We start from the raw sequence: 222,485 nt of genomic DNA on the forward strand, positions 1-222,485 counted from the left end.
CTGGCCGACGCCAAGACGGTGATGGCGCAGCTGCCCGCGGCCTTCGAGCACTTCACCAACGTGCATCCGCACTCGAGCCTGCGGATGCGGTCACCCAGAGAGTTCAGGCAACATCAACAGCGCGTCACCCAGACCGGGAGCGCGTCAACCAGCGCATAGACCGTGTCCGGTTATGCAGGGGCAAGATCAGCAATCTCTGAAAACGTCGGGCAACCGAGCCTCTTGACGCGGGTCGCTGAGAGCCACGCTGCGCACCCCTTTCCGATCATGTTTCTGATGGTCGCGCCGCCCCCCTCCGGGGTTCTGCTGGCCAACCAGAGCATCGCCCGACTCGGAGTCGTGCGTCCCCCCTGGGCTACGCCTGCCAGGCCTGAAAAATTACGGTGTTAAGAAGCTCCGCCCGTTCGAAAAGATCACACCAGCGTACGGATGTTGGCGATGACATCAGAGGAACCTTCCCCGCGACCAGGCAAGCGGCGATGGTGGGGTCGGTCATGGGGGCGGACTCAACCAGTCGACGCAACACATGCGGTTGAAAAGGGCAGACGAACCGATACCAGGAAACCGTATGGGAGGGCTCCAATGTCTCGGACGTACGAGGCCGGCCGCCGAATCCCTGAACTGGCGACCGCCGGGGATGGAGAAGGCGTCCGAGCTCTCGCTTGTCGGCCTTTCGAGCTAGTCTGACTTCGGCACAAGGGGTAAGGCGCGAGAGCCGGTACGACAAGAGGATCCACCTAACGCGCTGATTCACTGCGCCTCATCTTAGAGACCCCGACATGCGATGGCACGATTCCCATTCCCAGCGCACATTGCCCGCCCGAGCAGCCCGGCGATTGACCTCGTCGAGCCTGAGGCGTCCGACGCCCTTGCCGACTGTGGTGGCCACCACCCTCATGAGCCGTTGGCTGGTCCGACTGGCCCGGCTCTTAGGCGGACACCGCATGTGAAACAACCCTCTTCGACACAGTCGCCGACGACGCAGGCATTGGAGCCTCCTTGATGGCCATCCACTTGACCACCTCTGAGAGGCTGCTTGCAGCGTCATCCGAAGCTGCGGCCGATTGCAGAGGCCCTGGCTTCAAGGTCGTAACGCACAAACCGCCAGAGGCAGAGCGCAGCGTCCACCTACTTGGGCTGCGCCAGGCCCTGTCCGAGGGTGGCGGCATGATCGAGGCCGAGGTTCTGGTCGCAGTGTGGCGCGCGTACTGCAACCAACCGCCGTCTATGTTGGCACGGTGGATCGTGCAGCGCCAAGTGCTCTGCGTCGTCGTGGACGGTGCGTGTTGGTTGCCGATGTTCCGTGAGCGTCCAGCCACGCCACCTTGACCTAGCCCGGATGCGCCGCTACCGGTCCGCAGTGACCGCGCCGACGAAGGCCGACGCACTCCAAGAGGTTGAATGCGGCCAGCAGGAGGTACTTCTGGCCAGCAAGTCGTGGTCGCCGAGATAGCCGTAGGCAAACGCGAGCAGGTAGCGCTCGGCATGCCCGTCACAGAACTGCTGGATGGTCTTGGCGACCAAGTTTGGCGGCACCCTTCGTTGAAGCGCGCACGGTCCGTCAGGCGCTGCAGGTATCCCGCTTGGATGGTGGCTTCGTGCACGGGAACCCAGCTGCCAGCCGCTGCAGAGCCGACGTCAACTTGACAGCGGGCCGGGACAGTACTTGACCGCGCTGCGTGAGCCTTCTTGGTTTCCTGATTCATCGCCTGGCTCGTCGGACGGTCTGATGGCCGCGCGCCGGACACTGCGGCATGCACAGAGATCCGCATCTCTGCCGGAAGCGGTTTGGCCCACTTTTGGCCCACATGAGTTTGGCGCCATAGGCGCCTTTTGCGGCGAAAAATGCAAAAAGCCATGCATGTCAATGACTTGCATGGCTTGTGTCTGGTGCGCCCGGTTGGGATCGAACCAACAACCCCTGCCTTCGGAGGGCAGTACTCTATCCATTGAGCTACGGGCGCGAAGCCGCGCATTCTAGCAGCGAGGGGTGTGGTGCCAGAGTGGCTCGGTTGGCCCGCCTATAATTCGCCGGTTTTTCGTGCCGCGCGCTGCGCCGGCACGAGCGAGCCAGAACGATGAGTCGACCAGAGGAATCCATGAGCGCCAGCCACGATCACGACCACGACGACGCCCACACGGGGCCGATCAAGACGCCCAAGCAGCTCGCCTGGGCGGTGCTGTTCGCTTTCGTGGTGCCGATCATCGTCATCATCATGTTGGCCAATTACGTCAGCACGGCTGCCAAGCCTGCGGCCGGCACCGCGGCCTTCGATGCGCAGGCGGTGGCCGCGCGTATCGCGCGCGTCGGCCAGGTGGAGGTCAAGGACGTCAACGACGTCGCGACGATGAAGACCGGCGAGCAGGTCTTCCAGGCGCAGTGCGCGGCTTGTCACGCCACCGGCGCTGCCGGCGCTCCCAAACTCGGCGATGCCGCGGCCTGGGGCCCGCGCATCAAGACTGGTTTCGATGCTCTGGTGCATTCCGCGTTGAATGGCAAGGGCAGCATGGGCCCGCAGGGCGGCGGCGACTTCAGCGACTTCGAGATCGCCCGCGCTGTCGTCTACGTCACCAACAGCAGTGGCGCCAAGTTCGCCGAGCCGCAGATGGCCGCACCGGCCGCGTCGGCTGCCCAGTAACGCTGGCGTTTGCTGGACCGCACAGGGCTGCTTCGGCAGCCCTTGTCGTTTCTGGCGCTCAGGGGCAGAGCGCGGCCGGCGGCAGCAGCGCCGCCAGGTCGACGGCGTCGCCGGTCTGCAGCAGCTTGAAGTCGGGCTTGAAGCGGCTGAGCTGGCTGGCTTCGATGCGTTGCAAAGGCCAACCCAGCGCCTGCAATGTGCTGCGTGACAGCCGCAGTTCGACCTCGGTGCTGCGGCCGTCCAGTGTGACGGCGGCGCTGACCTGACGCGCCTCCTGCGTGCCGCGCAAACGGGCGGCCAGGCTGTGGACGGCACCGGCCGCGGGGGCGCTGTCGAGCTGCACCGAGAAGCCCAACACGACTTCGCGCACACAGGCCGGCAGGCCCTCGGCCTTCAGGCCCGTGAAGCGGAGCTGTGCTTGCGCCGCACCGACGTGGACACGGCGCGCAACGAGCAGCGGGGCGGCGGCACCCGGCGGTTGCCAGGCGGCTTGAATTTCATAGCCTCCGGCCGCCGGCGGTCGCCATTGCGCGAAGTAGGCGCCGGGCTCGGTGCTGATGCGCGCGCCGGTCGGGCCGGCCAGGTCCTGGCGCGCCTGCAGTTCGGCGGCGGTAGCGGCCGGCTGCAGCGGCGTCGCGCGCACGGCCAGCGTGGCGGGCTGCGTCACCGGGCGTCCCATATCCGTGGGGCGCACCGTCAGCAGCAGGGGCTGGCCGGCGGCGATGCTGTCGCCCGCGCTCCACATCGCGAGCGAAAAGCGCGGCAGCACGCGATAGCTCAGCGTCAGCTGGCCAGGTGATGAGGTGGGGGCGCTGCGTTCCAGGCGCAGCTGCCATCGGCCGGGCACGGGGCGCAGCACCTCGGGCAACGGAATGGCCTCGCCCAGTGCGGGCTGCGCTGTCTGCGCGCGGGGCACAGCGCCCAGCTCGGCCGGCGTGCGGCGCCAGACTTCGGTGCCGCGGGGGTCGACCAGCACGATGGCGCTCAGCGCCACGCTGCTGCGCAGCGTGCTGAAGACGAGGCGACCGCTGCCATCGCCGCCGACCTCAATCGCCACGCTTGACGTGGCGCCGGCGGTCAGCGCCTGCTGGACCAGCCTGGGCGCCGGCTCGGGCGGAGCGACCGTGGCGATGTCGGCCGCTGCCGCGCTGAAAGTCGCGGCCGTGGCGAACACAGCCAGCCAGTGCCGCGGCTGCGGTGTCAGTTGCGGGGGCAGCTGCCTGCGGCGCATTGGCGATTGACTGCTTCTCGGGCATCGAGGAGGTCGATCTTGCCATCGCCGTTGAGGTCGCGGCGGTCGCCCGGCACGCGTGGCACCTGGCCGCGCGATTGGGTGACGATGTCGCGGTCCGCCGCGCCCACCGCGCCGTCACCGCTGAGGTCGCCGGTGATGGTGGGGAAGAACTGCCAGCGCGAGAAATCGCTGCTCGACACCGGCACGCGCGAGGCCTGCGCGCTGCGGTTGCCGCTGCCGACGACCAGCACCGAGTCGATGGTGAAGGGGCCGTCACTGACCTGCAGACGATCCGCCAGCACAGTGGCGTTGACATTGTTCGCGCCGACGGCAAGCGCGGGGTTGAGGCCGAACTGACCGACCTCGACACCCTTGTTGTCGATGACCTTGAACGACACCTGGTAGTTGCCGGCCGCGGTGACGCGGATCGGCAGCGTGAAGCTGAGCTGGCCGATGAACCGACCACGCAGTCCAGTGGCGACCGTGGCGCTGCTGTTGATCTCGATGGGGTCGGCGCAGAGCTGGTTCAGCGCGATGCTGGGGAAGCTGAAGGCCGCGGCCTTGCGCAGCTCCAGCCAGGGCTGGCCGGCGATGAAGGACAGCACGTCGAGTGGGTCGACGCTGAACACGCCGCCTTCACCGAATTGGCTGCGGATCTCGGCCGCGCTGAAACTCATGCGGGTGTTGACCGCGCCCGGCGCGTCGAGGGCCGCGCTGCTGCGCTTGACCAGCGTCTTGCCGCTGGCACTCTTCAGCGTCGCGGCGGTGGCATAGGTGCCGGCCAGGCTGGCGCTGCCTGCCGTGTCGACATGCAGGTTGGCCACGCAGCCGCCGCTGCCGTTGGTGACCGAGCCGCTGACGCTGCCGAGCTGGTAGTTGGCGGGCACGATCTCGACGATGGCCTGGGCGCTGCGCTGGGCCATGCCGCCAGGCTGGGGAATGCTGACTTCGCCGAGCAGCTGATAGGTGCCAGGGTCGGTGAACACGGTGCCCTGGCTGTAGATGCCGTCGCCAGCAAGGCCGTCGTAGTCGGCCGGCTGGCCCGAGTCGCGCGCGTTCAGCACGAGCGGTGGGCCGCCGTCCTTGCTGACGCTGATGCTGGGCGTCAGTCCGGTGACTGGCTGGCCGTTGTTGACGACCAGCAGGCCCAGCGGCACGGGGTTGCCGACGCGGTAGACGTTCGAGCTCAGCACCAGGCCGACCTGCAGCGTGGACTGGGCGTAGGTGGTGAGCAGCGCGACGGTGGGATGGGGCGAGGCGGGGAAGTCGGCGCGCACCGTCCAGTCGCCGTTGGCGGGCGTGGCGATGTCGGGCGTCAGGAACTGGCCGCCGGGCAGGGGCGGCGTCAGCGCGGCGCCGTCCAGGAAGCCGACGTTGGGGTCGCCGGGCGCGAACACGGTCTGGCCTTGCGGGTTCAGCACAGTGAGCGTGACGCCGGGCACGGGCACGGTCACCTGCAGGCGCATGCTGGCCAGCGCTGACACCGGCAGCTTGAAGCTGGCCGAGGTCTGGCCGCTGACGATGGGTGAGGCCTGCGTGACCGGCAGGCCGACGGCGGCCTGACCTTGCTGGGCCTGGGCGGGCATGACGGCGGGCAGCGTGGCCAGCAAGGCCGCGGTGGCCAGTGGCAGCAGGCGGGCGAAGCGGCCGGCGGCGCGGTGGGGGCGGATGGTCTTGCTCATGTCGGCCTCAGCGCAGCGGGATTGCCTTGTCCAGGATCTTGCGGACATTGCCCGCGTTCTTGACCGTGGAGTGATTGGTGCTGGCGTTGTTGCCCAGCGGCGTGCCCCAGCCGGGGTTGGCGCTCGTGAAGCCCACCACCACGTCGTTGGGGTTGGGCGCGGGCGCAGCCACCGTGGCATAGGTCAGCACGGTGATCGGCGGAACGTCGGGGTTGAAAGTCGGCAGCACCTCGAAGTTGAGTTGCACGGCCGACGCGTAGCTGCAGATGGACTGGTAGGCCAGGCGCAGCGCGTTGTAGGTGTAGGTGCCGATCAGTGGCACGCCGCTGATCGGGTTCATCGGGTCGATCTGGCCGTTGGTGGGCGCGCTGCCGCACATCGGACCGGCATCGGCGCCGACGGTGTAGGTGTTGGCGACGTTGCCACGGATGCCGGCCGCGATGGCGTTGTTGGCCGACGTCGTCGTCAGGTCGACCAGCCCGGGCGGCTGCGGTCCGGCGCCAAAGCCGCTGGCCATGCCGGCCACCGTGCTGCTGACGAAGCTCTGCGCGAAGCCGTTGGGGTCGGCGCCGTTGTTGGTATAGATGTTGGCGACGGCGCGCTGCAGCAGCGTGAGGTCGGCCACCACCGAGCCGCGGTGCGGCGTGGACAGCGTGCCCAGTGATAGCACCTCGAAGGCCGGCGCACTGATGGCGGCCAGCGCCTGGCTGTCCAGGCCGCCCTTGCTGTGGACGATGAGGTTGACCTTCTTGGCCTTGTAGGTGTCCAGGTAGCCCTGGATCTGCGACTTGAGGCCGACGGCGTTGTCGGCCACCGCGCCGTTGGGGTTGGCGGTGGAGAAGCGTTCGTACAGCACGCCGGCCTTGTCCATCTCGGCAATCACGCCGGGGGCGTCGGCGTTCAGCCAGGTGTCGCGGTTGGCCGCGATGCCGTGGGCCAGCACGAACGGATAGGCGGCCTGGAACTCGACGCCCACCCAGTCGATGCTCATGCACCAGTACTCGTCGGTGTTGGCGGTGTCGATGTCGACCTTGAACTCGTTCAGCGCGCCTTGCGCGACGTCGCGGCCGGCAAACTTCACCTTGGCGATGTCGATCTCGAAGCTGTCGTTCACCCAGGTGTTGTTGAAGCCGGAGAGGGTCTGGATGAACTCGCCGTTCCAGGACAGGCGGTCCACCTCGGGCTGGTAGGTACCGTCGGTGACGGCCTTGTCGTCGATGTCGTAGACCGGGAAGGAGACCTTGACCCGCGGGCCAATGACCTTGTCGGCAATCAGCTTGGCGAGCTTGCCCGACTGGATTCGGCCATCGGCGTCGAGCATGCTGTCGTTGACCGGTGCCGGCACCTTCAGCTGCACGACGAGCGGCCCGCCGCTGCGATAGGTGCAGCCGGTGTCCAGGCCACCGCCACTGTTCTTCACGTATTTGCCCATGTCCTCGCTGGGCGGTGGGAAGGGCGACGAGGTCTGGGCATGGCTCGCGCAGACGCAAGCCCCCAGCAGCCAGGCAGCAAGCGCCTGTGGGCTAGGCTTCATGGGGTGTCTCCGGTGGAGGTGTCAGTTCGCCGAGAAGGTCGGCGCGTTCACTTTGATGGCATCGCCGCGTGGCAGTGCCTGGCCGCGCAGGCGCTGGCCGACCTTGTCGGCCGTCAGCGCGGGGCCGACGGTGACCCAGTACTCGCGGCCGTCGTCGGCGCGCACCTTGGCGCGTGTGCCGGCGACCTCGATGACGCGCACGTCGATGGGCGTGGGCTCGGCCGCCTTGGCTGCCGCCTGAGTCTGGGCGTGACTGGCCAGCGGGGCCGCCAGCGCGAGGCTCACCGCCAGTGCGGCGCGGCCCGCGCGCATCGATTGCCAGCGTGCCCAGACGGCGCCGAGCAGTGCGACCAGCGCAAGCGCCAGTGCCGCCGGCTCGGGGACGGTGTTGCCGCCGCCGCCCTGGGGGTCGATGACGAGCGCGGCGCGGGCGCTGATGAAACTGAGGTTGATCGGCAGGCCGGTGCCATCGACGAACTGCAGCAGCGGGTCGGCCAGATCGACGACGAAGTCAGTACCCGAGCTGGCCTGCAGCGCGATGAAGGTGAGGGTCAGGAAGTCGAAGGCGTCAGCCTGCTGCGCGTCGAGCACGGCGGTCGAATTGCCCGAGAGACCGAAGGCGTCGACAACGCCGCTGGCGGCCGTCGCATCGCCGATGAAGCCCAGGCCGGCAGGCTCGGGCAGGTCGAGCATGTTGCTGGCGCTGCCGGCATCGATGAAGCCAAAGCTCTGGAACTGCAGCAGGCTGTTGTCGTAGCGCAGGTCGAGATCGAAGCCGGCGAGCGAACCGATGCCGCCCTGGTGCAGGCCTGCGACGGCAAAGCTCAGCGTGACGCTGGAGCCGACCGTCACATGACTCGCGGACGACGACAGGTTGACGGTTGCGGCCGACACGGCACCCACCCAACCCAGCACCGCACAAACGACGGCGCGACGAAGACTGATCAGCCGCATGGGCTCCTCCCGGAATAGCTGGTGGGCGGCCTGGGGTCAGGCCTTGCTCGTATCGAAATGCATCATCCCGGCCCGGCTGTTTCGCCAGCCATCCCTAGCTCGGTGCTAACCCCCGAGTCAGGGGGTCATCTCATTTTGAAGCTTGGGGACGGCGCTCGAAGCCGAAGCGCTGCGGCATGTCAGCCGACGGCAGTTCCATGGGCGTCCAGCGCCCTTGCTCGACGGCATCCGCCGCCGGTCCCATATCGGCCGTGTGCACCAGGCCGAATCCGAGATCGGTCTGCAGATAGAGGCGGCCCTGCTCGTCGAGCCAGCTCGACGCGACGGTGGCTGCCAGACCGGTGTGGCTCAGCACGTGGCCATCGGGCTGCAGGCGCCAGATCCACGGTGTGCATTCCAGCTCGACGTAGACGCGCTGCGGGCCGTTCTGGAAGAACCAGCAGCCGGCGTCATCGGCCGCGTAGTTGCGCTCGATGAAGGCACGCAGCTTGTCGTGGTTGATGCGGCTGCCCTTGACCTGAGGGAACGCACCGGCCTGCTGGATGCGTTCGTCGCGCATGTACCAGTCGCCGCGCGCATCCAGCGCCAGCCAGCCATAGCAGTGGGGGACGTTGGGCCACTTCTTCAGGGCCGCCTGAACAATGTCATCCATCGATGAGCTCCATGGGCGACCTCCTTCAGCGTTGCTTGCAGAGCCAGTCGCAAACCTGCTCGGGCATGGTGAGCAGATGGCCCGGCAGGCGGCCGGCGGGGAAGCCGACATGGCCGCCGTGACCCGGCTGCCAGAGTGTCACATAAGCGCCCACTTCAGCGGCATGCGGCAGGCTGTGGCCGGGCACGAAAGGGTCGTTGCGCGCGTTCAGCACCAGGGCCGGGATGCGGATGCGGTGCAGATGCGGCTTGGCAGCCGCGCGGGTCCAGTAGTCCTCGGTGTTCCTGAAGCCGTGCAGCGGTGCGGTGAAGAGGTTGTCGAACTCGTAGATCGTCGTCGCACGCCTGAGCCCTTCGCCGTCGAACAGGCCGGGGTGCTGCTGCAGCTTGCGCAGCGCCTTGGGGATCATGGTGCGCAGGAAGCGGCGGGCATAGACCTGCCGGTTGAAGCCGCGGTCGATGGCCGCGCCCGCCGCGGCCAAGTCGATGGGTGAGCAGATCGAGCAGACGGCGATGGCCAGTTGCGCGGCGTTGTGGCCGGCCTCCTCGGCCCAGCGCATCAGCGCATTGCCGCCCAGCGACACGCCGGCGACGAGCAGGGGCCGGCCATGGCGTTCGCGCAGGCGCTGGAGGATCCAGCCGACTTCCTCGTAGTCGCCCGAGTGATAGGCCCGCGGGCCGCGGTTCAGCTCCCCCGAACAGCCGCGGAAATGCGGCAGCGCCATGGCCCAGCCGCGCGCGCGGGCGACGCTCGCGAACGCCACGCTGGAGTGACTGGTGCGGTCGCCTTCCAACCCGTGGAACAACACCAGCATCGGCGCATCGGCAGGCGCATCCGCCAGGAAGTCGACGTCGATGAAGTCGCCGTCCGGCGTGTCCCAGCGCTCGCGCGTCCAGTTCGGCGCGATGCCGTCATGCTGGCGGCTGAAGAGGGCGGGCCAGATGGTCTGGGCGTGGCCGCCAGGCAGCCAGCGCGGGGCGCGGTACTGCACGCCGCCGCCTAGTGGAGCGTGCCGGCGTCTGCCACCAGTTCCTGGATATCGCCTGCGTTGCCCGGGCTGGCGTGATGCAGCACCAGGCGCCAGCCAAGCGCCGTCTTCAGATAGACGTTGGTGGCGATGACCCAGGAGGTTGGCGCGGTGGGCTGGTCCTTGCCGTGCAGTTGCACGCGCTCCAGCACATGGTGGATGGCGCAGTCGCCGCTGTGCAGGCGCCGCACCCGCTCGGGGTGCACGTTGACATTGCCGCGCTGGAACACCGCCTCGAAGGCGGCGCGGATGGCCGTCATGCCGACGATGCGCGGACCGCCCGGGTGCACACAGGCGATCTCCTCGTCATCGGCCCACAAGGCCATCAGGTGGTCGAGGTCGGCGTGCTGCAGGGCCTCATAGAACTGGGCCTCGGTGTCGTCGGGCGAGGCGAGCAGGGCGGCGGTCTGGGCGGCTGAGCGGGGCATGGCGCGATTGTAGGAAGTCGGCTGGCCGGTGCGGGCGAGCGCTACATTGCGCCGGCCAGATCGCTGCAGATCACTGCCAGATGCCGTCCCCATGCCGCTGCTGAAAACCATCGCTTCCCTGTCGATTTCCCTGTTGGTGGCTGCCTGCGGTGGCGGAGGTGGCGGTGATGCCGTGCCAACCCCGCCGCCCGGCCCGGTCACGGTGCCGCCTCTCGGCACGCAATGCCTCAGCGGCTCCGTGGCGCGCCTGGCGCTGCCGGCCGTTGCCAGCGCGGGCCGCAACCAGGAACTGGCCCTGTTGGCCTGCGCCGGGTCGCGGCTGGAGACGGTGCAATGGCGCCAGACCGATGGTGCGGCGCTGCTGCCCGCGTCGGCGCGCTCGCAGGCGCTCAGCGTCGCGCCGGCTGCGGCCGGCCGTTATGCCTTCAGCGTGGACTTCACCGACGCCCGGGGCGCCAGCCACAGCGGCCAGGCCGAGCTGAGCGCGACCGCGCCCGACGCCACGGCCATGGTGATACGCGGCGAGCCGTCGGTATGGGCCGGTGGCCAGACCTCGCTGCGGGCCTGGGTCGATGGCCTGGCCCCGGCCGACTACCTGCTGGCGCAGGTGCGCTGGCGCCGCGTCGACGGCCCCGACGTGAACCTGGGCGACGCCACCCAATGGCGCGTGATCTTCACGGCCCCTGCGGTCACTGAGGACAGCCTGCTGCGCCTGCGCGCCGAGGCGACGCTGGCCGACGGGCGCAGCGTCAGCCAGGAGTTCAGCCTGCTCGTGCAGCCCCCGCCCGCGGCAGCGGCGTCGCCGCTGTTCGGCGCGGGCAACCTGTCCTCGCGCGTCTATCCCTACGTGGCAGGCGGCCCGCATGCTGCAGCGCTCCGCGAGTGCATCTACACGCCGGCGCTGACCACGGCCACGCTCTGCACGCTGGGGCGGCTGCCGCTGTTGGGCGCCGAGACGCGCGGCGAGCTGCCGAGCGTGGAGCAGGTGATGGCGCGCGTGCTGGTGTCCAACGACTGGATGGGCCAGCGCTTCGAGACCTTCCTGCGCGAGCAGGACACCAGGGGCGACTTCCGCCGCCTGCTCAACGCCACCACGGCCATCGTCATCGGCGGCCGGGTGCGGCCGGCTTTCTACTGGAGCGCCACCGGCGCCATCTACCTGGACGCGGACACGATCTGGCAGACGGCCGTCGAGCGCGATAGCGTCAGCGAAGCGCCCGACCCGCGCAGCGATTACGGCAGCGATCTGGCCTACACCATGCTGTGGCGTTATGTGCAGGGCAACCAATCGGTCGGCGGGCGCAGCCCCGTGCTGGAACGCGCATCACGCGACAGTGCCGCACTGATCCCGGCGTTGGGCCGACTGCTGTACCACGAGCTGATTCACGCCAACGACTTCCTGCCGCCGCGCGTCCACCTGCTGCTCAATACAAACCTGCGCGTCTACGAGGCCATACCCCCAAACACTGGGTCTGAACAACTGCGCGCGCAGCTGCCGTTCTACTCGCAGGAGATGGTCGACCTCGGTCGCGTGCAGTTCTTCGGTGTGGCGTCCACGGCGACGCAGCGCGGCTACCAGCCGGCCGACATCGCGCGCTTCTTCAGCGCCGACCGCGTGACCGACGACTACAGCTATTCCATGCCCGTCGGCCAGACCGTGCCGCGCGAGGATGCCGCCATGCTGGCCGAGGAGGCGCTGATGCAGCTGCGCCACGGCGTGCTGCGTGACGTGGCGGTGGTGCCGCAGTTCCTCAGCGGCGCCAGCGCCGACCAGACCGTCACCTGGGGCCAGCGCGGCCGCGTGGGTGACGCGGCCATCAAGCCGCGCGCGGCGCTGGTGCTGGCAGAGACCATGCCCTGGCTGCCGGCCGGCTTCACCAACGGTCTGGCGCCGCCGCTGCCGCTGCGCGCCGGTCTGACCTGGGGACAGAACCTCGACCAGGGCGCGCTGGCTGTTGGCATGGTGCGGCCGCTGACGGCCACCGAACGCGCGCTGGAGGCCGACCTGGACGCGCAACGCCGTGGCGCGAGGAACAACCGCGCCGCCGAACTGGCGCGTTAGTCTCGCGTTAGTGGCGCTTCAGTGACCGGCGTGGAGCACTTCGCCGGCCTTGAGCTTGTAGGCCGTGCCGCAGTAAGGACACTGGCCCTGGCCGCCGTGGGTCAGGTCGATGAAGACGCGCGGGTGTGAACTCCACAGCGGCATCTTGGGGTTGGGGCAAAAGACGCTGCCGTTGTCCTGGCAATCCTTGGCAGTCACTTCGACGGTGGCGGCGGGGGTCTGGGTCGTGCTCATGTTTGTGCTTTCAGACGGCGGTCAGCCATTCGGCGTACTTGGCGTTGCGGCCGTTGACGATGTCGAAGAAGGCCGACTGGATCTTCTCGGTGATGGGGCCGCGCGAGCCGGCTCCGATCTCGATGCGGTCCAGCTCGCGGATGGGTGTCACTTCGGCGGCGGTGCCGGTGAAGAAGGCCTCGTCGCAGATATAGACCTCGTCACGCGTGATGCGTTTCTCGACCAGCTTCAGGCCCAGGTCCTGGCAGATCGAGAAGATGGTGTTGCGCGTGATGCCGTTGAGCGCACCGGCCGACAGGTCGGGCGTGTAGACGACGCCGCCCTTGATGACGAAGAGGTTCTCGCCCGCGCCTTCACTGACGAAGCCAGAGGCGTCCAGCAGCAGGGCCTCGTCGTAGCCGTCGTCGGTGGCTTCCATGTTGGCCAGGATGGAGTTGGTGTAGTTGGACACCGTCTTGGCCTGCGTCATCGTGATGTTGACGTGGTGGCGGGTGTAGGAGCTGGTCTTGACGCGGATGCCGCGCTTCAGGCCTTCCTCGCCCAGGTAGGCGCCCCAGCTCCAGGCGGCCACCATCAGGTGTACCTGGTTGCCCTTGGGGCTGACGCCCAGCTTCTCGGAGCCGATCCAGATCAGCGGGCGGATGTAGGCGCTCTTCAGGCCGTTGGCCTTGACCACCTCGCGCGTCGCTTCGTTCACCTGCTCCTGCGAGAACGGGATTTTCATGCGCAGGATCTTGCCGCTGTTGAACAGACGCTGGGTGTGCTCCTGCAGCCGGAAGATAGCCGTGCCGTTGACCGTGTCATAGGCGCGCACGCCCTCGAAGGCGCCGCAGCCGTAGTGCAGGGTGTGGGTCAGCACGTGGATCTTGGCGTCGCGCCAGTCGACGAGTTCGCCGTCCATCCAGATCTTGCCGTCGCGGTCGTGCAGGGGGGCGGGAACCATCGTTACTCCAATGCGTGCAGGGTGAAAGCCGGCGATTTTACGAAGAGCCCGCAGTTTCCCCGGCGCGCAGCAGCCGCCACTCGGCGAGCTTGCCTTTCACCAGCTTGACTTCCACCGTGTCGCCGCCGGGGTCGCGCCAGACAAAGGTCTCGGGGGCCTGCTTGACCCCCAGGCTTCCGGCCAGCCGGATCAGGTCCACCAGTTTCATGCCGACATGCAACTTGCTGTTGAGCATCACCGCATTGCCCACCGAGCCCATCGGCGCCGCGCCGGCCACCTTCATGACCCGCATCAGCCGCGACATCTGCAACAGCAGCCAGAAGACGATGCCTGTCATCGCGAAGATGACGCCCTGCCAGCCCAGCAGCGCGCCGCCGAGCACCAGGGCGGCGAGCGCCAACCCGACGCCGATCCATGGATTCATGATTGGGGGTCCTTGTTGCCGTCCGTGCGTGCCCAGGCATAGGCGCGCTCCACCTTGGCGACACGCAAGGTGTAGTGCTGGTACCAGTCGCTGCGCCCGGTGTCGCGCGCGATCTTGTGCTCGGCGTTGCGGCGCCAGGCGGCAATGTCCTCGGGGGTGCGCCAGTAGGACACCGTGATGCCGAGGCCGTCGTCGCCGCGCGCGCTCTCGACGCCGATGTAGCCCGGCTGCTCAGCGGCCAGCGCGACCATGCGGTCGGCCATGCCGCCATAGTCCGCGTCTACGTGCGTGCGCTGGCTGGTGAAGATGACGGCGTAGTAAGGGGGCTCGGGCAGGGCGCTCATGGGCGCGCATCCTGCCACGGAGTCGGGGTTGCGGGCCGAGCGCCGGGCCGCTCTCAAGCCGGCCCGCCTTGGGCGATGTGCATCGCGGCTCGATGCCGCGAGCATCGCCGTCCCCCGGGGGACCGATCAGGCTCGCCTGCGTCCAGCAGCGCGAGACTGGGCGAGGGGCCTCAGGTCGGCACTTTCAGCAGCACGCAGCGAACCCATTGGCCCGACTCCAGCGCCGCGTTGTGGCTCGTCAGGAACTGCTCGGCCGTCGAGTTGCGGGCGGTGAAGCACATGCCGTGCAGGATGCCCATGCGTGGCACCGGGCGCGACCATTTGCGCTCGACGACGCCGTTGAACCACGACACCTGCTCGTCGTCCGAGTCCACGTCGGCGCGGCCCAGCAGCAGCACGACCTCGTACTTCGACTCGGTCAGCGGTTCGGCGGCGCTGGTCAGCACCTGCAGGCCGCCGTCGCTCATGTTCAGCACGAGGCCGGCCGGCCCCTGGCTGAACTGCACCGGCTTGAAGACCCAGCCTGGCAGGGAGTCGGCATCGTGCTGTGCGGCCAGAAAGTCGGTGCGTGCGTGCTGCCTGAGATTGGCTGGATCGGACATGAAAGGGTTCCTCCGGGACGAGGCCCCGATCCTAAGCAGACTTTGGCGCGGCGTGCACCATGGAAACCTGTTGTCGCAGTCCCGGGTCTTGCTCAGGCCAGACCACGCAACACCTCGATGGCCTGCTCGACGCGTTCGACGGCATGGATCGTGAGCCCCTCGATGGCCTTCTTCGGCGCATTGGCCTTGGGCACCACGGCTACGCTGAAGCCCAGCTTGGCCGCCTCCTTCAAGCGCTCCTGCCCGCGCGGCGCGGGGCGGACCTCGCCGGCCAGGCCGATCTCGCCGAACGCGATGAAGCCCTTGGGCAGCGCCCGGCCGCGCAGGCTGCTTTGAATCGCCAGCAGTACCGCCAGGTCGGCCGCGGGCTCGCTGATGCGCACGCCGCCCACCGCGTTGACGAACACATCCTGGTCGCCCGTCGCCACGCCGGCATGCCGGTGCAGCACGGCCAGCAGCATCGCCAGCCGGTCGCGGTCCAGGCCGACTGACAGCCGCCGCGGACTGATGCCGCCGCTGTCCACCAGCGCCTGCAGTTCCACCAGCAGCGGCCGCGTGCCTTCCAGCGTGACGAGCACACAGCTGCCTGGCACCGGCTCGGCATGCGTCGACAAAAAGATGGCGCTCGGGTTGGTCACGCCCTTGAGCCCCTTCTCCGTCATCGCGAACACGCCAATCTCGTTGACGGCGCCGAAGCGGTTCTTGATGGCGCGCACGAGGCGGAAGCTGCTGTGCGTGTCGCCCTCGAAGTACAGCACCGTGTCGACGATGTGCTCCAGCACGCGCGGGCCCGCCAGTGCGCCTTCCTTGGTCACGTGGCCGACCAGCACGATGGCGCAGCCGCGCGCCTTGGCCGTGCGCGTCAGCTGGGCCGCGCACTCGCGCACCTGGGCGACCGAGCCGGGCGCGGACGACAGTTGCTCGGAGTACAGGGTCTGAATGGAGTCGATGACGCAGAAGTCGGGCTCCTCGACCTCGATGGTCGCGAGGATGCGCTCCAGGCTGATCTCGGCCAGCACGCGCACCTTGGTGACCGACAGCCCGAGCCGGCGCGAGCGCATCGCCACCTGCGCGCCGCTTTCCTCGCCGGTCACGTAGAGCACCTTGACGGTCTGGCTCAGCGACTCCACCGCCTGCAACAGCAGCGTCGACTTGCCGATGCCCGGGTCGCCACCGATCAGCACCACGCCGCCGGCCACGATGCCGCCGCCCAGCACGCGGTCCAGTTCCTCCTGGCCGGTGGGGGTGCGCTCGAAGTCGCTGGCCTCGATCTCAGACAGCGTGGCCACGGGCTGGCTCTTGGCCAGCGACTGGTAGCGGTTCTTGACGCCGCCCGTGGGTTCGGCGGTGCCCTCGGTCAGCGTGTTCCAGGCGCCGCAGTGAGGGCATTTGCCCAGCCATTTGGCATTGGTGCCGCCGCACTCGGTGCAGGTGTAGATGCTTTTTTGGGTGGCCATGCAGCCATTGTCGTCAGGGCGTGCGCCAGATCCTGGCGGCATGGGGCAGCGACTCGGCCTGGGGCATCCAGCGGTCCAGCGCCGCGCCCAGGCCCACGCCGGCCAGCAGCAGCGCTAGCGCGCCGGTCCAGGTGTGCCGCAGTGCGCAGCGCAGCCAGCCGCCGCGCTCGAACTGGCGCTGGTGCCGCCAGGCCAGGCCGGCAGCGAAGGCGGCCAGCGCGACTTCCACCGACACCGCCATCAGCACCTCCACGCCGAATAGCAGCGTCACACCGGTGCCGAGCAGCGCAGCCAGCATGAGGGCCATGGCGATCAGCGCAGCGATCGGCAGCAGCACCAGGGCGCCTTCGTCCAGGTCCGGCAGATCCAGCGAGCGCAGCGCACGGCCGCCCAGGCGGGCGCCTGCATCCGCGGCGTCGAACCCGATCTCGGCCGCATCGCCCAAGTCCGCGTCCTCACGGCTGAGCAAGTAGGCGGCCCACAGCCGCAGCAGGCCCAGGTAGACGCCGTAGCTGATGACGAGACTCAGGCCGAAGCGCAGAGACAGCGCGTCCACCCCTGCGGCGCGCAGCAGCGCACCGCTGAGCCACAGGCAGCCCAGGCAGCACAGCGCGATCAGCCCCACGTGCAGACGCAGCCAGCGGTGCGTCTGCAGCCAGCGGCGGGTGCTGAGAATCTGTCGTTCGACTGAGGGCGTGTCATCGCGGCGCATGGCGGCGATTCTGGTGCTGCCGGGCGATGTGGCGCGGTGAATAAAGCCCGCGCTGGCAGCAACGCGGAGCTGCATGGGACACTCGCGCCCCAGCAGTTTTCGGCGGAGCCCGTCATGGATTTCTCAGTCTGGTTGGCGTTCTTCGCAGCGTCCTGGGCCATCAGCTTGTCCCCCGGTGCGGGCGCCATCGCGGCGATGAGCGCGGGGCTGAGCCATGGCTTCAAGCGCGGCTATTTCATGACCTTCGGCCTCATCCTCGGCATCGTGACGCAGGTCATCCTCGTCGGCGCCGGCCTGGGCGCGCTGATCGCCACGTCGTCGTTGGGCTTTGCCATCGTCAAATGGGCCGGCGTGGCCTACCTGATCTATCTGGGCGTGCAGCAGTGGCGCGCACCGGCCAAACCGATGGTGGCAGCCGATGGCGGTGCCATTCAGGCCACGCGTCGCCAGCTGGTGCTGCGCGGCTGGGGCATCAATGCCGTCAACCCCAAGGGCACGGTCTTCCTGCTGGCCGTCGTGCCGCAATTTCTCGACTTGAAGGCCGCGCTGGCTCCGCAGTACCTCATCATCGGCGCGACGCTGGCCTTCACCGACCTCGTCGTCATGGCCGGCTACACGGCCCTGGCCGCGCGCGTGCTGGCAGCACTGAAAAGCGAGAGCCACATCAAGACGCTCAACCGGGTGTTCGGCAGCCTCTTCGTCGCGGCGGGCGCGTTGCTGGCCACGTTCAAGCGCACGGCCTGATGGCGCAGGACCGATCCGGCCGCCTGCCCACCTGGTTGCTCTTCCTGGCGCCGGTGCTGATCTGGGCCAGCACCTGGCACGTCATCCTGTACCAACTGGCGTCGTCGGTGCCCGTGCTGACCTCGGTGGGTTGGCGCTTTGCGCTGTCGGCGCTGCTGCTGGCCGCGCTCGCCAAGTGGCAGGGCGTGTCACTGAAGCTGCCGCGCTATGCGCACGGCTATGCGCTGGGCACGGGTGTCATCCAATATGCCGGCAACTACTGGGCGGTCTATGAAGCCGAACGCTTCGTGCCCAGCGGTCTGGTCGCCGTGCTGTTCTGCCTGATGGTGTTCATGAACGCGCTGGTGGCCTGGTTCCTGTGGCGCCAGCCGGTCAGCCGGCGCTTTCTCGTCGCGTCCAGCGGCGCGGTGCTGGGCGTCGCGCTGATCTTCTGGCCGGAACTCGCATCCGCCGGTGCGCGGCCTGATGCCGTGCTGGGTCTGGGGTTGAGCTTTTTCGCCGTTGTCGTCGCAGTCGTCGGCGGCTTCTTCACGCTGGTGCTGACGCGCCGCGGCCTGCCGCTGGTGCCGGTGCTGGCCTGGAGCATGGGTTATGGCGCCGCGTTCCTGTTTGCGCTGTCCTTGGCGACCGGGCGTGGCCTGCCGTTCGACTTCGCGTGGAGCTACGTCGCCAGCCTCGTCTACTTGGCCGCCTTCGGCTCCGTCATCGCCTTCACGCTGTATTTCAAGCTGGCCGAACGCAAGGGGCCGGCGCAGGCCGCACTGGTGGGCGTGCTGGTGCCCGTCATCGCGCTGATCGTGTCGGCTGCGCTGGAGGGCTGGCAGGTGACACCGCTGGCCGTGGCCGGCATGGCGCTTTGCCTGGTCAGCCTGTGCGTCGCTACTCGGCCGGCGAACGTCGCCCGGCCTTGATGCCGCTGCGTTTGGCCTTGCCGTCCAGCCGCCGCTGTTTGGAGCCATAGGTCGGCTTGGTCGCCCGCCGCGCCTTGGGGACATGGGCGGCGGCCTGCACCAGCTCAATCAGGCGCGCGACGGCGTCGGCCCGGTTGCGCTCCAGGCTGCGCGAATCCTGCGCCTTGATGACGACGACGCCGTCCGACGTGATGCGCTGGTCCGCCCAGTTCAGCAGCCGCGCCTTGACGGCGTCCGGCAGGCTGGAGGCGCGGATGTCGAAGCGCAGGTGGACGGCGTTGCTGACCTTGTTGACGTTCTGGCCGCCCGGGCCGCTGGCGCGGATGGCGTCGAAGTCCAATTCGCCGGGGCGCGGAGACCAGTTCAGCTCAGGCACTGCGGACTGGCACGCGCGTTGCGATCGCGCACATCAGCTCATAGCCGATGGTGCCCGCCGACCGGGCCACCTCGTCGATGGGCAGGCGCGACCCGTTGCCCCCAACCACAGGCCCCTCGCCCCACAGCGTCGCCTCACTGCCAAAGCCGCTGGCCGGCAGGGCGGTCAGGTCCACCGCCAGCATGTCCATGGACACCCGGCCCAGCGTGCGCGTCCTCTGGCCGTCAACCAGCACCGGCGTGCCCGTCGGTGCGTGGCGCGGGTAGCCGTCGGCATAGCCGCAGGCCACGATGCCCACGCGCGTGGCCTGCTCGGCGCGGTAGGCGCTCCCATAGCCGACCGTGTCGCCCGGCTGCAGCTGCTGCACGCCGATGACCTTGGAGCGCAGCGTCATCGCCGGCCGCAGGTCCCAGTGGGCGGCGTCGTGCTCGGGGAAGTCCGGCACGCCGCCGTAGACCATGATGCCGGCGCGCACCCAGTCGCCCGCCGTGCGCGTGGCGTGGCGCAGCGTGGCGGCGCTGTTGGCGATGGTGCGCTCGCCGGCCAGGCCGTCGGCGGCGGATTCGAAGGCGGCGAGCTGGTGGGCGATGCCGTCCACGCCCTGGCGCATCGCGTCGGCGTCGGAGAAGTGGGTCATCAGGCCGATCTCGTCGACCTGGGGCAGGGCCTCCAGCCGCGCATAAGCTGCGCGGAAGGCGGCCGGTGGAAAGCCGAGCCGGTTCATGCCGGAGTTCAATTTGAGGAACACGCGGTGCGGCTCGTGCGTCTTGTGCATGGCCAGCCAGTCGATCTGCTGCTCGCAATGCACCGTGTGCCACAGCTTCAGGCGCGAGCACAGCTCCAGGTCGCGCGGCTCGAAAACGCCTTCCAACAGCAGGATGGGGCCGCGCCAATCCAGCGCGCGCAGCCGCTGCGCCTCGTCCAGGTCCAGCAGGGCGAAGCCATCGGCCGCCCGCAGGCCTTCGAATGCCCGTTCGATGCCATGACCATAGGCATTGGCCTTGACGACGGCCCAGACTCGGGCATTGGGTGCCTGGCTGCGGGCGCGGCCGAGGTTGTGCGCCAGGGCGGCGGTATGGATCAGGGCTTCAATGGGACGTGGCATTTGGGCATTTTGGCCCGGCCGTCCAGGGGCGTCGGGACCAATTTGGGGCGTGCTATAAACCCGCGCCGTCTCCGTTCGCCGGCTTCCAGAAGATAGTCAGGATTGCGCCTCGCCCGATGAAACGCGGTTTCTACACCATCATGTCGGCGCAGTTCTTCAGCTCGCTGGCTGACAACGCGCTCTTCGTCGCCGCTGTCGAGTTGCTGCGGTCGTCGGGCTCTGCCGAGTGGCAGCGCGCGGCGCTGGTCCCGATGTTCGCGCTCTTCTATGTGGTGCTCGCGCCCTTCGTCGGTGCCTTCGCCGACGCCGTGCCCAAGGGCAAGGTGATGTTCTTCTCGAACAGCATCAAGGTGGTGGGCTGCCTGATGATGCTGTTCGGTGCCCACCCGTTGATGGCCTATGCCATCGTCGGCCTCGGCGCCGCTGCCTACTCGCCGGCCAAGTACGGCATCCTGACCGAGTTGCTGCCGCCGTCACAGCTGGTGAAGGCCAATGGCTGGATCGAAGGCCTGACCATCGCCTCCATCATCCTGGGCGTGCTGCTTGGCGGCCAGTTGATCGGCGACCGCATCGCTCCCCTGCTGCTGGGCTTTGATCTGCCCTTGCTGGACACCGGCATCGACACCGGCCCCGAGGCGGCCATCGCCAGCCTCGTCGGCCTGTATGTGCTGGCGGCGCTGTTCAATCTGCGCATTCCGCGCACTTCGGCGCCATTGCAGCCCTTGGCGCACAGCGTCACCGGGCTGGTGCGTGACTTCTCGTCGTGCAACAGCCGGCTCTGGCAGGACAAGCTGGGCCAGATCTCGCTGGCCACGACGACGCTGTTCTGGGGCGTCAGCGGCAACCTGCGCTACATCGTGCTGGCCTGGGCTGCGGCGGCGCTGGGCTATGGCACGACGCAGGCGTCCTCGCTGGTCGGCGTCGTCGCCATCGGCACGGCGGTGGGTGCGGTCGTCGCGTCGATGTACTGCCGCCTGGACCGCGCCACGGCGGTCATCCCGCTCGGCATCGCGATGGGCCTGCTGGTCATCTTCATGAACTTCATCAGCAATGTCTGGGTGGCCGCGCCCTTCCTGATCCTGCTGGGCGGCATCGGCGGCTACTTGGTCGTGCCCATGAATGCCTTGCTGCAGCACCGCGGCCACAACCTGATGGGCGCCGGCCGCAGCATCGCGGTGCAGAACTTCAACGAGCAGGCCTGCATCCTGGGGCTCGGCGCCTTCTACACGGCCATGACACGCTTCGGCCTGTCGGCCTTCGGCGCCATCACCATCTTCGGTGTCGTGGTGGCCGGCACGATGTGGTGGATCCGGCGCTGGCACCAGCGCAACCTGGTCAACCACAAGGAAGAGGTCGAGCACCTGCTCGACATTGCCCGCACCGACCACCTGCCGCAGGACCGGTAGCCGGCCGGCTACGGCCATGCTGCGGCTCCGGGTCAGGCGTTGCTGCTTGAGCCGCGGCCCTTGCGGCCCGTGGGCACGGGAATCAGGTGCTTGCCTTCCAGCACCATCTCAATGTGCTCGCTCCAGGCGCGCGCGATCTTGAAGCAGCCGCTGTGGTTGAGATGGATCTCGTTGTGCCAGTCACCGCTGATGCCGGTCGAGCCCGGTGCCGCCAGCGCCAGCGGCACGGCGGTCGAGTCGAAGACGAACAGGAACGGGAAGGCCTGCTTGTCCGCCGCCATGCTCTTGAGCAACTGCGCCAGGTGGAAGACCATCAGCCGGCTGACGGCCGCCCAGTCGGCTGCCGGGACGCCATAGGCCTTCAGCGCCGGGTAGAGCCACGGGCCGCCGGCGCCCAGGTCATCGCCGCCCTCGGCGGCCGCCGGGCGCGGCATGGGCACGGCGTAGCAGTGCATGAAGACGGGCTTGCCGGCCGACGGTCCCTGGTCGCGCAGGCTCAACAGGTGCTTGACGTTGGCGCGCAGGTATTCGGCATAGGTGGCCCAGCCGGGCTCCGAGAAATAGCGGGCGACGCCGGCGGACGGCGGGCCCCATTCGGTCTGGCGGCGCAACAGGCGCAGCTCCAGCGGAATGGGCTCGCCATTCCAGTTCATCGCCGGCGTGCGCGCGGCCGCGATCAGGTCATTGCCACCGACGGACAGCAACACGCCGTCCCAGGTCGGCGCGTCCGGCCCGGTCAGCAGGCGCACGAACTCGGGGCTGGACTCCAGGTCCACCATGTGCGACAGCGCATTGCCCGTGCCGGCGCAGTTGACGGCCGCCGTCTTGGCCGCGAACACGAGTTCCTGCAGCAGATTGGCGTGGGCGTTGAGCTTGGCCCGGGCGTTCGAGAACCAGGAGTCCCCCTGGGCGAGCAGCTTCCAGCGATAGGCGCCCAGGTCGGGCGGTGTGCGTCCGGCCAGATCGGCCGGGGTGAAGCAAGCCAGGTGATCCATGAACGTGGGTGGAGTCCGAAGTTACTGACCAGGCGGTGCGCCGGGGGCGCTGCCCTGAGTTCGCGCGATTGGAAGGCCAGCCGCGCGCCGGCCGCCATGCTACAAACCCTCGGGGCTGCCACGGTTAGCATGCGACCAGTCTTCTAGGGAGGCCAACATGAGTGAGAGCGTCTTCGACTTCCAGGCCGTCTCCATCCGTGGCGAGCCGGCCGACCTGGCCTCGCAGCGCGGCAAGGTGATGCTCATCGTCAATACCGCCAGTGAATGCGGCTTCACGCCGCAGTTCAAGGGGCTGGAGCAGCTCTGGCAGGACTACGGCCCCAAGGGGCTCGTCATCCTCGGCTTCCCGAGCAACGAATTCGGCGGCCAGGACCCGGGCGACAACGACCAGATCGCCAGCTTTTGCGAGATGAACTACGGGGTCAGCTTCCCCATGATGGCCAAGACCAAGGTCAACGGCAGCGAGGCCCACCCGCTGTGGAAGTTCCTCAAGAGCGAGAAGCCCGGCTTCCTCGGCACCGAGGCGATCAAGTGGAACTTCACCAAGTTCCTGATCGGGCGCGACGGCCAGGTCATCAAGCGCTACGCGCCCAATGACCCGCCTGAAAAGATGCGCAGCGACATCGAAGCGGCGCTGACCGCGAAATGACTCAGTGGGCGCAGGCCGGCTGGGCTGCCGCGGCCAGGCTCCGCAGGTAGTCGCGCATCGTCGGCGACTGCTGCGACGCCTGTTGGCGGATGCCGCGCACATGCGCCATGGCCTGCAGGCTGATCTCCGGCGCGATATGGGCCGCCAGGCCGATGCCGCCGCTGGGCAGGCGATGCAGGCCGGCCAGCAGATAGGACCAGTTCGCCACGCCGAACAGTGACAGCCGCCGGTCCAGGTCGGTCGGCGTCGGCACCTTGCTGTCCCACAGCGCCAGCAGCTCCGCCAGCCGCGGCGGCAGCGTCGCCTCCTCGGTGCAGACGCGCCAGAACGGCGTGTCCCGGCGCTGCGACAGCGCGTAGTGCGCCACGATGAAATCGCGCAGCTCTTCGTACAGGTCGTTGAAGACGCGGTTGACGCGCCCACGGCAGCCGTCACTGTTGCCACTGGGCGCCACATGGTCGACAAAGAGCTGCAGCATCCATTCGACAAGATACAGGCTGGTCGACTGCAGGGGCTCGATGCAGCCGGCCGCCGTGCCAAGCGCCAGGCAGTTCGCCTCCCAGGCGCGCGCCGCATGGCCGATGCGCAAGCGCTGCAGGCGCGGCTCGGCCAGTGGCCGCTGGCCCCCGCTGAGGGCCTGAAGCATGTGCACGGCCTCGTCGTCGCTGCAAAAGCGTGACGCATAGACATGACCGGTGCCGCGGCGGCTTTGCAGGTCCATCTCCCAGGTCCAGCCGGCGGCCTGCGCCGTGGCGGTCGTGTAGCTGCGCAGCGCCTCGTGCGGCTCGGCATAGGCCAGCGGCATCGTGGCGACGCGGTCGCAGGGCAGGTCGTCGGCATACGACATCCATGGCACGCCCAGACCCTGCTGCAGCAGCAGCGACTGCGAACCCGAGCAGTCGATGAAGAAGCTGGCCGCATGGCGGCTGCCGTCGGCCAGCTCGACCGACTCGATGCCGCTGTCGCCCCGGTGCACCCGCACCACCTGGCCGCGAACATGCTTGACGCCGCGCTGCTGCGCCGTCTGCTGCAGCAGCATGGCCAGCTTGACGGCGTCAAGCTGATAGCCGTAGCTGACCGGCGCCTGGTAGTCCGGCGAGTCCATCAACTTGGGCGAGCGGTGGCCGTCGAACAGCGCCGTCTGCACGGTGCAGGCTTCGGCCATGGGCTGGCGCGTCAGGCCGCGTTGCATCAGGTTGAGCCAGTGCGCTGTGGCGGCAAAACCGCTGAAGGGCAACGGCATGTCGAAGGGGTGGTCGTAGGCATCGCCGTGAGCCGCGTCGCCACCGCGGTGCCAGCCCTTGAAGCGAATGCCGTTGGTCAACGTCGCATCCGCCGCCGTGAACAGCGTGCTCTCCGGCAGACCCAAGGCCTGCATGGTGTTGCGCAACGTCGGCACGGTGGCCATGTCGGCGCCGATGCTGCTGACCTGCGAGGGCTCGATCAGCGTGATGGGCAGGGCGCGTTGGCTGACGGCGTCGAGCGTGCGCTGCAGATAGCAGGCCGCCAGCCAGCCGGCGGTGCCGCCGCCGACGATGACGATGGATTGGATATCGGACACGGGACTACTCCGGCAAAACCAGGCGCGCTTGAAGCTGCGTGCCCGGCAGTTGGCACATTAGGGGCAAAGCACGCCGCGGCGGCGTGTAACGCATCGGGCGAGCGTGCGTCCTGCACGCACTGCTTGAACGGCTCGCTACGGCCGCCAAAGCCAGCGGCCACGCCCGCGCCTGATCTGGCCGGCGGCCTCCGCGACAGCCAGCAGCTCGTTGGCCGTCTGGCGCGACACATGCGCCAGACGGGCCAGCTCGGTCTGCGTGGCCGCCACCTCCGTCCAGCCGCCGCCCGTGGCGCGGCCACGTTCACGCGCCAGCTGGGCCAGCGCCAACAGGAAGCGCTCGGGTGCGGCCTGGTGGCGCGCAGCCTGCAGCAGCCGCAACGTGCCGTCATACCGGCGCGCGAACTCGGCCAGCAGCGCGCGTGCAAAGCCCGGGGCTTCGTCCATCAGCAGCTGGTAGGCCTCGCGGCCGATGACCAGCACCTCGCAGGCGCCCCGGGCGACGGCCTCATAGCCGGCCGGCTGGCCGGCCGCGAAAGCCGCCAGGCCGAACAGCCGCGGCGGGCCGACGTGCTCGATGACCGACACCGTGCCATCGATGCCGGTGAAGCGGGTCTCCATCTCCCCTGCGATCACCGCATAGAAGGCCGTTGGCCGGTGGCCCTGCATGAAGAGGCTGCGCCCGTCGCTCAGGCATCGGCGACCCAACAGCACCGGCAGCCGCGCGGCAACCTCGGGCGGCAGTGCCAAGCCCGGGAAGCTGGCCCCCAGCGTCCGCCACAGCGCATCGTCGTCAGACATGCCGCATTGTCGGCTGGCCGACACAGGCCGCTGCCCGGCCTGCCTATGCTGGCGCGATGTCAAACGCCGATCTGTCCAACCTGTTGCGCCGTTTCGGAGAGGAGCAGTGCGTCCAGGAACCGCTCTACGCCGCGCTGTGCGCCACGGCTGCCGACGATGAGCGGGCGCTGGCGCTGCTGGCCGAGGCACCGCCCGAGCAGCGCAAGCCCAACCTCCTGCTGGCCGCCCTGCACGAGCGTGTGCTGGCGGGCGCCGCGCGCGAGCTGGCGGCCTACTACCGCAGCGCGGATGGCAGCCGCGCGCCTGACGCCGGCCTGGCAGCGGCACTTCGCGATTGCCTGGCGCGGGAGTGGCCGACGCTGCTGCGGCATCTGCGACATGGCGCCACGCAGACCAACGAAATCGCTCGCTGTGCGGCGGTATGGCCGGCCCTGGAAGCAGCAGCGAACGCGACCGCTGCCCGCGATCTCGCCTTGCTCGACTTCGGTTGCAGCGCCGGCCTCAACCTCGGCGTGGACGAGTACGCGCTTCGCTATCGCGGCGATGACGGCGCCTGGCATCCGCGCGGCCCAGCGAGTGACGGTCAACGGGCGGAGATCGAGTCGCGCTGGCTGGGCGGGTCGCCCCCGCCGGCTGCCGCGCACTGGCGGCTCGCGCTGCGCCACGGGTTGGACCCCGCACCCGTCGACGTGGCCGATCCCGTGCGGCTGCGCTGGCTGCAAGCCTGCCTTTGGCCCCACGACGCCGCCCGACGGGAACGCCTGGCGCGGGCGGCTTTCCAACTGCGGCATCTGCCCTTCACGCTGACGCAATCGAGCGACTGCATCAGCGCCATCGAGCCCTGGCTTCAGGCGCTGCCCGCCGGCGTCCAGCCGGTGTTGCTGACAAGCTGGGTGCTGTACTACCTCAGCGAGACCGACCTAGCGCGGCTGCGCGAGACGGTGGACTGCCTGGCACTGAGCCATGGCCTGGCCTGGATCTGCGGCGAGCTGCCGGCCCTGAGCGCGCGCGATGCAACGGTGCCGTCGCTGCCCGCCCTGCCGCCCGGCGAGCTCGCCTCGTCGGCGACGCTGTGGACCCTGCGTTGGTTGGCCCGCCGGCGCATCGCCGAAAGCGTCTTGGGCTGGTCGCATCCGCACGGACGTTGGGTGGCGTGGCGCAATGTTTGCCCCTAGAACCGACGAACTAGGGTGTCGGCGCGCTTTGCAGTTCTGTAAAGCGCGGCCACGCTGGCACGCATAAGTCCTTGATCGCGCGAAGATTTTTTATTTGGCACGGCTGATGCGTTATAGGGTTTAACCGGCCTGCAGGGTTCGTCAAGGGCGACGCAGTCAGAACACCAGGGGGGAGCCCTGCAGGCCGGGAAGATTCCGCCCTTCCAACCCAACAGTCGAGCAAGTCATGTCAATCATTTCCCGCTTCATGCGCGGCGCCCTGGCCTCCCTGGCCCTTGCCACCGCCACCTTCTCCGCGTCCGCGGCGCCGACCACTCAGCTTGGCTTCCTGATCGATGCCTCAGGCAGCATCGGCACGGCCAACTTCAACCTCATGCGAAGCGGTTACATCTCCGCTTTGGGCGCCTTGCCCACGGATGGCAGCGTCGAGGTGACCATCTACACCTTCTCGACCAACGCTGCGGTGCTTGTGGCGCCCCTTGTCGTGTCGAGTGCGGCCGATATCACCACGATCACCAACGCCCTCACCGCCTTCTCCTACGTCGGTGGCGGCACCAATACCGCTGATGGCATCAATGACATCTCGGCCGCGATGCTTGGCTCGGGCAACTACAACGCCGGCCTGCGTTCCATCATCAACCTCGCCACGGACGGCGTGCCTAACAGCCAAGCTGACGCCATTGCCGCCGCGGCTGCGGCTCGGGCCAGGGGCATCGATGCCCTGACGGCTGAGGCCATCGGCACAGCGGGCGCCGCTCCCTCGATTGCTCAGATGGTGTTCTCGCCCCTTTGCGCCGTCAACGCCGGCTGCGGCGTCATCCTGCCGGACGGAAGCATCCCCACCGATCCGATGAGCGCTGCTAATCCGTGGGTCCTCCAAGTCAACAACTTCGCTGATTTCCCCGTGGCCATCAACGCCAAGTTGCAAGCCATCATCGTCAACCGTCTGCCGGAGCCGGGCTCCCTGGCCCTGGTCGGCCTGACCCTGGGCCTTCTGGGCGTTGCCCGCCGCAGCCGCAAGGCCTGACGTCTCCCTTTCCGTCGTTTAGGCGGATGATCGAGACCGGCCTTTGGCCGGTCTTTTTGTTTCCGAACCCGAAAGCTACTGCCATGCGAATTTCTGCCTCGCGCGTCGTCGTCGCCAGCCTGCTAGGCCTGATCGGGGCTAGCGCCGTCCACGCCAGCTGCAGCACCACGGACCGCAGCGAACAGGTGGCCCTGGTGCTGTGCAGCGCCAACACCGACCAAGCGGCGTTGAAGGCCGCCGGCATGGCCGCCTGCAAGGACAAAAAGGTCTGCAACGCCTGGATCTGGGAAGACGCCAGCAAGCTGCCGCCCAAGGCGCCCGCCATCGACAAGGACCTGCCCAAGAGCGCCGCCGGCGCCGCGCGTGCCGTCTGGATCCACGACTCCCAGCATCTGATGGAACTGCGCAAGGCGCGTTGAGCGGCGAGCGGGCGTCGGCCGGACGGCGCCTCCGATAATCGGGCCTCCCCAACGGAGCCCCACCCATGTTCGAGCATGTCGATGCCTACGCCGGCGACCCCATCCTGAGCCTCAACGAGGCTTTCCAGAAGGATCCGCGCGCCGGCAAGATCAATCTGTCCATCGGCATCTATTTCGACAACGATGGCCGAATCCCCATGCTGCCGTCGGTGCGCAAGGCGGAACTGGCGGTCGTCGAGGCTGCCGGTGCGCGGCCCTATTTGCCCATGGAGGGCGCCGCCAACTTCCGCAGCGCCGTGCAGGCGCTGCTGTTCGGCGCCGACCATCCTGCCATCCAGGCCGGCCGCGTCGCCACCATCCAGGGCGTCGGCTCCAGCGGCGGCCTCAAGGTGGGCGCCGACCTGCTGAAGCGCTATTTCCCGGACAGCAAGCTCTATCTGTCCGACCCGACCTGGGACAACCACCGCGCCGTCTTCGAGGGCTCGGGCCACAGTTGCGAGACCTATCCCTACTACGACCCGGGCACCGGCGGCCTGCGTTTCGACGAGATGCTGGCCTTCTTCAAGGGCCTGCCGGCGCGCAGCATCGTGCTGATGCACGCCTGCTGCCACAACCCCACCGGCGTCGACCTGACGCAGGACCAGTGGCGTGCCCTCGTGCCGGTCATCCGCGAGCGCCAGTTGCTGCCCTTTCTGGACCTGGCCTACCAGGGCTACGGCGACGGCATCGAGGCAGACGCCTTCGCGCCGCGCCTGCTGGCCGACGAGGGCCTGGCCTTCCTGATCGCCAACAGCTTCTCCAAGAGCATGAGCCTGTACGGCGAGCGCTGCGGTGGTTTGAGCGTGGTCTGCCCCGATGCCGACCAGGCGGCGCGCGTGCTCGGGCAGATGAAGTTCATGATCCGCCGCAACTACTCCAACCCGCCGATGCACGGCGGCCAGATCGTCGCCCGCGTGCTGACCGACCCGACCCTGCGCGCGATGTGGGAGGCCGAGGTGGCCGACATGCGCGAGCGCATCCAGTCCATGCGCCGCGAGCTGCACCGCGTGCTTGCCGCCAAGCTGCCGGGCCGCGACTTCAACTACTTCCTGACCCAGCGCGGCATGTTCAGCTACACCGGCCTGACGCCAGAGCAGGCCGAGCGGCTGAAGACCGAGTTCGGCGTCTACATCCTCCGCTCCGGCCGCATGTGCGTGGCCGGTCTGAACACGCGCAACGTCGAGGCCACGGCCGAGGCCATGGCCGCGGTGCTCGCGGGTTGAGGCTGAAAGTGCTTAGGCAGGCGGCCGGCCTTGCGCTGGCCTGCGCGGCCGCCCCGGGTCTGGCTGGGCAAGCGCCCGAAGTCGAGGCCATCACCTGGATCGTCAGCAACACCATGACAGTGCCGGACGGCGAGCGCATGCGCCGCCCGGCCGAGGAGCTGACACAGTGGCTGCAGGCGCAGCTGCCCGGGGTGGTGTTCAAGCCCGTCGTGGCCAATGCCGAGCGCAGCTGGGCGCTGATCCGCGAGCGGCAGCAGGCCTGTCATGCCGGCGCCGCCCGCACGCCGGAGCGCGAGCGCCTGGCCTACTTCACCAACACCTGGCTGGTGCCGCCCACCCAGCTCATCGTGCGCCAGGACCGTCGCGCCGCGCTGCCGGTGGACGCGCGCGGCGCCGTCGATCTGGAAGCCCTGCTCGCCGACGCATCGCTGCGCGGCGTCTTCACCCAGGGGCGCAGCTATGGCTCGGCGCTGGACGCCATGCTCAGCGCCCCGACCGCCAGCGCGCAGCGGCAGGGCGTGTTCGGTGGTGATTACGGCAGCAACCTGCTGCCCATGCTCATCCAGAACCGGGCCGACTACACCCTCGACGCGCCCAACATGCTGGTAAGCCTCGCTGGTGGTGCCGAGGCCGACATGCCGCTGGTCGCGCTGCCCATCAAGGGCGCCAGCGAACCCGTCATCAGCGGCATTGCCTGCCCCCGCACGCCGTGGGGCCGCGCGGCCATCCGTCTCATCGACGCTGCCCTGGGCACCCCCGAGGGCGCCGCGATGTTGCGCGACACCCTGCGCATCTCGCTGCCGTCCGACGTCCAGCGCGGCTACCGCGAGGCCTGGGACGCCTTCTTCAAGCAACGCGCCCGGCCGACGCCCGGGCTCTGAGCGCGCCGAACCCGCCGCGTGCCCATGTCGCACGGTTATGACCGTGGCTGCCGGTTTCATTGGCAGCGCCCCCCTGGCGTCTTTACGCTGCCGGCAGTTTCAGGAAGTCCAGGGCAGGATGAAGCATTGCGTGGTGATCGGCGGCGGCGTGGTGGGCTTGACCACCGCCTGGGCGCTGCTGGAGCGTGGCCACGGCGTCACGCTGGTCGAGCGCGACGAGGCGGTGGCCCAGGGCGCCAGCCGCGCCAATGGCGGCCAGTTGAGCTATCGCTATGTGTCGCCACTGGCCGACGCCGGTGTGCCGCTGAAGGCGCTGCGCTGGCTGCTCGACCCCGACGGCCCGCTGCGTTTCAAGCCCGAGGCCAGCTGGGCGCAATGGTCCTGGCTGATCGCCTTTTTGCGCAACTGCCGCGGCCCCGTCAACCGCCGCACCACCGAGCGTCTGCTGGCCCTGGGTGCTTACAGCCAGGCTTCATTCGCGCGGCTGCTGGCCGAGGCGCAACTGGGCGACACCCTCGCGCTGCGGGCGCCCGGCAAGCTTGTCGTCTACCGCAAGCCCGCCGAGTTCGCCGGCGTGGCGGCACGCGTTAAGGGCAGCGCGTCCGAGCAGGCGCTGTCGCATGACGACTGCGTGGCGCTGGAACCGGCGCTCGCGGACACCGAAGCCACGTTGGCCGGCGGCATCTTCACGCCCGGCGAGGCGGTGGCCGACTGCCATGCCTTCTGCGCCGAGCTGTATGCGCGGCTGTGCCGGCATGCGGGCTTTCGCGGCCGGCTGGCCACGGCGGTCACCGGGTTCGCCGTCGATGCAGCCGGCGCCGTGCGCGGCGTGCGCACCGCCGCGGGCGAGCTGGCGGCCGACGAAGTCGTGCTGGCCGCCGGGCTGCAAAGCCGCGCGCTGGCCGCGACGCTCGGCGTGCGCCTGCCGATCTATCCGCTCAAGGGCTACAGCCTGACGGCGCCCATCGGCGCGGCGCACCGCCCACCCGAGGTCAGCGTGACCGACTTCGAGCGCAAGATCCTTTACGCCCGCATCGGCAGCGACCTGCGCGTGGCCGCGATGGTGGACCTGGTCGGCGACGACGAGTCCATCGACCCCCGGCGGCTGGCTTCTCTGCAGCGCTCGGTGCGCGCCACTTTCCCGCACGCGGCGGACTTCGACCGCGCCACGCCCTGGGCCGGCCTGCGCCCGGCCACACCCAACAGTGCGCCCATCGTCGGCAACAGCGGCGTGCCGCATCTGTGGCTCAACGTGGGCCACGGCCCACTTGGCTTCACCTTCTCGTTCGCCACGGCCAATATCGTGGCCGAGCTGGTGTCCGGGCGTGCCAGTCCGCTGCCGCTGGAAGGCCTGAGCCTGTGACTTCGAGTGACCTCGCCGACGCTCTGCGTACCGCCGTCCTGGCGCAGCGTTTCGAGACCACGCCCGACCAGCTGCAGGGCGGCGCCCCGCTTGGCTGGCATCCCAGCGTCGACCTCGCCGTCGCGGTGTTCCCCCGCGGCGCGGCGCCGGTCTGTGCCAACGTGCTGTTCTCGCGCGAGCATCCGAACGGCCTGGTTGCCAGCTTCGACGCCACGACCGGCGCGGTCGACAACGTCGCCTTCCACGCCGATGTGCGCGATGCCGCCGGCGACTCCATCGCCTGGCTGCCCGGCTCGGACTGGCGTCGCATCGCCTTCCCCGCCTGGTTCGGCAGCGGCCCGCGCTTCGTCGCGCCCTATCCGGCCTCGCTGCTCAAGGTGATGGTCGCCGTCGGCGTGGCGCGCCTCGTCGACCAGGGCCGCAGCGATTGGGCGCTGCCGCTGACGCATGCCGGCAAGACCCGACCCTCGGCCGACTGGCTGTTCGACATGATCACGGTCAGCAGCAACGAGGCCACCTCGGCGCTGGTAGCCCACCTGCACGAGCGCGGCGCCATCCGCCGGGAGTCCGGCCGCGACGGACACAACGAACTGCATGATCTCTTCGCGGCCGAGCGCCTGCCGGGCCTGAGGATCGCCAACACCCGGGCCGACGGCGGCTGGGGCAATGGCGCCGGCTCGGGGGTGGGCCAGATCCAGATGACGGCCTGGGATGCGCTGCGCCTGATCTGGCGGCTGGATGCCGGCGCGCCGCCGCCGCACTGGCTGCCAGCGGACGCACCGCCCCTCGTCAGCGCCGCGAGCCGCGACGTCCTGCGCCGCACGCTGGACTCGCAGAAGCTGCACCACAACCTCAGCAGCGAGTCGCTGCGCACGCTGCCTGGCTGGGTGCCCGGCATCCCGGCGCGCTTTGCGCACAAGACCGGAAACACGCAGAACTACGGCAGCGACGCCGGCATCGTGCACGACGACGCCACGGGCCTGCACTATCTGATCGCCGTGACGACCAGCCTGGGCACGCGCTACGCGCCCCATCCCGAGGCGTCGACGACCTGGAGGCTGCCGGCCCTGGGCGCGGCCATCCATGCATGGCTGAAGACCAATACCTGATCCCGCCGCTGCGGCCCGGCGCGCACATCGCCGTCATCGCGCCGGCCGGCCCGCCGAAACCGGGGCGGCTGGCGCCGGTGGAGGGCTGGCTGAGCGAGCGCGGCTATGTGCCGCGGCTGCTGCCGAGCTGCTTCGGTCCACCGCCATTGGATTTCCTGGCCGCGCCGGATGCCGTGCGCCTGGCCGATGTCCACACCGCCTTTGCCGACCCCGAGATCGACGTGGTGCTGGCGCTGCGCGGCGGCTCGGGCTGCATCCGCCTGCTCGACGCGCTGGACTTGCGCCTGCTCGCCGCCAGCCGCAAGCTGCTGATCGGCTACAGCGACCTCACCGTCCTCCATGCCCTGCGCAGCAACGCCGGCATCCCGTCTCTGCACGCGCCGATGCCGGCCAGCGACTGGGGTCTGCCCGGCGCCGACGCCGACACGGATGCGCTGTTCACGGGCCTGGCGCGCGGCTGGCGCAGCGGTGACGGGCTCGGCCGCGCCGAGCCGCATGAACTCAGCCACGGCGGCTGCGTCGGGCCGGTGCGGGGCCGCCTGATCGGCGGCAACCTGGCGATGTTCTGCGCCCTGCTTGGCACGCCCTTCATGCCCGACGTCGATGGCGCCTTGCTCTTCATCGAGGACATCAGCGAGGAGCCCTACCGCGTCGACCGCATGCTGAGCCAGCTGCGCCTGGCCGGCGTGCTGGACCGCATCGCCGGCCTCGTGGTCGGCAGCTTCAGCGGCGCGGAGGCCCCGGACGCCGTGCTGGCCGACCACCTGCCGCGGCTGCGCTGCCCCGTGCTGGCCGGCTGGCCAGCGGGCCACGGACAGCCGAACCGGCCGCTGCCGCTCGGTCTTGCCGCCGAAATGGATGTGGCGGCAGGAACGCTGACTCTCCGTTAGCAACCTGCTCGACTGCAACGGCGCAGGCGAGTCTTCTGCCGCGCCAAAAAAACAGCCCCGTCGAGCGGGGCTGGTGAATGCCGGCCTCGAAGCCGGGCAGGGAGTTCAGCAGATCAGCGGAAGCTGTAGCTGGCCGACACGGCCAGCGTGCGGCCGGACGGGTCAGCCACGCGTGGGTCCCAGCCGGCGCCGACGACGTTGTCGACGTTGTGATACGTGAACGGCGGCTTCTCGTCAGTCAGGTTGCGCAGGCCGGCGGTCAGCGTCAGGTTCTTGATGCCGGTGTAAGACGCGAACAGGTTGAAGGTCGTGTAGCTGTCGATCTTGCGGCGCGGCGTGCCGAAGCGAGTCAGGTCCTCGTCGTTGTAGCCGGACTTGTAGACCATGCTCAACGTGGCGGCCCAGCTGTCGCGCGCCCAGCCCACGTCGGCGGTGAACTTGTTGCGCAGGTAAAGGGTGCGTGTGCCGAATTCGCCGACCTGCTCGACCAGTGGCTGGGTGGCGATGGTGCGCTCCTTGTGGCTGAGCATGTGGGTGCCGTTGATGTTGGTCTTCCACAAGCCTGAGGCGAGCTTGAGTTGGTAGCTGGCACCCCAGTCGATGCCGCGGGTTGAGCTGTCGGCGGCGTTGACCCAGCCGGCTTCCACGAGCGTGACCTTGCCGCCGGCGTCGCGCTTGAAGCGGTCCGAGAAAATGGCGTAGTTGTTCTTCAGCTCGCTCAGCGTCAGCTTCTTGATGCGGTCATCGAGGTCGACGCGCCAGTAGTCAACGTACAGCGTCACGTCGCTGATCGGCGAGACGACGACGCCCAGCGTGCCCTGCTTGGACTTCTCCGGCGTCAGGCTGGGGTTGCCGGAGTCGATGTAGTTCACGCGCAGCGTGCATTGCGTCGGGTCGGTGGGGCACAGCGTCGGGTCCGGCCAGTCGGCAGTGTCCAGGCGCGGCGCGATGTTGGGGCTGAGCTGCTGGAACGTCGGCGCCTTGAAGCCGGTGTTGACCGAGCCGCGGAACAGCAACTGCTCGGCAGGCTGGTAACGGAAGGCGATCTTCGGGTTGGTCGTGCCGCCGAAGTCGCTGTACTTGTCATGGCGTACGGCGAGCTGCAGGTCCAGCCCCTTGAACACCGGCACGGCCAGCTCGGCGTAGACCGCCTTGACGTCGCGCGTCACCTCCGGGATGGCCGAATTGCCCGGGCAGTTGTAGACGATCTTGGACTTGCTGGCGTCGGACGCCGTCAGTGCATCGGCCAGACTGTCGCTGCAGGTGAAGGTGCCCGTTTCGGGCATGAACTCGAACGTCTCGCGGCGCAGATCGAAGCCCACCGCGAAGTCCAGCGGTCCGGCCGGCAGCTTCATCAGCTCGCCGGAGAGAGCGCCGTCGAACTGCTGCAGCGTCGTGTTGCCCCCCTGCAGGCGGCCACGGTCCTTGATGGACTCGATCAGCGTCATCGCCTCAGCCGACTGCTTCTCGCCCGGTTTTACCCAGGGGTTGATCTTGCCGGTGCGCAGCGCGTCGTTCAGTCGTCCCATGTTGGCGTAGCCGTCGACGAGGTTGGTCCAGCCCTCGGCCTTGGCGGTGGACAGGCCGAGCTTGTAGTCGTAGGCGCCGACGACGCCGTCCAGGCCGACCAGCAGGCGCTTGTTCTCCGCCACGTTCTCCAGTGTGCGATAGCCGAAGTCCTGCATGCGCCAGCGATAGGCGATGGGCTTGGTCGGGTCGAACTGGTTGACGCCGGCAGCCTGCAGGTTCAGGTAGTGCGGGCCACTGACGGGGTAGTGGTTGTTGGCGGCATTGGTGGTGCTGAACTGACTGGGCGTCAGCTCGGCCGTGACAGCGGTGCGCGAAGCCGTCAGCTCGACAAAGGCGGTGTGGTTGTCGCTGAGGGCGAGGTTGCCGCGGGTGACCAGGTTGTAGGCCTCCTTCTTGGGAGACAGCATGTACTGGCGGCCGTAGTCGGTGTTGCACAGGTACTTGGTGGACGGTGCCGTCGCGTTCCAGAGCTGGGCTTGGTAGCGCACGCCGGTCTCGATGTCGCTGCAGTCGTCGGTCAGGGCGAGCAGGTTGATGCGGGTGTACCTGACCGGGTCACCCGTGCCGACCGTGGAGCCGGCCGTGCCGGAGGCGCCGCCCAGCGCCGTGCCCGCCACGGTGCTGGAGTTGCCCAGCACGTTGGCGAAGGGGTGGCTGGACGAGTCCGGCGACAGCCGCCGGTCGGGCTGGAAGCCGTTGGCCCAGTCGCGGTCACGGCCGCGCAGCACGTCGTTGCTCTCCACGGACAGGCTGCCCATCACGTTGAAACGGTCCTGCTCGAGCGAGCCCATGCCGCCCGTCAGGCTGGCACGGCGCGTCGTGCCGGCGCTGGACTCCAACGGCTGCGAGAAGTCGACCTTGATGTCGGCCCCGATGAGGTCCTTCTTCAGGATGAAGTTGATGACGCCACCGATGGCGTCGGTGCCGTAGATGGCCGACGCGCCATCCTTGAGGATCTCGATGCGCGAGATGGCCGCCATCGGGATGGCGTTCAGGTCGACCGCGCCGCCGCTCATGCCCTGGGCGGAGATGCGCCGGCCGTTCAACAGCACCAGCGTGCTGCCGGGGCCGAAGCCGCGCAGATTGGCATTGGCCGAGCCGCCGGTCAGGCGGTCGGTGTCGGAGCCGAAGACATTGTTGTTGGAGATGGCGCTGTCGGCGCCCGTGCCGTTGATGCCCAGCTGGCGCAGCATGTCCTCGGCGGTGACCAGGCCGCGGCCGCTGAGGTCGGCAGCCGTGATGACCTGCACCGGCAGCGCACCCTCGCCCGCGATGCGCTTGATGCTGGACCCGGTCACCTCGACGCGCTCCAGCCTCTTGCCGTCGTTTTGCGCAAGTGCCGCACCGACGTGAGCCCCGAGGCCGAGGATGGCCAGCTGTGTCACCAGACGCTTCAACTTCATCGCAACGACTCCTTTTGATTCAATTGCCGGCGATGTTCGCCGCCGCGCCCCTGCCCGCCCAGGGGGCCGCACCCCAGGTGTTGCGCGCCGTTCAATGAATGCTTGTGCGCGGCACATAACCTGCGGGAATGTGTGCTGGCAGGAAAGCACGGCCGCGGTGCGCGCGGCCCCTCTACAGTGCCGCGCAACCTGTTCTGGAGTCCCGCGATGCGACTGATCACCGAGGCCGAAGTGGCGGCCGTGCTTGAACCCGACGACGCCCGCAACGCCCTGCACGCCGCCTTCGCCCAGCACGGCCGCGGCCAGGCGCAGGTGCTGGCCCGCCACCGCGCGACCAGCAGCCAGGGCGGCGCGGCGCTGGCTATCAGCGCGATGGGCGCCATCCTGGACGGGGACGGTGAACTGCCCGCCGTGCTCGGCACCAAGGTCTATTCGGCGCGGAACGGCAAGTACAACTTCCTCGTCAGCCTGTTCTCGGCCGAGACCGGGGCGGCGCTGGCGACGCTGGAGGCCAACGAGTTCACGCGCCTGCGCACGGCCGCCGCCAGCGCCGTCGCCGCGGACCTGCTGGCGTTGCCTGAGGCGCGCACGCTGGCCATCTTCGGCGCCGGCATCCAGGGCCGCGCGCACGCCGAGGCGCTGTGCCGCGTGCGCCGCTTCGAGCGCGTGCTGGTCTGCGCGCGCTCGGGCGGCGAAGGCTTCGCGCGGGACATCGAGGCGCAGATCGGCATCGCGGCCAAGATGGTCGATGCGGTCACCGCCGCCGCCGAGGCCGACGTGATCGCCACCGCCACGCGCTCGGCAACGCCGCTGTTTGATGGCGGCCTGGTCAAGCCCGGCGCCTTTGTCGCCGCCGTGGGTTCCAGCACGAAGACGGCCCGCGAGCTCGACGACACGCTGCTGGGCCGCGCGGCCCTCGTCGCCGTGGAGTGGTTGACCGCTGCGCAGCAGGAAGCCGGTGACATCGTGCTAGCTGCACCCGGCGTTGTCTCTGCCGAACGCCTGGTCGAACTGGGCGCGCTGATCGTCAGCCCGCGCTCGCGCGGACCGCAGGACATCGTCGTCTACAAGAGCGTGGGCATCGGGCTGGAAGACGTGGCCCTGGCACGCTTGGTGGCGCATCGCCTGGGGGTGTGCTGATGCGTGCCTGGCTGGTGTCGATGGCGCTGCTGCTGACGGGCTGCGCCACCACCTCGGTGCCCGACCCCGTGCAGGCTGCGCTCGACAAGGCCGGCCTGCCCGCCGACAGCCTGGGTTATGTGCTGCAGCCGCTGGATGGGTCGCGGCCGCCGCTGGCCCGCCGCGCCGACGACCCGATGGCCACCGGTTCGACGATGAAGCTGGTCACGGCCGTCGTGGCGCTCGACAAGCTCGGCATCAACCATCGTGGCCGCACCGAGCTGCTGGCTGCGGCGCCGCCGGTCGACGGGGTCATCGATGGCCCCTTGATCGTGCGCGGCGGCGCCGACCCGGACCTGGACTGGGCCAGCCTGTGGTGGCTGTTGCGCCAGTTGCGCGAGAGCGGCGTGCGCGAGATCCGCGGCGGCCTCGTCGTCGACCGCAGCCTGTTCAACCCCGGCCGTTTCGACATCGGCCTTCCGCCCTTCGACGACGCGCCCGAGCAGCCCTACAACGTCATCCCCGACGCCCTGCATTTCAACGGCAGCCTGCTGAGCCTGGAGTTCGCCTCGACGGCGGATGCCGTGACGGCGCGCGCGCTGCCGGCCCTGCCCGGGCTGCAGGTCGACACGTCGGCGCTGACGATGATCGACAGCCGCTGCCAGGACTGGAACGACAAACTCGCACCCAGCCGTGTCGAACCGACGGCGGACGGGCTGCGCGTGCAGCTGCTGGGCAGCTTCCCGCGCGGCTGCAAGCTGCGTGGCGACATGAATGTGCTGGACCGCCAGTGGCTGACCGCGCGCGCCGTGCGGCTGCTGTGGCAGGAGCTGGGCGGCACGCTCGGTGCGGGCGACGTGGAAAGCACCGCACCGGCCGGCGCGGTCGTGCTGGCCAGCCACCGCGGCCGGCCGCTGGCCGAGGTGCTGCGCAGTGTCATGAAGAGCAGCGACAACGCCTTGACGCGGCTGGTCTACCTGCAGCTGGGCGCCCGCGCCGCCCGGCCCGGCGAGCCCACGCGCGACGCCGCCGAGCGTGTCGTGCGCGACTGGTTCGCCGCCCGCGGGCTGGACGCACGCGGGTTGGTGCTGGACAACGGCTCGGGCCTGTCGCGCAGCGAGCGCATCCCGCCGGCGCTGCTGGCCGCGCTGCTGCGCGCGGCGCATGCCGGTGCGCAGCAGCCCGAGCTGCTGGGCACGCTGCCGCTGGCAGGCGTGGACGGCACGCTGACGCGGCGCCTGAAGGACGGCCCAGCGACGGGCAAGGCGAGGCTCAAGACCGGCACGCTGCGCGATGCGGTCGGCCTGGCCGGCTTCGTGCCCGACGCGAGCGGCAAGCCCTGGGTGTTCGTCGCCCTCATCAACCATCCCGAAGCTGCAGTCAAGGGGCGGCCGGTGTTGGATGCGCTGGTGAACTGGGTGGCAGGGCAACGCTGACGGCCGGCCGCATCAGCTGTTCAGCACCCACTGCAGCACCGGCAGCGGCAGGTTGCCGGCACGCAGCACCGCGTCGTTGAAAGCGGCCATGGCGTCGGGCGCGGCATGCCGGGCGAGCCAGCCCTGGCGCAGCCGCAGCAACTCGGCCTGGCCGATCTTGTAGCCACATGCCTGCCCCGGCTTGACGCAGTAGCGGTCGATCTCGTTCTGCACCGCCGCGGCCGAGCGGCCGGTGGCGTCCGCCAGTGTCTTCATCGCGCGTTCACGGCTCCAGCCGAAGGCATGCAGCCCGGTATCGACCACCAGGCGTGTGGCGCGCAACTGCTGCGCCTGCAGATAGCCCAGCCGCGCGAGCGGGTCGTCGGCATAGAAGCCGGCTTCATCCACCAGGTGCTCCGCATACAGCCCCCAGCCTTCGGAGTAGCCGTTGAACTTGAGCAACGAACGCACGGGATGCCGCTGCGCGATCTCCGCTTCATGCGCCTCCTGCCAGACATGCCCCGGCAAGGTCTCGTGCACGACCAGCGTCGGCAGCGTCCAACGCGGCCACACCGCGGTGTCGCGCAGGTTCAGGTAGAAGGCCGCGTCGCGCGAGCCGTCGAGGGCGCCCGGCGCCATGTAGGCACCCGGCGCGCCGGCCTCGGTCTCGGCCGGCACGCGCTTGACGGTCAGCGGCGCCCGCAGCGCGAGGCCCGACCATCGCGGCATCGCCGCCCGCAGGCGCGCGACCCATTCGTTGCAGTACGCGATGGCCTGCTGCCGGCCGGCGTCGGTATTGGCGAAGCGGTGCTCCGCCCGTTCGCCCAGCGCCCGCAGCCGCTCGCCGATGCCGCCCTGCGTCAGCCCCTGGCCGCGCAGCAGCGGCTCCATGCGCGCGGCGATCTCGGCAGCCTGCGCCAAGCCCATGCGGTGCACTTGCTCGGCCGACAGCCCCGTGGTCGTGCCGACCTGCAATGACCAGGCGTAGTAGCGCTCGCCGTCCGGCAGGCGCCGCACGCCCGCCTCCTCGCTGGCAGTGGGCATCGCCGCGCGCACCGCGTCGCGCTGGCGTTGCACGGCCGGCAACAGCTGCCTTTGCAGCAGGTCCAGCGCCGCCGCGCGCTCGCGCGCAGCGGCGACAGGTGCCAGGGCGTCGAGCAGTGGCGAGCGCTCAGGCGCTGCGGTCACCAGACCGTCGAGCTGGCTCGCCAGCGTCGCCAGGATGAAGCGCGGCGCGACGACGCCGAGAGCGGCGTCGCGCCGGAAGCGTTCGGTCTCGTTGTCGATCTGCGCGGGCAGCTTGCCCAGCCGCTCCAGCCAGCTCGCCACGTCGTCCGCCGTGCGCAGCGGATGCTGTGTTGCCAGGAACTGCGGCCCGCTCAGGGCCAGCCCGATCATCTGGTTGATGACATAGGGCGTGCACTCCTGGGCCAGCGTCGCCATGACGCCCTGGTCGCCGTACGCGAACGCCGCCCCTTCTTGGGCGCGCGTCAACGTGAACCGCGCGGCTTCCAGCGTGGCGGCCGCCTGCGTGTTCAGGGCGGCTCGGGGCACGCCGGCCAGGCGGTTCAACGCCGCCGTGTAGCGCCTGGATTGCCGCGGCGCGGCGTCGACAGACCGGTCCGGCCAGCGCCCGCGCAAGGCTGCCCGCGAGCCGACATCGAGGCCCAGGGCCGTGGCTTCATGCGGCGCCTCGGTCAGCAGCTCCTCCGTCCAGCCATCGAGCAGGACGTCCAGCGACCCTGCGGTCTGCGTTGCCGGGCTGGCGCCACCGGGCTGGCGAGCGCAGGCGGCCAGCAGTGCGCTGCCGCACAGGGCGCCGGCCGTTTGCAACAGCAGGCGGCGGTCCGGGGAGCTTGGCTGGAGGGTCATCGTGGTGTCGGCGGGTTGGGTCATGCGGCCATGCTCATTCATCCGCGCCGATGACAAAATGAGCAGATCCTCATGAAGGAGCCGCGCCGTGACGCAACCGCCGCAGATGACCCTGGGTCAGCTCGATCTCTTCGTCGCCCTGGTCGAAGCCGGCGGCTTCACGGCGGCGGGCGCACGGCTCGGCATCAGCCAGTCCGCCGTCAGCCATGCCATCAAGGCACTGGAGCAGGCACTCGGGACGGTCCTGTTCGACCGCCGCCAATCGCCGCCGGTGCCCACTGCCGGCGCCTTGCGCCTGTTGCCGCATGCCCGCGCGATGCTGTCCTCTGCCGAGGCCATCCGGCAGGAAGTGCAGGCGGAGCAGGGCCTCAAGTCGGGGTTGCTGCGCATCGGCTCGTTCGGGCCCAGCTCGTCGTTGTGCCTGCTGCCGCGGCTGTTGCGCGCCTTCGCCCTGCGCCACCCCGGCGTTGAGGTGCGGGTCGACGAGGAAGCCGATGGCGTGATTGCGCAATGGCTGGTGGATCGCCGCGTGGAGCTGGGTTTCGTGACGCTGCCGGAGGATCGCTTCGATACCGTGCACATCGCCAGCGACGAGTACGTGGTGGTGCTGCCGGAGCGCCACCCGCTGAGCGCGGAGGCCGCCATCCGCGCCAAGCAGCTGGATGGCCAGCCCTTCATCGCAAGCGCCGCCGGCTGCGGCGACGAGATCGCGCACATCCTTGCGCAGGCGGGTGCGCGGCCGCTGGAGCTGTTTCGCCTGCCCCAGGTGCTGTCGGTGCTGGGGCTGGTGCAGCAGGGGCTGGGGGTATCGGTGTCCGTGCGCATGGCGCTGCCGGACGCGTGGCCCGGCGTCACCTACCGCCCGCTGCGGCCCGCCGTGCCCCGGCGGGTGGCGCTGGCCATGCTGGACCGCGACAAGCTGTCACCTGCGGCGCAAGCCTTCCTGAAGATGGCCAGCGCCGAGGCGCTGCCGCAGCGCGCAACGGCAGCCTAGGGCTCAGGCCACAGCCGGCCCGAGCAGCCGCAGCGCGCCCGCGTCGGCATCGATCTCCGCCATGGCGCCCACCGGCACGGTCAGCTTGCGCTTGATGTGACCGATGGCCGCACCGCGGAAGACGGGAACGCCCAGCGGCAGGAAGTAGTCGTCGAACACCTCGTCCAACGTCAGGCTGCCGTAGCCGTCGCCGGGTTCGCACTTGGTGAAGCGACCGAGCCCGACGCCGGCCAACTGGCCTAACGCGCCCGTCAGGCGCAGCGTGGAGAGGCAGCGGTCGATGCGGTAGATGTATTCGTTGATGTCTTCCAGGAACAGGATGGCGCCGCGGCAGTCCGGGAAGTAGGGCGTGCCGGCCAGCGAGGCCAGCACGGTCAGGTTGCCGCCCACCAGCGGACCCTGCGCTTTGCCGGCGCGGATCGTCGTGATGCGCTCCTCGCGCACGACGAGGTCGTCGGCCGGCTTGACGACGGGGTTGCGCAACACGGCCGCCTCGGCATTCATGACGATGCTCTTGAAGCTCTGCACCGAGAAGTCGTTCCACTCCGACACGGCCACGGGGCTGTGGAAGGCGACCAGGCCGGTCTGACGGTGGATGGCGTTGACGAGGCTGGTCAGGTCGCTGAAGCCGCCAAAGAACTTCGGCTTGCGGCGGATCAGCGCGTAGTCCAGCTTGTCGACGATGCGGTTGCAGCCCGAGCCCCCGGTCATGGCCAGGATGCCGGCCACCGAGTCGTCGGCAAACATCGCGTTGACGTCGGCGGCGCGCTGGGCGTCGGTGCCGGCGAACGGCCCGCGCCGGGCGGCGACATGCTGGCCCGGCTTGACCTTGAAGCCCAGGGCCTGCAGCGACTCGATGGCGATCCTCAGGGGCTCGCGCTCGAAGGTGGCATTGGCCGGGCTGACCAGGCCGAGGGTGTCGCCAGCGCGCAGCCGCGGCGCCAGCAGCGGCGTCGACGCAGCGCGGGCGGGTTGGGCCGCTGCCAGCGCGCCGGTGGCGGCTGCGCTGAAGTGGAGTAGTTGACGGCGGGACGGGTTCATGGCGCGTGCATCAGTCAGGGGTGGAAAGCTCACCGCATACATGGCCGCGTGGACTCGACGACCGTGCGCGGCATTGTGTGCGCGCTGACGGCCAACGGCGTGGCTGCGTTCCAATGCGAGCATGAATCCTGACCTGCCTGCATTGCCCCCGCTGGCCCCCGGCCGCTACCGCCACTACAAGGGCGGCGAGTACGAGGTGCTCGCCGTGGCCCGCCACAGCGAGACGCTGGAGGTGGTGGTCGTCTACCGGCCGCTCTACAACGACAGCGGCTGGTGGGTGCGGCCTTACGACATGTTCACCGGCACACTCGCGGTCGACGGCATCGTGCGGCCGCGTTTCGAGCGCATCGGCGAGGCACGTCGATAGGATCCCGCCCGGGAGAGCTGCAATGGATGAAGGAACCGAGGCGCCGTTGCCGACGGCTGCGCCGCAAGATGACAGGCCCGCGCGCGGGCGCAGCGCATGGCTGCTGGAAGGCGCGCGGGTGCTGGTGTTTCGGGCGCCGCGATGGCAGGACCTGGCCGCGCGGCCGCTGACTCTGGCGCTGCTGGTGCTGGCCGGCTATGTGCTCGCATTCGGCCTGCAATGGGCGCTGGCCGACGAGGCCGCCAGGCCGCTGTGGACGGGCTTGCTGAGTGGCTGGATCGACGTCGCCGTCATCGCCTGGCTGTGCTGGGTCGTGGCGCGCTCGGCAAGCGGCAGCGATGCGCCGCGGCTGACGGCAGCGACGCTGATGGCACTGCTGTGGAGCGCGACCCTGGTGCTGAGCCTGGGCGAAGGCGCCCTGGCGCTGGTCCACGGCGCGGTGTGGGGCCCGACGGCGGACTGGCCGGCCAGCCTGCACTGGGTCAGCTGGCTGGTGGCGATCAGTTGGACGGCGCTCATGCAGATCCGGCTGCTGTGGCGCTTCGCCGGGTCGGCTGCTGCGCGCGGTGCGGTGTTGCTGCTGGTGCCGGTGCCGCTGGCGCTCAGCGGCTGGTTCGCGCCGACGGTGTTGTGGTGGGCCGAACCGACCGCCGAGGGTCAGGCCGAGGCCGAGGCCGCGCTGCCGCTGACCGACGAGATCGTCAGCGCCCAGCCGGCGCTGCTCGCCCAGGCGCTGGACGCGCTGCAACCACCGCGCCCGGGTCGCGTGAACATGTATGCGCTGACCTATGCGCCCTATGCATCCGAAGACGTCTTCATGCGCGAAAGCGCCGTGGTCGCCGAGACCCTGCGCGAGCGCTTTGACGCGGAGGGCCGGCTGGTGGAACTGGTGGTCAACCCCGCGACGGGCATGACCCTGCCCTGGGCCACGCCGCTGAACCTGCGCAAGACCATCGCGCGCATGGCCGCGTTGATGGACCGCGAGCATGACGTGCTCTTCCTTCACATGACTTCGCATGGCGGCGCCGATGGCAAGCTGGCCACCCACACCTGGCCGCTGCAGACCGAGCCGGTCACGCCGCAGTTGCTCAAGCGCTGGCTGGACGAGGCCGGCGTGCGCTGGCGCGTGATCTCGGTGTCGGCCTGCTACTCGGGCAGCTGGGTGGCGCCGCTGGCGGGTGACGGCACGCTGGTGATGACGGCGGCCGATGCCGACAACACCTCCTACGGCTGTGGCAAGCGCTCGGAGCTGACCTTCTTCGGCCGCGCCATGTACGAGGAGGCGCTGCGCAAGACCCGGTCCTTCAGCGAAGCGCATGCGGCCGCGCGCAAGGTCATCGAGGTGCGCGAGCAGGAGGCCGGCAAGAGCGACGGCTATTCCAATCCGCAGATCAGCGAAGGCGCGGGCATCAGGCCGGTGCTGGAGCGCCTCGCGGCCGAGCGGCGCACGCCTTGACCACCCGCCGTTGCACGACATGACCCTGCACATCGCTTTTGAATCGCCAGACCAGGCCGAGGTCATCGCCCTCATTGCTGAGCTGGATGCTTATCAGGATGCCCTCTACCCACCGGAAAGCCGGCATGCGCTGGATCTGACCGCGTTGATGCAGCCGGAGGTGCTTTTCGCCGTGGCCCGAGACGCGGCGGGGCAGGCGGTGGGCTGCGGGGCCGTCGTTCTGGGCGCCGAGTTCGGTGAACTCAAGCGCATGTTTGTCAGCCCGACCGCACGCGGTCAGGGGCTGGCGCAGCGGATGCTGGTCTTGCTGGAGGCCGAGGCGATCGCCCGCGGCTGCCGCCTGCTCACGCTGGAGTCAGGCCCCTTCCAACCCGAGGCGTTGGGCCTGTACGCCCGCGTTGGCTTCGAGCGCTGTGGGCCGTTCGGCAGCTATGCCGACGACCCCTTGAGCGTCTTCATGCAGAAGAGGCTTTAGAGCACCCGCGGCAGATCCCGGCGGACCGCTATCCGGTCGCCGAAGTCGAAGTGCCACCACTCGGTGGTGATGCCATGAAAGCCCGCCTCGCGCATGGCGGCGCGCAACCAGCCGCGCTCGATGAGGTGCTCGGGCTTGAGGACACCGAGCGCGAGGTGCTCGGCCTCGTGATCAGGATGCGACGCCAGCGTCATCTCATCAAAACCTGACCCCATGGCGACCTCGCGGCCCTGGGGGTCCAGCAACGTCAGGTCCACCGCCATGCCAAAGCTGTGGATGGAGCCGCGCTCGGGGTGGGCGAGGTACATCGTCAGCGGCGTGCCCTGCAGCTCGTCCCACAGGCGCTGCTGAACGCGTTGCGGGCGCAGCGCATCCAGCACCAGCAGGCGGTAGCCGGGGCGACGCGCTTGCAGCCAGGCGGCGGCTTGTTCGAGCGCATCGGCGGCCTCGCGGCGCAGCCAGTGGCAGTCGATGCCGTCGTACACGGAATGGCCGACGAAGTTGTCGGTGGTCGCATAGCGAAGGTCGACAGCGATGCCGTGGCTCAGCGTGGCCAGGCGCCGGAAGTCGAGGTGGCCGGCGATGTCTTCGATGGGAAGGGCGTTCAAGGCAGTCTCGCCAGATGCTCGTGCGCCGCGGCGGTGATGAATTTGACGAGGCGGCGCGAGGCTTGGGCGAGCGGCGCACTGGCCGCGCTGAGCAGATAGAGCTGCACCGGCACGGCAGGCGCCAGTGGCCGCACGCGCACCTTGGCGGGGTCTGCGCTGGCGGCGGTGAACGGGTCGACCAGGGTCATGCCGACGCCGGCCTCGACGAGGGCGCGCGCGAGCTGGTAGGTCTGCACGGTGATGCGGCTGGCCAGCGGTTGGCCCAGGGCTTCGCCGGCATGGTGCAGCAGGCCGGAGAGCGGGTCGTCGCTTTGCAGGCCGACGATCTCGGTGCGAATGTCCGCGAGGCTGAGCGGCCCCGTCGCTTGAGCTTCCGGGCTGCCGAGCGGGCACAGCGCCACCATCGTGCCGCTGGCAATCGGCTCGGCCTTGATGCCCGGATGGCGCGGGTCCTGCAGCGACAGGGCCAGGTCGGCTTCACCGAGCAGCAGGGCCGACACGATCTCGCGCGTGTGGTGGGTGGCCAGCGAGCAGCTGGCGTTGGGGTAGGCCTTGCACCAGGGCGTCATCGCGGCGGGCACGATGGCGGTCGCCAGTGCCGGTGTGGCGACGAGGCGCACCTGCTCACTCTCACCGCTCTTGAGGTTGGCCGCGAGGCGCCGGATGCCGACCAGGTCGCGGTTGAGCTTGTCGATCTCGACGAAGAGGCGCTGCGCCTCGGGCGTCGGGTAGAGCTTGCCGCGCACGCGGTCGAACAGTGCCATGCCGAGCTGCAGCTCGCAGTGCTGCAGCACCTTGGTGACGGCGGGCTGGGAGATGTGCAGCAGCTGGGCGGCACCGCTGATGGTGCCGGCCTGCATGATGGCGTGGAAGACTTCGATGTGTCTGAGGCGCATGAGTGAATTCAAAGGCAACCACGGAGCCACAGAGGCACGGAGCAAATGAATTGCTCTCTGTGCCGCTGTGATTGCATTTTTCGCAGCGTCACTTCCTGTACACGCCCTCGAAGTCGACGGACCCATTCGGTGCCATCTTGAACCCCACCACATCCTTGCGGACCGGGATGTACACGGTCGAATGCGCCATCGTGATCCAGGGCCGCTCGCGCTTGAAGATCTCCTGGGCCTTCTCGTACATGGCCAGGCGCTTGGCCTGATCGGGCGTGGCGCGCGCCTCGTCGATGAGCTTCTCGAACTCTGTATTGCAGAACTTGATGCCGCCGGCCTTGTTGGCCGCGCAGCTCAGGTTGGGCGTCAGGAAGTCGTCCGCATCGCCGGTTTCGCCGCTCCAGCCGCTCATGTAGACGTTGTGCTCGCCGTTGTTGGCGCGCTTGAGGTACTCGCCCCACTCGAAGGTCTTGATGTTGGCCTTGACGCCGATCCTGGCCCAGTCCTGTTGGATGAGCTGGGCCATCAGCTGGCCGTTGGGGTTGGTCGGCCGCGTGACGGGCAGGGCCCACAGGTCGATCTCGAAGCCCTTGGCAAAGCCGGCCTTGGCAAGCAGGGCCTTGGCCTTGGCGGGGTCGAACTCGTTCTTGAGCTTCTTGTTGTAGCCGGGAATGGCCGGCGGGAAAGCGCTGACCGCCTGCATCGCGTCGCCGCGCGGGAACAGCGCCTTGAAGATGGCGTCGCGATCGATGGCGATGTCCAGCGCCTCGCGCACTTCACGCTTGTCGGTAGGCGGCTTCTTCAGATTGAAGGCCAGGTAGGAGATGTTGAGCGCCTGGATCTTCTCGATGTTGACGTTGGCATTGCCTGCCAGCGAGGCGACATCGACATCGCGGATGGCCGCCGTCACGTGGCATTCGCCAGCGGCGATCTTCTGTACCCGCACGTTCGGCTCGCGGCTGATGCTGAAGACCAGGGCCGAGGTGGGTTGCTTGCCGCCCCAGTAGCCCGGGTGGGCCGTCATGCGCAGCACGTCGTCCTTGGCATAGCTCTTGAACTGGTACGGCCCCGCGCCGACAGGCTGGATGTTGATCTGGGACGCCTTGCCGTCTTTCAGCAGCTGTGCGGCGTACTCGGCTGAATGGATGCCCGCCCAGGCGAAGGCGAAGTTCGCGACAAAGGTCACGTTGGGCTGGTGGAGCCGGAAACGAATTGTGCGGTCATCGAGCTTGTCGATTCCCGCGATCAGCTTGGCCAGGCCAAGGTTCTGCGGATAGATGAAGTTGGCGGGAAACGCCTTGTTGAACGGATGATTTGGATCGATGAAGCGCTGGAATGTGAACAGCACATCGTCGGCGTTGAAATCGCGCGTCGGCTTGAACCAGGGCGTGCTGTGGAACTTCACGCCCTCGCGCAGTTTGAACGTCACGCTCTTGGCGTCGGGCGCGATCTCATAGCTGGTGGCGAGCTTGGGCGCCAGTTCGGTCGTTGGCCGTTTGAAGCCCAGCAAGCCGTCGAACATCTGCGCGCTGACGGTGTTGGTGCTGGCGCTGTCCCACAAACCGGGGTCAAAGCCTTCCGGGCTCGCGTCAGCACAGTAAATCAACGGCTTGCCCTGGGCATCGGCGAGGGTGGCGCCGGCCATGAGGGACAGCGCGACGAGGGCGGTGGACAAGGGCTTCATCACGATGATTTCAGAGGAGAAGAGGGCTGGGATTGTTTGGACCGGCGCGGTCCGCGACAAGCGAGTTGGCGGGCGCATTGCATAACGCAAACTTATACCGCCAGGCAATCCCGCGCCCGTAACGTTTCGCGACGGTCACTTCAAAGCGCGCCGTCAGAATCCGCTCCGCCACCTAGGCCCCCCCTAGTACCGAAGTGCAGCGATATGCGCTGCTAAGGATTGCTTTGCCATGACAGACCCCCAACGCCGTAAGTTTCTTCAGTACTCAGCCGCACTTGGCGGCACCCTGCCTTTGGCGGGTTGTGGTGGTGGAGGTGAAGCGGTCGCAGCGGAAGAGGCGACCGCTTCCGCGACCGCACTGCGCCCACTGCCGACCACGCCGGCCAAGCCGGCTCCTGCACCCGCGCCCGTTCCTGCACCGGCCCCAGCGGCTCCCGCGACCACGCTGGGCCTGTTCACCGGTGCCATGCAGTTCAGCCTGCTGAGCCCCAAGACCCAGGTCAAGGCGCCTTTCAGCCTGGGCTTCGCCTTCAAGCGCGGCGACATCCCCGCCGGCAGTTCGGTGGGTTCGAACCTGGCGAACCTGCAGGTCACGCCGCGTACGACCTGGCCCGACGGTTCGCTGAAGTTTGCCCAGCTCGCCGGTTTTGCCGATCTCACGGCGAACGTGCTGTCGACGATCCGCCTGCGCCGCATCGCCGCGGACACGCGAGTCATTTCACCGTTGACGCTGGCTGACCTGAAGAAGACCGGCATCACGGCCGAGGTCGGTGCCGGTGCGCTGGGCATTGCCAGCTTCGGCGCAGCCGACTGGGACGCACCGCAGGCCAACTGGGTCAGCGGTGCGCAGATGTCGTCCTGGGTCTTCCGCAAGCCGGTGGGTAGCGATGCCCACCTGGTGGCCTGGCTGGAGGTGCGCCTGTTCGCCGGCGGTGCCGTCGAGGTGCTGCCCTGGATCGAAAACGGCTATTTGATGGTGGCAGGCCCGACGAACAAGTCGGCGACGTACACCTTCAAGATCAACGGCACGCAGCGTTTCTCCGCAGCCATCGACCTGCCCCACCACTGCCGCACGCCGTTGATCAACGGCGCGGCGCTGTCGTATTGGCTGGCCACCGACCCGGATGTGACGCCGCGGCATGACCTGGCGTATCTGCAGGCGACCGAGCAGGTGCCGACGTATAGCGCGAGGGTGGATGCGAATGCGGGCATCGCACAGGCGCTTGCGACGACTTACACGCCGCTGGCCAAGGCCAACATCGTCTATTTCAACGACAGCATGCGCTCGCCGGGCTATCAAGCCCCGATCGGCCTGCTGCCGCAGCACGACGCGCTCTACCTGACCTGCGAAAGCGCCGCCACCTATGGCGCGGTGGTGCGCAATGGTTTTGCGGCCGGCCGCTACGCCGTGCACTATCGGGACGAGAAGACGCAGCGACCGATCCGCTTTTCGCAGCACCCCAACCTGGCCCTGAACCCTGAAGGCAGCGCCTTCGGCGACCAGGGCGGCTCGACACGCAGCCAGTACACGCCCAAACCGACCGGAACCGGTGCGCCCGGCTGGGATTGTGCGCACAGCCCTGCTGTGGGCTACATGGCCTATCTCGTGACGGGCCGGTTCTATTTCATGGAGCTGGTGCAGTTCGTTGCCACGGCCAATTACCTGGGCAAGGGCGACAACGATGCACTGCGTCGCGGTGCGCTGGGTCTGGTGCAGTCCTGTGCCGGCGCCTGGCAGGTTCGCTCTGCAGCGTGGCAGTGGCGCGCGTTGGCAATGGCTCTGAACGTGACGCCCGACAGTGAGAGCGTGATGCGTGGGGAGTTCCTGGGCAGCGTCCAGGCCAACATCGACAACTATCACGCCGTCTATGTTGCCCAGCCCAACAATCCTTACGGTTGGGTGCAAGGGGAAAGCTACAACAGCAGCGGCCCGTACTTCGATGCGCCCTGGATGCAGGACTTCGTGACGGCGGCCTGGGGTTTCTCGCTCAGCCTGGGGCTGCCTCTTCCAGCGGCCGTGGCAAGCAAGCATGAAGCCTTCTTCCGCTGGAAGGCGCGCAGCGTCGTCATGCGCCTGGGCTCCGCCAGTGGGTTCTGGTATGTGAACGGTGCGCCGTACACGATGAGCATCTCCCCTGTCTCCGCCCCGGACTTCCAGGGCGGCAAGGGGCCGTGGCATCCAAACGAAGCCGCCGTCTATGCCAGCACCTACGCCAGTCAGCCGAGCTGGTTCGGCAAGGTCGAAGGCCAACTGGCTGCCGAGATCATGCCGGGCGAGCGCGCAATGTGGGGCAACTTGATGCCGGCGCTGAGCTATGCCGTGCGTCATGGCGTGACCGGTGCGGCCACGGCCTATCAGCGCTTGACCTCGGCGAGCAACTACGCCGCGCTGCGCGACGCCTTCCACACTGCACCGGTTTGGTCGGTGGCGCCGGCTCGGATCACGCCGGCTTGGATGTCTGGCAAGCCGGTCGGCGAATGGTTCGAGATTCCCGGTACAGCGGGTGCCGGCGGCGCTGCGGTCGATGCCTTCAGCGGCATGGCGGTCAACGAACTGACCAACGAGCTGCTGATCGCGGCGGCCGGCGGGCATGGCGATTCGGCGGATAACCGCGTTGTCTCCTTGTCACTGGCTGCCGATACGCCAAGCTGGATCGTGCGCGCGGCCGCCAGCAAGGCGGTCCAGGCGAACGTGGCCTACTACACCGACGGCCTGCCATCGTCACGCCATCTCTACAGCTCGCTGCACTTTGTGCCGCAGGTCAATCGGTTGATGTTGTTCGGGTCCTATGGCAACTATGGGTCCGCCTGGGCATTTCCCAAGGTCGATGGATTCAACTTGGACACCAACAAATGGGATCCGGCCGGCACCTGGGCCGATATGCCGGCGGGCTATTACGGCGCCGGGCAGATTCGCTCCACCGGTGAAATCATCAGTACTTGGCTGAAGAAGTGGTCGCCCGTGGATCGGAAGTGGACAGACCTTGTCGCCAATCCGAGCGGCGACTCGGCACGCTGGCCCATGGCTGTCGACGCGCGTCGCAATCAGCTCTTCACGTTGCAGTGGGGCGATGGACAGGGATTCGATCCGCAGCGCCTGCAAGCGAGCCGTGTGCCGCTGAGCGGCGGACCGCAGGTTTCAGTCAGCTTCAACCCCAGCCCCGCGCTGACGCAATGGCTGGCCGAGAAGCCGAGCTATGCCGGCATGGACTACGACATGGACAACGACCGCTTCCTGTTCTACAGCGGCCAGGGTGATGCCGCCGGCCGTGTCTATGTGATCCAGCCCAACGACGGCAATACGTGGGACATGAGTGTGCTCAGCGTCGGTCCGGGCAGCGTCAAGATCGCGGCGACCAGCAGCGGTGGTCTGCAAAACCGCCTGCGCTACATCCCCGCGCTGCGCGGCTTCGTGCTGCTGGCCCGCGGCGGCGCCAACCTCTACTTCCTGCGCACGGCCTGACAGAATCGGCCCACCATGTGGGCCGGCTTTCAATCTCTAACCATCCAGCGTGACGGTGTCACGCTGTTTGCCCGCCAGGGCGGCCCGCTGGATTCCGGCAGGCCGCCCTTGCTTCTTTTGCACGGCCATCCGCAGACGATGGCGATGTGGCACCGCGTGGCGCCGGTGCTGGCGCGAACGCGGCGCGTCGTGCTAATGGACCTGCGCGGCTATGGCGACAGCGACCGCCCGCTGGCGGGCGAGGGCAGCGCCGCCTATGCCAAACGCGAGATGGCGCTCGACGCGATGGCGTTGATGCAGTCGCTTGGCCACGGTCGCTTCGACGTGCTGGCCCACGACCGCGGCGCGCGCGTCGCGCACCGGCTGGCGCTGGACCATCCGCAGGCCGTCGCGCGGCTGCTGCTGCTCGACATCGCGCCCACGCTGGCCATGTACGAGGGCACGACGGAGACCTTCTCGCGCGCCTACTGGCACTGGTTCTTCCTGATCCAGCCGGCGCCGCTGCCCGAGCGCCTCATCCACGCCGACCCGCTGGCCTATCTGCGCGACGGCATGGGTCGGCGTGGCGGCGCATTCTTCGCACCCGAGGCTTGGACCGAGTACGAACGGTGCATCGCCAGGCCCGGCACGGCCGCGGCCATCTGCGCCGACTACCGCGCCAGCGCGGGCATCGACCTCGACCATGACCGCAGCGACCGTGCCGCCGGCCGGCGCGTCGTTCAGCCACTGCGCGTGCTGTGGGGCGCGAACGGCGTCGTCGGCCGCTGCTTCGCACCGCTCAAGCTCTGGCAGTCTGCCGCCGACAACGTCAGCGGCCGCGCCGTGGACAGCGGCCACTACATCGCCGAAGAAGCGCCCGACGTGGTGCTGGCTGAGGCGGCCGAATTCTTCGACAAGGACGACAAGTGATGCAGAAGATTGCGGTGATGGCCGGCGACGGCATTGGCCAGGAGGTCATGCCCGAGGGGCTGCGCGTACTGCGCGCGGTGGCCGAGCGCTTCGCTCTGCCGCTGCGCTTCGACGAGTTCGACTTCGCGCATTGCCGCTACTACGAGCAGCATGGCCAGATGCTGCCGGACGACTGGAAGGCACAGATCGGCGGCCACGACGCCATCTTCTTCGGCGCCGTCGGCTGGCCGGACACCGTGCCCGACCACGTCAGCCTGTGGGGCTCGCTGCTGAAGTTCCGCCGCGAGTTCGATCAGTACGTCAACCTGCGCCCGGCGCGGCTGCTGCCCGGCGTTCGCTCGCCGCTGGCGGGACGCGGCCCCGGCGACATCGACATGTGGATCGTCCGCGAGAACACCGAGGGCGAGTACTCCAGCGTTGGCGGCCGCATGTATGCCGGCACCGATCGCGAGATCGTGCTGCAGGAGACGGTCATGAGCCGCATCGGCGTCGACCGCGTGCTGCGCTTTGCCTTCGAGCTGGCGGCGTCGCGGCCGCGCGCCAAGCTCACGTCCGCCACCAAGAGCAACGGCATCGCCATCACCATGCCCTACTGGGATGAGCGCGTCGAAGCCATGGCCGCGCAGTTCCCCGGGGTGGCGGTCGACAAGTTCCACATCGACATCCTCTGCGCCCACTTCGTGCAGCGGCCGCAGCACTTCGACGTGGTCGTCGCCAGCAACCTGTTCGGCGACATCCTGTCCGACCTCGGCCCGGCCTGCACCGGCACCATCGCCATCGCCCCATCGGCCAACCTGAACCCGACGCGCGAGTGGCCCAGCCTGTTCGAGCCGGTGCATGGTTCAGCCCCCGACATCGCCGGCAAAGGCATTGCCAACCCCATCGGCCAAGTCTGGGCGGGGGCCATGATGCTGGACTTCCTCGGCCACCGCGCCGCGCACGATGCCGTCATGTCGGCCATCGAGGCCGTGCTGGCCGACCCCGCCGCGCCCAAGACGCCCGACCTCGGTGGCACCGCCTCATGTGCCCAGCTGGGCGAGGCCATCGCCCGGGCTGCGAGAATTGCCGCACCATGAAGCCCATCGCCTACACCCGCGCCCAAGGCCTGCCAGTCCTGCTCCAGCAACGCATCGCCGTGCTCGACGGCGCCATGGGCACCATGATCCAGCGCTACAAGCTCACCGAGGCCGACTACCGCGGCGAGCGCTTCAAGGACCATCACAAGGACTTGAAGGGCAACAACGAGATGCTGATGTTCACGCGGCCCGACGTGCTGCTGGAGATCCACGAGCAATACCTCGCCGCCGGCGCCGACCTCATCGAGACCAACACCTTCGGCGCTACCACCGTCGCTCAGGAAGACTACGACCTGGCCAGCCTGGCCTACGAGATGAACGTCGAGGCCGCCAAGCTGGCCCGCGCGGCCTGCGACAAGTACTCGACGCCCGACAAGCCCCGCTACGTGGCCGGCGCGCTCGGCCCCACGCCGCGCACCGCGTCCATCAGCCCCGACGTCAACGACCCCGGCGCCCGCAACGTCGACTTCGACACCTTGCGCGCCGCCTACTACGAGCAGGCCAAGGGCCTGCTGGAAGGCGGCTGCGACCTCTTCCTCGTCGAGACCATCTTCGACACGCTGAACGCCAAGGCCGCCATCTTTGCGCTGGACGAGCTGATGGAAGACACCGGCGAGCGCCTGCCCGTCATCGTCTCAGGCACGGTGACGGACGCCTCCGGCCGCATCCTGTCGGGCCAGACGGTCACCGCCTTCTGGCACTCGGTGCGCCATGCGCGACCCATCGCCATCGGCCTGAACTGCGCGCTGGGCGCCACGCTGATGCGCCCCTACATCGAGGAGCTGTCCAAGGTCGCGGGCGACGTGGCGGTCAGCTGCTACCCCAACGCCGGCCTGCCCAACCCGATGAGCGACACCGGCTTCGACGAGACGCCGGACGTGACGGCCCGCCTGGTGGGCGAGTTCGCCAAGGCCGGCTTCCTGAACATCGCCGGCGGCTGCTGCGGCACGACGCCGGACCACATCGCAGCGATTGCCAAGGCCGTGTCGGCGTACAAGCCGCGCGTCAGCGGGGAGAAGTTCTTCAGCCAGATATTGGACGCCGCCTAGCCGGCTCGTTCTGCGCCCGCGAAGACGGGCTGTTGACAAATGAATTCAAACGAATACATTCGTGTTCGTTGGAACTCATTTGAAGGCGGTGCCGCATGGCGACGCAGACGATCACGATGGAGCCGCTGTCGGCTCGCATCCCCAGCGACCTCTATCTCTGGCTCGCGCAGCTGCAGGTGGACGGCGCCACGACGAACAGCGACAAGCTGCGCGTGCTGCTGGGCCAGCTCAAGCGCCAGCATGACGGCGCGTTTGACTACGTCGCCGCCCATGGCTGGGCGCGGGAGCTGACGCACCGGCTGCGCGAGGCGCTGGTGCGCATCGAGGGCAGCGAAGGCCAGCATTCCGAGGTGCTGAACCTGCTGGTGGAGCAGGTCACGACGTTGATGGCCCTCGTCATCAGCAGCGCGCCGCAAACCGCCGCGGACGCCGTCAAGCTGGAAGACGCGCTGGTGCGCCGCGCGGCGCTGCTGAGCGAATCGCTGCTGCGCCAGGCCACGACGAGCGCCGCCCATGCCTTCGACCCTGAGGTGGTGCGCCGCCACCTCGGCGCCACCGTCGAGATCGCCTCGACCCTGAACGTCCCCAACACCGCCAAAGGAGCTTGAGATGGCCGATTCCCTGAAGACCCGTGTGGGCCGCGTGATCGCCGGTGGCATGCATGCGTTGCTGGACAAGATCGAGGACATCAACCCGCATGCTGCTATGGAGCAGGCCATCCGCGAGGCCGACGGCGTCATCGACGAGGTGCGCCACGAACTTGGCATGGTCAGTGCCAACCGCCACCTGGCCCAGCAGCAGCATGCCAAGCTCAACCGCAGCCACGAGGAGCTGAGCGACCAGATCGCTCAGGCCCTGGCCACGCAGCGCGAGGATTTGGCGCGGGCCGCCGTGTCGCGCCAGCTCGATATCGAGGCGCAGATCCCCGTGCTGGAGGCGACGCTGGCCGACCTGGCCCGCCAGGAGCAGGAGCTGCAGGGCTTCACGGCCGCGCTGCTGGCCAAGAAGCGCGAGATGCAGGCCGCGCTGGCGGACTTCCGCAAGAGCCGCGCGGCGACGGAGTCGGCCGCCCAGCCGGTTGGCCAGTCGAACGTCGAGCAGCGCCTGGGAAAGGTGACGGACGCCTTCGACAAGATCTACCAACGCCAGACCGGCCTGGACGGCACCCAGCGCGCGGGGACGCTCGACCAGGCGGCCCGCCTGAGCGAGCTGGAGACCATGGTGCGCGACCACAAGATCGCCGAGCGACTGGCGCAGATCAGGGTCGGCCAGGCATGACACTCCTGCCCGTCCGCAACCCGGGAACATCTCGATGAACCTGTTCACCTCGCCCGAGACCCTGCCCTTCGGCGTCGCCGTGGCGCTGATCGTGGCCATCGCGCTGCTGGAGGGCCTGGGCATGCTGGTCGCGCTCAGCCCCAGCAACGTCCTCGACGACCTGCTGCCGCACGCCATGCCCGAGTCCGGCCTGGACCGCGTGCTCGGCTGGCTGCACCTGGGCCGCGTGCCGGCGCTGGTGTTGCTGCTGCTCTTCCTGCTGGGCTATGCGCTGTTCGGCTATGCGCTGCAGAAGGTGGCGTTCAACCTGGGCGGTGGCTTCCTGCCCGCCTGGCTGGCGGGTCTGCTGGCCGTGCCACCCGGGCTGGCGACGGTGCGCGGCCTGGGGTCGCTGGTGGCTCACATCATTCCGCGCGACGAGACCAGTGCGGTCAGCGAGCAGTCGCTGGTGGGCCGCGGCGGTGTCGTCAGCGGCGGTGCGGCGCGCCGCGGGCTGGCGGCGCAGGCGCGGGTGCGTGATGCGCATGGGCGCATCCACTACCTGATGGTCGAGCCCGACCTGGACGACGAAGTGTTTGAAGAAGGCGCGCAGATACTGATCGTGCGCAAGGCCGGAGCCTTCTACCGCTGCATCGCGAACCCGCATCCGAACCTGATCTGACAACAAGGGAGTTGAAGAAGACATGGACAACCTGATCGAAATCTCCGCCATCGCCGGCATCGGCCTGCTGGGCCTGCTGACCATCGGCTTCGTGTTCGCGCGGCTGTACAAGCGCAGCACCAAGGAGCTGGCCTTCGTGCGCACCGGCCTCGGTGGCCAGAAGGTCATCATGGACGGCGGCGCCATCGTGCTGCCGGTGTTCCACGAGCGCGTGCTCGTCAATATGAACACGCTCAAACTCGAAGTGCTGCGCCGCGAGCGCGAGAGCCTGATCACCAAGGACCGCATGCGCGTCGACGTGACGGCCGCCTTCTTCGTGCGCGTGAAGCAGACCGAAGAGGCCGTCAGCACGGCAGCGCAGACGCTGGGTGCGCGCACGATGAGCCCCAACGAGCTGAAGGCGCTGGTCGAAGACAAGTTCGTCGACAGCCTGCGCGCCACGGCCGCGACCATGACCATCCAGGAGCTGCAGGACAAGCGCCGCGATTTCGTGCAGGCGGTGCAGAACGCCGTGGCGGAAGACCTGGAGAAGAACGGCCTGGAGCTGGAATCCGTCTCGTTGACCAGCCTGGACCAGACCGACAAGCAGTTCTTCAACCCCAACAACGCCTTCGACGCCGAGGGCCTGACGCGGCTGACCGAGCAGACCGAGGCGCGCCGCAAGCAGCGCAACGACGTCGAGCAGGACACCGAGGTGCAGGTGCGCACCAAGAACCTCGAAGCCTCGCGCCTGAAACTGACCATCGAGAAGGACCAGGAGTTCGCGTCGCTGACGCAGAAGCGCGAGATCGAGATGGCGCGCGCGGAGCAGTCCGCGCAGATCGCGTCGCAGCAGGCCGAGCGCCACCGTGAGGCCGAGACGGTCAAGATCGAGGCCGAGCGCCAGGTGGGCCAGCGCCGCATCGAGGCCGAGCGTGAGATCAAGGCGGCCGAGATCGAGAAGACGCTGGTCATCCAGACGCGCGAGATCGAGCAGGAGCGCCAGACCGAGATGAAGCGCGCTGAGCAGCGCAAGCAGGTCGAGATCGCGCGGCAGGACACGCAGATCGCCATCGCCACCAAGTCGCGAGAACAATCGGAAGCCGACGCCGCCGCCAACTTGGCGCGCGCCGAAGCGGTGAAGGCCGAGGAAACCGTCAACACCGCGCGCCAGGTGGCCGTGGCCGAGCGCGACAAGGCCATCCAGCTGATCGAGGCCAGCAAGGACGCCGAGCAGAACGCCATCGCGGTCAAGGTCTCGGCCTCGGCCGAGAAGGAAGCGGCAATCGACCGCGCCGAGGCGCTGACCATCGAGGCCAAGGCCAAGCAGGCCGCCGCCATCGCCGAGGCTGAGGGCCGCCGCGCGATCAACGAGGCGCTGAATACGCTGTCCGCCGCGCAGGTTGAGCTGCAGGTGCGCACGCAGTTGCTGCAGCAGCTGCCCAGCATCCTGGCCGAGGCCGTCAAGCCGATGGAGAACATCGATTCCATCCGCATCGTGCAGGTCAACGGCATGCCCGGGCAGGGGGGCGGCTCGGAAGGCAGCGCCGCGAACGGTGCCACCTTCCCCGAGCAGGTCATGAACTCGGCCCTGCAGTACCAGATCGCCAAACCCCTGGTCGACGCGGTCATGCACGATGCCGGCCTGTCCAATCAGGGCATCACCGGCATTGCGCACAACCTTGCGGGCATGCTGAAGCCGGCCCCCTCGGCGCATGCACACGTGCCGGCGCCCGTGACGGCGGCGGACTGATCCTCAGGACGAGCGGGTCGGCGCGCTCGGCGCCTTCATTGCCGGCTTGGCGCTGCGCCTGGGCCCGTCGCTGAACGCTGTCGGCGGCTTCATCAGCGTGGCGTCGGGCTCGCCGCGCTTGATCTTCTCCAGCCGGTAGTTCTGCTCGCCCGAACGCGGGTCGGCGTCGCGGCTCTGGATGGTCAGCATCAGCTCGGGGCTGCGCCAGACCTCGCGCGTGCTGACGATGGGCTTCTCGTTGCCGATCTTGCCGGCCTCCAGGGTCCAGGTCGTGCGCTCGCCGTTGACCTTGACGCCGTCGATTTCCTTGCTCGGCAGCGCCGTCGTCACGCCACCCTCGCGCGGCAGCATCGGGCCGTGCAGCAGCAAGGGCATGGGCGGCACCGGCGGCGTGGGGATGGCCATCGGCGTCGGCAGGGAAGGCGGGGCTGGCATGGCAGGCAGCGGAGGCAGCTCGCTGGCGCGGATGACGCGCAGCTCGCGGCGGCGCTCTACCGCGCTGGCGCCCGACGCGGGTGGCACCGCCGGCACGGCGTACTCCCGCTCGATGACGATGCCAAGCTCGCCGGCCTGAGCCTGCGCGCGGCTGCGGACGCGCTCGACCTCCACGGTCCGGGCGCGCTCGGCCACACGCCCGCCCCATTCCTTCCAGCGCGCGGCCTGCTCCTTCATGCGCTCGCCCCACTCCTGCATGGAGGCCTGCCAGGCGGCATGCGCCGCCGCATCCGCGCCCGGCGCCCAGGCCACCGAGCCGCGCAGCTTTTGAACGCGCTTCTCGTCGGGGTAGACGACCCAGGTCTCCTTGGCCACCGGATCGTTCAGGTAGACGATCTTGGGCCCGCCCTCGCGCTGCACCTCGCGCCGCGTGCGGCCCTCCCCATCGCGGCAGAGCTGGCTCTCCTGCTTGCGCACGATGCGGTTGCCGTCGCCCAAGGTCTGTACGTTCTCGTGCACGGCCGTGGCGCAGTAGGGGGCGCCGCGCACGACGCGCTCGCCCTCCAGTTCACGCCCGGCGAAGGCGAGCGCCTGGTCACCCAGCGCGATGCGCACGGGCATGTCGGACAGGGCCAGCTGCACATGCCGTTCGACGTCCCGCTCGAGGTCGCGTTCGATCAGCCGGTCGGCCTCCAGTGCGGTGGCTGATGTGGCCAGCGCGATCAATGTCAGGGCGGTGAGGGGTGTCTTCATGTCGTGCTCCGTGATCAGTTCAAGATGCGGACGGCCAGCAACTGGCCGCTCGGGTTCAACATCAGCTCGGCCCGCACCGTCTCGTCGGCGCGGGCGGCGTCGAAGGGCAGGCCGAGCAGCGCCAGGCGCTCGCGCGGCAGCTCCGCCGGCTGCAGCCAGACCGCGGCGCTGCGGCTGGCGGCCAGCGCGGCGCGGAACTCACTTTCCGGCACCAGCGGGATGAAGCCGCTGCCGGTCGCCGGCGCGGCCCGTGCCGTCTGGGTGCCGGGCGGGTCCAGCAGCAGCACGGCGCTCAGCAGCACGGCGGCCGTGGCGCCAAGGGCGCCGCTGCCCCAGGCCAGGCGGCGCAGCCAGCGCGGCTCGTGGGCCTCGGCGGTCTCTGCCACGGTGCGGCGGATGCGCTGCACGCGCTGCTGTTCGGTCAGTTGCGCCAACAGCGCAGCGTCCTGGTCGGCGCCGGGTTGGCGCCGGTTGAACGCCACCCGGGCCGGCAGCAGCCAGGCCGGCGTGTCGTTGTCGTGATTGCTCATGGTCGTTCTCCCACGGCCAGCAGGTCGGCCAGACGTTGGCGGGCGCGGTGCAGGCGGGTGCGCAGCGTGTCGGTGCTGACGCCGGCAATCGCTGCGGCGTCGTCGTAGCTGCGCTCCTGCAGGTCCACCAGCACGATGGCCTCGCGCTGCGGCCAGCTCAAGGCCCGGATGGCGGCCCACAGGCCCTCATGCTGCTGGGCCCGGTGCAGCCGGGCATCGCTGGCGGGCGTCGGCTCGGCGCTGTCGTCGGTGTCGAGTGCGTCGTCCAGCGGCACGTGGCGCCGCGCATCGCGCCACTGGTTCAGCAACTGGTGACGCGCCATGCCGGCCAAGTAGGCGCCCAGCGAGCCGCGCCCGGCGTTGAAGGACTGCGAGCCCCGCAGCAGCTGCGCGAAGGCCTCCTGCACGGCGTCCAGCGCCGCGGCCTCGTCGCCGGCCAGCGCCAGCGCATAGCGATAGACCGACCCGCTCTCGCGCCGGTAGACCAGCGCCAGCGCCTCGGCGTCGCCATCGGCCATGCGGGCCAGCAGCGCGGCGTCGTCAGCTGCGGCGCCCGCGGCGGACGCGGCCGGGGCGACGAAGCCCAGGCGGGCGAGCCAGCTCATGCCGGGGTACATGGTGAAGGGGCCTGCAGGACTTGCATGCCGCTATTGAGCGTGGGAGCGCCGCTTCGTTACTCCGGACAAACCCGTCGTCACTTTCGTCACGGGGGCGGCGCGCGATGATGCTGGCGCCCCTGAAACGGAGACCACCGCCATGCTGAAGCTGCAGGGCATCGACCACCTCGTGCTGCGCGTCATCGACCTCGACACGATGGTCCGCTTCTACGTCGACACGCTGGGCTGCGCGGTCGAGCGCCGCCAGGACGAGATCGGTCTCGTGCAGCTGCGCGCCGGCCGCTCGCTGATCGACCTGGTCCCCGTCAACGGCAAGCTCGGCCGCATGGGCGGTGCGGCGCCCGGCGCCGAGGGCCGTAACCTGGATCACTTCTGCCTGCGCGTCGATGCTTTCGACGCCGATGCCATCCGCGCCCATCTCGCAGCGCATGGCGTCGAGGCCGGCAAGACCGAGAGCCGCTACGGCGCCGAGGGCGAGGGACCGTCCATCTACCTGAGCGACCCCGAGGGCAACGTCGTCGAACTCAAGGGTCCGCCGGGTCCCATCACCTGAGCCGCGGTGGCGCAGCGCCAAGGCGCCGGCAGAATCGCCCACCATGCCTGCCTTGCCCACCAAGCTGCCCAACACCGGCACCACCATCTTCACCGTCATGTCGGCGCTGGCCGCCGAACATGGCGCCGTCAACCTTGGCCAAGGGTTCCCGGACTTCGGCGCCGACCCGGCCCTGCTGCAGGCCGTGACGGACGCAATGGCCGCCGGCCACAACCAGTACCCGCCGATGACCGGCGTGCCCGCGCTGCGCCAGGCGGTGGCCACCAAGCTGAACGGAACGTACGGCTCGGCCTACGAGCCGAGCAGCGACATCACCATCACGGCCGGCGGCACGCAGGGCATCATCACCGCGCTGCACACCTGCGTCGGCGCGGGTGACGAGGTCATCATCCTGGAGCCGGCCTACGACAGCTACGACCCGGCCATCCGCCTCGGCGGCGCCGTGCCCGTGGGCGTGCCGATGACACTGGACTACCGCATCGACTGGACGGCAGTGCGCGCGGCCGTCACGCCGCGCACCCGCGCGCTGGTGATCAACACGCCGCACAACCCGAGCGGCCGCGTCGCCACGCACGAAGACCTGCTGGAACTGCAACGCCTGGCCGAGCAGCACGATCTCTTCGTCATCAGCGACGAGGTCTACGAGCACATGGTTTTCGATGGCGCGCCGCATGAGAGCGTGGCCCGCTACCCGGCCTTGCGCGAGCGCAGCTTCCTCGTCAGCAGCTTCGGCAAGACCTTCCACGTGACGGGCTGGAAGGTCGGCTTCGTCGCCGCGCCGGCGGCGCTGAGCGCGGCCTTCCGCCGACTGCACCAGTACACGGTGTTCACCGTCCACACACCGACCCAGCACGCGCTGGCGGCCTACCTCGCCAACCCAGCGCCATGGCAGGGCTTGAGCGACTTCTACCAGGCCAAGCGCGACAGCTTCCGCGCCGCGTTGGCGGCGACGCCGTTGAAGCTGATGCCCTGCGAGGGCACCTACTTCCAGACCGTGGACTACAGCGCCGTGTCGGACAAGACGGAGCTGGAGTTCGCCAGGTGGCTCACGACCGAGATCGGCGTCGCGGCCATCCCGCTGTCGGTCTTCTACCAGCAGCCGCAGGAGCGTCGGCATGTGCGCTTCTGCTTCGCGAAGCGGGATGAGACGTTGGCCGAAGCGACCGGGCGCCTGCAGCGCCTCGCCGGCAGGCAATGAAAAAGGGCGGCCGTGGCCGCCCGGATCAACGAGAGCCCAAGGCCTCAGTTGCCGCAGCCCAGCGAGGCGATGCGGTCATGCGCGGTCTTGGCCCGCACCAGGCCCCAGCCGAACTTGACGTCGCGGCCAGCCGCGCCGAGGTCCTCGGCGCTCTTGGCCAGCGTGCTGCGGATCTGCGCTGCCGTGCAGGTCGGGAAGTAGCTCCAGACCAGGGCTGCCACTGCCGAGACATGCGGCGTGGCCATCGAGGTGCCGTCGTAGAAGGCGTGGTTGGTCGCGGTGACCGCCAGCGTCGCGCTCTGGCCCAGCTGGGCCTTCATCGCCGCGCCTTCGGTGTCGGAGGCCGTCACCGAGGGAATCGTCGTGACCGTCGTGCCCAGCGTGCCGCCGAAACCGCCGGCCACGTTGTTGTAGACGATGGCGCCGACGCCGCCGCTGGCCTGGCAGTTGCTCACCTTGACGGCAAAGTCGACGGTGCCGCGGGCGATCAGGCAGACCTTGCCGTTGACGGCCGCGTTGGTCGTGTCGCCGATGCCGAAATCGGCGAGCGCCGCGGTCGCGGTCTTCTTCGGCGAGCCGTCCATTGCGCCGGGTGCATAGGCCACGCCACCGACGCTGAGGCTGGAGGCCGAGCCGGCGCCCATGGGCACGGTCGACAGCACGTTGACGCCCGGCGCAGAGAGCTCGACCTTGTTGTTGTACTGCGAGAACGTGGCCCAGGCCTTGGCCTCGTCCAACGCCCCCACCGACACCACGCTGGCATAGCCCGCCGGGTAGGACGCCGCCCGCGTGCCGTCATTGCCGGCGGCTGCGATGGACAGCACGTTCTTGCTTGCCAACGCGGCAAAGGCCTTCTCCTCCGTCTTGTTGGCGCGGCTGCCGCCCAGCGACATGCTGATCACGTTCGCGCCCGCTGCGCCGCACTTGTTGGCGGCGGTGGCCAGCGTGGACGAATAGGCCCAGCCGTCGGCGCCGAAGACCTTGACGATGTGCAGCTTGAGCTGCCGGTTCGGGTTGACGCCGACCACGCCCACGCCGCTGTTGTTCAGCGCCGCGATGGTGCCGGAGACGTGCGTGCCGTGGTGGTTCTCGTCGGTGTACCACCAGCCCGTGCCGCTGTCGTAGTCCCCGGTGATGCGGCTCGCGTCCGCGTCCAGGTCGTCGTGGCCGCGGGCATAGCCCGAATCGATGATGCAGACCTTGCGGTTGGCGGCATAGGCATCCGGCAGCTGGTCGGCCTGGACCATCTTGATGCCGTAGGGCACGAGCTGGCCCAGCGCATAGGGCGCGCCCGTCGACGGGCTGGTGCCGCCCAGCGGATAGCGCTTCACGTCCTCCTCGACGTATTCGACGTTCGGGTTGTGCTGCAGCCCCTTCAAGGCCTGAACCGGCACCTCAATGGCCATGGCGTCCATGCCTTCGATCTCATGCACGACGCGGCCCTTGGCGGTCGCGACGGCGGCGCGGCCCATCGCGGCGGCACCGGGCTTGAACATGACGATGACACGACTGGTATCAGGTGCGGCATGGGCGCCGCCGGCCAGGCAGAGGGATGCGGCGGCTGCGGCCAGCGGCAGGCGCGCGGCGGCGATGCAGGACGACAGGGGGCTTTTCATCGGGGATCTCCAACGATTTGAATGGCCGCTCCAGCGCTTGTGGCGGAGTGGGTCAGGTGACGTCGATGGTAGGAAGTGACAACGTTGCCCGAGAACTGGTATTCGCCCGCCCCGGGTTTGCAGGACTTGGCAGGGAAATGCACGCCGGGTTCCGGCGGTGGCGCCGGATGCGGCACCCATGACTGGCACGGCCCGTGCTAACCCTGAGAACGGGATCGACAGGCCCGCCGCGGGAGGCGTCGGCCGTGATCTCGTTCACGGAGGATTTCATGCTGCACCCACCGCGTGCCACCGGCGATGCACCAAGGCGAACCATCGCTGCACCCAAGCAGACGGCGGGCGAGCTGATCGGCAAGACCATCAATCTCTCCGGCCGGCGCCGCTTCACCTCGCAGCGCGTGGTCCTCTATGCGGTGCTGGCGCTGCAGGGGCGCGACGGCGCGCTGGCCATCGCGCGGGATGCGCTGGCCACCTTTGGCGAGGCGCATCGCGCCCTGCTGGAGGGCGAGCTGTCGCCGCAGGCCCTGGGCGGCGAGCTGACTTCGGCCTACTTCGGGCCGGACGGCGCCGACGCGCGCATTGCCGGCTTCATCGAAGCTGCCGCACGCGCTCTCGCCGCCATCGAGGCCCAGGCGCGCAGCGCGCCGGCGCTGCTGGAGGACCTGGTCGAGGCGGCCACACCGCTGCTGGCCACGCTGAACCGGTTGACCCAGCTCTATGAAGACCTCGCGCGTGACCAAGCGGCGGCGGCCAAGAAGCAACTCACCGCCGTGATGGGCGACATCGAGCAGATCGCCAGGCATGCGCGCATCGTCTCCTTCAACGCCCAGGTCGTCGCGGCACGAGCTGGCGCATCGGGCCGCGAGTTCGCCGTCGTCTCGGGCGAGATGACGCACATCACGGGCCAGCTCGATGGCCTGGTGCGCGAGGCGGTGCGCAGCGCGGTGGCCTGAAGGCCTGCCGTTCGACCTCAGAGGGCAGCTGGCCGCGTCCAGGGGAGGGACTGCGGCGGGGGTGATGCGGTAGGCTGCGCGCCCGAGCCATGCCCGCCGAGACAGAACCGCCATGCAGATCCAGCCCGCCGGTCGCTTTGCACCGCAAGTCGTCACCGGACGCTTGAGGGCCGTAGCGCCCGGTCCTTGCGCCGCACCCACGGCGCGCCTTCGGCTGCTGCTGGCCGCTGCCGCGCTGGTATTCAGCGGCGCCCCGGTGGCGGCGGACACGCTGCCGCAGCTGATCGCCCGCACCAAGCCTTCCGTCGTGGTGGTGGGCAGCTACGGCCTGTTGGACAACCCGCGCTTCGGCTTTCGCGCGACAGGGTTTGCCGTCGCCGACGGTTTGCATGTGCTGACCAGCGCCCACGTGGTGCCCACCGAGACGACCGGCCGTGTGGACCGCAGCCTGGCGGTGCAGGTCTGGATGGGCGACGGCCAGTGGCAGCTGCGCAGCGCCAAGCTGCTGGGCCGCGACCTGCGCAACGACCTGGCGCTGCTGGAGATCGATGGCCCCGCGCTGGCCCCGCTGCGCCTGGCCGGAGCGCAGGCGCCCGAGGGCGCGGCCATTGCGCTGGTCGGCTTTCCCATCGGCAACGCGCTGGGCCATTTCCACACGACGCACCGCGGCATCGTGTCGGCCTGGACGGCCATCGCGACGCCGGCGGCGGACCCGGCCGGCCTCAACCCACGGGCCGTGCGCCAGTTGCGGGACGGCGTCTTCAAGGTGATGCAGCTGGACGCCATCGCCTACCCGGGCAACAGCGGCGGTCCGGTGCTCGACGTCGAAACAGGCGAGGTCGTCGGCGTGGTGCAGGGCGGCGCGATCAAGGGCACCAAGGAGGCGGCGCTGAGCGCGCCTACCGGCATCACCTATGCCGTGCCGGCCAGCGCTGCGGCGGCGCTGCTGGCCGAGCACAAGCGCTGACCCGACCCGGCGGCTACCTCAGCGGCCTGCCCGCTCCAGCATCGCCTGCAGGAGCACATTGCACCCCGCCTCGATGTGCTTGGGCTTGGCGTCCTCGATCTCGTTGTGGCTGATGCCGTCCTTGCAGGGGATGAAGATCATGCCGGCCGGTGCCAACCTCGCCATGTAGACGGCGTCGTGGCCGGCGCCGGACACCGCGCGCATGTTGCTGTAGCCGAGCGTGTCGGCGGCCTTCTGTACGGCGGCGATGCAGTCGGCGTGGAAGGGCTGGGCCGGGTAGGCGCTGACCGGCGTGATCTCGATGGGCAGGCCGCTCTCAGCCGATAGCTTCGCGGCCACTGAGCGGATGTCGGCGTCCATCGCCTCGCACAGCGCGTCGGTCGCGTTGCGCAGGTCGATGCTGAACTTCACACGGCCGGGGATGACGTTGCGGCTGTTGGGGTGCACCTGCACCATGCCGACCGTGCCGCGACCGTGCGGCGGGTGGCGGTGGGCGCAGGCCACCACTTCCTGCATCAGCTTCGTCGCTACCTGCAAGGCATCCTTGCGCAGCGCCATGGGCGTGGGGCCGGCGTGGGCTTCCATGCCGGTGACGACGCAGTCGTACCAGCGGATGCCCAGCACGCCTGTGACCACGCCGATGGTCTTGTCATGGTCCTCCAGCACGGGGCCCTGCTCGATGTGGGTCTCGAAGTAGGCGCCGATGGGATGATCGCCAGGCACCTGGCTGCCGATGTAGCCGATGCGTTCCAGCTCGCCCTTGACGGTCAAGCCTGCGGTGTCGGTCGCTGCGTAGGCGTGCTCCAGCGTGAAGGCCTGGGCGAACACGCCCGAGCCCATCATGACGGGCACGAAGCGCGAGCCTTCCTCGTTCGTCCAGAAGGCCACCTCGATGGGCGCCTCGGTCTCGATGCCATGGTCGTTCAGCGTGCGCACGACCTCGATGCCGGCCAGCACGCCGTAGTTGCCGTCGAACTTGCCGCCCGTTGGTTGGGTGTCGATGTGGCTGCCGGTCATGATGGGCGGCAGGCTGTTGTTGCGGCCTGGCCGGCGCATAAAGCCGTTGCCGATCTGGTCGATGGTGACCGTCATCCCGGCCTCGCGCGCCCAGCGCGTGACGAGGTCGCGGCCCTGCTTGTCGAGGTCGGTCAGCGTCAGGCGGCACACGCCGCCTTTCTCGGTGGCGCCGATTTGCGCCAGTTCCATCAGCGAGTCCCAGAGGCGTTGGCCGTTGACGCGGAGCTTGGTGATGTCGGGCTTGGTGATAGCGGTGTCCATGATGCGTTCCTCAATGGAAATGCAACCACAGGGGCACTGAGGCACTGAGAAAAAACCTCAATGCATTTCCTCTGTGTCTCTGTGCCTCTGTGGTTGCCTTTTGTATTCAATCAACGTGCAACGGCGGTGGGCGCGAGGTCGAGGGCGCGCTTGGCGGCAGCGTCGAACTGCGGGCCGAACGGGGGGCGCTTCAGGTAGCGGCCCTTGCCTTGCTCGGCGCGCAACTCGCCGCGGGCGAACACGACGCGGCCCTGCGCAATCGTGTGGCTGGGAATGCCGCGCACGGTGCGGCCCTCGAAGATGTTGAAGTCGTTCTTGGAGAACTGCGTCTTGGCGCTCAGCGTCTTGGTGCCGGCCGGGTCCCACAGCACGAGGTCCGCGTCGGCGCCCTCGGCGATCACGCCTTTGCGTGGGTACATGTTGAACAGCTTGGCCGCGTTGGCCGAGGTGATCGCGACGAATTCGCTCGGCGTGAGGCGGCCTGAGTTCACGCCGGCATCCCACAGCACCGCCATGCGCTCCTCGACGCCGCCGCAGCCGTTGGGGATCTTGGCGAAGTTGTCCTTGCCAGCTCCCTTCTGCTCGGCGCAGAAGGTGCAGTGATCGGTCGCCGTCGTGTGCAGCTGGCCCGACTGCAGGCCGCGCCACAGGAACTCCTGATGGATCTTGGGGCGGAAGGGCGGGCTCATCACGTAGGCCGCGGCCTTGGCGAAGTCGGGATCGCGGTAGACGCTGTCGTCGATCAGCAGATGGCCGGCCAGCACCTCACCGTAGACGCGCTGACCACGGGCGCGGGCGCGCGCAATCGCCTCGGCGCTCTCGATGCACGACACGTGCACGATGTAGATGGGCACGCCCAGCACATCGGCAATCGCGATGGCGCGATTGGCCGCCTCGCCTTCCACCATCGGCGGGCGGCTCAGCGGGTGGCCTTCGGGGCCGGTGATGCCCATCTTGGCGACCTCAGCCTGCAGCAGATAGACCAGCTCGCCGTTCTCGGCGTGCACGGTCGGCATGGCGCCCAGTTCGAGCGCGCGCTTGAAGCTGTTCACCAGCGTCTCGTCGTCGCACATGATGGCGTTCTTGTAGGCCATGAAGTGCTTGAAGCTGTTCACGCCTTCCTCTCGCACGAGGGTGCCCATGTCGGCATGGACCTGCTCGCTCCACCAGGTCACCGCGACGTGGAAGGCGTAGTCGGCCGCGCTCTTCTCGGCCCAGCCGCGCCACTGTTGATACGCATCCATCAGCGGCTGCTGCGGGTTGGGGATGACGAAATCGATGATGCTCGTCGTGCCGCCGGCCAGCGCCGCTGCGGTGCCGGTGAAAAAGTCGTCCTGCGTGACCGTGCCCATGAAGGGCAGCTGCATGTGCGTGTGCGGGTCGATGCCGCCGGGCAGCAGGTACTGGCCGGTCCCGTCGAGCGTCGTCGTGCCGGTGGGCGCCTCCTTGGCGGCGCGGTCGCCGAGGGCGGCGATACGGCCGTCCACGCAAAGCACGTCGGTGCGGCTTTCGGCATCGGCATTGACGACGACGGCGCCGCGGATCAGCAAAGCGCTCATGCGGGAACTCCTTGGACCGCGGCGCGGCGCGGCATGCTGAGGTAGTAGACGGTGCCGGACACGGCCAGGCTGAAGAACCAGCCGAAATCGAACAGCGAAATCATCCAGGGCGCGACGGCGGCCTTGTCGACGACGCCGGACACCGCGAGGTAGCCCGGCAGGCAGGGCAGCACGCCAAGGGCGAGCGCGATCAGCGCGCGGACATTCCAGCCGCCGCTGTACTCGTATTCGCCGCCGCGGCGGTACAGGTCGGCGCTGTTCAGCTCCGTGCGGCGGATGAAGTAATAGTCGATCAGCAGGATGCCGGCGATGGCGCCGAGCAGCGTGCCATAACCGCCCAACCAAGTGAACAGGTAGCCGCCTGACGTGGCCAGCAACTTCCACGGCATGAAGAGCAGGCCGATGACTGCGGCGATCAGGCCGCCCATGCGAAAGCTGATCTTGCTCGGCGCCAGTTGCGAGAAGTCGTAGGACGGCGACACCAGGTTGGCCGCCACATTGGTCGTCAGGTTGGCCAGCAGGATGACCAGCAGGCCGATGCCCGCCGCCACCGGGCCCATCTTGGCCAGCAGCGCGTCGGGGAACAGCTCGGCCTTGCCGTAGAGGATGGCGCTGGCCGAGAAGCCGATGACGCCGACCATCGAGAACAGCGCCATCGGAATCGGCAGGCCCACGGCCTGGCCCAGCACCTGGTCCTTCTGTGTGCGGGCGAAGCGCGTGAAGTCGGGGATGTTGAGCGCCAGCGTGGCCCAGAAACCCACCAGGCCGGTCAGCGCGGCCAGCGTGTTGGGGCCGCCCGGCACTTCCTTGGCCGGCAGGCCGAACAGCTGGGCCGAGGGCACCTTGAGCATCAGCCACACGACCAGGGCCAGCGAGGCCGCGATCATCAGCGGCGCGGCGATGACCTCCAACTTGCGGATGGACTCGGTGCCGCGCCAGATGAAGACGAGGTGCAGCGCCCAGAAGGCGATGAAGCAGGCGAACTGCGAGCTGCTGATCGTCTCGCCCGGTGCGGGTGCGGCGAGACCGAAGCCCAGCACGTTCAGGAAGCTGTGCAGCGCCAGCGCGCCGAAATAGCAGTTGATCGAGAACCAGCCGCAGGCCACCAACCCGCGCAGCACCGCGGGCAGGCTGGCGCCCTTGACGCCGAAGGACGCCCGCGCCAGCACCGGGAAGGGGATGCCGTGCTTGGGCCCGACACGGCCGATCAGCAGCATGGGGATCAGCACGATGCAGTTGGCCAGCAACACCAGGAAGACGGCCCGTTGCCAGCTGAAGCCCTGGTCCAGCATGGAGCTGGCCATGGTGTAGGTCGGCACGCAGACGACCATGCCCACCCACAGGGCGGCGAAGTCCTTCCAACCCCAGTGCCGCTGCGAGGTGGTGGTGGGCAGCAGGTCGGCGTTGCTCAGCGTAGGGTCGGTCATGGTGCTTCCTGGTGCTCAGTGGTGCATGGCGAATTGGCGGGCCGAGCGCCGGGCCGCTCCCAAGCCGGTCCGCGTTTGGCGATGTGCTCGTGGCTCAATGCCACGAGCATCGCCGTCCCCGCGGGGGACCGACCAGGCTCGCCTGCGTTAAGCAAGGCGAGATTGGGCGAGGGGCTCATGTGTTCTGAGGAAAAGCAAATTGCGGTCCTTTGGGGAGCGAATCCGGCCATCGCTGCATGACCGCCTTGTGCTTCGTATAGAAGCGCACGGCCTCGGGCCCGTAGGCATGGTGATCGCCGAACAGGCTGCGCTTCCAGCCACCAAAGCTGTTGAAGGCCATGGGCACCGGCAGCGGCACGTTGACGCCGACCATGCCGACCTGGATGTGATGCACGAACTCGCGCGCCACATGGCCGTCGCGCGTGAAGATGGCCACGCCGTTCGCGTACTCGTTGGCCTCGATCAACGCGATGGCGCCGGCCAGGTCGGGCACACGCACGACGCAGAGCACGGGGCCGAAGATTTCCTCCGTGTAGCAGCTCATGTCGGCAGCCACGCCATCCAGCAGCGTGCCACCGACGAAGAAGCCGTCCTCGAAGCCGGCCACGCGGTGGCCACGGCCGTCGACGACCGCCTTCGCGCCGGCGGCCACGCCTTCGCCGATCAACTTCTCGACGCGCTGCTGCGAGGCGCGCGTGATCAGCGGGCCCATCTCGATGCCCGCGCCGTTGCCTTCGCCGATCTTCAACGCGGCGACCTTGGGCGCCAATGCAGCGACAAGCGCATCGGCCGCGTCACCCACCGCCACGGCCACCGAGATCGCCATGCAGCGCTCGCCGGCCGAGCCATAGGCCGCGCCCATCAGCGCGTCGACGGCCTGCTCCAGGTCGGCGTCGGGCATGACGACCATGTGGTTCTTGGCGCCGCCCAGCGCTTGCACGCGCTTGCCGTGGGCCGAGCCGACCTTGTAGATGTGCTCGGCCACCGGCGTGCTGCCGACAAAGCTCACAGCGGCGATGCCGGGGTGGGCCAGGATGGCGTCGACGATGTCCTTGTCGCCCTGCACGACGCTGAACACGCCATCGGGCAGGCCGGCTTCCTGCAGCCAGCGCGCCATCAGCAGCGACGCGCTCGGGTCGCGCTCGCTGGGCTTCAGGATGAAGGCATTGCCGCAGCCGATGGCCAGCGGGTACATCCACATGGGCACCATGGCCGGGAAGTTGAAGGGCGTGATGCCGGCGACGACGCCGAGCGGCTGTCGCACGCTCCACGCGTCCAACCCACGCGCGACCTGCTCGGTGTATTCGCCCTTGAGCAGCTGCGGCATTGCGGTCGCGAACTCGATGTTCTCGATGCCGCGCGCCACTTCACCGAGCGCGTCGGGCATCGTCTTGCCGTGCTCCCGCACCAGGGCCGCCGCCAGCAGCTCGCGGCGCTCCTGAACGATGTGGAGGAACTTGAACAGCACGCGGGAACGGGCGAGCGCCGGCGTCTGGCCCCAGGCCTTGGCGGCTTTCGTCGCGCTGGCGACGGCGGCGTCCAGATCGGCCACGCTGCCGAGCAGCAGCTTGCCCTGCACGGCTCCCGTCGCGGGGTTGTAGATGTCCTGCTGACGGTCGCCGTTGCCGCGGGAAATGGCGCCGTTGATCCAGTGGCCGACTTCGTAGTGACTGCTCATCTCAATTCCTTCAAGCGCATCCGGCACTCATCGGGTTGTTCGGGTGCGTCGTCCAGTTGGCATAGCTGCCATCGATGACACGGCCGGTGCGGGCGTCCGTCTCACCCGGCTGGAGGGCGCGCATCGTGATGGTGCCAGGGACGGGGCAGATCGACACGCAGAGATTGCAACCGACGCATTCCGCGTCGTTGACCTCGAAGTGCCTCTGGCCGTCCTTCATCGCAAAGATGGCCTGGTGGGAGGTGTCTTCGCAGACCACATGGCAGCGGCCGCATTTGATGCAGCTGTCCTGGTCGATGACCGCCTTCTCGACGTGGTTGAGATTGAGCTGGTTCCAGTTCTTCACGGTCGGCACCGCGCGGCCGCGGAAGTCGTCGAGCGAGGCATAGCCCTTCTCGTCCATGAAGGTGTTCAGGCCCGAGCACATGTCCTGGACGATCTTGAAGCCGTAGACCATCGCGGCCGTGCAGACCTGCACCGTGCCGCAGCCCATGGCGATGAACTCGGCCGCGTCGCGCCAGGTGGTGATGCCGCCGATGCCGCTGATCGGCAGGCCGGCCGTGGCGGGGTCGCGCGCGATTTCGGCCACCATGTTCAGCGCGATGGGCTTCACTGCCTGGCCGCAGTAGCCGCCGTGCGAGCCGAGCCCGTCGGTGACCGGGCTCATCGTCATGCGGTCCAGGTCCACGCCCATGATCGAGTTGACGGTGTTGATCAGGCTGACCGCATCCGCGCCGCCAGCATGCGCCGCGCGGGCCGGGAAGCGCACGTCGGTGATGTTGGGCGTGAGCTTGACGATGACCGGCATGCGAGTGTGCTTCTTGCACCACTCGGTCACCTGCTGGATGTATTCGGGCACCTGGCCCACGGCTGAGCCCATGCCGCGCTCGCTCATGCCGTGCGGGCAGCCGAAGTTCAGCTCCACGCCGTCGGCGCCGGTGTCGGCCACCTTGGCGAGGATGTCCTTCCAGCTCTGCTCGTTGACCGGCACCATCAGCGACACGACCATGGCGCGGTCGGGGAAGTCGCGCTTCACGCGGCGGATTTCGTCCAGGTTGATTTTCAGCGGCCGGTCCGAGATCAGCTCGATGTTGTTGAAGCCGATGACGCGCCGGTCCTGGCTCCACAGCGTCGCATAGCGCGGGCCGTTGACGTTGACGACCGGCGGGTCCTCGCCCAGCGTCTTCCAGACCACGCCACCCCAGCCGGCCTCGAAGGCGCGGCGCACGTTGATCTCCTTGTCGGTCGGCGGCGCGGACGCGAGCCAGAAGGGGTTGGGGCTCTTGATGCCGAGAAAGTTGGTGCTCAGGTCAGCCATGGCTGGCCTCCTTGTCGAGATGGCGGACGGTGGCAAGGCCCAGGGCGCGGTCGATGCTGATGGCGGCGCGCTTGCCGTGCTCCACCGCCTCCACGGTCAGGTCGCGCCCGCCGGCGCGACAGTCGCCGCCGGCCCAGACGCGCGCCAGGCTGGTCTGACCATCGGCGTCGGTCCTGATGCGGCCGGCCTCCAGCGCGATGGCGCTGCCGGCGGACTCGGTCACATAGCTCTGGCCGATGGCGCGCAGCACCATGTCGGCTTCGATGACGAACTGCTCGCCGGTGTCGACCAGCTTGCCGCCTTCGAGCCGGGTGGCCGCGAAGCGCATGCCGCGCAACACGCCGCCTTCGGCCTCGACACCCAGTGGCCGCGCCCAGCAGCGGATGGTCACGCCGTTGGTTTGCGCCCAGTGTTGTTCGTGGGTCGAGGCGGAGAGGTCGTCAGGCCCGCGGCGGTAGACCATGGTGACCTGCTCGGCGCCGAGCAGCTTGCTCTGCACCGCCGCGTCCACGGCCGTCATGCCGCCGCCGATGACGACGACCTTGCGGCCGACCGGCACGATCTCGGGCGCACTCTGGCGCAGCTCCGCAATGAAGTCGACCGCATTGCGCAGGCCCGGCAGTTCGGGCTCGACAATGCCCAGCGCGTTGACGCCAGCCAGGCCCAGGCCCAGGAAGACGGCGTCGTACTCGGCCAGCAGGCCGTCCAGCGTCATGTCGCGGCCCAGCAGGCAGTTCAGCTTCGGCGTGATGCCGCCGATGCTCAGCAGCCAGTCGATCTCCTTCTGCGCAAAGCCGCCGGCGACCTTGTAGCTGGCCAGGCCGTATTCGTTGAGCCCGCCGAGCTTGGCGTTGGCGTCGAACAGCACGACGTCATGCCCACGCCAGGCCAGCCCATGTGCCGCGGCCAGACCGGCCGGGCCGGCGCCGACGACGGCAATGCGCCGGCCGGTGCTGCCCCCGCGCTCGAACAGCGGCTTGCCCGGGTTGGTCAGATGACCCTCCACGGCATAGCGCTGCAGCAGGCCGATCTCGACCGGCTTGCTCTCGTTGGTGTTGCGCACGCAGGCCTGTTCGCACAGCACCTCGGTCGGGCAGACGCGGGCGCACATGCCGCCCAGCGGGTTGGCCGTCAGGATCGCCTCTGCCGCGCCGCGCACGTTGTCCTGCGCCACCCGCTGGATGAAGCTCGGAATGTCGATGCCGGTCGGGCAGGCCGTCTGGCAAGGCGCGTCGTAGCAGTAATAGCAGCGCTCGGCCTCGATCAGTGCCTGCGTGCGGTTCAGCGGCGGGTGGGCGTCGGCAAAGTTCTGCGCATAGTCATCGGGCGTCAGGCGCCCCGACTTCAGATCGGCAAGGTCCACGGAACTCTCCCAAGGGAAAACAGGCAAACATTACTACCCTGTAAAACTTGACCGAAGCGTAAAAACCCGCAGCAAGCGTTTGGTGCGCGCCGTCCAAAATGCGGCGCATGACCGATACCGCGACCGTGACGCGCACCCCGCGCGCTGCCACCCTGCGCAAGCAGGAGGCCATCCTGGCCGAGGCCGAACGCCAGTTTGCCCGCTTTGGTTTTGAAGGCGTCAGCCTCGACAGCATCGCCGCCGTGCTGGACCTGTCCCGTCAGAACCTGCTCTACCACTGGCCCAGCAAGGAGGAGCTCTACCGCGCCGTGCTCGACAGCGTCATGGGCGAGTGGATGGCGAGCATGAACGCCATCACCGAGGCCGACGAACCCGAGGCCGCCATCCAGTCCTATGTGGCTGCCAAGCTACGTTTCAGCCGCGAGCGGCCCAGCGGCAACGCCGTCTTCACGCGCGAGATCATGGCCGGCGCGCCGCGCTACGCCGACGTGCTGCGCGTCCAGGTCATGCCGCTACTGCATGCCGACGTGGCGCGCTTTGAAGGTTGGGCGGCCGAGGGCCTGATCCGCCGGCTGGACTTCACGCACCTGATGTTCCTGATCTGGTCGTCCACCCAGGCCTATGCCGACCTGGCACCGCAGTTCGCCCTTTACATGGGCAAGCCGCGCCTGGAAGAGGCCGACTTCGCCGCCGCGCGCGACCTGATCACCGGACTGATCTGGCGCAGCTTGAAGGTGGACGCGTGAGCCGCCGCGCCGTTCTTGCTGCGTTGGCGCTGTCCTTCGCCGGCCTGGCCTTCGCCGCGCCGCCCGCCGCGCTGGTGGCGCAGCTCAAGGCCCAGGCCGATGCCTGGGACCGCGCCATCCTCGCCAAGGACCGCGCCGCCATCGAAGCCAACATGGCCGACGACTTCCGCCAGATCGATTCGCACGGCAATGTCGAGACCAAGGCCAGCTTCGTCGAAGGCTTGATCACGCCCGACCTGGCGCTGGACCCCTACACCGTCGAGGAGTTCGAGGTGCGGGTCTATGGCGACACGGCCCTCGTCAGTGGCCGCACGCGCATGACCGGCCGCTACCAGGGCCAGCCCTTCAACACGCACTACCGCTACATCGACGTCTACGTGAAGCGCGACGGCGTGTGGAAGATCGTCAGCGTGCAGACCAGCCCGATCCCGTCGCGCTGACGGCAGCGTCGCCCTGGGCGGCTGCCACCGCGTCCGGTTCTACCGCCGCCTGCCAGGCCACCCAGCGGCCCTTGCCGGCCCGCTTGCCTGCCAGCAGCGCGTGGTCGGCGCGGCTGATCAGCGTGGCGGCGTCGCGGCCGTGCTGGGGATAAATGGCCACGCCGATGCTGACGCCCACGCGCACCTCGGTGCCGTCGGGCAGCGTGATCGGCGCGGCGAAGCTGTCCAGCACGCGATTCAGCGCATGCTGTTCGTCACTCAGACCGCCGAGCTGGTTGAGCACCAGCACGAACTCGTCCCCGCCCATGCGGGCCACCACATCATTGCCGCGCACACTGTCGCTCAATCGAGTAGCCGCGGTGCGCAGCACGGCGTCGCCCGCATCATGGCCGTGTATGTCGTTGACTGCCTTGAAGCCGTCCAAGTCGAGATAGCAAACCGCCAGCCAGCGGTCATTGCGCTCGGCATCACGCAGCAGAAATGACAGCCGCTCCTGCAGCAGCTGGCGGTTCGGCAAGCCGGTCAGCATGTCATGGAAGGCGAGGTGCCTGGCCTTCTCTTCGCTGCGCTTGATCGGTGTGATGTCGATCATCAGCCATAGCGACTCTCCGTTCGGAAGGGCCGTGCCGTTCAGGTCGATCCAGACCGCGCTGCCGTCCTTATGTCGCATGCGCAGCTGCGTGCGGTAGCTGCTCATCTCCTGCAGTTGCTGGTAGGCCAGACCCACCTGGGCATAGGACTCGTCGTCCAGATAGAGCAGCCGCGAAGTCCGGCCGCTCAACTCTCCCGGGCCGTAGCCGAACAGCCTTGCGAGCGCCGCGTTGTGCCAGACCTCGCAGCGATCCCGTAGCTTGACCATGCCGACCAACTCGTTGTCGAGCATCGCGCCGCGCTCGGCCGCCAGCAGCGCGATGCGCGCCCGCGCCTCCACTTGTCGCGCCTGTGCGCGGTAGATGGTCAACGAGGCCCCGAGCACCACAAGCATCAGCAGCGCCAGCAGCGCCGCCAGTTCGGCGACCTGGCGCCGCCACGGCGCAAAGAAGTCGTCAGTGGCCAGGCCGACCAGGATGAGCAGCGGATAGTCCGCAACGCTGGTGTAAGCGGCGACTCGCTCGACATCGTCCAGCACGGCGTGCGCGATGAAGCTGCCCTGCATGGGGTCGGCTGCCAGCGCGGTCGTCAAGGCCGCAGAGACTCGCGTCGTACCCAGCGCCGCCTCAGGCACGAGGCTTTGCGGTGAGTACCGCGCGATCAGCCGCAACGAGCGCGAGCGCAGCGCCACTGCACCGTGCGCGCCCACGTCGGCATGGCGGAAATGCGCCATGAAGGCGTCGGTGTTGATGCCTCCGTACACGATGCCGATGAAGCGACCGGACTCATCCAGCCGGGCCCGCGCAAAGATCAAGCCCCAACCGGTCTTGAGCCGCCCCTGCAAAGGCTCGGAGATGGCCAGTTGGGTCGGGTCTGCACGCGCCGCCCGGAAATAGTCACGGTCAGCCCCTGAGATTCGCGGCCCGCCGTCGGCATCCGGGTTCAGCACCCAGCCGTCCGCGTCGGTGACTCGCAGCGCATTCATGGCGGGAACCAGTGCCCGCTGTGCCGTGGTGATGCGTCTGAGATGAGCTGCGTGCAGCGCGCTCGGCGGTTGCTGCTCAATCTGGTTCAGCGTCGACAGCAGCGCGTTGTCAACCAGCCGGATGGTGGCGGCGACGCTCTGGCCGAGTGTGTCCGCCAGGCCGGCGGCGTTGGCGCGCCCCCGCTCCTCGTGCGTCCGGTAGCCGGCCGATACGGTGAGCACCGCTGCCAGCGTGACGATGCCCAGGATGACCAGGTTGCCCAGGATCAGGTAGCGGCGGAAGCGCGCCAGGCTGGTGGACAACTGCAGCGGGGATGTCTGTGGCATTGAAGAGGCACAAGCGGCGTGTGCAGGTGGCGGCCGTGCGTTGTGGCCAACCTGCCCCCTGAGAGCTGGGATCCTAAGGCCGCGGAGGTCGCGCGCGGAGGTTCAGGGCGCCCAACCCGCGTCGCGCACGGCGCGTTCCTGCTCGGCGTTCAGCGCCTCGCCGGCCATGGCCTCGTCCACGGCAGTCAGCACCGCCGGTGGCAGGCTGCTGGCCGCCTGCCGCATGCCACCGCCCGCTGCGCCGGCGGTCGCGACCTGCTGCAGTGCCCAGGCCCCGTCCGCTTCGCGGCAGGCCAGGCCGGCCACGGCACTCGTCGTGAAGCTGCGGCACCAGCGCCCGTCCTTGGCCTTGAAGCTGAGCTGCACCGCCACTTCGCCGCCCGGCGCGCTGGCCAGCTGCTGCTCCAGCGCCGTGGCGATGGCGCCGCTGGCCACAAGGCGCTCGTCGCCCCCGGGTGAAGGCGCCAGCCGGGTGCCGATCAGCGTGCCCAGCACCAGCGTGGCCGCCATGCCGCCCCAAGCCGCCCAGTTCGACATCGACCGCCGCTGCGCCCGCACGGCGCCCAGGTCGACCACCGGCTCCACCAGCAAGGCCTTGAGGCGATCCGGCACGGGCTCGTTCAGCACATCGTCGAAGGCGGCCGCGAGGCGCCGGCGTTCCGCCTTCAGCTGCTCGTCATTCAAGTTCATGGCCATTCCCCCAACAACTCTTGCAGCGCCTCGCGGGCGCGGGCGACGCGGCTGGTCACGGTGCCCACGGGCACGCCCAGCGCCTCGGCGGCTTCCTGGTAGCTCAGGCCTTCCACCAGCACCAGGCCGACGACGGCGCGGTGTTCGTCGCTGAGCTTGACCACGGCCTTGCGCACGAGGATGGCGTCCAGCTGCGAACCGGTCGCCGTGCCGTCGCCCACGTGCTCGCCGTCCTCTTCGGGCAAAAAGGTCTGGCCGCGCCGCTCGCGCGCCCTCAATTCATCAATCCACGCGTTCTGCATGATGCGAAACATCCAGCTGTCCAGACGCGTTCCAGGCGTCCACTGGTCGGTGCGGTTCAGCGCCTTCTCGATGGCGACCTGCACCAGGTCGTCGGCGTCTTCGCGGGCATGCGCCAGCGTGCGGCCGAAACGGCGCAGCCGTGGCAGCAGCTCGGCGATGGCCTGGCGAAGTTCGGAAGGGGTTTCGGGCATCGATACACGGACAACGGGCGAGGCATGGATTTTCTTCCCCGCCTCGCTCGTTATCCTCTTCAAAGCCACCGGATTGCCATGAAAGTCTTTGTTGCCCTGACCCTTGCGGGCGTGCTGAGCGCACCCGGCCATGCGCAGCTGCTGCCCCAGTTGCCTGGCGTGCAGCGCCTGCCCGGCGTCGTGGACCGCGTCGTCGGCCGCGTCGTGCAACCCCTGCCCGAACTGCTGTCGTCGACGACCCAGCTGCTGGACCTGCGCTTGACCACGACGCGCGACCTGTTGCGCCGCCACCCCGACCTCATCGAGGCCGATCCGCGCGGCGAGCCCATCCGCCGCCGCGAATTGGTGCTGGTGTCGCCCAGCGACGCCGCGCTGGCCGCGGCGGCGGCGCTCGGCCTGGTCACGCTGCGCGAGGAAAGCTGGCCGGAGCTGGGGCTGCGCCATGTCGTGCTGCGCGTGCCGCCGGGGCTTGACACCGCCGAGGCGCTGGAGCGACTGCGCGCGGCGCAGCCGGATGTGCAGGCCGATTTCAACCATCTCTATGCGCGCAGCGGCGGGGTCGCCAGCGACGCAAGCGGCACGGTGAGACAGACCGGCCCCGTGCGCGTCGGCCTGGTCGACGGCGGCGTGGACCGGCGCCACACGGCGCTGCGGCGGGCGGGCGGTGGCAGCTTCGGTTGCAGCGACAAGCCCGCGCCCAGCGAGCACGGCACCGCCGTCGCTTCATTGCTGGTGGGGCGCGATCGCGGCTTCGCCGGCGCGCTGGACCGGGCTGAGTTGTTCGCCGCCGACGTCTACTGCGACCAGCCCGACGGCGGCTCGGCCGAAGCCGTCGTGCGGGCCCTGGCGTGGATGGCGCGTGAGCGCGTCGCCGTCGTCAACGTCAGCCTCGTCGGGCCGCCGAACCGATTGCTGGCGCAGGGCGTCGCGGCGCTGGTGAAGCGCGGCCACCTCCTGGTTGCCGCGGTGGGCAATGACGGCCCGGCCGCGCCGCCGCTGTTCCCCGCAGCCTATGCGGGCGTGGTCGGCGTGACGGGCGTGAATGCTTCGCGGCGCGTGCTGCCCGAGGCAGCGCAAGGCCAGCAGGTGCTGCTGACGGCGCCGGGCGCCGACCTCGCCGTCGCCCGCACCGGCGGCGGTTACGGCATTGCGCGCGGCACATCGTTCGCGGCGCCGCTGGTCGCCGGCCTGCTGGCGGCCGAGCTGCGCCAGCCCGACCCCGTCGCTGCTGCTGCGGTGCTGGAGCGGCTGGCCGCCTCGGCCGTCGACCTCGGCGCACCGGGCCGCGACCCGGTCTTTGGCCGCGGCCTTGTGGCCGAAGACCTGCGCGTCGTGCCCGAGCAATTGCAGGCCCGCCAGGCACGCTGACAAACAGTTGCATCCGGGCCGGGAAGCAAGCCGCGGCGGCGGTCGTTGTGATCAGTGAAAGGGCCGGAAACCGCTGGCTCTTCCTCACACAACCACCTGGAGATCCAACATGTTTGCAACCCGTCGCACCCAAGTTCTTCGCACCACGCTGACCATTGCCGCCGTCGCGGCAGCCCTGCTGGCGGCCAACGCCCACGCCGGCCTGCTCGGCGGCGCTGGTGGCGGCCTTGCCGGTGGCCTGAACGGCGCGCTGTCGCCGCGCCAGCTCGACATCGGCGGCCGCGCCAATGGCGCGGCCAGTGCCGACGGCTCGCTGCTCCGCGGCACCTTGGACAAGACCAAGGGCGCCATCGGCGGCGTCAAGGACGGCGCGACCGCAAAGGTCGGCGATGTGAAGAACACCGTGCAAGCCCAGGCCGATGCCGCGACGTCCACGGCCAATGAGCTGAAGGCGACCGGCGAGGGCGTGAAGGACTCCTTCGGTAACACCGCCGGCAGCGCGTCCGGCAGTGCCGAAGGCAGCGTCAGCGGCGCACTGAACGGCGCGGCCAATGGCGTCAGCGGCAGCTTGGCCGGCCAGGGTGGCGGCGCGCTGAAGCAGGGCGACGCGCCCGCTGCCGCACCTGCGCCTGCGGTACCCGCTGCACCCGCTGCGACGGCGCCAGCCGCGCCGACGACTGCTGCGACGCCTACCCCCGCCGCACCGCTGATGAGCCTGGGTGGCAACGCCGGCGGTAGCGTCGGCACGAAGGAAATCGGCGCCAACGCCAGCGGCCAGGCCGCCGGCCGCAGCAGCCAGACCACCGGCAGCGCGTCGGCCAAGGCCTCTCGCACCGACCGGTCGGTGGTGGTGGATGCATCGGGCTCGGCCAAGCGTTGATCGACGCCAGCTGTGAATGACGGGGCGGTCTGCGGGCCGCTCTTGTCCGTCAGCCCTTGCGGCCCAATCGCCACAGCGCGATGCCGCTGCACAGCACCGTGAACCCCAGCAGCACCACAAAGGCCATTTCCGGCGCGATCCAGCGGAACTTGCTCACGTCGCCGGCGGCGAAGACGAGCTGGTCGAGATGGAAGTGCGGCCAGAACACGGTCTGGAAGTGCATGGACTTGGGCAGCGGGAAGAACACGCCCGACAGATACAGACCCGGCAGGTAGGCCAGGTTGGCATAGGCGGGGGCGGCCGAGCCGCTGGTCAGCGCACCGAGCATCACGCCAAGCGCGCAGAAGGGGATCGTGCCGGCGACGAGCACGGCGCTCATCGCCGCCAGCTGAGCGCCGCTCAGGTGGGCCTGGCCCGTGACCACGGCCAGCACGAGGATGGGCAGGTAGGCGAAGGCGCCGCAGGCCACGCCCGCGACGATCTTGGCCGTGAGCCATGCACCGGGGGGCGCCGGCAGGGCGCGTTTGAGCGTCAACAAGCCCTGCTCACGCTCCATCGCCAGGTTGGGGCAGGTGGCGAACAGCGCGGCCATCGTGACGGCCATCACCGAGAAGCCGGCGAACATGAAGCGGCCCGTGTCGGGGTCCTTGGCAACGGCCTCGCCTGCCACTGCAAAGGCGAACAGCAAGTAGGTGCCGACCGGCAGCAGGAACATCGGCAGCGCAAAGGCAGGCATGCGCAGCAGGCGCAGCAGCTCCAGCCGCATCTCCAGCAGGTAGACGTTGACGACGGAGTGGCCGGGTGCGTGCAGCGCCGGGGCGGTGTGAATCAGCGTGGTGGCGTTCATGCAGCCTCCTGGGTGAGTTCGTTGAAGGCGTCGTTGAGCCCGGCCTGGCGGACTTCCAGGCGCGAGAGCGAGGGGTCGGCGGCGAGCAGCCGACGCACGACGGATTCGGCATCGGTGGCGACGATGGCGAGTTGCGCATCGTTGGCGGTCACGTCCGTCACACCCGGCCAGCCGCGCACGTCGGCGGCCGCCAGCGTGGTCTCGCAGCGCACATGGCGGCGCGATACCAGCGCGCGCATCTCGTCCACGCTGCCGGAGGCGATGACGCGGCCCTTGCCGAGCACGGCGACGCGGGTGGCCAGCGCCTCGGCTTCCTCCAGGTAGTGCGTCGTCAGCAGGATGGAGCAGCCCTCGCGCAGCAGCGCGCGGATGTGGGCCCACAGCGCCTCGCGGGCCTGCACGTCCAGGCCCACGGTGGGCTCGTCCAGGAACAGCACCTTGGGCCGGCCGCAGATGGCGATGGCGAACTGCACCTGGCGCTTCTGGCCGCTGGAGAGCTTGCCGTAGTGGCGCTCGGCCAGGGCCTCGATGCCGGCGCGCTGCAGCGCTTCCCTCACCGTCATCGGCTGGTCGTAGTAGCTGGCCGACAGCGCAACGAGCTCGTGCACCTTGAGGTCCTTGGGCAGCTCCACGTCCTGCAGCATCACGCCCAAGCCGCGGCGGCGCGCGATGTCCTGCGGCGCGCCGCCCAGCAGGCGCACCACACCCGCATCGGCTTCGTTCAGGCCGAGCCACAGCGAGATGGCGGTGGACTTGCCGGCGCCGTTGGGGCCGAGCAGCGCGAGCAGCTCGCCGCGCTTCAAGTCGAGGTCGACGCGGCTCAGCGCTTCGAGCGAGCCGTAGCGCTTGGACACGCCGCGCAGCTGGGCGACGCTGCCGTTGTCGGTGTGTGGCGGTGGCGCTTCGACCTGCGGCGTGCGGCGCGGATAGGTCCGGCCGTTGAGCAGCTTGCCGATGGGGGTGGGGCGCACCAGGAAGTGATAGCTCAACAGCAGCAGCGCCAGCGTGGTCACGACGATGAACGGGTACTTCAGCCCCCAGTGCAGCGGCCAGTGGCCTACCCAGACCTGCAGCGCGGCGACGACCGGCAGGTGCACGAGGTAGATCCAGTAGGACGCGTCCGCGACGTAGCGGATGGCGGCGTTGTGGCCCGACAGGTAGCGCAGCGCCAGGCCGGTGATGGCGAAGCTCCAGGCCCAGGTGGACGCGACGAAGGCCAGCGTGAAGACCAGCTTGGGCTGGTCGGGCATGCCGAAAGGCGGCTGGGTCTTCATCACGTACAGGCACACTGCCGACGACGCGATGGCCAGCACGCCATGCAGCAGCCAGCGGCCCCGCAGTGCGGCGAGGGCGTCGGGCGCGCGGTGCACCAACCAGCCGAACACGAAGGCCACGCCGTAGCCGACGGTGGCGGGCAACTGCGGGACGAGCGACCTGTCCGGCGTGGGAATGCCGGCCCAGGGGAACCACGTGGGCGTGGACAGCAGCACGCCGGCCAGCGGCAGGCCCAGCAGCAACGCACCAGCGGGCCAGCGCAGGGCGCCGGTCACCGTGCGGTCCATGAGGCCGCGCAAGACCTGGCCCTTGTCGAAGCGCACGAGCACGCTGCGCGCCAGCAGCACGCCGGCATACAGCCACAGCAGCTGGTAGAGGAACCACAGGTGCGTCAGCGGGAAGGCGCCGGTCAGCTCGAACATCTCGGGCGGCGGGGGGGGCGGCGCACCGTTGAAGACCTTCTTCAGGCCGACATACCAGACCACCGCGATGGCCGGGAACAGCAGCAGCCAGCCCACCACCAGCGGCACGGCGATGCGCTTGCCGCGGTTGGCCCAGAAGCCTTTCGTGCCGTGCTTCTGATGCAGCAGCCGGCCGAAGTAGCCGGCGATGAAGAAGAACAGCGTCATGCGGAAGCTGTGTGCGACGAAGCTCGCGTCGCCAAGGAAGGCGCTGGGCGAGTTGTCGTTCATCGCCCACAGGCCTGCTGGCATGCCAGGGACGAAGGACAACATCGCGTGGAAGGCGACGCCCAGCAAAAGGGCAAAGCTCCGCACTGCGTCGAGGGCGTGCAGCCTCTCGCCGTTGGGTTGGGTGTTCATGGGATTCCTTAAAGGAAGTCGCGGCGGCGGGCCGCTATGAAAAGAGGCAGGGCCAGCGCGATCAGCGCGATCACCAGTTCGGCAGCCAGCAGCAGCCAGAACGTGGCGTTCCAGACGGCCTCGGGCTTGCCCATGTGGGCGCCGAGGTCCGGGATTCGACCGACGCCCATCATGAAGAGGGACACCGACATGTTGGTCAGCACAATGACGCCGCCCATGCCTGCCTCGGAGTTGATGTGCAGCACGGCGCTGAGCACCAGCGAGTAGTTCATCAGCAGGAAGGCGCACAGCAGCAGCGTGTAGGGCAGCAGGCCGTCGGCGATGCCGGGCATGACGAGCACCAGCCCCACGGCACCCGCACTCAGCGCCGCCCAGGGCAGCAGGAAGCAGGCAAGCAGGCCCAGCAGCTTGGCGCGCACATAGTCGCCAGGGGACAGCGGCAGGCTGAGGACGAACAGCAGCGAGCGCTCCTTGCGCTCGGAGGACACGCCGAACAACGCGAGCATGACGCCCAGCGCGATGATGGCCGTCAGCCAGACGAGGAAGCCGATGTTGAAGCCGAGTTCGCCGCTGGCCGCCGTCAACAGTGAAGCGAAGCCGACGCCGGTGACGCCGACAAGCAGCCAGCGATACATGAACAGCTCTTTGATGATGAGCTTGCGCGTGAGCAGGTTCATGACGGACGTGCCTCCCGGCTGTGCATGACGGTGGCGACGAAGACTTCTTCCAGGCTCATGCGGTGCACTTCCTGCACCGGCGCGCCGAGGCGGGCCAGGAAGCCGTCGCTGAAGCCGTCGACGGTCAGCGTGACGTTGGGACCGTCGACATCGCGGTGGACGATCTCGGGAAGGCGCCAGTCAGGTACGCCTTCAGTTGCCAAGTTAGGCAGCCGCAGTCGCAAGGTGCGCCAGCGTTCCAGGAAATCCTCCTTGTTGTCCGACGCGACGACGCGGCCGCGGTCGATGAAGGTGAGGCGGTCGGAGATGCGCTCCACATCCACCGTGTTGTGCGACGAGAACAGGATGGAGCGGCTGTCGTCTCGCAGCACGTCCATGAACTCGGTCAGCAGTTCCTGCCGGGCGACCGGGTCCATGCCCGACGTGGGCTCGTCCAGCACCAGCAGGCGCGGGCGGCGGGCCAGGGCCAGCAGCAGCAGCGCCTTGGCCTGCTCACCGGTGGACAGGCTCTTGGCCATCTGCGCGGCATGCAGGCCGAAGCGCTTGAGCAACTGGCCGGCGTATTGCGCGTCCCAGCCCGGGTAGATGGATGCGACGAAATCCATATGCCGGGCCAGCGTGGCCTGCGGCAGCAGCTTCATGTCGTCGCTGACGAAGCCGACGTCCTGCTTGGCCAGCGCCTGCTGGCCGGGCATCGCATGCCCGAGCAGGCGGATGTCGCCTGCATCGGCCGTCAGCAAGCCCATCAGCAGGCGGATGGTGGTGCTCTTGCCGGCGCCGTTGGGTCCGACGAGGCCCATGATCTGGCCGTGTTCGAGGTCGAGGGACACGTCTTCCAGCGTGAAGAAACGGAACGCCTTGCGCACGCCCGTCATCTCAATGGCCTTGGCGCTCATGGGTTCGCCTCCTGGTTCAGCGCGCTGCGCAGTCGTTCGGTCAATTCGGGCTCGGCCATGCCGAGCGAGCGGGCGATCTCGCCAGCGGCGGCGAGGTGGGTGTCCAGTTGGGCCAGCCGCATGTCCATGGCCAGGCCTTGGGCATCGGCCACGAAAGAGCCCTTGCCGTGGCGGGTGACGATGACGCCCTCGGACTCCAGGTCCAGGTAGGCGCGCTTGACGGTGATGACGCTGACGCGCAGGTCCGCCGCCAGCGCGCGGATGGACGGCAGCTCCTGCCCGGCCGGCCAGTCCCCGGCGGCCACGCGCTGGCGGATCTGCTCGACGATCTGCAGATACATCGGCCGGGCGTCCGTCTGGGAAATGAAAAGGCTGCTGTGCATAATGTGTATACACAGAATATATGCACAGTCAGGCCAATGCAAGTGCCGAAATGAAAAGAGCGGCCCGCGGGCCGCTCTTGCGTGTGGAAGGCCACCGCGAGCTACAGCTTCAACAGCGCTTCCAGGTTCACGCGCAGCTTGAATTCATGCGGCGCGAGGCTGGCCGCAATCGCCTGCGCGGCCAGCCGTGTGTCGCGCGGCACGGGGTTGCTCAGCGGGCTGCCGCTCTTGCCGATCAGCGCGGCGACCAGCGGCTCCGTCGCGCTGAAGCCGCGCTTGAAGACGATGCCGACCTCGCCGTTGGCCAGGCGCACGATGCTGCCGGGCGGGTAGAGGCCGACGGTCTTGATCAACGCCGCGCCGGCCTCGTCGGGCTGGCCGTTTTCGTCCAGGAAGACGGCGCGCGCCGCGGCGGCACCGCTGAGGGCCTGGCGGCTGCGGCGCGGCGACAGGCGGGCGCCGAAGAGGTCGATGCGGCGCAGCAGGCGCGCCAGCTTTTCGCCGTCGCCGCGGCTGCCGAGCGGGCCGGGCCCGGCCTCGTGGTGCAGACGCACCGCCGTCAGCCAGGCGCTGTTCTTGACCCCGACCTGGGCCAGCCGCACCGCCGCGCGGTCGCCGTGGGCGGCGAGGGCGTGCCGCTGCGCCGGCGTGGCCGGGTCGACCTGGTTGGCCATTCGGTCATGCGCAGGGCCGGCGCCGTAGTTCATCGTCAACGCACCGCCCTGCAGGGCCTCCCGCAGCTCGGGCGTGAGCTGCAGCTGCTGGGCGACGAGGTCGGCCAGCAACAGCGTCAGCAAAGCATGGCGCGCGCTGTAATCGCCGAACTCTTGGCTGCTTTCGAAGATCAGCAGCATCAGCGTCGCATCGGGGTGGGCGTGCAGGCGCTTCAACGCCGCGTCGCGCAGGGCGGCCAGGCGGCCGCTGAAGTCGGCTGGCTCGGCCTCGCGCAGCAGGGTGTGGGTGTGCAGCAGCAGGTCCGACCAGGCCTCGCGCGGGCCTTGCTCGACCTTGGCGGGCACCAGCGTGTCCAGCCGGAAGGCGCCGTCGGCCTTGGCAATGTCGGCCAGCGGCACGTCCTGCATGACCATGGTGTCCAGGCGGTGGGCCAGCGCCCGCTGGTATTCGATGGTGTCCGCCGAATTCACATAGGCGCCGCCGTCCACGAGGCTGCGTACCAGCGGCGAATCGCGCAGCACCTGGCCGCGCGCGAACAGCAGCTTGCCGTTGGAGTCGAACAGGTCGTAGGGCAGCGTCATGCCCAGCCGCAGCGTGCGGGTGGGTAGAGGAATGAGTTCAGAGGCCATGAATCCGCGCATTCTGATAGGGCTTCGGCTTTGGCAAGCCGTTCTTGAGCGAGGACGAAGGGGCGGCTGCGTAGAATTCCCGGCTCATCCGAGGAGCGCTGCGAGGTTTTCCCCAGGCTCGGATCGTTTTCAAACGGCGCTCATCGATCTCCCGCGTGGACCGCCATCGATGACCATCTCGCCGCCTCCCCTCAAGCTCTCTGGTCTGGAACCCGTTGCCATCGACGCGCGCAGCCTGTTCGTCAACATCGGCGAGCGCACCAATGTCACCGGCTCCAAGGCCTTCGCCCGCATGATCCTTGCGGGCGAGTTCGAGAAGGCCCTGGCCGTCGCGCGCCAGCAGGTCGAGAACGGTGCCCAGGTCATCGACATCAACATGGACGAGGCCATGCTGGACAGCCAGGCGGCCATGGTGCGCTTCCTGAACCTGATCGCCGGCGAGCCCGAGATCGCCCGCGTGCCGATCATGATCGACTCGTCCAAGTGGAGCGTCATCGAGGCCGGCCTGAAGTGCATCCAGGGCAAGGGCATCGTCAACTCCATCAGCCTGAAGGAAGGCGAGGACGAGTTCCGCCGCCAGGCCAAGCTGGTGCGCCGCTACGGCGCCGCGGCCGTCGTCATGGCCTTCGACGAGAAGGGCCAAGCCGACACCTTCGCGCGCAAGACCGAGATCTGCGAACGCGCCTACAGGGTGCTGGTGGACGAGGTCGGTTTCCCGGCCGAAGACATCATCTTCGACCCCAACATCTTCGCCATCGCTACCGGCATCGAGGAGCACGACAACTACGCCGTGGACTTCATCGAGGCAACGCGCTGGATCAAGCAGAACCTGCCGGGCGCCAAGGTCTCGGGTGGCGTGTCCAACGTATCGTTCAGCTTCCGTGGCAACGAGCCGGTGCGCGAGGCCATCCACACCGTCTTCCTGTACCACGCCATCCAGGCAGGCATGGACATGGGCATCGTCAATGCCGGCATGGTGGGCGTGTACGACGACCTCGACGCCGAGCTGCGCGAGCGCGTCGAGGACGTGGTGCTGAACCGCCGTGCGGATGCGGGCGAGCGCCTCATCGAGATCGCCGACCGCGCCAAGAGCGCCGGCAAGGACGACTCGGCGCGGCTGGCCTGGCGCGCCGGCGACGTCAACCAGCGGCTGTCGCATGCGCTGGTGCATGGCATCACCGACTTCATCACCGAGGACACCGAGGAAGCCTGGCAGGCCATCCTGGCTGGTGGCGGGCGGCCGCTGCATGTCATCGAGGGCCCGCTGATGGCGGGCATGAACGTCGTCGGCGACCTATTCGGCGCCGGCAAGATGTTCCTGCCCCAGGTCGTCAAGAGCGCCCGCGTCATGAAGCAGGCCGTGGCCCACCTGCTGCCCTACATCGAGGAAGAAAAGCGCCTGCTCATCGAGGGCGGCGGCGATGCCAAGCCCAAGGGCAAGATCGTCATCGCCACCGTCAAGGGCGACGTGCACGACATTGGCAAGAACATCGTCACGGTGGTCCTGCAGTGCAACAACTACGAGGTCGTCAACATGGGAGTCATGGTGCCGGCCCAGGACATCCTCAAGAAGGCCAAGGAAGAGGGCGCGGACATCATCGGCCTGTCCGGCCTGATCACGCCCAGCCTGGAAGAGATGCAGCACGTGGCTGCCGAGATGCAGCGCGACGAGTACTTTTCTTCGCGCCACATGCCGCTGCTGATCGGCGGCGCGACGACCAGCCGCGTGCACACCGCCGTCAAGATCTCGCCACATTACGACGGCCCGGTGGTCTACGTGCCCGATGCGTCGCGCGCCGTGGGTGTCTGCACCGAGCTGCTCAGCGATGACCGCGCCGCCGCCTACATCGCCGAGCTGAAGGCCGACATCGAGAAGACCCGTCAGCTGCATGCCAACAAGAAGCAGACGCCGTTGGTGACGCTGGCGCAGGCGCGTGCCAACAAAGCCTCTCTGGACCTGGACCGCGTGGCCCCGCCGCCGAAGTTCACGGGTCGCCGCGTGCTGAAGAACCTCGACCTGGCCGAGCTGGCGAAGTACATCGACTGGGGCCCCTACTTCCAGACCTGGGACCTGGCCGGTCCTTACCCCGCCATCCTCGACGACGAGGTCGTCGGCGTGGAAGCGCGCAAGGTGTTCGCCGACGCGCAGGCCATGCTGAAGAAGATCATCGACGGCCGTTGGCTGCAGGCGCACGCAGTCTTCGGCCTCTACCCGGCCGCGCGCGTGAACGACGACGACATCGAGATCCGCAGCGAGCCGCCGATGACCTGGCACGGCCTGCGCATGCAGAGCGAGCGCCCCGTCGTCGAAGGCGTGAAGCGCCCCAACCGCTGCCTGTCCGACTTCCTCGCGGAGAGCGGTGACCACATCGGCCTGTTCGCCGTCACCGCCGGCCTGGGCGTCGACAAAAAGGAAGCCGATTTCCTCGCCACCCACGACGACTACTCGGCCATCATGCTCAAGGCCCTGGCCGACCGCCTGGCCGAGGCGGCCGCCGAATGGCTGCATGAGCGCGTGCGCCGCGAGTTCTGGGGTTATGCGCCAGACGAGTCGCTGAGCAACCAAGACCTCATCGCCGAGAAGTACCAGGGCATCCGCCCCGCGCCCGGCTACCCGGCCTGCCCCGACCACCTGTCCAAGCGCGACCTCTTCAAGGTGCTGGCGCCCGACGAAATCGGCATGGGCCTGACCGACAGCATGGCGATGACACCGGCGGCCAGCGTCAGCGGCTTCTACCTGGCCCACCCGGATGCGGCCTATTTCAACGTCGGCCGCATCGGGGACGATCAGCTGGCCGACTGGGCCGCGCGCTGCGGCCTGAGCGACGCAGAGGCCCGTCGCGCACTCGCGCCGCTGCTCGGTTGACAGCCGCGCCCCCTGCTTTGGGCGGGTGAGCTTGCGGCGCCGTCCTACAGGCCCGCGTCAGGCGCGTCGGCATGCTGAGGGTCATCTCATACGCAGGAGCTTCCATGTCAACCCCCAACGTCAATTCCACCCAGATCGTCGCGGGCGTGGCGGTCGTGCTGGCACTGCTCGGCGGCGCTTACGCAGTCGGTCGTTCGCAGAGCGAACCCGAAGCCGCACCGATGACCGCGCCGACCACCGCAACCGCAACGACACCGGCCGTCGAAGCGCCTCCAGCGCCCGCACCCGCACCGCGTGTGATTGCCCAGGTCGAACCGCGCCGCGCGCCGCCGGCCGAGCCGGTTCGCTCGCAGCCCACGGCTGCCGACCGCGAGCAGCAGCGCCTGTCCCAGCTCTGCAGCAGCTGCGCGCTGGTGACCAGCGTGCGCACCGAGACGCGTGAGGGCGAAGCCACGGCGCTGGGCACCGTGGGTGGCGCCGTCATCGGCGGCCTGCTGGGCAACCAGGTCGGCGGCGGCTCCGGCAAGAAGATCGCCACGGTCGGTGGCGCCGTTGCGGGCGGCTATGCCGGCCGCGAGATCGAGAAGCGCCAGCGCAGCACGACCGTCTGGATCATCGAAGCGCGCGAGCGCGACGGCCGCCAGCGCCGCTTCGAGCGCAACAGCGATCCTGGCCTGCGCAGCGGCGACGAGATCACGCTGACCGACAACGGCTTCTCCCGTCGCTGATCAGCACCTCTCCTGGTGCTTGCTGCGCCCGGCTGTCGCCGGGTGCCAGCTACCGACAAATCGCCGCGCTCGTCGCGGCGCTTCTTTTTGCGGTCGGCCGGTTGCAGCGGTCGCCTATTGGCTGGCCTGCGGCAGGCCGCGCCGCAGCTGGATGGCCTCGGCCACATGCGCCACGCCGATCTCGGCCGCCCCGGCCAGGTCGGCCACCGTGCGGGCCACGCGCAGCACGCGGTGGAAGCTGCGTGCCGACCAGCCCAGCCGCTCGGCTGAACGTTCCAGCAAGGCCTTGGCAGCAGGCGCCAGCACGGCGTGCGTGGCCAGATCCTGCGCCTGCAGCAGCGCGTTGGACACGCCCTGGCGCGCCAGCGCCCGCTCTCGCGCCGCGGCCACGCGCTCGGCCACCACGGCGCTGCTTTCGCCCGGTGCCAGGTCTTGCAGGTCCTTGGGTGGAATCACCGACACCTCGATCAGCAGGTCGAGCCGGTCCAGGAAGGGGCCGCTCAGCCGGCCTTGGTAGCGCGCCACCTGGTCGGGCGTGCAACGGCAGGCGCGCAGCGGGTTGCCCAGGTGGCCGCAAGGGCAGGGGTTCATCGCCGCGACGAGCTGGAAGCGCGCCGGGAACTCGGCCTGGCGCGCGGCCCGGCAGATCAGGATGCGGCCGGTCTCCAGCGGCTCGCGCAGGGCCTCCAACGCCGCCCTTGGGAATTCCGGCAGTTCATCGAGGAAGAGGACGCCGTGCTGCGCCAGCGAAATCTCCCCTGGCCGCGGCGGTGAACCACCGCCCACGAGGGCGACGCTGGACGCCGAATGGTGCGGCGCCCGGAACGGCCGCTGGCCCCAGCGCGCGATGTCGAACTGACCCGCCAGGCTGAGCACCGCGGCGGACTCCAGCGCCGCGTCGTCATCCAGCGCCGGCAGCAAGCTCGGCAGACGCTGCGCCAGCATGGACTTGCCCGTGCCCGGCGGGCCGGCCATCAACAGCGAATGCCCGCCCGCAGCAGCGATTTCCAGCGCCCGCTTCGGCCCCGCCTGCCCCTTGATGTCGGCCAGGTCGGGCAGGCCGGTCTGGCGTTCGCGCGGCAGTGCAGCCGCACGGGGCAGGGCCTCGCCCTCGGGCTGCAGCGCGGCGACCACGTCGAGCAGGTGCCGGGCCTGCCGCACCACCAGGCCGTCAACGAGTGCGGCCTCGGCGGCACTGGCCTCGGGCAGCAGCAATTCGCGCGCACTGCCCGCCTGGCGCAGCGCCAGGGCCATGGCGAGCGCACCGCGCACGGGCCGCAGTTCGCCGGCCAGCGAGAGTTCGCCCGCGCATTCGAACCGGACGAGCTTGGCCAGGTCGATCTGGCCGTTGGCGGCGAGCAGGCCCAGGGCCATCGGCAAATCGAAGCGGCCACCTTCCTTGGGCAGGTCGGCCGGCGCCAGGTTCACGGTCGCCGACAATGTAGCCTGCTGGCTCTGTACAGGGTAGAAACACCTGCGGAGACTTCCAGTCATGACACTTGGCGCAGCTCAGGTAGACGCGATAGCCACGATCTCGACTCGATTTCGGCTGGTTCAGACCATCTATCGCGATGAGGTGATCCTGACGCACGATGAAATTGGCGTCGGTTCCGGCTCGTGGCTCTGGAGAGCTGTCCTGCAGAGAGCCCGCGAGTCGACGGTGCGACCCGTACACAAGAACGAGGCATTGAACCTCGCCAAGGGTCTCAAGGCCGCTGCGCAGTCCGACGGGTGGCTTGAGCTGGCGCGATTGCCCTGCTCCGCACTAAGGCGAGAGGCTCTGGTACGCGCGTTCGGCGCTTTAGAGGACGCGCTGGATATCAGGTTCGAGAGGCGCACCGCGGGCCGCATTGCAGAGCAGGTCCGCAGATTACTTTATGCCTTCCTTTGCTCCGTCGATCCGGACTTGCGACGTGCCGTCAAAACGGCGTTCAAGCCCCGGCTGACGCTGTCCAAAACCACACCTCGCCCGCTAATCAGCTCCATGCCGGGCTCGGCGTCCGATGGAACGCCGCGGCCGCCAATCGAAGCGATCTCCCACCGGACGCTACAAGACCTTCGAGAGAAGAGGCTACTGACTCTCATGGACGACATGAGGAAGATCGAAAACGCCTGTGAAGCCGAGTTTATGGCGCACGAGGACTTTTGCCGGAGGTTTGAAGCAGTTGAACGAGCCGAATTGCCGCCTCATATACGTTTGGCACTAAGTCAAGCAATCGCCGAATCTTCTGCCAGCATCAACTGGGAAGTAGTCGCTTCACTTAGGAACGTCGGATGCACCGGGATGCATTTGGCGTCTATCTACTGGGAAATGGCAGATAAGGCCAAAGCTGGTATCTCGGACTCGGAGCTGCCGCTACGAATGCGCAATCCCAGTTGGATAGCAGAGGGGTTGCGCCTTGAAGGTTCAATTTCAAATGTGCCTGATGACCCGTTTTCCTACTACCTCTATGGAAACGCGTACACGCGCACTGCCTGTATGTTGGCGCTTTGCGTACACACTGGTTGGAACGCAGACGCTGTCACAAATTTAACCGACAAAAATGTTCTTGGCGAAATCCCACCATACACGCTTCAGTCGTATAAAGGAAAGACGGGGAAGCACACCTCGGTTTCAATTGTAGAAAAGAGTAATGCTTTGGCAGCGCGCGCGCTGCAATTGCTCCGCGCGAGACTGTTCTGGCTGAAAGCTTTCAAGCTTGTCAGAAAGGACGATGACAGGCTATGGATCAACCCTGGCCGCCATGTCGATCCTGCTCGCGAGCTTCGGCAATATGTGGGTATACGCGCGGAGCTTAAGCGTTTCCAAGAAAAATACCATCTCCCGAACTTCTCTCACGATCAGGTACGAACCCAGTTTATTGGTTTATCTAGCGTGCGGGATGTAGACCTTGGGTTTACTCAGGATGTCGCAGATCACCAAAGCCTTGATACCACGGCTAGATATCTGCAGCAAGAACTTCTAGCCTCGCTAAATCAGGCCATCAACTTCGAATTCCAACGCAGACTTGAGGCCTCTGTCGATTACGAAGGCAAGTTGAAGGCAAGTCCCGGGCGGCGAGATTTCAAGCAGAGCATCCTCTATCCAATCGGGGACGGTTCGTCATGCGTCGATCCAGGACGACCGCCTGAGCCTGCATACCTTGTCGCTGGGTTTTGTAAGGGCGACCATTGCCATGTCGGCGAGTCTGGGTGTCCGAATCGTAGGATCGTCCTGAATGAACGTAGAGTTACCGAGAACGTCCATCAACTGCATTTCTATCGAGCGCACTGGCGAGCGCTGATGGATGCTTATCCCGAGAACTTCCGAAAGTACCATCTGCCCGCGATGATTTTTGCAGTGATGCTGGATGCAGTAATTTCCGCGGGCCCGCTCGCTGCAATTCGAGCGGCTGAGCTGGCCAAACTATTGAGTTCTGAGGGGCAGCAATGGAAAGAAAGCTGAAGCCAGAAACGGTTGCTGCGCTGGAGATCCGCAACGCTAAACGCATGAGGGCGGCAAAACTCATTCAAGGAGGACTTGGCTTCCGAGAAGTCTGCAAACAAAGCGGTGTCTCCACCAAGGTTTATCACTCCGTTAGGAATAGACTTAAGACTGGAGGCCTTGAAGCGGTGCCGGTCTCAGTATCTGGGGCGTGCCCAGGCCGCTTAATGCGATTGTCGGTGGAAGAAGAAGAGGAGCTCAAAGACGCACTCTATCGAGGCGCACCCTGTGATTTCGGCCAGCTTGATCTACTTTGGAGTTATCAAGGGGTCGCCCGCCTGATGGATGATGCCTTGGACGGCAAGACCAAGCTATCGGACAAAGCAAAGAAGGCCTATCTCAGCCGGTGGGGCTTATGTTTCTCGACCATCGGCCGCATTCAGCAAAAGGGGCCAGCAATAGAAGAGGTGCAACGATGGTTGGACACAGACGCGCCCGCATTAGTCAGAGAGGCGCGCAGCGCAGGCGGCCGAGTTCATTGGGTTTATCTTCGTGGAGTCGTGTCAAGCCAGTGCAGTCAGACGAACGCCAGCCGCGTGCAGATGACCGTATCAGTTGGTACGGCGAGCACACACTGGTTATGTCTCGAAAATGCCACGGAGGCGTCCCTGCTAGATGGACTTGCGGTTATCTCGGCATCTGTTCCAGGGAATCCATGGCTTGTCTTGGTGAGCCACTTATGTGAGCGCATCACCCTTTCTGAGTCAGCGATCCAAGTTGTTGCGCCAAACATTCGAATATCCAAGGTGCTCGGTGAAATTGTTTTCTCTAATCCGGTGGAAACGGAAACTGTTGCGAAGACTAGCGCGTCAAGCTCTGAAAAGAGCATCCAAGGCGGAGGCTATCGAATCAGCCTGCTTGATGGAATTTTAACGATCGAGTACCAAATCGCCGGGGTAGGTTGCATCACTTCCTGGTGCGAAGACCTTAACGACGCATGGCTTCCGGCGACCCCGTTCTCCGTCAGACCTAGACCCGTTGCGGATGAACCCGAGCTTTGCGCATTGCTTGTGGATTGCCTTACCGAGCAGATTCGAAGGAGCTCGCTGTCGAAGTCGCTGAGGCAGGCGCTCATGGCGACAAAGAGTACTTTGCTCAAGCTATTCGAGTGGAGCTGGCTGCGAGGGATTTTCCGCCCCCAAGCGCTCGAACAGCACGAGTTTGACGAACTGGCGAAGGACCTAGCCCTTGGAGGATGGAGCAGAGCCCTTCGAATATCAGAGCGCACCGAGGTTCATATTCGAACAGCAACCCGAACTCAGCTGGAGTCCTATTTCAATGACAATAGGAGTAGGAGAAGCATTTCGGTAAAGGCGGTGTTCGCGCAGGATATTGGCACTAATGCATTTGGCAGAGAGCTGCATCATGTCCGTAAGCTTTTGGGTGACGCCCTTAATCTAGCTCCAACGCCAAAGGAATTTGTTCCAAGAGCTAGCGTGGCAGCTGTTGAAGGGATGGTTGCGACTCAGCTGCGCCAATCGATGGCTGCAATAAATCTGATTGCTGATATCGATTCACCTCGCAGAGTGGACGTGTACCCATACCTGAATGCATACGTTCTGGCAAATAAACTAGGTAGGGCAGATGGTCAGACCCCCAATATCACTCCGGACGTAGTGGGGACATTGCTCTTTGAAAGCATCTCCACGTTACGTTCGCTAGCGCCGCCCCTAATAAGTGTTATCGAAGAGTATGTTGATGCGGTGATGCGCAAGCCAGTAATGCTGCACAAGTTCTCTGTGAGTTTGGCTACGCTGAGGCGGTGCCAGTCTTTGGAGTCCTTAGAGAGAATTGTTGGCGGGCGAATCACAATGATTGTAGGTAGAAACGTAAATATTAGGGAGCGAGATTTTTCGCTAAACTGTGTTATTGATAGGGTATATTCGGCGGCGGCCATTATTGTGGCATTTCTCAACGCCAGAAGAAAGGACGAGATAGTTGGCCGCAGCATTGGAATGTACTGCGGGAGTTTGCGTAGTCTCGATCCCGTGCTCGGCCTTTACGCTGCAGACTTCTACATTGAAAAGAGCAAAAAGGACTACTCAACCTTTTTGGTTTCAAGTTTTACTGTATTGGCTATGAGCACGCTGGAGCGGCTCAGTGGCCTCGCCCGAAGATGGCGGAGCGCTGCGGAGGTCTCTGGCGAACCGGCGCGCGGGGTATGCATGCTGTCTGAATTCCCTTCGCTAATACCTTCAAGTCGAAAGCAGCCCGTCTTCTTCAATTTCGGCGTTTCGGCCGGAGGCGGGCGAGCACACGATTTCGTTTCAGATGCGCTCGGCGAAGAGGCCGCATGGAGCTTTGGCCTCCATACGGGCCGACGCGCCTATGCCCTAATTCATCACTATAGATTCGAGTGTTCAACGCTTGTTGCGATTGCACAGCAATTTGGCTCCCTCTCTATTGAGTCAATACTTACATACATTCGTGATGGACCTGCAAATACGGGATTTGTGCGCGCCGTTCAATACGGTCCAGTTGCTTCTGAGAAACTCCGTTCCAACGCCGAGGCGGTGCTTGCTATTGAGGGCGAATTGGAGGAGATTTCGAAAGAGAAACTCATCGCGGTGATAGGGGAGATTTTGGCTGGAGATGGCCTTCGAGTGGGCGTGTTCGCGAAGCTAGTCACACGGTTCCGCCAAAAGATGATTGGACGCTTGGAAAACGACTTGTCCAGCGTCCTCCCGAGCTCTGAGGAAGTGGCGAATGCGTTCCTTGATCGCGGTCACCGTAGCCGCCCCTACCCCCATGGGAACTGCAACGCTGCGAAGGGGCGTCGTAATGTCGGAGCCAAGTGCAGATCAACGTCCGGCCATGCGCCGGTGCCCGAGCGCGCCAGCATCTCCGTTTGCACATCGTGCCCCTTCCATGACTTCACAACTGGCCACCAGCAATCCATAGCGATATACCGTCGAGATGAGCTCGCACGCCTTGAAGCTCTGAATGCTGATAGCGTCCTCGCAAGAGCAATCTCAAGGAACATTGAAAGCATCGATGCTTGGTTGAGGATTCGGGACGCGCGCTTCGCTGCTATGGGAGCAAAGTAGCATGCCGAAGCGGAGGATTGCGACCAAACCAAAGCCAACGGTTGCCTTTGAGAATCAGGCTGCCGCTCGGCTAAACATCATCAGCAAGATCGAGTTAATAGTCGGGGCGCTTGGCGCAAGGGCGCAACATGTGTCCCGTGCGACGCCACTTCCCGACGACTTGGCCACGGCGCTGCAGCCGCGCCTCCCGATCACGGTTCGACAGTTCAACAGGTGGAGTGTGGATGACCTACCGAGCGATCTTCATTCGAAGCTGAGCAAGTTCAAGCGAAACGCAAATCAGACCCTTCACGCGCAGGACCTGTACGAGTCTGCGGCGCTTGCGGTCAAGGCGGTTGTGGAGTTCAAGAAGCAGACTGCAGAAGCAAGGCCATTTGACACTTTGAACGGACTTCGGCGTCGACTCAGCATTGCCAACAAACTGCGAGAGATCGCGGAGAAGGAGATTCTTGCGCTTAAGGCAACTTGCCGAGCAAGGGAGGTCGAGGTGTCGAGCCTTCGCAAGCAATTGGTCGAGCTCTCGATTCGGGTGCGCTCAAAGTCATGATGTCTAAGATGACGCAGATGCCGGTGTCGGCAGCGGATCGTAGTGCAGCGGTCCGCGCCACCCGGGTGGTGTTGCGGCACCACGCTGCGGGTGAGGTCATCGCCTACGACATGCAGGGGCGGCGCCTCGTGCACGATCTGACTGACTACTCCATGTGGCTGGTCCAGGGAGGGCTTTCCCGCTTAACCATCCACCAAGCGCTGACAGGCATCGCTTCCTTCTATGACTACATCCTCGTCCAAGGCATGGGATATCCCGATCTGAGCGATCAAACGATCTTGTCCTATCGCAATGCTTGTATTGATTCTGCTGTGGGACTCGTCGGAGCATGGAAACGAGTTGGACCCGAGTTCCGACAGAGTGCCGTGACCATCAATCAGAAACTGCGCGCGGTCTACAACTGGCTTTGGTGGATGCAAGATCACGGGCGTGTTCCTGATTCAACGATCGGTGGGGATGGATGCCAGATCTATTCGTACCGGGTCCGAGGTAGGGGGCGAGGAGGCAAAAGCGGGATGTTGGCCCATTGCCCAGCCCTGTTTCCAGTGCGAGAGCTAAGGCCGACCGATTTAGCAGGACGGACGCCTTCCGACAAGCAGCTGGACGCCCTCAGCCAATATTTTGTGAATCGAACGGACAACACTTATCTGAGAGAGCGAGATCACCTGCTCTTCAGAATCAGCTTGGATACTGGGTTCAGGCGCGACTCGCTCGTTTCATTGCGCTGCGATCAATTCAAGCGGGAGGCTATCGAGAATAGTTCTTCGGATACGTTTCCGATTACCCCGGACCGACAAAAGTTCAGCTACGGAAACGAGTACAGCGTGCCGCTTGATGTGGCCGTTATGATTCTGGAGTTCATCGAGGGTCCCCGGCAAGCAATGTGCGAAGCGATGGGCTTTGGCCGCAAGGTGACGCGTGACGCGGTCTTCGTTTCATCGCGTGACGGCATGCCTATACAGCCGAGAAGCGTGACCAAGCTCTTTTCGGCGGCGATGCGTGCGGTGGGGTTGCCTAAAGGCTGTGCTGTACACGCACTGCGCCGGCGATTTGCAGACAACGAGATCTGCGATGAGATCAGGACACGACTCCAGTTCGGTCTGGATACGTCGTCGATCTCCATTGCAGAAGCGGTGGCGTCGAAGCTGGGGCACCGATCGGTGGAGTCTTTGCGCCGCTACATCTCCGTTAACGTGCGGCGCCTATATCGCAGTGCCGGAGGGGGCTGAAGCTTTCGGACTACCGGAATGACCTGCCCCCAGAACCCGTACCAGTCGATTTCAGGAATCCGCTGGGTTTAAGGAGATTACTCCTGGGTCTGTTGTGGCGCCGGGATGGCGCCGCTCGTAGTTCGACGATGCTGCGCCGCGAACTTCGCCGGCGGCATCCACCCGCAGCTGCTATGCGGCCGCACCTCGTTGTAGTCGATTCGCCAGCGCGCAATCTCAACGCGCGCCTGCTTCAGGCTCTGGAACCAGTGCTCGTTGAGGCACTCATCGCGGAACTTGCCGTTGAAGCTTTCGATGTAGGCGTTCTGCGTGGGCTTGCCCGGCTGGTTGAGGATGTGGCGCACGCCCTTGGCCTGGGCCCAGGCCATGAAGGATCGGCTGGTGAACTCCGGCCCTTGGTCGGTTCTCACCGCCTGCGGGTAGCCCCTGAAGCGCGCCACTTGGTCCAGCACTCGCACAACGTAATCGCCGCCGATGCCGTGATCGACGGCGATGTCCACGCACTCGTGGCTGAAGTCGTCGGTGACGGTCAGGCACTTGATGCGCCGCCCGCTGGCCAGGCTATCAGAGACGAAGTCCATGCTCCAGACTTCGTTAACGGTCTGGCATTCGTGCAGCGGCACGCGTTCGAGCTTCAGGCGCTGCTTGCCCCGGCGCTTGCGTACCGACAGGTCGGCCAGCTTGTACAGCCGGTATACGCCGTGTCGTTGACCTTGGTGCCTGCGGCGCGCAGCAGATCGCCGATGCGCCGGTACCTGCGCGACGTGCTGCAGCGGCTGCCCACGCACCCCGTCAGCTGCATAGAGCAACCTCTGCCTCACCAGTGGCAGACTGTCTAGCTCGCGCCGCCAACGCATAGGTACGTCTTATGGTCTTCCTTGCAATCACGCCCGCTGGGCTGGCTGATGTGCTTCGCACCGCCAAGGCTGATGAAGCCATCTGGTGCGGCAGCGACGCGATTACGGAGGCCAATTACGAGGCACTGGACCGCCCGAACTTCGGTCGGTTCATCTACGAGCTCGGAGACCGCGAACTGATTCCCGACGCCATCGGGACCATCGAAGAGCATCACCCCGGTCAAACCGTCTGGGTCGAAGCCGNTCATCTACGAGCTCGGAGACCGCGAACTGATTCCCGACGCCATCGGGACCATCGAAGAGCATCACCCCGGTCAAACCGTCTGGGTCGAAGCCGAATCGAAAAGCTAGGCAGAGGCGTTCCCCGGACGTACATGGACGCCCCCGGTTTGCCAAGCTTCCAGTTCACTGCTGCACGAAGAAAAGACTGCATCCCATTGCTTACCTTGAGCCATCGCCACGGCGGCCATCGAGACCCCCGGCTGCTGCGAAGCCTGCACGGCCTGAGCCTTGAACTCGTCGCTGTGAACTCGCCGGCGGCGGCCTGGTGCTGCTTGATCCATAGTGCGTACGTACCCATCAAGTCGTGAACTGACCGCAGAAAGTTGGACTCCACGGAGACCCCAACTTGAACAAATACACAGAGCAGCAGAAGCTCGATGCTGTCGAGACCTACCGATCCGGCGAGCTCGGCCTTAAGAAGACAGCAGAGCTTCACGGCGTCGATGTCGCATCGCTTCGCAAGTGGGTTGCCGGCTTTGCGGCGCTCGGCATCGCCGGCATCCAACAGAAGCGACGGCAGACCTACGACCTAAGATTCAAGCTCGACGTCCTTCAGCGGATGAAGGCCGACGGACTGTCGTGCCGACAGGCTGGGGCAATCTTCAACGTCCGCCGCTGCAACAGCATCGCTGAGTGGGAGCGCGCGTACAGCAGGGATGGAATTGCCGGTCTGATGCCCCATCACGCCACACGCAGGGCCAACAGGGTGCCAGAGGTCCCGGCCGGACCGCCGCCCCAGGACACTGGCCAGGAGGGACCGAGCCGACAAGCGTTGCTCGACGAACTGGAGGTCCTACGCGCGGAGAACGCATACCTAAAAAAATTGAGGGCCTTGGTTCAATCTCAAGCGGCATCAGCGCCAGGCAGAAGGCGCAAGTCGTGATTGAACTGAGGCCGAAGTTCGCCCTTCCTGCACTGCTTCGTGCAGCGGGCTTGCCGAGAAGCACGTTCTATTACCAGCAGGCCGCGCTTGCAGCTGAGGACAAGTACGCCGCCACCAAGGACCTCATCAAGTCTGTCTACGACCAACACAAGGGGCGGTACGGCTATCGACGGATCACTGCGACCCTCCGCCGGCTGGGCACCGTCATCAATCACAAGACGGTGCAAAGGCTCATGGACGAGCTGCAACTGAAGTCCATCGTCCGACCGAAGAAGTACCGGTCCTATCGCGGTCAGGTGGGCAAGGTGGCGCCAAACGTTCTCGAGCGCAACTTCAGCGCGTCAGGGCCGAACCAGAAGTGGGCGACTGACGTGACCGAGTTCAAGGTCGATGGCAAGAAGCTCTATCTGTCGCCCGTCGTCGACCTGTTCAACGGCGAGATCGTTGCATACGCCACCTCGCGAAGCCCCTTGTTCACGATGGTCGGCGCCATGCTGAATCGAGCCTTTGCGAAGCTTCGTCCGGGTGACCGCCCGGTCTTGCATTCCGATCAGGGCTGGCAATATCAGATGGAGCAGTACCGCCAGCGTCTCAGCGCCAATGCCGTCACGCAGAGCATGTCGCGCAAGGGGAATTGCTTGGACAACGCCGTGGTCGAGAGCTTCTTCGGGACGCTGAAGTCGGAATACTTCCACGTCAACAAGTTCAGCAGCCTAGATGAGCTCGAGGCTGGACTGCGGGGGTACATCCGGTACTACAACCACGACCGAATACGGTGCGGCCTTCGCGGAATGAGCCCTGTCGAGTACCGACAGCTCGCTGCCGGTGCATAGATCGGCACCATCGTTACGGAGCGGCCGGGGGCTTCGGACTGGGTGCCGCCCTTCGAGACCGGTTCTTCGAGTAGCAGGAATCACGCGTCTAACGGACAGTCACTTTGCGTCGACGCCGGTCCGTCAACTGCTGAGCACCCCATCAGCGCACCTGCGCGCAGTGCAATACGTGCCAGGTGTAGGGCGAGTCAGCGCGCCGGCGCACGAGGCGGCAACAACGCCATGGCCATTGCGAGATCGCCAGAAGCGGCGCGCTCGGCGGACAGCTGCTTCAAACGGCGCATCGACTCGCAGTCCACGTCTAGGTCCAATGCCCTCGCATGGAAGCGTTCTTCCGCGGCCTTCAACGTCACCGCGTCATAGGCTTGCTGGTTAGGCGGCACGCCGGTGCGATCTGCCAGCTTTTGCGCCATCTGCGCGTCGCCTAGGTCGGTGGCGCTGGCAAGCGCCTGGCGCGCAACCGTGCGGCAATGTGCAAGCCGCGTCGCGTCATTCAGCGCCTCGCCTCGGCAGGCCCGCCCCGGTGCTCCCATGTCGAAGCCTGGCATCGCAGCATCGATGCCAATGACGACAGCCAGCGCCTGGCCCAATTCGGCAGCGTCCGGCACGGCGTCCGCCGCTGCTACCGCCAAGGCTTCCAGCAGGAAAGACCCGCGCGAAAGCCCAGGCCGTGCAGCCGCCTGCGCCAACGCGGAGTCCACCGCGGCTTGGTCCTTGCGCGACTGCGCTGCCTGCATCATCCGCATCCAGGGCCGTGCGTCCAACGGGTCCAGCTGGGCCCAGCGGCCCGGATTCAATCGTGCGCAGTTTGGCGTGTCGCGGCGAGGCCAAGCGCAGGCGGTCAACGCCATCTGGTAGGCCTGTGCATCGGTGCTGCGTTCGGCCAGCAGGGCAGCGCCATCGCGGTCCTGCATCAGCAACCGCGCCGCCACCTGCTGGCGGTCATTGCCAGCCGCCAACCGCGCAGAAATCCGGGCCAACCCAGCTGCGCTGATGCGTTCCCTCTGGTCTTCGATTTGCTGAAGCTGCGTCTTTCCCCAGACCGGGTCGGCCTTCCAGCGGCGAAGTTCATTGGCCGGCACCCGCCGGACGCCACAGAATTCAAAGCCTTCGGGTGGGATATCCATCTCCCCTGAAGTCGCTGCTTCGGCCTCGATGGCCAGGGATGGTGCGGGAGCAGCAACGCGAGCGCGCGAGGACCCAACTGCAGTTCCGGAGTTTGAAGCCATGTAGCCGGCGGATGCCGCAGCAATGGGCGCCGCAGCCTCGTTCACTACTCCGGCCACATCCCGATGTCGCCAGTAAGCCAACGATCCACCTGTGCCAACCAAGACAAGGAGAAGAAGAAGTGCGAGACCGCGCTTGCTCGGTGGGGTCAAAGACCTTCCCATGCTCTCAGCTTATATCGCCTCGACCGTTTCGGCCAAGGGAGGGCGGTGCGCCAACGTCATTGCGGAAAACATACGTAAGACTAGCCGTCAGCAGCCGCTGCAAAGCCGTCCGCCGATCTTTTGTTCAACCCGGTTGCACATCATCGCCTAGGCACGGACACTGACTGTCCAACTTCTGGGGGTCAGTTCAGTCGTTGATGGACACGAGCATCCTAGGACCGGCTCAGCGGATCAACATGACATGTCAGGACGCTTACGGGCGTTTTGCGCCCCCGCGCGCCCGAGTCTAGTCCGGCCGCGACGACCTGCTCCTATCAGGCCAGCAGCACTACCGATGCATGACGCGGCCACTGAGGTTGTGACATTACTCGAACAGATCCCCTGTCTCTGGTCCGTTTGTCTCGGGCGGCGGGCTATGCGGCTTGGCACGCGGCACCTTGGCCGCAGCTTTGCGTGACGGAAGGGGGAACGGCTCGGCGTCGAGCAGTTCGGGCGGGTACTGCTTCATGAAACTCATCGCCTGGTCAACGCTACAGTTCAGCCACGCGTCCAAATCCTCGGGGCGCAGGATGACGGGCATCCGCTTTTCGTCGCCCGGCTTGTGAAGTCGCCGGTAGAGCACGTGGTCGTCAGCGTTCACCGTCAACATGGTGAACGTCGGCACTCGCTCCCCGGTCTTTGGATCCAACCACATGCCCCACAGCCCGGCGACGCCGATGGGGCCGCCTATCCGGCGAACAGCCCAGCGCACAGGGACGCCGCTTTCGTAGTTCGGCTCGTAGAGCTCCTCCGCGGGCACGATGCACCAGCGACGCTTCCGCCAAGCCTCCCGGAAGCTCGGCTTCTCCGCGGCAGTCTCTGACCTGGAGTTGTAGGTCTTCCGGCCGAGCATCAGGTCTTTCGACCATTCCGGCACCAACCCGTATTGCCCGACGAGCGCTTTGCGTCCCGAGGACAGCTTCGCTTTGTCGTCAGGTCGGACGATGAAGGGGGCGTTGTAGCCAGGCCATGATTCGGTCGGCGTCTCAGTGTCCGGACGCACCACGCCGAAATGCGCCAGTAGGCGATCCCGCAGCGTGACCGGCTTGTAGTTGGAACACATGGTCGCTCTAGACCAGCCAACCCGCCTCAAGGAGATCATTGGAAGCTTGACCAAGCTTGGCGCGAATGCGCTTATGCGTCGCAGGGTCGTTTTGGTCATCTACCCGGATCAGAAGCTGGCTGGGGTGGAAGACCGGTGGGCTCGATCCTCTTGGCATGCTTGGAATCAGCCGCGGCTTGGAGTAGATCAGCAAGGCGAACGCGTATGCGGGCCCTTCAAGGACTACCTCGTCGAAGGTGCGCCAATCGACGCGATCCAATTCGGTCTCGTCAACACGGGTCTGGGAGCTGGCTGTCGTCATGCGTCCTCTCCTTGTCGGAGGAGCAGTATGGCTGACCTCGTCGGACGGGAGAAGACGGCTGCCGGCATACTCGGCCTCCGAGCACCGGGGGAGCTATGGCGGCATGTGATGGCTGTAAAGGCCTGAAGAGAAACACGCTGGGGGTGTCTCCGCATGACAGGATGAAGGAAAGCCGGGCGCGATACGGCTGTCAGCTGCCAGGCGCGTCGAAGAGCTCGATTAGCTACTTCAGGTGTGAGGTGTGCCAGACGGCGTGGCAGTACAAACCGCACAAGGACGATTCCCCACCGGGCTTTTCGCTGGAGTAGCGGAATCGACCGCCTCAGCGTGCCGGCAGTTCCAAGCCCACGCCGAAAACTTCCCTTCGGCCTGGCCGCTACTGCTCCATGGCTGCGATGTCACTGGCGATCTTTGTTGACATGGCTGTGCATCGTTCGACCAGTTCCTGACTGAGATGACTTAGATCCATGTGCCAACTCGCGATCCTCGACAAGAAGTGGCCTTGCGATCCGGGCTTACTGCGATTCCAGACCTTGCCTATGGAGGGCAGTTCCGCCTTGGCAGAAGTGGCTTCGTAGAGGGCTGCATCCTTCAATGCAATCTCGCCCAATCGGATCTGGATTGTTCTTCGGTCTAGATTCGCTCTTGGCTCGAGAAGGGGCGCGCTATAGCTTAGAAGGTCCAGCAGTTCAGAGATCTTGGCCGCATGAGTGCTCGGCGACCCGCAGTGGGAGATCATGGGGTGGACGACGCTCACCAAGTAACCAGATTTTTGATCCGCAGCCGCGGATTTGGACTTAAAGGCCACGATGCCATGGGTGTCCAACGTAGTGGTCACATACGTGAAGGCCATTGAGGTCGCTTTCTCGTGTCCGTCTGACAGGGCCACTTCGAGAGGTGCGTCGCAATCAGGGCTGCAATCGAAATGTCCGATCGGCAATTCGTATCCAGGCGGCAGATGCCGGTTGTCAGCTAGTAGCGCAGAAATCTTGAACCACCGCTCGCGCATCTTCTCAATCTGCTCTACTTTCGCCGCTGCACTTTGCAGCGTCATCAGCTTCGTCTGTTGGCTCATGATGTAGGTCTGCATGGCCAAGAGCGCGGCGCCCGCGATTGACCCGAGGACGATGACCGTGCGTGGAAAGAGCCATGAGGCAGCAAAGCCCTTGATGGCTGCAAGCGAGACAGGAGGCCCGCCCTTCGACATTGCGACCATCTCGTCAATCAACGTCGTCGTGGCCCTAAGGCGATTCGACTCCCGCTCCTTCATTTCGACGCGGAGCTTTCCAATCTCCAAGAGCCATGGAAATGGCTCGTTGCATCCTGCACACTTCTCGGATGTAGGCGGTGACACCGCGGAGCAATACGGGCACTTGATCTGATCTTGCACGGATCCCTCCAGGTGACGCCGGAACTCTAGGTGCAAGACGGTGATCAGGCATGAGGGAAAGTGTCCTTCCGCCTGACGATTGCTTGTTCAGCAGGCTTGGCTCAATGCGTCATTCAGCGTTTCTGCGCGTCTGCGCCCGGCCAGCGAGAGGTGGCCAACGAGGGCGCCGTCCCAGCGCGCTTGATAGGTGAGCGTCCAGCCGTCCCATATTGAACAGCGCTGATGCACCCGTGACGATGGTGCCCACCAATACGAACAGGTGGGCACCTATGCAACCCAGATCGCCGGCAGCGCGTTGGCCGGCCAGCGCGCGGCGGTGGTGATGAGCCTGGTGCAGTTGGCCAAGCTCAACGGACTGGATCCGTGGGCCTACCTGCGTGATGAGCGTAAGCGGCTGGCGTCAAGTCGGCGAGCGACAGCGTCGTTGGCGTCTTATGCAGTCGCGTCTGGGCGAAGTCCAGGAACAGCACGAACGCGTCCCGGTAGGCTGCGACGGTCTGTGGGCTCAACGCGCGCTGCTGCGTCAGGTGCTCGGCGAAGAAGGATTGGACCAGCGCTGCGAAGCTCGGCGAGGCCGGCTTGCGGTGGTCAGCGCTACTCATCGTCGCCCTCCGCGACGTCGGCGAAGCATTCGAATCGAGCGCCGGCCAGCGCCATCAACTCCGGCACGCCGCTCAGGTACCAGTAGGTGCTGGAGATGTTGATATGGCCCATGTACGTGGACAAGGCCAGCATCCGTTGGTCGAGGTTCGCTCCCTGCTGATGCCACAGGATCATCCGCCTCACGGCGAAGCTGTGACGCAGGTCGTGCACGCGAGGTCGGCCATGGCCGCCGCGATCGACCCAGCCCAATTGCTCGCGCAGTTCGCAGAACACTCGATGTACCTGTCGATCTCCCAGCGGCTCACCTCGATGCACGCCTCGCGAGCCCACGAAGAAGGGCATCTGAGGCTTCGCAGGCACGTGCTGTCGGCGCAAGGCCCGGTAGGCTGCCAGAGGACCGATCACGCTGGGGTGCAGCGGCACCATGCGGGACTTGCCGAACTTGGTCTGCTGGATGGTGAGGGCGCCGCCGTCCAGATCGGCATCCGCGTCGGCCAGGTTGATCGCTTCGGAGACCCGAAGCCCGGCCGATGCGATCAGGCCGAACAGCGTCGCATAGGTAGCGGCACGAAGGCCATCCGAAGGGCCGAGTCGGCGTGCCGCGACGATCAGCGCCGCGATCTCGGCTTCGCTGTAGATGTGAGGAGCCACGCGGCGCGGGATCGGGCCGAAGCTGGAGTCGTCTGGAACCGCGACGGTCGGATCGAACTGCTGCAGCCAGCGCATGAAGGGGCGCAGCGTTGCCAGTCGGCGCGCTGCGGTGTCGACGCTGGCCTGGCCGTCCACGAGGTACCGAGGCTGCACCTGGCGGGCCCACTGGACCATCATGTCCACCGTCAACGTGTTGCCCTGGGCATCGCCGGCCATGAAGCAGGCGAAGTGACGAACGGCAAGATCGGATGAACACGGCTTGAATCCGAGACGCAGGCGTTCAGCCAGGTACTGCTCGACCTTGGCGGTGAGGTCGATGTTCGCCGATGACGCGGCCCTCATGATGCGCTCCCAGGCCAAGGCAGAGCGACCTCGGCAAGCAGTTGCAAGTCGAGCTTGGCGTAGATCAGCGAGGTGTCCAGCGACCGATGTCGAAGCACATCGGCAACCTCCTTGATCGAACTGCCGCTGTTGACTAGGCGGCAGGCCAGCGTGTGGCGCAACGAGTGGCAACTACGTGAGATGCCGGCACCTCGCAGGGCTCGCCCGATTGACTGGCTCACTGCGTCGACGCCGATGGGCTTGTCGTGTGGCGCCACCCGACGGACGAACAGCGACGGCAGCATGGTTGCAGGTCGCTCGTGTCTCATGTACTCCGCCAGCGCTTGCCCGGTGACAGCCAGCAGCGGCAGTACATCCTGGCGCTGAGACTTCGTTCTCTTCAGGGTCACCGTGCCGGCTCGCCAGTCGAAGTCGCTGATGTCCAGCTTGGCAATCTCGCCCACGCGCAGTCCGAGATCCAAGGCCAGGCGCACCATGGCCAGCAGGCGCAGCGGTGCCCGCTTGGCTTGGGTGCAATGCGCTTCGAGGCGCTGGACTTCCTCGGTCGTCAGCGCGCGCGGCAACGACGCCTGGCTCCATCGCACCGGCGACGAGATAGCGCCGAGTAGGGCATTCACTGCGTCACCGCAAGTCCCGCGGTATCGGAAGTAGGCCCGCAGCGCCGCAGTGACTGCGCTGGCATGCGATGCGCTGCTGACCCGAGTGAGCTCGGTTGCTATGAAGCCGCGAACGTCTTCCGGCTGCAACTCGCCGATGGCGACGGCCTTGCCCGCGACTTTGCATTGCAACAGCAGACTGATGCACGCGAGCCGATCCTCTCGGGTGCCAAGCGCCAGGCCCCGAGCGTCGCGCATGTGGGTGTTGTAGCGGGTCAGTTCTTCCGCCACAGGACCGCTGGGCCCGGGCAACTCGACGATGACATGCTGTTCCCGCAGCAAGGCAAGCAAATGCCCAAGACTGGCGCTCAAGTCGCTGCGTGTGCGCAGCGCCGCGAGATTGCAGTCGCAGCGCGGCAAATGCGAATCCAGGAACTGCCCGACAAGGGCCTCGTCGATCTGCTCAGCAGATAGCTGGCACTTCGTCATCCAGTGCGCAAAGTGCGACCAGCCACGCAAGGCCGCTGCCGAGCTGCCTTCCGCGTACCGGCCTCGCTCCAGCAAGGCCCGAAATGCCTCGACGTACGAGGACAGCGGGCCGTCGAGCAGCCAAGCCCTGGCCAACGGGTGCATTGAGTGGATCAAGTCCATGGCGATCTCCAGTTGTGAGATCGCCATCCATGCGCCGGCCGCGAATTTATGTCCAGTTCAACGGCACCTCTCCTGGCAGCACGCCCAGGGAGATCGCGGCTTGCAGCCGGATCAAGCCCCAGAACTGTTCATAACTGCGTGCTGTGCATAACGCTGCTTATGGAAAGCTCTCCATAAGCAGCGGGTGCCTACTTTGGTTTGCTGAGTCGGCTGTCAGCAATGTGCCCCAAAGCCGAAATTGACCGAGCTCCAGCAATCAGGCTGGCTGCTGTCACCCAGATTTCGCAACCCAATGGCCGCTTCCGGCGGCAACGGTCATTCGGCGCCTCGCAGCCTGGGTGACCGCTACGCATCCGGGTGCTGACGCTCTGGGAACATCGTCCCCGCAACGCCCGAGGTCAAGGCCTCACGCAACCCAGCTGCAGTTCTGAAGAGCTTTGAGTCGGCGCTATCCACGCGGGCATCGCGCTGCACGGGGCGGTGGGCTTCGAGTCGCTGGGTGTGTATCGCAACGTCGGATTCAAGAACGGTGCCTGGCGCGACGTGGGCTGGTGGCAGAAGAGCCTTCGGTCGCTGGATGTGCCATCAGCGCCGACGTCCTTCGCAAGCGCTTAGGCGCGGCCCTGCGGCCAGAACATGATGACGGCCATGCCGACGAGGCTGATGGCCGCGCCGACCCAGTCGCTCCTGGATGGTTCGATCTTGTCCACCAGCCACAGCCACAGGATGGCAACGCCGATATAGACGCCGCCGTAGGCAGCGTACACACGTCCTGCGGCCGTGGGATGCTGGGCCAGCAGCCACGCAAACAACGCCAAGCTGAGCGCTGCGGGCACCAGCAACCAGGGCGATTTGCCTTGCTTCAACCAAAGGTACGGCAGATAGCAACCGACGATCTCGGCCAGCGCCGTCACCACGAACAAACCGAAGGTCTTGAGGATTTCCATCAGCTCATTGTCCTCAGCCAGCGTTGGCAAGAACTGCTTGCTCCTCAAGTGGCTTGAGGTTCTACCTTGTCGGCCGTGTCATCAAGGAGCCCTCATGAAACCCTGGAAACTTGCTCTCGGCCTGGGCGCCGCCTGTGCCGCGTGCTGCGCGATCCCGCTGCTGGGCATAGCAGGCGGGCTCGCAGCGTTCGGAAGCGCGCTGTGGGCTTGTGCCGACGAATTCTTGCCCGCCGCCGCTGTCCTCGCCGTGATTGCGGTGGGTCTGCTTGGCGTTTGGTGGTGGCGGCGTCGTGAAGCCGCTCGCCGTGCCAAATGCGCGTGCACCGAGGCTTGCTCGACAGAGGCCCAGCATGCTTGCGGCTGAACCAACGCACATCGCCTGCACGCTTGGACCAACGCAGAGGGGCGCCCGCCTGGCCCGGATCCGCCGACTCACTCAAGCTCACATGCGGGGTCACACGCTGACTGGCTCGACGCTGCACCTGCTCTATGACCCTGCTGCCGTCGACGAGGTGGTGCAGATCGTGGAACTGGAAAGAAGCTGTTGCGCCTTCCTGGAGTTCCGACTGACATCCGACGCCGACGCCGTTCGCCTGGACATCACAGGCCCTGAGCAAGACGCGGCCAGCGCTCGCTGGCTGTTCTCCCAGTTCCTGCCCGATGCGAAACCTGAAGTCGCGCCAGCTTCGGGCTGCGGATGCAAACGCTAAGCTGAGTGCATGAACAAGTCGCCAAACCGCTCCATTGGCGTGGTCGCCCAGCAGACCGGCTGCTCGGTGCCGACGATCCGGTACTACGAGGAGATCGGGCTGCTGCCGCCTGGGCCGCGCACGGACGCCGGTCGACGGGTCTACGGTGACGCCGCCGTAGGTCGGCTGACCTTCATTCGGCGCTGCCGCGATTTCGGGTTCTCCATCGAACAGGTGCGCGAGCTGGTGAGCTTGGTCGACCAACCTGATCGGCCTTGTTTGGAGGTGCGCGACATCGCGGCGCGGCACCTGGACCAGGTTCGGGAGAAGCTCGCTGAACTGCAGGCGCTCGAAGCCAGCATGACCCAGTTCGTCAACAGCTGCGACACCGCCTGCGCCGGTGGAACGGCAGTCGATTGCGCCATCCTGGAAGACCTCTCGCTGCCACTCGCAGCAACCCGTGCCGCTTGCTGCGCCGGGCAGACTTGAAGCCGTTCAGAACCGCCGAGCGGCGAGGTCCGATATGAAAAAGGCCGGCGATGAAGCCGGCCCGGACTCACGTCAATGAGACCTTACAGGCAGCACAGCAACTGCTGGATGCAGCAGGCGATGTCGCCGCAGCACGCCTGTGCGGCGAAGGCTGCGGCAGAGCCGCCGAGCAGAGCGACCGCAGCGGCGATCTTGATGAACTTGGATTTCATGGATGTCCTTTCGATGGTTGATGTACTTGCGAAGCAGGCATCAACCTAATCGGGAGGGGTCCACGGTTCGCGACGCGGGCCAGCGTCGAAGGACATGGTGGCCGACGGCCAATGGGGCTCGTCCGCCGGCAGCTTCACCTTGGCTTGCGGAACAGGTGCAGGCTGCGGCGCCGCGCACGCTTGGCAGGTGGCGCTTGCGCAATGCACCATGCCCTTGCAGCCCTGAAGGCAGCAATCGCTGTAGCCGGCCGACGCGCTCGCAACCGCTTGCCCGACGAAGGTCAGGCAACCGAAGAGCACCAGGAGGACGGCAAACAGCTTGCGCATGCGTCGATGATATTCCCGGGGTGACTGCGCTGGGGATCAGGGGCTATGGACCGATTTGAGGTGCCCGCGTGCTTTCGGCACGGCAGCAGGTTCCTGCGCAGCCTCAGACAGGCCAGCAAGAATGCCGCACTGGTCAGCGGACCTGGCTGCGCCGCACCGCTGCCGCAGCTCTGTGAGTTCGCGCTGCAGCGAAGTCAGCTCAGCCATGCGCCGGGAGACGTGGCCGATGTGCTCGTCAAGCAGCACGTTGACGTCCCCGCAGTTGTCGTCTGCAGGATTGTCCTTGAAGCGCAGCAGCACTCGCACCTCGTCGAGCGACATGTCGAGCCCACGGCAGTAGCGGATGAACTGGAGCCGCTCCACATGTTTCGTCTCGTAGATCCGGAAGTTGCCTTCCGAGCGAGCTGGTGCCGGCAGCAGCCCTTCGCGCTCATAGAACCGGATCGTCTCGATGACGGTCTCCGTGGCGCGGGCAAGCTCACCGATTTTCATGAGCCGTCCCTCGGCGTTCCATGTGGACACTGCGCCGACGCGATCATGCGGGCCAGGTCTGGCGGCACGGGCAGCGGCTGGAAAGGACTGATGTCGGCGCCGCCCGTGTTGCCAGTCGGCACCCAACCAAGCGCCGTCTTGGTCGCCGCGCCGATGACGCGAAGCACTTGTCCTCGCAACTCCTTCCAGACGCGGTGCCTCAGCGACCAGGCAAGCATCTGAAGGTGCACGCGGACGTGCTGGACGGTTGATGCCTGGCCGAGCACATGCGCGCGCTCCAGGTGAGTGAAGCTGGCGGCCACGGCGCCCGACGCTTCAAGACGCCGCGCTTCGGCGATTTCCGCGTCGACGTGCGGCGCGATATGTCGAGAGAAGTGAGTCACGGCAGGCCCTTCAATCAGCATGGGGCGGCTCGACCTTCGCCTTCAGCAGGCGCAGACCGTTGGCCACAACGAGCAGGCTGGCTCCCATGTCAGCGAAGACAGCCATCCACATGGTCGCGGTGCCGAACACCGCCATCACGAAGAACACCGCCTTCACGCCCAGCGCGAACGAGATGTTTTGCCAAAGCACGGCGTGGGTCTTGCGGGATAGCCGGATGACGGTCGGGATGCGCTGCAGGTCGTCGTTCATGATGACGATGTCGGCGGCCTCCATGGCCGTGTCCGTGCCTGCGGCACCCATGGCGATGCCGATGTCTGCCTTGGCCAAGGCCGGCGCGTCGTTGATGCCGTCACCGGTCATGCCGGTGAGGCCGAAGCGCTTTTGCAATTCCTCGATGGCCTTGAGCTTGTCCTCCGGCAGCAGGTTCCCCCGCGCCTCCTCGATGCCAGCCTGGCTGGCGATGCTCTGCGCCGTGGCTTCGTTGTCGCCGGTCAGCATGATCGGCGTGACGCCCAGGGAGATGAGATCTGCGACGGCGGCCTTCGACGAGGGCTTGATGGTGTCCGCCACCGCGAATAGCGCGATGACGCCTTGCTCGTCCGCCATCAGCGTGACCGTGCGGCCATGCTGCTCGTGGCGCTTCAGTTCGTTTTCCAACTCGGAGTTGCATTGCCCCCGCTCCTCGATGAGGCGATGGTTGCCGAGCACATAGGTCTTGCCGCCGATGCTGCCTTGCACGCCACGGCCAGCCAGCGCGGAGAACTGGTCGACCGCGTCGTGTTCGAGGTTCAAGCCCTCGGCGATGGCTTTGGACACCGGATGGTCAGATCGACCGGCCAGGCTTGCCGCCAACCGCAGGACTGCTGCGGCGTCGTCGCGCATGGTCTTCTGGTCGACGAGCTTGGGCTTGCCTTCGGTGATGGTGCCGGTCTTGTCCAGCGCCACCGCCTTCAGGTTGCGTGCGTCTTCCAGGTAGGTGCCGCCCTTGATGAGAATGCCGCGCCGGGCGGCCGCCGCCAGCGCGCTGACCACCGTGACGGGCGTGGAGATCACCAGCGCACAAGGGCAGGCGATCACGAGCAGCACGAGTGCCTTGTAGATGCCCTGCAGCCAGGTGGCATCCGTCAGCAACGGCAGCAGCACGGCCACGGCAACAGCCAGTGCAAAGACGGCCGGCGTGTAGACCGCCGCGAAACGGTCGACGAAGCGCTGTGTCGGAGCGCGCGATCCCTGCGCCTGCTCGACCGCATGGATGATGCGTGCCAGCGTGGAGTTGGAGGCCGCAGCCGTCACGCGGACCTCCAGCTCGCCGGTCTCGTTGATGGTGCCAGCGAAGACAGGATCGCCGACGGCCTTCTCGACCGGGATGCTTTCGCCGGTGACGGGCGCCTGGTTGATGGCGCTGTCGCCCCGCGTGACCGTACCGTCCAGCGGCACGCGATCACCAGGGCGGATGCGAACGATGCTGTCGATGGCAACCGACGCGACAGGCACCGTGGTCCAGGCACCGCCCGGCTGCTGGACTGTCGCTTCCTCAGGCGCCAGGTCCATCAAGCCCTTGATGGCATTGCGCGCCCGGTCGACTGACCGCGCTTCGATCAGCTCGGCGATGGCGTAGAGCGCCATCACCATTGCTGCTTCCGGCCATTGGCCGATCAAGAATGCGCCGGTGACCGCGACCGTCATCAGCGCGTTGATGTTGAGCTTGAGCCGACGCAGGGCGGCAAAGCCCTTGGTGTAGGTCTCGACGCCTGCGAGCCAGATGGCGACCACGGCGAGCACCATGCCCAGGCCCTGGTTCGCCCGGGTGTCCGGCAGCACGAACTCGATACCCTCGGCCGCAAGGGCGACCAACAAAGCCAATCCGAGCCGCGCCATGCCTGAGCCCATGCCGTGCTCATGGCCGTCCGATGGCGAGGCCGTCGAAGTGGCGGCAGTGGGTTCAACGGGTTCGGGTTTGAACCCGGCCCGACGAATCGCTTCAAGCGCGGTGGGCAGCACGTCTGCTGGCGCGGAAATCGTCAGCCGTCGCGCACCGAGCTGGAAGCCGAGCGACGCAATGCCGCTGACAGGCTCCAGCGCGCGCCGGATCTCGGCCTCTTCGGCTGAACAGTCCATCGTGGGGATGCGATAGGTCTTGCCGCCGGCAATTGCGGGCGCATCGACGGGCTGGGAAGTGCTGGAGCAGCTTCCGCAGGCGCCGGACGAGCAGATGGAAGCCGCGGATGAGGTGTCGTCTGTTTTGCTCATGAATGAATTGAAAACCCTGTAGCGGCTCCAGAGTCAAGTACTTTTTTTGATCGGCTTCGGCTGTTGGCGATGCTCCATCAGTCGCGGCCCGCCGCGGCGCCATCCTGGGCGACAGCTTCGGAGGCCTCGACAAGGATCTCCCGGCCACCGTTCGCAGCAATCGCCGCCACGATGAGGCCGAGGATCAGGTCTGGCAAATTCGACTCCCACCACATCACCAAGCCCCCGGACAAGACGATTGCGAGGTTCACGATGGAGTCGTTGCTCGTGAAGATGGCCGACGCCTTGAAGTTCACGTCATCGCCCTGGTGGCGCTTCAGCAGTTTCAGGCAGACCAGATTCAGCGCGGCATTCACGGCGGCCATGACCATCATGGCCGGCCCGAGCGGTGGCTCCCCGCCGAAGAAGCGGCGCAGCACTTCCACGAGCAGCAGCGCCGCAAGGGCGATCAGCAGCCAACCGGACAGCCGGGCTGCCCGCACCTTGATCGCTGCGGCTCGGCCCACGGCGTACAGGCTGACGGCATACACCGATGCGTCGGCCAGGTTGTCCAGCGCTGCGGCGATCAACGCGGTGGAGGCCGCCCACACACCCACAGCGACGCCTACGGCGCACTGGCCCAAGTTGATCAGCAGCACCGTCAGCAGAATGCGGCGGTCGTCGGCCTGATTGGCGTCCATCGTGGATGGGCCGCTCTTCTTGCCGCTCTCCTTGCCGCCGTTCATCGTGCGCTCGGTGCGGTTGGCTTCACGGGGTGCCGGCGCCCGCCTTTCCTGTGCGCGCGGCGCTGCTGACGGCGCTCCTCCTGGCGCAGTCGCTTGCGCCTGCGGTGGTGCAAGGTCGCATGGATGGTGAGTGCGATCAGCACGACGGCCAGGATGCCAGCGCCTATCGCCCAGACGGCCACGCCGGAGCCGACCGAGTCCAACATGCGTTCACCGCGGCCGTGCATGTTGGCTCAGCCGAGCAGCGCCGCGGGCAGCTTCACTTGATCGCGAATCGCAGGTTCGCCGGTTTGCGGCCTTGCAGTTCCACCGTGGCGACGATCTTCGTGCCGGGAACCACCTTGAAGCTGCCTGCTGCCTGCAGGCGGTCGGCAGCCGGCTTGAGCTCGACGACCGATTGCTCAGTGCCGCTGAGGATCGTCAGCTTGGCGCGGGCGCCCTGCATGCTGACAGGCTTGCCCTTCTCACGGGCATGCAGGGTGATGGCGTCCGGCTTGGCGACGAGCTCGTACTCTGTCGGGCCCGACTCGGCCAGGATGCCGCCGTGCAACGGCTTATGGTCGTGACCATGCTCGTCGGCAGCGTAGGCGGGGCCAGCCACGGCGATGAGGACAGCGGCAAGGGGAGCGAAGAGTTTCATGGAGGACTCCTGTTGGGATGGGTGGTTCTGATCTACAGGGCTTCCGCCGTACGGTCGCTGGCCAGGCGCTCGGCATCGCGCCGGCCGAACAGCCAGAACATGGCGGGCGTCAGGAAGGTGTCGAGCAGCGTCGAGCTGATAAGCCCGGAGAAGATGACGACGGCGACCGGATGCAGGATCTCGGTGCCGGGGCGCTCGGCTTCGAACAGCAGCGGCGCCAGCGCAAAGGCCGTGACCAGCGCCGTCATCAGCACCGGGCTCAGCCGCTCCAGCGAGCCGCGCACGATCATCTTCATGTCGAACTGCTCGCCCTCGAAGCGCATCAGGTTCACGTAGTGGCTGACCTTCAGGATGCCGTTGCGCACCGAGATGCCGGCCAGCGTGATGAAGCCCACCAGCGCCGCCACCGACAGCGGCTGCCCGGCCAGCGCCAGACCGATGACCGCACCGACGAGCGCGAGCGGGATGTTGGCCATGATGAGCAGGGCCAGCCGCGTGCTCTGGTAGCGCGTGTACAGCACGACGAACATCAGCACGGCGGAGACGATGGACAACAACCCGACGAGTCGGGACGCCTCTTCCTGCGCCTGGAACTGGCCGCCCAGCGTCACGAAGTAGCCCTCAGGCAGCTTGGTCGTGCTGACCACCGCGCGGATGTCGGCCACGATGTCCGACAGCGCACGTCCCTGCGCGTTCGCGGACAGCACGATGCGGCGCTTGCCGTCGTCCCGGCTGATCTGGTTCGGGCCGTCGGCATCCTCGATAGTGGCGATGCGAGAAAGAGGGATGCGGCCGCCCGGTGTCTCCACCAGAATCTGGCCGAGGCCTTCGACGGTGCGTGCGGACTCGGGCAAGCGCATCACCAGCGCGAAGCGCCGGCCGTTCTCGACAATCTGCGTGACCTTCTCTCCCTCGACGAGGCTTTGCAGCATGGCCAGCACCTGCGGCGCCGGCACGGCGTACTGGGCTGCGGCGGCGTAGTCGATGCGCACCTTGATCTGCGGCGCAAGCACCTGCTTCTCGATCTCCAGGTCCGCGATGCCAGGAATGGTGGCGAGGCGCGAACGCAGTGCATCGGCCTGGCCACGCAACGTGTCGAGGTCCTCGCCGAAGATCTTGATCGCGATCTGCGAGCGCACGCCCGACAGCATGTGGTCGATGCGGTGCGAGATCGGCTGGCCGATGCCGATGGCCGCCGGCAGGTTCACCAGCCGCGAGCGGATGTCCGCGTTGATCTCGTCCATGCTGCGCGTGATCTCGGACGGTGGCTTCAGGCCGACGTCGAGTTCGCTGACATGCACACCCTCGGCATGCTCGTCCAGCTCGGCACGGCCACTGCGGCGGCCGACGTGCGTGACCTCGGGCACCTGCTTGACGAGCACTTCGGCCTGCTGCGCAAGGGCAGAGCTTTCGGCGAGGGTCACGCCGGGGTTCAGGCGCAGCCCGATCAGCAGCGTGCCTTCGTTGAAAGGTGGCAGGAAAGTCGTTGCGAAGAACGGCACCGCCGCGCCGGCCAGCACCACCGCTACACCGCCAGCCGCCAGCGCTGCGCGCGGCCGGGCCAGCACCGAAGCCAGGCCCGTGTTGTAGTGCCGCTTGAGCCAGGCCAGCAGCTTGGTGTCGCCATGGTCCAGCGACTTCATGCGCGGCAGCAGGTAAAGGCTCAGTACCGGCGTCACGGTGACCGAGACGATCAGGCTCGCCAGCGTCGAGACGATGAAGGCGATGCCCAGCGGCACGAACAGGCGGCCCTCCATGCCCGGCAACGCGAACAGCGGCACGAACACCAGCACGATGATGACCGTTGCGTACAGGATGGCCGAGCGCACTTCCATGGTGGCCATCGCGACGACCTCCAGCGGGCTGCGGCGCTTGTCGGCGTCGTGCGTACGTTCCTCCTTCAGCCGACGCATGACGTTCTCGATACCGACGACGGCGTCGTCCACCAGTCCGCCGATGGCGATGGCCAGGCCGCCGAGGGTCATCGTGTTGATCGACAGCCCGAAGTAGCGGAACACCAGCGCCGTGATGAGGATCGACACGGGAATCGCCACCAGCGCGATGACCGTCGTTCGGACGTTTCCGAGGAACAGCAGCAGGATGGCGGCGACGAAAATGGACGCGCCGACCAGCTTGCCCTGCAACGTCGTGATCGACGCCTCGATGAAGCTGGCCTGGCGGAAGGTCACCTGTGGCGTTTGCATGCCGGTCGGCAGCGAGCGCTTCATGTCGCCGAGCGCCGCCTCGATGCCCTCGGTCAGCGCGATGGTGTCCGCCGTCGGCTGTTTCTGGATGCCCAGGATGACCGCCGGCTGTCCGCCGAAGCCCGCGTCGCCGCGCTTGGTGGCCGGCGCGAAGGTCACGTCTGCCACCTGACGCAGCAGCACGGCCTGGCCGTTGCGGGCCGTGATGGCGAGGTTGCGCAGGTCATCGAGCCTGGAGGTGCGACCGAGGTTGCGGATCAGGTACTCGCGGCCGTTGAGTTCCAGGAAGCCGCCCGAGGTATTGGACGAGAAGCCTTTCAGTGCGGCTTCGAGCTGGTCGTGCGTGATGCCGAGGTCGGCCATTCGCGCCGTGTTCGGTTGCACCTGGAACTGGCGCACCTCGCCACCGATGGGGATCACCTGTGCGACGCCGGGGATCGCCATCAGTCGCGGGCGCAGCACCCAGTCCGCATACTCCCGCACCGCCATGGCCGAGACCTTGGTCGTGTCGATCGGGATCGCGATCTGCATGATCTCGCCCATGATCGAGCTGATCGGCCCCATGCGAGGCACGACGCCTTCGGGCAGGCCTTCCTCCATCGACGACAGCCGCTCCGACACCATCTGCCGCGCACGGAAGATCTCGGTGCGCCAGTCGAAGGTCACGTAGACGAAGGACAGGCCGGCGCTGGATGTCGAGCGCACAGACTCGACGCCCGGCAGCCCGTTCATGGTCGTTTCCAGCGGGAAGGTGATGAGTTGCTCCACCTCCTCGGACGCCATGCCGCCCGCCTCGGTCATGATGGTGACCGTGGGCTTGTTCAGGTCGGGGAACACGTCCACCGGCATGCGCGACAGCGTGAACACGCCGTAGCCGACCAGCACCAGGCTGGCGATGATGACGAGCAGCCGGTTGGCCAGGCTGCTGTCGAGTAGCCACTTGAACATGCGTGAACCTCAGCGGACCTGGTTGACCAGGCCGGCGCCTTGCACCGCCACGCGCTCGCCCGCCTTGAGGCCGGACGTGACGATGACGTTCGCGCCGTCCAGCGGCTCGGTCTGTACGACCCGTGGCGAGAAGCGCTCAGGCGCTGCCTTGATCCAGACGATGGTCTGGTTGGCGGGGTTTTTCATCAGCGCGGCGGCAGGCACCGGCACGCCGGCGATCTGGCTGCGCGTCTGCGCGATCACCTTGACGGGCTGGCCGACGGCGAACGAGCCCAGGGAGCCCCCGCTAGCGGTGAAGGCAATCGGCAGCGCCTGCTCACGAAGCGCGCGCGCTGCCCCGACGAACTTCAACGTCACCTTGTCCGTGCCGCTGGCGATGAATCCGCCGGCGATGTCATTCGCGACGGCCGCGTCGAACGCCACCGCCTCGACGCGCAGACGCGCCGGGTCGACGATCTCGAAGACCAGTTCGCGCGCATCGATCACTTGTCCGGCGACGGCCTGGGAAGACGCGACGACGCCCGATGCCGGCGCCAGCAGGGCCTCGCGGCTGTTCAAACCAGCGCCGATAGCAGCAGCACGCGCGCTGAGGCTGGCGACCTCGCTCTCCGCGGCCTCGATGTCCTTGCGCGGGACGGTGTCGGCCAGCTCGCGCAGCCGGGCGACCCGCTTCTGCGCAAGATCGCGCGAAGCGCGGAGCTCGGCCAGTTGCGCCGCCTGGCTACCTCGCTCCAAGGTGTCGGAAGCCGGTACCACGTACGCCAGCACTTCGCCCTTGCGCACGGTTTGACCAAGCGCCGGGAATCCTCGCGGGCCGGACTCCAGCCGGCCGGCAACCATGGCCTGAACACGGCCGCCGGCGTTGGGGTCCATGACGATGCGGCCATTGAGTTCAACGGCGCGAGGCAGTTGCTGCTGCGTGACCTCGACCGTGCGCACACCCATCTGGCGCTGCGCGGGCTTGGGGAGGAAGACGCTGCCATCGGGCAGGCGCTGAGGACCGCCAGAGACGGTCGGTGCCGGCCCGTGGTCATGGCCGTCATCAGCAAATACCGGCATCGCAGGGGCCAACAGCAGTGCGCCGGCAATGGTCAAGGCGCAGGCGGGGAAAAAGCGGGCGGCGCGGGTCATGCCGTCTCTCCGAAACGGTTGCCGCGGCGCATGCGCTTGCGCAACGCAGCGAGGCCGCCCAGCACCACGGCGGCGCCAACACCCCAGGCGGCCCAGAACTTCCACGAGCGATCCACATGGGTGTCGGCGTGCTCGTCGGCGTGAATGTCGATCTCGCCCGCCAGCAGGTCTGACTCGTTCCCGGCCGTGATCGTTGCCGTGACCGGCGTGACGCCTGGCTTCGGCTCCTGCGCCAGCGTGGCCGTGAACTCGCCATCGCCCTGGGCCTTGGCTGCCAGCTGTGCACCGCCGATATTCAGCGACAACTGAGCACCCTTGACCGGTGCATTCGTCGGCGCGTGGTCGAGGTAGAGCGTCAACTGCTTGCCGTCGATGACGCCGACCAGCTCGAACGCTTCGGACGTCGCCGTGAAGCGCGGCAAGGCGGCTGCCGCCGGCTCCTTGGCGCCGTCACCGTGGTCGTGGCCGTCGCCAGCTCGTGCCGTGCTGGGCCAGGCGGCCCAGACGGCGAGCGGCAGGATGGTGGCGAGCGCCAGGCGTCGCAGGGGGAGGGTTTGCAACCGTAGGGAGGTCATGGTGTATCACTCGGGCAGCAGGCCCAGCGCCTGCCGCAAACTGGAAATTGCCTGGTCGACGGCGATGCGAGCGCGGGCGTTCTGCCGCTCGGCCTCGAAGGCATCCAGCTCGACGCGAAGCCGCGTCGGCAGGTCCGTCTCGCCAAGGCGGAAAGACTTGTCGTAGAACGCCCGCGTGTCCCGGGTGAGGGAGGCGCGGCGAGCGGTGGCTTCCTGCGCAGCGCGGGCAGCAGTCAACCGGGCTGATTGCGCGGCGATGTCCGCAGCGGTGCGTTGCTGCTCCATGACCAACAGCTGCTCGGCTTCGATCAGATCAGCCTGCGCCGTGGCAGCACGGATACCGGACTCGCTGCTCTGGCCCAGCGGCAGGCGCAGGCCGAACGTCACGGTCTGGCCATAGCGCTCGCCCGCTCCGCCTCGCTCGCGGGTGGTGAGCAAGGTCAGTTCGGGATTGGCGCGCCGCTGCACGGCGGCCAGGCCACGCTGCTGCTGCGCGAGGCGCACCAGGTCGGACAGTTCCGCCAGCGCGGGGTGGGCTACCGCCGTTTCGGCGTTGACCGGCACGTCGGGTGAGCGTTCGCCGGGTACCACATCGCCTGCAGCCGGGAGGGCTCCCCAGCCCTGGAGCGCGGCCTGCGCCTGCGCGACAGCCGCTTGTGCAAGAGACAGCTCGGCTTGCGCGGAGGCGACCGCAGCATCTGCCTGATGCTGGTCGGCGCGCGAGAGGTCGCCCGCCGCCGCACGGCGGCCTACGTCGGCGGCCAATGCCGCTGCGCTGGCCCGGCGCGCCTCGGCCAGGCTCGCATCGAGTCGGGCGAGTTGCAGCGTCCACCAGGCCTCGCGCACCTGGCCTGCCACGCGCCATTGCGCGGCGGCCACGCGGCTGTCCACCGTGGCCAGCTCCGCATCGGCCACCGCCTGGCTGCGGCTGCGCTCGCCGGGCAGCCACAGCGGCAGGGCGACGCCGGCCTCGTACTCGCGTGCGCCGGCATTGCGGGTGAGGCGGTCGGTGCGAGCCGAGGCTTCCAGCGACGGAGCGTCGGCCGTCCAGCGCTGCGCGGCAGCTTTGCGAGCCGCAGCAGCGTCACGCCGGGCAAAAGCCGCAGCGCCTTCAGGTTGTTGCGCCCAGGCCCGCTCGAAAGCCTGACGCAGCGTCATGGGACTGGTGACCGCGGCCGATGAAGAGGCGGCGCCCTGCGCGTGAAGCGACAGTGGCATGCCCAAGAGCGCCAGGGCCAACAAGGCACAGGTGCTGCGGATGGGAGATCTGGGGGTGCTGTGGGAGGTCGGGCGTGAAAAGCGGGGCATACCGGGCGATGAATTCCTGGGCCTTCGGCGACGCCACTCGGGAGGAGGCGCCGCATGCAGGCTCACGTTGAGCGGCACTCTAGGAAGCAGGCCACGACACAGGCCCAACGCCAAGATGACAATTTCGTAATCTGGCCGGCGCGCGCTCGGCGGCCAAAATGACCTGCATGAAGCTCTTGGTCGTGGAAGATGAGGCGAAGCTGGCGGACTACCTCAGGAAGGGCCTGACCGAGGAAGGTTTCGTGGTGGACGTGGCGCGCAACGGCGTGGATGGCCTGCACTTGGCAGCCGAAGGGGATTACGACCTGGTGTTGCTGGACGGGATGCTCCCGGGCATCGACGGGTTGGCGGTGCTGGCCGCGCTGCGCCAGAGCCAGCAAACGCCGGTACTGATGCTGACAGCACGCTCCCAGGTCGAGGATCGCGTCAAAGGGCTGCAGGCCGGCGCCGACGACTACCTCGTCAAACCCTTCGCGTTCTCCGAACTGCTGGCGCGCATCCAGGCCTTGCTGCGCCGGGGCCGCCCCGCACAAATGCCCTCGGAAGCGACCGTTCTCAAGCTCAGCGATCTGGAGCTGGACCTGATCCGCCGCAAGGCTGTGCGCGCCGGCAAGCGGCTGGAGCTGACCGCCAAGGAGTTCAACCTGCTGAGCCTGCTGCTGCGCCGCGCGGGCGAGGTGTTGTCACGCACGGAGCTGGCCGAGCAGGTCTGGGACATGAACTTCGACAGCGAGACCAACGTCGTCGAGGTGGCCGTGCGCCGTCTTCGCACCAAGCTCGACCAGCCGTTTGACCGACCGCTGCTTCACACGGTGCGAGGCATGGGGTACGTGCTGGAAGCGCGCGAAGCGTGACGACCGCGCACACGGCACCCGGGCTGGGTGCGGGACTTTCGCGCAGCTTGGCGCTGCTGACCGGCATCGGGTTGGGGCTAGTCTGCGCCGCCGTCTATGCAGTGCTCGCATTGACGTTGTTGCAGCGCCAGGACGAAACACTCGATCAGAAGCAGGCGGCCATCGCGCAGTTGCTTGGTGAACGAGGCCCGGGTCATAGCGTGGCCGAACTTCAGCATCTGCTCAGCGACGTACTCGCCGGACATGCCGAGCTGTCACTGCGCGTGACAACTGGCGACGGTGAGGTCATCTTCGACAAGGCTTCTGCGCAAGCCTGGCCGGCCAAGCAGCGACGCTTCAACGTGCCGGTGGCCGCGACCGGGCCGGCCACTTCAGTGCTGTTGGCTTTGGATCAGCGAGGCGATGACGCGCTGCTGCAGCGTCTGGCGTGGACGTTGGCATGTACGGCCGTCGGCGGCGCGCTCGCTGTGTCCGCTGGCGCCTACTGGCTGGTCCGCCGAGGGTTGGTACCGTTGCACCGTTTGGTGGACCAGACGAGGTTGGTGACGGCTCACGATCTGGCCAGACGGCTGGACGGCTCCGGCCAGCCGATGGAGCTGCAGCCGCTGATCGAGCAGTTCAACGCGCTGCTGGGTCGACTGGATGGGGCCTACCGGCAGATGGAGGCTTTCAACGCCGATGTGGCGCACGAGCTGAACACCCCGCTGTCTACGCTGATCAGCAGTTGCGAGCTGGCACTGCGCCGTTCGCGAAGCGCAGAGGAATTGCGCGATGTGCTGGGTTCCAACCTGGAAGAGCTGCACCGCATGGCCGGGATCATCGGTGACATGCTTTTCCTGTCGCACGCTGATAGCGGGTCCGACGCGCGACGCGAACGCGTGGACAGCCTGGCGCATCTGGCCAGCGAGGTGATCGATTTCCACGAGGCCGCCCTGCATGAAGCAGGGCTGAGGGCGGCGGTCGTCGGCGAGACGGCCGCTCAGGTCGATGCGCGGCTGCTGCGCCGAGCGATCTCCAACTTGCTGGGCAATGCAACGCGATACGGCCTCCCGGGCACGACGGTGACCGTGCGAGTCAACCGGGTGGATGCGTCCAGCGTCGCGGTGTCGGTGGAGAACGACGGCCCGGTCATCGCGCCGGAGCACCTGCCACGCCTATTCGACCGCTTCTACCGCGTCGACGCGGCTCGCGCCGACGCCGACCGCAACCATGGCCTGGGTTTGGCCATCGTGGCGGCCATCGCGCGGATGCACGGGGGCCGCGCAACCGCCGAATCCAGCGGCGACACGACCCGCGTCGGCCTGCTGCTGTGCGACGCCTGACGCCAGATCAGCCGCGCTCGCTCTCGGCGCGAGAAACGTAGACGATCAGGTCCGGAGCGTTGAAGTCTGCGGGGGCGATGGCCTTCAGGTCGAAGCGTCCGTGGTTGGGCACCTCGAACTTCCAAGTGAACGACTTGGCGCCGCTTCGGAAGGTCACCACATCGCCGCAGTCGACATTGAGTGCTTTGATCTTCGTGACATCGACCGTCTTGCCTGCGGTGGTCGCCTCGGCAACGGGCTTGCCGAGCCAACCCTTGCTCGCAGCTTCGCGCTTGTTGTCGTGAGCCATTGCGCTCGCCGAACCGAGCCCGAGGACGGCGGCGATCAGGGCGATAGGGGCAACATGGGTTTTCATGGGGAACTCCTCGTTCGCTGTTCCGGTCGCTCTCGACATGAGGCATCCGACAGCTCAGAAGAGACTCTAGAAATCGCGCCGCGTCATCAGCCCAACGGCCAGATTACTTTTGCGTCAGCGGAGAGCTGGCCTTATCCCGGCACGCCCCCGAGCTGACGCGGCGGGCCTTGGTGTGACAACGGGGATACCTGGCGCTGCGTGCCCGGTATCCCGTGGACAACGCTTGCGCGTTGACCCCCGCGAAGATTGGCGACTCCTTCGACACCGCAACAGCAATAGATTTAGTGGTCAGGATCAGCGGACCGCTTGATTAACAGCATGGATTCACTGCTCAAGTGCACTGGATTCCCACCATTCCAACGCCTCAAGCAGCAGACCTTCCAGCGCAAGTTGACGGCGACAGCCGAGGTCTGCCTGGTCGGACGACCGCAGCGCGCTCAACACCAGTCGTTGAGGCAGCTAACCGGCCGGGTGAACCGACGGCTGCTTCGTGCCAGGCAGCGTGAACTCGGCGTCTGCTCGCCGAAGACAGCAACCGCAGCGGTCCCGTCTTTCGCCACCGATATCGAGCTTCGGCTATGGGCACAAAGCTGCGTCACCCGGCTCTGGCGGCTCGGTGCCCGCTGCCGCCACTACCGGTCGTTGAACAAAGTGCAGGTCGAGAGCCCGCTGCACATCTAGGACCAGGTAGAACTCGTGCCTCGGGCAACTAGGACTCAAGGCGGTGCGCCAGTATGCGGCACCGTTTGAGAGCTTCGAAACTGGCGCTGTGCACTTGTAGCAGTCACCCGCGCCGCCACCCGGTAGCAGCTTCCCGACGAAGCTCCGTGTTCACTTGTTCTTCTGGAGCCAAGCGTCCAACTGGGTGATTTCCTTGCTCTGGTCTTTGATTATCTTCTCCGCCATTGCCTTCATTTCAGCCGACTTGCCATGTGCCACCTGGGCCTTGGCCATGTCCAGGGCTTGCTGGTGATGCATCTTCATCATCATGGCGAAGTCCTTGTCGGTGTCGCCGGTCATCTTCATGCCCTGCATGTGCTGCATGCCGGACATCATGCTTTTGTGCATTTGCTCAGAGCCGTGGTTGGACGATTGGGCGGCTGCAGCGCCGCACAAGCCGACGACGAGGCCGGTTGAACAAAGTGCGAGGCGGACGGATGTGGCAACAGAACGGTTCATGGAAAGGCTCCTGGATGGCTGGTTTCGGCGGATGACCCGCCGACGCATACCCGGCAATCGACACTCCCGCTGCAGCTGTTCAGTCCGCGAGCTCGTCCAAGATGGGGCAGTCCGGCCGCTGGTCGCCCTGGCAGCAATGAGCCAGCCGCTCCAGCGTTCGCTTCATGGCATCGAGCTCTTTCATGCGCCGGTCCAGGTCGGCCACATGCGTGAGGGCGATCCGCTTGACGTTGGCGCTCGCCCGGCGCCGGTCCTGCCAAAGCTTCAGCAGCTCCGCGATCTCGGCCATGCTGAAACCCAGATCGCGCGCCCGGCGGATGAAGCGCAGCGTGTGGATCTCCTTGCCGGTGTATTGCCGGTAGCCGGAGTCCGTGCGGCCCACCTTGGGCAGCAACCCGAGCGACTCGTAGTGGCGCACCATCTTGGCCGACACGCCGGAGCGGGCAGCGGCCTCCCCGATGTTGAAGGGTCCGTCGGTATCCGTGTTGACCGTGCTCATTGCTGACTCCCTTTCCAACTGCGCAACATCAGCGCGTTAGTGACGACGCTCACACTGCTGAAAGCCATCGCGGCAGCTGCCACCACGGGACTCAACAGCCCGAAAGCGGCGAGCGGGATGCCGATGACGTTGTAGATGAAGGCCCAGAACAGGTTCTGGCGGATCTTGGCGTAGGTGCGCCGCGAGATGTCGATGGCATCGGCGACGAGCGCCGGGTCTCCGCGCATGAGCGTGACGCCAGCGGCATGCATGGCCACGTCGGTGCCCGTGGACATGGCGATGCCAACGTCTGCCGCGGCAAGGGCCGGCGCGTCGTTGATGCCGTCGCCCACCATGGCCACCCGGTGGCCGCCGTTCTTCAGCGCGGTGACGATCTCCGCCTTGTCCTCGGGAAGCACCTCGGCGCGGATCTCGTCGATGCCGAGCTGGCGTCCCACGGAATCGGCGCTGCCCTGGTTGTCACCGGTGAGCATGACCGTCTTGATGCCCAGGCGGTGCAACCCCTCCACGGCACGAGCCGCAGAGGCCTTGGGCGCATCGGCGAAGGCCAGCAGCCCGATCAGCCGCGGTGTTTCACCCACGTCCGCGAGCCAGGACACCGTTCGACCGCTTGCCCGCAGCGTCGGCGCGCGCGCCTCCAGCGCCGACAGTTCGACGCCCAGCTCCTGCATGTAGCGGCTGCTGCCAAGTCGGAGCTGGCGGCTGCGCACGACCGCACTCATGCCGCGCCCGGCAACTGCCCTGACTTCGCTGGCTATGGGCACGCCGACGCGCTCACGCTTGGCGGCTTCCATGACCGCTCGCGCCAGCGGATGCTCGCTGTTCGCCTGGATGGCGGCGGTTGCACCCAGCAATCCAGCGTCGTTCCCGTCCACAGCGTCGAAGGTCACCAGCTCCGGCTTGCCTTCGGTCAGCGTGCCGGTCTTGTCAAAAGCGACGACCTTGACGCTGTGCGCGACCTCCAGTGCTTCGGCATCCTTGATGAGGATGCCGTGGCGCGCAGCCACGCCCGTGCCTGCCATGATCGCGGTTGGCGTGGCCAGGCCCAGGGCGCAAGGGCAGGCAATGACCAGCACCGCAACGGCGTTGAGGATGGCCTGCTCCCAGTCACCGGTACCCAGCCCCCAGCCCAGCAGCGTTGCTGCGGCGATGCCGATGACCACCGGGACGAACACGGCGCTGACGCGGTCAACCAGGCGCTGGATGGGTGCCTTCCTCGCCTGAGCGGACTCCACCAGGCGAACGATCCTTGCCAAGGTGGACTCGGCCCCCACCGCCGACGTCCGGATCAGCAGCAGGCCCTCGGCGTTGACCGATCCGCCTGTCGCGCGGTCACCCGGGTGCTTGGCAACCGGCAGGCTCTCCCCGGTGATCATGGACTCGTCGATCTCGCTGGCACCTTCGACGACTTCGCCGTCTACGGGCACCCGCTCTCCTGGGCGGACGACCACCAAGTCGCCAACGCGTACGTCGGCAAGGGCCACGTCCACGTCGGCGCCGTCTCGGCGCACACGGGCGCGGTCGGGGCGCAGGGCTTGCAGCGCGCGGATCGCCTCGGTCGTCTGTCGCTTGGCGCGCCCCTCCAGCCATTTGCCGAGCAGCACCAGCGTGATGACCACCGCCGAGGCCTCGAAGTACAGATGAGCCATCGCGTGCTCGCCGTGCTGCCAGAGCTGGTAGACGCTGAGGCCGTAGCCGGCACTGGTGCCCAAGGCGACAAGAAGGTCCATGTTGCCGGCACCCGCGCGCAGCGCCTTCCAGCCGGCTCGGTAGAAGCGCGCGCCGAGCCAGAACTGCACGGGGGTGGCGAGCAAAAGCTGAAGCCAGCCGGGCAACATCCAAGGCTGATCGGCGAATGCAGTGAGCATCGGCAGCACCAGTGGCGCGGACAGCACACCGGCGGCTGCAACCGACCACCAATCAGGAAGGCGTCGCTTGATGCGGGAGTCCTCCGCTGACTGCACGCCTACTGCGCCTGACTCGGACTCGGTCGCGGCGCGCGCGGCATAGCCGGCCCGGTCGATGGCGCGCAGCAACGCGGCGATGTCAACCTCCCTTGCCACCAGCTTGACGTGGGCTTGTTCGGTAGCGAGGTTCACCTCCGCAGCTGTGACGCCCGGAACCTTCAACAGCGCTTTTTCGACTCGTGCCACGCAGGACGCGCAGGTCATGCCGTCGACCTGCAAGGTCAGCGACTGCTCAGGGACGTCGTAGCCGGCCTTCTCCACTGCAGCTCTCAATATGCTGAGGTTGACTTCTGGTGCTGTGTCAACTGTGGCCGCCTCGGTCGCCAGGTTGACGTTGGCTTGGCGGACGCCCGGCACCTTCGCAAGGGCCTTCTCGACTCGGGCGACGCAGGAGGCGCAGGTCATCCCTGCGATGGGGAATGACCAGCGGCGCGCGTCTGCCACCTGAGTGGTGGGTGCAAGTGACTTCATTGATTCCTTCCCGGCCGGCTTCAGTGCCGACCCATGAACGGAAGTCTCAAGCTTGCCATGGTGGGAGAGTCAAGAGGCGATGCAGAGATTTTTTGGTCTCGATGCCACGGAGCCATGGCGGTGTCACTCACCAGCGGCACCATGCAGAAGATGCTTGGAGACACTGCACGCTGCATCACGTCTCGGTTGTTGGCGGTGCTACTTCTTGCCGTGCTGACACCGATGGCCAGCGCAGCAACGTCCGTTCCTGCGGCACTTGCGTGCCAGAGCACGACCCTGACCGATGAAAGAGCCGAAGCCGCGTGCACGCTGCCAGGTTCATTGGTCGGCAAAGAGGTCCGCTTCAAGGCTCATTTCTTGGGCAGCCACGACGACAGCAAGGTGTCGTTTCTGTCCGTCATGCTGAACGAAACGCCGGTCGCCTGCCGGACGGGCAGCAAGACCGAGTCGAGATTCGAGGATGGGGAAGTGACGTTGGACTGCGGTTTCACCGCACCTGCGGCTACGGCTACGGCCAGCGTCAAGGTCAGCATTTCCCTGCATCACTTGCAGCTGGACAAGACCGAATTGGTCGTTGACTAGATCCCGCCGCCGGGGGTGGCAGCGCGCCGCGCGTCCATACGGTCTGACGAGTTCGCCCAGTTCCAGCACGCCTACCTGTTCTCACCTGTACCCACCTCCAGATCGTCACCTGAAACCTGAGGCCGCCACGCGAACCAGGAGACGCAGGCTCCGACGATGAGCACGGATGCAGCAATCCAGAACGGGGCCGTGGCATTTAAGGCAAACGCGCTACCGGCGCCAACTGCTCCTACCGCCTGGCCCAGATTGCCGGCGGCTGCCAGTTGGCCGAGCAACAAACCCGGAGCGCCGGGGCGGTTGTTGAGCAGCGTGTACGACAAGACGGGGGCGATCATTCCAGCACCCAGGGCGACGACAGCGACCATCAGGCCCAGCGCTCTTGCGTCGGACGGAGTGAACAGCAGCGCCAGGGCTGAAGCTGCAAAGGTGGCCGCCAGCCACCGTTCGTTGAGCCGGCGCCGCACCGCTGCAAACAGCAGGCTCAGCTGCGCTGTCAGCATGACCAGGCTGCAGGTGGCGAACATGGCTGCGATGGCGCTGGAGTTCATTCCGAGCGTCTGACTGCCGAAGAGGTTGAAGCCCACATCAAAGGTTCCCACCGCAACAGAGGCCAGGAAGGCAAGCAGCATGGACGAGCGAATAAGGCTGCGCGACTTTTCTGGGTCGCTGCAGGGCTGCGCTGAGCGAGCGCGCTCGCTGCCGAGCGCCCAGGGCGTGAGCGCCAGGAGAACCGTCCCGAACGCCGCAATCGCCCAGGCCGGCCAGTGCAGCATCTGCGCCATCTGCCCCACCGGTTCGCGCATCACGGGCCCGGCCAACCAGGTGCCGAACGCGGGGCCGGTGATCAGGCCGATAAACGCCATCGTTCCCAAGACGACAAACCGGCGGCTGCGCACCACCGGCGTGCTGATGTCGGCGATGTAAGCCTGTGCAGTTGGCACTATCGCGGCGGCGCCCGCGCCGGCCAGCAACCGAGTGGCATAGATCCAGCCGATCTGCGTGGCCAACGCGGTCAAGGCGGTACCGACCAAGAACAGGCCGAAGCCGAGCATCAGCACCGGGACGCGACCGATGCGATCCGAAAGGCGCCCCCAAACGAGCGCGAACGTGAACAGCGCGAAGAGGTAGGCCCCGCCCAGCCACCCCACCTGACGGGAGATTTCCTCCGCGGACACGGGGCCCAGATGTCGCAGCAACGTGGGCTGCAACAGCGGCTGGGCTGCACCGTAGGCCAGCGACACCACAAAGACCATCGCAGCCAACAACGCGATGGCCCGCGCGGGATGCCCGTGCGGCTTCGTTAAGGGAAGCATCACGGCAACTCAGCGCTTGGTCAGATAGCTGACCACGGCGGCGAGCCACACGAGAGCTGGGGCGAGGAGCAGCCACCGGAAGTCCGAATGCAGCACGAAGTTGGTCGCGCTCATCAATGTCACGGTCAGCAGGCCTGCCAGAGCCAGAGTGGTTGCCGTGCCACGCGGCCGAAGCGGCATGAGCGCCCGGGCGATGAAGACCACAAGAACGCCCGCACCAGCCATGAAGCCACCCATGACGGTGAATACCTTGCCCAGCCAATGCTCGAGCCCCGGCGCGGCCAACCGGAGCGCGTCAATGCTGGTACCCATGAAGCGTGGGTCTTCCGGCAACAGCGCCGGGCGCAGGAAGATGAAGTAGGCGCCTAGGCCCACCAGCCAGACGCCGCATGCCAGAAGCAGCCAGCTCGACAGGCCGTGCTTTGGCTGCGGACGCACGTTCATTCGATGGCCGCCTTGCGCAGGCGCAGTGCATTGGTGATCACCGAGGCCGAGCTCAGGCTCATCGCCAAAGCCGCGATCATGGGCGACAGCAGCCAGCCGGTGAACGGGTAGAGCAGACCGGCTGCGAGCGGCACGCCTAGCGCGTTGTATACAAAGGCGAAGCCCAGGTTCTGCTTCATGTTGGCCACGGTCGCCACCGACAGGCCGCGCGCCGTGGCGATGCCGCGCAGGTCGCCCTTGACGAGCGTCAGCTGAGCGCTGTTCATCGCGACATCGGTGCCCGTTCCCATGGCGATGCCCACGTCGGCGCGCGCTAGCGCGGGGGCGTCGTTGATGCCGTCACCGGCCATGGCCACCACGCGGCCTTCGGCCTGCAGTTGCTCGACCAGCTTGAGCTTGTCGGCGGGCTTGACCTCGCCGTGCACTTCGTCGATGCCCAGGCGTTGGCCAACGGCGCGCGCTGTCGTCAGGCCGTCGCCGGTGGCCATGATGACCCGCAGCCCGGCTTGGCGCAGCGAGGCAAGTGCCTCGGCCGTGGTGGCCTTGACGGGGTCGGACACGGCCAGCAGGCCGATCAGCTTGTTGTCAACCGCGAGGTGCATCACGCTGGCACCCTCGGCGCGCAGGGCCTCGGCCTGGCTCGTCAGGGCCGCCACGTCGATGCCCAACTGTTCCATCAGTGCCGTGTTGCCGAGCGCCAGCGCCTTGCCGGCCACCGTGCCGCGCACGCCGATGCCCGACTCGGAGTCGAACTGCTCGGGCTTGTCGAGCGCCAGGCCGCGCTCCTTCGCTGCCGTGACGATGGCCGCCGCCAGCGGATGCTCGCTGCCCTGATCCAGGCTGGCCGCCAGGCGCAGCACCTCATCTTCGGCAATGCCCGGCGCCGCAACCGCACGTTCGAAGGTCGGCCGCCCTTCAGTCAGCGTGCCGGTCTTGTCGACGATGAGCGTGTCGATCTTGCGCAGGTTCTCGATCGCCGCTGCGTCGCGGAACAGCACACCGCTGGTAGCGCCGCGGCCCGTGGCTACCATGATGGACATGGGTGTGGCCAGGCCCAGCGCACAGGGGCAGGCAATGATCAACACCGCGACGGCGTTGATGAGCCCGTAGATCCAGCTCGGCTCGGGTCCGAAGAAGCCCCAGCCGAAGAAGGTCAGCGCCGCGATGCCCACGACGCCGATCACGAAGTAGCCGGCCACGGTGTCAGCCATGCGCTGCATGGGCGCGCGGGAGCGCTGCGCCATGCCGACCATCTGGACGATCTGCGCCAGCACGGTTGCAGAGCCGACGTGCTCTGAGCGCATCACCAGCGCGCCGCTGGTGTTCATCGTGGCGCCGATCACCTTGTCACCCGGCCGCTTGGTGACGGGCAAGGGCTCACCGGTGAGCATGGATTCATCGAGCGCGCTGCTGCCCTCAACCACGACGCCATCGACCGGCACCTTCTCACCCGGGCGCACGCGCAACAAGTCACCCACGTGCACGTTCGCCAGCGGGATGTCGGCCTCGCTGCCATCGGCGGCAATGCGGCGTGCCGTCTTGGGTGCCAGGCCGAGCAGCGACTTGATGGCTGCCGAGGTCTGCGATCTCGCCTTCAACTCCAGGATCTGCCCGAGCAGGGTCAGCGAGATGATCACGGCGGCCGCTTCGAAGTACACCGCCACCCGACCCATCGACACGAAGGATGCCGGAAATACCTGAGGCGCGACGGTCGCCACCACGCTGTACAAGAAGGCCGCGCCCGTGCCCAACCCGATCAACGTCCACATGTTTGGGCTGCGGTTCGCCACCGATTGAGCGCCGCGCACAAAGAACGGTGCGCCGGCCCACAGCACGATGGGCAGGGTCAGCACGAGTTCGATCCAGCTCTGCCTGGCCATGTCGAACCAGCCGAGGCTGTGCCCGAACATCGCGAGCAGGGTCACCACCACCGTCAGCGGCAGGGTCCACCAGAAGCGGCGCTTGAAGCTCTCCAGCTCGGGGTTCGCTTCATCGTCAAGCGAGGGCAGCACCGGCTCCAACGTCATGCCGCACTTCGGGCAATTGCCTGCATGATCCTGGCGGATCTCGGGGTGCATCGGGCAGGTGTAGATCGTGCCCGCTTCCGCCTGCACCGGTGGCGCGGCCTCGGTCGATACCGCAGGCACGCTGAACTGGTCAGGGTCAGACGCGAACTTGCCCTGGCACTTGGCGCTGCAGAAGTAGTACGGCCGACCCTTGTGCTCCAGCCGGTGTGGCGACTTTTCCGTCACGGTCATCCCGCAGACCGGGTCTTTGAGGGTGGCCGCACCCTGGGGCGGCGCTGCAGCTTCGTGCTCGTGGCCCTCGTGATGCACGTGCGTGTGAGCAGCCATGATCAGCTGACCTTGGTTTCGGACGGGCTGGATCCCGTGTCGTCGCCGTGACCGCCATGCCCGCCGTGCCCATGGAAGAGGTGCATCAACGGGCAGGCCAGCAGCAAAAGATAAACCCAGGAGCCGGCGAGGTGGGCCCAGTGCTCGCGCAGCAGGAAGAACAAGCCGATCAGCGCGACCATCACGATGGCGCCCTGTACGGCACGTCGCGACAGCCCGCTGGACTCGGGCTGGGATGGGTGAACGTGGTTGGTTGACATGTCAGCGTTCCTTCCTGGGTTGGTTTCGGTGATGGAACTTGGCCGCCCGCCGCAGAAGCGGGTGCCTTCAGCGTCGCCGCGGTGCCTGCATGGTCAGCAGCGGCTGCATCGCCCCCCACCCGCAGGTAGGCAGGGGCTATCGGTCTTGCCGGATGAGGGGCAAGCGGCGAGCCGTCTCACCGGCAGCCGCCACAGCAGCCCCCGCTTTTGCCGGCGGTGGGCGGTGCAGCTGCGCCCACAGCTTCGACCGGCGTGTAGCCCGCGTCCAGAATGGCCGCCTTGAACTCGTCAGCATCCGCAGCGCTCGAGCTGATCTCCACGCGCTTCGATGCGAGATCGATGGCAACCTGAGCGCCTTTGTCGGCGTTCTTGACGGCCTTGGTGATCATGCTGACGCAGTGTCCGCATGTCATGTCATTCACTTCAAACGAAATCATCACTGGCTCCTTCAATACGATGGGGTGAGAGCAACTCTGAAGCTTCCCACCGTGGCAAGGTCAAACCAGGCTCTCAATTGGCCTTTTGAGCGAAAGGGTTCTATCCAATTGCACCGCGCCGTACGAAGCGGGCGATCAGCAGATCGTGCCGAAGTCAGGTCACTTCTACATTGACCCCGGTCAACGCAAGATGACGCGACTGAGCCGGGTGCGGACGAGGAACCTCTTGATAGTTACGGGCCGTCACGCGCCCAAAGCGGCCGGCTGAGATAAAGTTTCTGAATGCGCGTGATGCTCCGTTGCCTCTTGATCAGCCTGCTGATCTTGACGCTGCCCCTTAAAGGGCTGGCGGCTGCGGGCTATATGGCTTGCGGCCCGGGGCACACCGGCGCCGCTGTGGCGCAGCATCACGCTGCTGTGGGCGATTCGTCCGACCATCATCACCATGCCGACGCGACCACGTCGCACGCTGCTACACATGCTTCGATAGACGAGGCGCCGGGCGATGCCGAGGACGGATCGAGCAAGTCAGACTCGGTCAAGGGAACGAAGTGCGTGCAATGCGCGCCTTGCTGCGGCGCTGTTGCGCCCCAGGCCGAAGCACCTGTTATGGCGACCGATGTCAATGCCGACACGGTCGTGCAGCAGGTCTGCTCCCTCGTCGTGGGCGGTCGCAACGACCGCATTGATCGCCCTCCGCGAAGCCTGCCCTGAGTCAGCTTCGCGGCTGCGCGTGAGCGCCAGTCCCGATCCAGCCTCTTTTTCGAATGCGAGCCCGCGCGCGCCTGCCTCACCGGCAGCCGCTGTTGGCGGCTCCTCGATCAACCTCTCCGCCGAGGACATCATGTTCTGCAACTCCATGAACGACGGGCGCTCAGCTGCCCGCGTGGCCGGCTCACGTTTTGCCGTGGCCATAGGAACGACTCTTGTTTTTTCCGCAGCGCTACTACCCGCGCTGGCCCAGGCCCAGACCGCAGCCAAGGCCAGCGCCGCCGACCCCACCGACTCACAGGCCAGCGTGCCAGCGGTTCGCTATGCCGGTGCGCTCGCCCGCTACCGCGCTCTGCAGGAAGCGCCGCCGGCCTCGTGGCAGCAAGTCAACGAGAAGGCCAATCAGGCCGGCGGATGGCGCGCCTATGCCCGCGAAAGGGCGGCAACCGATGACAGCCCTGCCGCCCCTGCCGCAGCAGCGTCATCTGCCAAAGGGCATGAAGGCCATGCGCCGCGCTGAAGGACCCCAACAGATGAATCAATTTCGACTACCTCTCTCCCTGCTAGCCGTTGCTCTGTTGGCGGGATGTGCCTCGGTGGAACCCGGTGCCGCGCTGACCCAGGTGCAATCGCTGACCAAAACCCACACCGATTACGCGCTGACGGTTGATCGCTCTGCCGAAGACCTGGCTCGCACGAACGGCAAGGTGGTGGAGCTGCTGCGCCAGCCGATCGGTGCCGACGCGGCCGTCCAGATCGCGCTGCTGAACAACCGCGGCCTGCAAGCCCGGCTGCAGCAGCTCGGCATCACCGAAGCTGAAGTGAGCCAGGCGTCACGGCTACCCAATCCCGGATTCAGCTTCGGCCGCCTCACCAAGGGCGACGAGGTGGAGCTGGAGCGCGGGCTGCATTTCAACCTGGCCCGATTGCTGACGCTGCCGCTCGTCAGCCGGCTGGAGGAGCGCCGGCTGCAGTCCGTTCAGCGCGAGGTGGCGATGGACGTGTTGAGCCTGGCCGCCGACACACGCAAGGCCTGGGTGCAAGCCGTCGCGGCCGGGGAAAGCGTGCGCTACATGCGCCAGGTGCAGGAGGCTGCCGAAGCCAGCGCCGAACTCGCCCGACGCATGCAGCAAGCCGGCAACTTCAATGCACTGATGCGCCTGCGTGAGCAGGGCTTCTATGCGGACGCGGCGCTCGGCCTGGCCCGCTCAGAGCAAATCCATCGCGCCGCGCGCGAGCGCCTGACCCGCCTGCTCGGGCTCTGGGGCGAGCAGCTGGACTTCCAACTTCCCGAGCGCCTGCCAGACTTGCCGGACGCGCCCAAAGATCAGCCGGACATCGAACGCCAGGCCCTTGCCCAGCGCCTGGATGTGCAGTCGGCCCGCCTGGCGGCCGAGCAGACGGCGAAGAACCTGCGCCTGACCCAGGTGACGCGCTTCGTCAGCGTCTTTGAGCTTGGCTTGGTCCGCAACTCGTCCAACGAGGCGCCACGTCAGACCGGCTGGGAGGTTGGCCTCGAGCTGCCGCTGTTCGACTGGGGCGGCGCGCGAACCGCCAAGGCTGAGGGCCGCTACATGCAGTCCCTGCACCAGGCGGCGGCCACGGCCATCAACGCGCGCTCGGAGGTGCGCGAGGCCTACGGCAACTACCGCGCCAGCTACGACATCGCCCGTCATCACCGCGACGAGATCGTGCCGTTGAGGAAGCGCATCTCCGAGGAGCAGCTGCTTCGCTACAACGGCATGTTGATCGGCGTGTTCGAGCTGCTGGCCGATGCGCGCTCGCAGGTCGGCAGCGTCAATGCATCCATCGAGGCGCTGCGCGATTTCTGGCTCGCCAAGGCTGAGCTAGACGCGGCGCTGATCGGCCGCGCGTCCCTGTCCATGCCCACCGCCTCCGCTGTACCTGCCGGCGCCGAAGCCGGTGCGGGCCACTGAACCCATTCAAGGAATACACATGTCTTTCAATCGACGCTCCCTTCTGGGCGGTGCCGGTGCCATCACTGCAGCCGCCTCAATGACAGCGGTCAGCAAGGTCGCTATGGCGGCCTTGCCCGAACCGGTGCTGCAGACCAAGCCCGACACCATGCCGCCGCTGGTCCCCAACACCGGCCGCCCTTACAACCCCGTGGTCACGCTGAACGGCTGGACCTTGCCCTGGCGCATGAACCAGGGCGTCAAGGAGTTCCACCTGGTGGCCGAACCCGTGGTGCGCGAGATGGCGCCCGGCTTCAAGGCCCACCTGTGGGGCTACAACGGCCAGAGCCCCGGCCCAACCATCGAGGTCGTCGAAGGTGACCGCGTGCGCCTCTTCGTCACCAACAAACTCGGCGAGCTGACCAGCATCCACTGGCACGGCCAGCGCCTGCCCAACGGCATGGACGGCGTCACCGGCCTGAACCAGCCCGGCATCCCGCCGGGCAAGACCTATGTCTACGAGTTCGTGGCGCGCCGCCCTGGCACCTTCATGTACCACCCGCATGCCGACGAGATGGTGCAGATGGCCATGGGGATGATGGGCTTCTGGGTCACGCATCCCAAGGGCAAGCACCCGCTGATCGACGAGGTGGACCGCGACTTCTGCTTCCTGCTCAACGCCTACGACATCGATCCCGGCGCGGCCACGCCCAAGATCATGACGATGCTGGACTTCAACCTGTGGAGCTGGAACAGCCGCATCTTCCCCGGCATCGACCCGCTCGTCGTCGGCTTCAAGGACAAGGTGCGCATCCGCATAGGCAACCTGACGATGACCAACCATCCCATCCATCTGCACGGGCATGAGTTCCTCATCACCGGCACCGACGGTGGGCCCACGCCGAAGAGCGCCCGCTGGCCGGAGATCACCACCGACGTCGCGGTGGGCCAGATGCGGCAGATCGACTTCCTCGCCGACGAGGAGGGCGACTGGGCCTTCCACTGCCACAAGAGCCACCACACGATGAACGCCATGGGCCACGACGTGCCCACCATGATCGNCCTCGCCGACGAGGAGGGCGACTGGGCCTTCCACTGCCACAAGAGCCACCACACGATGAACGCCATGGGCCACGACGTGCCCACCATGATCGGCGTCGACCACAGCGGCCTGGCCGGCAAGATCCGCAAGCTGGTGCCCGACTACATGGTGATGGGTGAGCGCGGCATGAAGGACATGACCGAGATGGACATGCCGCTGCCCGACAACACCGCGCCCATGATGGCCGGCCAGGGGCCGTTCGGCGCGGTCGGCATGGGCGGCATGTTCAGCGTCGTCAAGGTGCGCAAGGGCCTGAAGAAGGGGGACTACAGCGACCCGGGCTGGTACCAGCATCCGCCCGGCACGGTGGCCTACGCGTTCAAGGGCAGCCTGCCCGACGCCGCCCGATTCCAGTCAGAAAGCGCGGGCCTGATGCCGGTGGTCCAGCGCCCCAAGACCGATGTCGAGGTCAAGGTGCGCAAGCCGGCGGGCGGCCATTCGGGCCACCACTGAGTTGCGTCTCAATCACCGACGCAAGGATTGACATGAACCCCTTCCTGAAAAACGCGCTCGGCGCGGTTGCGCTTGCCATCGCAGCTCCTTCATTCAGTCAGGCCAGCCCGTATGCGGGCGAGCAGGACGGGCCCATCAAGGCACTCAGTTCGGCCGATGTGACTGCGCTGCGCCAAGGCCAGGGCATGGGCTTGGCCAAGGCGGCAGAGCTCAACGGCTACCCCGGCCCGCTTCACACCCTCGAACTGGCCGAGCAGCTCAGGCTCACACCGGAGCAGGTAAGTGCCACGCGCCAGCTGATGGACGCACACAAGGCGCGCGCGCGAGCACTGGGCGATGCGCTGGTAGCGGCGGAAATGGCATTGGATCGGCTCTTTGCAGAGCGTTCTGCGACCCTTTCCGGTGTCGACGAAGCCACGCAGCAGATTGCAAAACTGCAGGCGAAGTTGCGCGCCGAACACTTGGCCACCCACCTGATTCAGACAGCGCTGTTGTCGGGCGATCAGGCGCAACGCTACGCCGCCTTGCGTGGCTACGGCAGCGGCGGGCACGGGGATCGACCCGCTGCTGGCCACCATCACTGACTTAGATCGACACAGAAGGACTTTCCATGAAAGATTCAATGAATCAGCACAAAACCCAGCCGCATCGGCTCGGCGGTCTCGTCGCCGGGGCCCTAGCCATCCTGTTGACCTCGTCAGCGGCGATAGCGCATGGCGAAAAGCCGCACGGCGCCAAAACGCCGGTGCGACAAGAGCAAAAGGCCTGGGGCATCGCGGGTGACGCCAAGAAGGTCACACGTACCGTCACGCTGAAGATGACCGACAACATGCGCTTCACGCCGGATCGCGTCGAGCTGAAGCTGGGCGAGACCGTCCGCTTCGTCGTGCACAACGACGGCAAGATGCTCCACGAACTGGTCATCGGCACCAAGAAGGAGCTCGATGAGCATGCCGCGCTGATGCTGAAGTTCCCGACCATGGAGCATGACGAGCCCTACATGGCGCACGTCGACCCCGGCAAGAAGGGCGAGATCGTTTGGAACTTCAACCGCGCCGGCGAGTTCGATTTCGCCTGCCTGATCGCCGGCCATTACCAGGCCGGCATGGTTGGCAAGATTCTGGTCAGCGCCAAATGAAGCCCGCCTCAGACCCCTGCATCACACCCTTGAAAGGAACCCGCATGAACCGCAACAAGCCACCCCGTCTAGGCCTGATCGCCGCAACCCTCCTCACCGCCGCCCTGCTCAGCCCCGCAGCGCGCGCTGCCAGCCATGGCACGCCGCCTGCGCAGGCCAGTACACCCGCAGCCAGCGCCGACATGACCGACGCCGAGGTACGCAAGGTCGACCGCGAGGCCGGCAAGCTGACGCTCAAGCACGCAGACATCAAGAGCCTGGATATGCCAGCGATGACCATGGTCTTCCAAGTGCGCGACAAGGCGATGCTGGACAAGCTGCAGCCCGGCACGCGCATCCAGTTCAAGGCCGCCAACGAGGGCGGCAAGTTCGTCGTCACCGAGTTGAAGGTGGTGCAGTGATGGCGGTCGCACCGTTGCATTCGGCATTGCCGCTTGCCGGCGTGTTGGCATTGCTGCTGGCACCGATGGGGACTGCTGTTGCCGCCAATCACATCGTGGACATCCAGTGGGATGCTGGCGGCCAATTCGCCCACCAGGCTGAGGTTCCACCAGCCAAGTTTGTTGAGGTCTGCGGCAAGCTCAAGCCGGGTCAGAAGGTCGCTTGGTCATTCAAGAGCGGAGCGCCGATGAACTTCAATATCCACTACCACTTGGGGAAGGAGACGGTCTATCCCGTCAAGCTCAGCCAGGCTAAGGACGGGGCGCAGACCCTGCCGGTGGAAGTTGAGCAGGTTCATTGCTGGATGTGGTCCAACAAGACGCCCGCGACGGCATCGCTTGACGTTGCGTTGAAGATCGAGCCTTGAGCGCCTGACGCCTATCGGTTCGCGAGGTGTGGCCAAACCTTCATTTCGCACCGTGGCGTCTAACGGTCCATCAAGCGGCAGTGCCAAAGCCCGCTCTGCTGCCTTCGCCCCGCCGCTCTTGTCGCTCTTTGCGCGACCAGCTCTCCCTAAGCCTGCAGGCTGCTGCATTTCTCGTATTGGGCGGCGTCAGTTCGAAGCTGCTTGCAGCAACATTGAACCGCGCCAGCTGACGGGGCGAGCTGCAGCCTGCGACGCCGGAGGACCGCTGCGTCTAAAAGACCGGTCGTCGAGGCAGGCGTTCGGCAGATCAGTGAATGACGGCTTTGTGCCGCGTACCGTGAACCCAGCCCCTGGCCGCGAGTGACGGCAGCCGCTTCCATGCCGTCTGCCGTCGTCGAGCTCGGATTTCGGCTTTGGGCACATAGCCGCCGGCCGTTGGACTCCCCGTCGACGGCTGCACCCAATCGTGGGAACGACCGCCAGAGGGACCGGTCATGCACGCGCCGCAAGCAACTCTCGTAGGGGCGCGTCGAGGCCCAGGCATGTGGTCAGATCTCGTCAGAACGCGTGGTCAGGACAGGCTGGATTGAGTGCTCAAGTGAGGCCGGAATATGTAATCCTCGAAGTCGTTCCGGGCAGGATCGCAACACAAGCATTTCAGCCGTACGTGGAGGCAAGATGAACCCTTTGTCCAGGGAAGCACTAGAGGGGCGGCTTGCGCTGCTGGTGAATGCTCAATTTGCTGAGCTTCGAGGCCTGACACTCCCACAGGACGAGCAGCAAGACCGACAGTTTCATCTGCGTCTCGCAGAAGCAGACCTGAGGGAAGTGGACCTCCTTGATTGCTTCGAGCGTTGGGCCTCGGTCGATGAGTACGCAGCCTGCCAAACCCTGCTTCCGGCGCTCGGCTTGTCCGCTCGGGCCGACGCCATCCGGTTGGAGCGCCTTCTGCGAATGGTTCAGGAACGCCCCGATTCGCGCGCCAACTACATCTCGGAAACGCTTCAGGTTAGGTTCGCCAGCGAGCCTTCGCTCCCTCTTGACCTAGCTGCGTCTTTCGATTCGGAGGTTCCCATCGACGACAAGGCCTGTCGGGTATGGGCAACCAGTTTCGCCATGGCTCACCCTGTCGCGGCGGCCCAGTTCGTCATTGACCGGCTGGAGCCGTCAGCCGGCGATCAAACGGCCGCCAGCGCTCTCGTGGTGGCAATTCCTTGGCGGGCAGTTGAGGTCAGAGACCTGCTGGCGTCCCATCGCCAGTCCCTGCTGACCTGGCTGAAAGGCCTGCTGGAGACAAACGCCGACGACGCTTGGTACTGCCTTGTCCAGCTTGGGCAGTTCGATGCCGACGCGGACATGCTGGTTGCCGACGCCCTCAAGCATGGCGTCTCGGCAGCCGCCTTCCACGTTGCGCGGTCCCTTTTCAGTATCGGCGGAACCACTTATGGGGCTGGCAACGCTCCCTTGGGCGGCGTCCTTCAGCGTCTGGTGACGCTTGCCTGTGCCGACAAATCGCTTTGCGGCAACGTAGACCTTGCCCTCAGCTCCTGTCTCAGGAAGGCAAGTCAGCGACCGCTTGCGATTGACTGCCTGCGTAGGTTGGGGGATGGCCCAAACGACGTCCTTGAACGCTTCAATTCGGTCTTCTATGCCGTGTGCAGCGACGCAACCTCGTTTCGGGACATCCTGACCGGTTGGCTGCTCAGTCCCTCCGCTTCCTTGACGGTCATCAGCGGCATGCTCAACCAGGTCACGATACAGCGTGCGCGCGCCGAGTTGGATGAGCAACTGCTGGCGCAGGTGTCGCCGGAGGCAAGGACCAAGGTGGTTCGCCGACTTCTTGGGTTGCTCGGGGACGGCAGCGCGCTATGTCAGTTCGCCGCAAACATCGCCAGGATGGTGAACTTGGGAGACGCCGGTCTTCAACTAGCGAATCAGATGTTCAACATATTGAAGGACGAGTTCCCTGGAGCTACCGAGGAGTTCCTGAAACCCCTGGCGGACAAGGCACGACGGCGAGAGCGAGGCGGCCCGATCTTCGCCGGCATCTACGCATCCGTCCTGCAATGGAGGCAGCACCTAGAAGGGCTACCTCTTCGGCCGGAGCTGCGAATCAGTGATGCGGGCGCGCTGGCGCTTCGAAGCGCGCGTATGAAGCAGCAGGCCATCATCCACCGCGGAGCGGAGGAGATGTCGGTCTTTGCATCCACGATGACCAAGATTCGCGTCGCGCAAGGCCACCGCTTCACAAGCCACATGGCGGACGGGCCCATGGAAATCAGCTCGATGGGGCACTTCAGCCATTCCATTGAGCTGCCGTCGTCAGAGCTGTCCGATCCGATGCGTGGCTTTATCCATCGAATGAAGATGCTGGAGAACTCGCGATGAACGATGCTCTGCAGCTTTTAGTTGCCGACTACCTCAGCTTGATGAGGGAGTCAGGCGAGCTTGACGCCTTCATGCCATTGCTCATTGCGGGGATGGGCCACCAGGTTCTGCACACGGCCCAACGAGGTGTGCGGGAGCAAGGCGTAGATATGGCGTCCGTTGGAAAAGATGACAAGGGACGCAAGACGCTCTTCATGTGGGTCCTCAAGTGCGGAAACATCGGTCGGATCGAGTGGAACGTCGGGTCCCAGTCGATTCAGCATTCATTGGACGACCTCGTCCAGGTTTACGTCCGCGCCAACATTCCTCCGGAGCACAAGAAGCTTCCAAGGAAGGCCATGGTTGTCACGAACGGCGAGTTTTTGTCGAGCGTGCAGCAGAACATGACGGGCTTGTTCGAATCTTTGAAGGAGCGGTACGACCTGGATGTCTCGGCCGTCAACAACTCGGTCCTGGCCGCTTGGACGGTGGATCATCTCTTCGACGAGCACATCCTTCCGGTTGAACGCCGCATGCTCTTTCGCCGGATGCTGGCCAACGTGAGCCAACCTGACCTTTGCATCAGCATTGGGAGGCAGCTGATAGACGGTTTGGTGGCGGACCTTCCTGTCACCGAGGGTTCAAAAGGCTCCCAGAAGAAGCGCACGCTGCTGGCGCTGAGGGGCGTGCGTGCGGTGCTCTCCGCGCTGACGCTTCGAGGCGCCGCCGAAGAGAACGTCCTGGCGCCGTACAGGCTCTCTGAGTACGCAGTGCTCGCCGTGTGGTCGAGGCTGCACGCGGAACTGGCTGGAGCCGTACTGCCAGCCAATGCCAAAGAGTTCGCACGGCTCGTCCGTGAGACCATGACCATTGCCTTGCGGTATCACGAGCGGCTCGACGGGTACTACCGGACCCAAGACGCCTTCGCTTACGTCCTCCCGCACAACCTATTCCTGTCCCAGCGCATTTTTGAGGAGGCCGGGCGGCTCGGTTTTCAGGGTTGCTTCTGGGCTTGGCAGAGCCGCGCGAGCGACAAGAGCCTTGGGCTGCATTGGGCCTACGCAAACAAGCTCGTCTGCTTGTTGCAAACCCACTCTGGCCTTCAATTTCCAGCATTCGATCATCAGGCGACTGACATCCATCATGGCTTGCTGCTGCTGAGCATCACGGGCTACATGGACGAGGCAAAGAACTGGGTCAACGCGCTCTGTCAGCGGTTCAGCGTCGCTCGGGCAAAGAAGGAGTTGTGGCCGACAGTCCAGACGCTGGAGCAGCAGCTGCAGGTCCGCTTCGACTTCGAGGAGCCTACCGACAATGGAGTGTCGTCGTCGACGCTCATCCCGATTTTGCTGCTCTGGACTGCGGCGCTTGGCCTTGATGAGGGCTACAAGTTCCTCCGTGAGGTTCTGATTCCTGAAACTAAATGGAGCACGCCCAACTTGTGGAGTCCTGACGCCGGGTACGACGGCATCCTTGATGACCACCGAGAGCTGGCGAGCCATGGCGTTGGTGAGGCCCTGGCATTTGTTCCGGCTGAGCCGACTGAATACCTTGCAAGAATGGCCAAGGTATTGCCAGGCGTAGAGCCCATCGCGAAGGCGGATTGGTACAAAAGCAACCACCCGTTTATACCCATGCTGGCGGCCCTTCACTGGGGACTGCAGTTGCCTCGGGAGATGCTCGTCCAGCAAGCGGTGGCCTTCTGCGAAGGCGGACAGGCGCTCGCGCTGAGGCTCCAGGCTTCAGGATCGGCGTCAAAGGGCGCAGGTCATATGCAGTGAACCACGTGCCACCCGGCGCTCCGGCGCCCTGGTCGCTCACTGGAACCCCAGCGCCTCCTGAACGCCCTTGCCCTTGAACTCCGCAACCGGCCAGCCCTTCACGTTCCGCGCTTCGAACTTCCCGTCGTAGCCGATGTGCACGAACATCAGGCGGTAAGCCAGGGTCAGCAGCTTGTAGAGGTCGTCGAAGTGAATCTGCATGCGGTCATCTTTGGGCTCCCAACTGCCATGTGCGGTTGGGTTCCTCAAGTCACTCCAGGCCTTGATTTCCTCGCCCGTCACCGCGCCAACGTCCTTGAGCAGCCTCAGCGCGTCGATGGTCCGGCCGCCTGCGCTTAGCAAGCTAAGGACCGCGTCTAGCCGCTCGGGCAAAGGGCGCTTGTCTGGCAGTTTGTTAGCCTCGCCAAACTGCTTGGTCAGGTCATCGAGCTCGGGCAGCTTCAGGACGGTAGTTTTGATTGACTCGACTACCGCCAGATGCTCAGGCGTGGCCCTGAACCGGCCCGCGAGCTGTCCGGTCTGCGCCAATGCTTCAACGGCCACCGCGAGGCTCAGGGCGATAGCCGCCATAGAGGCGCCGCTCATGTCGAACAAGCTGCCGATCTTCCGCGTCAGCTGGGACATGCGTTCGACGTCCCCGTCCTTGCAGGCATGCTCGTAGTAGGCCGTCGCGAGCTTGTAGAAGTCCTGCTCGGCGAAGCGATCTTGTATGGGAGGCGCGACGAGACTAGCGTGGACTGGCCGGTGCTTGGTAAACAGGATCGAACGCAGCGTCGCGTGAGCCACTTCCGTGCAAATAGGCTGCGCCAGCAGCGCCGAACAGAACATCATCGCCTCCTCGACTCGCACGTCGAAGTGCCTCGGAGGGATAGCGCCGCCCACAGCGTGCACAGTCAGCTCGCCGCGCTCTACCGTTTCGTCTCGGAACCGCCGGACATAGTTGAGTTCCAGGTTTGCCAGCCGACCCTTGGACCCATCTCTGCCAATGAATCTGCTCCCGTTCCGGCCCACCTCGTCAACGCGGTGGTTTTCCGGCATCCGCAGTTTTTCGATATAGGTCAGCCTGGCGGCGTAGGCAGGCTCCTCAGCCTGCGAGATGTTCTCGACGTAGCTTGCTTCGAAAAGAACCGCGCACTCGTCCTGACCCGGCCGCTCTCGCACCGTGACACGCGGGCAAGTCCAATGCACGCCCTCGCTTGTCATGGCCTCAAGCTCGAAATACTGATCGTCCCGGACGAGCTGCCCTAGCTCGTAGTTCTCCGTCATTGACAGCTGCGCAAAGGCGTCCTTAATGGAGCTGCCCGGCTTCGGTGCTCGAAGATCGCCTTTCACGCCGAAGGATTTACCGAGTTCTAGGGTCCCCGGCGCTTCGTAGACCGTCGGCTTCTCCACGGCCAACTGGGTGAGCCGGATTCGAACGCACGGAATCCGCAGCTTGTCTTCAAGGTACTGATGGAGGTATTCGTCTCGTGACGTAGGTGCGGTGTCGAGCAACGGCTGGGGCACAGATGCCATTTGGTACTCGAAAACTGAGCGTCCATCAGGGACGGTTCGGGTCAAGGCTACGTTCACGACGCGATGCGAGCGTGTGTGCCAGCATGCTCCCGCAGCAGATACAGCAGGCCTCCACCGTCGATGAGCTCGAGCGGCTTATCCTTCGAAAAGTTGTAGGCATCCGTGCCGTAGCCGCTCGTGCACACGAGGATGCCCTTGGAGGCGCCCTCGTTGAGCATCGTTCCGTACAAGTCGCGCACCGCGCTCACCCCAACCGTGTCGCGGTATCGCTTAGCCTGGATGACGACCTTGCCGCCCAGGACTGGGCGAGCGTCAAACGCTACGGCATCAACACCACCGTCCCTAGACGAGCGCGTGAGCTTGGTTTCGAGCCCCATCTTGCCGAACAGGTTCGATACCAGGACCTCGAACTCACTGGGCGTGAGGTCCATGAGATTCGGCCGTGACTCCAGGCCGGAGAGCGCATCGCCTTGCTCGATGAACCGCCGGTCGACCATGTCGAACTCTACGATTGGCTTCACCGCTTGAAGTTCATCAGGTCGGCTCGACACGTGCGATCCCAGGTTCCGAAGGCAGACCACCTTGTCGACCTTGTCCAGACGAATCTTTTCGAACTCGGCCTTGGGGGCGCGGACGCTGATGACCGGTACACGTACCTCACGGCCAGTGGCCGGGTCGAGGGTGTCAAGGATGCCCGTGAACGTGACCAAGGCCAGCGCATCAGCCTGATCCGCTTCGAACAACTCATGCAGGGTCCGAAGCGAGACCGAAGCCACCAAGTCCTGGTACAGCTTTCTCGTGTCCGCAAGCTTGCGAGCTTTAGACTCAATCTCGTCCCGCGACTTGATATATCGGTACTCTGCCTCTGCTGGAATCACCGACGACAGGGGTAACTCGTACTCGACCACCAACTCGCTGGACGCCGCGTTGTAGGCCAGCCGGAAGTTCTGTGGGAACCCCTGTTCTGGATACTCGGATCGCGAGAGAACCATCTCGTTGTAGGCGACGACGGCATCTGCGTCTTTTGCCCGATAGTCGGCCTCGAACTCGTCAACCTCCGCATTCCTCCGCTGCTGCTCGGCTTCAAACGCCGCTTTGCGTTGAGCGTGTTCATCCAGAGCCTTGGCTGTCGCTGCCGCCTTCGTTGCTTCGACACGTTCATGCTCAGCCAGCGCAGATGCGTGAGAGGCGCGGTTCGCCTCGACGGCTCGAGCATGCTTCGAAGATGCACCTGGGATGAGCTTCTGCATCCAAGAGAGCGGCTCGACAACAGCGGGTGTGGGGGCCGGCTTAGAAACCAACGCAGACGGCAGCTTGAACGGCTCGAACGCGCTGCGGTTGCGAAGCGAATTGAAGCTGATGCGGTCGTCCACTCGCAGCGTATGAGCCAGAACACCCTGCACGGCATCGAGTTGATCCTTGACCTCGGAGTTGAGGTCCTCGGTCTCAGCCTCGCGGTCGGCCAAGTATTGAGCCTTTGTCTCCTTGGCTAAGGTTTGGTCAGCACGCCGTAGCTGATTGGCGGCCGTCCGTTGATGCCGCTCAAGCTGCCGCTGTTGGGTAGCCGCCGAACGAACGGATCGTTGCCTTTCTCGCTCGGCCGCCGCCATGGCGCGACCGGCAGCGCGCAAGAACCCCTCGACCCCCGACCTACGTCCCATGTTTTTCTCCCTGCGTTCTATAAGGTGCAGCTCTAGGCCGCGAGACGATTGGATGTCGGGTTTGGAAACTCGTCAATTGAAGCTCACCCGGCGCCGGAACGTAGCGCAAGCAGGGGCGAACACGCGAGTTTGGCGGCTTCACGCCCCGCGAGGCATCACTAACGTGCGACACACAAGCAAAAACGGGCCAGCCAGGGGCAGCCCGGCAGGCCCAAACGCTGTGCGTCGAGGAGACCCGCAGAACTGCACTGTGAGACGCGCATGCAGCGCGCGGTACGGTTAGGCCGCCATGGCCAAATCGCGACGAAGCATCTCGACCGAACTCATCGCGGCACGGCGATCCGACATCTGCGCGAGGTGCTGGTCTTGCTGGGCGAGCGACTTGCTCAGCAGCGCCTTTAGGTGCTCGCTGGTCGCAATTCGTCGTTGGGCCGCGCGGATCTTCTGACCGAACTGCGGGCGCGAAAGCAGCATCTGCTCGAGCGCGGCATCGTGCCGAGCGGGGAAGACGGACCACCAACTGAGGATGCTTTCGACGTCGTTGAGGTTCAAAAACATGGTTCGGCTCCGTGCCTTGACGCCCCAAAATTCGGGGCTTACCAACACTGCAATTCCATCCAGCTATCGGCGCAAGCCGCTCCGCGGTGGAGAACTCTCTCGCGGCCGCATGCCGTCAGCTGCCGACGCGCCAAAAAGGAAGCCCCTGGCATGGCCAGGGGCTGAACCTACGCTGTCACGCGAAGGCCTGCTCAGGGAGGAAAAGCAGGGGGCCAAAGCCCGAAGCGGATGCTATGTGCCCTAACTGACGACGCGCTGTCAGCAGCACTTTGCCTTGACCTTCACAATCGCAGCAGCTCATTAAGGAGTTCAGATGCCAGCAGCAACCATAGGCGCAGGCGGGGTCATTAACCTACCTCCGCAGGTGCTCAATGTGCTGAAGCTACGTGACGGCGACCGCATCCAGATCGTCATTCTCGGAGATGGCGAGTGCCTCTTGGTCCCGGTCAACAGGTCAGTGACGGAACTCCGTAGCATGTTCGGCAACGCTGCATGACGTGTATCAATCGAAGACATGAATGACGCCGCGGACATCCAGGCTGCGGCGTGCAAGGCTAGGCTCGCGCCAGTTCACAGGTCGTCGATGTGCACCCGCTCTTCGGCCCACCTCCTCACCAGTTCCTGCGCGTCAGCGCGAGCATCGTCAAGCGCTTCCTCGCGGGTGTCGCGGTGTCTGACGCACTCGTGGCGCAGCGCGCTTTTGCTGTTCGAGTCCACAACGAACCTGACAACACCGACGAAGCCCAACGCATAGAGCTGCACGCCGGCCAACGCCGACGCCGAGCCGTCACGGGCGAAGTACATGTTTTCCATCGAAGCTCCACCAGGTAGGCGCGACCGGCGCAGGTCTTCCAAGCCTAGGACGAGCCAGCAACAGCTTCAAGGCAGATCAGCGCCGCCGCCGGTGGCGTGAGGGACGGCGGCTCGCGCGGCGTGTCTGGCATGTCGTGCACTTTGAGGCTTGTCAGCCTACAAGAACTGGCGTGATGCCTCAACGACCGCTCCGACGGTTGCAGTGGGGATCGCTAAGGTCACGAGGATCCGGGCAGCATAGCGACAACCCCACCGGAGGCACAGTCGAATCGTTGGCTGCACTGCCACCAGCACGATGCACTGCGCACTTCCACTTTGCTGACTCCCGCGACGCTTGGCCTGCGGCTGCAATGGGTCGAGAGGGCCGTTCCATCGCTTCGAGCAGCAGACATTCCGGCGCGAGTCGATGGCCACGGCCGGTACCAGCCAGGCTGGACGACCGCGTCACCCTCGACACCGGTCGTTCAAGCCGTCAAACGGCCAGGTGTGCCGGCGACCGCTTCATGCCAGGCATCGTCAACTCGACGACTGACCGCCGATGACGGCAACCGCTGCGGAATTGATCTTCACCCCTGGTCGCGGACTTCGGCTTGGGGCACATTACTGACCCACGCATGACCAGCGCGCCAGAATGGCGCGCACACGTCGAGGAATGCGTCGCCCGCATGGCCGACTACCGGCAGGTCGGGTAGGCTGTGTCAACGGTCCGATCTGATGGGTAGAACTCGGCGTTGCTGCGCGTCCTGCACGAGTCGCTGTGCGCGCCAGGTCGCTAGCCCTTCTGGCCAGTGGTGTTCATCACTCCGATGTTCTCGCCGACAGATTGCAGCGTGGTTCCTGGCGTCCAGCGCTTGGCCGATTCCGACAATGCGGCCAACTGCGCAGAGAACCGGTCCAGATCGGCGACCGGAATGAAGACCCACTGCGTATGGCTCGGCGTGGGGCCCGGCTCGGCAATGACCGTGGTGTTGATTCTGAGCTTGAGATACCGGGTCGAAGTGCCGTTCATATTTAGGTCTCCGATGAAGGCCTCGGCGCCGCCGAAGTGGTGGAACTCTTCGTTCGGGTCGATGAAGTCCATAGCGTCCTCTCGGTCAATCAAAAAGGTCGCCCGTCGTGGGCGGGGGCGATTCAGGTGCGGCCGGCGCCTTGCTCTTCGGCCTGAATCTCCTAGCTTTCAACATCCGCGCTTCTGGATCTACAGCGGCGTCGCGCCACTCGTCCTCGAACATGTCGGGCGCGTTGGCCCACGACGCGGGTTCGGGTAACTTCTTCCAAGGCGCTGGTTCAGGATAGGTCTCAAGTAGCTCGGCCGGAAAACGCTGCAGATACTTGCCGGCGTCAGCCACTGGGCAATACAGCCAGTCCAGACGGTCTTCCATGCGCAGGATGACCGGCATGCGTTTCTCGAACCCGGGCTCGTGCAACCGGTCATAAACGCCGTGACCATCAGCATTCACCGTCAGCATGGTGAATGACAACACCTCTATGCCGTGCTGGTCGCGCCACATCCCCCATAGGCCCGCCACTGCCATCGGGTCGCCATTGCGCTGCTTTACCGCCCAACGGACTGGGTCGCCGCTTTCCCAGTTGTCCTCGTACAGCAGCTCTGCAGGGATGACGCAGCGGTGGCCACTGAACCACGCTTCCTTGAATGAAGCCTTGGTGCGCATGGTCTCCGTCCGGCAGTTATAGGTCTTGCGGCCGTAGACAAGGTCTTCGGCCCATTCAGGCACCAGGCCGAACTGCCCTGAAACACATTGCGCGGCCAGCTCGGCCTTATGGTCATCGCGGATGATGAACGGGGATGCGAACCCGACGTAGGTCTCCGGTGGTGAAGCGTCGTCCGGCCGCACCACACCGAAGTGGGCTAGCAGGCGGTCTTGTAGGGTGACGGGCTTGTAGTTGGAGCACATGCCGTTCGTCCGCCTGCATCAGCCTTAGTTCGCCACGCTGACGGTGGTCACGGTGCCGTCTTCAGCCATCGGATGCCTGGTGCCATTGCCCCATATCCGTGAGCCGAAGAGGCGGTTGTACTCGGCGACGAAGAGCTGGCGTTGCTCCCAAGTCCGAAAGCAGCCGTAGTGCATCACTGAGTCTGAGTAGCACCACAACGGGTGCATTGGAGACTCAATGAAATGTGTGGTTGCAACCGTCTCTTGCCCGCCTTCAATCGGCTGGTCACATAGCGGGCAGGTCGATACGCCGAGGATGAGGAGGGCCATCGTCAGGGGGCTTAAGCGGTTGCTGGCGATTCTGGCGCCGCCCGACTCAACGCGGCTTCACCACGCTGTTCAGAGCTTCCGCCAGGCGTCGCCCAGCAAGGGCGATCTGTGCGACCAGGGTGCCATCCCAGCGCGCGGCGTAGGAAGGACCGGTTGTCCGATCCAAAGGGTAGAACCCCGCAGCGCTCCTGACTATGCATGACTCTCGCGCCCAGCGAGCTGGGTCAACGGTGTCATGGGTCCTCGGTGCCGCCGCAGACGCCTCTTGCAGCAGTTGGCTCATGCCACCAGCGCGGCGCCGGATGAGATCGCCGTCCCAGACCGCATGAAGATTCGATCCTCGGCCGAACGCGCGCACCTGAAACTGATTGCCCCCCTTGTCGCTGGCCAGGCCGACATGGAGAGGTTGGTGGATGTCGCCGACGAAGTGGATGAGGTACTTCATGGCGAGCAACCGCTCGGTATCAGGTGCAGCGGACTTCAGCACCTGGACCTTCGTCACGATCGCTTCTACCAAGCACCGGCCGCCCGCGCAGTCGCGCTCTCGGCGGTATGTGCAGTCGCCTTCAGGTAGGTTGACGTAGTGCAGCGGCGCCGTGACGCCGGACCGTTTCTCGTCGGCCCAGGTGGATACCGAAACCATCGTGGCGCCCGGCTCCAGGCTCAGCAGTCGGCCAACCTCTGCGGCGGCGGCAGGCGATAGCTGCGACTCGGCCAGTTCGGCGATGAGCCGATGGCCGTCAGCGCCCCAGGCTGACGCGCTCAGCGGCGCGGCGAGGCCGGACAGTACGGCGAGATGTGTAAAGAACCTCATTCGGAGATGCGATGAAGCGGCGTGCGCCGCGTTGAAGCTGTATAAATATACAGTATGTGGCTTGATGTCATTTGTACGAGGCAGCGCGGACGCAAGCTGCCGCAGGAGCATCTTGAAGGGCTGGTGCCGGCACGCGCCAGGCTCTGGGTGACGGTGATGCGGGGGTGGGCCGACGACGGTTCGCGACGGCCTATGACTGCCTCGCTTCTTGGTGTGCGGGGCGGCCCAGATCTTCGATGGCGCCAGCTTGACCATGCGAGGGTCAAGATCCGTGACGGCCAGATCATGGTCCTGGGCTACGAGGATCACGGCTTCAGCCCGAAGGCGCCGAAGCTCGTGCCGCAAGTCTGGTGGTGTGATCCCGTCCGCGATCCCGTCGATGAGCATGAGGCCCGAGCCAAGGCCAAGTTCCCACCCACTATGAACAAGGCCAGGCGCGCAGCACTCGGGCTGCAAATCACGCCGCCAGCCTGGGCAGATCAGGACGCGCCAAAGGATCTCAGATGAAGTACGACGACACCCATGTCAACGAAGCTGCGCTGAGCGTGGTCAATGGCTCTGATTTCGATATGGCGGTGATGGCCGATGAGTCGGGCAAGCCCATGCGCTACCTGTGCAGCTGCCCACCGCTCGGCGTGCCATATGTGCGTCGTGAGTCGTGGCGGCGACTTGTCGTACATGTCGCTGACTGCGACGCGCCAGGCCTCCAGCAGCGACTGCTCGACGCGTTGGGCGTGGATCTGATGGACGTGCCGTTTTAGGACGAGGGCGCTTGCCGGGGTGTGTGTGCGTCAGGCGGGAGCGACGATTGCCGCGATGGCCGAGCTTGCGTTCAGGAGGAAACATGGCAAACGAACCGATCCAACCGCAGCCTGGCAGGCGGCCGGTCTACGCAGTTGACTCAGACGCGGAAGACCAGCGGGTGACCAAGCCAGGTAGGGCGCTGCCTCCACTGCAGAAGCCGAATCTGCCACCGCCCGGGGCTAAGGACGATCCCGCTTCAGACGAGAACACCGAGTCTGCAAACCATCCCAATGATGAGTAGCCTGGGCGACAAGACGTTGGTCGCCTTCATACCCGTTCAGCCAAACCAGACTGGCTGGAACGCCTCGTTGGCTTGAATCCAGGCGTCCATGCTGATCTCGCGTACCTCGACGCCGGATAGAAATTTGACTCGACGGTTATGGGACTGCGTGCCGCTCATCTGGCGAGTGCAGCGCAGGATGCTGTCGCGGACCGCGTTTGCATCGGTCCGCTGCACATTGCGCTGGATCGGTTGGAGCTTTTCCAAGGAGTGCGTGAACAGGCTGGGGAACTGGATGGCGCGGTGGGCGGCAGTGGTTACGACGGCTTGCATGGCTGGCTCCTGGGGCTGCTTTCGATGACCGTCAGTGTCTCGACCGCTCCAAGCTCAGGCCATCGCCCTTAAGGGGGAATTTGGTGAGGGGTCTCCCCCTTTTGGGGGATATGAGGGGGATAGCCGTTCGCAATCGCATCTCGGGCGGCTTGGGCGCGGTGCGCTAAACGCAGCATCCTGTCGATAGACTCCACCACGTAACTAATTGGAGTTTTGAATGACAAAGTCCCTCGCGAAACTGAACGAGCAAATCGCTAAGCTTCAAAAGGAAGTCGATGCGATTCAGTCGACTGTCATCGCACGCATCAAGCGCGAGATTGCACTGCACGGGCTCACCGCTGAGCATCTTTTCAGTTCGACTGACAGTACGTTCGTCGGCAATGGCCGCAAGGGTGCCGCGAAGACTGCAAAGACCAGTGCAGCCAGGAAATCGGGCGCCGCCAAGCCGGCGAAGTACGCCGACGACCAGGGCAACAGCTGGCATGGAATCGGTAAGCGCCCACAGTGGATTCACGCGGCGCTCAATGCAGGTCATGCACTCGAAAACTTCCTCGTGTCACAAGTGAAGGCAGCGTCGAAGAAGCCGACTGCTGCCGTGACTCCGGCCCCGAAGACGGCGAAGAAGACCGTCCCCAGGAAGAAGGCTGCACCTGCGGAGAAGGCGACCAAAGCGGCGGTTGCCGCGAAGACACCGGTCAAGAAGACCGTCAAGGCAGCGCCCGCAAAGAAAGCTGCGGCGAAGAAGTCCACAAAGCTGAAAGGCGGTCCGGCACCGTCCGGAGAGGCCTGAAGCTGGGTTCACCAACTCGCCTCGAACGGCACGCCATGTCCGTCGATGGATGCTCGCTCGTCGTGAGTCTGGTTCGATCCGGCGAGGCAAGTCCAGCGACTCCCCGTGAATGACTGGCCGTGAGTCGGGTTCCTTTGTCCTGACGAGATTGCTAGAAGACGCCGCCTCGGGTCGCAGGACCGGCTCGCGCCAATCGCATGAAGCTAAAGCCCGGTCTGAGGCCGATGGCGGCTCGGCAGCGACTGCAGGCTTCCGCGGCCTGTAGCCGGCTTCACGGTTCGGGACACGAAGCCGTCATCGGCTCACCTCTCGACTTGCCAACGGCGATGACTGCTGTAGGGGGTGAAGCAGCCACCCAGGCGGCATTGCCGCCGCTCACTGCGCCAACCTGCAACGAATGTCTGCTGCTCGAAGCGTCGGAATGGCGCTCTCGACCCGTTGCAGACGCAGCACTAGACCTGGTGAGCCGCCCTAAAGCTGTCGTTCAACGCCGGATCTCAGGCGAGGCCTCACCGAAGGCGAGGACGTCGCACTGGAGCACCTTGTTGGGCTTCATTGGCTCAATCAAACGGATAGTCATCGTGCCTTGTGACTACCGGAATTNGGCCTCACCGAAGGCGAGGACGTCGCACTGGAGCACCTTGTTGGGCTTCATTGGCTCAATCAAACGGATAGTCATCGTGCCTTGTGACTACCGGAATTTCTTTGTCAGCCTTCAACACRCTTTCCACGGTATCGACCAGGCCTAGTACATCCCCTGWAGCGTCAACGCTCCTCAGCTTTGACCAAGACCACGTCTTGGCCTTMTGAATTGATGGCAGGAGCGCGTATCGCTCCGGATGGTTAATTGCTGYWGGATCGGAATAGACGCAAAGCCCCATTTTGAAACCACCGCGYTCTAAATCTACCCACCAACCCCAGTCCTCGTTATTGAACGACGGCACGTTGATGCCGGCGCCGGGTAAATGGGACTGGAGGTACAGGCAGAGGGCTTTGCCGTACATNGAAACCACCGCGTTCTAAATCTACCCACCAACCCCAGTCCTCGTTATTGAACGACGGCACGTTGATGCCGGCGCCGGGTAAATGGGACTGGAGGTACAGGCAGAGGGCTTTGCCGTACATGCGCTCGTTCGTAAGCTCCTCATCCTCGCCCGACAGGATGGGAAACTTCTTCGTTTCGATAAGCAGGCAACTTTTCGGTATCACTGCTTGCCCTCCTCTATGAGGCCCAACTATTAGTTAGTCCAGCACGCCATGCCGGGAAAGCGGCGTTCACTGGCACGACTTTGCCAGCCGCTCGAACCCGCCGCAACGGTGGAATTTCCGGGCCAGCNGTTAGTTAGTCCAGCACGCCATGCCGGGAAAGCGGCGTTCACTGGCACGACTTTGCCAGCCGCTCGAACCCGCCGCAACGGTGGAATTTCCGGGCCAGCGGCCTGGCAAACGAGGCCTCCCGGGCTGCCATGCTCGTGGCCGCATAGCAGCCGTTCATGGATGACGGCTCCTGGCCGGGACCGGGTCTTGCTTGGCCTGCCGTTAGCTGACCTTCCCAGGAAAGGTCTGTCCATTTGAGTCGGCACACGTCCCATCAGGTGTAAGCCCGCTCCCGTAAATAAGCCGCCGCCGTGGCGCTGCCCGTGGACAGCTTCACCGAGTCTCAGCCGTACCTCAACCCCTGCCGAATCTGCTCGGCGGCGAAGGCCAGCGGCAGGACGAGTATGGCCAGCAGTTTGGCAGCGCCCGAACGAGCCGCCAGCGCGATACACAGCGCCGGCAGGCCCGCGAGCTGCACGCCCGCAGCGGTCACGCTCAAGCGGCGGGCTGCGGGTCTGTGGGTGAAGCCAGCACCCAGCAGGCGGTGCAGGAGCTCGGCACTCAGCAGGGTTGCCGGGCCTTCGCAGTGGATGCCATCTTGGTGCGCGTTGGCCAGCAGGCGCCAAGCGTCGGCGAAGCGGGGCGAGCCCAAGGCGGCTGATGCCGGTTCCGCGCCGTCCAGCGCCCGCAACTCAGGTCGCATGGCCAAATCCTCCGGCAATCGGATGCTCCAGATCAGGCCCAGTTTGCGCAGCACGAGCAGCATCCACCAGCCAGGGTCCCACTCGCCGGCATACAGGCCGAGGCGCGCCGATCCGGGGAAGGCGTGGTGGTTGTTGTGCCAGCTCTCGCCCATGGTAAGCAGTGACGTGAGCGGGATGTTTCGGCCCTGTACGGCGGCGCCGTCCACCACATGGTGCATGCCGCCGTGGTTGTGCGCGAAATATCCAATCAGCCAGTGGCCGAACACGCACGCCGTGACGCGGGCGCACGTACCCCAGAACACGAAGCTCCATCCGCCGACGGCGAACAGCAGCAGCGCGGGCGGGAACTGCTGCAGCATCCAGGTGCGCTCCAAGAATCGGTAGAAGCGGTCGCCCGCGATGCGCGACTCGATGTGTATGGCGGGCTCGCGCTCAAGCCGCAGCTCGCAGTGCAATTGCCACCAGGCGTCGCGCCAGAAGCTGCTGCCATGGCGCAAGTAGTCATGGCAGTCGGGCAGGCGTTGGGCATAGTCGCGCAGCTCGTGCTGGCGAAGGAGACCGAGAGGACCAGCCAGCCCGACCTGCACGCCGCTGTAGACCAGGGCGTACTCCAGCCACTTGGGCGTTTGGAAGCTGTCATGGATGAGCTTGCGGTGGCTGCCGAGCGAGTGGCCGAACAGCAGCACGAAGGCGGTGCTGGCCAAGAAGACGCCAAACGCCGCCCACGTGAAGGTGGCGAGTCCGCCAATGACGGCCGCCAGCGCCATGCTGGTGAACCAGAGGGACTTCAACGGCGACCAGGCGACGCGGCCCCGCAGCACGTCGGACGGGACGACGGCGCGTACGCGGTGGGTGTCGAGAGCGGCGGGGCAGGTGGGCATGGCATCAGCTTTTGACGGATTTCAGGGCGGGCTTGGGTGCGCGAAGCTTTGCGATGGTCTTGGACTCGCGCTTGAGCGGACGTCCCACCGGGCATAGCTCGAAGGCGTAGCCGGTGAGGCTGGTGACGAGGCTGTCGCGGTTGATGGCGTAGTGCACGAACTGGCCGCGCCGCTCGCTGGTGACGAGGCCCGCGTTCTCGAGCACCGACAAGTGGCGCGAGATGGCCGGCGCGCTCATGGCGAAGCGCTGGGCCAGGTCAGAGGTGGTCAGCTCGGCCTCGGACAGGTAGGCCAGGATCTGCCGGCGCGGGCTGGAGGCAAGGGCTTCGAAGATCTTGTCGAGCGCAGCGGTCATTTGGTCGCGGTCAAGCATTAGCAAATTCGTTAATTCATTATTTGCTGAAGGCTCTACGTCCGTCAAGCAAGGGGATCCCGACATGAACCGAAACCCGAGCACCCTGGGCGGCGTTGCTGTCAATGCGGCTGTCGTACTGGTCCAGCCGCTTGTCTTGGTACTAGCGGCCGCTTCCGCAAGGGACGGCCGCCGTAGGCTCCCTCAGATTTCCGTCTGCTCAGAGATTTCGAGGGCGTCATCGACCTCGATGCCAAGGTAACGCACCGTGGACTCCAGCTTGGAGTGCCCGAGCAGCAGTTGCACAGCGCGCAGGTTCTTGGTCCGCCGATAGATCAACGTAGCCTTGGTCCTTCGCATGGAATGCGTCCCGTAGTCGGCGGGGTCGAGCCCTAGCTCCTCGACCCAGCCCTCAAGGATTCGGGCGTACTGCCTCGTCCCCAGATGCGGCGACCCGTGCATGCGACTCGGGAACAGGAAGTCCTCGGATCTCAGGCCGGCTTGCTTAATCCAACGCTGCACCGCGTCGCGGGTCACCGGCGTGATCTCGAACTGAACGGGGCGCTGAGTCTTGTGCTGCATCACGACTGCCCGACTGGCCACAGTGTCGCCGTGGCAGACATCTCGGACCTTGAGCGAGACGAGGTCGCAACCTCGAAGCTTGCTATCGATGCCCAGGTTGAACAGCGCGAGCTCGCGAACGCGGTCCTCCATTTGGAGCCGGACTCGGAGTGCCCAGATGTCCTTGACCTTGAACGGCGCCTTCTGGCCGACGATCTTTGCCTTGTTCCACGGCTCGCGCGACAGGGTGTTGGCTGCTGATCCCATGATGGTCTCCCATCGAGTTGAGGGCCAACAAGCATGCGCCTGGGCCGCCCGCATCGATAGGCTTGGCGCCTTGGCCCTTCCTTTCCTGCCATGCTTCAAGGTCCGCTTTGCGGCGCATGAACGACCTCACGCTGCCGGCCACAAGCAGCCGTTGGGTGGTGCGTCCGGAAGCGGACGTCGATTACCCAGACCAGCTCATTGCATCAAAGCTTCGATCAATGGGCAGGTGGGCGGAGCGGGCGTCGGCGCCTAGCTGAAGGGTAATCGCGTGTCGCCGAGGGCTGAACCTTCGACATGCGAAGCGGGGCCGGGACGTTAGCGGGCAGCCCCAGCGGTCGCATCTGCCTGGGCGATGAACGCCAGCAACGCGGGCGTCGACTGCTTCTGGCGATGCACAACCAGATGACATTGCCGAAGCTGCCGCGGCAATGTCGTGGCGACGCGGCACAGACGTCCGGCCTCCAGCGCATCGTTCACTACCCAGGCGGACAGGCAGGCCACCCCCAACCCTTCCTGAGCGGCACGCTGGATGGCTTCCGAACTGCCCAGCTCGATGCTCCGCCGGTAAGAGCGCAGGTGGGGCAGCAGGCTCTGGTCGGTCGCTTCGCGTGTGCCTGAGCCCGATTCGCGCACCAGCCACACCGCCTCACGCAGCGTGCGCTGGGGAATGCGCTCGCCTGCCGTACTCGACCGGGCCAGCGCACTGTCGGGTGCAGCCACGACCACCATCTCGTCTTGGAGCCAGGGCGTGACCACCAGCGCTGGCTGGTGGCAGGGCCCCTCGATCAGTCCCACGTCGAGTTCGAATGCGGCCACGGCATCGCAGATGGCGGCGGTGTTTCCGATCACGACCTTCGATCGCCAGGCGGCGGCGCTGCCAGGTTGCTGGGCCCCCATGAAGCCGGCGAGCAGCTTTGGCAACACGTAGTTGCCGATCGTCGTGCTGGCGCCGATGCGCAGCGACTGCGCCTGCGCGCTGCCGTCGCGCGACATCTGCTCGATGCCGGCGGCGCCATCCAGCAAAGCCAAAGCCCGCGGCAAGAGCGTGCGGCCGTTGTCGTTCAGCAGCAGGCGCTTGCCGACGCGGTCGAACAGGCGCAGCGACAGCAAGCGTTCCAGTTCGTTAACGGCCGAACTGGTGGCCGATTGCGATAGCGCGATCTCAGCGCTGGCCGCCGTGGTGCTGCCGCTGCGAGCCACTGCCACGAAGATCTGCAACTGGCGCAGCGTGAGCCGCAGTACATCCATCGGGGTTGCCTCTATCTAGCGATTCGGTCGTTTGATCTTACGCAGATAACCCGTTGGACCGATCACAAGCCAAGTCCGAGACTCGCCTTCATTCCCTCCTCTTGCCTGAAAACCCGCATGACCACCACCGCATTTCGACGCACCACAGAGTCTTCAGCCGCCACGCCGCGCGCCTGGACCCGCCTGCTTCCCGGCCTGGCCCTGAGCGGCGCGCTGGCCGCTGCCGGCGTGGCGCTGGGCCGCATCGGCTGGCTGCAGGACCACGGCTTCAGTGCGCTGACGCTGGCCATCGTGCTGGGCATGATCGTCGGCAACACGGTCTATCCGCTGGTCCCGCGCCTGGCCGCGGCCAGCGGTGCCGGCGTCAACGTCTCCAAGCAGAACCTGCTGCGCCTGGGCGTGGTGCTGTACGGCCTGCGGCTGACGGTGCAGGACATCGGCCATGTCGGCATCGCCGGCGTCGCCATCGACGCGCTGGTGCTGGGCTCGACCTTCGCGCTGGCCTGCTTCATCGGCACGCGCTGGCTGGGCCTGGACCGCAAGACGGCGATGCTGATCGGCGCCGGCAGTTCCATCTGCGGTGCCGCCGCGGTGATGGCCGCCGAGCCGGTGGTCAAGGCGCGCGCCGAGCAGGTCACGGTGGCCGTCGCCACGGTTGTGGTGTTTGGAACGCTGGCCATCTTCCTGTACCCCGCGCTGTTCCAGCTGAACCAGCACTTGGAGCTGATTCCGGGCGGTGCCAACGGCTTCGGCATCTATGCGGGCTCGACCATCCACGAGGTGGCTCAGGTGGTGGCTGCGGCACGGTCGGTGGGCCCGGATGCGGCCAACTCGGCCGTCATCGCGAAGATGGTGCGCGTGATGATGCTCGCACCCTTCCTGGTGATGCTGTCGGCCTGGCTGGCGCGCGACGACAAACGCCACGCCAACACGTCGACCGCAACCGACCAGGCCAAAGGCAAGCTCGCCGTGCCCTGGTTTGCCTTCGGCTTCGTCGCGGTGGTGTTGTTCAACTCGCTGCAGTGGCTGCCGGCCTCGGTGGTGGCGGTGACGACCGAGATCGACACCGCGCTGCTGGCCATGGCCATGGCCGCGCTCGGCCTGGCCACGCATTTCGGTGCCATTCGCAAGGCAGGGGCCAAGCCGCTGCTGCTGGCGCTGATCCTGTTCGGCTGGCTGATCGTCGGCGGTGCATTGATCAACCGCTGGGTGCCGGCCCTGCTGGGCTGAGGCCTCGAATTCACGGCCCGACGGAATATGCCGCCGGCCGTCAACGTCCACCAAAGCGAACCTGTTTCCCTTTTCATCCCTCCACGAAAGACATCCCATGAACACCTTCTTCCGCACCACCGCGCTGGCCTTGTGCAGCACCTTCGTCCTGGTGGCGGCCAGCCTGCCCGCAGGCGCCGCAGAAGCCACCCCGGCCCGCGTCACCTTCGACGGCCAGATCCGCAACAACTCGCTGGCGCTAAGCCCCGACGAGGCCACCGCCGTCGTGTCCTACAGCGAACGGCCCGATGTCATCGTCTACGACCTGGCCACCGGCGCCGTGCGCGGTGTGCTGCGCGGCTACGTCACGCCGCGCAACATCGTCTTCGCGCCCGACGGCAAGAGCTTCTATGTCTCCGACAGCAGCCTGGGCACGGTGACGCGCCTGGACACCACCACGCTCAAGCCGCTGGCCACCGCGTCGACGCTGGCGGCCGGCCCCGGCGCCTTCGGCACCGCGCTCAGCAAGGACGGCAGCGCGCTGTACGTCAACAACCAGGCCAGCAGCACCGTGACGCGACTGGACACCGCCAGCGGGCAGGCCAAGGCCGTGATCACCGGCTTTGCGCAGCCGCGCCAGGGCGTGCGCCTGAGCCCGGACGGCAGCAAGCTCTACGTCACCAACTTCCTGGGCGACAAGGTCACCATCGTCGACACGCAGACCGACAAGATCGAGGGCGAGATCGCGGGCTTCAACAAGATCCGCGCCATCTCGGTCACCGCCGACGGCAAGACCCTGTTCGCGGCCAACAGCGGCAGCAACGACATCGCGGTGGTGGACATCGGTGCGCGCCGCGTCACCAGTACCGTGCCGGTGGGCCGCGACCCCTACGGCGCTGCGCTCACGCCGGATGGCCGCTTCGTCTACTCGGGCAACCTGGCCGACAACACGGTGTCGGTGATCGACGTGGCCACGTTGAAGGTGGTCGCCACCATCGCCGGATTCAAGCAGCCGCGCCAGGCCATCGTGTTCACGCGCGACGGCCGCACAGCCTATGTGCTGAACGAGGACCTGAGCATCTCCAAGGTCGAGCGCGCCGGGCAGCGCATCGTCGCCACGGTGGCCGCACCGCAGGCGTTGACAGCGTACTGAATCGCCGGCCCACGGCCCAGAATGAAGCGCCCGAGCCGGCGGCCGCCGATCAGCGTGACTCCGCGCTCAAGGAACTTGGAAACGTCGTTCGCGGCACCGGCCGCATCCGCGCTCAATCCCCGATCTTGGGCTGTCAGAGGATCTTTCGCCGTGCGACCAAGCCCAAGGCTTTCCGCTTCCGGCTGGCCTTGCTGCCCCCCGCATAAAGGACCGAATGAAGACGCTTACCAACCCTTGCCGGCGCCGATGGGCGTCGCTCTGCCTGGCCTTGTGCACGCTGCCCGCGGCGTTCTCAGCTCATGCCCAGACGGCTGCCCCGCCTGCGCTGGAACTGGTGGTGCTGGGCTCGGGCGGCCCGGGTGCCACCGGCCGCGCGGGTTCGGCCTATGCCGTGCTGGTGGACGGCGTGGCGCGGGTCTTCGTCGACGCCGGCCCGGGCTCTTTCGTGCGCCTGGGCGAAGCCAAGCTGGCGCTGGGCCGGGCCGACATCGTGCTTCTGACGCACCTGCATGTGGACCACGCTGGCGGACTGCCGGGGCTGTTCAAGGCCCGTGCGGTGTCCAGCCGCGGACCGGTCGAATTCAAGATTTTCGGGCCGGCAGGGCGGCGTGCGGTCAACGCCGACGACGCTGACTTCCCCGCCACCAGCCGCTTCATCGACCTCTTGTTCGGCAAGCAGGGCGCCTTCGGCTACCTGAAGGACTTCTCGGCGCCGCTGCGCTTTCAAGTGAACGACATCGACGCACCCGCCACGGCGTCAGCCCTGCCCGAAGTGCGCACGGTGTTCGATGAGGGCGGCCTGCGCATCAGCGCCGTGGCCGGCCACCACCGCGACGCACCGGCGGTGGTCTACCGCATCGACCACGCCGGCAAGAGCATCACCTTCAGCGGCGACATCGACGCCAGCGGGCTGGCGGGTCTGCGGCGAATCGCCCAAGGCACCAGCCTGCTGGTCTTCAACAGCGTGGTGCTCGACCCACCCGGCTCGCCCGACGTGCTGTACACCTTGCACACGCCACCCAAGGCCATCGGCGAAGTGGCTGATGCGGTGCGCGCCGGCCAGCTGCTGCTGAGCCACTTGTCGCCCGCGCTCGACGCGCAGCGTGACGCTGTGAAGGCGTCGATCACTGCGCACTATGCCGGCGGGGTGGTGTTTGCGCAAGACGGTCAGCGGCTGGCGCCCTGAGGCGCGCAGCCGCCGGCGATAGTGGCGGTACCAGCCCCGAGTTCGACGCCCGTGCCTACCGACCCCACGAAGGTGATCACGCGAGCCATGCCGTCGGGCCACAGGAACACGGCGGCGTCGAACTTCATGCGCTGGCCGACCGATGGGCTGCCGCTCACGAAACCTTCGGTGCCGACACCGCGGTCCAGGCCCCGCAAGTAGAAGGCGCCCGCCGTGGTGCCGAGGGCGTCGGCAAAGGTGCCCGAGAAGCTGAAGGTGTCGCTGGCCGGGTCGTAGCCGGCGAACGCGCTCGCCACATCCACGTCGCCGTTCTGCGGACCGATGTACGTGGGCAGTAGGTCGCCAATGGGGTCGGTGATGCCTTGCGCCAGCGCACCGGTCGCGGCGGTGAACAAGCTGGCCAGCAGCAGGAAGGTCAGGGTTCGCTTCATCGGAGCAATTGGTGGAGCGTGTCGGGCGGGTCAACTGCCGATGGCGTGACAGAAAAAGTTTTTGCGTGGGCCGGAATAGACCGCCTGCCGGCGCCGTCTGCCCTTGTGTCGGGACCTCATGGACCCTTCATCCACCACCGACCACCCCTCACTTCACCTCAAGCCTTCAACGGAGCCCTCCATGTTCAAGACATTCGCCTTTGCCGCCACTGCCCTGACGCTTGCCGCTGGCAGCGCCTTCGCCGCCCCTTCCGACGACGCCCGCACGCACTTCCAGGCCATCGCTTCGGGCGACACCCAGATCGTGATGCGCGCCTACGCCGACCATGCCCAGCTGAACTGGGTCGGCGGCCCGCTGGACGGCACCTACGCCACCACCGACGCCATCCGCGGCACCTGGGAAAAGTTCGGCAAGGCCGTCGGCCCGCTGAAGCTCACCATCGGCTCCATCGAAGAATCGGCCAACCCCAAGGGCTCGACGGTCTCCGCCAACGTCGTCTTCGAAGGCAAGCAGCCGATCAAGGTGCGTTACGTGCTGACCTACCGCGAAGGCAAGATCGTCAGCGAAACGTGGCAGATCGACCCCAAGCTGAACGTCGCCCTGGCAGCCACTGCCGAAACCGCCGGTAAGACCGCGACCTACTGATCCACCAGCGCCGCGCCGCACCGGGCCAGACCGGGGGCGGTGCGCACCTGCGTCGTTCGGGTTCATTCCCCGCAGTTGACAACGGAATACCCGCAAGCACCCGTGCGTCGACCTGTTTGAAGTGGTTGACGCACTGCTCACCCGTCCACCCAGGAGCTCCCCATGCGACACCCGCTTTCCAAACTTTCGGCTGTGCTGATGCACGCTGCTCTCGCGGCCGCGGCAGGCCTTGCTTCACTGCCCGGCCACGCCGCAGACGGCGCTGAATCCCTGACCTATACCAACATCACCAAGATACGCGACGGCATGGGCGCACGGGGCGACCTCGCACCGATCGCACGCATCGTCTCGCCTCTGGCGGATGCGCAGATCGTGCCGGGAGAAGGCCGCATTGGCGCAGGCAGCGTGAATGGCACCGGCTTCGTGCTGAACATCGAGGTCGTCACGCGCGACGCGACGCCGGTCGCCGCGAAAGAATCGCTCAACATCAGAAACACCGCGCTGCTCGGCCAGGTCAACCCGAACATTCCGGGCCTCTATGTCTTCCTCGACACCGACCTCGTCAAGCCCGACGGTGGCGTGATCCCGAAGAACACCAACCTGGCGAACCTCTTCAACATCCTGGGCACCGACGACACGCCCGGCGCGGGCGTGACGATGTGGCTGGGCTGGCACGTGCTTGAATCGCTGCCGCTCGACACGAACCGCTTCAACATCACCACCGCCGTGGTCGACACCGCCGGTCGGATCGGATTCGACCGGGTCTCGATGGCGGTGCTGCGCGGCGGTATCACATCGGGGCAGGCACTGACGCCCCTTCCGATCGATGTGTTCGATGACGGCATCGACGACGCGGACGGACCGGAGGTGACGATGATTGCGCCCCGCGTGCCGTCGCGTGTGTCACCTGGGCCGCAAACCGGCAATCCGACGCCGCCTGCGAATGCATCGCTGTTCTTCATTCAAGTGGCGGCGCTGGACCGCTCGCGTCACGGCATCGGCGTCAGCGAAAACGGCCAGGGCACGGCGGCCCGCTCGGTGTTGGGAACCATCCTGGATGGCAGCCAGATCCAGAACCCGATCACGCATCCCAGCAACGGCACGAACCGCAATTTCCCGGGTCTGAACGTGACCTTCGACGTGCCCTTGCGTCAGCCCAACGGCAACGTGGTGCCGGCGGGCTCGAACCTGGCGCCGATCTTCAACGTTGCCGGCAGCGAGCTGGACGCTGACGGCTATGTCGTGACGACGGCCGATTGGGTGGTGGGGGGATCGCTCCTGATGCCTGCGGGCAAGCGTTCGGTCACGATCACCGCCCGGGTCACCGACAACGCCAACCGCACCCGCAGCGTCAGCCACGTCGTGGGCATCAGCCCGGTCGAGAACGGCCAAAACCTGACGCCCGCACCCTGAGAACGAGGCCGCGCGGCTCCGACCATGGAGCCGCGCTGGACGCACAGGGCAGCGGCAGCCTGCCACCCTGCACAACCAACACCCCATCTTTTTTTCACGCCTGCGGAATAAAAGGCCTGAGCGTGCCGTCTGCCCCGATGTGAGCAACATCTCACCCACGCTGCCCGATCCGCCACCACCTCCACGGAGCTTCCCATGTTCAAAACCCTCGCCATCGCCGCATCTGCGGCAACGTTTCTGGTCACTGCCGGCTGTGCCAACCTGGCTGAGCCGCCTGCCAAGGCGCCCGCCATGTTGTCTGGCGGCGCGCTCGTCACACCCGCTGGCATGACCCTCTACACCTTCGACCAGGACGTGGCGAACAGCGGCAAGAGCGCCTGCAACGGCGGCTGCGCCGCGCTCTGGCCGCCGATGATGGCCACCGCCACCGACCGGACCACGGGTGCCTACAGCATCGTCACTCGCGACGATGGGTCACGCCAGTGGGCCTACAAGGGCAAGCCGGTGTACACCTACAAGGCCGACCAGAAGGCCGGCGACCGCAGCGGCGACAACTTCAAACAGGTCTGGCACATCATCAAGGAATGACGCCTGTACACCCGCCTGCACACCCAGCTTCGCGCGGGCTCACCCCATCTTCAACATCTTGATGAACGACGACCATCAACTGCTGAGCTGGGTGCCGCGCTTGCGCCGCTATTCCCGGGCGCTGGTGAACAACCGCGACGACGCCGACGACCTGGTGCAGGACACGCTGGAGCGGGCCTGGGCCAAGTCGGGCCTGTGGGGCAGCGTGGCGGACATGCGCGCCTGGCTCTTCAGCATCATGCACAACCTGCACGTCGATGGCGTGCGCCGGCCCAGGCTGCACACCGTGACCATGGACGATGACACCCCCGAGGTGCCGGTGATGCCGACGCAAGGCGACAGGTTGGCGGTGCTGGACCTGCAGGCCGCGCTGGACCTGCTGCCCGTCGAGCAGAAGGAAGTGCTGCTGCTGGTGGCGCTGGAAGACATGGCCTATGCCGACGTGGCGCAGGCCCTGGGCATTCCCATCGGCACGGTGATGTCGCGCTTGTCGCGCGGCCGTGAGCGCCTGCGCGGCCTGATGGAAGGTCGTGCCGAACCCGTGCGGCTGAAGGTCGTCAAATGAATGCATTGCGAAGCACCCTATGAGTACCGATCGCCCATCGCCGCCCACCCTCCCGCCCACCCCCCCGGTCACCGAGGCCGAGCTGCATGCGTTTGTCGATGGCCGTCTGCCCGCAGAGCGTGAGGCCGAGATCGCTGCCTACCTGGCCGCGCGCCCCGACGATGCGCAGCGCGTCGAGGCCTACCGTGCGCAGAAGCGCGAGCTGCACGCCCTGTTCGACCCCGTGCTGGACGAGCAGCCGCCGCAACGCCTGCTGAAGTCGGCGCGCCCGCGCGCCGTATCGCCGACGCCTTGGTACCTGCAGCGCTTGGCCGCCGGGCTGGCTATCGCCGTCATCAGCGGCGCCACGGGCTGGGGGCTGCGCGGCGTCGGACCTGGAACAGCCGGTGACGATGCAGCCCGCATGGCGGCTGTGCAACCGGCCCCAGGTGGTTTGACTTTGGTGTCTGCGGGTGGCTTCGCGCAGCGTGCCGCCGTCGCGCACGCGGTCTACAGCCCCGATGTGCGCCGGCCCGTGGAAGTGGACGCCGCGCACGAAGACCAGCTCGTGGCCTGGCTGTCCAAGCGCATGGGCGCGCCGATGAAACCGCCGCACCTGCAGGCGCAGGGCTACACGCTGGAAGGCGGGCGCCTGCTGCCAGGTGGCCAGGGGCCGGTGGCTCAGTTCATGTACCGCAACGAGCAGGGCAGCAAGCTGACGCTGTACGTGTCCAATGACGTCGCTGACGTGGGCAGCGCCGCGGGCTCGGGCGGGGCCGCGAAACCGGATGCGAAACCGGGTGCGAAGAACGCTGACACCGCCTTCCGCTTCGCGCAGGAAGGCGCCGTCAACGTGTTCTATTGGGTCGACGGGCCCTTCGGCTATGCGCTGTCGTCCGACGCCGACCGCAGCGTGCTGGCGCGGGTGTCGGCCGAGGTCTACCAACAGCTGGGCGCACCGCGCTGAAGGCCACGGCAAGTCCCGCAGCGCAGGCGGTTTGCACCGCCATCGAATGAATTGGCCTGAAGCGCGCTCTTTGCTGCGAGCGCCTGACGCACCGACACAGCCCGTCGTTGGGTGCAAGGTCGCGCGTCACAGGCCCCAGTCCACCTTTGCACTGAACAAAGAAAGCACCCATGACCACCCAACGTCGCGACATCCTCAAATACTCGCTGGCCGCCGCAGCCGCCAGCGCGCTGCCTGCAGCGCAAGCCCAGGCGCCGTCCAGCGCCGCCGCCGCCACCGGCATCGACCCGCGCGACCGCGTCTTCATCACCAACGAAGACTCCAACACGCTGGTCGTGATCGACCCCAGGACCAACACCGTCGAGAGCACCATCAACCTGACCAGCTTCGACGAAGACCCGCGGCCGCCCTTCCGCTATGTCACCGCCGGCGTGGCGCCGACGCACGCGGCGATGATCCACAAGCCGCTGTACCACGGCTGCATCGACGCCCACGGCGCGGTGCCGTCGCCCGACGGCCGGCTGCTGGCCACCAGCGGGCGCGGCTCGAGCAACATCTACCTCGTCGACGCCGAGCAGCGCCGCGTCATCGGCAACACGCCCAACCCGGCCGCTGGCATGACGACCAACCCCGAACGCCTGAGCAGCGGGCTGCTGCTGGGCCGCGAACCGCACGAGCCCACCTTCACGCGCAACGGCAAGGAGCTTTGGGTGACGCTGCGCGGGGAAGACCGCATCGCCATCGTCAACGTCGAACTCGCCCTGCGTCAGTTGAAGGGCACCGACAACACAGGTTCGACGGCCATCCGCCAGTTCCTGCCGACGATCAACGGCCCGGCCCAGGTATGGTTCAACCGCGAAGGCACGCTGGCCTTCGTGGCCAGCCAGAAGGTGTCGCAGGTCGACGTGTTCCGTGTCAACCCGGGCGCCGATGGCCACAGCCAGCCGCAGCGCGTGACGACACTGGACATCAGTGCGCAGGACAAGCCCGGCTTCACGCCCTTCATGAAGACCACGCCCGACGGCGCCGAGGTGTGGTTCTCGCACAAGCTGGCCGATGCGCTGTCTTCTCGCTCGACGCGGGGCGGTTTCGACCTCATTGACAGCGTGCCGCTGGGCATGGGCGCGCGGCCCAACCACGTCGAGTTCGTCAGCAACGCGCGCGGCAGCGTGGTCTATGCCAGCCTGGCGCGCATCGACGACGGGGGCCCCGGCGGCGTCGCCTCCAGCCCCATCGCCATCATCGACCGCAGCGCAGCCAGCGGCCAGCGCAAGGTGGTCGGCACCTTCTTCAGCCACGGCCGCGAATCGCACGGGCTGTGGACCAACCCCGAGAACACGCTGCTCTACGTGGCGCACGAGCAGGACGAACTGCCCGGCACGCCCAACGCCGGCCAGACGGTGTGCAGCGCCTTCGACGTCAGCGACCCGCTGAAGCCGGTCTTCATCGCGCAGATTCCGCTGGGCAACCTGACCCTGCCTTCCGGAGCGCTGCGCAACAAGAAGAGCATCAACCTGGTCTACGTGCGCGTGGGTGCCAAGGGGCAGACTGCATGAAGGGCATGAAGGGCATGAGGGGCGGACACGCCCAACATGGAGTCAGTGCCTTCGAGCGCGAGATGGACGCTTCGATGGCCCGCATGATGCAAGACATGCACGGCCCGGGCTTCGTGGGCCAGGCCGACATCGACTTCCTGGCGATGATGATTCCGCACCACGCCGGCGCCGTCGACATGGCGCGGCTGGTGCTGCAGCACGGCCGCGACCCGGCCACGCGGCAACTGGCGGAGGAGATCATCGCCGGCCAGACCATCGAGATCGAGAGCATGACGCGGCGGCTGGCGGCCTTGCAGCAGCGCTCTAGCGCGGGTTCGGCAGCCGAATTTCCATCGCTGGGTGGCACGCGCGGGCCGTGATGCCCAGCCTGAGGGTAAGCACTGACGATGGCGATGGAATGAACCGCAGCGCTGTCCGCTCTTGATCACCATGCTGTTCCAGTCTGCCGAGTCCCGCTACAACCAATGGGTGCGGGACCATTACCGCTTCCTGCTGCGCAGCGCCTGGGCGCTGACGGGCTCGCGTGCCATCGCCGAAGACGTGGTGCAGGACTGTTTTGCCAACGCCTGGAAGCACCGCGAGCAGTTGCGGGATGGGGCGTTGGCGCGGGCCTGGCTGTTCCAGATCATGCGGCGCGCCGCCTTCCGCCAGGCCGCGCCGGGCATGCAGTCGCTGGACGACGACGAGCAGCCCGAGCAGGCCGCCCCCGACGCCGGGCTGGACGACAAGCTGGACGTGGTCAAGGCGCTCGCGCGGCTGGCGCCCATCCACCGCGAGGTGCTGGTGCTGTTCTATTTCGACGACATGCCCACCGCGCAGATGGCCGAGGCGCTGGAGATTGCGCCCGGCACCGTGCTGTCGCGCCTGGCTCGCGCGCGCGACGCGCTGAAGCAGGTGATGGGCGTGCCAGTGCGGGCACCCGGCGGCGCCCAGGTCACGCCCTTGCGGAAGACCCCGTCATGAAGCGCGAACTCCGGCCGCCCGAGTTGCCCGACAGCGCGTTCGACTTGCGCACGCGCGCCGAACTGGCGCTGGCCTTCGAGCCCATCGACGCCCCGCCGCACTTGTACCGCAAGGCGCAGCCGCTAATGGCGCGGCGCAGCTTCCAGCGCGCCGTGCTGGGCCTGCTGCTGGCAGGCAGCGGCACCGGCGCCGTGCTGGCCATGCGCCCGCCAGAACTCGTGCGCGGCGCCATCGAACACGAATACTTCGAGCGCACGCTGCGCGGCACCTTCATGGCCAGCGCGCCCTTGCTGCAGCACCTGGGGCTGGCCGGCCAACAGGTGGTGCCCGGCTTCCCGCAGCTGATGCGGCCTTGCGACATCGACGGCCACCTCGTCTACCACCTCACCACCTTCTTCGAGAAGGGCGGCATGGTCACCGTGTTCGCCTTCGACAAGGCGGTGGCGCTGACGGAGGGCAGCGGCTGGTGGGGCAACGTGCACTGGAAAGTCATCACCTCGCGCGACGGCAAGCCGCTGGTGCTGGTGGCGCAGAAGAAGCAGGCCCTGGCCGTGGCGCAAAGCCAGTTCGGTCCAGCCACCGACATGTCCCCACCGAATTCCACACCGACCCCCAAGGAGACCCGATGAACAAGACCTTGAACTCGCTGCCGCGGCGCCAGATGCTGGCCGGCAGCGCCAGCGCCCTGGCCGCGGCCGGCCTGGCCACTTTCACGCGCGGTGCCGCCGCGGCTGGCGAAACCCCAGTGGCCAGCGCCACGCCCAAGCCGCTGCCCGCCTACGTGGCGTGGAAAGACCCGGCCAGCGTCATCGTGCACAGCAGCACCACCATCGAGACCAAGCGTGCAGCCTTCGGCAGCGGGGTCATCACGCCGGCCGAGCAGCTCTACATCCGCAACAACCTGCCGGCGCCCGACGCGTCCATCGTCGCCGACCGCGACGCCTGGCAGGTGGCCATCGAAGGCGTGAAGGCGCCGCGCACGCTGACGCTGCGCGAGCTGAAGACGATGGGCGTGGAGACGACCGCGATGGTGCTGCAGTGCTCGGGCAATGGTCGCGGCTACTTCCCCAGCAAGCCCAGTGGCACACCCTGGCAGGTGGGCGCGGCGGGTTGCGTGATGTGGACCGGCGTTCCGGTGCGCGTGGTGGCCGAAGCGCTGGGCGGCGTCGTGCCGGGCGCCGGTTACCTGACCGGCACCGGCGGCGAGAAGCTGCCCGAAGGCCTGGACCCGCTGAGCATCATCGTCGAGCGCTCGGTGCCGGCCGCCGCGATGGCCGACGCGCTGCTGGCCTGGGAGATGAACGGCGTGCCGATCTCGCTGGCCCACGGCGGGCCGCTGCGCCTGATCGTGCCCGGCTACACCGGCGTGAACAACATCAAGTACATCAAGCGCCTGGCCTTCACGGCCAAGGAAACCGAGGCGAAGATCATGTCGCACGGCTACCGCATCTCGCCGCCGGGCGGCAAGGGCGACCCGAGCCAGCCGTCGGTGCAGGAGATGTCGGTAAAGTCGTGGATCAACTCGCCGGCGCCTGATGCATCCAGCGTCAAGGCCGGCCTGGTGCAGGTGCAAGGCGTGGCCTTCGGCGGGCTGAACGGCATCAAGCGCGTCGAGGTGTCGCTGGACGGCGGCAAGACCTGGAACGACGCGCGGCTCACCGGGCCCGACCTGGGCCGCTATGCCTGGCGACAGTTCGTGCTGGCCGCGAAGCTGCCCGCTGGCAGCCACACGCTGGCCAGCCGCGCCACCGACACGGCCGGCAACGTGCAGCCCGAACAGCGGATGGAAAACGCCGGCGGCTACAACAACACGAGCTGGGCCGACCACGCCGTGAAAGTGACGGTGGCCTGAACATGCGCAACACCATCCACCAGCACTTCGTGGTGCATGCCTTGAAAGTCGCGTCGGTGCTCGTCGCAGGCCTGGCACTGCCCGCTCTGCCCGCGCTGGCGGCCGACGAAAGCGCGCAACTCGTCCTGGGGAAGAAGCTCTTCCTGCAGGGCGTCGTCCCGTCGTGCGCCGTGTGCCACACCTTGCAGGCCGCAGGTGCCGAGGGCGCCGTCGGCCCGGTCCTCGACGAGTTGAAGCCCGACGCCGGGCGGGTCGCGAAGGCGCTGCGCAACGGGCTGGGCCAGATGCCCTCGTACAAGGACAAGCTCACCGACGCAGAGATTGCGGCGCTGGCGCTCTACGTGTCGAAGGCCAGCGGGGGTGCCAAGTGAAACTTCAGGTGGGTGGAATCTGTGGTGCATCCCCACCGATAAAGGCTCGTCCGCGCGGGCCGCAAGACGCTGACTGGCACCGAAACGCAGGGCATCTTCATCGGTCGCCGCCGTCGGCAGCGACTGCTTCTCAACTCCTCGACAGACTGGATTGGGTCGAGAGCGCCATTCCGACGCTTCGAGCAGCAGACATTCCCGGCGCGAGTTGATGGCGACAGCCGGGACCAGCCAGGCTGGACGACCGCAGCACCCTCGACACCGGTCGTTCAAGCCGTCAAACGGCCAGATGCGCCAGCGACCGCTTCATGCCGGTCATCGTCAACTCGGCGGCTGACCGCCGATGACGGCAACCGCTGCGGAATTGATCTTCACCCTGGTCGCGGACTTCGGCTTTGGGCACATTGCTGCCCCACGACTGACTAATCCGAGCGGCAGCAGCCAGCCTGAATCTGACGTCGTGAAATCGGAGTCGTCTGACAGGGGCGCGAAGCGGCTCGGTCTACCTTCGGTTGTCCCCTTTACCGGAGCACCCGATGGCAGATGACAAGTCTCAGAGCGGCGGCCAGGACCGCAAGCGCATCAGCCTTTCAGAAGACTACGAGGTCCGCGACTGGGCCAAGAAGTTTGGCGTCACGGCTGACGAGCTGAAGGCGGCCGTCAAAGCTGTCGGAAACGAAGCGGCTGCCGTCGAGGCGCGCCTGAAGGGCAAGAAGGGCTGACCTTCGTGGCGATCGCTCAGCGAGCGTCGCCGCGGCCCGCCAAGCCGGCCGCCAAGGCGACGGCCGCTACCCGGGGCAGGCAGCGCGCAAAGGAAGCTCCGCCCGATGTCCCGCTGGCGAAGTACAACGCCAAGCGCGATTTCAGCGGCACCGCCGAACCTGCGGGCAAGGTCGCGCGCCGAAAGGCGAAGGACGCGCTGCGCTTCGTCATTCAGAAGCACTGGGCGTCCCGCCTTCACTACGACTTCCGGCTGGAGCTGGATGGCGTGATGGTTAGCTGGGCGGTGCCCAAGGGGCCCAGCTACGACCCGGCGGTCAAGCAGATGGCGATCCACGTTGAGGATCACCCTATCAGCTACAACTCCTTCGAGGGGGAGATCCCGAAGGGCCACTACGGCGCCGGCACGGTCATCATTTGGGACCGCGGCACCTGGACGCCGGTCGGCGATCCGCGTGAAGGGCTGGCCAAGGGCAAGTTGATCTTCCACCTGCACGGCGAAAAACTCGCGGGCCTTTGGGAGCTGGTCCGCATCTCCAAGCCAGGCGCAAAGAAACAGGACCAGTGGATCTTGTTCAAAAAGAAGGGCGACGCCTGGGCGCGTCCGCTCGCCGAATACGACGTCATCACCGCTTTGCCGGATAGCGTCGTCGAGCAGCCGCTTGGCCTGGTTGAAGAACGAGAGCCGCGCGTCCTCGCCGCCCCTTCAGAGAGCGGCGGCCCTGATCTGTCGCGCGCCAAGAAGGCCGCCATGCCGCTGAAGCTGGAGCCGCAACTTGCCACCCTGGCCGCCTCGGCGCCCAGCGGCGGCGATTGGCTCATCGAAAACAAATTTGATGGCTATCGCATGCTGGTGCGCATCGCCGGCGGCAAGGTGCAGCTCATCACCCGCAACGGCAACGACTGGACGGCGAAGCTCCGGCCGCTGGCGGACGAGCTGCAGCAGGTCGGCATCACGCAGGGCTGGCTCGACGGCGAGATCGCCGTCCTCAACGAGCACGGCCTGCCGGACTTCAACCGGCTGCAGAACGCCATCGATAACGCGCGCACCAAGGACATCGCGATCTTCTTGTTCGACGTGCCTTTCCTGGGCGACACCGACCTGCGTGACGTGCCCCTGCGCAGCCGCCGCAGCGTCCTCAAGAGCTTGCTGGAAGGTCGTATCACCGAACGGGTGCGTTTCAGCGAGGAGCTGCCTTCGTCACCCACCGAAGTGCTTGCCGCCGCCTGTCAGCTTGGCCTTGAAGGCGTGATGCTGAAGAATTCGGACTCACCGTACGTCTCGCGCCGCGCTGACAGCTGGCTCAAGCTGAAATGCCAGCGACGCCAAGAGTTTGTTGTCATCGGCTTCACCGACCGGGCCAACTCCACACGCGACGTTGGCGCGCTGCTGCTGGGCTACTACGAAGCCGGCAAGCTGCGCTACGCAGGGTCGGTCGGCACGGGCTGGGGCGCAGCCCAAGGCAGCGAGCTGTTTGACCAAGTGGCCAAGTTGGAGACGAAGACGCCGCCCGTCGACACGGCGGAGGTGGACCCCGGCCGCTGGTCCAAGCGGGCCAAGGGCACGGAGCGATGGGTGAAGCCAGAGATGGTTGTCGAAGTGGCGTTCGGCGAGTGGACGGCGGACGGCAAGGTTCGGCATGCGACCTTTCGGGGTGTGCGGACCGACAAAGACCCGCGCTCCATCGGTCGCGAGCAGTCGGCGCCGCCGCCGCCTGCCAAGCCGACCAAAGCGACGAAGCCGAAGACGGCGATCAAGATCTCCAACCCGGACCGCGTCATCGACCCATCGACCGGCCTCAAGAAGATCGACCTGGTGCACTTCTACGAGAGCGTCGCTGATCGCATCCTGCCGCACCTGAAGGATCGCCCCGTGTCCCTGGTGCGAGCGCCGCAGGGCATCACCGGTCAGCTGTTCTTCCAGAAGCACTCCGACCAGGAGATCAAGGGGATCAGCAACCTCGATCCGGCACTGTGGCCAGGCCACGACTCGCTGATGTCGATCGACACGGTCGACGGGCTCATCAACGCGGCCCAGCTCAACGTCATCGAGTTCCATACGTGGAACTCGGTGACGAAGCGCATTGACCAGCCCGACCGGGTGATCTTCGACCTGGACCCAGGCGAGGGCGTGTCCTGGCAGAACGTTCAGGAGGCAGCCGTCCTGACGAAGACGATGCTGGATGAGCTGGGTCTAAAGGCCTGGCTCAAGACCAGCGGCGGCAAGGGCTTGCATGTGGTGGTGCCGCTGGCGCCGAAGCTGGACTACGAGGTGGTCAAGGATTTCTCCCGGGCCGTCGTCGCGCACATGGCCAAGACCATCCCGCAGCGGTTCGTGGCCAAGAGTGGCGGCAGCAACCGTGTGGGCAAGATCTTCATCGACTACCTGCGCAACGGGCACGGGCAGACCACGGCAGCAGCGTTCTCGGCGCGCGCCAGGCCGGGGATGGGGGTATCCGTGCCGATCAGCTGGGAGCAGCTGCCGTCGCTCAAAGGCGGGGCTCAATGGACCATCGGCACTGCGCGTGAGTACCTGAGCTTCGAGAAGACCGATCCCTGGGCCGACTACTGGAAGGCCCGGAACACTCTGACCGCAGCCCGAAGGCTGCTCAAGGTGCCGTAACAGGTCATCGGCGCCAAGTCCGGCCAGCCGCGACGGCGCACCCAGCCAGCAGGAGCAGGATCAGCGCGCCCATTGGATTGGTCTGCAGGGTCTCAACCATGCGGCAAGCCGCATCGATGACCGAGGTGATGTTCAATCGTCAGTCCTTTCTTCGTTGATGGCCAGGTTCGGCATCGACGCTGACCCTGGTTGCGATGCCCCCAGCCGGAAAACCCGTTGGCGGCGCGAACTCGTGCATTAGGGGTACCGAAACGAAGCCGCCGGCCCAGACACCCAGAGAAGCACCGTGAAAGCGCTCAGATCGAGCCAGCCTCAGGGGTCCGGATAGGTTCGGTTCAACCAAATTCTCCATGCCAACGCACCGTATAAGGTGTAGTCGTTAAAGGTGCGCGGTGAGCCAATCCGGGTCGGAATCGACCCGTGATGAGTCTCAAGACAACCACTCCAAAATTCGGCCAGGCGCTACGTGCCTTGCGGCTTGAGCGAGGACTGTCGCAAGAAGACTTTTACGAGGTCTCGGGACGTACCCACCTCAGCCGCCTTGAGAACCAGGGCGCCAGCCCATCCCTCAAGAAGGTTGTGCAGCTGGCTCAAACCATGGGTGTGCATCCGTTGACCTTGCTGACGCTGTCGTTCTGCAACAAGGGCAACGCCGCTGAGGTCGACAAGGTGTTGTCCGCCGTCGGCGAGGAGATTGCCTCGTTCTCGAACCTGCGGCTGGGCACGCGCGAGAAGCACCGCCGGGTCACGTGAACCAGGGGTCAGCGCCGGTCGATGTTGCATTCGCCGCAGAGCTGGCGCAGCTCAGGCTTCACGCCGGACTGAGCCGGCGCGATCTTGCAGATGAAGTCGGCATCCAGCCTTGTGACGTAAGCCGAAGTGAAGCCGGTCAGCGCAGTGTCCATGTGGTCGAGCTGTTCTACTGGTGCCTAGCCTGCGGCTCCTCTCTCGATGTCTTTTTCGAGCGCATGGATCGGCGCCTGGCACTGGACATGAGCAAAACCCGCCACTGAGTGGGGCCCATCTCACTTTGCGCCTGACGCACGTCGGCCTGTTGCGGCCCCCGCCGCCCGCTTGCGTGGCTGTGCGCGCAGACGGACGCTTCCAAGCCAGCGCAGCTCGTCGTCCAGCTCCTGCAGGAACTCCATAAAGCTGTAGTCCAGCGCTTCAATCCATTCACGAAGCTCGATGACGTTGAGGGTGGTCGCGCCGCTCTCGACATAGCTGACCCAGCCCTGGCTGCGGCCAAGCAGGTTGCCGAGGTCGGCCTGCCGCAGTTGGCGCGACTCGCGCAGGCCCTTGAGCTTCTTCAGAAAGGCTTCGTTGTGGCGGCTGTACAGGGATTTGGACATGGAATTCTCTCAGCGTCGCACCGTATCCCACCACTGTCCATATCAAGAATTTGCATATGGCACGCACCCGGCCGCCTGGGATGTCACTCTTACTCGTCAGCTCCGAAGCGCGCAACGACTTCCTCTAATTTCGGCATGCGGGCGGGTTCTAGGCGGATATTCAGTTGCAGAGCTGATAGCACCGCAAATAGCGAAGCCACTGAGGTGTCGTGACCAGATTCCAGACGGTAGATCACGTCGCGCACCCTGCCAGCCTTCTCGGCGACCTCGGTGATGCTCATTCCGGCGGCCTGGCGGGCCTGCTTGAGCGCGGCCCCAAGGTCCGAAGAAAGCCGAACAATGTCGTTCATAGACGACATTGTGGGAGATCGCTGTCGTGATGTGAATCAGTTGTCGTTCAAGAACGACAAATTCGTCCGGGTTGCTTGGACAGGACATCAGCCTGCGTGTCCCCCATAGCCCCTCATCGGCATATCAAGAATTTGGATACGGCCTGGCCGTCTGAACAATCCGCCGGAGTTCAACAGTCCAGCCGGCGAACCCTCACTGTTCACCGCCAGAGCGTCATGTTCGTTTCCCAGCCGGAGTATGAGTTTCCGTTCCCTCCTGACCTCGGCCCTCCAGGCTGCCAACAGTGGCGCGTTGTCGAGCTAACCTTGGACGCGCCGTGGTTCCTGGTGTCGGTGGAGATCTTCGACGCTGAGGATCCAGGTTGCAGCGTGACCCGCACGTTCTGTGTTGCGTGGGATTCCGACGTGGTGGAACTGCTCAGCACACTGGAACCTGATCGCGTGAAGGGCATCGTCTGCATGATGCCGGCTTGGCAGTCGCCGACAGGCCAATGGACGTCGCGCGAGATTCGTGAAGTGTGGCGTTGCAGGTCAGCCGCCGGCCACAGCGTGGAGCTTGCCGATACCGCAGGTGATAGGTTCGACTGCGGCCTGGTGCCCGACCATGAAGAGCCCATTGAGCATGAGCTGGTGCTGCGCATTGCCGTCACGCGGACGCGCCAGAGCTCCGGGTCCACAACTAACAACCCGCTGCGCCGAACTAACGCACGCAAGAGCGGAGCGTGACCGTGGTCGAACCCGATATCAAGGTCGCCGACGCTGGCAGGTTCGGCACTGCCTTTCTCGACATCGACGAAGTCCTGTGTATCGGCCAGCACGAGGCCTGTCTGAGCTTGTCTCGGACGCTTGCGCGCGACGAAACGCCAAGCCAGCACCAGTTGTCCGCTCTCTTCACGCCGGTCGCGCGCAACGCCCTGGCTGTGTCCCATCGTCGATCAGCAGGCATGAAATACGTGATCAGCAGCAACTGGCGCGAGCATTTCACCCGCGAACAGATGATGTGGGTCTTGAACGGAGGCGGCCTTCATTTCGTCGCGAACAACCTGCATGAGGGCGACGCCTGGCGGTGCGTTCCAAAACGGGTCTATCGAGAGCGGCGAGCCGAGATCCTGCATTGGCTTGAAACCCATCACCAAGGTGAACCCTTTGTGGTGCTTGACGACCACCATAGCGCGGGGGAACTGGCCTTCGCCGATCCGTCCCCGGACAACCCACTGTTGGGTCGCGTCGTCCTTTGCACGCCTGGCATCGGTCTGACGATGGATCACGTGGACGCCATCGTCCATGCGCTACAAAGGCCGGCACGCTCAATGCGGCAGGCCCATCACGCGGGTGCCAAGCCCACCGAGGAGAGGCTCCAGCCATGAGGAATGCCGACGACGCCGGCATTGCCTTCGACAACGAACGCGGCGCGCTGCCACCCGAGGAAGATCCGTGCGAGGTGCACTCATGGCGCCTGTTGAAAGCGCCGTCGGGCGAGCTTCACCTGGGAACTCGCAGGGATCGCAAGACCAACCGTGCCGTCGTACGCCTGACGTCAGCTCTGGCTGGGTTCGACATAACGTCGCGGGCGGTCAAGACGACGTCCCGCCACCGCTGCATGCTGATGGCGCCGCCGAAAAGCCGCCCACTGGAGTGCATGGCAATCCGCAACGGCGCTGCACTGCTCGGGCTGTCCGGCGGCATCGATATAAGTTCCCAGTTCTGGGCGCAGCTGCATCCAGCCGACTCGCTGCATCCGGCTCCAGGACCGACTTCACCGACCAAGCACCAATGACATCCGCCACCGACGCCTTCATCGCTGAAAAACGCGCTCTCCTGGACTGCCTGGAGCGCTTCGCAACCACTGCGGACTACCAGCGTCTGGTGGAAATCGTGGCGCCGCTGGCCGCGGGCGATCTGGAGCCCTGGCTCGCCGAGTGGCTGATCACCCGAGCGTTTGGGCTTGGAGAAAGGCCTATCGATATGGTTGTACGACCAGGCGGCATGCAGGCGGTCGAGCAGCACTTGATGCAGATCGGCGCAGGTGGAGTGGGTTGATGTCTACGGCACTGGCCATGAAGATCCTCGTCCTGTCAGATCTGCATCTGGAGTTCGGCGCGCCTTGGGTGCAGTCGACCGGCACCGAGTACGACGCCGTCGTCTTGGCCGGTGACATTCACAACCCCGGCCTGGCGGCCGTGGAGTGGGCCAAGGCTGATGGCAGGTTCGGCCGCAAGCCGGTGTTTCTCGTACCTGGCAACCACGAGTTCTATCGGTGTGAAATCAACGCGGAGCTTGGCGAGATGCGCCAGGCTTCAGCGGGCAGCAATGTTCACCTTCTTGATCGGGACGTTGTGGTCTTGAACGAAGTGCGGTTCATCGGCTGCACCCTGTGGACCGATTTCCGACTCGGCGTGAGGCAGCCTGATGGCTCGACGACATCCAGCGTCCAGCGTGCGATGAAGGCGGCGGCCGCTGGCATGAACGACTTCCGGCTCATCCAGGTTTTAGCGTGGCCCCACGGACAACGGTCCGCTCGAGCCCTGCGCGCAGAAGATGCCGTCGCCATGCACGAGAGGGACCGAGACTGGCTGGCCCAGAAGCTTGCTGAGCCTTTCCCGGGACCCACCGTGGTGGTGACCCACCATGCGCCTTCGAGCGGTTCGGTAGCGCCGGAGTACGCCGCCGACTGGCTGACGCCGACGTTTGCCAGCGAGCTGCCAGATGGGCTGTTTGATGTGCCGGCTCTCTGGGTTCACGGCCACACCCATACCTCGTTCGATTACGAGCGGGGCAACTGCCGGATCGTCTCTAACCCCCGTGGCTATCCCATGAGGAACGGCAGCTTCGAGAACCGGCTCTACGACCCGGGCTTCATTGTCGAAGTCGTATCAGCCCCAGGCAACGTGCTGCCTGAAAACGTTGAGGAGTTATAGACACCATGGTTGCAGCGCCGAAGTCGAATGCGTCGAAGGAAGACCGAGAGAAAGCTGACGCGATGCTGGCGCGCATGCGCGCCAAAGCTTTTCGAATGGTGATGGACGGCACAAGCTGGCTATCGGCAACGGAGCTGTTCGCGGAGCTTCCGGACAAGCCTCTCAACGCGGACACCATGCTGGCCGGCTGGCTGGAGCAGGGGCGAATATTTGCGCTTGAGAAGAACGGGGTGCCGATCTACCCCCGTTATGCATTCGACGCCATGCTTGAGCCGGTACCGATTGTTCGCGAGGTGCTTGAAGTCTTGCGCGGCCGCGCGCCGTTCCAGATCGCCGCGTGGTTTGAGTCCGCCACAACCTACCTCGACGGCAAGCGACCGCGCGAGGTGCTGGTGGAGGAGGGCGCAGCCGTGGTGATAGCCGCTCAGCGCATGGTTGAAGGCCCCGTACATGGCTAGCCCCGCAGACCAGCCTCGAGCTCGTCTAGGCTGCTGAACTTGTTGACGTGGAAGTATTCCGACTTCAGCGTCCCAAAGAAGCTATCGACCACAGCGTTGTCCAAGCAGTTGCCGACACAGCCTGCCATTAGGATCACGGAGCTCTTACCGCACAGCTGGCGACCTGCGAGCAAATAGCGGTTGCTTCGACGTCAGGGTGGCTGGGTTGAGAACAAACTGAGGAGTTAGTCGTGGCCCTTCAAGACCTTACCCAAGAGCAGCGCGACCTTGCTGACTTCATCTCCGAAATCTCGGAGCGGCGCTATCGAGCGGCTTGGATGCAAGGCATTGAAAACGAAGTGTGGGAGGCAATGCATGCGCCCGAGCTCGGTCGCGGGGCACTGCGCCTGACGGTCGAAGAGGCTCAAAAGCTTTACGCAATGAGCGCGAGGTGCAGGGGCTGGATCGTCTTCGATGAAGTCCATGAGGAATCATTCATCCCGATTGAAGAGTGGAGAGGCCGCCAGACTGTCTGAGGTATCAGGCGTGCGGCCTGACTCGGGTGACTTGCCCGGACGCATACAGACGGTCTCGGTTCAAACAGCTTGCTCATGGCATTGACGTTGAACGGCCCGGACGCTGAAAAGCCGGTGTTCCTCCACCAACAGGTGCTGGCCGACTATGCGCTGGTGCAGGAAATGACGGGCTTGTTGGTGAACTCAGTGCCGCAGCACTTCAAGCTGTAGGGCTCAGTTGGCGACGCTGACAGTTGTCACCGTGCCATCGTCATCCATTGGGTGCCTAGTGCCGTTTCCCCAGACCCGCGAGCCGAAGAGGCGGTTGTACTCGGCGACGAAGAGCGGGCGCTGATCCCAGGTTTGGAAGCAGCCGTAGTGCATCGCCGCGTCGGAGTACCGCCATAGCGGGTGGTCCGGCGATTCGATGAAATGCGTCGTCGAGATGGTTTCCTGCCCCGCCTCAATCGCTTGGCGGCAGAGCGGGCACTGGGTCATGCCGAGGATCAGAAGGGCCATCAGGCGGGCGTTTCGAGGTGGCGGTTTTGCGATTGTGAGGTCGCCGTTCAGCGCTGCTGCAGCGCGTTGTTCAGGACATCCGCCAGGCGCCGGCCGGCCAGCGAGAGTTGCGTGACCAGCGAGCTGTCCCACTGCTCAGCGTAGGCCGGACCTGCCACCCGGGTCTCGGGATAAAACCCGGCGGAGCTTCGGACCGCACACGATTCGTGCGCCCATGTGCCGGCAGGCGCGGTGTCCGACGGCTTCCGGCTGTGTTCGCACTTCGGGCAATGAAGAATCACCTGTTCCCCCCTAGTTTTTAGGAACTGAGCTGCCGCGCCGGCTGCGGGAATCGCCCGCTCAAGTGGCTATCTACCCCCTGAAGAAGCTGATATCGCCCTTGCGATGTGCCGCACCAGGACCGTTCCTAGCTTGGGTTACAGCAGCGTGATGACGCCGGCCTCGCCGACGCGCTGCCAGGGCAGGCCAAGCACCAGGGCGTCGAACTGAGTGCGGCTCTCGTGCATAACGCCCACCGCTTCGTCGAAGAGTGTTGATCCCCACGCCATCCTGACCCACCGGGGGTGCGGACAAAAACTTGGACTGGTTAAACAGCGATCCCCAAGCTTCTGCGATGTGCGGCGGGGCTGAGGCCGCCGAGCGAGATCTTGATCCGCGTCTCGTTGTCCCAGCGGATGTAGGCTTCTACGAGCATGCTAAGCGGCGGTGCTCACCAGGTATCTCGCTATTCCTGTCGCATGGAAGGGCCGGGCGCTGCGCGCCCGGCGGACTGTGGACGACGCGGGGCGTGGACCACAGTCAATAGTCTGCCTAAAGCTCCGTCTGTGTGAGCTCTATGGCGTTCGAGTTCTACCTTGCACAAATCGCGAGAAAAGTGCTTGACTACATTGAATTCTTTTATTCGTCGGGAAGGCCAGCCCGCTGTTCTGCAGCGCCGCCCGTACCCGCTCGCGGGCTTCCTTGACCTCGGTGTCGGCCAGGCCCACCACGGTGAAGCTCGGCAGGCCGTTGGCCAGGTGGACTTCCACCGTGACCGGCGCGGCGGCGAGGCCGTCGAGGGCGCGGCTGTGGACGGTGGCGAGGGACATCAATAGGGGAAGGTGTCGGTGTGCGGGCGCTGGCGCGCGGGGTCCGGCGTGCAGGGCTGCCTTTTGTGGCGGACCAGTCTAGCCGCCGGCTTGGCCACGGGCGGTCCGGTGCTTTTCCCTGCAATGCACTTCTGCGGTGCATCTTCCGAGCGGGATCTGTGCCAAATTGGTGCGAGCGTCTCCGATCCGGGCGCCGTAGGCCCAGTTTCGTGCGGCGTGACAAGGCGTGACCCTTGGCACGGAAGCTGCAAATACCCGCCAGACGTATCCCCAACTTGAAACAGGAGCCTCTGCCATGAAGTTTTCCCATTCGCTGCTCGTGCTGGCCATGTCCGCGGTCGCCCTGCCCGCAGCGGCCCAAGAGGCACCGAGCCCGCTGACGTTCAACGTCGGCGTGGTCAGCGATTACCGCTACCGTGGCATCTCCCAGACTCGCCTGAAGCCGGCCCTGCAAGGCGGCATGGATTACGCCGACCCGAGTGGCTTCTACATCGGCACCTGGGCGTCGACGATCAAGTGGATCAAGGACGGCGGCGGCGACTCTGACGCCGAGATCGACGTCTACGGCGGCTACAAGACCGAGGTGGCGCCCGGCCTGACGATGGACGTCGGTCTGCTGCAGTACTACTACCCCAGCCACAAGCTGGGCGTCAGCCCCAACACCCTGGAGGTGTATGGCGCGCTGAGCTTCGGCCCCGTGACGGCCAAGTACTCGCACAGCACGTCCAACCTGTTCGGCTTTGCCGACAGCAAGGGCAGCGGCTACCTGGACGTGACGGCCAGCTTCGACCTGGGCGATGGCCTGATGCTGTCACCCCACGTCGGCCACCAGAAGGTGCGCCGCAACTCCGCCGCGTCCTACACCGACTACTCGCTGACGCTGTCCAAGGACTTCTCCGGCCTGATCGCCAGCGCCGCCATCATCGGCACGGATGCCGACGGCTATGTCGGCCCCAACGGCAAGGACCTGGGCAAGGCCCGCCTCGTCGTCGGCCTGAAGAAGACCTTCTGATTGCATTGCACTGGAGAGCGACATGAAACTGATCACTGCCGTCATCAAGCCTTTCAAGCTCGACGAGGTGCGTGAGGCCCTGAGCGCCATCGGCGTGCAGGGCCTGACGGTCACCGAGGTCAAGGGCTTTGGCCGCCAGAAGGGCCACACCGAGCTGTACCGCGGTGCCGAGTACGTCGTGGACTTCCTGCCCAAGGTCAAGATCGAGGCGGCAGTGAACGACGACGTCGTCGAGCGCGTCATCGAGGCCATCGAGTCCTCCGCCCGCACCGGCAAGATCGGCGACGGCAAGATTTTCGTGTCGCCGCTGGACCAGGTCGTCCGCATCCGCACCGGCGAAACCGGCAACGACGCGCTCTAAAAGCGCGCGTCCATAACAACCGTTTGGAGAACCCTCAAATGAAGAAACTCCTTGCCGGCCTCGCCCTCGCGGCGGGTCTGCTCGCGCCGGCCGCCTGGGCCCAGGATGCCGCCTCGGCGCCCGCCGCTGCCGTGGCGACTGCCGCTGTCGATGCGGCTTCGGCGGCCCCCGCGCCCGCCGCCGCTGCGCCGGCCGAAGCGCCTGCTGCCACTGCCGCCCCGGCGCCTGCGCCCAACAAGGGCGACACGGCCTGGATGCTGGTGTCCACGCTGCTGGTCATCCTGATGACGATCCCGGGCCTCGCGCTGTTCTACGGCGGCCTGGTGCGCAGCAAGAACATGCTGTCCGTGCTGATGCAGGTCATGGTCGGCTTCTCGCTGATGATCGTGCTGTGGGTGCTGTACGGCTACAGCTTCGCGTTCACCGAGGGCAATGCGTTCATCGGCGGCACGGACCGGCTGTTCATGAAGGGGCTGTGGGACAACGCCGCCGGCACCTTTGCCAACGGCGCCACCTTCAGCAAGGGCACGCCGATGTACGAGATCGTGTTCGCGGCCTTCCAGGCGACCTTCGCCGGTATCACCGCCTGCCTGATCATCGGCGCCTTCGCCGAGCGCATGAAGTTCTCCGCCGTGCTCGCCTTCCTGACGCTGTGGTTCACCTTCAGCTACCTGCCCATGGCCCACATGGTCTGGTACTGGATGGGCCCGGATGCCTACACCTCGGCTGAAGTCGCTGCAGAGATGACCAGCAAGGCCGGCCTGATCTGGCAGTGGGGCGCGCTGGACTTCGCCGGCGGCACCGTCGTGCACATCAATGCCGCCGTGGCGGGCCTGGTCGGTGCGTACATGGTCGGCAAGCGCGTCGGCTACGGCCGCGAGCAGTTCACGCCGCACAGCTTGACGCTGACGATGGTGGGCGCCGCGCTGCTGTGGGTGGGCTGGTTCGGCTTCAACGCCGGCTCCGCACTGGAAGCCAACGGCTTCGCTGCCCTGGCCTTCTTCAACACGCTGGCGGCTACCGCTGCTGCCGTGCTGGCCTGGTGCGTGGGTGAGGCGCTGCTGAAGGGCAAGGCCTCGATGCTGGGTGCTGCCTCGGGTGCCGTCGCCGGCCTCGTCGCCATCACGCCGGCTGCCGGCAACGTCGGCATCGGTGGTGGCCTGGTCATCGGCCTGGTGGCTGGCTTCGCCTGCCTGTGGGGTGTGTCGGGCCTGAAGAAGCTGCTGGGTGCGGACGACTCGCTGGACGTCTTCGGCGTCCACGGTGTCGGCGGCATCGTCGGCGCCATCCTGACCGGCGTGTTCAACAGCCCCAACCTGGGCGGCCCGAGCGCCGTCGGCGACTGGGTCACCGTTGCGATGGTCGCGCCGGAGGCCTACTCCATCGCCGGCCAGGTCTGGATCCAGACCAAGGCCGTGCTGCTGACCCTGGTGTGGTCGGGCGTCGTCTCCTTCATCGCCTACAAGCTGGTCGACCTGACCATCGGCCTGCGGGTGACGGAAGAAGAAGAGCGCGAAGGCCTGGACATCTCGTCGCACGGCGAAACGGCTTATCACAAGTGACTTGGGGGCCAGTCCGGCCCTCTTTCACGCCAAGCCGCCCTTCGAGGCGGCTTTTTCTTTGTCCCCTCGGGCCCGTCGTTATGCTGACCCGCATGGATGTGATCACCCTGTTGGTGGCCGTGCTCGTCAACGCGTTGCTGATGAGCGTGGCGTTGGCCGTCGGCGTTGGTATCCGCACTCGCAGCGGCCTGCAGTCCTGGCAGTTCATGCTGCTGGGCCAGGCGATCGGCTTCGGCCTGCTGATCGCGGCCACGCAGACCACGCCGCGCCTGATGGCCACGCTGGGGGTGATGGCGCTCAGCGCGTCATGTTCGGCCATGGTGCTGACGGCCTACCGCTTCCTGGGTCGCCAGGCGCCGCTGCGCTGGCTACTGGCACCGCCGCTGATGCTGGGCTTCGTGCATGCCATCGTCTTTCGTGACCAGCCGCTCGCCACAGGGCTCACCAACTTCACCATCGGCGTCCAGACGCTCTGGGCCGGCTGGCTGCTGCTGCATGGCGCGGGCCGTGTGCGCTGGCGCTGGTTGTGCGGCGTGGCGGCCCTGGCCAACGCACTGCTGACGCTGGGCCGGGTCGTCCTCGTGTTCGGCTGGCCCGAGGCCTATCCGCGCTTCATCGCCCCGCATCCGTTGAACTTTGCCCACCTGTTGATGCTCAACGCCAGCCTGGTGCTGGGCACCATGGGCTTTTTGCTGGCGCACCGCGACGCCGCCGAACAGGCCCTGGTGCGGCTGGCCTCACTGGACACGCTGACCGGCCTGCTCAACCGCCGCGAATGGATGAGCCGGGCCGGCCAGGCGCTGAAGACGGCCGGCGAGCCGGGCGTGCTGCTGATGCTGGACCTGGACCACTTCAAGCGCATCAACGACGAGCGCGGCCACCCGGTCGGCGACGAAGTCATCAAGCTCACCGGCGAGGTGCTGCGCGGCGAGCTGCGCGCGACCGACCTGGTCGGCCGCTACGGCGGCGAGGAGTTCTGCCTGCTACTGCGCCACTGCGAGCCTGAGGCCTTCAGCCGGCTCGACGCCCGCCTGCACCAGGCGCTGACGCGGCGCTGCGAGGCCAGCCTGGGTTTTGTCGTCGACTTCAGCGCCGGCGCCGTGCGCGTGGAAGCCGGCGAGGCGCTGGCCGCGGCCATCAAGCGTGCCGACGACCAGCTCTACCGCGCCAAGCACGCCGGCCGGGGCCGCACCTGCTGCGCTGACGGCGTCTTGTGATCCGCGCGGCAGCCCTCAAGTGGGGCGGCCTGTAAGTTTGAGATCATTCGGCCATGGTTCCCCATCTCATCACCGCCCTGAACGGCCCCATCAACGAGCTGGAGGCCCGTGTCCTGGAGTCCATGCCGGCCACGGAGCGCTGGTTCAGGCTGGAATGGATGGAGCACACGCCGACCTTCTATGCTTCGGTGGACCTGCGCAACGCCGGCTTCAAGCTGGCGCCGGTCGACACCAATCTCTTTCCTGGCGGCTTCAACCACCTGACCGCCCAGATGCTGCCCCAGGCCGTCCAGGCAGCGATGGCGGCCATCGAGAAGATCTGCCCCGAGGCGCGCAACCTGCTCGTCATTCCCGAGACGGGCGCGCGCTGCAGCTTCTATCTGGACCACCTCGCCACGCTGGCGCGCATCTTCACGCAGGCCGGGCTGAACGTGCGCTTCGGCACGCTGGACACCAGCATCAAGGAGCCGACCGAACTGCCGCTGGCCAGCGGCGGCAGCCTGGTCGTCGAGCCCCTGGTGCGCAAGCGCGGCCGGCTGATGCTCAAGGGCTTCGACCCCTGCACAGTGCTGCTCAACAACGACCTCTCGGCCGGCACGCCGCCGCAGCTGATGGGCCTGCACGAGCAATACCTGCTGCCGCCGCTGCATGCCGGCTGGACGGTGCGGCGCAAGAGCCAGCACTTCCGCGCCTACGAGGAAGTCGCCAAGCGCTTCGGCAAGCTGCTGGGCATGGACCCCTGGCTGATCACGCCGATGTTTCAGAGCGTCGACATGCACGGCAGCAAGGGCTTGGACGCGCTGCAGGCGGCAGCCGACGCGCAGCTGACCAAGGTGCGCCGCAAGTACAAGGAATACGGCATCAACGAGAAGCCCTTCGTCATCATCAAGAGCGACGTGGGCAGCTACGGCCGCGCGGTGCTGACGGTGCGTGACGCTAAGGACATCGAGGCCCTGGCTTCAACCCTGCCCGAAAGCCTGGGCCAGGACGTCATCGTGCAGGAAGGCGTGCCCACGCATGAGCGCGTGCACGAGGCCGTCGCCGAGCCGGTCGTCTACATGATGGACCGCTACGTCGTCGGCGGCTTCTACCGCGTGCACGCCCACCGCGGCATCGACGAGAACCTCAACGCCCCAGGCGCCAGCTATGTGCCGCTGGCGTTCGCCGAGTCGCCCCACCTGCCGCGCCCCGGCGAGAAGCCCGGTGCGAGCGCGCCCAACCGCTTCTACATGTATGGCGTCATCGGCCGGCTGGCGATGCTGGCCGCCAGCTATGAACTGGAAGCGACGGACCCGCAGGCGGAGGCCGAGGCGGCCTGATCTTTGGCGGCCTGGCGGGGGTGCCGGTCGTCATGGTTGTTGCTGCAATGTGTCGTTCCGCCTCGGGGTAAACGCGGCTTTGGGGGCCTCACTTTTGGCATCCCCCGGGTGGCGCTTTTACGGTGCCTGGTCTCAGCCATCCCGCTGTGTTCCAGGAGCTCCTCATGCACCGCAATCCCCCAATGCACAAGCATTGGATCGCCGCCGCACTGACCGTGCTGGCCGCCCAGGCCCAGGCCCAAACGCCGTCTGAGCCCACCAAGATCGAACGCGTCGAAGTCACCGGCTCGCTGATCAAGCGCGTCGACCGCGCCACGCCCTCGTCGGTCCAGTCCATCACCCGTGAAGACATCCGCGGCTCCGGCTACGCGACCATCGACGAGCTGCTGCGCGCCAACAGCGCGGTCGACGCCAGCTCCATCCAGGACGGCGCGGCCACCGGCTTCGTTGGCGGCCTGTCCACCATCTCGCTGCGCGGCTTCGGCTCGCAGGGCACGCTGGTGCTGATCAACGGCCGTCGCATCGCGCCCGTCGGCGCCGTCGACATCAACTTCGGCCGCGGCACCCTGCTCAACACCAACACCATCCCCAAGGGCGCCATCGACCGCATCGACATCCTCAAGGATGGCGCCTCGGCTCTCTATGGTTCCGATGCCATGGCCGGCGTCGTCAACTACGTCCTGCGCAAGGACTTCGAGGGCATCGAGGGCAATGCCGGCTACAGCGCCAACGACAAGGGCGTGGGCGGCCAGAAGACCGGCGGCATCACCTTCGGCTTCGGCAACATCGGCACGCAGCGCTTCAACGTGTTCGGCGGCGTCGACGTCTCCAAGCGCGACTCCGTCATGCATGCCGACATCAAGGACCGCGGCAACCAGGGCGCCTATGACCGCTACCTGAACGCCACGGCTGCCGGCGCCACCAACGGCCTGAATCGCTTCACGCCGGACTCGGTCGCCTCGATGTACAGCAGCTACTACCGAGTGCCGGCCAGCACCGCGGGCAGCTCGACCGTCAACGGCGCGACGGTGGCCAACAGCAGCCCCTTCGGCATCAACTACCTCGGCACGTTGCCGGGCTGCCCGGCCGAGCGCACCGTCGGCCAGGGCGTGGCGATCCGCCCCGACGGCCTGGGCCCAACCAGCCCGAGCCTGCGCCCCGGCCAGTGCCGCTTCAGCCTCGACGATGCCGACGAGGCCATCTCGGCCCAGGAGCGCGTCAGCGGCATGCTGCGCGGCACCTTCGCGATCAGCAACGACCTGACGGCCTATGCCGACGTGATGGTCTCCAAGACCAAGACGACCGAGCGGGGCATCCCGCGCGCGCTCACCACCGGCATCTTCAGCACGGCCACCGCGCCGTCGGCCGTGACCTGGCCCAAGCTGGACGGCTCCTTCCTGCGCCAGAGCGCCATCGTGCTGCCCGTCGGCCACCCGGACAACCCGACCAACGGCACCGCCAACGCCCAGCCCGTGCAGCTGATCCATCGTTTCGAGGACGTGCCCGCCAACGACATCTCGACGCTGGAATCCAGCCGCTTCCTGCTCGGCATCGAGGGCGTGGTGGCGGGTTGGGACATCGACGCCGCCGTCATGCACAGCAAGCAGGAGAACGAGCGCGTGCAGCAGAACCGCCTGCGTGCCTCAAAGCTGACGGCCTCCATCGCCTCGGGCACCTACCGCTTCGGCAAGATGAACACGCCCGAGGCCATCGCCAGCATCGGCTCCGACGCCATCAACAACGGTGATTCCACGATCACCAGCGTCGACGTGCGCGCCAGCCGCGAGATCTTCAGCCTGCCCGGCGGCCGCGCCGCCATCGCCGTGGGCGCCGAGTACCGCCAGGAAGAACTCAGCTCCACGCCCGACGCCAACTACCTGGCCGGCGACTACATCGGCCTGGTGGCCAACGGCGCCAGCGGCAAGCGCAAGGGCAGCGCCGCGTTCAGCGAGCTGAGCCTGCCGGTGCACAAGCAGGTCGAACTGCAGGCCGCGCTGCGCTTCGAGCACTACAGCGACTTCGGCAATTCCACCACCGGCAAGCTCGGCTTCAAGTGGTCGGCCATCCCGTCCAAGCTGGCCATCCGCGGCACGACCGCGACCGGCTTCCGTGCGCCGTCGATCTCGCAGATCGGCGACTCCTACCTGGCCTCATTCCACAGCTTCCAGGACTACGCCGTCGTCGACAACCTGCGCTGCAACAACGGTGTCAGCCGCGGCGACCCGCCGGTGCTGCGCGACTGCAATGTGCTGGGCCGCACAACCACCAACGCCGCTGGCAACCTGCCCACCGTGGTCAGCGCCAACCGCAATCTCAAGCCCGAGGAGTCCAAGTCCTTCACGCTGGGCGTGCTGGTCTCGCCGTCGCAGGAGATCGACTTTGCACTGGACGCCTGGTACTTCCGGCGCGACCAGGAGATCCGCGTGCAGCGCGGCGTGGACATCATGGAGCGCTTCAACGCCGACCCGGCGGCCAACGCGGCCAGCGTCATCCGCGACCCCAACCCCGCCACCTGGCTGCCGGGCATCGCCAACAGCGGCCCCATCCTGGCCTTGGTGCGCCAGTACGGCAACTTCCAGTACACCAAGACGGCGGGCCTGGACTACGAGGTCAACGTGCGCCTGCCTGCCGGCGAGTGGGGCAAGTTCGGCGGCAAGCTCAGCGGCACCTATACGCAACGCTTTGACCAGTTGGTGCTGGCCGGCGGCACCGTGGACCGCTGGGCGGGCACCTCGTCCGCCGACCTGCCCAAGACCAAGGCGACGCTGGAGGTCAACTGGAAGGGCGACACCGCCTCGGCCTGGACCCGCTACAACCACCAAGACGCCATGTGGCGCCCGACCACGGCGGCCTGCCTGACCTCCACCTCGGCCGCCAACGTCATCCTGCAGGAGAGCGAAGGCTGCCATGTCGGTCGCGAGGGCACGCTGGACATCGGCGGCGCCTACCGCGGCTTCAAGGACATGGTCATCTCGGCAAGCATCCTGAACGTGACCAACAGCTACCGCCGTTCCATCAACATCCCGTCGGCCTTCACCTATTGGGATACCGGCACCACGGCGCAGCTGGGACGGCGCTTCAATCTGTCGGTGGACTACGTGTTCAGGTAGACCGGCACGGCTTGCCACGGACGGCGCCTTCGGGCGCCGTTTTTGTTTGCCAGACCGCCATGAGCCGGGTGCGTTCGGAAGTCAATAGGTTGCCGAGAGAATTTGCTGCGCTGCACAAAACGCCCAAAACCGGGCGCAGAATTCCCACTTTCGAACAAACGCCACCCCAAGCCGGTGGCCTCTCGCAGTGAGTTCTTCACACGCGGCTCGCAGTCCCTCGGCCATGGCGGGCCTGACCCTGGGCGCCCTGGGCGTCGTCTATGGCGACATCGGCACCAGTCCCCTGTACGCGCTCAAGGAAGTCTTCCATGGCGGCCATGTCGCCACCACGCCGGACAACATCCTCGGGGTGCTCTCGCTGCTGTTCTGGACGATGACGGTCATCGTCTCGGTCAAGTACGTGCTGCTGATCCTGCGCGCCGACAACAACGGCGAAGGTGGCCTCATCGCGATGCTGGCCCTGGCCACCAATGCCGTGAATGACAAGCCCCAGCTGCGCCGCACGCTGATGCTGGTGGGCCTGTTCGGCACGGCCATCTTCTATGGCGACGCCGTCATCACGCCAGCCATGACGGTGCTCGGCGCCATGGAAGGCATCGAGGTCTACAAGCCTGAATACCACGGCGCCGTCGTGCCCCTCACGCTGGTGGTGCTGGCGGGCCTGTTCGCGGTGCAGCGCTTCGGCACCGGCGGCATCGGCAAGGCCTTCGGGCCGGTCATGCTGCTGTGGTTCCTCACGCTGGCGCTGCTGGGCCTGCCGCAGATCATCGACAACCCGCGCGTGCTGGCGGCCGTCAACCCAATCTATGCGCTGAACTTCTGTTTGGAGTACCGCTGGGTCGCCTTCGTCGCCCTCGGCGCCGTCGTGCTCGTCGTCACGGGTGGCGAGGCGTTGTATGCCGACCTGGGCCATTTCGGCAAGAAACCCATCCGCCTGGCCTGGTACGGCATCGTCATGCCGGCCCTGGTCATCAACTACTTCGGCCAGGGTGCCATGCTGCTGAGCAACCCGGAGGGCGTGAAGAACCCCTTCTTCCTGCTGGCGCCGGACTGGGCCGAGATCCCGCTCTTCCTGCTCGCCACCGCGGCGGCGGCCGTCGCCTCGCAGGCGCTGATCACGGCGGCCTTCTCGGTCACGAAGCAGGCCATCCAGCTCGGCATCCTGCCGCGGCTGCGCATCGTGCACACCAGCGTGCGCGACATCGGCCAGATCTACGTGCCCTTCGTCAACTGGGCGCTGTTCGCCCTGGTCGTCGTCGCCGTGGTCTTCTTCGGCTCGTCGAGCAAGCTGGCCGGCGCCTATGGCGTGGCCGTCACCATCGACATGACGATCACGACGGTGATGACCTTCTTCGTCATCCGCTACGGCTGGAAGTACCCGCTGGCGCTGTGCGTCGCCGCCACTGGCATCTTCTTCATCATCGACGTCACCTTCCTCGCGTCCAACCTGCTCAAGGTGCCCGCCGGCGGCTGGTTCCCGCTGCTGATCGGTGTCTGCATGTTCACGCTGATGCTGACCTGGAAGCAGGGCCGCCGGCTGCTGTCCGACAAGCTGCGCCAGGACGCCATCGAGCTCAGCGCCTTCCTCGAAGCCGTCTTCATCAACCCGCCGACTCGCGTGGCCGGCACGGCGGTCTTCCTGGCTTCCGAGAAGGGCTCGACGCCGAACGCGCTGCTGCACAACCTCAAGCACAACAAGGTGCTGCACGAGCAGAACATCTTCGTCACCGTCAGGCACCACGAGGTGCCGTGGATTCCCTTCGAGAAGCGCTGCGAGGTCGAGGCCCTGGGCCATCACTGCTGGCAGGTGGTGCTGCACTTCGGCTTCAAGAACGAGCCCGACGTGCCCGACGCGCTGGAGCTGCTGAAGAAGCGCGGCGTGCAGCTGGAGGAGATGGAGACCAGCTATTTCCTCAGCCGCGACATCATCATCCCGACCATCGGTTCGGGCATGGCGCTGTGGCGCGAGAAGCTGTTCGCCAGCATGCACCGCAACGCGTCGGCGGCGGCCGACTTCCTGCACCTGCCGGCCAACCGCATCGTCGAGCTGGGCTCGAAAGTCGAGATCTAGTCAAGCCAACGGCCGCCGCTCGATGCGACCGTCGTGCACATGCACGACCTCGTTGCGTGCCAGCGGCGACCAGGCCTCGGCATCGTCGCCCAGCGGCTCCGACGCAATCGCCCAGCCGCCGCGTTGCGGCTTGATGTAGAGGCTGGGCGGCTTGTCGTCGCTGGCCCAGCGCAGCGCCCACAGCTGCTCGCCATCGGCCAACGCGGCCGAGAAGCGCAGCGGCGCCGTGATGCCCAGCGCCACGGCCGCGCTCACGGTGTCGCACAGCACGCGGCGCGACGCCTCCTCCACGCCGGCGCCGTCCTGCATCCGCGCCATCATCAGCAGGAAGAGCAGCTCTGAGTCCGTCGCCCCGCGCCTCAGGTCGTAAAGCTCGTCGGGCAGCTGCGCCTCCAGGCGCCGCCGCAGGCGCGGGAAGTCGCCGACCTGGCCGTTGTGGATGAACAGATAGCGGCCGAGGTGGAAAGGGTGACAGTTCTGCCGCGACACGCCGCCGCCCGTCGCCGCACGCACATGCGCCATGAAGAGACGCGACCTGACGTTAGCGCACAGGGCCAGCAGGTTCTCGTCGCTCCAGGCCGGCATGCATTCGCGGTAGACGCCCGGCGTCTCGCGCTCGCCATACCAGCCGATGCCGAAGCCGTCGCCATTGGTGGCGGTCTTGGCCTCCGAGGCCTGCAGGCTCTGTCGCACCAGCGAATGACGCGGCTTGCAGACCAGGTCTTCCAGGAATATCGCGTCGCCCGAGTAGGCGAGGAAGCGGCACATGCTTGGGGGCTGTTGGGATTGAAGTGGTGGCTATGCTGGCCGCATGCGTTCTCTGCTGCAAGACTTTTCGCCCTCCACCGTCGTGGCCGGCTTCGTCGCGGTGCTGGTGGGCTACACCAGCTCGGTGGCCATCATCTTCCAGGCCACCGTCGCCCTTGGCGCCACCGCCGCACAAACGGCGTCCTGGCTGTGGGCCCTGGGTCTGGGCATGGGCCTGACCAGCCTGGCCTTGAGCCTGTGGACCCGCCAGCCGGTGCTGACGGCGTGGTCCACGCCCGGCGCCGCCCTGCTGGCCTCGACCTCGGGCCTCGACATGCCCGAGGCCATCGGCGCCTTCATCGTCTGCGGCCTGCTGATCGCTTGGGCGGGTGCCAGCGGCTGGTTCGAGAAGCTGATGGACCGCATCCCCGTGGCCATCGCGTCGGCGCTGCTGGCGGGAGTGCTGGCGCGCTTCGGGCTGGACGCGGTCGTCAGCGTGAAGACGGCGCCTGGCCTCGTGCTGGCGATGGCCGCGGCCTATGTGCTCGGCCGGCGCCTCTGGACACGCTATGCCGTGCCCGGCGTGCTGCTGGTCGGCGTCGCCTATGTGCTCGGCGAGGGGCGCCTCAGCTTTGCCGGTGTCGACACCAGCCAGCTCTTTGCGCTGCCGGTCTGGACGGCGCCTGCCTTCACCTGGCACGCCGCCATCGGTGTCGCCCTGCCGCTGTTCATCGTCACGATGGCCTCGCAGAATCTGCCCGGCGTCGCGGCCCAGCGCGCCAGCGGCTATGCCACGCCGGTGTCCGCCTCCATCGCCGTGACGGGTGCGGCGACGACGCTGCTCGCACCCTTCGGTGGCTATGCCTTCAACCTGGCGGCCATCACCGCCGCCATCTGCATGGGCCGCGAGGCGCATGAAGACCCGGCGCGGCGCTACACCGCGGCCGTCAGCGCGGGCCTCTTCTATGTGCTGCTGGGCCTGGCCGGCGGCGCGGTGGCCGCCCTGCTGTCGGCCTTCCCGCGCGAGCTGGTTGCGGCAATTGCCGGTCTGGCCCTGCTTGGCACCATTGCCGGCGCCATGGCCGCGGCGCTCAAGGACGAGGGCCACCGCGACGCGGCCATCCTGACCTTCCTGGTCTGCCTGTCGGGCATCACCGTCTTCGGCATCGGCGCCGCGTTCTGGGGTGTGGTGGCCGGTGGCATCGCGACCGTGGTTGCAGGCTGGCGACGCCAAGGGAATTGACGCTGTGCAACACTGGCCGGCGCTGATCTGAACCACAGGCCCGACCCATGAAGCTGCTCTTCGTTGCCGACCCGCTCGCCACCTTCAAGACCTACAAGGACTCCACCTTCGCCATGATGCGCGAGGCCGCCCGGCGCGGCCACCGCATCCTCGCCTGCGAGCCGCAGCAGCTCGTCTGGCTGCGTGGCGGCCGCGTCACGGCCCGTGCTGCCATCGAGATTGCGCTGACCGGTGACGCGGACGATTGGTACACCGTCACGTCCACCGCCGACCTGGCGCTGGCCGACGTCGACGCCGTGCTGATGCGCAAGGACCCGCCCTTCGACAGCGAGTTCTTCTACACCACCCACCTCCTCAGCCAGGCCGAGCGCGAGGGCGCCCGCGTCTTCAACCGGCCCAGCGCCTTGCGCGAGCATCCCGAGAAGCTGGCCATCCTGGAGTTTCCCGAGCTCATCTCGCCGACCCTCGTCACACGCGACCCGGCCGAGATCCGCGCCTTCCACGCCGAGCAGCGCGACATCATCCTCAAGCCCCTGGACGGCATGGGCGGCATGGGCATCTTCCGTGTCAAGGAAGACGGCCTCAACCTCGGCAGCATCATCGAGACGCTGAACAAGGACGGCACGCAGACGGTGATGGTGCAGCGCTTCATCCCGGCCATTACCGACGGCGACAAGCGCATCCTCATCATTGGCGGCAAGCCTGTGCCTCACTGCCTGGCGCGCATCCCGCAAGGCAACGAGGTGCGTGGCAACCTGGCGGCCGGCGGCAAGGGCGTCGCCCGCGCGCTGAGCGCGCGCGACCGCGAGATCGCCGAGCACCTGGGGCCCATCCTTGCCGCACGCGGGCTGCTGCTGGTGGGCGTGGACGTCATCGGCGAGCACGTCACCGAGATCAACGTGACCAGCCCGACCTGCTTCCAGGAGATCACCGACCAGACAGGCTTTGACGTGGCGAAGATGTTCGTCGATGCGCTGGAAGAGGCGATGGCATGAAGCGGCGCGAATTCGGCGCCTCCAGCCTGGGCGCCTTCGGCCTGGCCGCGCTGGGCCTGCCGGCGCAGGCGCAGGTACAGGCACAGTCGAGCGCCTTCGACCCCCTGGCCGACGACTTCCTGGAGAAGCTCTGGCAGCTGGACCCGGATGCCGCCGTGGCCGCCGGCCGCTTCGAATTCGCCGAGCGGCTGGTGCTGCCCGGCGCGGCCTATCGCGCCCGCAAGCGGGCCTTCCTGCAAACCTGGCTGGCCCGCTTCGAGCGTGTGGCCGATGCCAGCCTGAGCACCAGCCAGCGCATGGACCGCGCGATGCTGCTGGGCAAGCTCAAGAGCGACCTGTGGCGCCTGGACGTGCTGCGCGAATGGGCCTGGAACCCGTCCGACTACAACCCCGCCGGCCTGATCGACCTGGTGTTGAACACCGACTGGGCGCCGCTGCAGCAGCGCGTCAAGGCCCTGCACCGGCGCGTCCAGCAACTGCCGCGCTTCTACGCCGATGCCCGCGCCAGCGTGGCCGGCGTCACGCGCGAACACACCGAGCTGGCGCTGCAGCAGGCACCCGGCGTGCTGTCGGTGCTGGACGATGTCGAGTCGCGCGCCCAGCAGGTCGGCATGGGCCAACTGACGGCGCCCGCGCTGCGCGCCGCGCGCCAAGCGGCGGCCGGCTGGCAGGCGCACCTCAACAAGCTGCTGCCGTCGGCCAGGCGACCCTGGCGACTGGGCGCGGCGCTGTACGAGCCGAAGTTCGTCCACGACATCCAGTCCGCCCGCACGGCGCGCGAGACCTATGAGCTGGCGCTGGCGCGCCGCGAGGAAGTGCTGGCCAGCATGCAGACGCAGGCCGCCGCGCTGTGGCCCACCGTCATCGGTGCCGAAGCCCCGCCGGCCGACCGCTTTGCGCTGATCGGCCGCGTCATCGCCAAGCTCAGCGAGCGGCATGTGACCCGCGAGCGTTTCGTCGACGAGATCCGCGCGCAGATCCCGCAGCTCGAAGCCTGGGTGCGCGAGAAAGACCTGCTCAGCCAGGACGCCAGCAAACCGCTGGAAGTGCGCGAGGCGCCCCTCTACCAGCGCGGCGTGGCCGGGGCCAGCATCGAGGCGCCCGGTCCCTACCGGCCGCAGGACCGCACCTTCTACAACGTCACGCCGCTGGACGACCTGACGCCCGAACAGGCCGAGAGCACGCTGCGCGAATACAACCACTGGATCCTGCAGATCCTCAACATCCACGAAGCCATTCCCGGCCACTACACGCAGCTGCTGCACGCCAACCGCGCGCCGAGCAAGGTCAAGGCGCTGTTCGGCAGCGGCTCCATGGTGGAAGGCTGGGCCGTCTACGGCGAGCGCGTGATGATCGAGAGCGGCTACGGTGCCAGTCCGGAGATGACGCTGATGTACGGCAAATGGCATCTGCGCTCGGTCACCAACACCGTCCTCGACTACAGCGTGCACGTGCTCGGCATGGGCGAGAAGGAGGCCCTGGACTTGCTGGTGCGTCAGGCCTTCCAGACCGAGCGCGAGGCCAAGGAGAAGTGGCGCCGCGTGCAGCTGACGTCCGTGCAGCTGACTAGTTATTTCAGCGGGTACAGCGAGATATTTGCGCTGCGGGAGCAGCTGAAGTCACGGCCGGGATTCAACCTCAAGGGCTTCCATGAGCAGTTCCTCAGCTATGGGAGTGCGCCGGTGAGGTTGATTGCGGCGGAATTCCTGTAAGCCCCTCGCTCAGTCTTGCCTGCTGGACGCGGCAAGCCTGATCGGTACCCCGAGGGACGGCGATGTACTCGCGGCATTGAGCCGCAAGTACATCGCCCGCCGGCCGGCTTGGGGGCGGCCCGGCGCTCGGCCGGCAACCCGGTAGGTTGGGATGAGCCTGCAAACACCAGCATAGCCCGCCTTGCGCGCACGACTACGCCGCCTCCAGCATGAACTCCACCTTCACGGCATCGAAAGGGAACTCGACGCCGCCGAAGGGCGTCCGACTGAGCACGCCAGCGTCCAACAAGGTTTTCACGTCGCCATGCACCGCCTTCACATCACGGCCAACGCGCCTTGCTGCCTCGCGGATGGACATGGAACCCGCGCCACACATGGCCTTGAGCAACTCCCAACGCTTGGCCGTCAGCACTTGCCACAGCAACTCAGGCGTGGCAAAGCCGATGCGGGCTTCACGCTCGGCACGGCCTGAGTGCATGGCGCGGGCCGCGTCGGCAAGCGTGTCGGACAGGGATCGAACCTCAAGAATGACCGTGTTCATGATTCCACCTCGCAATGTCAGCGTTGAAGTCGAGCATCAACTGTTCCGGCTTTGAGAAGACGTACGCCATCTCCTGCGTCCCGAAGTGGCGGTGATCGCCCTTGCCGCGCTCGTTGTCGTATCTCAACACGCACCCAACGCGGCGAACCACCGCTCACGAGACGAACCGGTCACGCACCCGAGGCGCCGTCGCCTCCGCATCGTCGGCCGCCCAGACCGGCCCGGCTCCTGCATTGCGCTTCCACCGCCGCGGCACCCGATCCAGCGCAATGAACCACGCCGTCAGCCCACCACTCGCATCGATGCGAAACCGCAGGAACCCCTTGTGGTCCTGCCCGTCCAGAGCCGCGTAACCGTTGTTGGTCAACAGCCCCAGTTGGGACATCAGCGCCAGGTAGCTGCCGAAGATCAGCGCGCCCGCCCCCGTGCCGCCGATGAAGACACCGAGGCCCACCAGGCCGGCATGGATGGTCAATCCTCGCAGGCTGTCGCGATTGGGAATCCAATCCCAGTCCCCTACCAGCTGATGCAGGCCGAAGGTCAGCGTGAAGATGGCCGCCACGTGCACCACGGCGTGGACGAAGCCGATGCCCCAGGTCGCTCCCCAGCGCCAGGTCTTGCCGGCGTCGGGCGGCAGCTCGTTGACCGCCTCGCGGCCCATGACCATGCAGCCGAAGGCCATCGCGGCATTGATCACCAGGCTCAAGGGGCTGAACACCATGGCCTTGAGCCACAGCGCCGCCGCCAGGCCGTACTCATGCAGGTCGAACTCCCACACCGGCCGGAACAGGTCGGGCACGAAGGAGCGCGTGAAGGGCGTGGAGTTCAGGTAGGCGTTGAAGCAATAAAGCAGGCCCAGCAGCAGCGCGAAGCTGTAGTTGCCGCGCCAGCCCGTGGGGTCGCGTCGGAACAGTGCCCACAGGTTGCCCTTGCAGCCGGCCTTGGAGGTGGCGAGGTCGGGATAGACGGTGGCCTCCTGCCGCTCGAATTCGTCGCCCGGGTGCGCGTCCTCGGTCAGGCCGATGGCCAGCGATGGGTGCGAGCTGATCGGCTCGGGCGGAATGCAGTCGCGCGTGTCGAACTCGCGCAGCCGCACCGGCCGGGTCGTCGGCTTCGTATGCGTCGGGTGCGTGAACGCGCCGCCGGTGCCGCAGGTGACCAAACGGCCCCATGACGCGGACTCCCAGCGCATGTAGTGGTGCAGGTCGCCGGCCAGCCGCAGCTTGACGCGGCTGCGCAGCAGCCCCTCCAGCCGCTGGTAGCGCTTGGGGTGGCTCTCCTCGGCGCCGTCGCCGATGGGGCGCGTCCAGTAGGGCTCGGGGTAGATCAGCAGCACGCGGTCGTCCGGCGCGATCTGGTACTCGTGGCCGTCCTCCGTGACCAAGCCGCGTTCGCTCAGCAGCGCCTCGAACTGCTCGTACTGGTCGCGGTCGATGTCGTGGTCCAGCGCGAAGTCCAGTCCCAGCGCCCACCAGCCGCCCGGCAGCTTGATGCAGAAATAGGTCTGGCGCTGCGGGATCTTGGCGCCCAGCAGCGGTGCCGAGTCGTTGCGGCGCGTGAAGTAGCGGCTGAAGGTGGAGGCCGAGTCCATCCAGTCGTGGTTCTGCGGAATGGCCGCCAGCGTCAACCGCCGGCCGCGCACGAAGCTGGGTTCATGGCTGTTGCGCACGGCCTCGAACATCTCGACGAAGCGGTAGCGGTAGTCCTGCGTGCTGGCGGCCGGGTAGGCCAGGTCGCCGCCGAACAGCAGCAGCTGGCCGCGCGGCAGGCGCTCGCCGTCCAAGTGCAGCTCGTTCGCCAGCGCCGCGCTGGCTACGGCATAGCAGGCATTGCCGCCGTCGCCCGTGTCGGCGATGAAGTCGAACCAGCAGTTGCCGGCGAAGGCGCCTTCTGACTCGGGCTGGCTGCGGTCGATGACCTTCATCGGCACCGGCTGGCTCTCGCGGCCGTCGCGGTTGCGCAGCTGGTCCAGCGACGACAGCACCTGGCGCGCAGCCGTCCACAGCACGTCCGGCTGGTACCAGGCGACGGGATGGCGTTCGTGGGGCGGGACGGCGCGGCCGAGCTTGGGGGAGGGCATGGGGCGGGATGATCGTCGCCTGGGCGGCGACGTCAATATCCACCGCCAGAGCTGCGCGTCGGCGCCGTGCGCTACCCTTTCGGGGCCATCACCAACCTCGGTTCAGCATGACCCACCCCGACACCCCGAAAGACGGCGACTTTGCCGAGTTCCTCGAGCGCAAGGTTTCCGACGTTTTGCTGGCTGGCGCAGCTGCCGTTGCGCCGGCGGCGCCGGACGGTTTGGCGCCTGACGCCTCGCCGCAAACTCTCGACGACGTGCTTATCAACGGCGAAGAGCCGACGACGGAGTTGCTGGAGGAGATGGACGCCCTTCGGCAGGCCGCGCCCCTGTCGGACGAAGAGCTGGCGCGGCAGGCGCTTGAGCACCCTGGTGCTGACGGCGATCCCAGCACGCCGGAGTAGCGTGCCTGACTACCGGCTGCCCTGCGTCCGGTGCCCCGCCGCGGCCTTGTAAGTGTTGATCTCTGCCGCCACCTCAGCCGGGTCGATGACGTCCTCCAGCCGCGCAAAGCCCTCCGGCGCCAGCGCCTCGACGCGGTCGAGGATGGCGTCCAGGCCTTCGCGGCGGTTCATCTCGACAATGCGCGCGCACAGCGGGCGGCGCTCGTCCTCATAGGCCGCCAGCGCCGTGTCCAGGTCGGCGTGGTTCGACAGCGCATCGGCCAGCGCCTGCGCATCCATGACGGCCTGCGTCGCGCCGTTGGAGCCGATTGGGACCATTGGATGCGCCGCATCGCCCAGCAGCGTCGAGCGGCCGAGCCGCCAGCGCGGCAGCGGGTCACGGTCCACCATGGGCCACTCCAGCATCTGCTCGGCGCGGTTGATCAGGCCGGGCACGTCCAGCCAGTCGAAGTGCCAGCGGCCGAAGGTGGGCAACAGGTCGGTGGTGTTGCCGGCGCGGCTCCAGTCGGCGCGGTCGGGTGCGGTGAGGCCGGGCGTCGGTTCCTGCACGCGGCGGTCGGCAATCCAGTTGATCAGTTGCAGCCCATCAGCACGCGGCGCGCCAATCGGGTAGACGACGAACTTGGCCTGGCTGTGGCCGGCCTGCACCATCGTGCGGCCGTCCAGGAAGGGCGGCGCCCAGGTCGTGCCGCGCCACATCATGACGCCGCGCCAGCAGGGCGCGCCTTCGTCGGGCGCCAGCCGCTTGCGCAGCGCGGAATGGATGCCGTCGGCGCCGATGACGAGGTCGGCCGCCTGCTCGCGGGGACCGTCCGCCGTCATGATCTCGGCGATGGCCTGGCCGCCCTCGTCGCGCACGCCGACAACGCGCTGGCCCGCCAGCACCGTGAGCTTGGCCGAAGCCTCGGCCCACAGGCGCATCTGCAGCTGGCCGCGGTGGATGCTGAACTGCGGGTGGCTGTAGCCGCCTGCCAGCCCGCGCGCATCGCGGTATATGGCTTGGCCGTGCTTGTTGGCGAACACCAGCGCCGCCGTCTCGACGGCCATGGTGCGCAGCGCCGGCAGCAGCCCCAGGCCGTCCAGAACGCCGACGGCATGCGGCAACAGGTTGATGCCGACGCCCAGCGGTTTCGGCTCGCGCACCGACTCCATGACCGTGACGTCATGCCCGCGCGCCTGCAGCGCCAGCGCCGCCGTCAGCCCGCCGATGCCACCGCCTGCAATGAGAACTTTCATGACTTCAGGGTAAGCGAGATGGTTGCACTGTGCAACTAAAACTAACCTGTGGACGTGAAGACCGACAGTCCCGACCCCGAAGGCCTGATGCTGCCCGTCCCCGGCGTGGACTACGGGCCGCTGGACGGGCTGCTGGGCTATGCGCTGCGCCGAGCGCAGAACGCGCTCTATCTCGACTTCTACCGGGCTGCCGCGGAGTGGGATGTCAGCCCCCAGCGTTTTGCCGCCCTGGTGCTGATCTCACGCAACCCCGGCCTGCGCCAGGGCCTGCTCGGCCAAGCGATGGGCCTGCACCGCAGCGGCGCGCTGCGCCTGACCGACTGGCTCACCGTCCAGGGCTGGGCCGAGCGCCACGACGCGCCCGGCGATGCGCGCGCCTGGGGCCTGCATCTCACGGCCACTGGCAAGCGGCGCCTCGCCAAGCTCGAAGCCGCCGTCGCCGAACACGACCGCGCCCTGTTGGCCGCCCTGGGCGAGCACGGTCCCGCACTCAAGGCCGGCCTGGACCGCCTGGCCTGGGTGGCCACCGCACAGAGCACCACACCGCAGAACAAACCAAGGAGACAGAAATCATGATGGATCGCCGCCTCGTTCTCGCCTCACTCGCCGCTTTGCCCACCGTCCTGACAACGGTTGCGCGGGCACAGGGCCAGCCGCCCCGCATCCTCGTCGGCTTCCCCGCCGGCGGCTCGGTCGACGCGACGGCGCGCCGCGTCGCCGAATTCAGCCGCGGCAAGCTGGCCGAGACCGTGCTTGTCGAGCAGAAGGTGGGCGCCGGCGGCCGCCTCGCCATCGCCGCGCTGAAGGATGCGGCGCCGGATGGGCAGACGCTGCTGCTCAGCCCGTCGTCCATGTTCACCATCTACCCGCACGCCTACCGCAAGCTGGCCTACAACCCAGCCACCGACGTCATCCCCGTGGCGCCGCTGGCGCTGTCGACCTGCGGCTTCGGCGTCGGTCCGATGGTGCCCACCACCGTGAAGACGCTGGCCCAGCTGGCCGACTGGCTGAAGGCCAACCCCGACAAGGCGGCCTACGCCTCGCCGGCGGCCGGTGCGATGCCGCACTTCCTCGGCAATCAGTTCGAGCACGCCGCTGGGCTGAAGCTGACGCACGCCCCCTACCGCGGCGCCGCCCCCGGCCTGCAGGACCTGATGGGCGGCCAGATCGCCTGTGGCTGTTTCTCCATCGGCGACTTCGTGCCGCATCTCGCCGCCGGCCGGCTGCGCCTGCTGGGCGTGACCGACAAGGCGCGCTCGCGCTTCGCACCCGACGTGCCCACCTTCGAGGAGCAGGGCTTCAAGGGCATCGTCGGCGTCGAGAGCTATGGCCTGTACCTGCCGGCCAAGACGCCGCAGGCGATGGTGGACAAGCTGGCCGACATCGCCCGCGCCGCCGTGCGCGAACCGTCCGTCGTCGAGGCGCTTGCCAAGCTCGGTTTCGAGCCGCTGTCGCTGTCGCCGGCCGACTACGCCAAGCGCCTGGCGGCCGAGCGCGACTACTGGGGGCCGGTCGTCAAGGCCTCGGGTTTCTCTTCCGACGATTAGCATGCCGGCTCCACTTCATGGAGCCTGAATGCCCTGGCGTCGACTGGCTGTTGGCCTCGCTGTCTGCCTGACCCTGAATGCCGCCACTGCGGCCGCCGACACGAGCCGCTTGCAGGCGCTGCTGACGCAACAGCAGTACGTCGCGGCGCGCCCTGAGGTCGACGCCTTGCTGCGCGCTCGGCGGCCCGATGCCGCCGAGCGCGCCGTCATCTACCAATGGCTGTTCGCCCGCGACGACGGCGCCGCCATCGACCGCCGCACGCGCGCTGTGCTCACCGATGCGAACGCCGACGCCGTTGACCTGCTGGCCGCCGGCCGCCTGGCGCTGGACCGGCGCGATTTCGAGCGTGCGCGGCTCTGCTTCGAGCAGGCGCTGGCCAAGGCCACGCGGCCGGCCGACAAGGCGCAGGCCTTGCGCGGCCTCGGTCAGCGCCACTACCAGCTGCGGGAGTTCGATGCTTCGCTGAAGCAACTGGAAGCCGGGCTGGGCCAGGCCCGCACCGCCGACGGCCTGGCGGCGTTGGCCGACACGCTGATTCGCCTCGGCCGCACCGAGGACGCCATCGCCGCCGCCGAGGGCGCCGTCGCGCTGAACCGCCACCACGAGGCCGCCCGCTACCTGCTGGGCAACGGCTATGTGCGCGAGAACTACACGCAGCTCGCGGCCCGGCTGGGCGACGGCTTCGCACCGCTGCTGGCCGACGTGCGGCGCGCGTCCGATGCCTTCGAGAAGGGCGATTTCGACGCGGCGCTGGCCCTCAGCCTGGCCGTGCTCGAACGCTGCCCGCAGCTCGGCCGGGCGCACGCCATTGCGGCCAAGGCGCTGGAGTCGCAGCGCTTCGCCATCGACGTGCACCGTGCCGCCTACGAGCGCCGCTTCAAGGCGGCACGCATGCCCGTCGTGCCCGGCATCGAGAAGTACGTGCTGAACTGGCAAGACCTGTCACCGCGTCACCAGAAGCGTGTCGCGCTGTCCATCGCGCCGTGGAAGGCCTTCATCCCCGTCCTCGTCGAAGGCGGCGCCACCCACTTCATCAAGCCGATGTGGATGCGCCTGTCCGAGACACCGCAGGCCCATGCGCTGAAGGATGCCCGCATCGACTACGACTCGCGCCTGTGGGACGACGTGCGCGGCATGGGCGGCCACTTCACGGTCACCGGCATCGAGGACGTGGAGCGCAATATCTTCGACAAGTACAACACCGTGCTGCACGAGTTGACCCACCAGGTGCACGGCGTGCTGACGGCCGACCAGGCGCGCGAGATCGAGGCGCTTTACCAGCAGGCCAAGGCGCGCGAGGCCCGCACGCGCAACGGTTTCCTGTCGCGCTATGCCGGCGGCTCGGTGTGGGAGTACTTTGCCGAGGGCGCCAATGCCGAGGCATCGCCCAGACGCGATGCCTATGACGGCCGCGAGATCGTGCGCGAACGCCTCGTCGCGATGGACCCGGCGTTGCGCGCGTTGGTGAAGCGCCTGTTCGCCCAGCGCGACACGCGGGCCAGCCTGCCCATCGCCCTCGTCAATGCCGGCAGTCAGCAGCTGGAGGACGGCAAGTTGAGCGACGCCAAGCCGCTGTTCGAGCGCGCCTTGAAGCTGGCGCCCAGCGATGAACGTGCGCTGGCTGCCCAACTGAACGTACTGGCCATTGAAGGCCGCGGCGCCAGTGACCTGGCCGCACGTGAGCTCGCCGCCCACCCGCGCAGCGGTGTGCTGCGCGTCGGCGTGGCCGATGCGCTCTGGCATGGCGGCCGGCCGCTGGCTGCCGAGGTCGTGCCCGCATTGGCCCGCGACGTGGAGGCATTGAAGGGCGAGGACCGCTTCCGTGTCGACCTGGCCCTGGCCGACCACCATCGCCGCCTCGGCGACGTGCCCCGCGCGTTGGCTGCCTACCAGGCGGTGCTGGCCTACCAGGGCGACCAGCCGGAGGCGCTGTGGGGCCGCGCGGCGACGCTGGCGCTGGCCGAGCGTTGGGACGAGGCCTTTGCCCAGTACGAGGCGGTGCTGCGCCTGCGCACCGGCCTCGTGCCGCTGCGCCGCGACTACGCGCTGGACCTGCTGCGCGCCGGCCGCCGTGATGCCGCGCGCGAGCAGGTCAAGGCGGCGTTGCTGCTGGACCCCCGCGACCCCGACACGCTGGCGTTGAAGGGTTGGCTGGCACTGGCCGATGGTGACGCCGCTGCCGCGCGGCGCACGGCCGATGAGGCGTTGGCGCTGGGCCCGTGGAGCGACCTCGCGGTGATCGTGCAGGCTGCCGCGCTGCAGTCGCTGGGCCAGCCCGATGCCGCGCAGGCCGCGCTCGCCCCGCTGAGGCAGCGCATCGCCGGCGGTGCGCCGCCGCGCTATGTCTACCGGCCCGAGAAGTCGGGCTGGTTCTCCGTGCACCAGTTGCCGGCCAATGAGCGGCGTGTCATGGAGATGCTCGTCAAGTGAGATCACTCAAGCGGCTGGAGGCCCCCCATCTCAACGGCATCAGCGTTGCGCTGGGCGTGGCGGCCACCCATCTTGTCATCGGCGCGCTGTTTGGCGAGACCGCCGGCCTGGCCGCCGTGGGTGGTGCCGTCTGCGCCAGCCTGACCGATGTGCCCAACCCGCCGCAGCGCGTGTTGCCGCGCGTGCTGCCGGCCGCGGCGGCGGCGGCCTTGGTGACGCTGCTGGTGGGCGTGACCGACCACTCGCTGGCCCTGACCGTGGCGCTGATCGCCATCGTCAGTTTCCTGTCACTGATGACGCTGGCCTGGGGCCTGCGCGCCGGGCCGTTGTCCTTTGCGCCGGTGCTGGCGATGGTCTTCGCGATGGCCTGGGACCCGGCAGCCGGGGGCGCCATCTCGCCGCTGGCACATGCGCTCTGGGTCGGTGTGGGCGGCTGCGTCTATGCCGCCTGGGCACGCGGCAGTGCCGTCTTGCTGCGCCATCGGCTGCGCGAGCTGGCGCTGGCGCATGCGCTGCGCGCCACCGAGCGGCGGCTGCGCTCGCGCGCCCAGCGCATTGCCGGCGCGGTGGGCGGTGCCGAGGCCAGCATCCGCGCGTCCATTGCCGATGACGTCGTGCTGGCCGACGCGCTGCAGGCCGCACGCGACCAGGTCTTCGCCGCGCGCCGCTCGCCACGCAGCCGCCGCCAGACCGACCTGGTGCTCGGCCTGATCGAGCTGCGCGACCTGTTGCTGGCCAGCCGGCTGGACATCGAGCTGCTGGGCCAGGACTTTCCCGGCCGCCAGTGGCGCGCCGCGCTGGCCGACACGCTGCGCCACCTGGCCGACGTGCTGGCCGCGCTGGCCGACACGGTGACCGTGGGCGCACCGTTGCCCGAGGTGTCGGCCGACGCCTGGCGCGGCCAGCTCGCCGCCCGCCTGGCCGATGTCAGCGCGCCGGCCGGCGACTCGCGCAGCCACCTCGTGTCGGCGCTGCAGTCGCGTGTCGGTCACATGCTGGACGATGTGGCCACCATGGTCGCCCGCCAGGCCGCCGCGGACGACCCGGCCAGCCCCTGGACGCCCGAGCGGCTGGCGCCCTTCGTGTCGCCCGAGGGCTGGCCGCTGGCCGCGTTGAAGGGGCACCTGACCCTGCAGTCGAGCGTCATGCGGCATGCGCTGCGCTCGGCGCTGGCGCTGTCCTTCGCCTATGCGCTGGGCGCGGCCCTGCCTTGGGCGGCGCATCCGTTCTGGCTGATGCTGAGCGTGGCGGTGGTGCTGCGCGGCAACCTGGAGCAGACGCTGTCGCGCCGCAACGACCGCATCGTCGGCACGGTGCAGGGCTGCCTGCTGGTGATGCTGCTGGCGCATGTGGAGTGGGTGCCGCTGCTGAGCCTGTGCTTCATCGCCGCCGTGGGCGTGGCCCATGCCTATGTGAACCGGCGCTACCGCGTCGCGGCGACGGCGGCCACCTTGATGGCACTGCTGCAGCCGCTGATGCTGGCGCCCGGCAGCGACCCCTTCATCGGCGAGCGCCTGGCCGATACCGTCATCGGCGCCGGCCTGGCCTGGCTGTTCAGCTTCGTGCTGCCGTCCTGGGAGCGTGCGGCTGTGCCGCGGTTGGGCGCGCAGCTGCGTGGCGCGCTGGCGCGGCATGCCGGCAACATGCTGCAGTGGCGGCCCAGCGCCGACGCGCAACTGGCACAGCGTATCTCGCGCCAGCAGGCCTACACCGCACTGGCGGCGCTCGCCGGTGCAGCCCAGCGCACGCGCGTGGAACCCGAGAGCGTGCGCCTGCCGGACGCCGAGATTGAGTCGGCGTTGAGCCACGGCTACCGCTTCATGGCCCTGCTCGGTGCCGTGCAGCACCAGGTGCAGCGCCGCAGTGATCGCCTGGACCCGGCCCGCGCCGAGACCGCGCTGCCGCTGGCCCGCAAGGCCTGTGTCGACGTTCTCAACGGCGAACCCGCCACCGGCACCGACCCCGCCGAGATCCCCGACGCCAATGCCGGTGCATGGCCCGAGCATCTCGGCCAGCCAGACCTGACACCGTGGCTGCTGCGCCGCCTGCGGCTCTGCCGCATCGAGGCGCGCGAGTTCGTCGCCGCACTCAACCAACTTCAACCCACCGCAGGAGAGCACCAATGAGCATCCAGACCCGCGCCGCCGTTGCCTGGAAGGCCGGCCAGCCGCTGACCATCGAGACCCTGGACCTGGAAGGCCCGCGCGACGGCGAGGTGCTGGTGGAGGTGAAAGCCACCGGCATCTGCCACACCGACGACTTCACGCTGTCGGGCGCCGACCCCGAAGGCCTGTTCCCCGCCGTGCTCGGGCACGAGGGCGCGGGTGTCGTGCTTGAGAGCAAGGTGCCTTGGCTGAAGCCTGGTGACCACGTCATCCCGCTCTACACGCCTGAATGCCGCGAGTGCAAGTTCTGTCTGAGCCGCAAGACCAACCTCTGCCAGGCGATCCGCTCGACGCAGGGCAAGGGCCTGATGCCCAACGGCACGTCGCGCTTCTCGCTGAACGGCGAGCCGATCTTCCACTACATGGGCACCAGCACGTTTGCCAACCACATCGTCGTGCCGGGCATCGCGCTGGCCAAGATCCGGCCGGATGCGCCCTTCGACAAGGTTTGCTACATCGGCTGCGGCGTGACCACCGGCGTGGGTGCCGTGCTGTTCACGGCCAAGGTGGAGGCGGGCGCGAATGTCGTGGTGTTCGGCCTGGGCGGCATCGGCCTGAACGTCATCCAGGGCGCCAAGATGGTGGGCGCCGGCAAGATCATCGGCGTGGACATCAACCCGGCGCGCGAGGCGATGGCGCGGCAGTTCGGCATGACGGATTTCGTGAATCCCAAGGACGTTGGGAATGTCGTCGACCACATCGTGCAGCTGACCGATGGCGGTGCGGACTACTCGTTCGAGTGCGTCGGCAATGTGCAGCTGATGCGCCAGGCGCTGGAGTGCACGCACAAGGGCTGGGGCCGCAGCATCATCATCGGCGTGGCGCCGGCTGGTGCCGAGATCGCGACGCGGCCGTTCCAGTTGGTCACCGGCCGGCATTGGGAAGGGTCAGCGTTTGGTGGCGCGCGTGGGCGGACCGATGTGCCGAAAATCGTCGACTGGTACATGGAGGGCAAGGTGCGGATCGATGAGTTGATTACGCACAAGCTGCCGTTGGAGCGGATCAATGAGGGGTTTGATCTGATGCGGCGGGGGGAGTCGATTCGGTCGGTGGTGGAGTTCTGAAGGGGTGCTCCTGCGGTTGTTCTAACGACTCGCTGCATTGCCGGACGGGACTCCCGGCAATGCAGCGGGCAAACACACCCTCCGCACAAGCAACCTCAGGAACTCACCCCTCCCGATCCCAAACCACCCCCTCCTCCGTCAACATCGCATCCAGCGCCACATCCAATTGACTCGGCTTCAGCAGCGGCAAGAAGCCATGCGCATACCCGATGCCCACCGCAGCGGGCCTCGGGTCCATCTCGCGCAGCGTCTTGTCCATGAAGCCGCCGCCATAGCCCAGCCGCAGGCCGCACGGCCCGAAGCCGAGGCAGGGCACCAGCATCAGCTGGGGTTGAAACTCCTCGGTGCCCTTGGGCTTGGGAATGTGGAAGGCGTCTTCCTCCATCGGGCAGCCCGGGTACCAGACGTGAAAGCGCAAGGTGCCGTGGACCTTGTCCACGACGGGCAGGCCGATGCGGCGTTCGGGGTGGTCTTCGGCCCAGCGATACAAGGCCGGCAGTGGGTCGAACTCGCCCTTGATGGGCCAGTAGGCGCCGATGGTGGTCTCGCGCCGGCGCAACAGCCAGACGCGCAGAACCTCCTGCAGGTCGGCGGCCAGTTCCAGCCGCTGGGGCAGGGCCAGGCGTTGTTCGATCAGCTTGTGCCGGAGCGCGGCGCGGTCGTTCGCATCCATGGGGCGCGAGCTTACAGTTGCCGGCGTGACTGAAGACTTCACCAATCTCTGCGTCGAGTTGCTGTCGCCCCTCGGCCCCGTGCGTACCCGACCGATGTTCGGCGGCCGGGGCTTCTATGTGGACGGCCTTTTCATGGCGCTGATCGCCGACGGGCAGTTCTTCCTGAAGACGGACGACGTCAATCGCGAGCACTTCGTCGCCGCGGGCTGCGTGCCGTTCAGCTTCTCGACCAAGGACGGCGAGCGCATCGTCATGAGCTACTTCCGGGCGCCGGAGGAGGCGCTGGAGTCGCCGCCGCTGATGCTGCCGTGGGCGCGGCTGGCCTTCGAGGCCGCCCTGCGTGCCGCGAACGCCAAGGCAAAAAAGCCAGCCGCCAAAAAATCAAAGGCCGTCGCGGAGCGGGCCGCCCCATCAGCGGCCAAGAAGTCCGCCGCCAAAAAAGCGGCGACCAAGCGAAGCACGGCTGGCCGAGGCTGAGGTTGGCGGCACCAGCAGCTCGAAGTCGGCCGCGGGCCAGCCTTCCAGCACGGCCGTCTGGCCCGGCGCCAGGGCCAGCGCCTCGCCGGCCTCCAGCCACGTGTCCTCGGCCGGCTGGTCGGCGGTGCCGGACAAGGTCAGCCAGACGCGGCCACGGGCCACCGCCACGCGGCGCGCTTCTGCGCTGCCGGCCAGGGTCAGGGCCCGGCCACCGTCCAAATGCCATGTCGATTGCGCATCATTCATGATGACTCTCCTGGGTTGATGTCAGGGATTCTGCTGAGTTGCCCCAGGGCGGTCCAATGACTCCGCCGCGCGGATTGATACCATCCGCGCATGAATCAGCCCGTGCGCCAGAGACCCCTCTCCGTCGGCCCCCTGCGTGCTTTTGAGGCCGTGGCGCGGCTGCTGTCCTTTCGCGCTGCGGCCGATGAGCTGAGCCTGACGCAGTCGGCCATCAGTCGCCAGATCCAGTCGCTGGAGGAGGAGATCGGCTGCGTGCTGTTCCTGCGCGGCACGCGCCGGGTCGAGCTGTCCAGCGACGGCGCGCAGTTGCTGCCGACCGCCGTGGCCGTGCTGTCCAAGCTGGACCAGGCCGTGCGCCAGATCCGCCGCTCGCGCGGCCGGCGCGTCGTCAATGTCAGCACCTTCGCGTCGTTCGCGTCGCTGTGGCTGATCCCGCGCATGGAGGCCTTCCAGCGCGAGCACGAGGACATCGACATCCGCGTGTCGGCCTATGACCGCAAGGTCGACCTGGAGGACGGCGAGATCGACCTGGCCCTGCGCTACGACGACCGTCCCTCGGTGCCCGCGGACGCCGTGCAGCTCTTCGAGGAGACGCTGTCGCCCTGCGTCAGCCCTTGGTACTTGCAAAAGCCGCCGGCGCCGCTGAAGAAGCCCGCCGACCTTGCCGGCCACGCCCTGGCCGAAGAGGACGACGCCCGCCCCAGCGCCGAGTTCCTGAGCTGGCGGCGCTGGTTGACGGTGCAGGGCCAACCGGACCTGCAGCCGCGCCGCTGGCTCTACCTGAACTTCACCTACCAGCAGGTGCAGGCCGCACTGACCGGCCAGGGTGTCGCGCTGGCCCGGCTGCCGCTCGTGCACGAGCACGTACAGCGCGGCGAACTCGTCGAGCCCTTCGGCAAGGCCGGCCGCCTGGGCTGCCCGTTCAGCTACTGGCTGATCACCGGCCCGAACGCGGCGCGCCGGCCCGAGGTGCAGCAGTTTGCCGACTGGGTGAACCAGCAGGCCGCCATCACGCGCGACCAGCTGGCCGGGGTCTGAGGATGTGGAGGCGCGTAGCCCTCTATGGCCTGGCCCTTGCTGCGGGTACGGCGTTGCTGCAGTGGCTGGACTACCGCCACCTCGCCCGCGCGCAGTCCGAGACGGTCTATGTCGCGCTGGTCGCGGTGGCCTTCCTGGGCCTGGGCGTGTGGGCCGGCGTCCAGTTGCCCGGCCGCCGTGCGCCGCCGGCCGAGCCCTTCGACGGCAACCCGCAGGCGCAGGCCTCGCTGGGCATCAGCCCGCGCGAGCGCGAAGTGCTGGAGCTGCTGGCGGCGGGCCTGGCCAACAAGGAGATCGCCGAGCGCCTGCATGTGTCGCCGCACACGGTCAAGACGCATGTGACCCGGCTGTACGAAAAGCTCGACGCCCGGCGCCGCACCGAGGCCATCCTGAAAGCGCGCGAGCTCGGTTTGTTGCGTTGAAGGGCTGATTTCAGCGAAATCACCCATTTGTCCGATGGCCCTGGCGGCCCGAACATCGTTTCATGGCGGCATCTTCCACGCTGCCATGAGGTCCCCATGCTGAAAACCGTCCTGTCCTTCGGCGTTGCCGCCGGTCTGCTTGCCGGCGTGCCGTTGTTCGCGCTGATCGTCCTGAACCGGGGCGCGCCGCCGGAACACGGCATGGTCATCGGTTACCTGATCATGCTGGTGGCCCTCACCCTCGTCTTCGTCGCAATCAAGCGCCGCCGCGACAGCGAGCTGGGTGGCGTCATCCGCTTCTGGCCGGCCTTCCTGCTCGGCCTGGGCATCAGCCTGACCGCCGGCGTCGTCTATGCCGCGGCCTGGGAGGTGACGCTGGCCGTCACGAAGATGGACTTCGGCACCGAATGGGCCAAGGTCTACCTGGCGCAGGGCAAGGCCAAGGGCCTGCCCGAGGCCGAGCTTGCCAAGCTGGCCGCCGAGATGGACGAGTTCAAGCGCCTGTACGCCAACCCGCTGTACCGCTTCCCGATGACGATGGCGGAGATCGTGCCCGTCGGGCTGCTGGTGTCGCTGATCTCCGCGGCGTTGTTGCGCAACCCGCGCTTCATGGCGTCGAGACGCCGTTGAGACGCTGCCGCCTTCCCGGCGGTTCACCAACGCCTAGGCTGCTTCGGCCGACACCGCGTGCGCCAGCGCGTCCGCCAGCGCCGCATGGGCGCGCAGCACTCGCGTCACGCCGGTGTCGCGCAGCCACTGCGCTTCCTCGTCCGTGCGTGCCACCACCGCGCTCTTCAACGTCGGGTTGAGCTGCTGCGCGATGGCGAGCATGGCGGGCACGCCGCGCACGTCGGTCACCGTGACGACGAGCCAGGCGGCCTGCGCGATGTGGGCCTGCACCAGCGTCATCGCCTCGGCTGCCTCGCCCAGCACAGCCGCCTGGCCCGCGGCGCGAAGCCGCTCGACGATGTCGCGATCGCTGTCGACGACGACGACCGGCCGCGCGCTCAGCCGTTCCCGCAGCGCGGCACCGAGGGAGCCGTGGCCCACCAGCACGATCTGCCCGGCCAGCGCGCTCTCGGGCGTGTCGGCTGGCAACTCGGCCAGCGGGTCGTCGCGCGCCTCCAGCTGGCGGGCCCAGGCGGAGCGCTTCAGCACCCAGTTGCGCAAGGGCTCCACGCCCGCGAACAGCACGGGGTTCAGCGCGATGGACACGATGGCGCCGGCGACGACGAGACTGGTCGCTTCCGGCGGAATGAGGTTGAGGCTCTGGCCCAGGCCCATCAGGATGAAGCTGAACTCGCCGATCTGCGCCAGGCTGACGGCCACGGTCAGCGCCGTGGACAGCGGGTACTTCAGCAGGATCACGAGCACGCCCGCCGCCACCGTCTTGCCGACCAGGATGACGGCCACGGTCGCCAGCACGGCCATGGGCCGCTCGATGAGGATGAGCGGGTCGAACAGCATGCCGACGGCGACGAAGAACAGCACCGCGAAGGCGTCGCGCAGCGGCAGGCTCTCATGCGCGGCACGCTCGCTGAAGGCCGACTCGCGCAGCACCAGGCCGGCGAAGAAAGCGCCCAGCGCGACGCTGACCCCGAACAGCGCCGCCGCCCCCACCGCCAGCCCGATGGCCGCCGCCACCGTGGCCAGCGTGAACAGCTCGCGCGAGCCGGTGCGGTTGACCTGCCACAACATCCACGGCAACAGGCGCCGGCCGGCGATGAGCATGACGGCCACGAAGGCTGCGACGGCCAGCAGCGTGGTGACGATGGTGACGGCCAGATTGCCTTCAGACCCGCCGTCGCCCTTGCCACCCAGCACCGGGATCAGCACCAGCGCCAGCACCATGGCCAGGTCTTCCACGACCAGCCAGCCGACCGCGATGCGGCCATTGCCGGTATGCAGCAGCGAGCGCGACTCCAGCGCGCGCAGCAGCACCACCGTGCTGGCGACGGACAGCGCCAGGCCGAAGATCAGCGACGCGCCCACGTCCCAGCCCCACCACCCGTGCGCCATCGCCGCGCCCATGGCCGTTGCCGCGGCCATCTGCACCAGCGCGCCGGGCAGGGCGATGTTTTTGACCGACATCAGGTCGCCGACCGAGAAATGCAGACCCACGCCGAACATCAGCAGCATCACGCCGACCTCGGACAGTTGCTGGGCCAGGTGCACGTCGCCGACGAAGCCCGGCGTGTGCGGCCCGATCAGCACGCCGGCCAGCAGATAACCCACCAGCGCCGGCAGCCGCGCCCATTGCGCCAGAAGGCCCAGCACCAGGGCCAGACCAAAGGCGGCGGCCAGCGTGGAGATCAAGGTCATGTTCTCGTGCATGTCCGCCTCAATCCGGCGTGACGAGCTCGCGCTCGGTCAGGATCAGGGTCAGCGCGCGGTCATGCGCCTCGACGGCGAAATGCGTCTCGCTGCCCGACCAGGCCAGGCCGATGGCCGTCACTCCGGGATGCGCCGCCATCCAGCGGTCGAAATAGCCGCCGCCGTAGCCCAGGCGAAATCCTTCGCGCGTGAAACCGACGCAGGGCACCAGCACGACATCGGGCACGGCAACCGCGCCGCTGGATGTCGCGATGCCGCACTCGTCCTGCGCGGCGGGTGCGCTGCCGTCCCAGCGCCGGAACACCATCTCGGCCGGTTCGCGGCGCGCAAACGGCAGCGCGCGCGGGTAGGGCAGTTCGCCGGGGTCGAACTCGCCCGCCAGCGGCCAGTACACGCCCAGCAGCTCGGGCTCCAGCTGCGCCAGCAGCTCGGGCAGCGCTTGGGTGAGGGCGGCCTGCGCGGTCTGGAAGGCCGGGCTGGCCGCAAAGTCGCGGCGCGCGGCCAGCAGCTCGCGGCGCAGGGTCGGGCGGTCGGGGTGGGCAGCGGTCATCGGCCAATTAAAACCCAGGGCGCGTGTCGGTCCTCAGGGCTGGGGACGTTCCTGGTTGTCGCGCTGCTCACCAGGCGCTGTCAGGGGCTATGGTCGTCTTTCGTCTCCACCACGGAAGCCGCCCATGCCCACGCCCGACGCCCCCTACCACCCCATCATCTACGTGCGCGGCTATGCGATGTCGCGTGGCGAGATCGATGAGACCGCGGCCGACCCCTTCTGCGGCTTCAACCTCGGCTCGACCATGTACCGAGCCGTGCCCAACAAGACCGAGCGCCCGCGCAAGTACGTCTTCGAGTCGCCCGTCGTGCGGCTGGCGTCGGAGTACCAGTACCAGGACGTCTACGAGGACGGCTACGACATCATCGACGACGAGTGGGAGCTCGACTCCATGGGCAAGCCCACCGGCAACAAGCTGGGCAACCGCTGCATCGTCATCTACCGCTACTACGACGCCGCCTCCACCCATCTCGGCAACGGCAAGACGCCGGAGATCGAGGACTTCGCCAAGGGCCTGTCCAAGCTGGTGGCCCGCGTGCGCGACCTGGTCTGCAAGAACCCCGACAACAAGATCAAGCCGGCCGATTTCCGCTGCTACCTGGTGGCGCATTCCATGGGCGGCCTGGTCTGCCGCGCCTTCCTGCAAAACCCGGCGCTGGATACCGAGAAGGTGGTCCAGCATGTCGACAAGTTCTTCACCTATGCCACGCCGCACAACGGCATCGACGTGCTGGGCCAGAACATTCCGTCGTGGCTGGGCGTCAACGACATCTCCAACTTCGACCGCGACAAGCGCATGCCGGACTACCTGGACCTGGCCGCTGCCGCCAAGAAGCACAAGCGCGTGGACCTGGTGCCGGAGGCGCGCTTCCCGTCGCGCCGCATCTTCACGCTGGTGGGCAGCAACCGGCTGGACTACGAGGCCGCCGCCGGCATGTCGCGCAGCTTCGTCGGCCATGGCAGCGACGGCCTGGTCAAGATCGAGAACGCGACGCTGTGCGGCCTGGACGCCAAGAACAACATCACACAGCAATGCGCCAAGGCGGTCGTCTACCGCGCCCACTCGGGTTACTTCGGCATCGTCAACAGCGAGGAGGGCTTCCAGAACCTGGCGCGCTTCCTGTTCGGCGACGTGCGCGTGGATCTGTGGCTGGAGATCGAGGACATCCGCCTGCCCGACAAGGTGCAGGCGGAGGCCGACGCCGGGCGGGCCGTCAACGCCCTCTACCAGATCGAGGTGCTGGCCTCGCCGCGCGGCAAGCTCTGGTACCTGACCCGGCGCACGACCGAGGAGGACTCGGTCGCCTGCGTGGCCCATGCCGACTGGCAGAAGAACGCCAGCCTTTACCTCAGCTCGGTCTTCCTGGCCAACCGCGCGCGGGTCAACATGCAACGCAAGTCACTGGCCTACGGCATGACGCTGGGCGTGCGCGTGCCCGACTACGAGATCGAGAAGCGGCTGTGGCTCAACGAGCACTTTGAGGGCGGCTATCTGTTCCGCAATGCGCTGATCCTGGAGATGGTGCCCCCGGCCAAGGAAGGCGAGGACTGGAAAGTCAAGTACGCCTGGCAGGACGCCGGCGTGTCCATGGCCGACACCGAGATCAAGGCCACCCAGCTGAAGTCCGGTCGCATCGAGGTCAGCGTGCCCTTCGACAGCAGCACCGTCGGCGCCAACGGCAAGATGAAGCCCAGCAACCCCGGCATCCGCGGCCGCCTGCGCTTCGAGATCGAGGGCTGGAACCAATAGGGATTCCCCCTGGGTTAAATTCGTCCGGTGGGCGTGAGCGCCGGACGCAGAGGTAGTAGGCATGACGGCGGTGAAGTGGTGGCTCGGGATGAGCCTGATGTGGGCCCTGGGATGCGGGGCACAACCGGGGCCGGGCGACCTGGCCGTGCAGGCCCGTGAGGCCTGGGTCAAGCGCGACCGCCCGCGGCTGGCGTCGCTTGCCGACACCGCGCGCCGCCAGAACGATCCGCTGGCCGGCTGGGTCGACTACTTCGACCTGAACGCGCGCATGGCCGAGATCCGCCAGCCCGACATGGATGCCTTCTATGCGCGCTACCCCGGCAGCTATGTCGAGGACCGGCTGCGCAACGACTGGCTCCTGGAACTGGGCCGCCGCCGCGACTGGGCCAACTTCCGGCGCGACCATGTGCCCTACCAGATGCGCGATGACCGCGAGGTGGCCTGCTATGCACTGCTGGCCGACCATGCGGCCGGCAGCAAGGTCGCCACCGACACTGCCCGGGAAGCCTGGATGGGCCAGAAGGACGGCGACGACGGTTGCCAGCAGCTGGCCAAGGCCATGCTGGAGGCCGGCCAGTTCAAGCCCGACACTGTCTGGGCCAAGGCGCGCTTGGCGATCGAGCAGAGCCGCCCGCGCGCCGCGCGCCAGGCCGTCGCGCTGCTGGGCAGCAAGCCCTTCGATCAGAAACTGGCCGAACTGCAGGACAACGCCGGCCGCTACCTGACGCGCAAGGCCCGCACCTCACCGCGCGCGGAAGCGGAACTGACGGCGCTGGCCCTGGCCCGCGTCGCGGCCAACGACCCCGAGCAGGCCGGCGACCTGCTGGGCGACAAATGGAGCCGCCTGCCCGCCGACCTGCAGGCCTGGCTGTGGGCACAGATCGGCCGCCAGTCGGCGCTGCGCCTGCGCGACGACGCCATGCCCGCCTTCGAGCGCGCCGCCAAGCTGGCGGCCGAGCTGGACTGGAGCGACGACACGCTGGCCTGGGCCGCGCGCGCCGCGCTGCGCGCCAAGCAGCCGGCCGTCGCGCTGCGCGCCATCGAGAAGATGAGCCCGGCCGAGCAGCGCGACCCGGCCTGGGTCTACTGGAAGGCCCGCGCGACGCGCATGCAGGGCGATGCGCCGACGGCACGCGCCCAGCTCGCCGCGATGGTGGCGTCGCCCCAATACGGGCCGCTGAACTACTTCGGCCGCCTGGCCGCCGAGGACCTCGGCCTGCCGACGCCGCTGCCATCCCCCCCCGCGCCGCTGACCGCCGAGGAGCGCCGCGCCGCCCGCCAACACCCCGGCCTGACGCGCGGCCTGCAGCTCATCGAGTTCGGCCTGCGCAGCGAGGGCGTGCGCGAGTGGAATTTCTCGCTGCGCGGCATGGGCGACCGCGCCCTGCTGGCCGCCGCCCAGGAAGCCTGCGACCGCGAGGTCTGGGACCGCTGCATCAACACCAGCGAGCGCACCAAGACCGAGATCGACATCGCCCAGCGCTACCCCCTGCCGTTCCGCACCGAACTTCAGCGCGAGGCGCAGAACGCCGGCCTGGACCCGGCCTATGTCTACGGCCTGATCCGCCAGGAATCGCGCTTCGTGCTGGACGCGCGTTCCCATGTCGGCGCGTCGGGCCTGATGCAGGTCATGCCCGCCACGGCCAAGTGGACGGCCAAGAAGGCCGGCCTGGACTACAGCCCCGCCCGCATCCACGACCGCGACTTCAACCTCCGCATCGGCACCCATTACCTGAAGCTGGTGCTGGACCGTTTCGACGGCGCCCAGGCCCTGGCCGCGGCCGCCTACAACGCCGGCCCCGGCCGCCCGGCGCGCTGGCGCGATGGCCCCGTCATCGACGCGGCCATCTGGGCCGAGAACATTCCCTTCACCGAGACGCGCGACTATGTGCGCAAGGTGCTGCTCGGCGGCGCGGTCTACGCCCAGGTGCTGGGCCTGCCGGCCACGCGCGTGCGCGAGCGCCTCGGCGCCAGCGTCGGCCCGGCCGGCATGCGCGCCGCAGATGTCAGCGATGTGCCGCCGGCGGCGGCGGGGGATGCCAAGTCATGAGCTTTTCGGTCCTGGTTCTGGGCGGCAGCGGCTTTGTCGGCCGCGCGCTGTGCGAGCAGCTGATGCGCCGGCTGGGCGCCGGCGTGCGCATCACCGTGCCGACGCGCCGCCTGGCCCATGCGCGCGACCTGCAAAGCCTGCCCGGCGTGACCGTGTTGCAGGCCGATGTCTTCCGCGACCTGGCCACGCTGCTGTCTGGTCATCACGCCGTCGTCAACCTCGTCGCCATCCTGCAAGGGAATGCCGCCGCCTTCGAACATGTGCACGTGGAGCTGCCCAGGCGCATTGCCGCCGCCATGGGCGCGGCCGGCCCGCGCCGCCTCGTGCATGTCAGCGCCCTTGGCGTGGCTGAGCACGCGCCCTCGCGCTATCTGCGCAGCAAGGCCGCCGGCGAGGCCGTGCTGCAGGTCGCCACCCAGACCGGCGCGCTGGAGCTGAGCTTGCTGCGCCCGTCGCTCGTCTTCGGCGACGGCGACAAGAGCGTCAACCTGTTCGCCCGGCTGCAGGGCCTGTTCCCGCTGATGCCGTTGGCCGGCTCCGGCGCACGGCTGCAACCGGTCTGGGTGCAAGACCTGGCACGCGCCATCGTCGAGGTGCTGATGCGCCGCGACACCATCGGCCAGACCTTCGAGATCGCCGGCCCGCGCGAGCTGACGCTGGCCGAACTGGTGCGCCTTGCCGGCCGCACCGCCGGCCACGAACGCACCGTGCTGGCCCTGCCCGGCCCGCTGGCCACGCTGCAGGCGCTGGCCATGGAATGCCTGCCTGGCGAGCCGCTGCTGTCGCGTGACAACCTGGCGTCGCTTTCCGTGCCCAATGTGCCGAGCGGCCAACTGCCCGGCCTGGCCGAGCTTGGGATCACCCCGGCCTCGCTGGAGGCGGTGCTGCCGACTTACCTGGCGCCTGGCGCCGGCGTCGCCCGGCTGAACGCCTGGCGCGCCAGGCGCTGAACTGAAGCCCCTCGCCCGGTCTTGCCCGGCTGAACGCCGGCAAGCCCAGTCGGTCTTGCAGACCGCGCTGCGGCAGTGCCGCAGCCCTTCGGCAGGCACATCACATCCACTGGATGTGATGTGTCCGGCCTCAGCCCCCTGGGGGACGGCGATGCTTGCGGCATCGAGCCGCAAGCACATCGCCAGCGCGGGCCGGCTTGGGGCGGCCCGGCGCTCTGCCCGAAATACTTTCTTTATGCGCAGCGGCGGGCCGCACCGGCCACCAGTGCCAGGCCGGCCAGCAGCAGGGCATAGGTCTGCGGCTCGGGGATGGGCGCATTGATCGACAGCGCGACGAACTGGGTGAACTGGCTGCCGCCGAAGTTGTTGTCGGACACCAGGATCAGCGTCTGCTTGCCATCGATGACCGGGCCCAGCGTCAGACCCTCGATGTTGTCGAGAGCGAGCGCGCTGCCGTCGTCGTGCTTGAGCGTCGACAGGTCCAGCAGCAACTCCTTCTTGACGGCCGTCACCGCTGCGCCGGCAATCGAGGTCAGGCCCGACACATCGGTCGCCCCGCGCGCATCGGCATAGAAGAGGCGGATGGTGTTGCCGGTGGGCTGTCCGTTGGTGGTGGCCGCCACGCCGGGTGTGGCCGCGCCGACGGCAAAGCTGCGTTCGATGGTGATGAACTGGCGGTCACCGATGGCGAGCATGTCGGCCAGGCCGTTGGTGGCGAACAGGCCGGGGAAGATCGGCGGCAGGGCCACCGGGGACACGTCGTACACATACTCCGCGCCGGCCAGGCCGGTGGCGGCGTCAAAGCCCAGCAGGCGGGCGCGGCTGCCGTGGGTCACGCTGCTGGGCGGGCCGTCCTGGGCCAAGGCGTTCTCTGTGGCAGTCCACAGCGTCTTGCCGTCGCGCGACAGGGTCAGGCTCTCGAAGGCGAGGTTGTTGTAGATGCCGGTGTCACCGGCGTTCAGGCCACCGCTGGAGCCGGCCGGCTTGTAGTGGGTCGGCACGGCAAAGGTGCTGACGTAGCTGCCGTCGAGCCTCATGCTGCGCACGGTAGGGTCCTGGAAGCCGGCCGACGTGCGTTGACCTTCGTTGCTCCAATAGAGCTGGCCGCGCGCCGCGTCGTAGCGAATGCCCTCCGGGTCGACCTGGTTGGTGCCGAAGGGCAGGCCGTCGACGTTGGCGATGCTCGTCACCGCATGGAAGCTGACACCCAGACTGCCCGGCGTGGCGCTGCGCTGGAACTGCGCCAGGTCCAGCGACAGCTCGTAGAAGCGCGCCGGGTTGAGGGCGCTGCGGTCGTCGCTGATGGCGAAGTGCCGCTGCGTCAGCGGGTTGTAGTCGATGCCGGACAGGCCGCCCACCGCCGTGCCGCCGAACTGCCGGCCGGTTTCGACGATCTGCTGGCCCAGATAGACGAGCGGGTCGGCATGCGCCGGTGGGAGGGCGAGCGCCGACACAGCGAGGGCCAGCGAAGCCACCAGGGGTTTGGGCAGGATGTCCATGGGTCGGCCTTCATGACGTGAGGGGGAGGGACTCGCGGCAATGCGCATGCCTGCAAAGGCGTCGCAGCCTAGTCGCCCGACATGACATCGCTGCGTCGCGCATCAATGCCATGCGGATTGCTCACCGCCGGCCGCCGCGCGCCGGCATAAGCTTGCACGGCCCCCATGAATGAAAGGTCCCATGAAGCTCTACATCGGCAACAAGAACTACTC

Annotated in this window: 218 protein-coding genes, 1 tRNA gene, 4 pseudogenes and 1 riboswitch (1 of these 224 running past the window's edge); of the genes and pseudogenes, 114 read left to right on the forward strand and 109 right to left on the reverse strand. The window is 66.9% G+C overall.

Annotated features, from left to right (window positions below):
• Positions 1 to 355: 355 nt before the first annotated feature.
• The 3 genes from ASC81_RS27620 to ASC81_RS00010 form a co-directional block, all read right to left on the reverse strand.
• Positions 356 to 496, reverse strand: a complete 141-nt coding sequence (locus ASC81_RS27620; protein ID WP_235533520.1) for a hypothetical protein — start codon at positions 494 to 496, stop codon at positions 356 to 358.
• Positions 497 to 1,347: 851 nt separating this feature from the next.
• Positions 1,348 to 1,524 (reverse strand): hypothetical protein, encoded by a 177-nt coding sequence (locus ASC81_RS26795; RefSeq protein ID WP_156391593.1) that lies wholly within the window; start codon positions 1,522 to 1,524, stop codon positions 1,348 to 1,350.
• A gap of 364 nt (positions 1,525 to 1,888) precedes the next feature.
• Positions 1,889 to 1,964: transfer RNA gene (locus tag ASC81_RS00010), tRNA-Arg, on the reverse strand.
• A 135-nt stretch (positions 1,965 to 2,099) separates the two neighbouring features.
• Between ASC81_RS00010 and ASC81_RS00015 the strand changes: the two genes are divergently transcribed.
• Entirely contained in the window at positions 2,100 to 2,639 is a 540-nt protein-coding gene (locus ASC81_RS00015) for a cytochrome c5 family protein (protein ID WP_056261067.1), read from the forward strand.
• A 58-nt stretch (positions 2,640 to 2,697) separates the two neighbouring features.
• Here ASC81_RS00015 and ASC81_RS00020 read toward each other — a convergent pair whose 3' ends face one another.
• From ASC81_RS00020 to ASC81_RS00050, 7 genes are all read right to left on the reverse strand, one after another.
• Positions 2,698 to 3,870 carry a hypothetical protein gene (locus tag ASC81_RS00020; protein ID WP_056261070.1) on the reverse strand — a complete coding sequence of 391 codons (1,173 nt, stop codon included), beginning with the start codon at positions 3,868 to 3,870 and terminating at the stop codon, positions 2,698 to 2,700.
• Entirely contained in the window at positions 3,840 to 5,555 is a 1,716-nt protein-coding gene (locus ASC81_RS00025) for a hypothetical protein (RefSeq protein ID WP_056261072.1), read from the reverse strand. The genes ASC81_RS00020 and ASC81_RS00025 overlap by 31 nt, the downstream gene beginning before the upstream one ends.
• Before the next feature lie 7 nt (positions 5,556 to 5,562).
• On the reverse strand, positions 5,563 to 7,089 hold the full coding sequence (locus tag ASC81_RS00030; protein ID WP_156391595.1) for an alpha/beta hydrolase: 1,527 nt from the start codon (positions 7,087 to 7,089) through the stop codon (positions 5,563 to 5,565).
• Positions 7,090 to 7,110: 21 nt separating this feature from the next.
• Positions 7,111 to 8,043 carry a cohesin domain-containing protein gene (locus ASC81_RS00035; RefSeq protein ID WP_056261079.1) on the reverse strand — a complete coding sequence of 311 codons (933 nt, stop codon included), beginning with the start codon at positions 8,041 to 8,043 and terminating at the stop codon, positions 7,111 to 7,113.
• Positions 8,044 to 8,173: 130 nt separating this feature from the next.
• Positions 8,174 to 8,695, reverse strand: coding sequence for a DUF2946 family protein (locus ASC81_RS00040; protein ID WP_056261081.1), 522 nt, complete (start codon positions 8,693 to 8,695; stop codon positions 8,174 to 8,176).
• A 25-nt stretch (positions 8,696 to 8,720) separates the two neighbouring features.
• Positions 8,721 to 9,686: a YheT family hydrolase gene (locus ASC81_RS00045; protein ID WP_056261083.1), complete on the reverse strand. Its 966-nt coding sequence runs from the start codon at positions 9,684 to 9,686 to the stop codon at positions 8,721 to 8,723.
• 8 nt (positions 9,687 to 9,694) lie between these two features.
• Positions 9,695 to 10,150 (reverse strand): nuclear transport factor 2 family protein, encoded by a 456-nt coding sequence (locus tag ASC81_RS00050; protein ID WP_056261085.1) that lies wholly within the window; start codon positions 10,148 to 10,150, stop codon positions 9,695 to 9,697.
• 91 nt (positions 10,151 to 10,241) lie between these two features.
• Here ASC81_RS00050 and ASC81_RS00055 point away from each other — a divergent pair, with 91 nt between their 5' ends.
• Complete coding sequence (locus ASC81_RS00055) at positions 10,242 to 12,212, forward strand: hypothetical protein (RefSeq protein ID WP_056261088.1); 1,971 nt, start codon at positions 10,242 to 10,244, stop codon at positions 12,210 to 12,212.
• Between the two features lie 18 nt (positions 12,213 to 12,230).
• On the opposite strand, the gene ASC81_RS00060 is transcribed toward ASC81_RS00055, so the two are convergent.
• The 7 genes from ASC81_RS00060 to ASC81_RS00090 form a co-directional block, all read right to left on the reverse strand.
• Positions 12,231 to 12,446, reverse strand: a complete 216-nt coding sequence (locus tag ASC81_RS00060; RefSeq protein WP_056261089.1) for a zinc-finger domain-containing protein — start codon at positions 12,444 to 12,446, stop codon at positions 12,231 to 12,233.
• Positions 12,447 to 12,456: 10 nt separating this feature from the next.
• On the reverse strand, positions 12,457 to 13,389 hold the full coding sequence (locus tag ASC81_RS00065; RefSeq protein WP_056261091.1) for a branched-chain amino acid transaminase: 933 nt from the start codon (positions 13,387 to 13,389) through the stop codon (positions 12,457 to 12,459).
• Positions 13,390 to 13,426: 37 nt separating this feature from the next.
• Positions 13,427 to 13,813 (reverse strand): hypothetical protein, encoded by a 387-nt coding sequence (locus ASC81_RS00070; protein WP_056261093.1) that lies wholly within the window; start codon positions 13,811 to 13,813, stop codon positions 13,427 to 13,429.
• The gene (locus ASC81_RS00075) at positions 13,810 to 14,157 is read right to left on the reverse strand and encodes an antibiotic biosynthesis monooxygenase (protein WP_056261095.1); all 348 of its coding nucleotides are present in this window, start codon (positions 14,155 to 14,157) and stop codon (positions 13,810 to 13,812) included. Before ASC81_RS00075 ends, ASC81_RS00070 begins: the two co-directional genes overlap by 4 nt.
• Positions 14,158 to 14,327: 170 nt before the next feature.
• Complete coding sequence (locus ASC81_RS00080) at positions 14,328 to 14,759, reverse strand: hypothetical protein (RefSeq protein WP_056261098.1); 432 nt, start codon at positions 14,757 to 14,759, stop codon at positions 14,328 to 14,330.
• A 92-nt stretch (positions 14,760 to 14,851) separates the two neighbouring features.
• Positions 14,852 to 16,216, reverse strand: coding sequence for a DNA repair protein RadA (radA, locus tag ASC81_RS00085; RefSeq protein WP_056261100.1), 1,365 nt, complete (start codon positions 16,214 to 16,216; stop codon positions 14,852 to 14,854).
• A 13-nt stretch (positions 16,217 to 16,229) separates the two neighbouring features.
• Entirely contained in the window at positions 16,230 to 16,928 is a 699-nt protein-coding gene (locus ASC81_RS00090) for a hypothetical protein (protein WP_156391597.1), read from the reverse strand.
• A 114-nt stretch (positions 16,929 to 17,042) separates the two neighbouring features.
• Between ASC81_RS00090 and ASC81_RS00095 the strand changes: the two genes are divergently transcribed.
• Positions 17,043 to 17,672 (forward strand): LysE family transporter, encoded by a 630-nt coding sequence (locus tag ASC81_RS00095; protein ID WP_056261105.1) that lies wholly within the window; start codon positions 17,043 to 17,045, stop codon positions 17,670 to 17,672.
• Positions 17,672 to 18,583, forward strand: coding sequence for a DMT family transporter (locus ASC81_RS00100; protein ID WP_056261108.1), 912 nt, complete (start codon positions 17,672 to 17,674; stop codon positions 18,581 to 18,583). The genes ASC81_RS00095 and ASC81_RS00100 overlap by 1 nt, the downstream gene beginning before the upstream one ends.
• On the opposite strand, the gene arfB is transcribed toward ASC81_RS00100, so the two are convergent.
• Both arfB and alr read right to left on the reverse strand, forming a co-directional pair.
• Entirely contained in the window at positions 18,552 to 18,959 is a 408-nt protein-coding gene (gene arfB / locus ASC81_RS00105) for an alternative ribosome rescue aminoacyl-tRNA hydrolase ArfB (protein ID WP_056261109.1), read from the reverse strand. The two genes, ASC81_RS00100 and arfB, sit on opposite strands and share 32 nt — an antisense overlap.
• Positions 18,952 to 20,064 carry an alanine racemase gene (alr, locus tag ASC81_RS00110; protein ID WP_056261112.1) on the reverse strand — a complete coding sequence of 371 codons (1,113 nt, stop codon included), beginning with the start codon at positions 20,062 to 20,064 and terminating at the stop codon, positions 18,952 to 18,954. The genes arfB and alr overlap by 8 nt, the downstream gene beginning before the upstream one ends.
• Positions 20,065 to 20,180: 116 nt before the next feature.
• Between alr and lplT the strand changes: the two genes are divergently transcribed.
• Positions 20,181 to 21,470, forward strand: a complete 1,290-nt coding sequence (gene lplT / locus ASC81_RS00115) for a lysophospholipid transporter LplT (RefSeq protein WP_056261114.1) — start codon at positions 20,181 to 20,183, stop codon at positions 21,468 to 21,470.
• Between the two features lie 32 nt (positions 21,471 to 21,502).
• On the opposite strand, the gene ASC81_RS00120 is transcribed toward lplT, so the two are convergent.
• On the reverse strand, positions 21,503 to 22,465 hold the full coding sequence (locus ASC81_RS00120; RefSeq protein WP_056261117.1) for a hypothetical protein: 963 nt from the start codon (positions 22,463 to 22,465) through the stop codon (positions 21,503 to 21,505).
• Between the two features lie 157 nt (positions 22,466 to 22,622).
• On the opposite strand from ASC81_RS00120, the gene ASC81_RS00125 reads away from it, so the two are divergent.
• Positions 22,623 to 23,114 (forward strand): glutathione peroxidase, encoded by a 492-nt coding sequence (locus tag ASC81_RS00125; protein WP_056261119.1) that lies wholly within the window; start codon positions 22,623 to 22,625, stop codon positions 23,112 to 23,114.
• 1 nt (position 23,115) lies between these two features.
• On the opposite strand, the gene ASC81_RS00130 is transcribed toward ASC81_RS00125, so the two are convergent.
• Positions 23,116 to 24,675 carry a tryptophan halogenase family protein gene (locus ASC81_RS00130; RefSeq protein WP_056261122.1) on the reverse strand — a complete coding sequence of 520 codons (1,560 nt, stop codon included), beginning with the start codon at positions 24,673 to 24,675 and terminating at the stop codon, positions 23,116 to 23,118.
• Positions 24,676 to 24,810: 135 nt separating this feature from the next.
• Positions 24,811 to 25,473, reverse strand: coding sequence for a Crp/Fnr family transcriptional regulator (locus ASC81_RS00135; protein WP_056261125.1), 663 nt, complete (start codon positions 25,471 to 25,473; stop codon positions 24,811 to 24,813).
• 56 nt (positions 25,474 to 25,529) lie between these two features.
• Between ASC81_RS00135 and ASC81_RS00140 the strand changes: the two genes are divergently transcribed.
• From ASC81_RS00140 to ASC81_RS00175, 8 genes are all read left to right on the forward strand, one after another.
• The gene (locus tag ASC81_RS00140; RefSeq protein WP_056261130.1) at positions 25,530 to 26,648 is read left to right on the forward strand and encodes a DUF2332 domain-containing protein; all 1,119 of its coding nucleotides are present in this window, start codon (positions 25,530 to 25,532) and stop codon (positions 26,646 to 26,648) included.
• A 247-nt stretch (positions 26,649 to 26,895) separates the two neighbouring features.
• Entirely contained in the window at positions 26,896 to 27,675 is a 780-nt protein-coding gene (locus ASC81_RS00145; protein WP_235533521.1) for a vWA domain-containing protein, read from the forward strand.
• An 83-nt stretch (positions 27,676 to 27,758) separates the two neighbouring features.
• Positions 27,759 to 28,094, forward strand: a complete 336-nt coding sequence (locus ASC81_RS00150) for a hypothetical protein (RefSeq protein WP_156391599.1) — start codon at positions 27,759 to 27,761, stop codon at positions 28,092 to 28,094.
• A 65-nt stretch (positions 28,095 to 28,159) separates the two neighbouring features.
• Positions 28,160 to 29,356 (forward strand): amino acid aminotransferase, encoded by a 1,197-nt coding sequence (locus ASC81_RS00155; RefSeq protein WP_056261137.1) that lies wholly within the window; start codon positions 28,160 to 28,162, stop codon positions 29,354 to 29,356.
• The gene (locus ASC81_RS00160; RefSeq protein WP_056261139.1) at positions 29,353 to 30,237 is read left to right on the forward strand and encodes a hypothetical protein; all 885 of its coding nucleotides are present in this window, start codon (positions 29,353 to 29,355) and stop codon (positions 30,235 to 30,237) included. Before ASC81_RS00155 ends, ASC81_RS00160 begins: the two co-directional genes overlap by 4 nt.
• A 37-nt stretch (positions 30,238 to 30,274) precedes the next feature.
• Positions 30,275 to 31,600, forward strand: coding sequence for a D-amino acid dehydrogenase (locus tag ASC81_RS00165; protein ID WP_255354390.1), 1,326 nt, complete (start codon positions 30,275 to 30,277; stop codon positions 31,598 to 31,600).
• Positions 31,597 to 32,709 carry a serine hydrolase gene (locus ASC81_RS00170; protein WP_056261145.1) on the forward strand — a complete coding sequence of 371 codons (1,113 nt, stop codon included), beginning with the start codon at positions 31,597 to 31,599 and terminating at the stop codon, positions 32,707 to 32,709. The genes ASC81_RS00165 and ASC81_RS00170 overlap by 4 nt, the downstream gene beginning before the upstream one ends.
• Complete coding sequence (locus ASC81_RS00175) at positions 32,688 to 33,599, forward strand: LD-carboxypeptidase (RefSeq protein WP_056261148.1); 912 nt, start codon at positions 32,688 to 32,690, stop codon at positions 33,597 to 33,599. The genes ASC81_RS00170 and ASC81_RS00175 overlap by 22 nt, the downstream gene beginning before the upstream one ends.
• Before the next feature lie 113 nt (positions 33,600 to 33,712).
• Here the strand turns inward: ASC81_RS00175 and ASC81_RS00180 are convergent, their stop codons facing one another.
• Positions 33,713 to 36,532, reverse strand: coding sequence for a TonB-dependent receptor (locus tag ASC81_RS00180; protein ID WP_056261152.1), 2,820 nt, complete (start codon positions 36,530 to 36,532; stop codon positions 33,713 to 33,715).
• 207 nt (positions 36,533 to 36,739) lie between these two features.
• Here ASC81_RS00180 and ASC81_RS00185 point away from each other — a divergent pair, with 207 nt between their 5' ends.
• On the forward strand, positions 36,740 to 37,672 hold the full coding sequence (locus tag ASC81_RS00185; protein ID WP_056261154.1) for an ornithine cyclodeaminase family protein: 933 nt from the start codon (positions 36,740 to 36,742) through the stop codon (positions 37,670 to 37,672).
• Positions 37,672 to 39,087 carry a D-alanyl-D-alanine carboxypeptidase/D-alanyl-D-alanine-endopeptidase gene (gene dacB / locus ASC81_RS00190; protein ID WP_056261157.1) on the forward strand — a complete coding sequence of 472 codons (1,416 nt, stop codon included), beginning with the start codon at positions 37,672 to 37,674 and terminating at the stop codon, positions 39,085 to 39,087. Before ASC81_RS00185 ends, dacB begins: the two co-directional genes overlap by 1 nt.
• Before the next feature lie 12 nt (positions 39,088 to 39,099).
• On the opposite strand, the gene ASC81_RS00195 is transcribed toward dacB, so the two are convergent.
• A complete protein-coding gene (locus tag ASC81_RS00195; RefSeq protein ID WP_162245832.1) occupies positions 39,100 to 40,962 on the reverse strand; it encodes a DUF885 family protein in 1,863 nt (620 codons plus the stop codon).
• 64 nt (positions 40,963 to 41,026) lie between these two features.
• Here ASC81_RS00195 and ASC81_RS00200 point away from each other — a divergent pair, with 64 nt between their 5' ends.
• On the forward strand, positions 41,027 to 41,932 hold the full coding sequence (locus ASC81_RS00200) for a LysR family transcriptional regulator (RefSeq protein WP_235533522.1): 906 nt from the start codon (positions 41,027 to 41,029) through the stop codon (positions 41,930 to 41,932).
• Positions 41,933 to 41,935: 3 nt separating this feature from the next.
• Here the strand turns inward: ASC81_RS00200 and ASC81_RS00205 are convergent, their stop codons facing one another.
• Positions 41,936 to 42,973 carry an LD-carboxypeptidase gene (locus ASC81_RS00205; protein WP_056261166.1) on the reverse strand — a complete coding sequence of 346 codons (1,038 nt, stop codon included), beginning with the start codon at positions 42,971 to 42,973 and terminating at the stop codon, positions 41,936 to 41,938.
• Positions 42,974 to 43,094: 121 nt separating this feature from the next.
• Here ASC81_RS00205 and ASC81_RS00210 point away from each other — a divergent pair, with 121 nt between their 5' ends.
• Genes ASC81_RS00210 through ASC81_RS00220 form a run of 3 tightly spaced genes read left to right on the forward strand, consistent with a single transcriptional unit; the run spans position 43,095 to position 45,271 of the window.
• Complete coding sequence (locus ASC81_RS00210; RefSeq protein ID WP_056261170.1) at positions 43,095 to 43,340, forward strand: DUF1653 domain-containing protein; 246 nt, start codon at positions 43,095 to 43,097, stop codon at positions 43,338 to 43,340.
• 22 nt (positions 43,341 to 43,362) lie between these two features.
• Entirely contained in the window at positions 43,363 to 44,796 is a 1,434-nt protein-coding gene (locus ASC81_RS00215; protein WP_056261173.1) for a C13 family peptidase, read from the forward strand.
• A 19-nt stretch (positions 44,797 to 44,815) separates the two neighbouring features.
• Positions 44,816 to 45,271, forward strand: coding sequence for a GNAT family N-acetyltransferase (locus tag ASC81_RS00220; RefSeq protein WP_369820830.1), 456 nt, complete (start codon positions 44,816 to 44,818; stop codon positions 45,269 to 45,271).
• On the opposite strand, the gene ASC81_RS00225 is transcribed toward ASC81_RS00220, so the two are convergent.
• The 3 genes from ASC81_RS00225 to ASC81_RS00235 all read right to left on the reverse strand — a co-directional run bounded on the left by ASC81_RS00225 (position 45,268) and on the right by ASC81_RS00235 (position 48,450).
• On the reverse strand, positions 45,268 to 45,879 hold the full coding sequence (locus ASC81_RS00225; protein ID WP_082536141.1) for a M15 family metallopeptidase: 612 nt from the start codon (positions 45,877 to 45,879) through the stop codon (positions 45,268 to 45,270). The genes ASC81_RS00220 and ASC81_RS00225 overlap by 4 nt on opposite strands.
• On the reverse strand, positions 45,876 to 46,775 hold the full coding sequence (locus ASC81_RS00230; protein ID WP_056261176.1) for a LysR family transcriptional regulator: 900 nt from the start codon (positions 46,773 to 46,775) through the stop codon (positions 45,876 to 45,878). Before ASC81_RS00230 ends, ASC81_RS00225 begins: the two co-directional genes overlap by 4 nt.
• Before the next feature lie 88 nt (positions 46,776 to 46,863).
• Positions 46,864 to 48,450, reverse strand: a complete 1,587-nt coding sequence (locus tag ASC81_RS00235) for an ABC transporter substrate-binding protein (RefSeq protein WP_056261179.1) — start codon at positions 48,448 to 48,450, stop codon at positions 46,864 to 46,866.
• A 466-nt stretch (positions 48,451 to 48,916) separates the two neighbouring features.
• Here ASC81_RS00235 and ASC81_RS00240 point away from each other — a divergent pair, with 466 nt between their 5' ends.
• The 8 genes from ASC81_RS00240 (at position 48,917) to ASC81_RS00275 (ending at position 58,618) form a co-directional block, all read left to right on the forward strand.
• Complete coding sequence (locus tag ASC81_RS00240; RefSeq protein ID WP_056261181.1) at positions 48,917 to 51,913, forward strand: hypothetical protein; 2,997 nt, start codon at positions 48,917 to 48,919, stop codon at positions 51,911 to 51,913.
• 15 nt (positions 51,914 to 51,928) lie between these two features.
• On the forward strand, positions 51,929 to 52,822 hold the full coding sequence (locus tag ASC81_RS00245) for an alpha/beta fold hydrolase (RefSeq protein WP_056261184.1): 894 nt from the start codon (positions 51,929 to 51,931) through the stop codon (positions 52,820 to 52,822).
• Positions 52,822 to 53,898, forward strand: coding sequence for a tartrate dehydrogenase (locus ASC81_RS00250; RefSeq protein WP_056261185.1), 1,077 nt, complete (start codon positions 52,822 to 52,824; stop codon positions 53,896 to 53,898). The genes ASC81_RS00245 and ASC81_RS00250 overlap by 1 nt, the downstream gene beginning before the upstream one ends.
• Positions 53,895 to 54,947 (forward strand): homocysteine S-methyltransferase family protein, encoded by a 1,053-nt coding sequence (locus tag ASC81_RS00255; protein WP_056261188.1) that lies wholly within the window; start codon positions 53,895 to 53,897, stop codon positions 54,945 to 54,947. The genes ASC81_RS00250 and ASC81_RS00255 overlap by 4 nt, the downstream gene beginning before the upstream one ends.
• A 95-nt stretch (positions 54,948 to 55,042) precedes the next feature.
• Positions 55,043 to 55,555 carry a hypothetical protein gene (locus ASC81_RS00260; protein ID WP_056261190.1) on the forward strand — a complete coding sequence of 171 codons (513 nt, stop codon included), beginning with the start codon at positions 55,043 to 55,045 and terminating at the stop codon, positions 55,553 to 55,555.
• A 1-nt stretch (position 55,556) separates the two neighbouring features.
• Complete coding sequence (locus ASC81_RS00265; RefSeq protein WP_056261192.1) at positions 55,557 to 56,225, forward strand: PspA/IM30 family protein; 669 nt, start codon at positions 55,557 to 55,559, stop codon at positions 56,223 to 56,225.
• Positions 56,226 to 56,259: 34 nt separating this feature from the next.
• Positions 56,260 to 56,886: a YqiJ family protein gene (locus ASC81_RS00270; protein ID WP_056261194.1), complete on the forward strand. Its 627-nt coding sequence runs from the start codon at positions 56,260 to 56,262 to the stop codon at positions 56,884 to 56,886.
• 22 nt (positions 56,887 to 56,908) lie between these two features.
• On the forward strand, positions 56,909 to 58,618 hold the full coding sequence (locus ASC81_RS00275; protein WP_056261197.1) for a flotillin family protein: 1,710 nt from the start codon (positions 56,909 to 56,911) through the stop codon (positions 58,616 to 58,618).
• A gap of 3 nt (positions 58,619 to 58,621) precedes the next feature.
• Here ASC81_RS00275 and ASC81_RS00280 read toward each other — a convergent pair whose 3' ends face one another.
• The 3 genes from ASC81_RS00280 to ASC81_RS00290 are packed head-to-tail and all read right to left on the reverse strand — an operon-like array spanning position 58,622 to position 60,941.
• Positions 58,622 to 59,806, reverse strand: a complete 1,185-nt coding sequence (locus ASC81_RS00280; RefSeq protein WP_056261199.1) for a hypothetical protein — start codon at positions 59,804 to 59,806, stop codon at positions 58,622 to 58,624.
• Positions 59,807 to 59,820: 14 nt separating this feature from the next.
• Positions 59,821 to 60,336 (reverse strand): hypothetical protein, encoded by a 516-nt coding sequence (locus tag ASC81_RS00285; protein ID WP_056261201.1) that lies wholly within the window; start codon positions 60,334 to 60,336, stop codon positions 59,821 to 59,823.
• On the reverse strand, positions 60,333 to 60,941 hold the full coding sequence (locus ASC81_RS00290; RefSeq protein WP_162245833.1) for an RNA polymerase sigma factor: 609 nt from the start codon (positions 60,939 to 60,941) through the stop codon (positions 60,333 to 60,335). The genes ASC81_RS00285 and ASC81_RS00290 overlap by 4 nt, the downstream gene beginning before the upstream one ends.
• A gap of 151 nt (positions 60,942 to 61,092) precedes the next feature.
• Between ASC81_RS00290 and ASC81_RS00295 the strand changes: the two genes are divergently transcribed.
• Together ASC81_RS00295 and ASC81_RS00300 are read left to right on the forward strand one after the other, a co-directional pair.
• Positions 61,093 to 61,506, forward strand: coding sequence for a VOC family protein (locus ASC81_RS00295; RefSeq protein WP_056261206.1), 414 nt, complete (start codon positions 61,093 to 61,095; stop codon positions 61,504 to 61,506).
• Between the two features lie 43 nt (positions 61,507 to 61,549).
• Positions 61,550 to 62,704, forward strand: coding sequence for a methionine aminotransferase (locus tag ASC81_RS00300; RefSeq protein WP_056261209.1), 1,155 nt, complete (start codon positions 61,550 to 61,552; stop codon positions 62,702 to 62,704).
• 44 nt (positions 62,705 to 62,748) lie between these two features.
• Here the strand turns inward: ASC81_RS00300 and ASC81_RS00305 are convergent, their stop codons facing one another.
• On the reverse strand, positions 62,749 to 64,320 hold the full coding sequence (locus ASC81_RS00305; RefSeq protein ID WP_056261212.1) for a S8 family serine peptidase: 1,572 nt from the start codon (positions 64,318 to 64,320) through the stop codon (positions 62,749 to 62,751).
• Positions 64,321 to 64,589: 269 nt separating this feature from the next.
• Between ASC81_RS00305 and ASC81_RS00310 the strand changes: the two genes are divergently transcribed.
• Both ASC81_RS00310 and ASC81_RS00315 read left to right on the forward strand, forming a co-directional pair.
• Entirely contained in the window at positions 64,590 to 65,273 is a 684-nt protein-coding gene (locus ASC81_RS00310; protein ID WP_056264086.1) for a type IV pili methyl-accepting chemotaxis transducer N-terminal domain-containing protein, read from the forward strand.
• A gap of 112 nt (positions 65,274 to 65,385) precedes the next feature.
• Entirely contained in the window at positions 65,386 to 66,240 is an 855-nt protein-coding gene (locus ASC81_RS00315) for a serine protease (RefSeq protein WP_056261214.1), read from the forward strand.
• 18 nt (positions 66,241 to 66,258) lie between these two features.
• Here the strand turns inward: ASC81_RS00315 and ASC81_RS00320 are convergent, their stop codons facing one another.
• The 6 genes from ASC81_RS00320 to ASC81_RS00345 all read right to left on the reverse strand — a co-directional run bounded on the left by ASC81_RS00320 (position 66,259) and on the right by ASC81_RS00345 (position 74,863).
• Complete coding sequence (locus ASC81_RS00320) at positions 66,259 to 67,518, reverse strand: Zn-dependent hydrolase (protein ID WP_056261217.1); 1,260 nt, start codon at positions 67,516 to 67,518, stop codon at positions 66,259 to 66,261.
• Between the two features lie 110 nt (positions 67,519 to 67,628).
• Positions 67,629 to 69,077, reverse strand: coding sequence for a dihydropyrimidinase (gene hydA, locus ASC81_RS00325; RefSeq protein ID WP_056261219.1), 1,449 nt, complete (start codon positions 69,075 to 69,077; stop codon positions 67,629 to 67,631).
• On the reverse strand, positions 69,074 to 70,504 hold the full coding sequence (locus ASC81_RS00330) for an NCS1 family nucleobase:cation symporter-1 (protein WP_056261222.1): 1,431 nt from the start codon (positions 70,502 to 70,504) through the stop codon (positions 69,074 to 69,076). The genes hydA and ASC81_RS00330 overlap by 4 nt, the downstream gene beginning before the upstream one ends.
• 175 nt (positions 70,505 to 70,679) lie before the next feature.
• The gene (locus tag ASC81_RS00335; RefSeq protein WP_056261224.1) at positions 70,680 to 72,182 is read right to left on the reverse strand and encodes a CoA-acylating methylmalonate-semialdehyde dehydrogenase; all 1,503 of its coding nucleotides are present in this window, start codon (positions 72,180 to 72,182) and stop codon (positions 70,680 to 70,682) included.
• 10 nt (positions 72,183 to 72,192) lie between these two features.
• Positions 72,193 to 73,500: an NAD-dependent dihydropyrimidine dehydrogenase subunit PreA gene (gene preA, locus ASC81_RS00340; RefSeq protein ID WP_056261227.1), complete on the reverse strand. Its 1,308-nt coding sequence runs from the start codon at positions 73,498 to 73,500 to the stop codon at positions 72,193 to 72,195.
• Positions 73,493 to 74,863, reverse strand: a complete 1,371-nt coding sequence (locus tag ASC81_RS00345) for an NAD(P)-dependent oxidoreductase (protein WP_056261230.1) — start codon at positions 74,861 to 74,863, stop codon at positions 73,493 to 73,495. Before ASC81_RS00345 ends, preA begins: the two co-directional genes overlap by 8 nt.
• Positions 74,864 to 74,970: 107 nt before the next feature.
• On the opposite strand from ASC81_RS00345, the gene ASC81_RS00350 reads away from it, so the two are divergent.
• Both ASC81_RS00350 and ASC81_RS00355 read left to right on the forward strand, forming a co-directional pair.
• Entirely contained in the window at positions 74,971 to 75,609 is a 639-nt protein-coding gene (locus tag ASC81_RS00350) for a TetR family transcriptional regulator C-terminal domain-containing protein (protein WP_235533523.1), read from the forward strand.
• Entirely contained in the window at positions 75,606 to 76,049 is a 444-nt protein-coding gene (locus tag ASC81_RS00355; RefSeq protein ID WP_056261236.1) for a nuclear transport factor 2 family protein, read from the forward strand. The genes ASC81_RS00350 and ASC81_RS00355 overlap by 4 nt, the downstream gene beginning before the upstream one ends.
• On the opposite strand, the gene ASC81_RS00360 is transcribed toward ASC81_RS00355, so the two are convergent.
• From ASC81_RS00360 to ASC81_RS00370, 3 genes are all read right to left on the reverse strand, one after another.
• Positions 76,015 to 77,952, reverse strand: coding sequence for a diguanylate cyclase domain-containing protein (locus tag ASC81_RS00360; RefSeq protein WP_082536143.1), 1,938 nt, complete (start codon positions 77,950 to 77,952; stop codon positions 76,015 to 76,017). The genes ASC81_RS00355 and ASC81_RS00360 overlap by 35 nt on opposite strands.
• 102 nt (positions 77,953 to 78,054) lie before the next feature.
• Positions 78,055 to 78,642, reverse strand: coding sequence for a NepR family anti-sigma factor (locus tag ASC81_RS00365; RefSeq protein ID WP_156391602.1), 588 nt, complete (start codon positions 78,640 to 78,642; stop codon positions 78,055 to 78,057).
• Positions 78,639 to 79,136, reverse strand: a complete 498-nt coding sequence (locus tag ASC81_RS00370) for an RNA polymerase sigma factor (RefSeq protein ID WP_056261245.1) — start codon at positions 79,134 to 79,136, stop codon at positions 78,639 to 78,641. The genes ASC81_RS00365 and ASC81_RS00370 overlap by 4 nt, the downstream gene beginning before the upstream one ends.
• Positions 79,137 to 79,214: 78 nt before the next feature.
• Here ASC81_RS00370 and ASC81_RS00375 point away from each other — a divergent pair, with 78 nt between their 5' ends.
• Both ASC81_RS00375 and ASC81_RS00380 read left to right on the forward strand, forming a co-directional pair.
• Entirely contained in the window at positions 79,215 to 80,504 is a 1,290-nt protein-coding gene (locus tag ASC81_RS00375) for a S8 family serine peptidase (protein WP_082536144.1), read from the forward strand.
• A 109-nt stretch (positions 80,505 to 80,613) separates the two neighbouring features.
• On the forward strand, positions 80,614 to 81,384 hold the full coding sequence (locus tag ASC81_RS00380; protein ID WP_056261248.1) for a hypothetical protein: 771 nt from the start codon (positions 80,614 to 80,616) through the stop codon (positions 81,382 to 81,384).
• Positions 81,385 to 81,433: 49 nt separating this feature from the next.
• On the opposite strand, the gene ASC81_RS00385 is transcribed toward ASC81_RS00380, so the two are convergent.
• From ASC81_RS00385 to ASC81_RS00410, 6 genes are all read right to left on the reverse strand, one after another.
• Entirely contained in the window at positions 81,434 to 82,231 is a 798-nt protein-coding gene (locus ASC81_RS00385) for an ABC transporter permease (protein ID WP_056261252.1), read from the reverse strand.
• Positions 82,228 to 84,327 carry an acyltransferase family protein gene (locus tag ASC81_RS26350; RefSeq protein ID WP_082536145.1) on the reverse strand — a complete coding sequence of 700 codons (2,100 nt, stop codon included), beginning with the start codon at positions 84,325 to 84,327 and terminating at the stop codon, positions 82,228 to 82,230. The genes ASC81_RS00385 and ASC81_RS26350 overlap by 4 nt, the downstream gene beginning before the upstream one ends.
• Positions 84,328 to 84,335: 8 nt before the next feature.
• Positions 84,336 to 85,004 (reverse strand): hypothetical protein, encoded by a 669-nt coding sequence (locus tag ASC81_RS00395; protein ID WP_056261254.1) that lies wholly within the window; start codon positions 85,002 to 85,004, stop codon positions 84,336 to 84,338.
• A complete protein-coding gene (locus ASC81_RS00400) occupies positions 85,001 to 85,900 on the reverse strand; it encodes an ABC transporter ATP-binding protein (RefSeq protein ID WP_056261257.1) in 900 nt (299 codons plus the stop codon). The genes ASC81_RS00395 and ASC81_RS00400 overlap by 4 nt, the downstream gene beginning before the upstream one ends.
• Positions 85,897 to 86,283 (reverse strand): GntR family transcriptional regulator, encoded by a 387-nt coding sequence (locus tag ASC81_RS00405; RefSeq protein ID WP_082536146.1) that lies wholly within the window; start codon positions 86,281 to 86,283, stop codon positions 85,897 to 85,899. Before ASC81_RS00405 ends, ASC81_RS00400 begins: the two co-directional genes overlap by 4 nt.
• 101 nt (positions 86,284 to 86,384) lie before the next feature.
• The gene (locus tag ASC81_RS00410; RefSeq protein WP_156391603.1) at positions 86,385 to 87,587 is read right to left on the reverse strand and encodes a hypothetical protein; all 1,203 of its coding nucleotides are present in this window, start codon (positions 87,585 to 87,587) and stop codon (positions 86,385 to 86,387) included.
• A gap of 84 nt (positions 87,588 to 87,671) precedes the next feature.
• Positions 87,672 to 87,736: riboswitch (S-adenosyl-L-homocysteine riboswitch) on the forward strand.
• Positions 87,737 to 87,756: 20 nt separating this feature from the next.
• On the opposite strand from ASC81_RS00410, the gene metH reads away from it, so the two are divergent.
• Together metH and ASC81_RS00420 are read left to right on the forward strand one after the other, a co-directional pair.
• Positions 87,757 to 90,453: a methionine synthase gene (metH, locus tag ASC81_RS00415; RefSeq protein ID WP_082536147.1), complete on the forward strand. Its 2,697-nt coding sequence runs from the start codon at positions 87,757 to 87,759 to the stop codon at positions 90,451 to 90,453.
• A 104-nt stretch (positions 90,454 to 90,557) separates the two neighbouring features.
• Positions 90,558 to 91,181 carry a glycine zipper 2TM domain-containing protein gene (locus ASC81_RS00420; protein ID WP_056261266.1) on the forward strand — a complete coding sequence of 208 codons (624 nt, stop codon included), beginning with the start codon at positions 90,558 to 90,560 and terminating at the stop codon, positions 91,179 to 91,181.
• 114 nt (positions 91,182 to 91,295) lie between these two features.
• Here ASC81_RS00420 and ASC81_RS00425 read toward each other — a convergent pair whose 3' ends face one another.
• Entirely contained in the window at positions 91,296 to 92,621 is a 1,326-nt protein-coding gene (locus ASC81_RS00425; protein ID WP_235533524.1) for a YifB family Mg chelatase-like AAA ATPase, read from the reverse strand.
• Positions 92,622 to 92,868: 247 nt separating this feature from the next.
• On the opposite strand from ASC81_RS00425, the gene ASC81_RS26800 reads away from it, so the two are divergent.
• The 4 genes from ASC81_RS26800 to ASC81_RS00440 are packed head-to-tail and all read left to right on the forward strand — an operon-like array spanning position 92,869 to position 99,488.
• Positions 92,869 to 94,626 (forward strand): hypothetical protein, encoded by a 1,758-nt coding sequence (locus tag ASC81_RS26800; protein WP_156391604.1) that lies wholly within the window; start codon positions 92,869 to 92,871, stop codon positions 94,624 to 94,626.
• The gene (locus tag ASC81_RS26805; RefSeq protein ID WP_156391605.1) at positions 94,611 to 97,712 is read left to right on the forward strand and encodes a hypothetical protein; all 3,102 of its coding nucleotides are present in this window, start codon (positions 94,611 to 94,613) and stop codon (positions 97,710 to 97,712) included. Before ASC81_RS26800 ends, ASC81_RS26805 begins: the two co-directional genes overlap by 16 nt.
• Before the next feature lies 1 nt (position 97,713).
• Positions 97,714 to 98,259: a hypothetical protein gene (locus ASC81_RS00435; protein WP_056261272.1), complete on the forward strand. Its 546-nt coding sequence runs from the start codon at positions 97,714 to 97,716 to the stop codon at positions 98,257 to 98,259.
• A gap of 8 nt (positions 98,260 to 98,267) precedes the next feature.
• Positions 98,268 to 99,488: a site-specific integrase gene (locus tag ASC81_RS00440; protein ID WP_162245834.1), complete on the forward strand. Its 1,221-nt coding sequence runs from the start codon at positions 98,268 to 98,270 to the stop codon at positions 99,486 to 99,488.
• A gap of 77 nt (positions 99,489 to 99,565) precedes the next feature.
• Here ASC81_RS00440 and ASC81_RS00445 read toward each other — a convergent pair.
• Positions 99,566 to 100,242: pseudogene (locus tag ASC81_RS00445) on the reverse strand (IS3 family transposase); the annotation flags it as partial.
• Between the two features lie 731 nt (positions 100,243 to 100,973).
• On the opposite strand from ASC81_RS00445, the gene ASC81_RS26810 reads away from it, so the two are divergent.
• Positions 100,974 to 102,343 (forward strand): IS3 family transposase gene (locus tag ASC81_RS26810; protein ID WP_156391607.1). Its coding sequence is split into 2 segments (ribosomal slippage): positions 100,974 to 101,480 and positions 101,483 to 102,343, totalling 1,368 coding nucleotides; the frame shifts between segments, so codons are not numbered across the junction.
• A gap of 188 nt (positions 102,344 to 102,531) precedes the next feature.
• Here the strand turns inward: ASC81_RS26810 and ASC81_RS00465 are convergent.
• The 8 genes from ASC81_RS00465 to ASC81_RS00500 all read right to left on the reverse strand — a co-directional run bounded on the left by ASC81_RS00465 (position 102,532) and on the right by ASC81_RS00500 (position 110,317).
• Positions 102,532 to 103,722, reverse strand: coding sequence for a hypothetical protein (locus tag ASC81_RS00465; protein WP_156391608.1), 1,191 nt, complete (start codon positions 103,720 to 103,722; stop codon positions 102,532 to 102,534).
• Between the two features lie 376 nt (positions 103,723 to 104,098).
• Positions 104,099 to 104,836, reverse strand: coding sequence for an SOS response-associated peptidase (locus ASC81_RS00470; protein ID WP_056261296.1), 738 nt, complete (start codon positions 104,834 to 104,836; stop codon positions 104,099 to 104,101).
• A 7-nt stretch (positions 104,837 to 104,843) separates the two neighbouring features.
• On the reverse strand, positions 104,844 to 105,137 hold the full coding sequence (locus tag ASC81_RS27290; protein ID WP_056261299.1) for a hypothetical protein: 294 nt from the start codon (positions 105,135 to 105,137) through the stop codon (positions 104,844 to 104,846).
• 376 nt (positions 105,138 to 105,513) lie between these two features.
• Positions 105,514 to 106,527: a hypothetical protein gene (locus ASC81_RS00480; RefSeq protein WP_156391610.1), complete on the reverse strand. Its 1,014-nt coding sequence runs from the start codon at positions 106,525 to 106,527 to the stop codon at positions 105,514 to 105,516.
• Positions 106,528 to 106,874: 347 nt separating this feature from the next.
• Positions 106,875 to 107,129: a site-specific integrase gene (locus ASC81_RS28210; protein WP_056261307.1), complete on the reverse strand. Its 255-nt coding sequence runs from the start codon at positions 107,127 to 107,129 to the stop codon at positions 106,875 to 106,877.
• The gene (locus tag ASC81_RS00490; RefSeq protein WP_056264094.1) at positions 107,122 to 108,123 is read right to left on the reverse strand and encodes a tyrosine-type recombinase/integrase; all 1,002 of its coding nucleotides are present in this window, start codon (positions 108,121 to 108,123) and stop codon (positions 107,122 to 107,124) included. Before ASC81_RS00490 ends, ASC81_RS28210 begins: the two co-directional genes overlap by 8 nt.
• Positions 108,120 to 109,370 carry a tyrosine-type recombinase/integrase gene (locus ASC81_RS00495; RefSeq protein ID WP_235533525.1) on the reverse strand — a complete coding sequence of 417 codons (1,251 nt, stop codon included), beginning with the start codon at positions 109,368 to 109,370 and terminating at the stop codon, positions 108,120 to 108,122. Before ASC81_RS00495 ends, ASC81_RS00490 begins: the two co-directional genes overlap by 4 nt.
• 611 nt (positions 109,371 to 109,981) lie before the next feature.
• Complete coding sequence (locus ASC81_RS00500; protein WP_200946661.1) at positions 109,982 to 110,317, reverse strand: YnfA family protein; 336 nt, start codon at positions 110,315 to 110,317, stop codon at positions 109,982 to 109,984.
• A 94-nt stretch (positions 110,318 to 110,411) separates the two neighbouring features.
• Here ASC81_RS00500 and ASC81_RS26815 point away from each other — a divergent pair, with 94 nt between their 5' ends.
• From ASC81_RS26815 to ASC81_RS00510, 3 genes are all read left to right on the forward strand, one after another.
• Positions 110,412 to 110,681 (forward strand): hypothetical protein, encoded by a 270-nt coding sequence (locus tag ASC81_RS26815; RefSeq protein WP_156391612.1) that lies wholly within the window; start codon positions 110,412 to 110,414, stop codon positions 110,679 to 110,681.
• Between the two features lie 82 nt (positions 110,682 to 110,763).
• Entirely contained in the window at positions 110,764 to 111,027 is a 264-nt protein-coding gene (locus ASC81_RS00505) for a hypothetical protein (protein ID WP_082536152.1), read from the forward strand.
• A 9-nt stretch (positions 111,028 to 111,036) separates the two neighbouring features.
• Positions 111,037 to 111,495, forward strand: coding sequence for a helix-turn-helix domain-containing protein (locus ASC81_RS00510; protein ID WP_056261315.1), 459 nt, complete (start codon positions 111,037 to 111,039; stop codon positions 111,493 to 111,495).
• 83 nt (positions 111,496 to 111,578) lie between these two features.
• On the opposite strand, the gene ASC81_RS28060 is transcribed toward ASC81_RS00510, so the two are convergent.
• From ASC81_RS28060 to ASC81_RS00565, 11 genes are all read right to left on the reverse strand, one after another.
• Positions 111,579 to 111,707 carry a hypothetical protein gene (locus tag ASC81_RS28060; protein WP_255354391.1) on the reverse strand — a complete coding sequence of 43 codons (129 nt, stop codon included), beginning with the start codon at positions 111,705 to 111,707 and terminating at the stop codon, positions 111,579 to 111,581.
• A 45-nt stretch (positions 111,708 to 111,752) separates the two neighbouring features.
• Positions 111,753 to 112,034: a hypothetical protein gene (locus ASC81_RS00515; RefSeq protein ID WP_056261318.1), complete on the reverse strand. Its 282-nt coding sequence runs from the start codon at positions 112,032 to 112,034 to the stop codon at positions 111,753 to 111,755.
• 36 nt (positions 112,035 to 112,070) lie between these two features.
• Positions 112,071 to 112,526: a Cd(II)/Pb(II)-responsive transcriptional regulator gene (cadR, locus tag ASC81_RS00520; RefSeq protein ID WP_056261322.1), complete on the reverse strand. Its 456-nt coding sequence runs from the start codon at positions 112,524 to 112,526 to the stop codon at positions 112,071 to 112,073.
• The gene (locus ASC81_RS00525) at positions 112,523 to 112,930 is read right to left on the reverse strand and encodes a DUF3703 domain-containing protein (protein ID WP_056261325.1); all 408 of its coding nucleotides are present in this window, start codon (positions 112,928 to 112,930) and stop codon (positions 112,523 to 112,525) included. Before ASC81_RS00525 ends, cadR begins: the two co-directional genes overlap by 4 nt.
• Complete coding sequence (locus tag ASC81_RS00530) at positions 112,920 to 115,160, reverse strand: cation-translocating P-type ATPase (RefSeq protein ID WP_082536153.1); 2,241 nt, start codon at positions 115,158 to 115,160, stop codon at positions 112,920 to 112,922. Before ASC81_RS00530 ends, ASC81_RS00525 begins: the two co-directional genes overlap by 11 nt.
• 77 nt (positions 115,161 to 115,237) lie before the next feature.
• Positions 115,238 to 115,885: a cation transporter gene (locus ASC81_RS00535; protein WP_056261332.1), complete on the reverse strand. Its 648-nt coding sequence runs from the start codon at positions 115,883 to 115,885 to the stop codon at positions 115,238 to 115,240.
• A gap of 259 nt (positions 115,886 to 116,144) precedes the next feature.
• The gene (locus ASC81_RS00545; protein ID WP_056261339.1) at positions 116,145 to 116,525 is read right to left on the reverse strand and encodes a hypothetical protein; all 381 of its coding nucleotides are present in this window, start codon (positions 116,523 to 116,525) and stop codon (positions 116,145 to 116,147) included.
• A 32-nt stretch (positions 116,526 to 116,557) separates the two neighbouring features.
• Positions 116,558 to 119,677: an efflux RND transporter permease subunit gene (locus ASC81_RS00550; protein ID WP_056261343.1), complete on the reverse strand. Its 3,120-nt coding sequence runs from the start codon at positions 119,675 to 119,677 to the stop codon at positions 116,558 to 116,560.
• Positions 119,678 to 119,686: 9 nt separating this feature from the next.
• On the reverse strand, positions 119,687 to 120,808 hold the full coding sequence (locus ASC81_RS00555; protein WP_200946663.1) for an efflux RND transporter periplasmic adaptor subunit: 1,122 nt from the start codon (positions 120,806 to 120,808) through the stop codon (positions 119,687 to 119,689).
• Complete coding sequence (locus ASC81_RS00560; protein WP_082536154.1) at positions 120,805 to 121,383, reverse strand: hypothetical protein; 579 nt, start codon at positions 121,381 to 121,383, stop codon at positions 120,805 to 120,807. Before ASC81_RS00560 ends, ASC81_RS00555 begins: the two co-directional genes overlap by 4 nt.
• 6 nt (positions 121,384 to 121,389) lie before the next feature.
• Positions 121,390 to 122,601: a TolC family protein gene (locus ASC81_RS00565; RefSeq protein WP_235533526.1), complete on the reverse strand. Its 1,212-nt coding sequence runs from the start codon at positions 122,599 to 122,601 to the stop codon at positions 121,390 to 121,392.
• Between the two features lie 257 nt (positions 122,602 to 122,858).
• Between ASC81_RS00565 and ASC81_RS00570 the strand changes: the two genes are divergently transcribed.
• Together ASC81_RS00570 and ASC81_RS00575 are read left to right on the forward strand one after the other, a co-directional pair.
• Positions 122,859 to 123,545 carry a heavy metal response regulator transcription factor gene (locus ASC81_RS00570; RefSeq protein ID WP_156391614.1) on the forward strand — a complete coding sequence of 229 codons (687 nt, stop codon included), beginning with the start codon at positions 122,859 to 122,861 and terminating at the stop codon, positions 123,543 to 123,545.
• A complete protein-coding gene (locus ASC81_RS00575) occupies positions 123,542 to 124,867 on the forward strand; it encodes a heavy metal sensor histidine kinase (protein WP_056261350.1) in 1,326 nt (441 codons plus the stop codon). Before ASC81_RS00570 ends, ASC81_RS00575 begins: the two co-directional genes overlap by 4 nt.
• Before the next feature lie 7 nt (positions 124,868 to 124,874).
• Here ASC81_RS00575 and ASC81_RS00580 read toward each other — a convergent pair whose 3' ends face one another.
• Positions 124,875 to 125,222, reverse strand: a complete 348-nt coding sequence (locus tag ASC81_RS00580) for a CzcE family metal-binding protein (RefSeq protein ID WP_162245835.1) — start codon at positions 125,220 to 125,222, stop codon at positions 124,875 to 124,877.
• 318 nt (positions 125,223 to 125,540) lie between these two features.
• On the opposite strand from ASC81_RS00580, the gene ASC81_RS26820 reads away from it, so the two are divergent.
• Positions 125,541 to 125,903 carry a hypothetical protein gene (locus ASC81_RS26820; protein ID WP_156391618.1) on the forward strand — a complete coding sequence of 121 codons (363 nt, stop codon included), beginning with the start codon at positions 125,541 to 125,543 and terminating at the stop codon, positions 125,901 to 125,903.
• 150 nt (positions 125,904 to 126,053) lie between these two features.
• Here the strand turns inward: ASC81_RS26820 and ASC81_RS00585 are convergent, their stop codons facing one another.
• The 3 genes from ASC81_RS00585 to ASC81_RS00595 all read right to left on the reverse strand — a co-directional run bounded on the left by ASC81_RS00585 (position 126,054) and on the right by ASC81_RS00595 (position 129,338).
• Positions 126,054 to 126,401, reverse strand: coding sequence for a DUF305 domain-containing protein (locus tag ASC81_RS00585; protein ID WP_056261354.1), 348 nt, complete (start codon positions 126,399 to 126,401; stop codon positions 126,054 to 126,056).
• Between the two features lie 79 nt (positions 126,402 to 126,480).
• Positions 126,481 to 126,900: a Cu(I)-responsive transcriptional regulator gene (gene cueR / locus ASC81_RS00590; protein ID WP_056261357.1), complete on the reverse strand. Its 420-nt coding sequence runs from the start codon at positions 126,898 to 126,900 to the stop codon at positions 126,481 to 126,483.
• Complete coding sequence (locus ASC81_RS00595) at positions 126,897 to 129,338, reverse strand: heavy metal translocating P-type ATPase (protein ID WP_056261359.1); 2,442 nt, start codon at positions 129,336 to 129,338, stop codon at positions 126,897 to 126,899. Before ASC81_RS00595 ends, cueR begins: the two co-directional genes overlap by 4 nt.
• Positions 129,339 to 129,371: 33 nt before the next feature.
• On the opposite strand from ASC81_RS00595, the gene ASC81_RS26825 reads away from it, so the two are divergent.
• Positions 129,372 to 129,920 carry a hypothetical protein gene (locus ASC81_RS26825; RefSeq protein WP_162253749.1) on the forward strand — a complete coding sequence of 183 codons (549 nt, stop codon included), beginning with the start codon at positions 129,372 to 129,374 and terminating at the stop codon, positions 129,918 to 129,920.
• 71 nt (positions 129,921 to 129,991) lie between these two features.
• On the opposite strand, the gene ASC81_RS00605 is transcribed toward ASC81_RS26825, so the two are convergent.
• The 5 genes from ASC81_RS00605 to ASC81_RS00625 all read right to left on the reverse strand — a co-directional run bounded on the left by ASC81_RS00605 (position 129,992) and on the right by ASC81_RS00625 (position 134,728).
• Positions 129,992 to 131,233, reverse strand: coding sequence for an MFS transporter (locus ASC81_RS00605; RefSeq protein WP_056261366.1), 1,242 nt, complete (start codon positions 131,231 to 131,233; stop codon positions 129,992 to 129,994).
• A gap of 9 nt (positions 131,234 to 131,242) precedes the next feature.
• On the reverse strand, positions 131,243 to 131,677 hold the full coding sequence (locus tag ASC81_RS00610; protein ID WP_056261369.1) for a hypothetical protein: 435 nt from the start codon (positions 131,675 to 131,677) through the stop codon (positions 131,243 to 131,245).
• The gene (locus ASC81_RS00615; RefSeq protein WP_082536155.1) at positions 131,674 to 134,031 is read right to left on the reverse strand and encodes a heavy metal translocating P-type ATPase; all 2,358 of its coding nucleotides are present in this window, start codon (positions 134,029 to 134,031) and stop codon (positions 131,674 to 131,676) included. The genes ASC81_RS00610 and ASC81_RS00615 overlap by 4 nt, the downstream gene beginning before the upstream one ends.
• Before the next feature lie 2 nt (positions 134,032 to 134,033).
• Positions 134,034 to 134,291, reverse strand: a complete 258-nt coding sequence (locus ASC81_RS00620; protein WP_082536156.1) for a DUF2933 domain-containing protein — start codon at positions 134,289 to 134,291, stop codon at positions 134,034 to 134,036.
• Between the two features lie 176 nt (positions 134,292 to 134,467).
• Entirely contained in the window at positions 134,468 to 134,728 is a 261-nt protein-coding gene (locus ASC81_RS00625) for a heavy-metal-associated domain-containing protein (RefSeq protein ID WP_056261373.1), read from the reverse strand.
• A gap of 282 nt (positions 134,729 to 135,010) precedes the next feature.
• On the opposite strand from ASC81_RS00625, the gene ASC81_RS00630 reads away from it, so the two are divergent.
• The 11 genes and pseudogenes from ASC81_RS00630 (at position 135,011) to ASC81_RS00675 (ending at position 145,004) form a co-directional block, all read left to right on the forward strand.
• Positions 135,011 to 135,442 carry a hypothetical protein gene (locus ASC81_RS00630; protein WP_157580989.1) on the forward strand — a complete coding sequence of 144 codons (432 nt, stop codon included), beginning with the start codon at positions 135,011 to 135,013 and terminating at the stop codon, positions 135,440 to 135,442.
• A gap of 19 nt (positions 135,443 to 135,461) precedes the next feature.
• The gene (locus ASC81_RS00635) at positions 135,462 to 135,959 is read left to right on the forward strand and encodes a hypothetical protein (protein WP_156391624.1); all 498 of its coding nucleotides are present in this window, start codon (positions 135,462 to 135,464) and stop codon (positions 135,957 to 135,959) included.
• Between the two features lie 76 nt (positions 135,960 to 136,035).
• The gene (locus ASC81_RS00640) at positions 136,036 to 137,376 is read left to right on the forward strand and encodes a TolC family protein (RefSeq protein ID WP_369820831.1); all 1,341 of its coding nucleotides are present in this window, start codon (positions 136,036 to 136,038) and stop codon (positions 137,374 to 137,376) included.
• A gap of 19 nt (positions 137,377 to 137,395) precedes the next feature.
• Positions 137,396 to 138,416 (forward strand): multicopper oxidase family protein (locus tag ASC81_RS27630; RefSeq protein WP_369820832.1); only part of this gene is annotated, 1,021 nt, incomplete at its 3' end.
• Positions 138,417 to 138,496: 80 nt separating this feature from the next.
• A pseudogene (locus tag ASC81_RS27635) lies at positions 138,497 to 138,910 on the forward strand (copper oxidase); the annotation flags it as partial.
• Positions 138,911 to 138,942: 32 nt separating this feature from the next.
• Positions 138,943 to 139,494 (forward strand): Spy/CpxP family protein refolding chaperone, encoded by a 552-nt coding sequence (locus ASC81_RS00650; protein ID WP_056261390.1) that lies wholly within the window; start codon positions 138,943 to 138,945, stop codon positions 139,492 to 139,494.
• Positions 139,495 to 139,532: 38 nt separating this feature from the next.
• A complete protein-coding gene (locus tag ASC81_RS00655; protein ID WP_082536157.1) occupies positions 139,533 to 140,048 on the forward strand; it encodes a cupredoxin domain-containing protein in 516 nt (171 codons plus the stop codon).
• Between the two features lie 44 nt (positions 140,049 to 140,092).
• Positions 140,093 to 140,449 (forward strand): copper-binding protein, encoded by a 357-nt coding sequence (locus ASC81_RS00660; RefSeq protein WP_056261393.1) that lies wholly within the window; start codon positions 140,093 to 140,095, stop codon positions 140,447 to 140,449.
• On the forward strand, positions 140,449 to 140,856 hold the full coding sequence (locus tag ASC81_RS00665) for a hypothetical protein (RefSeq protein ID WP_056261397.1): 408 nt from the start codon (positions 140,449 to 140,451) through the stop codon (positions 140,854 to 140,856). The genes ASC81_RS00660 and ASC81_RS00665 overlap by 1 nt, the downstream gene beginning before the upstream one ends.
• A 678-nt stretch (positions 140,857 to 141,534) precedes the next feature.
• On the forward strand, positions 141,535 to 143,244 hold the full coding sequence (locus ASC81_RS00670; RefSeq protein ID WP_156391626.1) for a hypothetical protein: 1,710 nt from the start codon (positions 141,535 to 141,537) through the stop codon (positions 143,242 to 143,244).
• Positions 143,241 to 145,004 (forward strand): hypothetical protein, encoded by a 1,764-nt coding sequence (locus ASC81_RS00675; protein ID WP_056261401.1) that lies wholly within the window; start codon positions 143,241 to 143,243, stop codon positions 145,002 to 145,004. Before ASC81_RS00670 ends, ASC81_RS00675 begins: the two co-directional genes overlap by 4 nt.
• 36 nt (positions 145,005 to 145,040) lie before the next feature.
• Here ASC81_RS00675 and ASC81_RS00680 read toward each other — a convergent pair whose 3' ends face one another.
• The 8 genes from ASC81_RS00680 to ASC81_RS00715 all read right to left on the reverse strand — a co-directional run bounded on the left by ASC81_RS00680 (position 145,041) and on the right by ASC81_RS00715 (position 152,590).
• Positions 145,041 to 146,519 (reverse strand): hypothetical protein, encoded by a 1,479-nt coding sequence (locus tag ASC81_RS00680; protein WP_056261403.1) that lies wholly within the window; start codon positions 146,517 to 146,519, stop codon positions 145,041 to 145,043.
• Between the two features lie 53 nt (positions 146,520 to 146,572).
• Entirely contained in the window at positions 146,573 to 147,985 is a 1,413-nt protein-coding gene (locus ASC81_RS00685; protein WP_235533528.1) for a restriction endonuclease, read from the reverse strand.
• A 474-nt stretch (positions 147,986 to 148,459) separates the two neighbouring features.
• Positions 148,460 to 148,738, reverse strand: coding sequence for a hypothetical protein (locus ASC81_RS00690; protein WP_056261408.1), 279 nt, complete (start codon positions 148,736 to 148,738; stop codon positions 148,460 to 148,462).
• 570 nt (positions 148,739 to 149,308) lie between these two features.
• The gene (locus tag ASC81_RS00695; protein ID WP_156391628.1) at positions 149,309 to 149,551 is read right to left on the reverse strand and encodes a hypothetical protein; all 243 of its coding nucleotides are present in this window, start codon (positions 149,549 to 149,551) and stop codon (positions 149,309 to 149,311) included.
• A 772-nt stretch (positions 149,552 to 150,323) separates the two neighbouring features.
• Complete coding sequence (locus ASC81_RS00700; RefSeq protein WP_056261414.1) at positions 150,324 to 150,632, reverse strand: hypothetical protein; 309 nt, start codon at positions 150,630 to 150,632, stop codon at positions 150,324 to 150,326.
• Positions 150,633 to 150,645: 13 nt separating this feature from the next.
• Positions 150,646 to 151,467, reverse strand: coding sequence for an SOS response-associated peptidase (locus ASC81_RS00705; RefSeq protein ID WP_056261418.1), 822 nt, complete (start codon positions 151,465 to 151,467; stop codon positions 150,646 to 150,648).
• 24 nt (positions 151,468 to 151,491) lie between these two features.
• On the reverse strand, positions 151,492 to 151,776 hold the full coding sequence (locus ASC81_RS00710; RefSeq protein ID WP_056261419.1) for a hypothetical protein: 285 nt from the start codon (positions 151,774 to 151,776) through the stop codon (positions 151,492 to 151,494).
• A gap of 46 nt (positions 151,777 to 151,822) precedes the next feature.
• Positions 151,823 to 152,590, reverse strand: coding sequence for a S1/P1 nuclease (locus ASC81_RS00715; protein WP_056261422.1), 768 nt, complete (start codon positions 152,588 to 152,590; stop codon positions 151,823 to 151,825).
• Positions 152,591 to 152,644: 54 nt separating this feature from the next.
• Here ASC81_RS00715 and ASC81_RS27300 point away from each other — a divergent pair, with 54 nt between their 5' ends.
• On the forward strand, positions 152,645 to 153,097 hold the full coding sequence (locus ASC81_RS27300) for a hypothetical protein (RefSeq protein WP_056261425.1): 453 nt from the start codon (positions 152,645 to 152,647) through the stop codon (positions 153,095 to 153,097).
• Positions 153,094 to 153,351, forward strand: a complete 258-nt coding sequence (locus ASC81_RS00725) for a hypothetical protein (RefSeq protein WP_056261427.1) — start codon at positions 153,094 to 153,096, stop codon at positions 153,349 to 153,351. Before ASC81_RS27300 ends, ASC81_RS00725 begins: the two co-directional genes overlap by 4 nt.
• Positions 153,352 to 153,671: 320 nt before the next feature.
• Here the strand turns inward: ASC81_RS00725 and ASC81_RS00730 are convergent, their stop codons facing one another.
• Positions 153,672 to 153,947, reverse strand: a complete 276-nt coding sequence (locus tag ASC81_RS00730; RefSeq protein ID WP_056261429.1) for a hypothetical protein — start codon at positions 153,945 to 153,947, stop codon at positions 153,672 to 153,674.
• A 217-nt stretch (positions 153,948 to 154,164) separates the two neighbouring features.
• On the opposite strand from ASC81_RS00730, the gene ASC81_RS00735 reads away from it, so the two are divergent.
• Positions 154,165 to 154,737 carry an H-NS family nucleoid-associated regulatory protein gene (locus tag ASC81_RS00735; RefSeq protein ID WP_056261432.1) on the forward strand — a complete coding sequence of 191 codons (573 nt, stop codon included), beginning with the start codon at positions 154,165 to 154,167 and terminating at the stop codon, positions 154,735 to 154,737.
• Positions 154,738 to 155,396: 659 nt separating this feature from the next.
• Here the strand turns inward: ASC81_RS00735 and ASC81_RS27640 are convergent.
• The 5 genes from ASC81_RS27640 to ASC81_RS00755 form a co-directional block, all read right to left on the reverse strand.
• Positions 155,397 to 155,741: hypothetical protein (locus ASC81_RS27640; protein ID WP_235533529.1), on the reverse strand; the 345-nt coding region annotated here is incomplete at its 5' end.
• 656 nt (positions 155,742 to 156,397) lie between these two features.
• Complete coding sequence (locus tag ASC81_RS00740) at positions 156,398 to 157,639, reverse strand: acyl-CoA desaturase (RefSeq protein WP_156391630.1); 1,242 nt, start codon at positions 157,637 to 157,639, stop codon at positions 156,398 to 156,400.
• Positions 157,640 to 157,643: 4 nt separating this feature from the next.
• Complete coding sequence (locus ASC81_RS00745) at positions 157,644 to 157,994, reverse strand: metalloregulator ArsR/SmtB family transcription factor (RefSeq protein ID WP_056264111.1); 351 nt, start codon at positions 157,992 to 157,994, stop codon at positions 157,644 to 157,646.
• A 201-nt stretch (positions 157,995 to 158,195) separates the two neighbouring features.
• The gene (locus ASC81_RS00750) at positions 158,196 to 158,819 is read right to left on the reverse strand and encodes a tyrosine-type recombinase/integrase (RefSeq protein WP_056261435.1); all 624 of its coding nucleotides are present in this window, start codon (positions 158,817 to 158,819) and stop codon (positions 158,196 to 158,198) included.
• Positions 158,820 to 159,134: 315 nt separating this feature from the next.
• Positions 159,135 to 160,067 (reverse strand): LysR family transcriptional regulator, encoded by a 933-nt coding sequence (locus tag ASC81_RS00755; RefSeq protein WP_056261438.1) that lies wholly within the window; start codon positions 160,065 to 160,067, stop codon positions 159,135 to 159,137.
• Between the two features lie 117 nt (positions 160,068 to 160,184).
• On the opposite strand from ASC81_RS00755, the gene ASC81_RS00760 reads away from it, so the two are divergent.
• From ASC81_RS00760 to ASC81_RS00770, 3 genes are all read left to right on the forward strand, one after another.
• The gene (locus tag ASC81_RS00760) at positions 160,185 to 161,297 is read left to right on the forward strand and encodes a YeiH family protein (protein ID WP_056261442.1); all 1,113 of its coding nucleotides are present in this window, start codon (positions 160,185 to 160,187) and stop codon (positions 161,295 to 161,297) included.
• A gap of 97 nt (positions 161,298 to 161,394) precedes the next feature.
• Entirely contained in the window at positions 161,395 to 162,429 is a 1,035-nt protein-coding gene (locus ASC81_RS00765; protein ID WP_056261444.1) for a beta-propeller fold lactonase family protein, read from the forward strand.
• A gap of 214 nt (positions 162,430 to 162,643) precedes the next feature.
• Positions 162,644 to 163,615, forward strand: a complete 972-nt coding sequence (locus ASC81_RS00770; protein ID WP_235533530.1) for an MBL fold metallo-hydrolase — start codon at positions 162,644 to 162,646, stop codon at positions 163,613 to 163,615.
• Here ASC81_RS00770 and ASC81_RS00775 read toward each other — a convergent pair.
• Positions 163,597 to 164,046 (reverse strand): hypothetical protein, encoded by a 450-nt coding sequence (locus tag ASC81_RS00775; RefSeq protein WP_056261449.1) that lies wholly within the window; start codon positions 164,044 to 164,046, stop codon positions 163,597 to 163,599. The two genes, ASC81_RS00770 and ASC81_RS00775, sit on opposite strands and share 19 nt — an antisense overlap.
• Before the next feature lie 181 nt (positions 164,047 to 164,227).
• Between ASC81_RS00775 and ASC81_RS00780 the strand changes: the two genes are divergently transcribed.
• The 13 genes from ASC81_RS00780 (at position 164,228) to ligD (ending at position 176,286) form a co-directional block, all read left to right on the forward strand.
• The gene (locus ASC81_RS00780) at positions 164,228 to 164,692 is read left to right on the forward strand and encodes a nuclear transport factor 2 family protein (RefSeq protein WP_056261451.1); all 465 of its coding nucleotides are present in this window, start codon (positions 164,228 to 164,230) and stop codon (positions 164,690 to 164,692) included.
• A 162-nt stretch (positions 164,693 to 164,854) separates the two neighbouring features.
• On the forward strand, positions 164,855 to 166,105 hold the full coding sequence (locus tag ASC81_RS00785) for a hypothetical protein (protein ID WP_056261453.1): 1,251 nt from the start codon (positions 164,855 to 164,857) through the stop codon (positions 166,103 to 166,105).
• A gap of 195 nt (positions 166,106 to 166,300) precedes the next feature.
• Positions 166,301 to 166,693: a hypothetical protein gene (locus ASC81_RS00790; RefSeq protein ID WP_056261455.1), complete on the forward strand. Its 393-nt coding sequence runs from the start codon at positions 166,301 to 166,303 to the stop codon at positions 166,691 to 166,693.
• A 61-nt stretch (positions 166,694 to 166,754) separates the two neighbouring features.
• Positions 166,755 to 167,258 (forward strand): RNA polymerase sigma factor, encoded by a 504-nt coding sequence (locus ASC81_RS00795; RefSeq protein ID WP_004306467.1) that lies wholly within the window; start codon positions 166,755 to 166,757, stop codon positions 167,256 to 167,258.
• Between the two features lie 19 nt (positions 167,259 to 167,277).
• Positions 167,278 to 168,204 (forward strand): anti-sigma factor, encoded by a 927-nt coding sequence (locus ASC81_RS00800; protein ID WP_056261458.1) that lies wholly within the window; start codon positions 167,278 to 167,280, stop codon positions 168,202 to 168,204.
• A 170-nt stretch (positions 168,205 to 168,374) separates the two neighbouring features.
• Positions 168,375 to 169,760: a YncE family protein gene (locus tag ASC81_RS00805; protein ID WP_031943584.1), complete on the forward strand. Its 1,386-nt coding sequence runs from the start codon at positions 168,375 to 168,377 to the stop codon at positions 169,758 to 169,760.
• Between the two features lie 5 nt (positions 169,761 to 169,765).
• Complete coding sequence (locus ASC81_RS00810) at positions 169,766 to 170,119, forward strand: DUF305 domain-containing protein (RefSeq protein ID WP_086010188.1); 354 nt, start codon at positions 169,766 to 169,768, stop codon at positions 170,117 to 170,119.
• Positions 170,120 to 170,189: 70 nt separating this feature from the next.
• Entirely contained in the window at positions 170,190 to 170,723 is a 534-nt protein-coding gene (locus ASC81_RS00815) for an RNA polymerase sigma factor (protein ID WP_056264113.1), read from the forward strand.
• A complete protein-coding gene (locus ASC81_RS00820; protein WP_004306457.1) occupies positions 170,720 to 171,352 on the forward strand; it encodes a hypothetical protein in 633 nt (210 codons plus the stop codon). Before ASC81_RS00815 ends, ASC81_RS00820 begins: the two co-directional genes overlap by 4 nt.
• On the forward strand, positions 171,349 to 172,575 hold the full coding sequence (locus tag ASC81_RS00825; RefSeq protein WP_056261462.1) for a sulfite oxidase: 1,227 nt from the start codon (positions 171,349 to 171,351) through the stop codon (positions 172,573 to 172,575). The genes ASC81_RS00820 and ASC81_RS00825 overlap by 4 nt, the downstream gene beginning before the upstream one ends.
• A 2-nt stretch (positions 172,576 to 172,577) precedes the next feature.
• Complete coding sequence (locus ASC81_RS00830) at positions 172,578 to 172,946, forward strand: cytochrome c (protein ID WP_056261465.1); 369 nt, start codon at positions 172,578 to 172,580, stop codon at positions 172,944 to 172,946.
• 533 nt (positions 172,947 to 173,479) lie between these two features.
• The gene (locus ASC81_RS00835; RefSeq protein WP_056261468.1) at positions 173,480 to 173,665 is read left to right on the forward strand and encodes a DUF3606 domain-containing protein; all 186 of its coding nucleotides are present in this window, start codon (positions 173,480 to 173,482) and stop codon (positions 173,663 to 173,665) included.
• A 5-nt stretch (positions 173,666 to 173,670) separates the two neighbouring features.
• Positions 173,671 to 176,286 (forward strand): DNA ligase D, encoded by a 2,616-nt coding sequence (ligD, locus tag ASC81_RS00840; RefSeq protein WP_235533531.1) that lies wholly within the window; start codon positions 173,671 to 173,673, stop codon positions 176,284 to 176,286.
• A 4-nt stretch (positions 176,287 to 176,290) separates the two neighbouring features.
• Here the strand turns inward: ligD and ASC81_RS28065 are convergent, their stop codons facing one another.
• A complete protein-coding gene (locus ASC81_RS28065; RefSeq protein ID WP_255354392.1) occupies positions 176,291 to 176,422 on the reverse strand; it encodes a hypothetical protein in 132 nt (43 codons plus the stop codon).
• 287 nt (positions 176,423 to 176,709) lie between these two features.
• Here ASC81_RS28065 and ASC81_RS26360 point away from each other — a divergent pair, with 287 nt between their 5' ends.
• Entirely contained in the window at positions 176,710 to 177,039 is a 330-nt protein-coding gene (locus ASC81_RS26360) for a helix-turn-helix domain-containing protein (RefSeq protein ID WP_082536160.1), read from the forward strand.
• Positions 177,036 to 177,299 (forward strand): helix-turn-helix transcriptional regulator, encoded by a 264-nt coding sequence (locus ASC81_RS28215; protein ID WP_156391632.1) that lies wholly within the window; start codon positions 177,036 to 177,038, stop codon positions 177,297 to 177,299. Before ASC81_RS26360 ends, ASC81_RS28215 begins: the two co-directional genes overlap by 4 nt.
• Positions 177,300 to 177,311: 12 nt before the next feature.
• Here ASC81_RS28215 and ASC81_RS00845 read toward each other — a convergent pair whose 3' ends face one another.
• A complete protein-coding gene (locus ASC81_RS00845; protein ID WP_056261470.1) occupies positions 177,312 to 177,638 on the reverse strand; it encodes a helix-turn-helix domain-containing protein in 327 nt (108 codons plus the stop codon).
• An 89-nt stretch (positions 177,639 to 177,727) separates the two neighbouring features.
• Positions 177,728 to 177,988: a helix-turn-helix domain-containing protein gene (locus tag ASC81_RS00850; RefSeq protein ID WP_235533533.1), complete on the reverse strand. Its 261-nt coding sequence runs from the start codon at positions 177,986 to 177,988 to the stop codon at positions 177,728 to 177,730.
• Between the two features lie 216 nt (positions 177,989 to 178,204).
• On the opposite strand from ASC81_RS00850, the gene ASC81_RS00855 reads away from it, so the two are divergent.
• From ASC81_RS00855 to ASC81_RS00880, 6 genes are read left to right on the forward strand one after another with little or no spacing between them, the layout of a single operon-like run.
• Complete coding sequence (locus tag ASC81_RS00855; RefSeq protein ID WP_056261474.1) at positions 178,205 to 178,714, forward strand: hypothetical protein; 510 nt, start codon at positions 178,205 to 178,207, stop codon at positions 178,712 to 178,714.
• Positions 178,711 to 179,355, forward strand: a complete 645-nt coding sequence (locus ASC81_RS26835; protein ID WP_056261475.1) for an HAD domain-containing protein — start codon at positions 178,711 to 178,713, stop codon at positions 179,353 to 179,355. Before ASC81_RS00855 ends, ASC81_RS26835 begins: the two co-directional genes overlap by 4 nt.
• A complete protein-coding gene (locus tag ASC81_RS27305; protein WP_056261476.1) occupies positions 179,352 to 179,765 on the forward strand; it encodes a hypothetical protein in 414 nt (137 codons plus the stop codon). The genes ASC81_RS26835 and ASC81_RS27305 overlap by 4 nt, the downstream gene beginning before the upstream one ends.
• Positions 179,762 to 180,028: an antitoxin Xre/MbcA/ParS toxin-binding domain-containing protein gene (locus ASC81_RS27310; protein WP_056261479.1), complete on the forward strand. Its 267-nt coding sequence runs from the start codon at positions 179,762 to 179,764 to the stop codon at positions 180,026 to 180,028. The genes ASC81_RS27305 and ASC81_RS27310 overlap by 4 nt, the downstream gene beginning before the upstream one ends.
• A 17-nt stretch (positions 180,029 to 180,045) precedes the next feature.
• Positions 180,046 to 180,906, forward strand: a complete 861-nt coding sequence (locus tag ASC81_RS00875) for a metallophosphoesterase (RefSeq protein ID WP_056264118.1) — start codon at positions 180,046 to 180,048, stop codon at positions 180,904 to 180,906.
• Positions 180,907 to 180,911: 5 nt separating this feature from the next.
• Positions 180,912 to 181,364 (forward strand): hypothetical protein, encoded by a 453-nt coding sequence (locus ASC81_RS00880; protein ID WP_156391634.1) that lies wholly within the window; start codon positions 180,912 to 180,914, stop codon positions 181,362 to 181,364.
• A gap of 5 nt (positions 181,365 to 181,369) precedes the next feature.
• Here ASC81_RS00880 and ASC81_RS26840 read toward each other — a convergent pair.
• Positions 181,370 to 181,477 (reverse strand): annotated as a pseudogene (locus tag ASC81_RS26840) (IS3 family transposase); the annotation flags it as partial.
• A gap of 117 nt (positions 181,478 to 181,594) precedes the next feature.
• Here ASC81_RS26840 and ASC81_RS00885 point away from each other — a divergent pair.
• Both ASC81_RS00885 and ASC81_RS28070 read left to right on the forward strand, forming a co-directional pair.
• Entirely contained in the window at positions 181,595 to 181,879 is a 285-nt protein-coding gene (locus tag ASC81_RS00885) for a hypothetical protein (RefSeq protein ID WP_056261484.1), read from the forward strand.
• A gap of 75 nt (positions 181,880 to 181,954) precedes the next feature.
• Complete coding sequence (locus ASC81_RS28070; protein WP_255354393.1) at positions 181,955 to 182,089, forward strand: hypothetical protein; 135 nt, start codon at positions 181,955 to 181,957, stop codon at positions 182,087 to 182,089.
• 3 nt (positions 182,090 to 182,092) lie between these two features.
• Here ASC81_RS28070 and ASC81_RS00890 read toward each other — a convergent pair whose 3' ends face one another.
• The 3 genes and pseudogenes from ASC81_RS00890 to ASC81_RS00895 all read right to left on the reverse strand — a co-directional run.
• Positions 182,093 to 182,377: a hypothetical protein gene (locus ASC81_RS00890; protein WP_056261486.1), complete on the reverse strand. Its 285-nt coding sequence runs from the start codon at positions 182,375 to 182,377 to the stop codon at positions 182,093 to 182,095.
• Positions 182,378 to 182,963: 586 nt separating this feature from the next.
• A complete protein-coding gene (locus tag ASC81_RS28220; protein ID WP_369820833.1) occupies positions 182,964 to 183,071 on the reverse strand; it encodes an IS3 family transposase in 108 nt (35 codons plus the stop codon).
• Positions 183,072 to 183,252: 181 nt separating this feature from the next.
• A pseudogene (locus ASC81_RS00895) lies at positions 183,253 to 183,465 on the reverse strand (magnesium chelatase domain-containing protein); the annotation flags it as partial.
• A 295-nt stretch (positions 183,466 to 183,760) separates the two neighbouring features.
• On the opposite strand from ASC81_RS00895, the gene ASC81_RS00900 reads away from it, so the two are divergent.
• The 7 genes from ASC81_RS00900 (at position 183,761) to ASC81_RS00930 (ending at position 194,117) form a co-directional block, all read left to right on the forward strand.
• Entirely contained in the window at positions 183,761 to 184,477 is a 717-nt protein-coding gene (locus ASC81_RS00900; RefSeq protein ID WP_056261491.1) for a TorF family putative porin, read from the forward strand.
• A gap of 22 nt (positions 184,478 to 184,499) precedes the next feature.
• A complete protein-coding gene (gene glnK / locus ASC81_RS00905) occupies positions 184,500 to 184,838 on the forward strand; it encodes a P-II family nitrogen regulator (protein WP_056192325.1) in 339 nt (112 codons plus the stop codon).
• Between the two features lie 38 nt (positions 184,839 to 184,876).
• On the forward strand, positions 184,877 to 186,400 hold the full coding sequence (gene amt, locus ASC81_RS00910) for an ammonium transporter (protein WP_056261494.1): 1,524 nt from the start codon (positions 184,877 to 184,879) through the stop codon (positions 186,398 to 186,400).
• A gap of 92 nt (positions 186,401 to 186,492) precedes the next feature.
• Entirely contained in the window at positions 186,493 to 187,617 is a 1,125-nt protein-coding gene (locus ASC81_RS00915; protein WP_162245837.1) for a GGDEF domain-containing protein, read from the forward strand.
• 53 nt (positions 187,618 to 187,670) lie between these two features.
• Positions 187,671 to 188,936 (forward strand): glutamate--cysteine ligase, encoded by a 1,266-nt coding sequence (gene gshA, locus ASC81_RS00920; RefSeq protein WP_056261500.1) that lies wholly within the window; start codon positions 187,671 to 187,673, stop codon positions 188,934 to 188,936.
• Positions 188,937 to 189,118: 182 nt separating this feature from the next.
• Positions 189,119 to 192,046 (forward strand): TonB-dependent siderophore receptor, encoded by a 2,928-nt coding sequence (locus ASC81_RS00925; protein WP_056261502.1) that lies wholly within the window; start codon positions 189,119 to 189,121, stop codon positions 192,044 to 192,046.
• A 223-nt stretch (positions 192,047 to 192,269) separates the two neighbouring features.
• Entirely contained in the window at positions 192,270 to 194,117 is a 1,848-nt protein-coding gene (locus tag ASC81_RS00930) for a potassium transporter Kup (RefSeq protein WP_056261504.1), read from the forward strand.
• Here ASC81_RS00930 and ASC81_RS00935 read toward each other — a convergent pair whose 3' ends face one another.
• Positions 194,118 to 194,885 (reverse strand): class II glutamine amidotransferase, encoded by a 768-nt coding sequence (locus tag ASC81_RS00935; protein ID WP_056261507.1) that lies wholly within the window; start codon positions 194,883 to 194,885, stop codon positions 194,118 to 194,120.
• A 43-nt stretch (positions 194,886 to 194,928) separates the two neighbouring features.
• Here ASC81_RS00935 and ASC81_RS00940 point away from each other — a divergent pair, with 43 nt between their 5' ends.
• From ASC81_RS00940 to ASC81_RS00950, 3 genes are read left to right on the forward strand one after another with little or no spacing between them, the layout of a single operon-like run.
• Positions 194,929 to 196,107: a benzoate/H(+) symporter BenE family transporter gene (locus tag ASC81_RS00940; RefSeq protein WP_056261510.1), complete on the forward strand. Its 1,179-nt coding sequence runs from the start codon at positions 194,929 to 194,931 to the stop codon at positions 196,105 to 196,107.
• 47 nt (positions 196,108 to 196,154) lie between these two features.
• The gene (gshB, locus tag ASC81_RS00945; RefSeq protein WP_056261512.1) at positions 196,155 to 197,102 is read left to right on the forward strand and encodes a glutathione synthase; all 948 of its coding nucleotides are present in this window, start codon (positions 196,155 to 196,157) and stop codon (positions 197,100 to 197,102) included.
• Positions 197,099 to 198,814, forward strand: a complete 1,716-nt coding sequence (locus ASC81_RS00950) for a DUF885 domain-containing protein (protein WP_056261515.1) — start codon at positions 197,099 to 197,101, stop codon at positions 198,812 to 198,814. Before gshB ends, ASC81_RS00950 begins: the two co-directional genes overlap by 4 nt.
• 193 nt (positions 198,815 to 199,007) lie before the next feature.
• Here ASC81_RS00950 and ASC81_RS00955 read toward each other — a convergent pair whose 3' ends face one another.
• The 3 genes from ASC81_RS00955 to ASC81_RS00960 are packed head-to-tail and all read right to left on the reverse strand — an operon-like array spanning position 199,008 to position 201,435.
• Positions 199,008 to 199,355 carry a hypothetical protein gene (locus ASC81_RS00955; RefSeq protein WP_056261518.1) on the reverse strand — a complete coding sequence of 116 codons (348 nt, stop codon included), beginning with the start codon at positions 199,353 to 199,355 and terminating at the stop codon, positions 199,008 to 199,010.
• On the reverse strand, positions 199,336 to 199,506 hold the full coding sequence (locus ASC81_RS27650) for a DUF6516 family protein (protein ID WP_369820834.1): 171 nt from the start codon (positions 199,504 to 199,506) through the stop codon (positions 199,336 to 199,338). The genes ASC81_RS00955 and ASC81_RS27650 overlap by 20 nt, the downstream gene beginning before the upstream one ends.
• Positions 199,507 to 199,509: 3 nt before the next feature.
• Positions 199,510 to 201,435, reverse strand: a complete 1,926-nt coding sequence (locus ASC81_RS00960; protein WP_056261521.1) for a hypothetical protein — start codon at positions 201,433 to 201,435, stop codon at positions 199,510 to 199,512.
• A 107-nt stretch (positions 201,436 to 201,542) separates the two neighbouring features.
• Between ASC81_RS00960 and ASC81_RS00965 the strand changes: the two genes are divergently transcribed.
• Entirely contained in the window at positions 201,543 to 201,839 is a 297-nt protein-coding gene (locus ASC81_RS00965) for a hypothetical protein (protein WP_056261524.1), read from the forward strand.
• Positions 201,840 to 201,848: 9 nt separating this feature from the next.
• Here the strand turns inward: ASC81_RS00965 and ASC81_RS00970 are convergent, their stop codons facing one another.
• On the reverse strand, positions 201,849 to 203,075 hold the full coding sequence (locus tag ASC81_RS00970) for a flavin-dependent oxidoreductase (protein ID WP_056261526.1): 1,227 nt from the start codon (positions 203,073 to 203,075) through the stop codon (positions 201,849 to 201,851).
• 54 nt (positions 203,076 to 203,129) lie between these two features.
• On the opposite strand from ASC81_RS00970, the gene ASC81_RS00975 reads away from it, so the two are divergent.
• The 5 genes from ASC81_RS00975 to ASC81_RS00995 are packed head-to-tail and all read left to right on the forward strand — an operon-like array spanning position 203,130 to position 210,282.
• Positions 203,130 to 203,651 (forward strand): MarR family winged helix-turn-helix transcriptional regulator, encoded by a 522-nt coding sequence (locus tag ASC81_RS00975; RefSeq protein WP_235533535.1) that lies wholly within the window; start codon positions 203,130 to 203,132, stop codon positions 203,649 to 203,651.
• Positions 203,651 to 204,622, forward strand: coding sequence for a Bug family tripartite tricarboxylate transporter substrate binding protein (locus ASC81_RS00980; protein ID WP_056261532.1), 972 nt, complete (start codon positions 203,651 to 203,653; stop codon positions 204,620 to 204,622). Before ASC81_RS00975 ends, ASC81_RS00980 begins: the two co-directional genes overlap by 1 nt.
• Positions 204,623 to 204,650: 28 nt before the next feature.
• Complete coding sequence (locus ASC81_RS00985) at positions 204,651 to 207,053, forward strand: tetratricopeptide repeat protein (protein ID WP_056261534.1); 2,403 nt, start codon at positions 204,651 to 204,653, stop codon at positions 207,051 to 207,053.
• On the forward strand, positions 207,050 to 209,179 hold the full coding sequence (locus ASC81_RS00990; protein ID WP_056261537.1) for an FUSC family protein: 2,130 nt from the start codon (positions 207,050 to 207,052) through the stop codon (positions 209,177 to 209,179). The genes ASC81_RS00985 and ASC81_RS00990 overlap by 4 nt, the downstream gene beginning before the upstream one ends.
• A 2-nt stretch (positions 209,180 to 209,181) precedes the next feature.
• Positions 209,182 to 210,282: an S-(hydroxymethyl)glutathione dehydrogenase/class III alcohol dehydrogenase gene (locus ASC81_RS00995; protein WP_056264121.1), complete on the forward strand. Its 1,101-nt coding sequence runs from the start codon at positions 209,182 to 209,184 to the stop codon at positions 210,280 to 210,282.
• A 103-nt stretch (positions 210,283 to 210,385) separates the two neighbouring features.
• Here the strand turns inward: ASC81_RS00995 and ASC81_RS01000 are convergent, their stop codons facing one another.
• Entirely contained in the window at positions 210,386 to 210,955 is a 570-nt protein-coding gene (locus ASC81_RS01000) for a 5-formyltetrahydrofolate cyclo-ligase (protein ID WP_056261540.1), read from the reverse strand.
• Positions 210,956 to 211,049: 94 nt separating this feature from the next.
• On the opposite strand from ASC81_RS01000, the gene ASC81_RS01005 reads away from it, so the two are divergent.
• Positions 211,050 to 211,433, forward strand: coding sequence for a TfoX/Sxy family protein (locus ASC81_RS01005; protein WP_235533577.1), 384 nt, complete (start codon positions 211,050 to 211,052; stop codon positions 211,431 to 211,433).
• On the opposite strand, the gene ASC81_RS01010 is transcribed toward ASC81_RS01005, so the two are convergent.
• Positions 211,368 to 211,679 carry a DUF2917 domain-containing protein gene (locus ASC81_RS01010; protein WP_056261544.1) on the reverse strand — a complete coding sequence of 104 codons (312 nt, stop codon included), beginning with the start codon at positions 211,677 to 211,679 and terminating at the stop codon, positions 211,368 to 211,370. The two genes, ASC81_RS01005 and ASC81_RS01010, sit on opposite strands and share 66 nt — an antisense overlap.
• Before the next feature lie 90 nt (positions 211,680 to 211,769).
• Between ASC81_RS01010 and ASC81_RS01015 the strand changes: the two genes are divergently transcribed.
• The 3 genes from ASC81_RS01015 (at position 211,770) to ASC81_RS01025 (ending at position 213,769) form a co-directional block, all read left to right on the forward strand.
• The gene (locus tag ASC81_RS01015) at positions 211,770 to 212,717 is read left to right on the forward strand and encodes a LysR substrate-binding domain-containing protein (protein WP_056261546.1); all 948 of its coding nucleotides are present in this window, start codon (positions 211,770 to 211,772) and stop codon (positions 212,715 to 212,717) included.
• Between the two features lie 2 nt (positions 212,718 to 212,719).
• Positions 212,720 to 213,139, forward strand: a complete 420-nt coding sequence (locus tag ASC81_RS28130) for a response regulator transcription factor (protein ID WP_056261549.1) — start codon at positions 212,720 to 212,722, stop codon at positions 213,137 to 213,139.
• Positions 213,140 to 213,235: 96 nt separating this feature from the next.
• Positions 213,236 to 213,769, forward strand: coding sequence for a DUF4199 domain-containing protein (locus tag ASC81_RS01025; protein WP_056261552.1), 534 nt, complete (start codon positions 213,236 to 213,238; stop codon positions 213,767 to 213,769).
• A gap of 33 nt (positions 213,770 to 213,802) precedes the next feature.
• Here ASC81_RS01025 and ASC81_RS01030 read toward each other — a convergent pair whose 3' ends face one another.
• Both ASC81_RS01030 and ASC81_RS01035 read right to left on the reverse strand, forming a co-directional pair.
• The gene (locus tag ASC81_RS01030) at positions 213,803 to 215,473 is read right to left on the reverse strand and encodes a cation:proton antiporter (RefSeq protein WP_056261556.1); all 1,671 of its coding nucleotides are present in this window, start codon (positions 215,471 to 215,473) and stop codon (positions 213,803 to 213,805) included.
• A gap of 7 nt (positions 215,474 to 215,480) precedes the next feature.
• Entirely contained in the window at positions 215,481 to 216,023 is a 543-nt protein-coding gene (locus ASC81_RS01035) for a 5-formyltetrahydrofolate cyclo-ligase (protein ID WP_056261558.1), read from the reverse strand.
• Positions 216,024 to 216,147: 124 nt separating this feature from the next.
• Between ASC81_RS01035 and ASC81_RS01040 the strand changes: the two genes are divergently transcribed.
• The 3 genes from ASC81_RS01040 to ASC81_RS01050 all read left to right on the forward strand — a co-directional run bounded on the left by ASC81_RS01040 (position 216,148) and on the right by ASC81_RS01050 (position 220,773).
• On the forward strand, positions 216,148 to 217,773 hold the full coding sequence (locus ASC81_RS01040) for a triacylglycerol lipase (RefSeq protein ID WP_056261560.1): 1,626 nt from the start codon (positions 216,148 to 216,150) through the stop codon (positions 217,771 to 217,773).
• A gap of 61 nt (positions 217,774 to 217,834) precedes the next feature.
• The gene (locus tag ASC81_RS01045) at positions 217,835 to 219,823 is read left to right on the forward strand and encodes a lytic transglycosylase domain-containing protein (RefSeq protein ID WP_056261563.1); all 1,989 of its coding nucleotides are present in this window, start codon (positions 217,835 to 217,837) and stop codon (positions 219,821 to 219,823) included.
• Positions 219,820 to 220,773 carry a complex I NDUFA9 subunit family protein gene (locus ASC81_RS01050; protein WP_056261566.1) on the forward strand — a complete coding sequence of 318 codons (954 nt, stop codon included), beginning with the start codon at positions 219,820 to 219,822 and terminating at the stop codon, positions 220,771 to 220,773. Before ASC81_RS01045 ends, ASC81_RS01050 begins: the two co-directional genes overlap by 4 nt.
• A 233-nt stretch (positions 220,774 to 221,006) precedes the next feature.
• Here ASC81_RS01050 and ASC81_RS01055 read toward each other — a convergent pair whose 3' ends face one another.
• Positions 221,007 to 222,272, reverse strand: coding sequence for an esterase-like activity of phytase family protein (locus ASC81_RS01055; protein WP_082536165.1), 1,266 nt, complete (start codon positions 222,270 to 222,272; stop codon positions 221,007 to 221,009).
• A gap of 181 nt (positions 222,273 to 222,453) precedes the next feature.
• On the opposite strand from ASC81_RS01055, the gene ASC81_RS01060 reads away from it, so the two are divergent.
• A protein-coding gene (locus ASC81_RS01060; protein ID WP_056264123.1) for a glutathione S-transferase crosses the window boundary here: on the forward strand, positions 222,454 to 222,485 show its 5' portion. 649 nt of this gene lie beyond the right edge of the window; the window shows 32 of its 681 coding nt (coding positions 1–32); the start codon lies at positions 222,454 to 222,456; its stop codon lies off the right edge, out of view.

Origin of the sequence: Pelomonas sp. Root405 (assembly GCF_001425165.1) — a bacterium.
In the GTDB taxonomy this organism is placed as follows: Bacteria; Pseudomonadota; Gammaproteobacteria; order Burkholderiales; family Burkholderiaceae_C; genus Pelomonas.

Coding starts and splice junctions, on each gene's coding strand:
- amt (WP_056261494.1), top strand. CDS start 184,877: ATGAAGAAACTCCTTGCCGGCCTCGCCCTCGCGGCGGGTCTGCTCGCG.
- ASC81_RS00265 (WP_056261192.1), top strand. CDS start 55,557: ATGGCCGATTCCCTGAAGACCCGTGTGGGCCGCGTGATCGCCGGTGGC.
- ASC81_RS00980 (WP_056261532.1), top strand. CDS start 203,651: ATGGATCGCCGCCTCGTTCTCGCCTCACTCGCCGCTTTGCCCACCGTC.
- ASC81_RS01025 (WP_056261552.1), top strand. CDS start 213,236: ATGCTGAAAACCGTCCTGTCCTTCGGCGTTGCCGCCGGTCTGCTTGCC.
- ASC81_RS26825 (WP_162253749.1), top strand. CDS start 129,372: ATGAACGGAAGTCTCAAGCTTGCCATGGTGGGAGAGTCAAGAGGCGAT.
- ASC81_RS00855 (WP_056261474.1), top strand. CDS start 178,205: ATGTTCGTTTCCCAGCCGGAGTATGAGTTTCCGTTCCCTCCTGACCTC.
- ASC81_RS01050 (WP_056261566.1), top strand. CDS start 219,820: ATGAGCTTTTCGGTCCTGGTTCTGGGCGGCAGCGGCTTTGTCGGCCGC.
- gshB (WP_056261512.1), top strand. CDS start 196,155: ATGAAGCTGCTCTTCGTTGCCGACCCGCTCGCCACCTTCAAGACCTAC.
- hydA (WP_056261219.1), bottom strand. CDS start 69,077: ATGAGCGCTTTGCTGATCCGCGGCGCCGTCGTCGTCAATGCCGATGCC.
- ASC81_RS00690 (WP_056261408.1), bottom strand. CDS start 148,738: ATGTTTTTGAACCTCAACGACGTCGAAAGCATCCTCAGTTGGTGGTCC.
- ASC81_RS00800 (WP_056261458.1), top strand. CDS start 167,278: ATGAGTACCGATCGCCCATCGCCGCCCACCCTCCCGCCCACCCCCCCG.
- ASC81_RS00470 (WP_056261296.1), bottom strand. CDS start 104,836: ATGTGTTCCAACTACAAGCCGGTCACGCTGCGGGATCGCCTACTGGCG.
- ASC81_RS00965 (WP_056261524.1), top strand. CDS start 201,543: ATGACCCACCCCGACACCCCGAAAGACGGCGACTTTGCCGAGTTCCTC.
- ASC81_RS00015 (WP_056261067.1), top strand. CDS start 2,100: ATGAGCGCCAGCCACGATCACGACCACGACGACGCCCACACGGGGCCG.
- ASC81_RS00595 (WP_056261359.1), bottom strand. CDS start 129,338: ATGAAGTCACTTGCACCCACCACTCAGGTGGCAGACGCGCGCCGCTGG.
- ASC81_RS00300 (WP_056261209.1), top strand. CDS start 61,550: ATGCCTGCCTTGCCCACCAAGCTGCCCAACACCGGCACCACCATCTTC.
- ASC81_RS00100 (WP_056261108.1), top strand. CDS start 17,672: ATGGCGCAGGACCGATCCGGCCGCCTGCCCACCTGGTTGCTCTTCCTG.
- ASC81_RS00580 (WP_162245835.1), bottom strand. CDS start 125,222: ATGAAAACCCATGTTGCCCCTATCGCCCTGATCGCCGCCGTCCTCGGG.
- ASC81_RS00145 (WP_235533521.1), top strand. CDS start 26,896: ATGCGCGGCGCCCTGGCCTCCCTGGCCCTTGCCACCGCCACCTTCTCC.
- ASC81_RS28130 (WP_056261549.1), top strand. CDS start 212,720: ATGTGGAGGCGCGTAGCCCTCTATGGCCTGGCCCTTGCTGCGGGTACG.
- ASC81_RS00695 (WP_156391628.1), bottom strand. CDS start 149,551: ATGGAAAACATGTACTTCGCCCGTGACGGCTCGGCGTCGGCGTTGGCC.
- ASC81_RS00940 (WP_056261510.1), top strand. CDS start 194,929: ATGCGTTCTCTGCTGCAAGACTTTTCGCCCTCCACCGTCGTGGCCGGC.
- ASC81_RS27300 (WP_056261425.1), top strand. CDS start 152,645: ATGTGGCTTGATGTCATTTGTACGAGGCAGCGCGGACGCAAGCTGCCG.
- ASC81_RS00525 (WP_056261325.1), bottom strand. CDS start 112,930: ATGCTGATTGAAGGGCCTGCCGTGACTCACTTCTCTCGACATATCGCG.
- ASC81_RS01000 (WP_056261540.1), bottom strand. CDS start 210,955: ATGGATGCGAACGACCGCGCCGCGCTCCGGCACAAGCTGATCGAACAA.
- ASC81_RS00830 (WP_056261465.1), top strand. CDS start 172,578: ATGCGCAACACCATCCACCAGCACTTCGTGGTGCATGCCTTGAAAGTC.
- ASC81_RS00370 (WP_056261245.1), bottom strand. CDS start 79,136: ATGCCCGAAACCCCTTCCGAACTTCGCCAGGCCATCGCCGAGCTGCTG.
- ASC81_RS00630 (WP_157580989.1), top strand. CDS start 135,011: ATGCGCGTGATGCTCCGTTGCCTCTTGATCAGCCTGCTGATCTTGACG.
- ASC81_RS00075 (WP_056261095.1), bottom strand. CDS start 14,157: ATGAGCGCCCTGCCCGAGCCCCCTTACTACGCCGTCATCTTCACCAGC.
- ASC81_RS00420 (WP_056261266.1), top strand. CDS start 90,558: ATGTCAACCCCCAACGTCAATTCCACCCAGATCGTCGCGGGCGTGGCG.
- ASC81_RS00670 (WP_156391626.1), top strand. CDS start 141,535: ATGAACCCTTTGTCCAGGGAAGCACTAGAGGGGCGGCTTGCGCTGCTG.
- ASC81_RS00735 (WP_056261432.1), top strand. CDS start 154,165: ATGACAAAGTCCCTCGCGAAACTGAACGAGCAAATCGCTAAGCTTCAA.
- ASC81_RS00515 (WP_056261318.1), bottom strand. CDS start 112,034: ATGCGCAAGCTGTTTGCCGTCCTCCTGGTGCTCTTCGGTTGCCTGACC.
- ASC81_RS00955 (WP_056261518.1), bottom strand. CDS start 199,355: ATGAACACGGTCATTCTTGAGGTTCGATCCCTGTCCGACACGCTTGCC.
- ASC81_RS00535 (WP_056261332.1), bottom strand. CDS start 115,885: ATGAACGGCGGCAAGGAGAGCGGCAAGAAGAGCGGCCCATCCACGATG.
- ASC81_RS00780 (WP_056261451.1), top strand. CDS start 164,228: ATGTTCAAGACATTCGCCTTTGCCGCCACTGCCCTGACGCTTGCCGCT.
- ASC81_RS00435 (WP_056261272.1), top strand. CDS start 97,714: ATGCCGAAGCGGAGGATTGCGACCAAACCAAAGCCAACGGTTGCCTTT.
- ASC81_RS00380 (WP_056261248.1), top strand. CDS start 80,614: ATGTTTGCAACCCGTCGCACCCAAGTTCTTCGCACCACGCTGACCATT.
- ASC81_RS00165 (WP_255354390.1), top strand. CDS start 30,275: ATGACCGTGGCTGCCGGTTTCATTGGCAGCGCCCCCCTGGCGTCTTTA.
- ASC81_RS00810 (WP_086010188.1), top strand. CDS start 169,766: ATGAAGGGCATGAGGGGCGGACACGCCCAACATGGAGTCAGTGCCTTC.
- ASC81_RS00805 (WP_031943584.1), top strand. CDS start 168,375: ATGACCACCCAACGTCGCGACATCCTCAAATACTCGCTGGCCGCCGCA.
- ASC81_RS00890 (WP_056261486.1), bottom strand. CDS start 182,377: ATGGCCCTTCTGATCCTCGGCATGACCCAGTGCCCGCTCTGCCGCCAA.
- ASC81_RS00680 (WP_056261403.1), bottom strand. CDS start 146,519: ATGGCATCTGTGCCCCAGCCGTTGCTCGACACCGCACCTACGTCACGA.
- ASC81_RS00140 (WP_056261130.1), top strand. CDS start 25,530: ATGTCAAACGCCGATCTGTCCAACCTGTTGCGCCGTTTCGGAGAGGAG.
- preA (WP_056261227.1), bottom strand. CDS start 73,500: ATGGCTGACCTGAGCACCAACTTTCTCGGCATCAAGAGCCCCAACCCC.
- ASC81_RS00505 (WP_082536152.1), top strand. CDS start 110,764: ATGCGGGGTCACACGCTGACTGGCTCGACGCTGCACCTGCTCTATGAC.
- ASC81_RS00025 (WP_056261072.1), bottom strand. CDS start 5,555: ATGAGCAAGACCATCCGCCCCCACCGCGCCGCCGGCCGCTTCGCCCGC.
- ASC81_RS00150 (WP_156391599.1), top strand. CDS start 27,759: ATGCGAATTTCTGCCTCGCGCGTCGTCGTCGCCAGCCTGCTAGGCCTG.
- ASC81_RS00205 (WP_056261166.1), bottom strand. CDS start 42,973: ATGAACCCGTCCCGCCGTCAACTACTCCACTTCAGCGCAGCCGCCACC.
- ASC81_RS00260 (WP_056261190.1), top strand. CDS start 55,043: ATGGCGACGCAGACGATCACGATGGAGCCGCTGTCGGCTCGCATCCCC.
- ASC81_RS01035 (WP_056261558.1), bottom strand. CDS start 216,023: ATGACCGCTGCCCACCCCGACCGCCCGACCCTGCGCCGCGAGCTGCTG.
- ASC81_RS00755 (WP_056261438.1), bottom strand. CDS start 160,067: ATGGATGTACTGCGGCTCACGCTGCGCCAGTTGCAGATCTTCGTGGCA.
- ASC81_RS01030 (WP_056261556.1), bottom strand. CDS start 215,473: ATGCACGAGAACATGACCTTGATCTCCACGCTGGCCGCCGCCTTTGGT.
- ASC81_RS01015 (WP_056261546.1), top strand. CDS start 211,770: ATGAATCAGCCCGTGCGCCAGAGACCCCTCTCCGTCGGCCCCCTGCGT.
- ASC81_RS00555 (WP_200946663.1), bottom strand. CDS start 120,808: ATGACCCGCGCCGCCCGCTTTTTCCCCGCCTGCGCCTTGACCATTGCC.
- ASC81_RS00750 (WP_056261435.1), bottom strand. CDS start 158,819: ATGGGATCAGCAGCCAACACCCTGTCGCGCGAGCCGTGGAACAAGGCA.
- ASC81_RS26350 (WP_082536145.1), bottom strand. CDS start 84,327: ATGAACACCCAACCCAACGGCGAGAGGCTGCACGCCCTCGACGCAGTG.
- ASC81_RS00915 (WP_162245837.1), top strand. CDS start 186,493: ATGGATGTGATCACCCTGTTGGTGGCCGTGCTCGTCAACGCGTTGCTG.
- ASC81_RS00185 (WP_056261154.1), top strand. CDS start 36,740: ATGCGACTGATCACCGAGGCCGAAGTGGCGGCCGTGCTTGAACCCGAC.
- ASC81_RS00495 (WP_235533525.1), bottom strand. CDS start 109,370: ATGGACTTGATCCACTCAATGCACCCGTTGGCCAGGGCTTGGCTGCTC.
- ASC81_RS28210 (WP_056261307.1), bottom strand. CDS start 107,129: ATGAGTAGCGCTGACCACCGCAAGCCGGCCTCGCCGAGCTTCGCAGCG.
- ASC81_RS00760 (WP_056261442.1), top strand. CDS start 160,185: ATGACCACCACCGCATTTCGACGCACCACAGAGTCTTCAGCCGCCACG.
- ASC81_RS00090 (WP_156391597.1), bottom strand. CDS start 16,928: ATGCGCCGCGATGACACGCCCTCAGTCGAACGACAGATTCTCAGCACC.
- ASC81_RS00850 (WP_235533533.1), bottom strand. CDS start 177,988: ATGAACGACATTGTTCGGCTTTCTTCGGACCTTGGGGCCGCGCTCAAG.
- ASC81_RS00775 (WP_056261449.1), bottom strand. CDS start 164,046: ATGAAGCGAACCCTGACCTTCCTGCTGCTGGCCAGCTTGTTCACCGCC.
- ASC81_RS00215 (WP_056261173.1), top strand. CDS start 43,363: ATGGATGAAGGAACCGAGGCGCCGTTGCCGACGGCTGCGCCGCAAGAT.
- ASC81_RS00060 (WP_056261089.1), bottom strand. CDS start 12,446: ATGAGCACGACCCAGACCCCCGCCGCCACCGTCGAAGTGACTGCCAAG.
- ASC81_RS00950 (WP_056261515.1), top strand. CDS start 197,099: ATGAAGCGGCGCGAATTCGGCGCCTCCAGCCTGGGCGCCTTCGGCCTG.
- ASC81_RS00710 (WP_056261419.1), bottom strand. CDS start 151,776: ATGGCCCTCCTCATCCTCGGCGTATCGACCTGCCCGCTATGTGACCAG.
- ASC81_RS00550 (WP_056261343.1), bottom strand. CDS start 119,677: ATGTTCAAGTGGCTACTCGACAGCAGCCTGGCCAACCGGCTGCTCGTC.
- ASC81_RS00385 (WP_056261252.1), bottom strand. CDS start 82,231: ATGAACGCCACCACGCTGATTCACACCGCCCCGGCGCTGCACGCACCC.
- ASC81_RS00985 (WP_056261534.1), top strand. CDS start 204,651: ATGCCCTGGCGTCGACTGGCTGTTGGCCTCGCTGTCTGCCTGACCCTG.
- ASC81_RS28070 (WP_255354393.1), top strand. CDS start 181,955: ATGGCATTGACGTTGAACGGCCCGGACGCTGAAAAGCCGGTGTTCCTC.
- ASC81_RS00730 (WP_056261429.1), bottom strand. CDS start 153,947: ATGCAAGCCGTCGTAACCACTGCCGCCCACCGCGCCATCCAGTTCCCC.
- ASC81_RS00880 (WP_156391634.1), top strand. CDS start 180,912: ATGGTTGCAGCGCCGAAGTCGAATGCGTCGAAGGAAGACCGAGAGAAA.
- gshA (WP_056261500.1), top strand. CDS start 187,671: ATGGTTCCCCATCTCATCACCGCCCTGAACGGCCCCATCAACGAGCTG.
- ASC81_RS00530 (WP_082536153.1), bottom strand. CDS start 115,160: ATGAGCAAAACAGACGACACCTCATCCGCGGCTTCCATCTGCTCGTCC.
- ASC81_RS00050 (WP_056261085.1), bottom strand. CDS start 10,150: ATGCCCCGCTCAGCCGCCCAGACCGCCGCCCTGCTCGCCTCGCCCGAC.
- ASC81_RS00195 (WP_162245832.1), bottom strand. CDS start 40,962: ATGACCCAACCCGCCGACACCACGATGACCCTCCAGCCAAGCTCCCCG.
- ASC81_RS00490 (WP_056264094.1), bottom strand. CDS start 108,123: ATGAGGGCCGCGTCATCGGCGAACATCGACCTCACCGCCAAGGTCGAG.
- ASC81_RS00400 (WP_056261257.1), bottom strand. CDS start 85,900: ATGAGCGCCAAGGCCATTGAGATGACGGGCGTGCGCAAGGCGTTCCGT.
- alr (WP_056261112.1), bottom strand. CDS start 20,064: ATGCCACGTCCCATTGAAGCCCTGATCCATACCGCCGCCCTGGCGCAC.
- ASC81_RS00705 (WP_056261418.1), bottom strand. CDS start 151,467: ATGTGCTCCAACTACAAGCCCGTCACCCTACAAGACCGCCTGCTAGCC.
- ASC81_RS00120 (WP_056261117.1), bottom strand. CDS start 22,465: ATGGATCACCTGGCTTGCTTCACCCCGGCCGATCTGGCCGGACGCACA.
- ASC81_RS00125 (WP_056261119.1), top strand. CDS start 22,623: ATGAGTGAGAGCGTCTTCGACTTCCAGGCCGTCTCCATCCGTGGCGAG.
- ASC81_RS00240 (WP_056261181.1), top strand. CDS start 48,917: ATGCAGTTCAGCCTGCTGAGCCCCAAGACCCAGGTCAAGGCGCCTTTC.
- ASC81_RS00770 (WP_235533530.1), top strand. CDS start 162,644: ATGAAGACGCTTACCAACCCTTGCCGGCGCCGATGGGCGTCGCTCTGC.
- ASC81_RS00620 (WP_082536156.1), bottom strand. CDS start 134,291: ATGTCAACCAACCACGTTCACCCATCCCAGCCCGAGTCCAGCGGGCTG.
- ASC81_RS01005 (WP_235533577.1), top strand. CDS start 211,050: ATGTTCGGCGGCCGGGGCTTCTATGTGGACGGCCTTTTCATGGCGCTG.
- ASC81_RS27305 (WP_056261476.1), top strand. CDS start 179,352: ATGAGGAATGCCGACGACGCCGGCATTGCCTTCGACAACGAACGCGGC.
- ASC81_RS00295 (WP_056261206.1), top strand. CDS start 61,093: ATGCTGAAGCTGCAGGGCATCGACCACCTCGTGCTGCGCGTCATCGAC.
- radA (WP_056261100.1), bottom strand. CDS start 16,216: ATGGCCACCCAAAAAAGCATCTACACCTGCACCGAGTGCGGCGGCACC.
- ASC81_RS00405 (WP_082536146.1), bottom strand. CDS start 86,283: ATGCACAGCAGCCTTTTCATTTCCCAGACGGACGCCCGGCCGATGTAT.
- ASC81_RS00350 (WP_235533523.1), top strand. CDS start 74,971: ATGACCGATACCGCGACCGTGACGCGCACCCCGCGCGCTGCCACCCTG.
- ASC81_RS00315 (WP_056261214.1), top strand. CDS start 65,386: ATGCAGATCCAGCCCGCCGGTCGCTTTGCACCGCAAGTCGTCACCGGA.
- glnK (WP_056192325.1), top strand. CDS start 184,500: ATGAAACTGATCACTGCCGTCATCAAGCCTTTCAAGCTCGACGAGGTG.
- ASC81_RS00725 (WP_056261427.1), top strand. CDS start 153,094: ATGAAGTACGACGACACCCATGTCAACGAAGCTGCGCTGAGCGTGGTC.
- ASC81_RS00270 (WP_056261194.1), top strand. CDS start 56,260: ATGAACCTGTTCACCTCGCCCGAGACCCTGCCCTTCGGCGTCGCCGTG.
- ASC81_RS01045 (WP_056261563.1), top strand. CDS start 217,835: ATGACGGCGGTGAAGTGGTGGCTCGGGATGAGCCTGATGTGGGCCCTG.
- ASC81_RS00290 (WP_162245833.1), bottom strand. CDS start 60,941: ATGAGCTGGCTCGCCCGCCTGGGCTTCGTCGCCCCGGCCGCGTCCGCC.
- ASC81_RS00365 (WP_156391602.1), bottom strand. CDS start 78,642: ATGAACTTGAATGACGAGCAGCTGAAGGCGGAACGCCGGCGCCTCGCG.
- ASC81_RS26805 (WP_156391605.1), top strand. CDS start 94,611: ATGGAAAGAAAGCTGAAGCCAGAAACGGTTGCTGCGCTGGAGATCCGC.
- ASC81_RS00395 (WP_056261254.1), bottom strand. CDS start 85,004: ATGAACCTGCTCACGCGCAAGCTCATCATCAAAGAGCTGTTCATGTAT.
- ASC81_RS00305 (WP_056261212.1), bottom strand. CDS start 64,320: ATGAAAAGCCCCCTGTCGTCCTGCATCGCCGCCGCGCGCCTGCCGCTG.
- ASC81_RS00925 (WP_056261502.1), top strand. CDS start 189,119: ATGCACAAGCATTGGATCGCCGCCGCACTGACCGTGCTGGCCGCCCAG.
- ASC81_RS00900 (WP_056261491.1), top strand. CDS start 183,761: ATGAAGTTTTCCCATTCGCTGCTCGTGCTGGCCATGTCCGCGGTCGCC.
- ASC81_RS26815 (WP_156391612.1), top strand. CDS start 110,412: ATGAAACCCTGGAAACTTGCTCTCGGCCTGGGCGCCGCCTGTGCCGCG.
- ASC81_RS00545 (WP_056261339.1), bottom strand. CDS start 116,525: ATGAAACTCTTCGCTCCCCTTGCCGCTGTCCTCATCGCCGTGGCTGGC.
- ASC81_RS00210 (WP_056261170.1), top strand. CDS start 43,095: ATGAATCCTGACCTGCCTGCATTGCCCCCGCTGGCCCCCGGCCGCTAC.
- ASC81_RS00665 (WP_056261397.1), top strand. CDS start 140,449: ATGGCGGTCGCACCGTTGCATTCGGCATTGCCGCTTGCCGGCGTGTTG.
- ASC81_RS00095 (WP_056261105.1), top strand. CDS start 17,043: ATGGATTTCTCAGTCTGGTTGGCGTTCTTCGCAGCGTCCTGGGCCATC.
- ASC81_RS28060 (WP_255354391.1), bottom strand. CDS start 111,707: ATGAAATCCAAGTTCATCAAGATCGCCGCTGCGGTCGCTCTGCTCGGC.
- ASC81_RS00875 (WP_056264118.1), top strand. CDS start 180,046: ATGAAGATCCTCGTCCTGTCAGATCTGCATCTGGAGTTCGGCGCGCCT.
- ASC81_RS00795 (WP_004306467.1), top strand. CDS start 166,755: ATGAACGACGACCATCAACTGCTGAGCTGGGTGCCGCGCTTGCGCCGC.
- ASC81_RS00820 (WP_004306457.1), top strand. CDS start 170,720: ATGAAGCGCGAACTCCGGCCGCCCGAGTTGCCCGACAGCGCGTTCGAC.
- ASC81_RS00655 (WP_082536157.1), top strand. CDS start 139,533: ATGAATCAGCACAAAACCCAGCCGCATCGGCTCGGCGGTCTCGTCGCC.
- ASC81_RS00585 (WP_056261354.1), bottom strand. CDS start 126,401: ATGAACCGTTCTGTTGCCACATCCGTCCGCCTCGCACTTTGTTCAACC.
- ASC81_RS00330 (WP_056261222.1), bottom strand. CDS start 70,504: ATGACCGACCCTACGCTGAGCAACGCCGACCTGCTGCCCACCACCACC.
- ASC81_RS00280 (WP_056261199.1), bottom strand. CDS start 59,806: ATGAAGACACCCCTCACCGCCCTGACATTGATCGCGCTGGCCACATCA.
- ASC81_RS00020 (WP_056261070.1), bottom strand. CDS start 3,870: ATGCGCCGCAGGCAGCTGCCCCCGCAACTGACACCGCAGCCGCGGCAC.
- metH (WP_082536147.1), top strand. CDS start 87,757: ATGACCATCTCGCCGCCTCCCCTCAAGCTCTCTGGTCTGGAACCCGTT.
- ASC81_RS00765 (WP_056261444.1), top strand. CDS start 161,395: ATGAACACCTTCTTCCGCACCACCGCGCTGGCCTTGTGCAGCACCTTC.
- ASC81_RS00560 (WP_082536154.1), bottom strand. CDS start 121,383: ATGACCTCCCTACGGTTGCAAACCCTCCCCCTGCGACGCCTGGCGCTC.
- ASC81_RS27290 (WP_056261299.1), bottom strand. CDS start 105,137: ATGACGACAGCCAGCTCCCAGACCCGTGTTGACGAGACCGAATTGGAT.
- ASC81_RS01040 (WP_056261560.1), top strand. CDS start 216,148: ATGCCCACGCCCGACGCCCCCTACCACCCCATCATCTACGTGCGCGGC.
- ASC81_RS00175 (WP_056261148.1), top strand. CDS start 32,688: ATGGCTGAAGACCAATACCTGATCCCGCCGCTGCGGCCCGGCGCGCAC.
- ASC81_RS00790 (WP_056261455.1), top strand. CDS start 166,301: ATGTTCAAAACCCTCGCCATCGCCGCATCTGCGGCAACGTTTCTGGTC.
- ASC81_RS00605 (WP_056261366.1), bottom strand. CDS start 131,233: ATGCTTCCCTTAACGAAGCCGCACGGGCATCCCGCGCGGGCCATCGCG.
- ASC81_RS00745 (WP_056264111.1), bottom strand. CDS start 157,994: ATGACCGCTGCGCTCGACAAGATCTTCGAAGCCCTTGCCTCCAGCCCG.
- ASC81_RS00220 (WP_369820830.1), top strand. CDS start 44,816: ATGACCCTGCACATCGCTTTTGAATCGCCAGACCAGGCCGAGGTCATC.
- ASC81_RS00570 (WP_156391614.1), top strand. CDS start 122,859: ATGAAGCTCTTGGTCGTGGAAGATGAGGCGAAGCTGGCGGACTACCTC.
- ASC81_RS00155 (WP_056261137.1), top strand. CDS start 28,160: ATGTTCGAGCATGTCGATGCCTACGCCGGCGACCCCATCCTGAGCCTC.
- lplT (WP_056261114.1), top strand. CDS start 20,181: ATGAAACGCGGTTTCTACACCATCATGTCGGCGCAGTTCTTCAGCTCG.
- ASC81_RS00615 (WP_082536155.1), bottom strand. CDS start 134,031: ATGGCTGCTCACACGCACGTGCATCACGAGGGCCACGAGCACGAAGCT.
- ASC81_RS28220 (WP_369820833.1), bottom strand. CDS start 183,071: ATGCTCGTAGAAGCCTACATCCGCTGGGACAACGAGACGCGGATCAAG.
- ASC81_RS00065 (WP_056261091.1), bottom strand. CDS start 13,389: ATGGTTCCCGCCCCCCTGCACGACCGCGACGGCAAGATCTGGATGGAC.
- ASC81_RS00565 (WP_235533526.1), bottom strand. CDS start 122,601: ATGCCACTGTCGCTTCACGCGCAGGGCGCCGCCTCTTCATCGGCCGCG.
- ASC81_RS00845 (WP_056261470.1), bottom strand. CDS start 177,638: ATGTCCAAATCCCTGTACAGCCGCCACAACGAAGCCTTTCTGAAGAAG.
- ASC81_RS00255 (WP_056261188.1), top strand. CDS start 53,895: ATGAAGCCCATCGCCTACACCCGCGCCCAAGGCCTGCCAGTCCTGCTC.
- ASC81_RS00930 (WP_056261504.1), top strand. CDS start 192,270: ATGGCGGGCCTGACCCTGGGCGCCCTGGGCGTCGTCTATGGCGACATC.
- ASC81_RS26360 (WP_082536160.1), top strand. CDS start 176,710: ATGAGTCTCAAGACAACCACTCCAAAATTCGGCCAGGCGCTACGTGCC.
- ASC81_RS00510 (WP_056261315.1), top strand. CDS start 111,037: ATGAACAAGTCGCCAAACCGCTCCATTGGCGTGGTCGCCCAGCAGACC.
- ASC81_RS00070 (WP_056261093.1), bottom strand. CDS start 13,813: ATGAATCCATGGATCGGCGTCGGGTTGGCGCTCGCCGCCCTGGTGCTC.
- ASC81_RS00625 (WP_056261373.1), bottom strand. CDS start 134,728: ATGATTTCGTTTGAAGTGAATGACATGACATGCGGACACTGCGTCAGC.
- ASC81_RS00610 (WP_056261369.1), bottom strand. CDS start 131,677: ATGAACGTGCGTCCGCAGCCAAAGCACGGCCTGTCGAGCTGGCTGCTT.
- ASC81_RS01055 (WP_082536165.1), bottom strand. CDS start 222,272: ATGGACATCCTGCCCAAACCCCTGGTGGCTTCGCTGGCCCTCGCTGTG.
- ASC81_RS00335 (WP_056261224.1), bottom strand. CDS start 72,182: ATGAGCAGTCACTACGAAGTCGGCCACTGGATCAACGGCGCCATTTCC.
- ASC81_RS27620 (WP_235533520.1), bottom strand. CDS start 496: ATGACCGACCCCACCATCGCCGCTTGCCTGGTCGCGGGGAAGGTTCCT.
- ASC81_RS00040 (WP_056261081.1), bottom strand. CDS start 8,695: ATGGATGACATTGTTCAGGCGGCCCTGAAGAAGTGGCCCAACGTCCCC.
- ASC81_RS00675 (WP_056261401.1), top strand. CDS start 143,241: ATGAACGATGCTCTGCAGCTTTTAGTTGCCGACTACCTCAGCTTGATG.
- dacB (WP_056261157.1), top strand. CDS start 37,672: ATGCGTGCCTGGCTGGTGTCGATGGCGCTGCTGCTGACGGGCTGCGCC.
- ASC81_RS27310 (WP_056261479.1), top strand. CDS start 179,762: ATGACATCCGCCACCGACGCCTTCATCGCTGAAAAACGCGCTCTCCTG.
- ASC81_RS00935 (WP_056261507.1), bottom strand. CDS start 194,885: ATGTGCCGCTTCCTCGCCTACTCGGGCGACGCGATATTCCTGGAAGAC.
- ASC81_RS00250 (WP_056261185.1), top strand. CDS start 52,822: ATGCAGAAGATTGCGGTGATGGCCGGCGACGGCATTGGCCAGGAGGTC.
- ASC81_RS00320 (WP_056261217.1), bottom strand. CDS start 67,518: ATGGACACCGCTATCACCAAGCCCGACATCACCAAGCTCCGCGTCAAC.
- ASC81_RS00030 (WP_156391595.1), bottom strand. CDS start 7,089: ATGAAGCCTAGCCCACAGGCGCTTGCTGCCTGGCTGCTGGGGGCTTGC.
- ASC81_RS00230 (WP_056261176.1), bottom strand. CDS start 46,775: ATGCGCCTCAGACACATCGAAGTCTTCCACGCCATCATGCAGGCCGGC.
- ASC81_RS00275 (WP_056261197.1), top strand. CDS start 56,909: ATGGACAACCTGATCGAAATCTCCGCCATCGCCGGCATCGGCCTGCTG.
- ASC81_RS00970 (WP_056261526.1), bottom strand. CDS start 203,075: ATGAAAGTTCTCATTGCAGGCGGTGGCATCGGCGGGCTGACGGCGGCG.
- ASC81_RS00650 (WP_056261390.1), top strand. CDS start 138,943: ATGAACCCCTTCCTGAAAAACGCGCTCGGCGCGGTTGCGCTTGCCATC.
- ASC81_RS00080 (WP_056261098.1), bottom strand. CDS start 14,759: ATGTCCGATCCAGCCAATCTCAGGCAGCACGCACGCACCGACTTTCTG.
- ASC81_RS00835 (WP_056261468.1), top strand. CDS start 173,480: ATGGCAGATGACAAGTCTCAGAGCGGCGGCCAGGACCGCAAGCGCATC.
- ASC81_RS00310 (WP_056264086.1), top strand. CDS start 64,590: ATGCTGCACCCACCGCGTGCCACCGGCGATGCACCAAGGCGAACCATC.
- ASC81_RS00700 (WP_056261414.1), bottom strand. CDS start 150,632: ATGGACTTCATCGACCCGAACGAAGAGTTCCACCACTTCGGCGGCGCC.
- ASC81_RS00500 (WP_200946661.1), bottom strand. CDS start 110,317: ATGGAAATCCTCAAGACCTTCGGTTTGTTCGTGGTGACGGCGCTGGCC.
- ASC81_RS00055 (WP_056261088.1), top strand. CDS start 10,242: ATGCCGCTGCTGAAAACCATCGCTTCCCTGTCGATTTCCCTGTTGGTG.
- ASC81_RS00235 (WP_056261179.1), bottom strand. CDS start 48,450: ATGAAGCCCTTGTCCACCGCCCTCGTCGCGCTGTCCCTCATGGCCGGC.
- ASC81_RS00375 (WP_082536144.1), top strand. CDS start 79,215: ATGAAAGTCTTTGTTGCCCTGACCCTTGCGGGCGTGCTGAGCGCACCC.
- ASC81_RS00245 (WP_056261184.1), top strand. CDS start 51,929: ATGTGGGCCGGCTTTCAATCTCTAACCATCCAGCGTGACGGTGTCACG.
- ASC81_RS00410 (WP_156391603.1), bottom strand. CDS start 87,587: ATGGCCTCTGAACTCATTCCTCTACCCACCCGCACGCTGCGGCTGGGC.
- ASC81_RS00285 (WP_056261201.1), bottom strand. CDS start 60,336: ATGAGCAATCACGACAACGACACGCCGGCCTGGCTGCTGCCGGCCCGG.
- ASC81_RS00360 (WP_082536143.1), bottom strand. CDS start 77,952: ATGCCACAGACATCCCCGCTGCAGTTGTCCACCAGCCTGGCGCGCTTC.
- ASC81_RS00660 (WP_056261393.1), top strand. CDS start 140,093: ATGAACCGCAACAAGCCACCCCGTCTAGGCCTGATCGCCGCAACCCTC.
- ASC81_RS00180 (WP_056261152.1), bottom strand. CDS start 36,532: ATGAAGTTGAAGCGTCTGGTGACACAGCTGGCCATCCTCGGCCTCGGG.
- ASC81_RS00440 (WP_162245834.1), top strand. CDS start 98,268: ATGACGCAGATGCCGGTGTCGGCAGCGGATCGTAGTGCAGCGGTCCGC.
- ASC81_RS00785 (WP_056261453.1), top strand. CDS start 164,855: ATGCGACACCCGCTTTCCAAACTTTCGGCTGTGCTGATGCACGCTGCT.
- ASC81_RS26820 (WP_156391618.1), top strand. CDS start 125,541: ATGGATTCACTGCTCAAGTGCACTGGATTCCCACCATTCCAACGCCTC.
- ASC81_RS00715 (WP_056261422.1), bottom strand. CDS start 152,590: ATGAGGTTCTTTACACATCTCGCCGTACTGTCCGGCCTCGCCGCGCCG.
- ASC81_RS00960 (WP_056261521.1), bottom strand. CDS start 201,435: ATGCCCTCCCCCAAGCTCGGCCGCGCCGTCCCGCCCCACGAACGCCAT.
- ASC81_RS00035 (WP_056261079.1), bottom strand. CDS start 8,043: ATGCGGCTGATCAGTCTTCGTCGCGCCGTCGTTTGTGCGGTGCTGGGT.
- ASC81_RS00135 (WP_056261125.1), bottom strand. CDS start 25,473: ATGTCTGACGACGATGCGCTGTGGCGGACGCTGGGGGCCAGCTTCCCG.
- ASC81_RS00815 (WP_056264113.1), top strand. CDS start 170,190: ATGCTGTTCCAGTCTGCCGAGTCCCGCTACAACCAATGGGTGCGGGAC.
- cadR (WP_056261322.1), bottom strand. CDS start 112,526: ATGAAAATCGGTGAGCTTGCCCGCGCCACGGAGACCGTCATCGAGACG.
- cueR (WP_056261357.1), bottom strand. CDS start 126,900: ATGAGCACGGTCAACACGGATACCGACGGACCCTTCAACATCGGGGAG.
- ASC81_RS00825 (WP_056261462.1), top strand. CDS start 171,349: ATGAACAAGACCTTGAACTCGCTGCCGCGGCGCCAGATGCTGGCCGGC.
- ASC81_RS01010 (WP_056261544.1), bottom strand. CDS start 211,679: ATGAATGATGCGCAATCGACATGGCATTTGGACGGTGGCCGGGCCCTG.
- ASC81_RS00740 (WP_156391630.1), bottom strand. CDS start 157,639: ATGCCCACCTGCCCCGCCGCTCTCGACACCCACCGCGTACGCGCCGTC.